The 230,686-nt window shown below is 70.3% G+C and carries 186 protein-coding genes, 1 tRNA gene and 7 pseudogenes (2 of these 194 only partly in view); 80 read left to right on the top strand and 114 right to left on the bottom strand.

Features of this window, described 5'->3' with window-relative positions; translation table 11 throughout:
• Together AB5J50_RS42865 and ribA are read right to left on the bottom strand one after the other, a co-directional pair.
• Positions 1–190, bottom strand: the beginning of a protein-coding gene (locus tag AB5J50_RS42865; protein ID WP_369263991.1) for an ornithine cyclodeaminase family protein. 809 nt of this gene lie to the left of the window's left edge; 190 of the gene's 999 nt are visible here — the first part of the coding sequence; its start codon is at positions 188–190; the stop codon falls past the left edge of the window.
• Positions 187–894, bottom strand: a complete 708-nt coding sequence (gene ribA, locus AB5J50_RS42860; protein WP_330308757.1) for a GTP cyclohydrolase II — start codon at positions 892–894, stop codon at positions 187–189. Before ribA ends, AB5J50_RS42865 begins: the two co-directional genes overlap by 4 nt.
• A 39-nt stretch (positions 895–933) precedes the next feature.
• On the opposite strand from ribA, the gene AB5J50_RS42855 reads away from it, so the two are divergent.
• Entirely contained in the window at positions 934–1,683 is a 750-nt protein-coding gene (locus AB5J50_RS42855; protein ID WP_327435298.1) for a creatininase family protein, read from the top strand.
• Here AB5J50_RS42855 and AB5J50_RS42850 read toward each other — a convergent pair.
• From AB5J50_RS42850 to AB5J50_RS42830, 5 genes are all read right to left on the bottom strand, one after another.
• Positions 1,566–2,780: a lysylphosphatidylglycerol synthase transmembrane domain-containing protein gene (locus AB5J50_RS42850; RefSeq protein ID WP_369263990.1), complete on the bottom strand. Its 1,215-nt coding sequence runs from the start codon at positions 2,778–2,780 to the stop codon at positions 1,566–1,568. The genes AB5J50_RS42855 and AB5J50_RS42850 overlap by 118 nt on opposite strands.
• On the bottom strand, positions 2,777–3,730 hold the full coding sequence (locus AB5J50_RS42845; protein WP_369263989.1) for a class I SAM-dependent methyltransferase: 954 nt from the start codon (positions 3,728–3,730) through the stop codon (positions 2,777–2,779). The genes AB5J50_RS42850 and AB5J50_RS42845 overlap by 4 nt, the downstream gene beginning before the upstream one ends.
• The gene (locus AB5J50_RS42840; RefSeq protein ID WP_369265668.1) at positions 3,727–4,914 is read right to left on the bottom strand and encodes a glycosyltransferase family 4 protein; all 1,188 of its coding nucleotides are present in this window, start codon (positions 4,912–4,914) and stop codon (positions 3,727–3,729) included. Before AB5J50_RS42840 ends, AB5J50_RS42845 begins: the two co-directional genes overlap by 4 nt.
• A gap of 11 nt (positions 4,915–4,925) precedes the next feature.
• Positions 4,926–5,324, bottom strand: a complete 399-nt coding sequence (locus AB5J50_RS42835; protein ID WP_327433429.1) for a 6-carboxytetrahydropterin synthase — start codon at positions 5,322–5,324, stop codon at positions 4,926–4,928.
• A gap of 137 nt (positions 5,325–5,461) precedes the next feature.
• Positions 5,462–6,442, bottom strand: coding sequence for a zinc-binding alcohol dehydrogenase (locus AB5J50_RS42830; protein ID WP_369263988.1), 981 nt, complete (start codon positions 6,440–6,442; stop codon positions 5,462–5,464).
• A gap of 106 nt (positions 6,443–6,548) precedes the next feature.
• On the opposite strand from AB5J50_RS42830, the gene AB5J50_RS42825 reads away from it, so the two are divergent.
• The gene (locus tag AB5J50_RS42825; RefSeq protein ID WP_369263987.1) at positions 6,549–7,370 is read left to right on the top strand and encodes a CDP-alcohol phosphatidyltransferase family protein; all 822 of its coding nucleotides are present in this window, start codon (positions 6,549–6,551) and stop codon (positions 7,368–7,370) included.
• On the opposite strand, the gene AB5J50_RS42820 is transcribed toward AB5J50_RS42825, so the two are convergent.
• The 8 genes from AB5J50_RS42820 to AB5J50_RS42785 all read right to left on the bottom strand — a co-directional run bounded on the left by AB5J50_RS42820 (position 7,327) and on the right by AB5J50_RS42785 (position 17,691).
• Positions 7,327–7,794 carry a hypothetical protein gene (locus AB5J50_RS42820; protein ID WP_369263986.1) on the bottom strand — a complete coding sequence of 156 codons (468 nt, stop codon included), beginning with the start codon at positions 7,792–7,794 and terminating at the stop codon, positions 7,327–7,329. The two genes, AB5J50_RS42825 and AB5J50_RS42820, sit on opposite strands and share 44 nt — an antisense overlap.
• Before the next feature lie 56 nt (positions 7,795–7,850).
• Entirely contained in the window at positions 7,851–11,567 is a 3,717-nt protein-coding gene (locus tag AB5J50_RS42815; protein ID WP_369263985.1) for a choice-of-anchor D domain-containing protein, read from the bottom strand.
• 151 nt (positions 11,568–11,718) lie between these two features.
• Positions 11,719–13,095: an NtaA/DmoA family FMN-dependent monooxygenase gene (locus AB5J50_RS42810; RefSeq protein WP_369263984.1), complete on the bottom strand. Its 1,377-nt coding sequence runs from the start codon at positions 13,093–13,095 to the stop codon at positions 11,719–11,721.
• 20 nt (positions 13,096–13,115) lie between these two features.
• The gene (locus tag AB5J50_RS42805; protein ID WP_369263983.1) at positions 13,116–14,378 is read right to left on the bottom strand and encodes an LLM class flavin-dependent oxidoreductase; all 1,263 of its coding nucleotides are present in this window, start codon (positions 14,376–14,378) and stop codon (positions 13,116–13,118) included.
• Positions 14,379–14,454: 76 nt separating this feature from the next.
• Positions 14,455–14,562 carry a putative leader peptide gene (locus tag AB5J50_RS42800; RefSeq protein ID WP_327433422.1) on the bottom strand — a complete coding sequence of 36 codons (108 nt, stop codon included), beginning with the start codon at positions 14,560–14,562 and terminating at the stop codon, positions 14,455–14,457.
• A gap of 231 nt (positions 14,563–14,793) precedes the next feature.
• Positions 14,794–15,813 carry an ABC transporter substrate-binding protein gene (locus AB5J50_RS42795; protein ID WP_369263982.1) on the bottom strand — a complete coding sequence of 340 codons (1,020 nt, stop codon included), beginning with the start codon at positions 15,811–15,813 and terminating at the stop codon, positions 14,794–14,796.
• Between the two features lie 112 nt (positions 15,814–15,925).
• On the bottom strand, positions 15,926–16,714 hold the full coding sequence (locus tag AB5J50_RS42790) for an amino acid ABC transporter ATP-binding protein (RefSeq protein ID WP_369263981.1): 789 nt from the start codon (positions 16,712–16,714) through the stop codon (positions 15,926–15,928).
• The gene (locus AB5J50_RS42785) at positions 16,711–17,691 is read right to left on the bottom strand and encodes an amino acid ABC transporter permease (RefSeq protein ID WP_369263980.1); all 981 of its coding nucleotides are present in this window, start codon (positions 17,689–17,691) and stop codon (positions 16,711–16,713) included. Before AB5J50_RS42785 ends, AB5J50_RS42790 begins: the two co-directional genes overlap by 4 nt.
• Before the next feature lie 627 nt (positions 17,692–18,318).
• On the opposite strand from AB5J50_RS42785, the gene AB5J50_RS42780 reads away from it, so the two are divergent.
• From AB5J50_RS42780 to AB5J50_RS42755, 6 genes are all read left to right on the top strand, one after another.
• Positions 18,319–18,384, top strand: coding sequence for a putative leader peptide (locus AB5J50_RS42780; protein ID WP_369265667.1), 66 nt, complete (start codon positions 18,319–18,321; stop codon positions 18,382–18,384).
• Between the two features lie 96 nt (positions 18,385–18,480).
• Positions 18,481–19,212, top strand: coding sequence for a glutathione S-transferase C-terminal domain-containing protein (locus AB5J50_RS42775; RefSeq protein ID WP_369263979.1), 732 nt, complete (start codon positions 18,481–18,483; stop codon positions 19,210–19,212).
• A gap of 154 nt (positions 19,213–19,366) precedes the next feature.
• Positions 19,367–20,242, top strand: coding sequence for a DNA-3-methyladenine glycosylase (locus tag AB5J50_RS42770; RefSeq protein ID WP_369263978.1), 876 nt, complete (start codon positions 19,367–19,369; stop codon positions 20,240–20,242).
• 191 nt (positions 20,243–20,433) lie between these two features.
• Positions 20,434–21,594 carry an ABC transporter ATP-binding protein gene (locus AB5J50_RS42765; RefSeq protein ID WP_369263977.1) on the top strand — a complete coding sequence of 387 codons (1,161 nt, stop codon included), beginning with the start codon at positions 20,434–20,436 and terminating at the stop codon, positions 21,592–21,594.
• On the top strand, positions 21,591–22,307 hold the full coding sequence (locus AB5J50_RS42760; protein WP_369263976.1) for an ABC transporter permease: 717 nt from the start codon (positions 21,591–21,593) through the stop codon (positions 22,305–22,307). The genes AB5J50_RS42765 and AB5J50_RS42760 overlap by 4 nt, the downstream gene beginning before the upstream one ends.
• Positions 22,304–22,978 (top strand): ABC transporter permease, encoded by a 675-nt coding sequence (locus AB5J50_RS42755; protein ID WP_369263975.1) that lies wholly within the window; start codon positions 22,304–22,306, stop codon positions 22,976–22,978. The genes AB5J50_RS42760 and AB5J50_RS42755 overlap by 4 nt, the downstream gene beginning before the upstream one ends.
• A 44-nt stretch (positions 22,979–23,022) precedes the next feature.
• Here the strand turns inward: AB5J50_RS42755 and AB5J50_RS42750 are convergent, their stop codons facing one another.
• The 4 genes from AB5J50_RS42750 to AB5J50_RS42735 all read right to left on the bottom strand — a co-directional run bounded on the left by AB5J50_RS42750 (position 23,023) and on the right by AB5J50_RS42735 (position 27,140).
• Complete coding sequence (locus AB5J50_RS42750; protein ID WP_330310362.1) at positions 23,023–23,550, bottom strand: ATP/GTP-binding protein; 528 nt, start codon at positions 23,548–23,550, stop codon at positions 23,023–23,025.
• Between the two features lie 34 nt (positions 23,551–23,584).
• Positions 23,585–24,016, bottom strand: coding sequence for a DUF742 domain-containing protein (locus tag AB5J50_RS42745; RefSeq protein ID WP_327435295.1), 432 nt, complete (start codon positions 24,014–24,016; stop codon positions 23,585–23,587).
• Between the two features lie 71 nt (positions 24,017–24,087).
• A complete protein-coding gene (locus tag AB5J50_RS42740; protein ID WP_330310361.1) occupies positions 24,088–24,561 on the bottom strand; it encodes a roadblock/LC7 domain-containing protein in 474 nt (157 codons plus the stop codon).
• 2 nt (positions 24,562–24,563) lie between these two features.
• Positions 24,564–27,140 (bottom strand): ATP-binding protein, encoded by a 2,577-nt coding sequence (locus AB5J50_RS42735; RefSeq protein WP_369263974.1) that lies wholly within the window; start codon positions 27,138–27,140, stop codon positions 24,564–24,566.
• A gap of 343 nt (positions 27,141–27,483) precedes the next feature.
• On the opposite strand from AB5J50_RS42735, the gene AB5J50_RS42730 reads away from it, so the two are divergent.
• The gene (locus tag AB5J50_RS42730) at positions 27,484–28,443 is read left to right on the top strand and encodes an ABC transporter substrate-binding protein (protein WP_369263973.1); all 960 of its coding nucleotides are present in this window, start codon (positions 27,484–27,486) and stop codon (positions 28,441–28,443) included.
• Positions 28,444–28,522: 79 nt separating this feature from the next.
• Positions 28,523–30,103: an aromatic amino acid ammonia-lyase gene (locus AB5J50_RS42725; protein WP_369263972.1), complete on the top strand. Its 1,581-nt coding sequence runs from the start codon at positions 28,523–28,525 to the stop codon at positions 30,101–30,103.
• Between the two features lie 87 nt (positions 30,104–30,190).
• Here AB5J50_RS42725 and AB5J50_RS42720 read toward each other — a convergent pair whose 3' ends face one another.
• The gene (locus AB5J50_RS42720; RefSeq protein WP_369263971.1) at positions 30,191–31,642 is read right to left on the bottom strand and encodes an MFS transporter; all 1,452 of its coding nucleotides are present in this window, start codon (positions 31,640–31,642) and stop codon (positions 30,191–30,193) included.
• 396 nt (positions 31,643–32,038) lie between these two features.
• Between AB5J50_RS42720 and AB5J50_RS42715 the strand changes: the two genes are divergently transcribed.
• Both AB5J50_RS42715 and AB5J50_RS42710 read left to right on the top strand, forming a co-directional pair.
• Entirely contained in the window at positions 32,039–32,647 is a 609-nt protein-coding gene (locus tag AB5J50_RS42715) for a TetR/AcrR family transcriptional regulator (protein ID WP_369263970.1), read from the top strand.
• 110 nt (positions 32,648–32,757) lie between these two features.
• Positions 32,758–33,984, top strand: a complete 1,227-nt coding sequence (locus AB5J50_RS42710) for a carbohydrate-binding protein (protein ID WP_369263969.1) — start codon at positions 32,758–32,760, stop codon at positions 33,982–33,984.
• 79 nt (positions 33,985–34,063) lie between these two features.
• Here the strand turns inward: AB5J50_RS42710 and AB5J50_RS42705 are convergent, their stop codons facing one another.
• Both AB5J50_RS42705 and AB5J50_RS42700 read right to left on the bottom strand, forming a co-directional pair.
• Entirely contained in the window at positions 34,064–36,325 is a 2,262-nt protein-coding gene (locus AB5J50_RS42705) for a LuxR C-terminal-related transcriptional regulator (RefSeq protein WP_369263968.1), read from the bottom strand.
• Positions 36,326–36,716: 391 nt separating this feature from the next.
• Entirely contained in the window at positions 36,717–37,541 is an 825-nt protein-coding gene (locus tag AB5J50_RS42700) for an intradiol ring-cleavage dioxygenase (protein WP_369263967.1), read from the bottom strand.
• A 209-nt stretch (positions 37,542–37,750) separates the two neighbouring features.
• Here AB5J50_RS42700 and AB5J50_RS42695 point away from each other — a divergent pair, with 209 nt between their 5' ends.
• Positions 37,751–38,194, top strand: coding sequence for a PAS domain S-box protein (locus AB5J50_RS42695; RefSeq protein WP_369263966.1), 444 nt, complete (start codon positions 37,751–37,753; stop codon positions 38,192–38,194).
• 97 nt (positions 38,195–38,291) lie between these two features.
• Here the strand turns inward: AB5J50_RS42695 and frc (AB5J50_RS42690) are convergent, their stop codons facing one another.
• Together frc (AB5J50_RS42690) and oxc are read right to left on the bottom strand one after the other, a co-directional pair.
• The gene (frc, locus tag AB5J50_RS42690; protein WP_369263965.1) at positions 38,292–39,563 is read right to left on the bottom strand and encodes a formyl-CoA transferase; all 1,272 of its coding nucleotides are present in this window, start codon (positions 39,561–39,563) and stop codon (positions 38,292–38,294) included.
• A 57-nt stretch (positions 39,564–39,620) separates the two neighbouring features.
• A complete protein-coding gene (gene oxc / locus AB5J50_RS42685; protein ID WP_369263964.1) occupies positions 39,621–41,372 on the bottom strand; it encodes an oxalyl-CoA decarboxylase in 1,752 nt (583 codons plus the stop codon).
• A 256-nt stretch (positions 41,373–41,628) separates the two neighbouring features.
• Between oxc and AB5J50_RS42680 the strand changes: the two genes are divergently transcribed.
• Positions 41,629–43,224, top strand: a complete 1,596-nt coding sequence (locus tag AB5J50_RS42680; protein WP_369263963.1) for a FadD7 family fatty acid--CoA ligase — start codon at positions 41,629–41,631, stop codon at positions 43,222–43,224.
• A 16-nt stretch (positions 43,225–43,240) separates the two neighbouring features.
• Here AB5J50_RS42680 and AB5J50_RS42675 read toward each other — a convergent pair whose 3' ends face one another.
• The 5 genes from AB5J50_RS42675 to AB5J50_RS42655 all read right to left on the bottom strand — a co-directional run bounded on the left by AB5J50_RS42675 (position 43,241) and on the right by AB5J50_RS42655 (position 49,400).
• Positions 43,241–44,173: a LysR family transcriptional regulator gene (locus AB5J50_RS42675; RefSeq protein WP_330308727.1), complete on the bottom strand. Its 933-nt coding sequence runs from the start codon at positions 44,171–44,173 to the stop codon at positions 43,241–43,243.
• Positions 44,174–44,280: 107 nt separating this feature from the next.
• On the bottom strand, positions 44,281–44,463 hold the full coding sequence (locus AB5J50_RS42670) for a formate dehydrogenase subunit delta (RefSeq protein WP_327433397.1): 183 nt from the start codon (positions 44,461–44,463) through the stop codon (positions 44,281–44,283).
• A 31-nt stretch (positions 44,464–44,494) separates the two neighbouring features.
• Positions 44,495–47,314 carry a formate dehydrogenase subunit alpha gene (gene fdhF, locus AB5J50_RS42665; protein ID WP_369263962.1) on the bottom strand — a complete coding sequence of 940 codons (2,820 nt, stop codon included), beginning with the start codon at positions 47,312–47,314 and terminating at the stop codon, positions 44,495–44,497.
• Positions 47,311–48,924, bottom strand: a complete 1,614-nt coding sequence (locus tag AB5J50_RS42660) for a formate dehydrogenase beta subunit (RefSeq protein ID WP_369263961.1) — start codon at positions 48,922–48,924, stop codon at positions 47,311–47,313. Before AB5J50_RS42660 ends, fdhF begins: the two co-directional genes overlap by 4 nt.
• Complete coding sequence (locus AB5J50_RS42655; RefSeq protein WP_369263960.1) at positions 48,921–49,400, bottom strand: formate dehydrogenase subunit gamma; 480 nt, start codon at positions 49,398–49,400, stop codon at positions 48,921–48,923. Before AB5J50_RS42655 ends, AB5J50_RS42660 begins: the two co-directional genes overlap by 4 nt.
• Before the next feature lie 328 nt (positions 49,401–49,728).
• Here AB5J50_RS42655 and AB5J50_RS42650 point away from each other — a divergent pair, with 328 nt between their 5' ends.
• Positions 49,729–50,418 carry a GntR family transcriptional regulator gene (locus AB5J50_RS42650; protein ID WP_369263959.1) on the top strand — a complete coding sequence of 230 codons (690 nt, stop codon included), beginning with the start codon at positions 49,729–49,731 and terminating at the stop codon, positions 50,416–50,418.
• A gap of 50 nt (positions 50,419–50,468) precedes the next feature.
• Here AB5J50_RS42650 and AB5J50_RS42645 read toward each other — a convergent pair whose 3' ends face one another.
• A complete protein-coding gene (locus AB5J50_RS42645; RefSeq protein WP_369263958.1) occupies positions 50,469–51,272 on the bottom strand; it encodes an acyl-CoA dehydrogenase family protein in 804 nt (267 codons plus the stop codon).
• A 222-nt stretch (positions 51,273–51,494) separates the two neighbouring features.
• On the opposite strand from AB5J50_RS42645, the gene AB5J50_RS42640 reads away from it, so the two are divergent.
• Positions 51,495–52,190: a GntR family transcriptional regulator gene (locus AB5J50_RS42640; RefSeq protein ID WP_327433391.1), complete on the top strand. Its 696-nt coding sequence runs from the start codon at positions 51,495–51,497 to the stop codon at positions 52,188–52,190.
• A gap of 7 nt (positions 52,191–52,197) precedes the next feature.
• On the opposite strand, the gene AB5J50_RS42635 is transcribed toward AB5J50_RS42640, so the two are convergent.
• The 11 genes and pseudogenes from AB5J50_RS42635 to AB5J50_RS42585 form a co-directional block, all read right to left on the bottom strand.
• Positions 52,198–52,749: a carbonic anhydrase gene (locus AB5J50_RS42635; RefSeq protein WP_327433390.1), complete on the bottom strand. Its 552-nt coding sequence runs from the start codon at positions 52,747–52,749 to the stop codon at positions 52,198–52,200.
• Positions 52,750–52,979: 230 nt separating this feature from the next.
• Positions 52,980–55,271, bottom strand: coding sequence for an FdhF/YdeP family oxidoreductase (locus AB5J50_RS42630; protein WP_369263957.1), 2,292 nt, complete (start codon positions 55,269–55,271; stop codon positions 52,980–52,982).
• 232 nt (positions 55,272–55,503) lie between these two features.
• Positions 55,504–56,733, bottom strand: coding sequence for a formyl-CoA transferase (gene frc / locus AB5J50_RS42625; protein WP_369263956.1), 1,230 nt, complete (start codon positions 56,731–56,733; stop codon positions 55,504–55,506).
• A gap of 281 nt (positions 56,734–57,014) precedes the next feature.
• A pseudogene (locus AB5J50_RS42620) lies at positions 57,015–57,425 on the bottom strand (nuclear transport factor 2 family protein); the annotation flags it as partial.
• Positions 57,426–57,438: 13 nt separating this feature from the next.
• Positions 57,439–58,869 carry a DEAD/DEAH box helicase gene (locus tag AB5J50_RS42615; RefSeq protein WP_369263955.1) on the bottom strand — a complete coding sequence of 477 codons (1,431 nt, stop codon included), beginning with the start codon at positions 58,867–58,869 and terminating at the stop codon, positions 57,439–57,441.
• A gap of 187 nt (positions 58,870–59,056) precedes the next feature.
• Complete coding sequence (locus AB5J50_RS42610; RefSeq protein WP_369263954.1) at positions 59,057–60,427, bottom strand: VWA domain-containing protein; 1,371 nt, start codon at positions 60,425–60,427, stop codon at positions 59,057–59,059.
• Positions 60,424–61,281, bottom strand: coding sequence for a MoxR family ATPase (locus AB5J50_RS42605; RefSeq protein ID WP_327435293.1), 858 nt, complete (start codon positions 61,279–61,281; stop codon positions 60,424–60,426). Before AB5J50_RS42605 ends, AB5J50_RS42610 begins: the two co-directional genes overlap by 4 nt.
• 58 nt (positions 61,282–61,339) lie before the next feature.
• Positions 61,340–62,305 carry an immunity 49 family protein gene (locus AB5J50_RS42600; protein WP_369263953.1) on the bottom strand — a complete coding sequence of 322 codons (966 nt, stop codon included), beginning with the start codon at positions 62,303–62,305 and terminating at the stop codon, positions 61,340–61,342.
• A 179-nt stretch (positions 62,306–62,484) separates the two neighbouring features.
• Positions 62,485–63,279 carry a maleylpyruvate isomerase family mycothiol-dependent enzyme gene (locus tag AB5J50_RS42595; protein ID WP_369263952.1) on the bottom strand — a complete coding sequence of 265 codons (795 nt, stop codon included), beginning with the start codon at positions 63,277–63,279 and terminating at the stop codon, positions 62,485–62,487.
• A gap of 1,063 nt (positions 63,280–64,342) precedes the next feature.
• Positions 64,343–64,474 (bottom strand): annotated as a pseudogene (locus tag AB5J50_RS42590) (AEC family transporter); the annotation flags it as partial.
• Between the two features lie 101 nt (positions 64,475–64,575).
• Positions 64,576–66,735, bottom strand: coding sequence for a hypothetical protein (locus AB5J50_RS42585; RefSeq protein WP_369263951.1), 2,160 nt, complete (start codon positions 66,733–66,735; stop codon positions 64,576–64,578).
• Between the two features lie 278 nt (positions 66,736–67,013).
• Between AB5J50_RS42585 and AB5J50_RS42580 the strand changes: the two are divergent.
• Both AB5J50_RS42580 and AB5J50_RS42575 read left to right on the top strand, forming a co-directional pair.
• A pseudogene (locus AB5J50_RS42580) lies at positions 67,014–67,850 on the top strand (RNA repair domain-containing protein); the annotation flags it as partial.
• 326 nt (positions 67,851–68,176) lie between these two features.
• Positions 68,177–68,670, top strand: a pseudogene (locus AB5J50_RS42575) (hypothetical protein); the annotation flags it as partial.
• A gap of 144 nt (positions 68,671–68,814) precedes the next feature.
• On the opposite strand, the gene AB5J50_RS42570 reads toward AB5J50_RS42575, so the two are convergent.
• Both AB5J50_RS42570 and AB5J50_RS42565 read right to left on the bottom strand, forming a co-directional pair.
• Positions 68,815–68,899, bottom strand: a tRNA-Leu gene (locus AB5J50_RS42570).
• Between the two features lie 209 nt (positions 68,900–69,108).
• Positions 69,109–69,480 (bottom strand): ANTAR domain-containing response regulator, encoded by a 372-nt coding sequence (locus AB5J50_RS42565; protein ID WP_369263950.1) that lies wholly within the window; start codon positions 69,478–69,480, stop codon positions 69,109–69,111.
• A 414-nt stretch (positions 69,481–69,894) separates the two neighbouring features.
• Here AB5J50_RS42565 and AB5J50_RS42560 point away from each other — a divergent pair, with 414 nt between their 5' ends.
• The 8 genes from AB5J50_RS42560 (at position 69,895) to AB5J50_RS42525 (ending at position 79,517) form a co-directional block, all read left to right on the top strand.
• A complete protein-coding gene (locus AB5J50_RS42560) occupies positions 69,895–72,363 on the top strand; it encodes a glycosyltransferase (RefSeq protein WP_369263949.1) in 2,469 nt (822 codons plus the stop codon).
• Complete coding sequence (locus tag AB5J50_RS42555; RefSeq protein ID WP_369263948.1) at positions 72,360–73,889, top strand: ArnT family glycosyltransferase; 1,530 nt, start codon at positions 72,360–72,362, stop codon at positions 73,887–73,889. Before AB5J50_RS42560 ends, AB5J50_RS42555 begins: the two co-directional genes overlap by 4 nt.
• Complete coding sequence (locus AB5J50_RS42550; RefSeq protein ID WP_369263947.1) at positions 73,886–75,187, top strand: alkaline phosphatase family protein; 1,302 nt, start codon at positions 73,886–73,888, stop codon at positions 75,185–75,187. The genes AB5J50_RS42555 and AB5J50_RS42550 overlap by 4 nt, the downstream gene beginning before the upstream one ends.
• A complete protein-coding gene (locus tag AB5J50_RS42545; protein ID WP_369263946.1) occupies positions 75,184–76,170 on the top strand; it encodes a hypothetical protein in 987 nt (328 codons plus the stop codon). Before AB5J50_RS42550 ends, AB5J50_RS42545 begins: the two co-directional genes overlap by 4 nt.
• The gene (locus tag AB5J50_RS42540; protein WP_369263945.1) at positions 76,167–77,276 is read left to right on the top strand and encodes an endo-1,3-alpha-glucanase family glycosylhydrolase; all 1,110 of its coding nucleotides are present in this window, start codon (positions 76,167–76,169) and stop codon (positions 77,274–77,276) included. Before AB5J50_RS42545 ends, AB5J50_RS42540 begins: the two co-directional genes overlap by 4 nt.
• Complete coding sequence (locus tag AB5J50_RS42535) at positions 77,273–78,790, top strand: fibronectin type III domain-containing protein (protein ID WP_369263944.1); 1,518 nt, start codon at positions 77,273–77,275, stop codon at positions 78,788–78,790. The genes AB5J50_RS42540 and AB5J50_RS42535 overlap by 4 nt, the downstream gene beginning before the upstream one ends.
• A gap of 92 nt (positions 78,791–78,882) precedes the next feature.
• A complete protein-coding gene (locus AB5J50_RS42530; RefSeq protein WP_369265666.1) occupies positions 78,883–79,386 on the top strand; it encodes an LLM class flavin-dependent oxidoreductase in 504 nt (167 codons plus the stop codon).
• The gene (locus AB5J50_RS42525) at positions 79,311–79,517 is read left to right on the top strand and encodes a hypothetical protein (RefSeq protein ID WP_369263943.1); all 207 of its coding nucleotides are present in this window, start codon (positions 79,311–79,313) and stop codon (positions 79,515–79,517) included. The genes AB5J50_RS42530 and AB5J50_RS42525 overlap by 76 nt, the downstream gene beginning before the upstream one ends.
• Here the strand turns inward: AB5J50_RS42525 and AB5J50_RS42520 are convergent.
• The 3 genes from AB5J50_RS42520 to sucC form a co-directional block, all read right to left on the bottom strand.
• Positions 79,507–81,063, bottom strand: coding sequence for an aldehyde dehydrogenase family protein (locus AB5J50_RS42520; RefSeq protein WP_369263942.1), 1,557 nt, complete (start codon positions 81,061–81,063; stop codon positions 79,507–79,509). The two genes, AB5J50_RS42525 and AB5J50_RS42520, sit on opposite strands and share 11 nt — an antisense overlap.
• A 150-nt stretch (positions 81,064–81,213) precedes the next feature.
• Complete coding sequence (sucD, locus tag AB5J50_RS42515) at positions 81,214–82,146, bottom strand: succinate--CoA ligase subunit alpha (protein WP_369263941.1); 933 nt, start codon at positions 82,144–82,146, stop codon at positions 81,214–81,216.
• 11 nt (positions 82,147–82,157) lie between these two features.
• Complete coding sequence (gene sucC, locus AB5J50_RS42510) at positions 82,158–83,288, bottom strand: ADP-forming succinate--CoA ligase subunit beta (RefSeq protein ID WP_369263940.1); 1,131 nt, start codon at positions 83,286–83,288, stop codon at positions 82,158–82,160.
• 165 nt (positions 83,289–83,453) lie between these two features.
• Between sucC and frc (AB5J50_RS42505) the strand changes: the two genes are divergently transcribed.
• From frc (AB5J50_RS42505) to AB5J50_RS42490, 4 genes and pseudogenes are all read left to right on the top strand, one after another.
• The gene (gene frc, locus AB5J50_RS42505) at positions 83,454–84,686 is read left to right on the top strand and encodes a formyl-CoA transferase (RefSeq protein WP_369263939.1); all 1,233 of its coding nucleotides are present in this window, start codon (positions 83,454–83,456) and stop codon (positions 84,684–84,686) included.
• Positions 84,687–84,698: 12 nt separating this feature from the next.
• Positions 84,699–84,824 (top strand): annotated as a pseudogene (locus AB5J50_RS42500) (hypothetical protein); the annotation flags it as partial.
• Between the two features lie 118 nt (positions 84,825–84,942).
• On the top strand, positions 84,943–86,331 hold the full coding sequence (locus AB5J50_RS42495) for an OFA family MFS transporter (RefSeq protein WP_369263938.1): 1,389 nt from the start codon (positions 84,943–84,945) through the stop codon (positions 86,329–86,331).
• Complete coding sequence (locus tag AB5J50_RS42490; protein ID WP_327433364.1) at positions 86,331–87,737, top strand: OFA family MFS transporter; 1,407 nt, start codon at positions 86,331–86,333, stop codon at positions 87,735–87,737. Before AB5J50_RS42495 ends, AB5J50_RS42490 begins: the two co-directional genes overlap by 1 nt.
• A 79-nt stretch (positions 87,738–87,816) precedes the next feature.
• On the opposite strand, the gene AB5J50_RS42485 is transcribed toward AB5J50_RS42490, so the two are convergent.
• From AB5J50_RS42485 to AB5J50_RS42415, 15 genes are all read right to left on the bottom strand, one after another.
• Positions 87,817–88,977, bottom strand: a complete 1,161-nt coding sequence (locus AB5J50_RS42485) for a sugar phosphate isomerase/epimerase family protein (protein WP_369263937.1) — start codon at positions 88,975–88,977, stop codon at positions 87,817–87,819.
• Positions 88,978–89,166: 189 nt separating this feature from the next.
• Positions 89,167–90,594: an alkaline phosphatase family protein gene (locus AB5J50_RS42480; RefSeq protein WP_369263936.1), complete on the bottom strand. Its 1,428-nt coding sequence runs from the start codon at positions 90,592–90,594 to the stop codon at positions 89,167–89,169.
• A complete protein-coding gene (eboE, locus tag AB5J50_RS42475; protein ID WP_369263935.1) occupies positions 90,591–91,760 on the bottom strand; it encodes a metabolite traffic protein EboE in 1,170 nt (389 codons plus the stop codon). Before eboE ends, AB5J50_RS42480 begins: the two co-directional genes overlap by 4 nt.
• A 3-nt stretch (positions 91,761–91,763) precedes the next feature.
• Positions 91,764–92,612, bottom strand: a complete 849-nt coding sequence (locus AB5J50_RS42470) for a TatD family hydrolase (RefSeq protein WP_369263934.1) — start codon at positions 92,610–92,612, stop codon at positions 91,764–91,766.
• A complete protein-coding gene (locus AB5J50_RS42465) occupies positions 92,612–93,385 on the bottom strand; it encodes an EboA domain-containing protein (protein ID WP_369263933.1) in 774 nt (257 codons plus the stop codon). Before AB5J50_RS42465 ends, AB5J50_RS42470 begins: the two co-directional genes overlap by 1 nt.
• Positions 93,382–94,377: a sugar phosphate isomerase/epimerase family protein gene (locus AB5J50_RS42460; protein WP_369263932.1), complete on the bottom strand. Its 996-nt coding sequence runs from the start codon at positions 94,375–94,377 to the stop codon at positions 93,382–93,384. Before AB5J50_RS42460 ends, AB5J50_RS42465 begins: the two co-directional genes overlap by 4 nt.
• Positions 94,374–95,516: an SCO3242 family prenyltransferase gene (locus AB5J50_RS42455; protein ID WP_369263931.1), complete on the bottom strand. Its 1,143-nt coding sequence runs from the start codon at positions 95,514–95,516 to the stop codon at positions 94,374–94,376. The genes AB5J50_RS42460 and AB5J50_RS42455 overlap by 4 nt, the downstream gene beginning before the upstream one ends.
• A gap of 341 nt (positions 95,517–95,857) precedes the next feature.
• Positions 95,858–97,081, bottom strand: coding sequence for an inositol-3-phosphate synthase (locus AB5J50_RS42450; RefSeq protein WP_369263930.1), 1,224 nt, complete (start codon positions 97,079–97,081; stop codon positions 95,858–95,860).
• A gap of 189 nt (positions 97,082–97,270) precedes the next feature.
• Entirely contained in the window at positions 97,271–99,787 is a 2,517-nt protein-coding gene (locus AB5J50_RS42445) for a PQQ-dependent sugar dehydrogenase (RefSeq protein WP_369263929.1), read from the bottom strand.
• 93 nt (positions 99,788–99,880) lie between these two features.
• Positions 99,881–100,885, bottom strand: coding sequence for a sugar phosphate isomerase/epimerase family protein (locus AB5J50_RS42440; protein WP_369263928.1), 1,005 nt, complete (start codon positions 100,883–100,885; stop codon positions 99,881–99,883).
• A 13-nt stretch (positions 100,886–100,898) separates the two neighbouring features.
• The gene (locus AB5J50_RS42435) at positions 100,899–102,107 is read right to left on the bottom strand and encodes a Gfo/Idh/MocA family protein (RefSeq protein ID WP_369263927.1); all 1,209 of its coding nucleotides are present in this window, start codon (positions 102,105–102,107) and stop codon (positions 100,899–100,901) included.
• Between the two features lie 68 nt (positions 102,108–102,175).
• A complete protein-coding gene (locus AB5J50_RS42430; RefSeq protein WP_369263926.1) occupies positions 102,176–103,225 on the bottom strand; it encodes a substrate-binding domain-containing protein in 1,050 nt (349 codons plus the stop codon).
• A gap of 43 nt (positions 103,226–103,268) precedes the next feature.
• Complete coding sequence (locus AB5J50_RS42425) at positions 103,269–104,288, bottom strand: ABC transporter permease (protein ID WP_369263925.1); 1,020 nt, start codon at positions 104,286–104,288, stop codon at positions 103,269–103,271.
• A complete protein-coding gene (locus AB5J50_RS42420; RefSeq protein ID WP_369263924.1) occupies positions 104,285–105,823 on the bottom strand; it encodes a sugar ABC transporter ATP-binding protein in 1,539 nt (512 codons plus the stop codon). The genes AB5J50_RS42425 and AB5J50_RS42420 overlap by 4 nt, the downstream gene beginning before the upstream one ends.
• A gap of 174 nt (positions 105,824–105,997) precedes the next feature.
• Positions 105,998–107,179, bottom strand: a complete 1,182-nt coding sequence (locus AB5J50_RS42415; protein ID WP_369263923.1) for an ROK family protein — start codon at positions 107,177–107,179, stop codon at positions 105,998–106,000.
• A gap of 226 nt (positions 107,180–107,405) precedes the next feature.
• On the opposite strand from AB5J50_RS42415, the gene AB5J50_RS42410 reads away from it, so the two are divergent.
• On the top strand, positions 107,406–108,629 hold the full coding sequence (locus AB5J50_RS42410) for a low temperature requirement protein A (RefSeq protein WP_369263922.1): 1,224 nt from the start codon (positions 107,406–107,408) through the stop codon (positions 108,627–108,629).
• Positions 108,630–108,658: 29 nt separating this feature from the next.
• On the opposite strand, the gene AB5J50_RS42405 is transcribed toward AB5J50_RS42410, so the two are convergent.
• The 3 genes from AB5J50_RS42405 to AB5J50_RS42395 all read right to left on the bottom strand — a co-directional run bounded on the left by AB5J50_RS42405 (position 108,659) and on the right by AB5J50_RS42395 (position 112,019).
• Positions 108,659–109,333, bottom strand: a complete 675-nt coding sequence (locus AB5J50_RS42405; protein WP_369263921.1) for a GntR family transcriptional regulator — start codon at positions 109,331–109,333, stop codon at positions 108,659–108,661.
• A 146-nt stretch (positions 109,334–109,479) separates the two neighbouring features.
• Positions 109,480–110,427 (bottom strand): beta-ketoacyl-ACP synthase III, encoded by a 948-nt coding sequence (locus AB5J50_RS42400; protein WP_369263920.1) that lies wholly within the window; start codon positions 110,425–110,427, stop codon positions 109,480–109,482.
• A 260-nt stretch (positions 110,428–110,687) separates the two neighbouring features.
• Positions 110,688–112,019 (bottom strand): OFA family MFS transporter, encoded by a 1,332-nt coding sequence (locus AB5J50_RS42395; protein ID WP_327433346.1) that lies wholly within the window; start codon positions 112,017–112,019, stop codon positions 110,688–110,690.
• Positions 112,020–112,274: 255 nt separating this feature from the next.
• Between AB5J50_RS42395 and AB5J50_RS42390 the strand changes: the two genes are divergently transcribed.
• From AB5J50_RS42390 to fdhD, 4 genes and pseudogenes are all read left to right on the top strand, one after another.
• Positions 112,275–113,246 carry a 2-dehydropantoate 2-reductase gene (locus AB5J50_RS42390; RefSeq protein ID WP_369263919.1) on the top strand — a complete coding sequence of 324 codons (972 nt, stop codon included), beginning with the start codon at positions 112,275–112,277 and terminating at the stop codon, positions 113,244–113,246.
• A complete protein-coding gene (locus AB5J50_RS42385; RefSeq protein WP_369265770.1) occupies positions 113,243–113,476 on the top strand; it encodes a hypothetical protein in 234 nt (77 codons plus the stop codon). Before AB5J50_RS42390 ends, AB5J50_RS42385 begins: the two co-directional genes overlap by 4 nt.
• Positions 113,428–113,565, top strand: a pseudogene (locus AB5J50_RS42380) (Fe-S-binding domain-containing protein); the annotation flags it as partial. The gene AB5J50_RS42385 and the pseudogene AB5J50_RS42380, both read left to right, overlap by 49 nt.
• Before the next feature lie 7 nt (positions 113,566–113,572).
• Positions 113,573–114,436, top strand: coding sequence for a formate dehydrogenase accessory sulfurtransferase FdhD (gene fdhD / locus AB5J50_RS42375; protein ID WP_327433344.1), 864 nt, complete (start codon positions 113,573–113,575; stop codon positions 114,434–114,436).
• A gap of 150 nt (positions 114,437–114,586) precedes the next feature.
• On the opposite strand, the gene AB5J50_RS42370 is transcribed toward fdhD, so the two are convergent.
• Positions 114,587–115,129: an isochorismatase family protein gene (locus AB5J50_RS42370; RefSeq protein ID WP_369263918.1), complete on the bottom strand. Its 543-nt coding sequence runs from the start codon at positions 115,127–115,129 to the stop codon at positions 114,587–114,589.
• A gap of 19 nt (positions 115,130–115,148) precedes the next feature.
• Positions 115,149–115,583, bottom strand: coding sequence for a MarR family winged helix-turn-helix transcriptional regulator (locus AB5J50_RS42365; protein ID WP_369263917.1), 435 nt, complete (start codon positions 115,581–115,583; stop codon positions 115,149–115,151).
• Positions 115,584–115,675: 92 nt separating this feature from the next.
• Between AB5J50_RS42365 and AB5J50_RS42360 the strand changes: the two genes are divergently transcribed.
• The 5 genes from AB5J50_RS42360 (at position 115,676) to AB5J50_RS42340 (ending at position 121,128) form a co-directional block, all read left to right on the top strand.
• Positions 115,676–116,593 carry a zinc-binding alcohol dehydrogenase family protein gene (locus AB5J50_RS42360; protein ID WP_369263916.1) on the top strand — a complete coding sequence of 306 codons (918 nt, stop codon included), beginning with the start codon at positions 115,676–115,678 and terminating at the stop codon, positions 116,591–116,593.
• A 181-nt stretch (positions 116,594–116,774) separates the two neighbouring features.
• On the top strand, positions 116,775–117,047 hold the full coding sequence (locus AB5J50_RS42355; protein WP_327433340.1) for a hypothetical protein: 273 nt from the start codon (positions 116,775–116,777) through the stop codon (positions 117,045–117,047).
• Positions 117,044–117,817: a collagen-like protein gene (locus AB5J50_RS42350; protein ID WP_369263915.1), complete on the top strand. Its 774-nt coding sequence runs from the start codon at positions 117,044–117,046 to the stop codon at positions 117,815–117,817. Before AB5J50_RS42355 ends, AB5J50_RS42350 begins: the two co-directional genes overlap by 4 nt.
• Positions 117,818–117,941: 124 nt before the next feature.
• The gene (locus AB5J50_RS42345) at positions 117,942–119,879 is read left to right on the top strand and encodes an exo-alpha-sialidase (RefSeq protein ID WP_369263914.1); all 1,938 of its coding nucleotides are present in this window, start codon (positions 117,942–117,944) and stop codon (positions 119,877–119,879) included.
• 10 nt (positions 119,880–119,889) lie between these two features.
• Positions 119,890–121,128 carry a DUF4185 domain-containing protein gene (locus AB5J50_RS42340; protein WP_369263913.1) on the top strand — a complete coding sequence of 413 codons (1,239 nt, stop codon included), beginning with the start codon at positions 119,890–119,892 and terminating at the stop codon, positions 121,126–121,128.
• On the opposite strand, the gene AB5J50_RS42335 is transcribed toward AB5J50_RS42340, so the two are convergent.
• Positions 121,061–122,119 carry a bile acid:sodium symporter family protein gene (locus tag AB5J50_RS42335; RefSeq protein ID WP_369263912.1) on the bottom strand — a complete coding sequence of 353 codons (1,059 nt, stop codon included), beginning with the start codon at positions 122,117–122,119 and terminating at the stop codon, positions 121,061–121,063. The two genes, AB5J50_RS42340 and AB5J50_RS42335, sit on opposite strands and share 68 nt — an antisense overlap.
• A 136-nt stretch (positions 122,120–122,255) precedes the next feature.
• On the opposite strand from AB5J50_RS42335, the gene AB5J50_RS42330 reads away from it, so the two are divergent.
• Positions 122,256–123,143: a LysR substrate-binding domain-containing protein gene (locus tag AB5J50_RS42330; protein WP_369263911.1), complete on the top strand. Its 888-nt coding sequence runs from the start codon at positions 122,256–122,258 to the stop codon at positions 123,141–123,143.
• On the opposite strand, the gene AB5J50_RS42325 is transcribed toward AB5J50_RS42330, so the two are convergent.
• Positions 123,140–124,120, bottom strand: coding sequence for an Lrp/AsnC family transcriptional regulator (locus AB5J50_RS42325; RefSeq protein ID WP_369263910.1), 981 nt, complete (start codon positions 124,118–124,120; stop codon positions 123,140–123,142). The genes AB5J50_RS42330 and AB5J50_RS42325 overlap by 4 nt on opposite strands.
• A gap of 112 nt (positions 124,121–124,232) precedes the next feature.
• Between AB5J50_RS42325 and AB5J50_RS42320 the strand changes: the two genes are divergently transcribed.
• The 6 genes from AB5J50_RS42320 to AB5J50_RS42295 all read left to right on the top strand — a co-directional run bounded on the left by AB5J50_RS42320 (position 124,233) and on the right by AB5J50_RS42295 (position 133,228).
• Positions 124,233–125,720: an MFS transporter gene (locus AB5J50_RS42320; RefSeq protein ID WP_369263909.1), complete on the top strand. Its 1,488-nt coding sequence runs from the start codon at positions 124,233–124,235 to the stop codon at positions 125,718–125,720.
• Positions 125,721–125,907: 187 nt separating this feature from the next.
• Positions 125,908–126,300, top strand: coding sequence for a hypothetical protein (locus tag AB5J50_RS42315; RefSeq protein ID WP_369263908.1), 393 nt, complete (start codon positions 125,908–125,910; stop codon positions 126,298–126,300).
• 204 nt (positions 126,301–126,504) lie between these two features.
• Complete coding sequence (locus AB5J50_RS42310; protein ID WP_369263907.1) at positions 126,505–128,331, top strand: long-chain fatty acid--CoA ligase; 1,827 nt, start codon at positions 126,505–126,507, stop codon at positions 128,329–128,331.
• A 97-nt stretch (positions 128,332–128,428) separates the two neighbouring features.
• Positions 128,429–129,685, top strand: coding sequence for an ABC transporter substrate-binding protein (locus AB5J50_RS42305; protein WP_369263906.1), 1,257 nt, complete (start codon positions 128,429–128,431; stop codon positions 129,683–129,685).
• A 22-nt stretch (positions 129,686–129,707) separates the two neighbouring features.
• Positions 129,708–132,440: an ATP-binding cassette domain-containing protein gene (locus AB5J50_RS42300; protein ID WP_369263905.1), complete on the top strand. Its 2,733-nt coding sequence runs from the start codon at positions 129,708–129,710 to the stop codon at positions 132,438–132,440.
• Positions 132,437–133,228, top strand: a complete 792-nt coding sequence (locus tag AB5J50_RS42295; RefSeq protein ID WP_369263904.1) for an ABC transporter ATP-binding protein — start codon at positions 132,437–132,439, stop codon at positions 133,226–133,228. The genes AB5J50_RS42300 and AB5J50_RS42295 overlap by 4 nt, the downstream gene beginning before the upstream one ends.
• Positions 133,229–133,231: 3 nt before the next feature.
• On the opposite strand, the gene AB5J50_RS42290 is transcribed toward AB5J50_RS42295, so the two are convergent.
• The 8 genes from AB5J50_RS42290 to AB5J50_RS42255 are packed head-to-tail and all read right to left on the bottom strand — an operon-like array spanning position 133,232 to position 145,210.
• Positions 133,232–135,262: a PQQ-dependent sugar dehydrogenase gene (locus AB5J50_RS42290; RefSeq protein WP_369263903.1), complete on the bottom strand. Its 2,031-nt coding sequence runs from the start codon at positions 135,260–135,262 to the stop codon at positions 133,232–133,234.
• Positions 135,263–135,273: 11 nt separating this feature from the next.
• Entirely contained in the window at positions 135,274–140,814 is a 5,541-nt protein-coding gene (locus AB5J50_RS42285) for a glycosyl hydrolase family 28 protein (protein WP_369263902.1), read from the bottom strand.
• A gap of 11 nt (positions 140,815–140,825) precedes the next feature.
• A complete protein-coding gene (locus AB5J50_RS42280) occupies positions 140,826–141,602 on the bottom strand; it encodes a heparin lyase I family protein (protein WP_369263901.1) in 777 nt (258 codons plus the stop codon).
• Complete coding sequence (locus AB5J50_RS42275) at positions 141,599–142,894, bottom strand: glycoside hydrolase family 105 protein (protein WP_369263900.1); 1,296 nt, start codon at positions 142,892–142,894, stop codon at positions 141,599–141,601. Before AB5J50_RS42275 ends, AB5J50_RS42280 begins: the two co-directional genes overlap by 4 nt.
• Positions 142,891–143,970 carry a pyrroloquinoline quinone biosynthesis protein PqqE gene (gene pqqE, locus AB5J50_RS42270; RefSeq protein WP_369263899.1) on the bottom strand — a complete coding sequence of 360 codons (1,080 nt, stop codon included), beginning with the start codon at positions 143,968–143,970 and terminating at the stop codon, positions 142,891–142,893. Before pqqE ends, AB5J50_RS42275 begins: the two co-directional genes overlap by 4 nt.
• A complete protein-coding gene (gene pqqD, locus AB5J50_RS42265) occupies positions 143,967–144,221 on the bottom strand; it encodes a pyrroloquinoline quinone biosynthesis peptide chaperone PqqD (protein ID WP_369263898.1) in 255 nt (84 codons plus the stop codon). Before pqqD ends, pqqE begins: the two co-directional genes overlap by 4 nt.
• The gene (gene pqqC, locus AB5J50_RS42260; RefSeq protein WP_369265665.1) at positions 144,218–145,036 is read right to left on the bottom strand and encodes a pyrroloquinoline-quinone synthase PqqC; all 819 of its coding nucleotides are present in this window, start codon (positions 145,034–145,036) and stop codon (positions 144,218–144,220) included. Before pqqC ends, pqqD begins: the two co-directional genes overlap by 4 nt.
• 33 nt (positions 145,037–145,069) lie before the next feature.
• Positions 145,070–145,210 carry a pyrroloquinoline quinone precursor peptide PqqA gene (locus AB5J50_RS42255; protein ID WP_369263897.1) on the bottom strand — a complete coding sequence of 47 codons (141 nt, stop codon included), beginning with the start codon at positions 145,208–145,210 and terminating at the stop codon, positions 145,070–145,072.
• Positions 145,211–145,524: 314 nt separating this feature from the next.
• Here AB5J50_RS42255 and AB5J50_RS42250 point away from each other — a divergent pair, with 314 nt between their 5' ends.
• On the top strand, positions 145,525–146,316 hold the full coding sequence (locus tag AB5J50_RS42250) for an aldo/keto reductase (RefSeq protein WP_369265664.1): 792 nt from the start codon (positions 145,525–145,527) through the stop codon (positions 146,314–146,316).
• Between the two features lie 122 nt (positions 146,317–146,438).
• Here AB5J50_RS42250 and AB5J50_RS42245 read toward each other — a convergent pair whose 3' ends face one another.
• Positions 146,439–147,050, bottom strand: a complete 612-nt coding sequence (locus tag AB5J50_RS42245) for a hypothetical protein (protein WP_369263896.1) — start codon at positions 147,048–147,050, stop codon at positions 146,439–146,441.
• 192 nt (positions 147,051–147,242) lie between these two features.
• Here AB5J50_RS42245 and AB5J50_RS42240 point away from each other — a divergent pair, with 192 nt between their 5' ends.
• Positions 147,243–147,941 (top strand): glycoside hydrolase family 75 protein, encoded by a 699-nt coding sequence (locus AB5J50_RS42240; protein ID WP_369263895.1) that lies wholly within the window; start codon positions 147,243–147,245, stop codon positions 147,939–147,941.
• Between the two features lie 145 nt (positions 147,942–148,086).
• On the opposite strand, the gene AB5J50_RS42235 is transcribed toward AB5J50_RS42240, so the two are convergent.
• Positions 148,087–148,788 (bottom strand): SDR family oxidoreductase, encoded by a 702-nt coding sequence (locus tag AB5J50_RS42235; RefSeq protein ID WP_369263894.1) that lies wholly within the window; start codon positions 148,786–148,788, stop codon positions 148,087–148,089.
• Positions 148,789–148,918: 130 nt separating this feature from the next.
• Here AB5J50_RS42235 and AB5J50_RS42230 point away from each other — a divergent pair, with 130 nt between their 5' ends.
• Entirely contained in the window at positions 148,919–149,146 is a 228-nt protein-coding gene (locus AB5J50_RS42230) for a hypothetical protein (RefSeq protein WP_369263893.1), read from the top strand.
• An 18-nt stretch (positions 149,147–149,164) separates the two neighbouring features.
• Here AB5J50_RS42230 and AB5J50_RS42225 read toward each other — a convergent pair whose 3' ends face one another.
• Complete coding sequence (locus AB5J50_RS42225; protein WP_369263892.1) at positions 149,165–150,058, bottom strand: trans-aconitate 2-methyltransferase; 894 nt, start codon at positions 150,056–150,058, stop codon at positions 149,165–149,167.
• A gap of 172 nt (positions 150,059–150,230) precedes the next feature.
• On the opposite strand from AB5J50_RS42225, the gene AB5J50_RS42220 reads away from it, so the two are divergent.
• The gene (locus AB5J50_RS42220; protein WP_369263891.1) at positions 150,231–151,001 is read left to right on the top strand and encodes a phytanoyl-CoA dioxygenase family protein; all 771 of its coding nucleotides are present in this window, start codon (positions 150,231–150,233) and stop codon (positions 150,999–151,001) included.
• A gap of 47 nt (positions 151,002–151,048) precedes the next feature.
• Here the strand turns inward: AB5J50_RS42220 and AB5J50_RS42215 are convergent, their stop codons facing one another.
• The gene (locus tag AB5J50_RS42215; protein WP_369263890.1) at positions 151,049–152,767 is read right to left on the bottom strand and encodes a glycoside hydrolase family 6 protein; all 1,719 of its coding nucleotides are present in this window, start codon (positions 152,765–152,767) and stop codon (positions 151,049–151,051) included.
• Between the two features lie 13 nt (positions 152,768–152,780).
• Positions 152,781–154,256, bottom strand: coding sequence for a cellulose binding domain-containing protein (locus AB5J50_RS42210; protein WP_369263889.1), 1,476 nt, complete (start codon positions 154,254–154,256; stop codon positions 152,781–152,783).
• Positions 154,257–154,509: 253 nt separating this feature from the next.
• On the opposite strand from AB5J50_RS42210, the gene AB5J50_RS42205 reads away from it, so the two are divergent.
• On the top strand, positions 154,510–157,434 hold the full coding sequence (locus AB5J50_RS42205) for a glycoside hydrolase family 48 protein (RefSeq protein WP_369263888.1): 2,925 nt from the start codon (positions 154,510–154,512) through the stop codon (positions 157,432–157,434).
• Between the two features lie 262 nt (positions 157,435–157,696).
• Complete coding sequence (locus AB5J50_RS42200) at positions 157,697–160,360, top strand: cellulose binding domain-containing protein (RefSeq protein WP_369263887.1); 2,664 nt, start codon at positions 157,697–157,699, stop codon at positions 160,358–160,360.
• Positions 160,361–160,407: 47 nt separating this feature from the next.
• On the opposite strand, the gene AB5J50_RS42195 is transcribed toward AB5J50_RS42200, so the two are convergent.
• A complete protein-coding gene (locus AB5J50_RS42195) occupies positions 160,408–162,234 on the bottom strand; it encodes a rhamnogalacturonan lyase (RefSeq protein ID WP_369265663.1) in 1,827 nt (608 codons plus the stop codon).
• Positions 162,235–162,492: 258 nt separating this feature from the next.
• Between AB5J50_RS42195 and AB5J50_RS42190 the strand changes: the two genes are divergently transcribed.
• Positions 162,493–164,064 carry a hypothetical protein gene (locus AB5J50_RS42190; RefSeq protein WP_369263886.1) on the top strand — a complete coding sequence of 524 codons (1,572 nt, stop codon included), beginning with the start codon at positions 162,493–162,495 and terminating at the stop codon, positions 164,062–164,064.
• Between the two features lie 24 nt (positions 164,065–164,088).
• Here the strand turns inward: AB5J50_RS42190 and AB5J50_RS42185 are convergent, their stop codons facing one another.
• Positions 164,089–165,042 (bottom strand): helix-turn-helix transcriptional regulator, encoded by a 954-nt coding sequence (locus AB5J50_RS42185; RefSeq protein WP_369263885.1) that lies wholly within the window; start codon positions 165,040–165,042, stop codon positions 164,089–164,091.
• Positions 165,043–165,113: 71 nt separating this feature from the next.
• Between AB5J50_RS42185 and AB5J50_RS42180 the strand changes: the two genes are divergently transcribed.
• Together AB5J50_RS42180 and AB5J50_RS42175 are read left to right on the top strand one after the other, a co-directional pair.
• Positions 165,114–165,593 (top strand): hypothetical protein, encoded by a 480-nt coding sequence (locus tag AB5J50_RS42180; protein WP_369263884.1) that lies wholly within the window; start codon positions 165,114–165,116, stop codon positions 165,591–165,593.
• Positions 165,590–166,069 carry a hypothetical protein gene (locus tag AB5J50_RS42175; protein ID WP_369263883.1) on the top strand — a complete coding sequence of 160 codons (480 nt, stop codon included), beginning with the start codon at positions 165,590–165,592 and terminating at the stop codon, positions 166,067–166,069. The genes AB5J50_RS42180 and AB5J50_RS42175 overlap by 4 nt, the downstream gene beginning before the upstream one ends.
• Here AB5J50_RS42175 and AB5J50_RS42170 read toward each other — a convergent pair.
• From AB5J50_RS42170 to AB5J50_RS42160, 3 genes are all read right to left on the bottom strand, one after another.
• Positions 166,038–166,757 (bottom strand): class I SAM-dependent methyltransferase, encoded by a 720-nt coding sequence (locus AB5J50_RS42170; protein WP_369263882.1) that lies wholly within the window; start codon positions 166,755–166,757, stop codon positions 166,038–166,040. The genes AB5J50_RS42175 and AB5J50_RS42170 overlap by 32 nt on opposite strands.
• A 5-nt stretch (positions 166,758–166,762) precedes the next feature.
• Complete coding sequence (locus AB5J50_RS42165) at positions 166,763–167,068, bottom strand: 4a-hydroxytetrahydrobiopterin dehydratase (RefSeq protein ID WP_327433295.1); 306 nt, start codon at positions 167,066–167,068, stop codon at positions 166,763–166,765.
• 223 nt (positions 167,069–167,291) lie between these two features.
• Positions 167,292–168,422 (bottom strand): ADP-ribosylglycohydrolase family protein, encoded by a 1,131-nt coding sequence (locus AB5J50_RS42160; RefSeq protein WP_369263881.1) that lies wholly within the window; start codon positions 168,420–168,422, stop codon positions 167,292–167,294.
• A 67-nt stretch (positions 168,423–168,489) separates the two neighbouring features.
• On the opposite strand from AB5J50_RS42160, the gene AB5J50_RS42155 reads away from it, so the two are divergent.
• The 4 genes and pseudogenes from AB5J50_RS42155 to AB5J50_RS42140 all read left to right on the top strand — a co-directional run.
• Complete coding sequence (locus tag AB5J50_RS42155) at positions 168,490–169,368, top strand: helix-turn-helix domain-containing protein (protein ID WP_369263880.1); 879 nt, start codon at positions 168,490–168,492, stop codon at positions 169,366–169,368.
• 120 nt (positions 169,369–169,488) lie between these two features.
• Entirely contained in the window at positions 169,489–170,352 is an 864-nt protein-coding gene (locus tag AB5J50_RS42150) for a helix-turn-helix domain-containing protein (RefSeq protein ID WP_369263879.1), read from the top strand.
• Between the two features lie 46 nt (positions 170,353–170,398).
• Complete coding sequence (locus AB5J50_RS42145) at positions 170,399–171,214, top strand: SAM-dependent methyltransferase (RefSeq protein ID WP_369263878.1); 816 nt, start codon at positions 170,399–170,401, stop codon at positions 171,212–171,214.
• A gap of 220 nt (positions 171,215–171,434) precedes the next feature.
• A pseudogene (locus AB5J50_RS42140) lies at positions 171,435–171,707 on the top strand (respiratory nitrate reductase subunit gamma); the annotation flags it as partial.
• 3 nt (positions 171,708–171,710) lie between these two features.
• Here the strand turns inward: AB5J50_RS42140 and dnaK are convergent.
• From dnaK to AB5J50_RS42120, 4 genes are all read right to left on the bottom strand, one after another.
• On the bottom strand, positions 171,711–173,582 hold the full coding sequence (gene dnaK, locus AB5J50_RS42135) for a molecular chaperone DnaK (RefSeq protein WP_369263877.1): 1,872 nt from the start codon (positions 173,580–173,582) through the stop codon (positions 171,711–171,713).
• Positions 173,583–173,725: 143 nt separating this feature from the next.
• On the bottom strand, positions 173,726–174,154 hold the full coding sequence (locus AB5J50_RS42130; protein WP_369263876.1) for an OsmC family protein: 429 nt from the start codon (positions 174,152–174,154) through the stop codon (positions 173,726–173,728).
• Between the two features lie 106 nt (positions 174,155–174,260).
• Complete coding sequence (locus AB5J50_RS42125) at positions 174,261–176,066, bottom strand: hypothetical protein (protein ID WP_369263875.1); 1,806 nt, start codon at positions 176,064–176,066, stop codon at positions 174,261–174,263.
• Positions 176,067–176,223: 157 nt separating this feature from the next.
• Entirely contained in the window at positions 176,224–177,285 is a 1,062-nt protein-coding gene (locus AB5J50_RS42120) for an ATP-binding protein (protein ID WP_369263874.1), read from the bottom strand.
• Positions 177,286–177,569: 284 nt separating this feature from the next.
• Here AB5J50_RS42120 and AB5J50_RS42115 point away from each other — a divergent pair, with 284 nt between their 5' ends.
• Positions 177,570–179,192 (top strand): DUF6345 domain-containing protein, encoded by a 1,623-nt coding sequence (locus tag AB5J50_RS42115; protein ID WP_369263873.1) that lies wholly within the window; start codon positions 177,570–177,572, stop codon positions 179,190–179,192.
• A 41-nt stretch (positions 179,193–179,233) separates the two neighbouring features.
• Here AB5J50_RS42115 and AB5J50_RS42110 read toward each other — a convergent pair whose 3' ends face one another.
• Positions 179,234–181,306, bottom strand: coding sequence for a phage holin family protein (locus AB5J50_RS42110; RefSeq protein ID WP_369263872.1), 2,073 nt, complete (start codon positions 181,304–181,306; stop codon positions 179,234–179,236).
• A gap of 104 nt (positions 181,307–181,410) precedes the next feature.
• On the bottom strand, positions 181,411–181,863 hold the full coding sequence (locus AB5J50_RS42105; protein WP_369265662.1) for a hypothetical protein: 453 nt from the start codon (positions 181,861–181,863) through the stop codon (positions 181,411–181,413).
• Positions 181,864–181,974: 111 nt separating this feature from the next.
• Here AB5J50_RS42105 and AB5J50_RS42100 point away from each other — a divergent pair, with 111 nt between their 5' ends.
• Together AB5J50_RS42100 and AB5J50_RS42095 are read left to right on the top strand one after the other, a co-directional pair.
• The gene (locus tag AB5J50_RS42100; protein WP_327433284.1) at positions 181,975–182,748 is read left to right on the top strand and encodes an MBL fold metallo-hydrolase; all 774 of its coding nucleotides are present in this window, start codon (positions 181,975–181,977) and stop codon (positions 182,746–182,748) included.
• A 70-nt stretch (positions 182,749–182,818) separates the two neighbouring features.
• Positions 182,819–183,445, top strand: coding sequence for a DedA family protein (locus AB5J50_RS42095; protein WP_369263871.1), 627 nt, complete (start codon positions 182,819–182,821; stop codon positions 183,443–183,445).
• A 58-nt stretch (positions 183,446–183,503) separates the two neighbouring features.
• On the opposite strand, the gene AB5J50_RS42090 is transcribed toward AB5J50_RS42095, so the two are convergent.
• From AB5J50_RS42090 to AB5J50_RS42065, 6 genes are all read right to left on the bottom strand, one after another.
• Positions 183,504–184,610 carry an MBL fold metallo-hydrolase gene (locus AB5J50_RS42090; protein ID WP_369263870.1) on the bottom strand — a complete coding sequence of 369 codons (1,107 nt, stop codon included), beginning with the start codon at positions 184,608–184,610 and terminating at the stop codon, positions 183,504–183,506.
• Complete coding sequence (locus AB5J50_RS42085) at positions 184,607–185,854, bottom strand: aminotransferase class I/II-fold pyridoxal phosphate-dependent enzyme (RefSeq protein WP_369263869.1); 1,248 nt, start codon at positions 185,852–185,854, stop codon at positions 184,607–184,609. Before AB5J50_RS42085 ends, AB5J50_RS42090 begins: the two co-directional genes overlap by 4 nt.
• Positions 185,855–186,075: 221 nt before the next feature.
• Positions 186,076–186,717 (bottom strand): hypothetical protein, encoded by a 642-nt coding sequence (locus tag AB5J50_RS42080; RefSeq protein WP_369263868.1) that lies wholly within the window; start codon positions 186,715–186,717, stop codon positions 186,076–186,078.
• A 199-nt stretch (positions 186,718–186,916) separates the two neighbouring features.
• Positions 186,917–187,495 carry a TIGR03086 family metal-binding protein gene (locus AB5J50_RS42075; RefSeq protein WP_369263867.1) on the bottom strand — a complete coding sequence of 193 codons (579 nt, stop codon included), beginning with the start codon at positions 187,493–187,495 and terminating at the stop codon, positions 186,917–186,919.
• A complete protein-coding gene (locus tag AB5J50_RS42070) occupies positions 187,492–187,734 on the bottom strand; it encodes a DUF6158 family protein (RefSeq protein WP_369265661.1) in 243 nt (80 codons plus the stop codon). Before AB5J50_RS42070 ends, AB5J50_RS42075 begins: the two co-directional genes overlap by 4 nt.
• Positions 187,735–187,947: 213 nt before the next feature.
• The gene (locus AB5J50_RS42065; protein WP_369263866.1) at positions 187,948–189,567 is read right to left on the bottom strand and encodes an ABC-F family ATP-binding cassette domain-containing protein; all 1,620 of its coding nucleotides are present in this window, start codon (positions 189,565–189,567) and stop codon (positions 187,948–187,950) included.
• Between the two features lie 559 nt (positions 189,568–190,126).
• Between AB5J50_RS42065 and AB5J50_RS42060 the strand changes: the two genes are divergently transcribed.
• Both AB5J50_RS42060 and AB5J50_RS42055 read left to right on the top strand, forming a co-directional pair.
• On the top strand, positions 190,127–190,948 hold the full coding sequence (locus tag AB5J50_RS42060) for a class I SAM-dependent methyltransferase (protein WP_369263865.1): 822 nt from the start codon (positions 190,127–190,129) through the stop codon (positions 190,946–190,948).
• 58 nt (positions 190,949–191,006) lie between these two features.
• On the top strand, positions 191,007–191,360 hold the full coding sequence (locus tag AB5J50_RS42055; RefSeq protein WP_369263864.1) for a VOC family protein: 354 nt from the start codon (positions 191,007–191,009) through the stop codon (positions 191,358–191,360).
• 215 nt (positions 191,361–191,575) lie between these two features.
• Here AB5J50_RS42055 and AB5J50_RS42050 read toward each other — a convergent pair whose 3' ends face one another.
• The 10 genes from AB5J50_RS42050 to AB5J50_RS42005 form a co-directional block, all read right to left on the bottom strand.
• Positions 191,576–193,549 carry a DUF5107 domain-containing protein gene (locus AB5J50_RS42050; RefSeq protein WP_369263863.1) on the bottom strand — a complete coding sequence of 658 codons (1,974 nt, stop codon included), beginning with the start codon at positions 193,547–193,549 and terminating at the stop codon, positions 191,576–191,578.
• An 87-nt stretch (positions 193,550–193,636) separates the two neighbouring features.
• The gene (locus AB5J50_RS42045; RefSeq protein ID WP_369263862.1) at positions 193,637–194,308 is read right to left on the bottom strand and encodes an arginase family protein; all 672 of its coding nucleotides are present in this window, start codon (positions 194,306–194,308) and stop codon (positions 193,637–193,639) included.
• 118 nt (positions 194,309–194,426) lie between these two features.
• Positions 194,427–194,975: a GNAT family N-acetyltransferase gene (locus tag AB5J50_RS42040; protein ID WP_369263861.1), complete on the bottom strand. Its 549-nt coding sequence runs from the start codon at positions 194,973–194,975 to the stop codon at positions 194,427–194,429.
• Positions 194,976–195,000: 25 nt separating this feature from the next.
• Positions 195,001–195,249 (bottom strand): DUF1049 domain-containing protein, encoded by a 249-nt coding sequence (locus AB5J50_RS42035; protein WP_327433272.1) that lies wholly within the window; start codon positions 195,247–195,249, stop codon positions 195,001–195,003.
• Between the two features lie 83 nt (positions 195,250–195,332).
• Positions 195,333–197,105, bottom strand: coding sequence for a CocE/NonD family hydrolase (locus tag AB5J50_RS42030; protein ID WP_369263860.1), 1,773 nt, complete (start codon positions 197,103–197,105; stop codon positions 195,333–195,335).
• Between the two features lie 223 nt (positions 197,106–197,328).
• Positions 197,329–198,267 (bottom strand): LD-carboxypeptidase, encoded by a 939-nt coding sequence (locus tag AB5J50_RS42025; RefSeq protein ID WP_369263859.1) that lies wholly within the window; start codon positions 198,265–198,267, stop codon positions 197,329–197,331.
• A gap of 31 nt (positions 198,268–198,298) precedes the next feature.
• Entirely contained in the window at positions 198,299–200,272 is a 1,974-nt protein-coding gene (locus tag AB5J50_RS42020) for a prolyl oligopeptidase family serine peptidase (RefSeq protein WP_369263858.1), read from the bottom strand.
• A gap of 9 nt (positions 200,273–200,281) precedes the next feature.
• Positions 200,282–201,616 (bottom strand): M20/M25/M40 family metallo-hydrolase, encoded by a 1,335-nt coding sequence (locus AB5J50_RS42015; RefSeq protein ID WP_369263857.1) that lies wholly within the window; start codon positions 201,614–201,616, stop codon positions 200,282–200,284.
• The gene (locus tag AB5J50_RS42010) at positions 201,609–202,442 is read right to left on the bottom strand and encodes a M55 family metallopeptidase (RefSeq protein ID WP_369263856.1); all 834 of its coding nucleotides are present in this window, start codon (positions 202,440–202,442) and stop codon (positions 201,609–201,611) included. Before AB5J50_RS42010 ends, AB5J50_RS42015 begins: the two co-directional genes overlap by 8 nt.
• Positions 202,443–202,893: 451 nt before the next feature.
• Positions 202,894–203,643, bottom strand: coding sequence for a TetR/AcrR family transcriptional regulator (locus tag AB5J50_RS42005; RefSeq protein WP_369263855.1), 750 nt, complete (start codon positions 203,641–203,643; stop codon positions 202,894–202,896).
• 404 nt (positions 203,644–204,047) lie between these two features.
• Here AB5J50_RS42005 and AB5J50_RS42000 point away from each other — a divergent pair, with 404 nt between their 5' ends.
• A complete protein-coding gene (locus tag AB5J50_RS42000) occupies positions 204,048–205,550 on the top strand; it encodes an FAD-dependent monooxygenase (RefSeq protein WP_369263854.1) in 1,503 nt (500 codons plus the stop codon).
• A 42-nt stretch (positions 205,551–205,592) separates the two neighbouring features.
• Here the strand turns inward: AB5J50_RS42000 and AB5J50_RS41995 are convergent, their stop codons facing one another.
• The 4 genes from AB5J50_RS41995 to AB5J50_RS41980 form a co-directional block, all read right to left on the bottom strand.
• Complete coding sequence (locus AB5J50_RS41995) at positions 205,593–206,318, bottom strand: class I SAM-dependent methyltransferase (protein WP_369263853.1); 726 nt, start codon at positions 206,316–206,318, stop codon at positions 205,593–205,595.
• A 173-nt stretch (positions 206,319–206,491) separates the two neighbouring features.
• Complete coding sequence (locus AB5J50_RS41990; RefSeq protein ID WP_369263851.1) at positions 206,492–208,954, bottom strand: SpoIIE family protein phosphatase; 2,463 nt, start codon at positions 208,952–208,954, stop codon at positions 206,492–206,494.
• A 208-nt stretch (positions 208,955–209,162) separates the two neighbouring features.
• Entirely contained in the window at positions 209,163–211,553 is a 2,391-nt protein-coding gene (locus tag AB5J50_RS41985) for an MFS transporter (protein ID WP_369263850.1), read from the bottom strand.
• A 181-nt stretch (positions 211,554–211,734) separates the two neighbouring features.
• Positions 211,735–212,178 carry an SRPBCC family protein gene (locus AB5J50_RS41980; RefSeq protein WP_327433263.1) on the bottom strand — a complete coding sequence of 148 codons (444 nt, stop codon included), beginning with the start codon at positions 212,176–212,178 and terminating at the stop codon, positions 211,735–211,737.
• Between the two features lie 162 nt (positions 212,179–212,340).
• Between AB5J50_RS41980 and AB5J50_RS41975 the strand changes: the two genes are divergently transcribed.
• The 4 genes from AB5J50_RS41975 (at position 212,341) to AB5J50_RS41960 (ending at position 216,154) form a co-directional block, all read left to right on the top strand.
• A complete protein-coding gene (locus AB5J50_RS41975) occupies positions 212,341–213,378 on the top strand; it encodes an Rv2578c family radical SAM protein (RefSeq protein WP_369263849.1) in 1,038 nt (345 codons plus the stop codon).
• Between the two features lie 200 nt (positions 213,379–213,578).
• Positions 213,579–215,162, top strand: coding sequence for an alpha/beta hydrolase (locus tag AB5J50_RS41970; protein ID WP_369263848.1), 1,584 nt, complete (start codon positions 213,579–213,581; stop codon positions 215,160–215,162).
• Positions 215,163–215,222: 60 nt separating this feature from the next.
• Positions 215,223–215,621, top strand: coding sequence for a RidA family protein (locus AB5J50_RS41965; protein WP_369263847.1), 399 nt, complete (start codon positions 215,223–215,225; stop codon positions 215,619–215,621).
• Positions 215,618–216,154 carry an N-acetyltransferase family protein gene (locus AB5J50_RS41960; RefSeq protein ID WP_369263846.1) on the top strand — a complete coding sequence of 179 codons (537 nt, stop codon included), beginning with the start codon at positions 215,618–215,620 and terminating at the stop codon, positions 216,152–216,154. Before AB5J50_RS41965 ends, AB5J50_RS41960 begins: the two co-directional genes overlap by 4 nt.
• A 68-nt stretch (positions 216,155–216,222) precedes the next feature.
• On the opposite strand, the gene AB5J50_RS41955 is transcribed toward AB5J50_RS41960, so the two are convergent.
• Positions 216,223–216,795: an adenylosuccinate lyase gene (locus tag AB5J50_RS41955; RefSeq protein WP_369263845.1), complete on the bottom strand. Its 573-nt coding sequence runs from the start codon at positions 216,793–216,795 to the stop codon at positions 216,223–216,225.
• A gap of 372 nt (positions 216,796–217,167) precedes the next feature.
• Here AB5J50_RS41955 and AB5J50_RS41950 point away from each other — a divergent pair, with 372 nt between their 5' ends.
• The 9 genes from AB5J50_RS41950 (at position 217,168) to pssA (ending at position 228,089) form a co-directional block, all read left to right on the top strand.
• Entirely contained in the window at positions 217,168–218,973 is a 1,806-nt protein-coding gene (locus AB5J50_RS41950; RefSeq protein ID WP_369263844.1) for a 3-hydroxyacyl-CoA dehydrogenase family protein, read from the top strand.
• 136 nt (positions 218,974–219,109) lie between these two features.
• Complete coding sequence (locus AB5J50_RS41945) at positions 219,110–219,922, top strand: TetR family transcriptional regulator (RefSeq protein ID WP_327433256.1); 813 nt, start codon at positions 219,110–219,112, stop codon at positions 219,920–219,922.
• Between the two features lie 435 nt (positions 219,923–220,357).
• On the top strand, positions 220,358–221,695 hold the full coding sequence (ccrA, locus tag AB5J50_RS41940) for a crotonyl-CoA carboxylase/reductase (RefSeq protein ID WP_327433255.1): 1,338 nt from the start codon (positions 220,358–220,360) through the stop codon (positions 221,693–221,695).
• Positions 221,696–221,705: 10 nt separating this feature from the next.
• On the top strand, positions 221,706–223,733 hold the full coding sequence (locus tag AB5J50_RS41935) for a protein meaA (protein WP_369263843.1): 2,028 nt from the start codon (positions 221,706–221,708) through the stop codon (positions 223,731–223,733).
• A complete protein-coding gene (locus AB5J50_RS41930; RefSeq protein ID WP_369263842.1) occupies positions 223,730–224,701 on the top strand; it encodes a CoA ester lyase in 972 nt (323 codons plus the stop codon). Before AB5J50_RS41935 ends, AB5J50_RS41930 begins: the two co-directional genes overlap by 4 nt.
• A 5-nt stretch (positions 224,702–224,706) precedes the next feature.
• Positions 224,707–225,219 (top strand): MaoC family dehydratase, encoded by a 513-nt coding sequence (locus AB5J50_RS41925; protein ID WP_100591523.1) that lies wholly within the window; start codon positions 224,707–224,709, stop codon positions 225,217–225,219.
• A gap of 2 nt (positions 225,220–225,221) precedes the next feature.
• Entirely contained in the window at positions 225,222–226,427 is a 1,206-nt protein-coding gene (locus AB5J50_RS41920) for an acyl-CoA dehydrogenase family protein (RefSeq protein ID WP_327433252.1), read from the top strand.
• A gap of 170 nt (positions 226,428–226,597) precedes the next feature.
• A complete protein-coding gene (locus AB5J50_RS41915; protein WP_369263841.1) occupies positions 226,598–227,245 on the top strand; it encodes a phosphatidylserine decarboxylase in 648 nt (215 codons plus the stop codon).
• 22 nt (positions 227,246–227,267) lie between these two features.
• Positions 227,268–228,089 carry a CDP-diacylglycerol--serine O-phosphatidyltransferase gene (gene pssA / locus AB5J50_RS41910; protein ID WP_327435285.1) on the top strand — a complete coding sequence of 274 codons (822 nt, stop codon included), beginning with the start codon at positions 227,268–227,270 and terminating at the stop codon, positions 228,087–228,089.
• Positions 228,090–228,429: 340 nt separating this feature from the next.
• Here pssA and AB5J50_RS41905 read toward each other — a convergent pair whose 3' ends face one another.
• Positions 228,430–229,569: a glycerate kinase gene (locus AB5J50_RS41905; protein ID WP_369263840.1), complete on the bottom strand. Its 1,140-nt coding sequence runs from the start codon at positions 229,567–229,569 to the stop codon at positions 228,430–228,432.
• 195 nt (positions 229,570–229,764) lie between these two features.
• On the opposite strand from AB5J50_RS41905, the gene AB5J50_RS41900 reads away from it, so the two are divergent.
• Positions 229,765–230,686, top strand: the 5' portion of a protein-coding gene (locus AB5J50_RS41900; protein ID WP_369263839.1) for an ADP-ribosylglycohydrolase family protein. 152 nt of this gene lie beyond the right edge of the window; the window shows 922 of its 1,074 coding nt (coding positions 1–922); it begins with the start codon at positions 229,765–229,767; its stop codon lies beyond the right edge, outside the window.

The following is a 230,686-nucleotide window of genomic DNA, read 5'->3' as shown; positions in this document are numbered from 1 at the left end:
CGAAGACGACGCTGTCGTCGAAGCGGCTGGGGTGCATGATCTTCCCGGGCAGCTCCGCGGTGCCGTCACCGAGCGCGGTGAAGGCCGCGCGCTGCGAGGCGATCGCCGCGTCGGTGTCCAGCAGCTCCGCCACCTGCTCACGCGAGAGGTACAGCGGGCCGCCGGCGGCGTGGTCGTCGTGTTCTGTCATTCCTCAGTGATAACCGTCTTCGCCGATCCGCAAAAGATCGCCTGCGCCCAGTCGCCGCCGTCCAGGTGGGGGAGGTAGTGGTCGAGGCGCTCCCGCTTGGTCAGCAGATAGCTGAGGTTCTCCTCGCACGGCGGGATCAGCAGCGGCACCTGCTCGGCGACCTTGATGCCGTTGCGCAGCAGCGACTCCCGCTTGCGCGGGTTGTTCGACAGCAGCCGTACGGACCGTACGCCGAGGTCGTGCAGTATCTCCGCCGCGACCCCGTAGTCGCGGGCGTCCACCGGGAGGCCCTGGGCGAGGTTCGCCTCGACGGTGTCCATGCCCTCCGCCTGGAGCTTCATCGCGCGCAGCTTGGCGAGCAGACCGATCCCCCGGCCCTCGTGGCCCCGGAGGTAGACGAGGATGCCGCGCCCCTCGGCGACGATGGCGCGCAGCGCGGCGGTGAGCTGGGGGCCGCACTCGCAGTGCGTGGATCCGAAGGCGTCTCCGGTCAGGCACTCGGAATGCAGCCGGGTGAGCACGTCTCCTTCCCGGAGGGTGTCCAAGTCCCCGTACACCAGGGCCACTTGTTCCTCGCCCCGGTCGTGGTCGAGGTAGCCGACGGCATGGAAATCGCCGTACTTGGTGGGCAAGGGGGCAATCACGACTCGTTCGACACCTGTGAGGTGGGCATTCCCGCCGAGTACGCCAAAGTTATCTGTCATGATCTGGTTCCTAAGCAGAGTCGAAAGGGCCGTGAAAACATGGATAGTTCGGGAACGCGCTCGACGGTATCCGGTCTGTTGCCGCTGGACACCACGGAGGATGTACGGGAACGGGGGGCCGGTGTCGCCCGTCAGGTCGCCGTCCTTCCCGTCGGCAGCTTCGAACAACACGGTCCGTTCCTTCCGCTCGCGACCGACACCCTCGTGGCGTGCGCCATCGCGCGGGAGGTTGCCGCCGCGTATCCGGTCCATCTCCTTCCTCCGGTGACGATCTCCTGCTCGCACGAGCACGCGGCCTGGCCGGGGACCGTCAGCATCTCTTCCGTCACGCTCCACGCGGTGGTACGGGACATCGCCGGCTCGCTGCGCGCGTCGGGCGTCGACACCCTGGTGCTCGTCAACGGGCACGGCGGGAATTACGTATTGGGCAATGTGGTTCAGGAATCCGCGGGGAGCGGTACCCGTATGGCGCTTTTCCCTGCCATGGAGGACTGGGAGGCGGCGCGGGAACGGGCCGGTGTGCAGACCTCGTTGCTCAGCGATATGCATGCGGGAGAAATCGAGACCTCCATTCTTCTGCACGCCCATCCGGAATTGGTCAAAGCCGGTTACGAGACCTCCGATTTCACCGCCGACGACCGGCGGCATCTGCTCACCGTCGGCATGTCGGCCTATACCGATTCCGGTGTCATCGGCCGTCCCTCGCTGGCTTCCGCCGAGAAGGGGAAGGAACTGCTGGCGGCGCTGACCGATTCCTTCGAGGCGTATTTCTCCCTGGTGACGCATTGATCGTGCCCTCCCGCGCTCTCCTCCTGGGGGCGCCGGAGCGCAGCGCACCACCGGACGACCAGGACAACGGCGCCGGGCAGGCTCGCCGCGAAGCTGAGCACTCCGTAGACCACGGCGACGGTCAGGCCCATGCTCGCGCCGAGCCCCGCGGCACCGAACGCCCAAGCGGTCGCGCCCTCCCTGGGGCCCCAGCCGCCGACGTTCAGCGGCAGCCCCATGGCGAGCAGGGCCAGCAGCGCCAGCGGCAGCAACTGAGCCACGGACGCGGCGGATCCGGCGACCCGGGCGGCGAGCACGAACATGGCCAGGTGACCGGCCAACACCAGCACCGACGAGAGCAGCACACCGGGCCAGCTGCCCCGGGCGAGCAGCGCGCCGCGCGCCTCGGTGAGCGCGGCACGGACGGCTCCGTAGCGCTGGGCACGACCGGGGGCCCGGCCCCTGCGTACCGCGCCCACCGTCACCACTCCGCACGCCGAGACGATCGCCAGAATCACCGCGAAGTGCCGGGTCTCGGTGAGCACCGGCGAGGGCTGGGTGAGCAGCACCGCCGCCCCGACGGCCACCAGCACCGCCTGCCCCGCGGTCCGTTCGAGCACCACCGCCCGCACTCCGCGGCCGACGTCCCCGGCGCTCTGACCGTGCCGGACGGCACGGTGCACATCGCCGAGCACCCCGCCGGGCAGCGCCGCGTTCAGGAACAGCGCCCGGTAGTAGTCCGCGACGGCGGGCCCCAACGGCAGCCGGATCCGCAGTCCGCGCGCCACCAGACACCACCGCCAGGCGCTGAACACCGTGGTGAGCAGCCCGAGTCCGAGCCCCGCCAGCAGCGTCGTGGCGTCGATCCTCCGCAGCCCGTCCAGGAAGACACCGGTACCCAGTCGCCAGAGCAGTACGCCGAGGATGGCGACACCGGCGACCGTGCCGAGGTGGGTGCGGAGCCGGCGGGAGTCGAGCCGGGCGCGCAGGCCCGCCCCGGCCCGGGTGCGCGCCGGGCCGGCCGTGCCCGAGGCGCCGACCTCGCGCTCACTCGCCTCGTCCGTACGGGTACGAACCGCGCCCGCGTCCACCGCCACGGCCTCGACCCCGGCGCTCACACCGCACCGCCCGTCGGCCCGGGCAGCACCAGCACATCGCTGTGGTGGACCACCACCCGCAACTCGCCCGCGGCGCACGCCGTCAGGCGGGAGTGGAGATACGACTCCGCACGTGCCGCCAGGTCGGGCCGCTGCTCGCAGGCCGCGCCGACCCAGCCGCGCAGCCACTCCTCGGTGAGCGCGGCCTCGTCGGGGCCCAGCCGCCAGGGGCTGGGATACACCCGTACCGTCGCGCCGTACCGGCCGAAGGCCTCGCAGGCCGCCGTGATGGCGTCGGGGCCGAGGAGTTCGCCACGGCGCTGGTGGGTGTTGAACGCCTCGCCGAACTCGGCGTCGAGCGGGTCGGCCGGTGCGAGTTCGATCCGCCCCACGACGGACAGCGTCAGCAAGGCCGGGACCCCGGCGCCCGCGCAGGCCGCCGCGAGCCGGTCGATCTCCTCGCCGGTGAGCACGTCGAGCAGCGCGGAGGCCGTCACCAGCGAGGCGTCGGCGAGGGCGTCGGCGGTCAGCCTGCCGATGTCACCGCGTTGCGTGGTGACCGTGACCCGGCTGCCGTCGGCGGCGGCGCGGGGAGCCCCGACGGTCGCGAAGTGCAGCAGATAGGGGTCCCGGTCGTGCAGGATCCAGTGCTGGGCGCCGTCGAGGCGGGGGGCGAGCCAGCGGCCCATGGAGCCGGTTCCGCAGCCGAGGTCGTGAATGACCAGGTCGCCGCCGCGCCCCGGCCGGTTCGCCAGCCGGATGCGCAACGGGTCGAGCAGTTCGGCCGCCCGCGCGGCGGCGTCGGCGCCCTCGCGCAACTGAAGCCACTGGGGGGCGTATCGAGGGACTTCGTCGGCATCGGCCGCACCGACCCGCTGACCAGGCACACCCGTCCTCGCAATCTTCTCGGACGCGTCGGGCACCGCCGCGCCCCGTCCCGGCACCCCCGCGGGGGTCGTCGCCGTACTCACGCCGCCCTCCGGGGTTCCCGGGGCAGCCGGCCGAGCACTCCGGCCAGGCTCCGGGCCGTGGTCGCCCAGCCGTCCAGCGCCGCCCGGCGTCCTCGCGCGGCCGCCTTCAGACGGCGTCGTACGTCGGCCTCGCCGAACCAGCCGCGCAGTTCCGCGGCGAGGGCCGCCGGGTCCTCCGGTGGGACGAGGATGCCGGGCACCCCGCCGTCGGGGGCGCGCCCGACCGCTTCGGGAAGGCCGCCGACGTCCGTCGCGAGCACCGGTATCCCACGGGCGAGCGCCTCGGTGACGGCCATGCCGTACGTCTCGGCGTAGGACGTGAGCACCATGAGGTCGGCCGTCGCGTAGCTCGCGTCGAGTTCCGCGCCCGCCTGCGGGCCCGCGAGGTGCAGCCGGTCGCCGAGGCCGTACTGCTCGATCAGCGCGCGAAGCCGGGCGACATAGGCCGGGTCCTGGCCGAGGCCGCCGACGCAGACGCAGCTCCAGGGCAGGTCGGTGACGGTCGCGAGGGCCTCGACCAGCCGGTGCTGGCCCTTGCGCGGGGTGACCGCGGCGACGCACAGCAGCCGCGAGACGCCGTCGGTGCCGGAGGCGAGCGGCGCGATGTCCGCGCCGGGCGCGGCGACATGGACGCGGTCGGGGGCGAGCCCGTGGTGGGCCACAAGCCGGCGGACGGCCCAGTCGCTGGTGGCGACGACGGCCGACACGGCGCGGAGCGTCGTGCGTTCCCGGGCGTCCAGGTCGGCGGCCACGGCGGGCGCGAGACCCGTCTCGTCGCCGAGCGGCAGATGCACCAGCACGACGAGGCACAGCCGTTCGGCCTCGGGAACGATGATCTCGGGGACGCCGCAGGCGACGAGTCCGTCGAGCAGGACGACCGTGCCGTCCGGCAAGTCACGGAGCGTACGGGCGAGTTCCGTACGGGCGGCGGACCGGGGGCTCGGCCATTCTCCCGCGACGGCGTGGCGGTGGACCTGCCAGCCGAAGCCGGGAAGGTCCAGGCAGAGCCGCCGGTCGTAGGCGTTGCCGCCGCTCGGCGCGGCCGGGTCGTCGACACCGCCCGGCATGACGAAGTGCACGGAGCGCAGGGACATGGGGATGATCTCGGCGTTCTTGGGGGCCGTGTGCTGCGGGGGCACGTAGTTCAGGGCGGCCTGGTCACTGGTGAGGGACGCCCGCTCCATGGTCGTGTCGGTCACAGGGCACGCTCGTAACTCGCCCAGGCGATGTGCGACTCGTGCAGCGTGACCGTGATGCCCGAGAGGCCGTGGGCGCCCGCGCCCAGTGCCCCTGCGTGCACGCGGTCGGCGAGGCGGTCGGCGATGACCTTGGCCAGGAACTCCGTCGAGGTGTTGGTGTCCTTGAAGTCCGGCTCGCTGTCGAGATTGCGGTAGTTCAACTCGCTCACGACGGCGCCGAGTTCCTGGGTGGCCAGACCGATGTCGACAACGATGTTGTCGTCGTCCAGCTCGGCGCGGCGAAACGTGGCGTCCACCAGGAACGTCGCCCCGTGCAGGCGCTGCGCGGGTCCGAAGACCTCGCCACGGAAGCTGTGGGCGATCATCAGGTGATCGCGGACGGTGATGCTGAACAACGGACGACCCTCCAGGTGCGGTGCGTCTGATCCCCTGCCGGGGGCACGTCGTGTAGTACGGCTGCCCCGTTCTCCTTGTTCAGCTGCCTGTTCCCCTTTCTTTGAAGTCTTCAGAGGTCAGGCAGGTTGTTCCGGGCTCAAACGTCGTCGTAGACCACGCGGTGGCACAAGCCGGGTATCGATCCGGAGGCGAGCTTGGCCATCACGTCGGGCAGTTCCGCGAAGCCGCACTCGCCGGTGATCAGCGCGTCGAAGGCGGGTTCGGCGAGCAGTTCGAGGGCGAGCGCCAGGCGGTCGGCGTAGGTCCTGCCGGGCCTGCTCGCCGGGGAAACGGAACCCACCTGGCTGCTGCGCACGACCAGGCGCCGCGAGTGGAAGGCCTCGCCCAGCGGCAGGCTGACGCGCCGGTCGCCGTACCAGCTCATTTCCAGCACGGTCCCCTCCGGGGCGAGGAGTTCCAGCGCCCGGGTGAGTCCCGCCTCGGTGGCGCTGGCGTGCACCACGAGGTCGCGCTCGCCCTCGGCGTCCCCGGGGAGCGCGAAGTCGACGCCGAGCGCCCGCGCGATCTCGCCGCGGGAGGGATCCGCGTCGACGAGCTGGACGCGTACGCCCGGGAAGCGGGCGAGCAGCGCCGCGACGGAGCAGCCGACCATGCCGCCGCCCACCACGGCGATCCGGTCGCCGATCAGCGGCGCGGCGTCCCAGAGGGCGTTCACCGCGGTCTCGACGGTCCCGGCGAGCACGGCGCGCGAGGCGGGGACCGCGTCCGGTACGACCGTCACGGCGCTCACCGGGACGACGTAGCGCGTCTGGTGCGGATACAGGCAGAAGACGGTCCGGCCGAGCAGTGACACGGGTCCTTCCTCCACTCGGCCGACGCTCAGATAGCCGTATTTCACCGGCGCGGGGAAATTCCCGTCCTGGAACGGTGCACGCATCGAAGCATGCTGACTTTCCGGAACACCCCCTCGGAAGACGAGGGTCTCGGTGCCCCGGCTCACCCCGGAGAAGAGCGTGCGCACCAGCACCTCGCCCTCGGTGGGTGCCGGCACGGCGACGTCCCGTATCTCGCCCTGCCCGGGCGACCGGAGCCAGAAGGCGCGAGCTGAGAGTTCCATGAGCGTCCCCCTGAACGATTCAGCAGATCTTCACGTACGGAGCAGTGACAAGCCGCGCACTGTACGCGGCGTTGATCGACTCTGTCATACGGCCGGAGGATGTGCGGTGGCCCTGAACAACACATACGACGCGAGGCTCCCTCAGCAGGAGACCATTGTGGGAGCCGGTGTGCAGCTCCTGCTGCTGGTGCTGCTGGGCACGGCGATCGGGATGGGGCCCGCGGGCTGGCTGACCGGCCTGGCCTTCGCGATCGCCACCTGGGCGGTACTGACCCGCGCCCTGCGCCGCTCGCAGCCCCGCTCGTTCGGCCCCGCCAATCGTGTGACGCTCGGCCGGGCCATCCTGGTCGGCGGCGTCACCGCCCTGGTCGCGGACTCGTTCCAGAGCTCGCCCCCGGTCAGCCTGCTGGTCGGTCTGACGGCGGTCGCCCTGATCCTCGACGGCGTCGACGGCAAGGTCGCCCGGCGCACCGGAACCTCCTCCGCGCTGGGCGCCCGCTTCGACATGGAGGTCGACGCGTTCCTGATCCTGGTACTGAGCGTGTACGTAGCGATGTCGCTCGGCCCGTGGGTGCTGCTGATCGGCACGATGAGGTACGCGTTCGTGGCGGCCGCCCGGGTGATGCCGTGGCTGAACGGCGCGCTGCCGCCGAGCATGGCGCGCAAGACGGTGGCGGCCCTGCAGGGCATCGTGCTGCTCGTCGCGGGCGCCGGGATCCTGCCGCACGAGGCGACCGCGGGGGCCGTGCTGCTGGCTCTCGCGTCGCTGGTCTGGTCATTCGGACGCGACATCGCGTGGCTGTGGCGCCAGGGCGGCCGAAAGGTCGCCGGCGGCGCGGCGCCCCTCGCCGCCGGACTGCCGCTGCGCCGGCTTCCCGGTCCGGTCAGCCTGTCGTCTCGGCCGGTACCGGCGCGTTCAGAGGGTTGATCACATGCCAGAACAGGCCGACGCCGTTGGTGTCGGCCGGCTGGAGGTCCCCGGCGTACGAGTACAGCGGGGAGCCGTCATACGTCACCTGGTCGCCGCCGTCGGGCCGTGCGACGGTACCGAGCGTCCCGGCGATGCCCGGCGGCAGCCGGAGTTCCGCGCCGGGCGGGTTGAGCAGCGGCTTGTGGGTGTCCGTGCAGACGCGGAAGCAGGCGATGTCCCCGTCGCTCTCCCGGTCGAAGCGGTACAGGGTGCGCCCGTCCGGATCCGTGAGAACGCGCCCCATCGTGTCGGTGTCGGCGACCATGACGGTGAGCGGCGGGGGTTCCGGCGCCGCCACCGCGGGATGTGGCAGGCCCAGGCAGGACGCGACGGCGATCGCGGCCAGCAGGGGGGTGACCCGTCTACGTCTACCTCTGCGCATGACGCTCTCCTCGGTCTGTTGGGTGGCCGGCAGTCTGTCGGTGGCCGGCCGGATCCTCAGTAAGTGATCTTGACGCCGCTGACCGTGTGGTTGTCCGTCAGACCGCCGCTGGCGCCGCTGAACCCGACCAGCACGTTGTCCGGCAGGGTCACCGCGGTGTCGATGACCTGCGTGCCGTCCACACTCACCAGGATGTGCCCGGCGGTCGTCACGCTCACGTCGACGACATGCGTACCGGTCCGCAGGGGAGGAACGGCGGTCGAGGTCGCGGCGTACGTGAAGGGGGATCCGTTGCCGCCGGTGGCCACCCCCACGAAGTTGGCCGAGGGGTCGCCGGCGTTGCGGAACGTGTCCAGGGTGACGGCGATACCCGGCAGCCCCGCGTAACCGAGGCCCCCGCCGCCCCCGCCGAGCGACTTGGGGGTCGCCTTCGTCGAGTCGAGCAGCATGAAGGTCATGCCGTCGGCGCCGGTGCCGCCGCCGATCTCGGCGGTGAAGGTCGCCTTCAGGCGCCCGGAGGGTACGACGGTGCTCTGGATGCCGGTCCCCTTGGTGTTCTTCACGGCCGGGTTGAGCAGCAGGCTGGTGCCGGACAGCGCGGCGGAACTGTTGTAGGTCCACCCGTTGGGCCCGGGCGGCGGCACCGCGTACGACGTCGCGCTGATGACCGTGTCCCGGACCGTGTGGATGTCCGTCCGTCCGCCAGTGGCGCCGGTGAAGGCCAGCAGGGCCGTCGGGGGCAGCGAGGCCACCGTCGTGGTCAGGATCCTGGTGCCGTCCAGGGAGACGGCGATCGTCTTCCCGGTGATCGAGACGGCGACGGCGTGCGGGCCCGAGCGCAGGTTGGGCACGTTGGTGGTGGTCGCCGCGTAGGTGAACACGTCACCGCTCGCCCCGGTGGCGATGCCCACGAAGTTCGACGACGGGTCGCCCGTGTTGCGGGAGGTGTCGAAGGTGATCGCCACACCGGGCTTCCCCCGCCAGCCGAGGCCACCGCCGTCGGGGCCCAGCGTGCTGGGGGTGGCCTGGGCCGGGTCCAGCAGGCCGAAGGTCTGACCGTCGGCGCCGTCGCCGCCGCCGATGACGGTGGTGAACGCCGCCTTGAGGCCGTCGGTGACCACCGGGACGGGGAAGATGCCCGAGCCCGCCTGGTGTTTGGTCGCCTGGGTGAGCTGGAGGTCGTTGCCGGAGAGCTGCGCGGTTCCGTTGAGCTTCCAGCCGCCCTCTCCGGGCGGCGGGACGGTGACCCTTCCGGGTGCCGTTCCGTTGCCGGTGACCGTCTCGTTCTGCGGTCCACGGCCGTCGTCGGAGGTCAGCTGGTAGGTGCCGGTGACCTTGCCGACAGCGGTCGGCGAGAAGGTGACGGCCTGGTGGACCACGTCCTCCGGGCCCAGGACCTGGCCCTCGCTGATCGGACTGGTCACGTGGAACGGATCCGTCGGCGGTGCCGCCTTGGTGATGGTGAGGGGGATGTTGCCCGTGTTGCTGATGTCGAAGGTCTTGGTGACGGACTTCCCGACCGCGACATCGCCGAAGTCGGTGGACGTCGGAGTGATCGTCAGATGCGCCTGGCCGGTCACCGCCGTGCCGGTGACGTTCACGGTCGCGGTGCCGTTCTGGCCGGTGAGCGAGAGCGTATCGCTGTTGTCGCCCGCGGCCGTCGGGGTGTACTTCACCTGCACGGTGACAGCCTGCTGAGGCTGGACGACGGTCCCGTCGGCGGGCATGCCGTCGGCGCTGAAGGGCGCGTCCGGCGCGTTGCTCCCCGAGATCGTCTCGGGCTGGGTTCCGGTGTTGGTGAAGCTCACGCCCAGCGTCTTGGACGTTCCGGTGGCCACGGTGCCGAAGGCCAGCGTGGACGGGGAGGCGACGAGGCCGGGTTTGGTGCCGTAGCCGGTCAGACCGAGCCCGAAGTCACCGGTATCGGTGGTGAAGGTCAGCACGGAACTGGCTGCGCCGGGTGTGGTCGGCGAGTACGTCACCGGCACCGAGTAGCTCTCGCCCGCGTGCAGCGTGACCGGCAGACCCGAGGGCGAGGAGGAGAACTGACTGCCCGACGGCGCACTCACCGCCGTGATCGTCACGTCCTGGGTGGCGGTCACCTTGGCCGTGGCGTTGCGGGAGCTGCCCACGGCCACATTGCCGAAGTCCACCGCGTTGCCGGTCAACGCCCCGGCGGACGGGCGGCCGAACGCGAGAATGTGGCCGTCCCGGGTGCCGACGTAGACCCGGCCACCGTCGGTGGCGGGTACGGAGAACTTGGACGCGGTGCCGATCGGGGCCGAGAAGCGCTGCGTCAACGTTCCGTTCGTGGGCGTGGCGTCGTACGCGCGGATCTGGCCGTTGCCTCCGTTGGGGCCGTCCGAGTAGATCGCCCAGACGAGGGCGGAGCCCGGCGTGGTGCCGGTGGAGGTGACCACGGGCGAGCCGGAGGTGTAGCCGAAGGTGCCGGTGCTGGTGCCGGTGTTGGTCAGTGTGGGCTGGCCCGAACCGTTGACGCCGTAGGCGAAGGCCCGCAGCGGCCCCCTGCTGCCGATCGTGTACACATAGCCGCCCTGTCCGCCGTACACGGACGGGTGCCCCCAGACACCCTCGTACGGCCCGAAGGTGCCGACCACCTTGTCGGTGCCGCCGGATCCCTGGCTGCGGCCGCCGAGGCTGTCCCGGTCGAGGAGGAAGAGGCGGCCGTCCTTGCCGATCTGCGCCATGAGATGGGGGTGCTGGCTCGTGCCGAAGACGTCATTGGGCAGCGCCACCGGACCGCCCGAGCCGAAGTCGGTGTCGTTCTGGTCGAGGGTCGGGGCGTTGCTGGGGCTGAAGAAGTCCTGCGCGGACATCGTGCCGTCGCTGTTGACGCCCAGTCGTACCACCGACTCGGCCAGTTGGCCCGGCGGCTGCGAGCCGGGGCCGGGTGCCGGGGAGATGCCGTTGCCGGTGGACACGAAGATTCTGCCCGGCCCGTCGGAGACCGGGCCGCCGCCGCTCATCCAGATGCCGGCCTTGCCGTTGGCGGAGGAGTCCTCGGTGGCCCACAGGGTGGTGTTGCGGGTCGTGGTGTTGACACCCACGACATAGCCGACGTACGGGCCGATGTCACAGTGCGAGGCGAACGCCACGTAGATCGATCCGCCCATCAGCAGCAGACCGGGGCGCTGGGCGGCGGTGAACGGGTTGAAGGGGTGGCTGGGGTCGTTGACCGGCGCGCCCTGCACCTTCACCGGCCAGCCGCTGCGTTCGGCGCCGGTCGTCGCGTCCATCGCGTGGACGTACCAGTTGGGGTGCTGGACGTCGGGCCCGTCGTTGATCTTGGCAGTGAGGTAGACGGTGTTGGTCGCCGGATCGTGCACGGGGGTCGAGGTCACCCCGAAGTTCGGTACCAGGTCACCGCAGCCGATCGCCGAGGCCGGCCAGGGCGCACCCAGGTTCTTCGTCCAGTTGATCTTCCCGGACGCCGAGTCGAGCCCGTACACCTTGGCGTTCTCGGTGGCCGCGACGACCGTCTTGCCGGCCACCAGGGGCTGCGCGTAGACCTGACCGTCCACGGCGGTGGAGAACTGCTGCCCGAAGTCGGAGCTGGCCACCTGGGAAGGCGCGAGTCCGGGCTCGTTCTTGTCCCAGCCGGTGCGGAAGTTGTCGACCGAGACCGTCGATTCGTCGGCGCGGCCCGGCGCGGCGGCGAGCGAAGGCAACGTGCCGCCGGTGCCCAGCAGCAGACAGCCCGTCAGCAGCGCAAGCAGTCGGTTCCCGCCCCGTCGTCTGCGCGTGCTGGGCATGTCTCCACCTCGGTACATGAGTGCGCGAGGGCGGAGACCGACCGGTCCCGCCGACGATCATCGTCAGCGGGACCGGCCAATATTCGTACGCTTTCGCAGCTTACATACGCTGTTGTTCACCACGATGGGTCAAACGCGGCGACCCACGGCGTCACGACGCGACCCGTTCGCCCGGTGCCGCCGCGTCCGGGTGCGCCAGGCCGAGGTGGTCGCGCAGGGTGGTGCCCTCGTACTCCGTGCGGAAGACCCCGCGCTCCTGGAGCAGCGGGACCACGGTGTCGGCGAAGGCGTCGAGGCCGCCGGGGGTGATGTGCGGGACGAGGATGAAACCGTCGGCGGCGCCGGCCTGCACGAAGGAGTCGATGGTCTCGGCGACGGTGGACGGCGAGCCGACGAAGGCCTGCCGGTTGCCGGTCTCGATGACCAGGTCGCGGATCGACCAGTTGTTGGCCGCCGCACGCTCCCGCCACTCCCGGGCGGTGGCCAGCGGGTCGCGGTACATGCGCACCTGGGCGCGACCGCGCGCGATGGTGTGCTCGCCCGGGTCGGGGTCGATGTCGGGGACCGGACCGTCCGGGTCGTACGCGGACAGGTCGCGGTTCCAGACGAACTCCAGATGCTTGATGGCGGTGGCGCCGCTGACCTGCTGGCGCCGCACCTCGCGGGCGCGTTCCTCCGCCTCCGCGTCGGTGTCCCCGAGGACGAAGGTCGCGGCGGGCAGGATCAGCAGCTGGTCGCGGGTGCGGCCGTGGCGGGCCAGGCGGCCCTTGACGTCCGTGTAGAACGCCTGCCCTTCCTTCAGGGTGCTGTACCGGCTGAAGATCGCGTCGGCACTGGACGCGGCGAACTCGCGGCCCTCGTCGGAGTCGCCCGCCTGGAAGATCACCGGGCGTCCCTGCGGGGAACGGGGCACGTTGAACTGGCCCTCGATGCCGAAGTGCTGACCCTGGTGCACGAAGGCTCCCGCCTTCGCGTCGCGCAGGAAGGTGCCGCTCTCCTGGTCGGCGAGGATCTCGTCGCCGTGCCAGGAGTCGAAGAGTTCGTTCGCGGTGGTGAGGAACTCCTTGGCCCGGGAGTAGCGCTCCTCCTGCGGGAGGAAGCCGCCACGGCGGAAGTTCTCGCCGGTGAAGGCGTCCCAGGAGGTGACGACGTTCCAGGCGGCGCGCCCGCCGGAGAGGTGGTCGAGGCTCGCGAACTGGCGGGCCACCTCGTAGGGCTCGTTGAAGGTGGAGTTGATGGTGCCGGTCAGGCCGAGGTGTTCGGTGACGGCGGCGAGCGCGGTGAGGATCGTGAAGGTGTCGGGCCGTCCGACGACGTCCAAGTCGTAGATCCTGCCGCCCTGTTCGCGCAGCCGAAGCCCCTCGGCGAGGAACAGGAAGTCGAACTTGGCGCGTTCGGCGGTGCGCGCGAAGTGCGCGAAGGAACTGAACTCGATGTGACTGCCGGCCTCCGGGTCGCTCCATACGGTGGTGTTGTTGACGCCGGGGAAATGGGCGGCCAGATGGATCTGCTTCAGGGGCTTGCTCATGGTCGTACGGTCCCTCCGGCTCAGGCGGTGACGGCGGCGGCATAGCGGTTGGCGGGGCGGGCGAGCCCCAGCAGCCCGCGCAGGGTGTCGGCTTCGTACGACTCCCGGAAGGCGCCGCGGCGCTGGAGTTCGGGAACCAGGCCCCGGGTGATCGCCGGGAGGTCGTGGCCGGCGACGGCGGGGCGCAGCCGGAAGCCGGACAGTCCGGCCTGCCCCAACTCCTGGAGCAGATCGGCCAGTTGTCCGGGCGTTCCCGTGAAGATCCGCGCGTCGCTGGTGTACGGGTGTCCCGCGAGGGAGTCGAGACGGTCCAGGCGCGCCACCGCGGCGGCGGGGTCGTCGTCCAGGAACACCACCAGGTCGCCGAAGAGATGCAGCGGCTGCGCGGCGCGACCGGCCGCGTCCTGTTCGGCGCGGACCGCGGCGACGACGGCACGTGCCTGCTCGGCGTCGTGCGGAGTAACGTATCCGAGATCGGTGGAACGCCCCACGAGCCGGAACGGCGCACCCGTCCCGGTCTCGTGGGCCAGCGCGGTGACCAGGGGCTGGCCCTGCGGCGGCCGGGGGGTGATGGAGGGGCCCTTGACGCTGAAGTGCGGGCCCTCGAAGTCGATGTAGTGCAGTTTGTCGCGGTCGATGAAGCGGCCGGTGGCGACGTCCCGGATCTCCGCGCCGTCCTCCCAGCTGTCCCAGAGCCGGCGCACCACTTCGACGTAGTCGGCGGCCTCGTCGAAGATCTCGACGATCGACTCCCTGATCGCCGGGCTCTCCAGATCCTCGGAACGGAACGGGGGGAAGGTACGGCGGCCGAAGTGCGCGGCCTCATTGCGGCGTGCGGACACCTGCACCCGGAGGCCCGCGCGGCCGGTGCTCACATAGTCGAGGGTGGCGATCGCCTTGGATATATGGAAGGGCTCCGTGTGGGTGGCCACCACGGTCGGTACCAGGCCTATGTGGCTGGTCAGCGGTGCGACGCGGGCCGCGATGAGGACGGCGTCGAGGCGTCCGCGGACCTGGTCCGTCCGCCCGTCGGGTTCGGTGACGTGCGAGGACTGGAGTCCGAGCGCGTCCTCGATCGTCACGAAGTCGAGCAGCCCGCGTTCGGCCTCGGTGACCAGGTCGGTCCAGTAGGCGGCGGTGAGCAGTTCCCGGGGCCGCGCCGCCGGTTCGCGCCAGGCGGCCGGGTGCCAGCCGGCACCGTCGAGCGCGACGGCGAGGTGGAGTTTTCCGGCGGATGAGGCGGAGGAGGGGGACGAGGGGGACAGCGAAGATGGTGAGGACACGGGAGGGTGCCTTCCTGATCGACCGTATGAGATCACCGGGCCCTCGGCGTCGAGGGTGCGGTGGCGGGGTGACAGGTCAGGGGCGACAGAGCGCGCCGGCCACGCGCTGCAGGTCGATGTGCGGCCGGGAGTACAGATGGACGCGGCGGCGTGGTGCCAGGACCTTGGCGGGGAGTCGGGACACACCCGGCACCTCGGTCACCCCCGCCCTTCCGGCGCGGCGGGCCCGTGGCCGCGCCGGCATCGTGTCGTCGTCCCTCTCAACAGCCCGGCTTCGCCGTCTGTTCCGGCCGCGCGCCGGGAGTCTGGACATGAGGTGTCGGATCTCCGTGGCGGTGACGCGGCGACTTCGGCGGATTCACGGCCCGTCGGCTCCAAGAGACCAGCCGACGGACCGTCAGAAGAACTCCGGTGTTCAGGAGTTGTCGAGCGGGAGCCCGGCCGGGTTGATCTCGGAGGTGGTGACGGCCTCGTTGGAGAGGTTCCAGGCGGTCAGCCACTTGGCGTACTGGCCGTTCTTGATCAGGTAGTTGATCGCGTCCGCGACCGGCTTGGCCACTCCGCTGTCCTTCTTCGAGGTCGCCGCGATCAGGCCCTGCAGCGACGCCCCGGCTCCGGAGAACGTGCCCGCGCTGCGCGTCGGGTTGGGCGACGAGGCGGTCTGCGTGATGTGGTACGCGACACCCGGGTTCGCGGCGAAGTACGCGTCGATCTTCCCGCCGACCAGCGCCAGGTTGGTGCTGTTCTTGCTCTGGTAGTGCTTGACGGTGAGCTGCTTGCCCTCCTTCTTGAGCTTGCTCTGCCACTCAAGAAGGATCTTCTCCTGGTTGGTGCCGTTGTCGACGGCGACGGTCTTCCCGGCGAGGTTCTCGTAGTCTCCGTCGAAGTTCCACGTGCTCTTCTTGAGCACTTCGAAGCCGAGGTTGTCCTTGCGGTAGGAGGCGAAGTCGTACTTCTTCTTGCGCTCCTCGGTGTCGGTGATGTTCGAGAAGGCGACGTCGACCTTGCCGCTGTCGATGCCGACGAACATGTTCTCCCAGGTGGAGTTCTTCACCTCCGGCTTCAGGCCGAGGACCGCGGCGACCAGACGCCCGAGGTCGGGCTCGGCACCGGTGAGCGTCTTCTGGTCGGAACCGACGAACGCGAGGGGCGGGAAACCGTCGGGCAGAGCGCCGACGCCGATCGCCAGCGTGCCGCTCCTGCGGACCGACGCGGGCAGCTCCGCGCTGATCGACTTCACCTCGGAGACCTTCAACTCGGCCTGTTTGGCAGCCCCGTTGGACAGCTGTCCCACCGTCACCGTGCCGACGGCGTCGGTCGTGGTGGCGGCGTCACTGTCGCCTCCGCAGGCGGCGAGCCCGGCGGCGAGCGAGGCAACGGCGGTGGCCGCGGTGATCCCGCGTATCAGGCTGCGTCGGGAGAAGTGCGTAGGCATGGCTGGCTGTCCTTGTCGCTGGGTGTGGGCTGGTGAGGGCTGGGGTGAGGGCCGACCGCGGTGAACCGGCAAGAGGGAGGCGCCCGTCGGAGCGCCTTGCCGAGAAAGGAGGTCAGAGCACCTTGCTGAGGAAGTCCCGGGTCCGCTCGTGCCGCGGGTGGTCCAACACCTGTGCGGGCGGGCCCTGTTCGACGACCTTGCCGCCGTCGATGAAGACGACCCGGTCGGCGACCTCGCGGGCGAAGCCGATCTCGTGGGTGACGATGACGAGGGTGGTGCCGCTGGTCGCCAGGTCCTTGATGACGGCCAGAACCTCGCCGACGAGTTCGGGGTCGAGTGCCGAGGTGGGCTCGTCGAACAGGATGATCCCCGGGCGCAGGGCGAGCGCGCGGGCGATGGCCACCCGCTGCTGCTGGCCGCCGGAGAGCTGGCGCGGATAGGCGCCGGTCTTCTCGCCCAGGCCCACCCGGCCGAGGAGTTCGCGGGCCAGCTCCTGGGCCTCGGGCTTGGTCAGCTTCCCGGTGGCCACGGGCGCGGCGGCCACGTTGTCGAGGACGGTCAGGTGCGGGAACAGATTGAAGTTCTGGAAGACGAAGCCGATCCGGCTGCGCTGGCCCAGGATGGCGCGCTCGCTGAGTTCCTTCAGCCGCTCACCCTGGCGTCGTACGCCGATCAGCTCACCGTTGACGCTGACGTAGCCGATCTCGGGCTTCTCCAGGTGGTTGATCACTCGCAGCAGCGTGGACTTGCCGGAGCCGGACGGGCCGAGGATGACGGTGACCTCACCGGGCCGCACCGTCAGGTCGACGCCGTCGAGCACCCGGTGGGGCCCGTACCACTTGTGCACGTCATGGATCTCGAGCGCGGCCGGACTGGCGTCGAGGGTCTGGGTGGTGGTCATACGACGGCCTCCTTGCGCAGCCGGGCGCGCAGGTCGCCAAGGCCGCTGCGCACCTTTCGCAGGGGGGTCGGCGGCAGGGTGCGCGTGGCGCCCCGGGCGAAGTACCGCTCGACGTAGAACTGGACGACGGACACGGCGCTCGTGAGGATCAGGTACCAGACGGTGGCGACCAGCAGGAGCGGCACGATGTCGCCGGGATAGGTGCTGCCCATCGTCTGCACCGAGCCGAACAGGTCGAGCAGCGAGACGTAGAACACCAGGGATGTTCCCTTGATCAGGCCGATCAGCTGGTTGACGTAGTTGGGGGTGATGGACCTGAGTGCCTGCGGGAAGACGACGCGGGTGAACTGATACGTCTTCGGCAGGCCGAGCGCGGCCGCCGCCTCGTGCTGGCCCTGGTCGACGGAGAGGATGCCGCCGCGGACGACCTCGGCCGCGTATGCCGCCTCGTTGAGGCTGAGACCGATGACAGCGACCGTCAGGTCGGTGGCGAGCCGCGACTCGTCGAAGGTGAAGAAGGCCGGTCCGAACGGCACTCCGATGCTCAACGTCTGGTACAGAGCACTGAAGTTGTAGAGGAAGATCAGGACGACGATCAGCGGTATGGAGCGGAACAGCCAGGTGTACACCCAGCTCACCGCGCGCAGCACCGGGCTTCCCGAGAGCCGGGCGAGGGCGAGCACGATGCCGCCGAGCAGCCCCAACACGGCGCTGAGCGCGGCCGCTTCGAGGGTGACGACGAGTCCGTCGAGGATCGTCGGGCGCAGGAACCAGTAGCGGAAACGGTCCCACTGGTAGAACGGGTTCGTGGCCAGGCCGTGGATGATCTGGGCGACCAGGACCAGAGCGACGGCCGTGCCGATCCAGCGGCCGGGCCTGCGCAGCGGCAGCACTCGCTGAGCCGTGAGCGGCTTCGACGGGGAGTCGGCGGGCGGTGCCTCGGCGAGGGACACGGCGGCGCCAGGGGGTTCACTCATGAGGGCTCCAGCAAAGAGGGACACCCCGGGGCGTGGCGTACGCGACGGCACCGCGGCGCGAAAGAGACGGCTGCGGATGGCGGAGCGCGAGGAAACGCCGGTACCGGGGGCTGGGCGGGCAGAGGGCACACCGCGGTTGGCGGTGCGCTTCAGAGGTTCAGAACGCCGTCAGCCTTGACAGCGGGCACAGCCCGAAGCACTGCGGGCACGGCCCGGAGCGGTACACAGGGCGCTGTTGACGCGGAGCAGATCGACGCAGCGGTTGCCGCACAGCAGGACACAGCCGCGGGGCCGCTGTGCGGCCTTCCTCGAAGCTGCGTGCATCGCCGTCTCCATCGCTGGTTTCCGGCCGGTGAGCCAGGACTTGTCCCTTGAGCCAGGACTTGTCGCTGACGCTCATGACCGATCTGCGGCGTAAGTTAGGCACGCGCGGAAACCAATGTCAACGTGCACCGGCCCGGATGACCACCTGGTGAGACCGGGTGGACGCGTCCTTGACGGCTTCAGGGAGCGCGCTGACACTGACGAGGACGGTCACGATTGTCAGCGCCTCAGCACGCGGGTTTTCCTTCGGTGGGGCAAGCACGGTCTCGCGACTCGCGGGACCTGGAGGCGGGACCGGTGGGAATGCACAGGAACAACCTGACGAGGCGCCTGCACATCGACTTGTTGCGGGTCTCCAGCGCGTACTAGTCCGGCCTCTTCGAGCCGTACGCAAGCGCAGTCACTCCGTTCCGCCGCTGCCGCCCAAGAGGCGGCCGGGGCTTCGTCGTTCCCCCATGGAGAGTCATGCCCAAGACCGTTTCGCGCGCTTCGACCACCGGCACGTCAGGCATGTGTACCCGCATCGGCGTCGGCGCCGCCGGTGGTTTCTACCCGGCGCCGCACCGCTATCAGCTGTACCTTTCCCTGAACTGTCCGCGCTCGCTGCGCCTTTCGATCACCCTCGGCCTGCTCGGTCTGGAGGACTCGGTCGCCACCACCGTCGTGGCGCTCCCCACCGAGACACCGGACGCGTCCGCCTCGCTGCGCAGCGCCTACGAGGCCACCTGGCACCACTACGAGGGCCCGCTGACGGCGCCCGCGCTGTGCGACCGCTGGAGCGGACGCATCGTCAGCAATCACACGCCCGACATCCTCCGCGACCTCGCGGGCCTCCTGACCGGCCACGACGCGGCAAGCGTCCCGCTGCTGCACCCGCCGGCCCGCGCCGCGGACATCGACGCCCTGCGTGAACTCCTCGACCAGGACGTCACATCGGCCGCACGGCCGGCGGCCCGGGCGGCCGCGCTGGATCTGCTGGACCGTCAACTCACCGCACATACCTACGTGTTGGGCGATGAACCGACCGCCGCCGATGTGGACGTCTGGGTGGCGCTCACTCATCTCGACGTGCGCGATGCCCTCGCCCGGCACAGCCACCTTCGCGCCTATGTGCGCCGCCTCGCCGGGCATCCCGCCTTCCAGCGCGCCGCGTCCGTACATCTGTCTCCCGAGCGGTCCACGACGGGCGCCGGCTGACCGGTACCTCCGGCTCGCGCGAGGGGCGGCCACCTCGCGCGGGCCGCGCTTGCCCGACCGATGAAGGCGGCGGAAATAGTTGACGGAACTTGTCAGGTATTGCGGCCAAGGTGGTGGGCACAGAGACACAGCCACACGGAAAATGGGGTCGGACATGGCACAGCACGCGGTCGAATGCGAGGTGGCCGGTCCGTGGTCGCTGGACACGAGCCGGGAGTTCTGGGAGGAGATGGCGCCGCTGGGCCCGGCCTCGGCGGCCGGTGGCGGCGGGGCGCTGCGCACGGTCTTCCACGCCGACTCCGACTGGCGCCGTGTCGGCGCGGAGGTGACCCAGTACGGCACCACGGCCCGGGTCGTGGTGACCGGAGACGGCGATCTGGCGGCCGCCGCCGAGCAGGTGCGCCGCTTTCTGTCCCTGGACGTCGATGCCCGCGGCTGGCCCGCGGTCGCCGAGCGCGACCCCGTGATCGCCGAGGTCCAGGCCCGCTGGCCGGGCCTGCGCCCGTGCGGGTTCCACTCGCCGTACGAGGCCGCCGCCTGGGCGGTGCTGACCCAGCGCACGGGGATGACGTCGGCCAGGCGGATGCGTGACGGCCTCATCGCCCGCTACGGCACGGGCGGCGCGTTCCCCTCCCCCGAGGCCCTGCTCGGCCTGGACTACGAACTCCCCTGGCGCAAGACGGAATACCTGCACTCCGTGGCCCACGCCGCACTCGACGGACTCCTCGACGGCGCCTGGCTGCGCGCCCTGAGCCCCGGGGAGGCGGTGCGGCAGGTCCAGCAGGTCAAGGGGCTGGGCGTCTTCTCCGCCGAGCTCGTCGTCCTGCGCGGCGCCGGCCATCCGGACGCCCTGCCGACCCAGGAGCGCCGGCTGGAGGCGGAGGTCGCCGAGCGGTACGGGCCGGGGCGCAGCCTCACCGAGATCGCGGAGAACTGGCGGCCCTACCGCACCTGGGCCGCACTGCACCTGCGTGTCCTGCGCGGTGAGCGGCTGGGCTCGGCCGCCGTCCGCCCCGCGCGGGCCGCTTGAGAAACACGGAGGGACGCGCGCCTGCGCATCCGCACGCACACCGTGACTCACCTGTTCATCAGGACACCGGCCCAAGCTCGAAACCGTAACCTGCGGCGACCGCGAACGAACATCAACTGGCTAGACTACGCACCCTCGTACACACGATCGCGCCACGTACGAGCAAAGCCGTTCCCGAAGGGTTTCGACGCTTGATAGCCATCGAAGATGTCAGCAAGCGATACGCCGACGGCACGGTGGCCGTCGATCGCCTGTCTCTCCAGATACCGAACCACTCCATCACCGTTCTCGTCGGACCTTCGGGCTGCGGCAAGACCACCACGCTCCGGATGATCAATCGCATGGTCGAGCCGAGCAGCGGCACGATCCGGGTCAACGGCGAGGACATCCTGCGCCAGCCGGTCAACGCCCTGCGCCGTTCCATGGGTTACGTCATCCAGAACGCCGGGCTCTTCCAGCACCGCACGATCCTCGACAACATCGCCACGGTGCCGCGGCTGCTCGGCTGGTCCAAGCAGCGCGCCCGGGCCCGGGCGGCCGAACTCATGGAACGGGTCGGCCTCGATCCGGGCATGGCCCGCCGCTATCCGTACCAGCTCTCCGGCGGCCAGCAGCAGCGTGTCGGTGTCGCCCGCGCCCTGGCGGCGGACCCGCCGATCCTGCTCATGGACGAGCCGTTCTCCGCGGTCGACCCGGTCGTCCGCCGCGGCCTCCAGGAGGAGTTGCTCCGTATCCAGGGCGAACTCGGCAAGGCGATCGTGTTCGTCACGCACGACATGGACGAGGCCATCACGATCGGCGACCGCATCGCCGTGCTGCGCACCGGCGGCAGGCTCGCCCAGTTCGCCGCCCCCGACGAGATTCTGTCGTCGCCCGCCGATGCGTTCGTGGAGGAGTTCCTGGGCGCCGACCGGGGCATCCGCGGTCTGTCGTTCCTGTCCACCCGCGACCTCGCACTCGACCGCTCCCGGGTCTTCCCCGTCGGCTCCGACTGGCAGGAGATCGCCGGGCGCGAGGGAACGCCGTCGCCCGTCCTGGTGACCGACGCCGACGGCAAGCCGCTGGGCTGGGCCGACCTCGCCGTGTGGGCCGGTGACATCCACGCCCTGGAGCCGCACGGGCAGAGCTTCGAGGTGGGCCGGGACTCGCTGCGGGTCGCCCTGGACCGGGCGGTGCTGTCGCCCACCGGCCAGGCCGTCGCCGTGGACGGGGCCGGACGGGTCCTCGGAGTCGCGGGGCAGGAGACGGTCGCCGCCACGATCCGCGCCGCTCGGCAGCGGCGGGCCGCCGACACCGTGCCGGGCCCGGCCGATTCCACGCAGGGCCCGTCCCAGGCGAAGGCTGTGCGATGAACGGGTTCTTCGACATCCCGAGCGACCTGCAGAACAGTTATCAAGGCCTGATCTCCTGGCACATGCAGGAGGCCCTGATCCCGGTGCTCGTCGGTCTGTTGCTGGCGCTGCCGATCGGCCTGCTGTGCGTCCGCTTCAACTGGCTCTACCCGCCGGTCCTTTGGACGACCACGGTGCTGTACGCGATCCCGTCGCTGGCCTTCTTCGTGGTGCTCATCGACTACACCGGGCTCAGCCGCCTCACGGTGATGATCCCGCTGTGTCTGTACAGTCTGGTGGTCCTCGTCCCGGCGGTCGTCGACGGCATCCGCTCGGTGCCCGAGGAGACGATCGCCGCCGCCGCGGCGATGGGCATCGGCCCGGTACGCCGCTATTTCCAGGTCCAACTCCCCATCGCCGTACCGGCGATCATGGCCGGACTGCGGGTGGCGACCGCCTCCAGCATCAGCCTGGTCAGCGTCGGCGCGCTGATCGGCAACCAGGGTGCGCTCGGCAATCTGCTGACCACCGCGATGCTCTACCACCGGCCCGTCCTCGCGGTGAACTCGGTGGTCACCACCGCGGTCCTCGCGGTACTGATCGACGCACTGCTCGTCCTGCTGCGTCGCGTGCTCACCCCCTGGCAGCCGCCCACCGGCCGCAGGGCCGGGCGCCGTACGTCCAGTACGTCCACGACCGCGGGCGCGGCCCGCACCCCGGAGAGCGTCTCGTGAACGTGCTGAACTACATGCAGTCCTTCTTCGCCGACGGCTCGCACTGGCACGGCTACGACGGCATCCCGCAGCGCGTGTGGGAGCACCTCCAGTACTCGGCGGCGGCGCTCGCCATCGCCGCGGCCATCGGCCTTCCCATCGGCCTGATCACCGGACACACCGGCCGCGGCGGCAACGCGCTGGCCTTCGTGGCGGCGGGGGCCCGGGCGCTGCCGACGTTCGGGCTGCTGGTGCTGATGTTCGTCTGGCTCGGTCTCGGCATCCTGCCCGTGATGATCCCGCTCGTGGTGCTGGCGGTCCCGCCGGTCCTCATCACCACCTACGAGGCGGTCCGCAACGTCGACCCCTCCCCCGTCGACGCAGCGCGGGGCATGGGCATGGCGGAGGCAAGGATCCTGCTCCAGGTCGAGGTGCCCGCGGCGCTGCCGCTGATCCTCAGCGGACTTCGCTCGGCGGCGATCCAGATCGTGTCGACCGCGACGATCGCGGCCTATGTGAGTCTCGGCGGCGTCGGCCGCTACATCGTGGACGGCCTCTACCAGCGCAACTACGAGAAGGTGGTCGGCGGGGCCACGCTCACGGCGACACTCGCGCTGCTCGTCCTCGCGCTGTTCTGGGCCGTGGGCCGGGTGGCGGTGTCCCCGGGCGTGCGCAGACGCCGCGCGGTCTGACGGACGGATGGAACGGGGGACGGGCTTCGAGCCCGTCCCCCCTTTCATCGTTCGGCGGTGGCCAGCGCGTGTTCCAGTACGACGAGCAACGCGTCCCGCACGGAGCCTCGTTCACGTGCGTCGAACACGGTGAGAGGCACGTGGTCGCCGACGTCGAGGGCCCACCGTACGTCGTTCAGATCGTGTTCGACCTTGCCGTCGAAGGCGTTGACGGCCACCGCGAAGGGGATCTCGCGGTGCTCGAAGTAGTCGACGGCCGCGTAGCAGTCGTCGAGACGGCGGGTGTCGACTATGACGAGTCCGCCGAGCGCGCCCTCGACCAGGTCGTCCCACATGAACCCGAACCGCTCCTGGCCGGGGGTCCCGAACAGATAGAGCTTCAGGGTCGGGTCGAGGGTGACGCAGCCGAAGTCCATGGCGACGGTCGTCGTCATCTTCTCCGGAGTGTGGGTGAGGTCGTCGACGCCCGCGGCGACCGAGGTGATGGACGCCTCGGTGGTCAGCGGCTCGATTTCGGAAATGGCGCCCACCGTGGTGGTCTTGCCCACGCCGAAGCCACCCGCGATCACCATCTTCACCGGCAGCGGCGGCCGGGGCCCCTCGGCGTCAGCCCTCACGGATCGCGCCCCGGGAGTCGGGGATAGCTCGGAGACCATCGATAACCCTTCGCAATACGGTGACATCGCGGTTGGAGCGGGCCTGCGGTGCGTACAGGGCCAGTTGACCGTCCGCGCGCAGATCATCGGCGAGCACCCGGATCACATTCAAGTGCATCCGCAGCTTCGCCGCGATCTCCGCCAGCGACTGCGGCTCGCGGCAGACCGTGATGATGTCGCGGTGCTGGTCGAAGACGAAGGCGTCCAGCGCGGCAAGACCCAGATCGGTCGCGACCACCTGCGTCTCGATCGGGATCGGCGGTACGAGACTGTCGCCGCCGGCGATCCGCCCCGCGGTCAGCAGGAACGGCCGGACGACCGACGCGGGGGGCTCCACTTCCCACCCTGCGCCGTCGGTGGCTGATGGCTCGCCGGCCGTCATCTCGTCCTCCCCCCTTCGCTTCGCGAACCGTCATCGCTCATGTGGCGGCCGATGTGACGGCCCGTCGGACGTCAGCCGGCCGGCGCGATGCCCACGGTGTTCTTGAGCTCCATGACCAGCTGTGGACTCAGGACCGCACCGGCACGGTTGGCGAAGAGGGTCATCTCGTACGCGATGTTGCCGAGCTTGGCCTCCTTGGAGGCGACCACGCCGAGCACCGCGCCCGCGCCGAGCGCCGACACCAGGACGTGCCCTTCCTCCAGGTCGATGATGACCTTGTTCAGGGCGCCGAGGCCGTAGTTGCCGGACGCGCCCATGGCCAGGCTGGTCATACCGGAGACGATCGCGGCGAGCCTCTCCGAGTCGGCCTGTCCGCGCAGTTGGGACACCGCGATGAGCAGTCCGTCGGAGGAGACACCGATCACGTCGACGACCCCGGCCGTCTCGGTGGCGAATCGATTGAGCAGCCAATTGAAGTCGGCAGCGGCGGTCTTCACGTCCGTCACCGGGGCCACGGCTCCGGACTCCGGCTCGCCTGTCCACATGGTCACTTGCTCTTGCCTTCCGGGGATGAGGGTCTGCTGTTCTCTGTGCTGGGTCGGTTCGGGGTGCCTGGCCGGCTCCCGGGCCGGGTCGCCCCGGTGGTCCGGTCGTCGGCCGCGCTGTCGCGCTCGGCCCGCAGGACGGCTGCCTCGAACTCGTCGATCTCGGATCGTGCCGCCTCCGCGTCCGTGGGCCGCCAGGCGGGCGGCCGCGGGTTCGTGACGGTCCGTTCGGGCTGTCGGCTCGAAGCGGTGCCGGCCGACAGGGTCGCACCGCGCACCCGGCGGCGCAGCGGACCGGCCTCGCCGGGCCTCGACTCGGTCGCCGTGCCGGAGCGGGCGTCGGCGGCGCCGCTGCCGGGCCGCGCCCCGGACCCGTTCGCCGGGTGGGCCAGGGCGTCCTCGCCGCCGAGGGGTCCGGCGGACTCCGTGCGGCGGGCGTGGCCGGGAGATTCGCCGCCCCGGGGCCGCGCGGGAACCCTGCGGGGCAGGCCCGAGGGGCCGGGCGGCGACTCCACCGTCGCGGGGCGCGGCTCGCTCATGCCGGAGCGGCGGGCCGGCGGCAGGATGTGCGGGGCCCGCGCCGCGGCCTGTGCCGGGTCGGTGAGCAGGAGGTGGGAGGAGGGGACCGCGACGGTGGCGGTGACGCCGCCGCCCGGGGTGCGGGTCAGGACGACCTCGATGCCCCAGCGCCGGGACAGTCCGCCGACCACGAACAGGCCGAGGACCTCGGTCGGCGCCAGGTCGAGCCGTTCACGGCGGATCAGACGGGAGTTCTCCTGCTCCAGCCGCTCGGGGCTCATCCCGAGCCCGTGGTCGATGATCTCGACGAGGGCGCCGCCGGCGGAGCCGTGCCGGGGGCGCAGGACCACCTCCACCCCGCTGGACGCCGGGGAGAACATCACCGCGTTCTCCAGCAGTTCCGCGAGCATCAGCGTGAGATCGCCAACGATGTCAGGGGCTACGGTGACATCGCCCTCGGCATGCGGGGTGACCCGCTGGTAGCCCTCGATCTGGCCGAGTGCGGCGCGCACGATGTTGCTGAGCCGCATGGGTTCGGTGCCCAGGCCCGTCTCGCTGATGCCGGCGAGCAGCATCAGGCTGTCGGCGTTGCGCTGGAGACGTACGGCGATGTGGTCGATGCGGTAGAGCCGGTCCAGTACCTCCGGGTCGGTCTCGCCACGCTCCACCGAGTCGATCAGCGCGAGTTGACGTGCCGTCAGATTGCTGACGCGGCGCCCGACGTTGCCGAACATCTCGGCGATGTTGCGGCGGCTGACGACCTGGCGCTCCAGCAGGGCGGTCGCGGTCACCTGAACCTGGTTGAAGGCTTCGGCGAGTTCACCGATCTCGTCGCGTACCGGCACGGGCACGGCTTCGAGGCGCGGCGGGCTCGCGTCGTCGGCGTCGTCGTCCGCGACCCGGGCCAGCTCGGTCCCGGCCGCGGTGGCCACGTACTGGGCCGCCTCGGTGAGGGTCTTCACGGCCCGCACCACGGAGCGGCGCATCAGAACGGAGAACAGGAGCCAGGCGGCGAAGGCGAGCAGGTTGCCGGCGACCAGCCAACCGACCAGCCACCAGGCGCTGTTCGACGCGCCCTGGGTGTCGGCGGCGATCTCGCTGATCAGCTCCTGGACGATCTTCAGCCGGTTCTGGGCCTGGCGCTCATAGGTGGGGTCGGCGCTCAGCGCGTCGCCGAGGGCGGCCCGCAGCTGTGCCGCGTTCTCGGCGACCAGAGCGCTGGGGTCGACCTGGAGCTCGGCCCAGTGCTGCGCGATGACGCTCTGGTACGGGCTGTGTTCGATCTCGGCGAGGTCGCTGCCCTGTTCGGTGCTGGCGAACCGGGTGAACCGCTCGGCCTGGTAGGTGTACTGGTCGTAGTCCCCGACGGCCGCCGTGAACTCGATGAGCGCGTTGGGGTCCCGGGTACGGGCGGCGAAGACGCTGGTCTCGAAGGAGGCGTGGGCGGTGTCGGCACGCAGCAGCGCGTCGAGCAGACTGCCCGCGGACGACGAGGACTCACTGCCGGACTGGCCGAGTCCGAGGCCGTTGATGAGGCCCTCGATCACCGATCCGTACGCGGGGTCGATGTTGTCGGCGGGTATCGGACCCTGTTCGACGGTCTTGCGGAGGCTGTCCAGGCCCTCGAGTTCCTTGAGCGCCTGCGCCTCGGCGTCGGGCAGCCGGTCCCCGTAGGCCGACCGGACGGCCTCGGCCTGGGCGCTGACCTTGTCCTGCGCCTGGAGGTAGGAGGAGGTGTCGGGCGGACTGTCGTCGGAGCGGGCGGCCTCGTAGCGCAGGGAGACGAGGAGTGCCTGCCGGTGCTCGGTCTGCACACCGTCGATGAGTTTGGCGACCTGCGCGCTGTCCCGCACGAGTTGGGCGGTGTCGGCGGCGGACCGGGCACGGTCGACCTGGCCGTAGACGACGTAGGAGAGCATCGCGGAGACGACCGTGAGCGGGACGATCACCAGGACGTTGAGTTTCCGGCGGAAAGGCCAGCGGTCGAGAAGAGAAGGTGTCCGGCCTGTTCGGGGAGCCGTGGACGGCTGCCCCGGGGCGGACTTCCTGTGCGCGGGCACCCAGCCTCCTTGACTTCAATCCCTGTGGGAGCCCATTGCCAGGGCGCATGGATCAGCGATCGCGACAGCGCGGTCAGGCCCGATAAGCGGAACTTGGTCCTCGACGCGGCCAACAGTAGCGGCTGCCGCAAGAGTACGGCCATGATCAACCAAAAAGTGACATGTGGAGACGCCTGATTCGCTCGCATTTCAGTCGCGTTGTGCATACGGGCTGAAGCCGCGCGATCCCCACCAGTGATCTATTCGTGTCTTGACGGTCCACTCGGAGGCTCGATTGGATCGTGTGGACGACCGTCAACACCCGCGCCTTCCGGCCACCTTCGCCCCACCATGCCAAGTCTGGATGACCAACGTGACCATCGCCAGAAGCACCAGAACGTCCGCAACGTACGCTGTTTCCCTGCTGGTTGTGGCCACGGCCGCGCTGACGGGCTGTGGTTCCTCCGACGACTCGGGCAAGAGCGACCCGTTGAAGGGAGACTCCGCCAAGGCCGGTACGGTCGTTGTGGGTTCCAACAACTTCCCCGAGAGCATCCTGCTCGCCGACATCTACGGCGAGGCTCTCAAGTCCAAGGGGATCAAGGTCAGTTACAAGCTGAACATCGGCAGCCGTGAGACCACCTACGGTCTGATCAAGAACGGCACGATCACGGTCCTGCCCGAGTACAACGGGGCCCTGCTGGCCTACCTGAACGCCAAGGCGACACCGAAGACGGTCGAGGAGACCAGCACGGCCATCAACGCCGGCCTCGACCACAGCCTGACCCTGCTGAAGCCGTCCTCGGCCGAGGACAAGGACGCGATCGCCCTCAACGAGGCCACGGCCAAGAAGTACAGCCTCACGGAGAACTCGACGATCGCCGACCTCGCCGACGCGGCGCCGGACCTGGTCATCGGCGGCTCTCCCGAGTTCCAGACGCGGCAGCAGGGCCTTAAGGGCCTCAAGTCCGTCTACGGTCTCGAATTCAAATCCTTCAAGGCGCTGGACGCCGGCGGTCCGCTGACCGTGGCCGCTCTCAAGGGCAACAACATCCAAGCCGCGGACATTTTCACAACTGACCCCGGAATCAGTAAGAACAAGTTTGTGGTCCTCAAGGACCCCAAGAATCTTTTCGGCTTCGAGAACGTGACTCCGCTCGCCTACAAGAGTGGTCTCCCGTCGGCCGGAGTTCCCGTGCTCAATGCCGTCTCGGCGAAGCTCGACACGGAAACCCTGGTCAAGCTCCGCGGCCAGGTGGAGGTCGACAGCAAGGACCCGCTGGACGTGGCCAAGGCATGGCTGTCCTCCGCCGGGCTGGTCTGACGGGTGCGTGACGGCCGGGGCGTACACCCGCCCCGGCCACACTCCCCGACGACGTACGGCTGAGGAGAGAACGTCCGTCATGCTCAAGCGCACCGCCGATACGACCACCGGCGGCACGGCCGGCTGTGCCACGGCGACCGGTGCGTCACTCGACGGTCATGGCCTCGATGTGGGCACGGTCGCCCGGATCGCCGACGGCGCGCTGCCTCCCGCCGTGCGTCCGGCGGCGCTGGAGGCGATGGAGCGCACCCGGCGGGCCGCACGCGGCCTGGCCAAGGAGGGCGCCCGGGTGTACGGGCGCAGTACCGGCGTCGGGGCGCACCGGGGCGTCGCCGTCGAGGAAGAGGACGGCGCGGGCCATGACCTGCGGCTGCTGCTCAGCCATGCGGGCGGCCTGGGCGACCCCCTGCCCGTGCGCCAGGTCCGCGCGATGATGGTGGTGCGGATCAACCAACTGCTCGCCGGGGGCTCCGGTGTGCGCCCCGAGATCGCCGTGGCCCTCGCGCACGCGCTACGAGCGGGGGCGCATCCCCAGGTCAACGAGTACGGGTCGGTCGGCACCGGCGACCTGACGGCGCTGGCCCAGTTGGGGCTGGCGCTCTTCGGGCACGGCACGTGGCAACGGGACGGGACGGGCGACGAGGAGCCGTTCCCCGAGCGGCTGGAGATCCGACGCGGCGACGCGCTGGCCCTGTTGAGCAGCAACGCCCTCACCCTCGGCCACTCCGCGCTCGTCTGCCACGACCTCGGCGGGCTGCTCCGCGCCGCACACGTCGTGGCCTCGCTGTCGCTGCTCGCGATCGACGGATCCCTGGAGGCCTACGCACCCGAGGTCCACCGGGCCCACCCGCATCCGGCGATCGGGCGGGCGGCGGCCTGTGTGCGGGGGCTGCTCGCGCCCGACGGGCCGGAACAGTGGCGGTCCGCGATGGCGGAGCGCTCGGCGCCATCGGTCCCGCGCGTGCAGGACCCCTTCGGTTTCCGATGTTTTCCCCAGGTCCACGGGCCCGCGACGGAGGCCTGGGCGGGCCTGGAGCGCGTGCTGTCGATCGAGCTCAACTCCGCCACCGAGAACCCCCTGATCGGGTGGGACGAACCCACGGGTGTCCCGGTCGCCCATCATCACGGCGGCTTCTTCGCCACGCCGCTCACCCTCGCGCTCGACCAGCTGGGCCTCGCCGTTCTCGGCACGGCCCGGCTGTCCGCGGCCCGGCTGTCCGGTCTCGGCCGCCCCGAACTGACCGGGCTGCGCTCCTACTTGGCCGACGACGCCTCGGCGGGGTCTGGGATGATGATCCTGGAGTACAGCGGCGCGGCCGCGCTCGCCGAGATCCAGGCGTGCGCCACCCCGGCCGCCCTCGGTCACGTGGTGCTCTCGCAAGGGCTGGAGGAGGCCGCGAGCTTCGCCACCCAGGCGGCCCGCAAGTCGCTTCGGCTGGCCCAGGCGTACCGGCTGGTCCTGGGCTGCGAACTGGTCGCCGCGGTACGGGCCCTGCGCCAGCGCGGCACCGTACCCGTTCCGGGGACCCCGGCGGGCCGTGCGTACGCTCGCGCGGCGGCGGTCCTGGACCCGGCGATGGAGGACCGCCCGCTCACGGACGACGTGACCGACGCGGCGGCTCTCCTGGACGAGTTCGCCGAACTCGCGGCAGGGTGCTGATCGTTCCGGGTGCCGGGTCCAGAACCCACGCGACGATCAGCTCCACATGCCCGTCAACTCCCCATACCCGTCAGCTCCACAAGCCCGTCAGCTCCGCGCGCCGGGCGTGACCGCCTCCGGTTCCGTGCGCGACACGTCGTGGGAAGCGCGCGGCATGCCGGAGCCGCGGCCGGCGCGCTGCGCCGGGACGAGGAGGGCGGCCAGTGCGGCGGCGAGGCAGAGCAGGGCGAGCAGGCTGAACCCGTGGGTGTAGCCGGACCCGTACGGCAGGCCCGAGGGCTGGAGGCGGCTGGTCACCAGGACGCTGGTCACCGCGGCGCCGATGGACCCGCCGATGGTCCGGATGTTGGCGTTCATACCGGTCGCGGCGCCGGTCTGTTCGGCCGGGACACTGCCGACGATCAGGTTGGCCATCGAGGAGAAGGCCAGTCCGATGCCGAGCCCGAACACGCCCGCCGCGAAGGCCACTTGCCACTGCTGGTCGTGCCACAGGGCGAGGAAGCCGCAGGCGACCGCGCCGAGTGCGGCGCCGGTGGTGAGCAGCTTCTTGGCACCCAGAACAGGCTCCAGACGGCCGCTCAGCACACCCGAGCAGAACATCGCGATCAGCATCGGCAGCATCAGCAGTCCTGCCCCCGTCACGCTCGCGCCGAAGCCGTAACCGGCGGAGCTGGGGGTCTGCACGAAGCCCGGCAGGAAGGACCAGATCGCGTACATGCCCGCGCCGAACAGCAGCGCGGCGGCATTCGTGGTCCACACCGCGGGCAGCCGCATGATGCGCAGATCGATCAGCGGGCTGTGGGAGCGCGCCTCGACGAACAGCCACAGCGCGAAGAGCAGCACGGCGGCGGTGAACAGACCGCTCACCCTGCCCGATCCCCAGCCCCAGCGGCTCGCCTGGCTGAGCGGCAGCAGCAGGGCCACCAGCCAGCCCGACAACAGGACGGCGCCGAACCAGTTGACGCTCCCCTCGGCCCGGCGGGGCGACTCGGGGACATAGCGGAGGGCGATCAGCGTGGTGAGGGCGACGATGCCGACGGGGAGCCAGAACAGCCAGCGGTAGTCGAGCGCGGTCACGATGGGACCGGCCGCCACCATGCCGACTCCGCCTCCGGCGGCGATCACGGCGGACAGGTTGCTGATGCTGCCGCTCACCTCTGACGGGGCGAACTCGTCCCGGATGATGCCGAAGGACAGCGGGAACAGCGCGCCGCCGATGCCCTGGACGACCCGGGCGACGATCAGCACGCCGATGGTCGGCGCGAGCGCGGCGAGCAGACAGCCGGCCATGACGGCCAGCAGGACGGCGACAAGGGTGCGCTTCTTGCCGATCAGGTCGCCGACGCGGCCGAGGATCGGTGTGAAGACCGAGGCGGACAGCAGATAGGCCGTCATCACCCAGGTCGCGGTGGACTGCGAGGTGTGCAGGGCGTGCTGAACGGTCGGCAGGGCCGGCGCGATCAGCGACTGCAGCATGGCGAACACGCCCGCGCCGGTCGCGAGGACCGCGAAAGTGAGGCGGGTGGATTTCCGGGGCATGAAAAGCCTCTCCGAACAAGCGAACAGGGTGCGGCCGAGGTCATCGGGCGGCGGTCGTCCGGGCTCGGCATGCCGCAGGGCAGCGTCGAGCACGCCGACGGCCGCGGGGAGCGGTCGCGGAGGACCGTGGATGTCGGTGTGGTGCGGGTGGCGGGCGGTGCGGTCGGCGCAGGGCCCGCGATGAGATCTACGAATCGAATCGAATCGAATCGAATCGAATCGCCGGCACAGGGGGATGCCGTCGCGGATACGCGAAGGGTGCCGTCGCATCGGTGATGCGTGCGGCCGCACGCGTCCACGGCGAAAGACACCCCGCACTGGTAAAGTGGAGGTACCCCTCCACTGTAGCGGAGGCATACCTCCGCTTCAACCTCGTTCCCCACCAGGGAGGCAGCAGTGCCGGCTCAGCCGTTCCCCGTCAGCGAGATCGTCGCGTCCCGGCGGCCGCACCGGAAGGACGCCGCCCGCAACTACGACGCGCTGCTGGCGGCCGCGCGTGAGGCGTTCGCGGAGAACGGCGCGGAGGCGTCCCTGGAGGACATCGCCCGCCGCGCGGGCGTCGGCATCGGCACGCTCTACCGGAACTTCCCGACCCGCCGCCACCTCTTCGAGAGCGTCTACGCGGGCGAGGTGAACGACCTGTGCCGGGTGGCGCACGAGGTCGCCGAGCTGGAGCCGTGGGAGGCCCTGACCTCGTGGCTGCACCGGTTCGTGGACTACACCGTGACCAAGCGGGCCATCCGCGAGGCGCTCAACAACGAGTCGGAGATCTTCCTGGCCTGCCGGGACTCGATGTACGCGGCGGGCGGCCCGCTGTTCGAGCGGGCCCAGAAGGCCGGGGCGGCCCGCGCGGACATGGACTTCGACGACCTCCTGCGGATGGTCGCCGGGATCACCGCGACCAACTTCCTCGACGACGCCCAGCGCGACCGCGTCCTGACCGTCGCTCTCGACGGGGTCCGCGCGGCACCGACTGCGGCGGCACCCCCGACGGAATCCAGGTAAAGAGAACGTATGGTCTAGTCCAAAGGCTTTCCTGGTCTAGTCCAACTCATTGACGTGATCGCGACAGCCCCCGGAGGCTGGGGCCACTCCCCCACTCCCCTGGAGGCACAGTGAGACGTCTTCGCGCATGTCTGGGCGCGGCAGCCGCCGTAAGCCTGGCAGCAGTCGGCACGACCGCCCTGGTCGCGGGCAATGCCTCGGGCGCGACCACCGCGCTCAGCAACCGCTGGTATGCCGCCGCCCCCTATCTGATGCCCCTGGACAACGACCCGCCGGACCCGGGCGCCATCATGGACGCGACCGGCCTCAAGGCGTTCCAGCTGGCGTTCATCCTGGCCCCCAACGGCGGCGGCTGCTCACCCACTTGGGGCGGCACGGCCGCCGTCTCCTCGGACACCGCCGTGCAGTCGGTCATCAACACCATCCGCGCCAAGGGCGGGGACGTCTCCGTCTCGATCGGCGGATACGGCGGCACCAAGCTCGGGCAGACCTGCTCGGACGCGGCCGCCACCGCCGCGGCGTACCAGCAGGTCATCACCAAGTACGGCCTGCACGCGATCGACTTCGATCTGGAGGAGCCGGAGTACGAGAACACGGCGGCCATCAAGAACGAGATCAGCGCCGCCAAGATCCTCCAGCAGAACAACCCCGGCCTCTACGTCTCCGTCACGACGGCCGGTACGGCGGACGGCACCGGCTGGTTCGGCAAGCAGATGCTGCTGGAGGCGAAGTCGCAGGGGTTCACGCCGAACAACTTCTCCATCATGCCGTTCGACGGCGGCTTCAACGGCGCGGCCTCACAGACCAGCGCGCTCACCAACTTCAACACGATCCTCCAGTCCACCTTCGGCTGGGACCAGGCGACCGCCTACGCCCACGAGGGCTTCTCCGGCATGAACGGACGCAGCGACACCGGCGAGTACTTCTCACAGGCCGACTTCCAGACGGTGCTGGACTACGCCACCGGCCACAACATGGACCGCTTCACCTTCTGGTCCCTCAACCGCGACCGCCAGTGCACCCCCGCCGACAACGGCGGCCGCACCTCGGGCACATGCTCCAGCGTGGCCCAGAACTCCTGGGACTTCGCCAAGTACTCGGTGAAGTTCGCCGGAGCCACCCCGCCCACCAGCACCCCCACCCCGACACCCACGCCGACCCCGACACCCACGCCTCCGAGCACCGCGTGCGCGACCGCCTGGAGCTCAACGGCGGTCTACACCGCCGGCAACGAGGTCTCGTACAACAAGCACAACTGGAAGGCCAAGTGGTGGACCCAGAACGAGACGCCCAGCGCCGTCGAATGGGGGCCGTGGCAGGACGAGGGAGCCTGCTGACGTCCTGAAGGCGTGAGGCCGGGGCGCCCCGGTGCCCCGGCCCGGCCCAGCGGGTCCGGGACGTGTCAGAGCAGCCGTGTCATCGCAGGGAGGTACGCCCGTCCTTCGTTCGTGCGGCCACCCATAAGGCGATCTGCGTGCGCGATCGCATGCCCAGCTTGTCGCGGACCTTGTCCAGATGTGTGGCGACCGTACGGATCGAAAGACCGAGCCGGTCTGCGATCTGACGATTGGTCAGCCCGTCGGCGACCAGGACGGCCACCATGAACTCCCTTGCGGTGAGCGTGGACTGGTCGTCGACGACGTGTTCGGCGGCCGTTGCCGTTCGGTGGTCGCCGCCCCTTTCCCGCAGGGCATAGGCGACCAGCCGGTCCCCGAGCAGCCGGTGGCCGCCGCTGACGGCGGCGTCCCGCGCGGCCGCCGAGAGTCGTGTCCGCGCACGGATCGCCGTCTGTTCCACCTGGCGTCGCCATGGAGCCTCGGGCTCGGTGTCCATCCGGCGGCGTGCCTGGGCGCTCGCCTCGTACAGGCGTAGGGCTCGCTGCATGTCTCCACTCTCGGCGGCCACGAGGGCCAGGCCCTCAATGGGGTACAGCGCGTGGAAACTTGCTTCAGGGACGATCCGCAGCACTTCGGCGAACAACGCCTCAGCACTTTCCAGATGGCCGAGGGCCAGCCGCACGGCGCCCGCGGTGTGCAGAGCGGCCGCGGCCCGGCTCCACGGCGCTTGCTCCCTGAGCACGGGCAGGCAGCGGGACATGAGCACGTCGGCCTCGTGTTCCCGGCCGGCTTGGAGCAGCGCCCACGCCAGGTGATGGGTGCACCATGCCGTGTCGTGCGGTTTGCCCAGCGCGGCGACGAGGTCCAGGCACTCGCGGAGGTCCGCGACGGCGGCGGCGAATTCGCCGCGGCACAGCCGGGCCGCGGCCCGCGCGTCCAGGGCGTTGGCAAGGCCGGCGGGGTGGTTGCGCGTGCGTTCCGTGTCCACCGCCCGGTCGCCCAAGCGCAGTGCCCCGGCCAGGTCGGCCTGCTGGCAGGCAACGCGCGCGGCGAGCGCCGGCACCGCACCTCCGAGCGCCCGGTCGTCGGCTTCCCGCAGAAGTCCGTTCAGCAGCGTACGGGCAACCGACGGCTGCTCCTGCTGGAAGTGCACGCGAGCCAGTTCCAGCACCAGCCGCGGGTGCGAGGAACCGTCGTGGCCGGTCGTGCGGGCCAGGGCCGCCGCGAGATTGTCCCGTTCCACTCTCAGCGGGCCACCGGCCTGGTCGGCGAACACCTCGTCGCCCAACCGGTCCGCCAGCCCGTTCAGCCACTCGATGGCCCGTTGCCGCGTGGTGGGCAGTTCGCCGGAGGCGAGCAAGCGCTCCATGGCGTAGACGCGGATGGCGTCCAACTGCCGGAATCGCGCGGGCTGCGCGTCTCCTGGCATACGTGCGATCAGCGACTTGGCCTCAAGGGCGCACAGTACGCGGAGTATCTGCCACGGTGCGACGCCGCCGCCTGCGCAGACCACCTGCGCCGCAGCGGTGTCGAACCCGCCGACGAGGACCGCGAGCCGCCGAAAGACCGCCTGTTCCGCCGGATCGAGCAGCCGATGGCTCCAGTCGATCGCGGCAGCCAGTCCGCTGTGGCGCCGGGGCCCGGTTCGGCTTCCGTCCGTCAGGAGGGACAGCTGGTCGTCCAGTCCGGCCAGGACGTCACTCAGCGGGAGGGTGCCGACCCGGCGAGCCGCCAGTTCGACGGCGAGCGTCAGGCCGTCCAGTCGGCGGCAGATCTCGGCAACGGTCCGGCCGTTGCCGCGGTGGAGCGTGAATCCGGGTGCGCTGCTCGATGCGCGCTCGACGAACAGCCGGACGGCATCCGACCGCAACAGGGCTACCGGGTCGTCCCCGGCATCAGCCGGCGGCAGAGACAGCTCTACGACCCTGTACACGATCTCGCCGGGTACGCGCAGAGCCTCCCGGCTGGTGGCCAGGATGCGCAGCCGAGGACACTGGCTCAGGAGGGCCGCGGTCAGTCGGGCACACGGCTCGGCCAGATGCTCGCAACTGTCCAGAATCAGCAGCCGGGAAGCGTCGCCGATCGCACGGACCAGTACGTCGACGCCGGACAGTCCCGCACCTTCACCCACCGCCAGCGCGGCGGCCACCGTCTGCGCGAGCAGAGCGCCGTCGTGCAGCGAGTCGAGTGCGACCAGGTCGACCCGCCCGCCCCGCGGACCGCCCTTGGCGAACTCGAGCGCCAGCCGCGTCTTGCCGACACCGCCCGCACCAGTCAGGGTGACCAGCCGCGACGTCCTCAGCAAGGTGCGCAGCCGCGACAGCTCCTGCCGTCGGCCCACGAAGGAGTCGAGCGCCCGTGGCAGCCGGCGGCCCTGGGCGACCGAGGAGGCAGCGGTCGACGTCGCGGGCGACGCGGCAGGTGAGACAGGTGCCGCGGCAGGCTGCGGCCGGCCGGAATCCCCGCGCGCCGACCGTTGCCTGAGCGCCCGTTGTCTGCACGCGTTGGAGCAGTAGCGAGCCGGCCGGCCGCCGTGTGGTCTCACGGTCAGCGCCGCGCCGCACAACTCGCACGTTCGACTCCGGCTCATCCTCGATTCCTGGCCGCACCTTCCGGGGACGAAACCATCGAGTCCATCGCCCTGTCCATACGCGCGCGCCCGCTGCCGCCGGCCGCACGCCGGCGGCAGCCGGGGCTGTCACAGCGCCCCGGCTGCCGTTCGTGGGTGTGTGTCAGGGTGTGGCGGCCGGATTGATACCGAGCACGACGGTGCCGGCCACTCCCTTGCTGAGGTCACTGCCCACCGGTGTGATGGTCAGCAGGGTCGACGATCCGCCGTTGCGGTAGATGCCGTCCCTCGCGTTGAGCGTGCGGGTGGCCGTGTTGCTCCGGTAGGGGGCCAGGGCGGCGACCCTGCTGTTGTACGTCTCCGGGAAGTAGAGCTGGCCGGTGTGGGACACGTGGCCTCCCCGGTACACCCCGTTGGAGACGGTGCCACCGACATGGGTCTTGACGTGGATGTGGAGGGCGCGGCCGACGTACCAACCGGGGTAGACGGTGGTGAATTCCGCGACACCGGCGGAGTCGGTCAGTTGCACGCCCCGGAGGAAGGTCGTGTCCGGGGTCGAGCCGCCGGCCACGTATCCCGAGTAGATCCCCAGTGCGTCACAGTGCCAGATGTCGACCGCCGTGTTGGGCAGTGGGGAGCAGGTCGCGGTGTCGATCACCGTGACGCGGAGGGCGAGCGGCACGCCGGCCTTGCCCTCGGTGATGTTCTTGCGGACCGTTTCCAGGTCCAGGTAGTAGGGGCCCTCCGTCTGCTCGGGCGTGAGGACGCACGCGGCGGCCGGCCGGGCGGGGGGCTGGGCCGCGGAGTTCCGCTCCGCGGCGGCGGCCGGCTGCGCGGTGGCAGAACCCGTGAGACCCAGAGCGGCCACTCCGAGGGTCGCGCCGCCCAGAGCGGCGATCACGGATCTGCGGGTGGCGGCGGCCGGAGCGTCGGCCTGCTCGGGGCCGCGCTGCGGTTCCGCGGATATGGGGTGGGGGGTGTCAGTCATGCTCTGACAGTGGCGCGTGTGACGGTCCATCGGATCGATCAGATGACCGATGAATTGGGCGCGTTACGAAACTCACCCGACCGCGTCCTGGCCGTCGTCCTCGACAGCGTCCGCACCGCGCACTGACGCAACCACTCTTGTCCGCAAGGGTTCCCACAGAACTGCATTCTGTATACTGTCGCCATTAATGGCCCCGGCTCGGAGGCGACATGGAAGATCTGGATCCCGAGGTGGTGCTGGCAATGGCTGCCCAGGCACCCGACGGCATAGTGATCGTCGATCGTGAAGGACTGATCCGCCACTGGAACCGGGGTGCCGAGCGCATCTTCGGGTACTCGGCGGCCGACGTGGCGGGCCGCGATCTCGACATCATCATCCCCGAGAAGCACCGGAAGCGTCATGCCGACGGCTTTCGGACGGCCATGGAGCGAGGGGCCACCAGGTACGGGGAAGCCGACCTCCTGACGGTTCCCGCGCTGGCGGCGGACGGCCGCACTCTGTCCATCGAGTTCAGCGTGGTGCTGCTGACCGGATCCGACGACGGCGCGCACGTCGGGGCGGTCATCCGGGACGTCACCGCGCGACGGGCACGGGAGCGGGAGATGATGCGGCGGCGCGCCGAGGCGGCCACCTCCGAGCACACAACAGTCTGAAGCCGAGGGGGGTTTGACACCCCCCCTCACCCCTCCCCCTCACATGCCGGTGCCCCGCGTACGAGAACCGTACGCGGGGCACTGTGCGTGCCGCGGGTCAGGCGACGACCTGGCCCTCGTGCAGCTTGCGGATGTCGTCCGCGTCGTAGCCGAGGTCCGCGAGCACCTCGTCGGTGTGCTCGCCGAGCAGCGGCGCACCCTCGATCTCGGGCTTGAAGGCGGAGAACTTGATCGGACTGCCCACCGTCAGATAGGTGCCGCGCTCCTTCTGCTCGACCTCGACGATCGTGCCGCTCGCGCGCATGTCGGGGTCCTCGGCGAGCTCCTTCATGCTGAGCACGGGGGCGCAGGGCACCTCCCACTTCCGCAGGATGTCGACCGCCTCGTACTTGGTCTTGTCGGCGAGCCACTTCTCGATCTCGCCGAAGATCTCCATGATGCGCGGCTGGCGGGCCCGGGCGGTGGTGTAGTCCGGGTCGTCGACCCACTCGGGGTGGCCGATGGCCTCGGCGGTCCGCTTCCAGTTCTGCTCCTGGACCGTGAAGTAGATGTAGGCGTTGGGGTCGGTCTCCCAGCCCTTGCACTTCAGGATCCAGCCCGGCTGGCCGCCGCCGCCGGCGTTGCCGCCGCGCGGCACCGCGTCGCCGAACTCGCCGTGCGGGTACTGCGGGTACTCCTCCAGGTAGCCGATCTTCTCCAGGCGCTGCTGGTCACGGAGCTTGACCCGGGTCAGGTTGAGCACGGCGTCCTGCATGGACACCGACACCTTCTGGCCGAGGCCGGTCGCGTTGCGCTGGATGATCGCGGTCAGCAGCCCGATCAGCAGGTGCATACCGGTGTTGCTGTCGCCGAGGGCCGAGCCGCTGATGGTGGGCGGGCCGTCCCAGAATCCGGTGGTCGACGCGGCGCCGCCGGCGGCCTGCGCGACGTTCTCGTACACCTTGAGGTCCGACCACGACGAGGCGTCGTTGAAGCCCTTGACCGAACCGAAGATCAGCCGCGGGTTCAGCTCGTGGATGTGGTCCCATCCGAGGCCCATCCGGTCCATGGCGCCCGGCGCGAAGTTCTCGACCAGGATGTCCGCGTCGCGGATCAGCTTCTCCATGACCTCCTTGCCCTCGGGGGTCCTGGTGTTGATGGCCAGCGAACGCTTGTTGCTGTTCAGCATGGTGAAGTACAGGGCGTCGAGGTCGGGGATGTCCCGCAGCTGGTTGCGGGTCACATCGCCGCCCTGGGGGCGCTCGACCTTGATGACGTCGGCGCCGAACCAGGCGAGCATCTGGGTACACGCGGGACCGGCCTGGACCCCGGTGAAGTCGATCACCTTGATTCCGGCGAGCGGCGCGCCCTTGGAAGATGCAGCACTCATCTTGGCTTCCTTCTCGTGAATGATCTCGTGCGGGGCGGGAGTTCGGGGTGAAGGCACTTACTTCTTCGCCGGCGTGATGTTGCCGACGGTGATGCCCTTGGGGTTGAGGTGCGCGATGTGGCCGCTCTCGGTGCCGGCCGAGGGGTCGATCGCGCAGTCGATGAGCGCCGGGCCGCCCGAGGCCAGTGCTTCGGTGAGGGCGGCGGTGACCTCGGCGGGCGTGGTCGCGCGATAGCCCTTGCCGCCGAACGCCTCGATCATCAGGTCGTGGCGGGCGGCGAGCATCAGGGTCGTCGGGGACGGTGCGTCGCCCTGCGGGTTGACGTCGTCGCCGCGGTAGACACCGCCGTTGTTCATGATGACCGTGACGACCGGGAGCTTGTAGCGGCAGATCGTCTCCAGTTCCATGCCGCTGAACCCGAAGGCACTGTCGCCCTCCACGGCCACGACCGGTGCGCCGCTCTCGACGGCGGCGGCGATGGCGTACCCCATGCCGATGCCCATGACGCCCCAGGTGCCGCTGTCGAGGCGGTGGCGCGGTACGTGCATGTCGATGACGTTGCGCGCGATGTCCAGCGCGTTGGCGCCCTCGTTGACGAGGTATGTCTCGGGGCGTGCGTGGAGGACGTCGCGTACGGCCTTCAGGGCGCCCATGAACTGCATGGGGTGCGGGTCGGCCTTGAGGCGCTCCGCCATCTTGGCGACGTTCTGCGCCGAGCGTGCGCCCAGTTCCTCGCGCCAGGCGGCGGGGGCCGCGATCTGGCCGGGCTTGGTGCGTTCGGCGAGCGCGTCGAGGACCGACTCGATGTCGCCGACGAGCGGGGCGGCGATGGGCTGGTTGCTGTCCATCTCCTTGGGCTCGATGTCCACCTGGATGAACTGCGCGTCAGGGTTCCACGACGGTCCCTCGCCGTGGTTCAGCAGCCAGTTGAGGCGGGCGCCGACGAGCATCACGACGTCGGCCTTCTTCAGCGCCATCGACCGGGCGGTGGCCGCGGACTGCGGGTGATCGTCGGGCAGCAGGCCCTTCGCCATCGACATCGGTACGTAGGGGATGCCGGTGGACTCGATGAACTCCCGGATCTTGGCGTCCGCCTGGGCGTACGCGGCGCCCTTGCCGAGGACCACCAGCGGCCGTTCGGCGCTCGCGAGGAGTTCGATCGCCCGGTCCACGGCTTCCGGCGCGGGCAGTTGGCGCGGGGCGGGGTCGACGAGCCGGCTCAGCGTCTTGGCGCCGGCCTCCTTGTCCATGATGGAGCCGAGCACCGCGGCGGGTATGTCGAGGTAGACACCGCCGGGGCGCCCGGAGATCGCGGTGCGCAGCGCGCGGGCGATGCCGCGGCCGATGTCCTCGACCCGGCTCACCCGGTACGCGGCCTTGACGAACGGCTGCGCGGCGGCGAGCTGGTCCATCTCCTCGTAGTCGCCCTGCTTGAGGTCGACGAGGTGCCGCTCGCTGGAGCCGGAGATCTGCACCATGGGGAAACAGTTCGTGGTGGCGTTCGCCAGCGCGACCAGACCATTGAGGAAGCCCGGTGCGGACACCGTCAGCGCCACGCCCGGCTTCTTGGTGAGGTAGCCGGCGGCCGCCGCCGCGTGTCCCGCGTTGCTCTCGTGGCGGAAGCCGATGTAGCGGATGCCCTGCGCCTGTGCGAGACGGGCCAGGTCGGTGATCGGGATGCCGACCACCCCGTAGATGGTGTCGACGTCGTTCATCTTGAGCGCGTCGACGACCAGGTGGTACCCGTCGGTGAGCTCGGTCGGAACGTCGGCTGCTGCCGCGGTCTCCAAAGTCGAGGGGGCGGTCATGGTCCGAGGTCCTCCTTGGGCAGGTCATGCCGGTGCGGCTACTCCTCTCACCTTCGGCAGCGCGCCTGCCCGCGTCCAAGACCCATCGACGACCAGCCGATAAACAACATCTATCGATCGCTGGTGGAGGGGCTCGCAACTCCCTTGATAAATGGCTGCTATCGGCCGTTCGCCAGTACGTATTGGACGCGCACCGCGCACCACCGCAGGCTCGCAGAGGACTGCTTCATCAGACCTGGCGCGAGGAGGTGGGGTCATGGCCGTTCCGGCCGCGGCATCCGTGCGCGACGCGAACCGGTACCGGCCCCCGGAGGTCACGGGCCTCGTCGATCTCCTCGACCGGCAGGTGCGGGAACGGCCGCACGCCCGGGCCCTCGTCGTCACCGCGGATCGGGTGCATCTGTCCTACCGTGCCCTGGCGTCCCTGGCCGACGACGTGGCCGCCCGGCTGTCCGGTACGGGGCTGCGCGGGGGCGACCCGGTCGGCCTGATCTGCTCCAACACCGTCGAGTTCGTCGTGGCGCTGCTCGGCGCGGCGCGGGCGGGTCTGGTGGTCGCTCCGCTGGACCCCGCGCTGCCCGCGACCCAGCTGACGGCCCGGCTCGAAGCGCTGGGTGCGCCGGCGGTCCTCCTCGGTCCGCCCGCGGCCGGCGCTCCGCCGGTCGCGGCGGTGCCGGTGCCGAGCTGGCCGCTGCGCGTGGACGTCTCCCGCGCCGGAACGGCGGCCGTGGCGCTCGAACCCGGTGCGCTCGCGATGCGCCAGGTCCAGGGCGCGGCAGGCGAGTTGTCGCCCGACGACGCCCTGGTCCTGTTCACCGCGGGAACCACCGACCGGGCCAAGATGGTCCCGCTGACCCACGCCAACGTGGCCGCGTCGGTACGGGGCATCTGCGCCACGTACGAACTGGGAACCGGCGACGCGACCGTCGCGGTGATGCCGTTCTTCCACGGCCACGGGCTGTTCGCGGCACTGCTGGCCTCGCTGGCCGGCGGAGGGTGCGTCCTGCTGCCCGAGCGGGGACGGTTCTCGGCCCGCACGTTCTGGGACGACATGCGCGCCGCGTCCGCCACCTGGTTCACCGCGGTCCCGACCATCCACGAGATCCTCCTGGACCGGTCGGAGACCGAGTACCCGGGTCCGCAGGCGCCACCCCTGAGGTTCGTCCGCAGTTGCAGCGCTCCTCTCAACACGGCCACGCAGCGGGCACTTGAGCGCACGTTCGGGGCGCCGCTGCTGTCCGCGTACGGGATGACCGAGTCCGCGCACCAGGCGACCAGCGAGCCGCTGCCGCAGCGCGGGCCGCTGAAGCACGGCTCGGTCGGCCGGCCGACCGGGGTTCAGGTGCGGGTCGTCGGCCCGGACGGGTGTGCCTGCCCCGTCGGCGTCGAGGGCGAGGTGTGGGTGCACGGCCCCACCGTGGCCCGCGGCTATCTCGCCAACCCGGCCGAGACGGCGCGTGGTTTCACCGACGGGTGGCTGCGCACCGGAGACCTGGGCGCACTGGACAAGGACGGCCATCTGTCCCTGACCGGGCGGATCAAGAACCTCATCAACCGGGGCGGCGAGAAGATCTCGCCCGAGCATGTCGAGGACATCCTCGCCGGGTGCCCCGGAGTCGCCGAGGCGGCCGTGTTCGCGATCCCCGACGCGACGTACGGGCAGCGTGTCGGCGCCGCCGTCGTCGTACGCGAGGGCGAGTGCGTCGGGACCGAGGAGATCCTGCGGTACTGCCGTGACCGGCTGGCCGCTTTCGAGGTGCCCGACCGGCTCGCGTTCGTCGACGCCCTGCCGTACACCGCCAAGGGAGGCCTCGACCGCCGGGCGGTGGAGGACCGGTACGCCGCGCCGTGACGCCTGGGCGTCCCGCTCAGCGCACGCGGTGCTCGGCCGGCAGCGGACTGGCGAAGAAGTCGTCCAGCGACAGGCCCGTCGCCGCGTTCACGAACGCCCGGGCGGCGACCGAACCGGGGGTCGCCGCGTGGATCGCCACCGAGACCTGGGCCCCGGCCTCCGGGTCGACCAGCGGCAGCGCTCTGGTCCTGCCGATGACCGGCATCGCGCGCAGCCAGGTGTGCGGCACGATGCTGGCCCATCCTCCGCCGCCCACGTGCGCGTAGAGGGAGGCGATCGAGTCCGTCTCGACCTGCGGGGTCACCACGAACCCCTTGTCCGCGAAGACGCTGTCGACGATCTGCCGGATCCGCATGTCGGGGGTGAGCAGCGCGAGCGGCAGCTGGGCCGCGTCCGCCCAGGTCATGGTCGAGGCCTGGGAGGTCAGCTGGTCGTCCGAGACGAGCAGCATGTACCGCTCCTGGTAGAGGGGAACGACCGTCAGCCCCTCCTGGTCGCCCGGGTCGAAGTGGGCGATCGCCACATCCAGTTCGAAGTCGCGCAGCTGGCGGTGCAGTTCCTTCGTCGACAGCCGGGAGCGGACCTGCACCTTGGCCAGCGGGTGGGCCGCGCAGAACGCGGCCACCGGAAGCGCCAGGGTCGTCGACGCCGTGGGGTCCGTCCCGAGCCGGAGCGTCCCCGTGATGCCCGACTGCACGGCGGCCACCTCGGCCTTGAACGCGTCCTGCTCGGCGAGGATCCGCTTGGCCCACACGACGAGGCGTTCGCCTTCCGGGGTGAGGCCCTGGTAGTTGTGCCCGCGGTTGATCAGCGTGACGTTCAGCTCGCGCTCCAGCTTGGCGATCGCCGCCGAGAGCGCGGGCTGCGACACGTAGCAGGATTCCGCCGCCCGGGCGAAGTGACGCTCCCTGGCCACCGCGACGAAGTACTCAAGCTGCCGGAACAGCATGAACGGCTCCTCTCCGGATGCCAGGTGATCGGCCAAAGCCTACCCAGCGGGGCAAGCAGCGCCCGAGGCCGGCCGTTCCGGCCCCGGGCTCCGGTGCGGTTCGCCGTTCAGCGCATCAGCTTCACCGCGGCGACCACCAACGGGTCCAGCCCGTCCGCTCCGGCGTCGACGAACTCGTACAGCCGCGTGCGCATCCGCGGGTCCCAGAACCTGCCCAGGTGTCCCGCGATCGCCTCGGCGGCCACGTCGCCCGGCAGGTGGCCGTGGTGCGCGGCGATGTCGTTGGCCATCCTGGATTCCGGTGGCACTGCGCCCGCCATCTCAGTCCACCACCGTGACCAGCCGGCCGTCCTCGGTGAGCTCCGTGTCGTGGTGCCGGAGCGGGCTCGCCAGCCCGACCTGTACGGCGGTCACCTTGTACTCCGGGCAGTTGGTGGCCCAGTCCGAGTTCTCCGTGGTCACCACGTTGGCGCCGGTCACGGGGTGATGGAAGGTGGTGTAGACGACGCCGGCCGGCATCCGGTCGGAGATCTCCGCGTGCAGGGTCGTCCGCCCGACGCGGCTGGTGAGGGTCACCAGGTCGCCGTCGTTGATGCCGCGGACCTCGGCGTCGTGCGGGTGCAGCTCCAGGATGTCCTCGGGGTGCCAGGCGACATTGCCGGTACGGCGGGTCTGCGCGCCGACGTTGTACTGGCTGAGGATGCGGCCCGTGGTCAGGACCAGTGGGTAGCGCCGGGTGCTGCGCTCGTTCGTCGGCACATAGCTGGTGACCACGAACTTGCCCTTGCCGCGTACGAATTCGTCGACGTGCATGACCGGAGTTCCCTCCGGAGCCGACTCGTTGCACGGCCACTGGACGCTGCCGAGCTTGTCCAGCACCTCGAAGGACACCCCGGTGAACGTCGGTGTGACCGAGGCGATCTCGTCCATGATCTGGCTCGGATGGTCGTACGCCATCGCATACCCCATGGCGGTGGCGATCTCGCTGACGATCTGCCACTCGTGCTTGCCCGTCTTCGGCTTCATCACCGCGCGCACCCGGTTGATCCGGCGCTCGGCGTTGGTGAACGTGCCGTCCTTCTCCAGGAACGAGGCACCGGGCAGGAAGACGTGCGCGAACTTCGCCGTCTCGTTGAGGAACAGGTCCTGGACGACCACCAGTTCCATGGCCTCCAGCGCCGCGGTGACGTGCTGGAGGTTCGGGTCGGACTGGGCGATGTCCTCGCCGTGCACGAACAGGCCCCGGAAGGTCCCGTCGATCGCGGCGTCGAACATGTTCGGGATCCGGAGTCCGGGCTCGGCCAGCAGGGTGCCGCCCCAGAGCTTCTCGAACACGTCGCGTACGGCGTCGTCGGAGACATGCCGGTACCCGGGCAGCTCGTGCGGGAAGGAGCCCATGTCGCACGAGCCCTGCACGTTGTTCTGACCGCGCAGCGGGTTCACACCGACACCGTCGCGGCCGATGTTGCCGCACGCCATCGCGAGGTTGGCCATGCCCATGACCATGGTCGAGCCCTGGCTGTGCTCGGTGACGCCGAGGCCGTAGTAGATGGCCCCGTTGGGTGCCCCCGCGTACAGCCGGGCGGCGGCCCGCAGTTCCCCGGCCGGTACGCCGCTGATCTCCTCGGTGGCCTCGGGGCTGTTCTCCGGGCGGGCGACGAACTCCGCCCACTCCTCGAACCCTTCGCACCGCTGCGCCACGAAGGCCAGGTCGGCCAGGCCCTCGGTGACCACCACATGCGCCATGGCGTTGACGACCGCGACGTTCGTGCTCGGCCTGAGCTGGAGGTGGTGCGCGGCCTCGATGTGCGGCGAGCGCACCAGGTCGATGCGGCGCGGGTCGACCACGATGAGCTCGGCGCCCTCGCGCAGCCGGCGCTTCATCCGGGAGGCGAACACGGGATGCCCGTCCGTGGGGTTCGCCCCGATCACCATGATCACGTCGGCCTCGGCCACCGAACGGAAGTCCTGGGTGCCGGCCGACTCACCGAAGGTCTGCTTGAGTCCGTATCCCGTCGGGGAGTGGCAGACCCGGGCGCAGGTGTCGACGTTGTTGTTGCCGAAGGCCGCGCGCACCATCTTCTGTACGACGTAGACCTCTTCGTTGGTGCACCGCGAGGAGGAGATGGCGCCGATCGCACTCGATCCGTAGCGCGCCTGGAGTTCGCGCATCTTGGTGGCGACCGTGCCGATCGCCTCGTCCCACTCGACCTCGCGCCACGGATCGGTGATCCGGTCGCGGACCATGGGCTTGAGCACCCGGTCGGGGTGTGAGGCGTAGCCGAAGGCGAAGCGGCCCTTCACACAGGAGTGGCCCTCGTTCGCTCCGCCGTCCTTGTACGGCACCATCCGCACCAGTTCGTCGCCGCGCAGCTCGGCCTTGAACGAGCAGCCGACACCGCAGTACGCGCAGGTGGTGACCACCGACCTGGTCGGCATGCCGAGTTCGACCACCGACCGTTCCTGGAGCGTCGAGGTCGGGCAGGCCTGGACGCAGGCTCCGCAGGAGACGCACTCGGAGTCCATGAAGGTCTCGCCGGCACCGGGCGAGACCTTGGAGTCGAAGCCGCGCCCCTCGATCGTCAGCGCGAACGTGCCCTGCACCTCGCCGCAGGCCCGTACGCAGCGGGAGCAGGCGATGCACTTGGAGGGGTCGAAGTCGAAGTACGGGTTGGACGTGTCCTTCTCGGCGTCGAGGTGGTTCTCCCCCTCGTAGCCGTACCGCACCTGCCGCAGCCCCACCACCCCGGCCATGTCCTGCAGTTCGCAGTCGCCGTTGGCCGGGCAGGTGAGACAGTCCAGTGGATGGTCGGAGATGTAGAGCTCCATGACGCCCTGGCGGAGCTTCTCCACCTTCGGCGTCTGGGTGCTCACCTTCATCCCGTCGGCGCACGGTGTCGTGCAGGACGCCGGGGTGCCCCGCCGGCCGTCGATCTCCACCACGCACAGCCGGCAGGAGCCGAACGCCTCCAGGCTGTCGGTGGCGCACAGTTTGGGTATCTCGACGCCGGCCTGCGCGGCGGCACGCATCACCGACGTGCCCTCGGGGACGGTCACCGGCAGGCCGTCCACCTCCACCGACACCGTCGCCGGGCCGGGCCTTTCCGGGGTTCCGAAGTCGGGTTCCTTGAGGAGTGTCATGCCGTGCCCTCCGTCCTCACGCCAGTGGCTTGTACGGGTTGGATCTCCAGGCTTCGACGGCCGCCGAGGAAATCGTCGGGGAAATGAGCGAGGGCGCTGCGTACGGGCATCGGTGTCAGCCCGCCCATCGCGCACAGCGAGCCATCGGTCATCAGGTCGCACAGGTCTTCGAGCAGGGCCAGATTCTCGTCCCGGTGCGTGCCGGCCACGATCTTGTCGATGACCTCGACGCCGCGTACGGAACCCACCCGGCACGGAGTGCACTTGCCGCAGGACTCCTCGGCGCAGAACTCCATCGCGAAGCGCGCCTGGGCGGCCATGTCGACGGTGTCGTCGAAGACGACGATGCCGCCGTGGCCGACCATCGCACCGGCGGCCGCGAAGGCCTCGTAGTCCATGGGCAGGTCGAACATCGACGTCGGCAAATAAGCGCCGAGCGGCCCGCCGACCTGCACCGTGCGCACCGGGCGCCCGGAGAACGTGCCGCCGCCGTAGTCCTCGACCAGTTCGCGCAGGGTGATGCCGAACGCGGTCTCCACGATGCCGCCGCGCGCGATGTTGCCGCCGAGCTGGAACACCTGGGTGCCGCGGGAGCGCCCGACGCCGAGGTCCTGGTACGCCTTCGCCCCGTCCGCGAGGACGATGGGGACGGTGGCCAGTGTGAGGACGTTGTTCACCACGGTCGGTCTGCCGAACAGGCCCTCGATCGCCGGGATCGGCGGCTTCGCGCGGACCGTGCCCCGTTTGCCCTCCAGGCTCTCCAGCATGGAGGTCTCCTCGCCGCAGATGTACGCGCCGGCGCCGACGCGTACGTGCAGGTCGAAGTCGAGCGCCGAGCCGAGGATGCCCTTCCCGAGCCATCCGTGCCCGCGCGCGATGTCGATGGCCGCGCGCATCGTGGCCACCGCGTCGGGGTACTCCGAGCGGATGTAGAGGTAGCCCTCGCTCGCCCCGACCGCGTGCGCGGCGATCGTCATGCCCTCGATGAGCAGGAACGGGTCGCCCTCCATGAGCATGCGGTCGGCGAAGGTCCCGCTGTCGCCCTCGTCGGCGTTGCAGCAGACGAACTTCAGGTCGTCGGCGCACTCCAGCACGGTCTTCCACTTGATGCCGGCCGGGAATCCCGCGCCGCCCCGGCCCCGCAGCCCGGAAGCGGTGACCTCCGCGACCACGTCCGCGGGGGCGCGGCCCAGCGCCGCGCGCAGCCCCACCAGTCCGCCGTGCTCCAGGTAGTCGTCGGTCGACAGCGGGTCGGTGACCCCGACCCTGGCGAAGGTGACGCGGGTCTGGCCGGCCAGCCAGGGCAGTTCGTCCATCACACCCAGGCGCAGCGGATGGTCTGCGCCGTCGAGCAGGCCGGCGGCCAGCAGGTCGTCCACGTCCTCGGGGCGCACCGGCCCGTAGCCGACGCGGCCCTGCGGGGTCGCCACCTCGACGAGGGGCTCCAGCCACAGCATGCCGCGCGATCCATTGCGTACGACGTCGATGGCGAAGTCTCCGCGATCGGCGGCGCGTTGCAGGGCGTCGGCGACCTCGTCCGCGCCGACGGACCTGGCCGCCGAGTCGCGGGGCACATAGACCGTCGCCGCGGAGTGCGAAGAGTTGTTCATGAGGAGACCGTCCCGTCGAGGATCGAGCCCAGCCGGGCCGGGGCCACACGTCCGTACAGCCGGCCGTCGACCTCGACCGAGGGCCCGAGGGCGCAGTTGCCGAGGCAGAAGACCTGCTCGACGGTGACCGAACCGTCCGCCGTCGTCTCGCCGAGCGACAGTCCGGCCTCGCGGGCGTAGCCCACCAGCCGGTCCGCCCCCAGGGCCTGGCACGCCTCGGCGCGGCAGATGCGCACCGTGGTCCGTCCGGCGGGCTCGCGCCGGAAGTCGTGGTAGAAGGTCACCACTCCGTGGACGTCCGCCCGGGAGAGGTTCAGTTCGTCGGCCAATACCGGAATGGCCTCTTGCGGCACATGGCCCAACTCGGCCTGCACGGCGTGCAGTACGGGCAGCAGCGCCCCGCGCTGATCGCGGTGTCCGGCCACCACCCTCCGGACCACGTCCTCGACCGTCGCGTCACTCCCGCTGGTCGTCATGATCGCTCCGCCTTCCGTCCCACGGGTTCCCGGCGATGCTTGCAGGAGACTGAGACGATACCCCATACAGGCTTCTGTATACAGAAGTCAGTCGTACGGAATCGGAACCGCCCCCGCGCAGGAACCGGCCCTACGCAGGGGCGCGCGGGAGCCCCAACCGCCGCCGGACCCCCGCCCACCAGGGGATCGCCCCCTTCACCCCCTCCAAGACACACTCCATCTTGCATACCAAAACCTGTATGCTGAGGCTGCCGTCGGCGACTCTCTCGGCGGCCACCACTTGGCAGAGCCGTCGGCCCCGCGGGCCCGGTGGCAGAACGGGGCAACCATGCGCGAGGCACTCACGGCCGCGGCGTCCCGGCGCGTCACCCGCCCGGCACCACTGCGCCAGGCCGTGTACGACGCCCTGACCGAACTGATCGTCAGCGGCTCCCTCAAGCCCGGCCAGCACCTGGTCGAGGCCGAGCTCGCCGAACACCTCGGCGTCAGCCGCCAGCCGGTGCGCGAAGCCCTGCAACGACTGCAGACCGACGGCTGGGTCGACCTGCGCCCCGCCCAGGGCGCCTTCGTCCACTCCCCCACCGAGGAGGAGGCGGCCCAACTCCTCGGCGTCCGCTCGGTACTGGAGACGTACTCGGCCCAGCTCGCCGCCCAGAACGCGAAGCCCGAAGACGTCGAACACCTTCAGGAGTTGCAGCGGGAAGGCGTCGACGCCCTCGCCGCGGGCGACGTCGAGCGCCTGGTCGCGGCCAACACCGCCCTGCACGCCTTCATCACCACCGTGGCCGACAACGCCGTGCTGGCCGAACTGATCTCAGGGGTGAGCCAGAAGGTCCGCTGGTACTACACGCCCATCGCCCGGCCCCGCGGCAAGGAGGCCTGGAACGAGCACACCCAGCTCATCAAGGCCATCGCCAAGGGCGACGCGGACCGCGCCGGCGAGGTCATGCGCAAGCACACCGAACGCACCACCGACTTCTACCGCAAGCAGATCGCGGCGAGCACGAGCAAGGACTGACCGCGCGGGCGACCGGGCGGGCGAGTAGGCCGGGCCCGTTCCCCACGCTCTCAGGATGACGCCAGCGAATCCGTGGGGCGGCGAGCCGGCCCTGGAAAGGCGCCGGCGGTCGCGGGATGTGCGGCCTCGATCCCGGCGGCGGCCCGCAGTTCGAGCAGCCACGGCAGCACCGTACGCAGCACGATGTCGAGCCCGCCGCCGTCCCCTCCGAGCATCGCGTCGGCGGGAACCAGCACCGGGTCGGCGAACACGGTGGACGTCGCGCTGCCGTTCGGCCCGCCCCCGCCCGGCCGGGCGGGCACGAACAGATCGGGCGCATGCGCCGGGACCACCCAGAGCGTCAGGCCGTCCACGGCGGTGAGCGGCCGTGAGGACCAGACGTAACTGTCGGCCTCCCCGGCCGCGACCACCTCGTGTTTACGGGCGCGGAGCGCGACCACGTCACCGGAGCGGGCGGCGACGGAGTGCGACGCCCAGTACTGGGCCTGTCCACCCTGCTCGCCGGGGCTGCCGTCCTCGGCCAGCGCGAGGCTGCTCAGATGGCGTCCGGCGGCGATCTCACCGCGCAGCCAGGGGCTGCCGTACGACTCGATGACGGCGACCGCGGCGTAGTGGGACTGGAGCACGGCCGCGGTCGCCCGGCAGACCCGCGCGGTCCGTGCCACCACCTCGGCGGCATCCGGCAGATCCATGCCGCCGCCGCCGAATTCCGCGGAGACGGTGAGTCCCAGCAGCCCGGCGTGGCCGAGGGCCGTCACCGCGCCGCGGGGGAACTTGCCCTCCCTGTCGGTCACTTCGGCGGAGGGCGCGATGACGCCGGTCAGAACATCGGAGAGAGAGGTGCGGTACGACACGGGGTGACCCCCTCCTCGGGAGCGGCTTTCGGCAGCACGCATCGGGAGTTAGATTGCATACAGTATGTTGTCTCCCGCGTGGAGCGCCAGAGGTGAGGGGAAGGCAGTTTCCGTGACTTCGCGACACGGGCGGCACACAAACCACAGGGGCTATTGCATACTGAAATCTGTATCCCTCAGCCATTGACATGGCGTTCGCAGTCCGACGACGGGGAGGGTCCCATGCCCGACACGCCCACCATGGCAGCCCGCGGCCCGATCAACCGGCCCGCCCCACTGCGCCAGGCCGTCTACGACACACTGACCGAACTGATCATCAATGGCTCCCTCAAGCCCGGTCAGCACCTGGTCGAGGCCGAGCTCGCCGAACATCTCGGCGTCAGCCGCCAGCCCATCCGGGAAGCCCTGCAACGTCTGCACACCACCGGCTGGGTCGACCTGCGCCCCGCCCAGGGCGCCTTCGTCCACTCCCCCACCGCCGAGGAGTGCGCCCAACTCCTCAGCGTCCGGGGGGTCCTGGAGACCCACTCCGCGCGGGGCGCGGCCGAACACGCCACCGCCGAGGACGTCGCCCGCCTGTGGGAGCTGCAACAGACGGGCCTCACCGCGCTCACGGCCGGGGACGCCCGCGCCATCGTCGAGGCCAACGCCGCGCTGCACGGCCACATCACCCATCTGTCGCGCAACGCGGTCCTCGCCGAACTGATCCCGCAGGTCGACCGGCGCGTGCGCTGGTACTACATGCCCATCGCCAAACCGCGCGGCACGGACGCGTGGAGCGAGCACGCACAGATCATCCGGGCCATCGCCGACGGCGACCCCGACCGCGCCGAGCACCTCATGGGCCGGCACACCCGGAACACCACCGACTTCTACTGCCGGCAGATCGCGGCGGTGACGGCGGCCGAGCGCACCTGACGACCGCTCAGGACCGCGGGTCGATCTCCCGCAGGAGCCCGGTCGACACATCGAAGACGAAGCCGCGGACGTCATCGGTGTGCGGCAGGAACGGTGACGTACGCACGCGCTGCATCGACTGCCGTACGTCCTGGTCGACGTCCCGGAAGGCTTCCACAGCCCATGCCGGCCGCTGTCCGACCTCCATCTCCAGCTCGTGCCGGAAGTCCTCGGTCAGGCTCTGCAGACCGCAGCCGGTGTGGTGGATGAGTATGACGCTGCGGGTGCCGAGGGCACGTTGACTGATCGTCAGGGAACGGATCGTGTCGTCGGTGACGACTCCGCCCGCGTTGCGCACGGTGTGGCAGTCGCCCAGCTCCAGGCCGAGCGCGGCGTGCAGGTCGATCCGGGCGTCCATGCAGGCCACGACGGCGACTCGGAGGACCGGGGCGGCACCCATGCCCGGGTCGGCGAATCCGGCGGCGTACGCGCGATTGGACTCCACGAGCCGGTCGATGACCGTGCGGCTGCTGGGAACGGCGTCGGCGGGCAGGGTGAATCGGGATGCTGACGTCGACATGCTGGGCTACCTCACTCCGGTCGAGTTCGACAAGACCATGGATCGCGTCGCGGAAAAGTGGGGTTGAAGACGCCCTCAGCATTCCCACGCGACGGTCGCCCCCACGCCCGCACAGAAGCCGGGCGCCCGGGAAATCAGACAGATTTTAGTATCAATCTGTATACGGTATGGAGTAGCCAGAAGTCGAGAGGCGCGCCCGGGAGTGTCTCGGGTCGCGCCTCGGGTGTACCTCACCCCGCGACGGCGGGTTCCAGCCGGACCACGACGCCCTTCGAGGTCGGCGTGTTGCTGATGTCGGCCACGCTGTCCAGCGGCACCAGGACATTGGTCTCGGGGTAGTACGCCGCGGCGGAACCGGGGGTGGTCGGATAGGCGATCACCCGGAACTTCTCCGCACGGCGTTCCACCCCGTCACGCCACACGCTCACCAGGTCCACCTCGCTGCGGTCGGCGAGCCCCAGCGCCTCCAGGTCGACGGGGTTCACGAGCACCACCCGGCGGGCGTTGTGGATGCCCCGATAGCGGTCGTTCATGGCGTACGGGACGGTGTTCCACTGGTCGTGGGAGCGCAGGGTCTGCAACAGCAGATGCCCCTCGGGAGTGTGCAGCATCTCGAAGTCGTTGCAGGTGAAGACGGCTTTGCCGCTCGGGGTGGGGAACACCCCCTCGTTCACCGGATTGGGCAGCCGGAAACCGCCCGGCCGGTCCACCCTGGCGTTGAAGTCCTCGAAGCCCGGGACGACCCGGGAGATCCGGTCCCGGATCGTGCCGTAGTCCGCCTCGAACTTCTCCCAGGGGATGGCGGGGCTGTCGCCCAGGGTGCGCCGGGCCAGCCGTGAGATGATCGCGACCTCGCTGAGCAGGTGCGGTGAGGCCGGGTCCAGGCGGCCACGGGAGGCGTGCACCTCGCTCATCGAGTCCTCGACGGTGATGAACTGCTCGCCGCCCGCCTGGATGTCCCGGTCGCTGCGGCCCAGCGTGGGCAGGATCAGCGCGGTGTCGCCGCAGACGGTGTGGGAGCGGTTGAGCTTGGTGGAGATGTGCGCGGTGAGCCGGCACCGCCGCATCGCCCGCTCGGTGACCTCACTGTCGGGGGTGGCCCGTACGAAGTTGCCTGCGACCCCGAGGAACACCTTGGCCTCGCCGTCGCGCATGGCCCGGATGGCGTTCACCGAGTCCAGGCCGTGCTCGGTGGGCGGGGTGAACGCGAACTCGCGCTCCAGGGCGTCCAGGAAGGCCTGCGGCATCCGTTCCCAGATACCCATGGTCCGGTCGCCCTGCACGTTGCTGTGGCCGCGGACCGGGCAGACGCCCGCCCCGGGCCGGCCGATGTTGCCGCGCAGCATGAGGAAGTTGACGACTTCACGGATGGTGGGCACGGCGTGCTTCTGCTGTGTCAGTCCCATCGCCCAGCAGACGATGATGCTCTCGCTCCGCAGCACCCGCTCCCCCACGGCCTCGATCTCCTCCCGGGTGAGCCCGGTGGCTTCGAGGATGTCGTCCCAGGAGGCTTTGCGGGCCTGCTCGGCGAACGCGTCGAAGCCCGTCGTGTGCGCCGCGATGAACCCGTGGTCCAGCACCGCTCCCGGCCTCGCGTCCTCGGCCTCCAGCAAGAGCAGGTTGAGCGCCTGGAAGAGCGCGAGGTCGCCGCCGGGTCGGATCTGCAGGAACTGGTCGGCGATGGCGGTGCCGCGGCCGACGATTCCGCGGGCCTTCTGGGGATGCTTGAAGCGGATGAGCCCGGCCTCGGGCAGCGGGTTCACGGCGACGATGTGACCGCCGTTGAGCTTGGTCTCCTCCAGAGCGGAGAGCATCCGCGGATGATTCGTCCCCGGATTCTGCCCCACCACCAAAATGAGATCCGAGTGGTGGATGTCGTCGAGGCTCACGCTGCCCTTGCCGATCCCGAGCGTCTCCTGAAGTGCGGAGCCGCTGGACTCATGGCACATGTTGCTGCAGTCGGGCAGGTTGTTCGTGCCGAAGGCCCGGGCGAAGAGCTGAAGAAGGAACGCGGCCTCGTTGTTGAGCCGGCCCGAGGTGTAGAAGAGGGCCTCGTCGGGTGAGTCGAGCCGGCGCAGTTCCCCGGCGAGCAGACCGAGCGCCTCGTCCCAGCCGATCGGCTCGTAGTGATCGGCCCCGGGCCGCTTGACCATGGGTTCGGTCAGCCGGCCCTGCTGGTTGAGCCAGTAGTCGGACTTCTCCCCCAACTCCGAGATCGGATACGTACGGAAGAAGTCAGCCGTGACCCGGCGCGAGGTCGCCTCGTCGCTGATGTGCTTGGCGCCGTTCTCGCAGTACTCGTTCTTCGCCCGGTGCCCCGGCGCGGGCTCCGGCCAGGCGCAGCCGGGGCAGTCGAAACCCTTGGTCTGGTTGATGTTCAGCAGCGTCAGCGCCGTCCGCCGGACCGAGGTCTGGCCCAGCGAGTACTGCATCGCGTGCGTCACCGCGGGCAGTCCGGTCGCCCAGGTCTTGGGCGCGGTGACTTCCAGCCGGTCGTCCGTCGGGTCTTCGATGGTGCTCATGGTCTTGGCCTGTGCCTTTCTGCCGCTGTCGCTGCCGCGCGTACGGCGGATCCAGCGCCGTGGCCGCTCGGAGATCAGCTTCGGACAGGCCGTGAGAGGTAGTCAAAGAGAGAACAACTTCTACGTGATAAACGCCGCCTATCAACCGGGCACGACCTGCGACGACGCATCACCGGCCGGTGCGCCTTTGCCCGGCTTCGGGGGGTCGGCCACTACGGTCGAGGGCTGTCGGTCAGATCACGCCGCTCGATTTGAGGAGGCGGAGTTCCTCGTCTCCGAGGCCGAGTTCGCCGACGTAGATCTCTTCGTTGTGTTCGCCGAGGAGGGGTGAGGTGGTGATGTCGGCCGGCGAGTCGGAAAGTTTGAGGGGGTTGCCGACGGTGACGTAGGAGCCGCGTTCGGGATGCTCGACCTCGACGACGATCTCGTTGGCGGCGAGGGAGGCGTCCTCGATGATCTCCTGGGTGGAGAGGATGGGTCCGCAGGGGATGTTGTGGGCGTTCAGCTGCTCCAGCACCTGCCACTTGGGGAGGGTGGCGGTCCATTCCTCGATGAGCTGGAACATCTTGGTGAGTTTGGGCAGGCGGGCTTCGGGGGTGGCCCAGTCGGGGTCGTCGGCGAGTTCGGGCCGTCCGATGAGGGCGCTGATCGGTTTCCAGCCGACGGGCTGGACGATGACGTAGACGTAGTCGTTGGGTCCGCCGGGCGCGCAGCGCACGGCCCAGCCGGGCTGACCGCCGCCCGAGGCATTGCCGGAGCGGGGAACCTCGTCGCCGAAGTCGTCGTTGGGGTATTCGGCTAGCGGGCCGTGGGCGAGGCGCTGCTGGTCGCGCAGCTTGACCCGGCAGAGATTGAGCACGGCGTGCTGCATGGCCACGTTGACGCGCTGGCCGCGCCCGGTGCTCTCGCGCTGGAACAGTGCCGCGAGGATGCCCGCGACAGCGTGGATACCGGTGCCGGAGTCGCCGATCTGGGCCCCGGTGGCCAGCGGCGGTCCGTCGGCGAAGCCGGTGGTGGCCATGGACCCGCCCATGGCCTGCGCCACGACCTCGTACGCCTTGAAGTCGGTGTAGGGGCCCTCCCCGAAGCCCTTGATGGAGGCGTAGACGATACGGGGGTTGATCTCGCGGATGCGGTCCCAGGTGAAGCCCATCCGGTCGATGGCGCCGGGCCCGAAGTTCTCGACCATGACATCCGAGCGGCGGATCAGTTCGGTGAGGATGTCCTTGCCGCGTTCGGTCTTGGTGTTGAGGGTGATGCTCCGTTTGTTGCTGTTGAGCATCGTGAAGTAGAGGGAGTCGACACCGGGCAGGTCCCGCAGCTGCTTGCGGGTGATGTCGCCGGTCGGCGCCTCCAGCTTGATGACGTCCGCGCCGAGCCAGGCGAGGAGTTGGGTCGCCGAGGGCCCGGACTGGACGTGTGTCATGTCGAGGACGCGGATACCTTCGAGAGCTTTGGTCATGACAGCCACCTCACTTGTACATCGCCACTTGTACGTCGCTACTGGTACGTCGCCACGGGGTACGTCGTCTGGACGTCGCCCCAGACGCCTTCCACACTGTAGATTGCATACCGTATGGAATTGCCTTCATGGTTGCGGCAGACGAGGGGGATGTCCAGAGGGCGCCGAGAAGATTTCGCCACGCCCCCGCCCCCCGCTCGCCTACCTCAAGGAATCCCTGGACCGCTGCTCAGGACGGGCGGGCGCGAATGGGGAGGAGCTGGTGCGGCCGGCTGTTGCGGCTATTTCGTGGGCCGGCGTGCCTGTTGTACGTCGCGGTGGACTGCCCAGGCGTCCGCTACTGGGCCCACGTGACCGAGCTTGTCGGGGTTGAGCACCGCGCGGATCGCCTGGATCTGCCCGTCGAGTACATCGAGCACCAGGGTGTGGATCACCTTGCCGTCCCGGTCGCGGAAGATCGCGCCCGGCTGGCCGTTCACCTCGTGCGACTCGAACGTCACGTCGATCCGGGCCAGCAGGGGGAAGACGGAGGCAAGCAGCCGGGCCACGTTCTCGGCGCCGGAGACGGCCCTGGCCAGCTGCGGGGCCTTGCCGCCGCCGTCGCCGACCATCGACACGTCGGCGGCGAGCAGGTCCTGCAAGCCGACGACGTCGCCTTCGCGGAGGGCGTCGAAGAACCGCGACGCCAGTTCAGGTGGGCGCCGCTCAGCCGCCGCGGCGGACCATGGCCGCCTTGCGGGCCTCGGCGAGCTTGCGGGCCTCGCCGGACTTGCGGGACTTGCCGCCCGTGCCGCCTGTACCGCCCGTGCCGCGGGAGGGGTCCTTGCTGGTGCCCAGGCCACGGAAGGGGGCGTTGGTGTTCTTGGGCCGGGGTGCGGCGGGCCCGTCGAGCGGGGCGCCGGAGGGAGCCTTGGCCCCGGTGATCCGGCTCAGCTCCGCCTCGCCCGAGCGCACCTTGGTGACCGTCGGCCGGATGCCGGCCTCGGCCATCAGCCGGCTCATCTCGCGGCGCTGGCCCGACAGCACCAGCGTGACGACGCGGCCGGACTCACCGGCCCGGGCGGTGCGGCCCGCGCGGTGCACGTAGTCCTTGGGGTCGGTGGGCGGGTCGACGTTGACCACGAGATCGAGGTCGTCGATGTGCAGGCCACGGGCCGCGACATTGGTCGCCACCAGGACGGTGATCTGGCCGTTCTTGAACTGTGCGAGGGTCCGGGTGCGCTGCGGCTGGGCCTTGCCGCTGTGCAGGGCCGCGGCATGCACGCCGTTCGCCCGCAGATGCCGGGTGAGCAGGTCGACGGAGTGCTTGGTGTCCAGGAACAGCAGTACGCGGCCGTCGCGGGCGGCGATCTCCGTGGTGACGGCGTACCGGTCGGGGGCGTGGACGATCAGCACATGGTGGTCCATCGTCGTGACCGCGCCCGCGGACGGGTCGACCGAGTGGACGACGGGGTCGTGGAGGTAGCGGTGGACCAGGTGGTCGACGTCGCGGTCCAGGGTGGCCGAGAACAGCATCCGCTGGCCGTCGGGGTGCACCTGGTCGAGCACCTCGGTGACCTGCGGCAGGAAGCCCATGTCACACATCTGGTCGGCCTCGTCCAGGACGGTGATCCGTACCCGTCCCAGGCGGCAGGCCTTGCGCTCGATGAGGTCGTGCAGGCGGCCGGGGGTGGCGACGACGATCTCGGCTCCGTCGCGCAGCGCGGCGGCCTGCCGGCCGATCGACACACCGCCGACGACCGTGGCCATCCGCAGCCGGAGCGCGTCGGCGTACGGTGCGAGCGCCTCGGTGACCTGCTGAGCGAGCTCCCGGGTAGGCACCAGGATCAGAGCGAGGGGCTGCTTCGACTCCGCGCGCCGCCCGGCCGTCCGTACGAGCAGCGGCAGGCCGAAGGCGAGCGTCTTGCCCGATCCGGTGCGCCCGCGCCCCAGGACGTCGCGGCCCGCGAGGGCGTTCGGCAGCGTGGCCGCCTGGATCGGGAAGGGCTCGCGCACGCCGAACTCGGTGAGCGTTCGCAGCACCTCGGCCGGCAGTTCCAGGTCGGCGAAGGAGGTCACCGCGGGCAACGCCGGGGTGACGGTCTTCGGCTGGGCGAGGTCGCCCTGCGAGGTGTCGGGGCGGTCCGGGTGGTTCATGAAGAGCCTTCCGCATGGGGAACGTACCGAGGAAGGCCCGGCAGGAATGAGCAGCCGACGAACAACGGGAACCGGACGGGCAGAGCCGTCGGCCGTCACGACCGTGCAAACGTTTGACGCTACCACAGAGGGTGGCCGGCCACGGCATCGAGGAGGTGCGGACCGCCGGCTCCGTCGAAGCCCGGCGTCAGACCGGCAACAGCCGTGCGATCAAGCCACTGAGCTGCTGGGCGTTGCGGCACTCGTACATCTCGACGAGTTCCGCGTAGGCGGGCGCGGCGGAGTCGCCCGTGCCCCATTGGGAGCGCTGCTCGGGGTTCAGCCAGTAGACGCGGCGGGCCCGTCCGGACAGGTGCCGTACGGCCGTCAGGTTCGGGTCGCTCATGTTGGTGCGGGCGTCGCCGAGGATGAACACGGTGGTGCGCGGGCCCACCGCGTCGGCGTACCGCTCGTCGAAGGCGCCGAACGAGACGCCGTAGTCGCTGCTGCCGTGCCAGCCCGTCAGGGTCGCCTCGGCCCGGATGCGGGCGCTCAGTCCGTCCGCGTCGGCGGCGCCGTGCACCAGCAGCCCGGTCACCTCGTCGATCAGGTTGACGAAGGCGAACACCCGCACCTTGCTGAACTGGTCGTGCAGCGCCTGCACCAGCAGCATCGTGAAGTCGGAGAAGCCCGACACCGAGCCCGACACATCGCACAGCAGCACCAGTTCGGGCCGGACGGGGCGGCGCCGGCGCAGCACCGGTCGCATCGGCACCCCGCCCGTCGACAGCGACCCGCGCAGGGTCCGCCGCAGGTCGATGGTGCCGCGGGCGGCGCGGCGGCGGCGCGCGGCGAGCCGGGTGGCCAGCTTGCGTGCGAGCGGCTGAACCACCTTGCGCAGCTCGGCGACCTGCTCCCGTCCGGCGAACAGGAAGTCGACCCGGTCGGCGGTCGTGGCGACCGCCCGCCGGGCGATCTGGTCCCGGCCGCGCCGCTCGGCGACCCGGCGTCGCGCCTCCGTGGCGACCTGGCGTCGGAAGCCTTCGATACGCCGCCGGATCTCGTCCTCCAGCAGCCGGTCGGTGAATCCCGTGCCGTCGCCCCGCGCTCGGACGGTGTCCCGCACGCGGGCCATCAGCGTCTGCGGGCGGAGCCGGTCAAGTGTCTGGTACGACGACCAGCCGTCCGACCCGGGCGACGCCCCGTACCCGCCGAAGCCGTCCACCGCCTCGACCGCCAGCCGGGCCAGCATCGCCTGGTCGTTGGCGGCGAGCGCGGCGGCGAGCCGGTCGCGCAGATCCTCCCGGTCCGCGGGTGCTTCGGTGTCGGGCGCTCCGACACCGCGCGGAAAGTACACGTCGAAGACCGGGTCGAACACCCGTCGCTGTCCGCTGGTGTGCAGCAGCGTGGCGGCCAGCCCTTCGCGCAGCCGCTCGCGGTCCGCGAGGCCGAGTGCCTCCAACGCCTGTGCGGCGTCGACGGTTTCCCCGGTGCCGATCCGGACGCCGTGCGAGCGCAGCGCGCCGACAAGACCTGTCAGCCGTTCCGCGACACCCGACGTCGGCGCAGGAGCGTTCACATGGCGTCCAGGTCGAGTTTGGCCGCCGCCTTGAGGATGTCGTCCTGATGCTTGAGGATCACGCCGAGGCTGTCGCGTACGACGGTCTCGTCGAGGGTGTCGGCCCCCAGCGCGAGCAGCGTGCGCGCCCAGTCGATGGTCTCGGCGACCGACGGAACCTTCCGCAGATCCATCTCGCGCAGCGCCCCGACCACCCGCACCACGGACTCGTTCAGGGTCTCGTCGAGGCCCGGCACCTTCAGCCGTACGATGCGACGCTCCAGCTCCTCGTCCGGGAACCCGATGTGGAGGAAGAGACAGCGGCGGCGCAGCGCCTCGGACAGCTCCCGGCTCGCGTTCGACGTGAGCACCACGAAGGGGCGGCTGGTCGCGGCTATCGTGCCCAGCTCGGGGACGGTGACCTGGAAGTCGCTGAGCACTTCGAGCAGCAGGCCCTCCACCTCGACGTCGGCCTTGTCGGTCTCGTCGATGAGCAGCACCTTGCGGTCGTCGCCGCGGATGGCGGTGAGCAGCGGGCGCGCCAGCAGGAACTCCTCGCTGAAGATGTCCGTGCGCGTCTCGTCCCACGACTCGTCGCGGCCCGCGGTGATGCGCAGGAGCTGCTTGGCGTGGTTCCACTCGTACAACGCCCGTGACTCGTCGACGCCTTCGTAGCACTGCAGCCGGACCAGTCGGGCTCCGGCGACCTCCGCGACGGCCTTGGCGAGTTCCGTCTTGCCGACCCCGGCGGGGCCCTCCACCAGGAGCGGCTTGCCGAGGCGGTCGGCCAGGAAGACGGTCGTGGCGACCGCGGGGGACGCCAGATAGCCGGTCTCGGCGAGGCGCGCGGAGACGTCATCGACGGATGTGAACAGCAATAGGGCCTCCAGCTCGGCGCGGACGAGGTCGAGACTCGGGCAAGGCCGAGACTCACTATCTAAGCGCTTGTTCACCCCCGCTGTCACGTGTGATGGCGCCCACGCGGCCGACCCGCGGAGCGCCCTCCGGGGCACGCAGCAGGCCTTCCGGCAGATAGCCCGACCTGATGCGCAACTCCCACCCGTGCACTTGGACAGCCAGCGCGGCCAGAGCGATCGCGCCGACCGGCAGCAGGCTCCTGGGGGCCGGATCGGCTGCCGCGCTCTCGCGGTGCTGGACGAGACGACCGGCCAGGGCCCGCTCGAAGGCCGGCTGGTCGTCCTCCAGGAGTACGCGGAGAAGCTGCTGATCCGGCGTCAGCGCATCGAGGGCGTCCAATCGCCGTGTCGCTTCCAGGCGTTCTTCGGCGTCCGGCTTGCACAGCGTGACAGTGGGCCAGTCTCGGGGCAGGTGCCCGCGTGCCGGGGTCAGGTAGCCGCACAGCGCGTCCATCTCCGCGAGGCCCGCCGGATCCGACCGCGACTCCAGCGGCGAGTACGGCACCCCGTCGCGGACCGCGGGCGCATAGTCCTCCCGCAGCAGCAGACCCATCGCCCGGTCCCGCTCCCAGACCGCGCCACTGATCAGGCACAACGCGAACGCGTCCAGCCAGGTCCCCGCGTTGGGCGCGAGGTCCACCGCGTCCCCGAACGCGAAGTCCTCGCTGCTGAGCGTCTCGTCGACGAGAGGGAAGGGGACCTCGAAGTCGCCGTCGGGGAAGGCGCCGAGGCTCAGCACCCCGAGGGCGCACTCGGCCGCGGTACACAGGACTGTGCGCGCGGAGGCGGCGCCGAGCGTGGGGTCTTCCAGGGCACGAGCGGCGACGTGGTCGAGGAGTTCGTCGCCCATCTCCTGAAGGGACTTCAGGGACAGGCGGTCGTAACGCAGCCCGTGCCAGCGGTCGAACGCCCGCCCCCAGATGTCCTCCAGGGCGTGGGAGATCCGCTGCTCGCTGACGTTGTGGCACGTCACTTCCCGCACGTTGCCGACCGGCCTTCCTGCACGTTGCCGGCCTTCCTTGATCCTTCCGGCTGCCGGCGGCACGGTACCAACGTTTCCGTCCCGGAACGCGTACGGGCCGAACTCGCCCCCACTGTGGGGCGAGTTCGGCCCTGCTCCGGGCGAGCTTTCCGGACCGGCCTGGTCGGGTACGGCGCGCCTCAGAAGCCGGGGAAGACCCGCCGCAGGTCGTCGAGGGTGAGGCTGTCGCCCGTGAGGGTCACGGTGCTCGGGGTGTACGCGGGGGCGTGACGGCCGGTGGTGAGTCGCAGCCACCACTCGGCGGGGGCGGAGAGGACCGCGTCGGGCTGGGCCGGCTGGTCGGTGAGCGTGACCGTGTCGCCCAGGCCGAGCCCGAAGGCCCGCACGGGAGCGGTGGTCCGCACGGCCAGGTCGGCCCGGCGGCCGTCCAGGGCGTCGGCCTTACCGAGGAAACCTATGAGCAGTCCGACCTGGTCGAGGAGGAGCTCCGTCGCGGCGGGCGCCAGGCTCGCCGTGTGGTCGAAGGCGACCTCCACGTCCCAGGAGTGGTGGGCGAACTCGCCGAGTCGCAGACCGGCCGCCGTCGCCAGGTCGACGGGCACCGGCAGGAAACCGAGATCGATGCGCAGTTCCTCGCGAGTCCGCTGGTCGAGGCCCTCGTAGCGGCGTACCAGTGTCTCGTTGGCCGTCACAAAGCCCTCGGCCCTCTCCGCCGGGGACATGGCGTCCCAGCGCGCCCAGACCGACTTGTTGAAGTCGCCGCCCTGCGGGCCGGTGCCGTTCAGCGCGCCTTCGAGAGTGGCGAGGCCGATCTCCGCACCGCTGCCGAGGTGGCTGAGCACCTGCGACACATCCCACTCCGTCGCTCCGGACGGCCGCCCGAGGTCGGCGGCGGCGATTCCGCGCACCACGGAGGTCAGGTAGTCGTGCCCGCTGCGCAGGGCGTCGATGATGCGGTCGGCTTGCTCGGTCATGACTCAACTCCGAAGAAGTGGGGGCGGACTGCTGCCTGTGGTGATGCAACGTCGCGGAGCGGTCAGGGATTTCACACGGCGGTCCGTACGGCATGCCGGGCGCCCGGGAGGCACCACTTGAACATTCAAGTTGAAAGTTGAAACCTGAAAGGGATTGACTTGAACCGTCAAGCTTTCTCGGCCGGCCCGGCCCATAGGCAACGAAAACGCATATGGCGCCGACCGGAAATCAGTCGGCGCCATACGCGCATACAGAGATTGTGTCCGAGGGGGGATCGATACCGGGAGCTGAAACGACAAAGCACCCGCGTACACAAGGCGATCGCGAGGACGGGCGGAGCCTTCGCGCCGCGGCCAGACCCGCGCGAAGGCTCCGAGGGCAAAACAGTCCCCGGTAGTGCTGCACGTGTCCTGAAGCTTCAGTCGTCACCGTTGCCTCGGTATCGCGCCGGCTTGCCGGGGGCCTGAACCACATCCTGTCGAAGCCGCTCCGCCGACTAGACGTCCTCATAGACTTTGCGACTTTTTCGGTGTTGTGGTCTGGTAACTACGATGCACGCACTATGCCCCAAGTCAATAGGTTGTAGGTAAATTTTTCAGCATTGGGCGAAGGCGTGTGACCAGCCCGCTGATTCCGGTGCGTGCCCCTACCCGCCCCGTACCACTCCATAACGGCTGTACCGCCCGCGACCTGGGACGACGCTTCTCCGGAGGCGATACGGCACCATCGAACCTTGTGCTCGTGCGAGTGCTCGATCACCGCCCTCGCCCGGCTACTCCCCCAGTCCCTGCAGCGCCACCTCATCGTCTCTCCGCGCACCCTCCTGGCCTGGCTACGCGACCGCGACACCCGCTGCACCCAGGCCTTCGACAGCGTCTTCACAACCCAAGACAGATCGCGGTGATGATCGAGTGTTCGACGGCGAACAGGGCGTGGAGCGGGCCGCATCAGTGCTGCTCACCGGCAGGGTGCACGGCTTTCAGAACCTTGCCGAGCGACCCGTGCTGCTGGCGCTCCACTGCCGGATCCTGCCAGGAGATGGCGTCCGCGCGCGGTCTGTTCGAGGAGAGCGGCAACGGTGATCAGTGCCGGTACGGAGACGACGGTGGACAGCAGGACGGAATCTCGGGCGAGTTGTTCGGCTACGCGATACTGCGAGGCGTGGGGGTAGAGGTTCTGGGCGGCGGGCAGGGCGATGGCGGGCCGGTTGGTTCCGCGGGCGGGGAGACCGCTGCCTCGAACATGCGGTCTCTCGGCCGCCGGCGTCGCCCTTGAGCGCCAGGAGCGCCAGGTCCTCAGCGGCGCCGCTTGCTGCCCCGTCTGCCGTTCTTTCGGTGGCCGCGCTGCTGAACAAGGCCGACGTGGGCCTTGCGCTCCCGGGGCACACGCTCGGCGAGGGCCTGAAGGTCCGCGAGGCCCTCCTCGTCCGGGTGACCGGAGGCCAGAGCCGCCCGGAGGGCCTCTTCGGCCTCGCGACCCTGTTGGCGTAGTACCTCCCTCACCCCGTCGGCGCCGGTCGCCTCACAGAGCTGCAACAGGCTTTCAGCGACCATGAGCAGGCTTTCCGGCTCCGTGAGGTCCTCGGGGGTGAGGATTTCCCGGCGGGCCAGGAGGCTCAGCGCGGTGGGAGCCAGCGAGGAATCCGAACGCAGGCTTCGCAGCAGGAGCTCCCCGTCGTCGAGCGATGAGACGAGGACGTCCAGCATGGCCTCGGCCCGGGTACGGAACGGCATGGTCCGCACCGCGTGGACGAGCTGCTCCAGCGCCGCGGACCGGTCGCCGTGGACGGCGATCCACGCGGCGAGCTCCGCCCGGGCGGCCTCCGGATCGTAGTGATCGGCGAGGACGCCCAGCAAACCGGCCGGCGATGCCTGGGCAAGCTCGCCGATCAGGGGTGCATCCCGGCCTTCGGCCAGCAGCCGACGGCGCACGGAGTCCGTTCCGAGGTCAGTGAGACGGATCAACTCGACCGGGCCCGAGCTCAGTTCGGACCTCAGTTTCCGGGCCCGCTGGGTGGCCTCGTCGTCCAGCTGAGCGTCACTCAACAGGGCGTCACCCGACAGGGTCTCGTCCGGCAGGGCGTCGTCCGGCAGCCCGGCAAGTCCGGTCGGCGTCCCTGGCAGTACGCCGGACGGCGTCTCGAGGTCGTCATCGTCCTCGGTCGGTATTCCGGCCCAACTCTCGATGTCGTTCTCGCTCATCGCCAGATCCGCAAAGACAGGGTCGGCCATCCCCTGGTGGCACTCGATCGCCCCCAGGTCCTCCAAAACACCCAGCACGGTGCGCAGATCGTCATCGGCCTGTTCGAACCCGATGGAGTCCGTGGCGAAGACCTCGAGCAGGGAACTCGAGCGGTAGGCGAGGTGGACGCTGTCCCGCAGCCCGGGCCAGGGCATGGGGTACGGCAGGCTGTAGAGGGTTGCCAGTACGTCGGGCAGGACGACGTCGTACACGTCGTACAGCACGGATTCTCCGTACCTGCCGCCGCGCCCGCCGCTCACTGGGCTGGGCAGCTCGCGGAACGCGTCGAACGCGCGCCGCCACAGTGCAAGCGGGTCGTTCAGCACAGGCTCGGCATTGGCCACCGCGTACAGCCTCCCGTTGGCGACTCGTATCAGCCTGGCTGTCTTCGCCCACTCCACAAGGAGGTTGAGGCGCGGCAGGTCCCCGGACGAGCGGACCGAATCCGTGTCGTCTCCGGTGTCCAGCCGCTCTACGAGTTCCCGGGCATCTGACAGACGCAGCCTGCCGGAACCGGTCAGCATTCTGCCGTCGCGCCCCGCCCACTCGGCCAGGCCGCGCAGCTGCCGCAGGACCGGTGACCGGCCGGCCTGCTCCCGCAGCACGTCGTCGCCCGGGAGCGCGACCGGGAGCTGCGGCTCGGACCGTACGGGCCCGGAACTCCGCATGTGCCGCTCGACGATGGTCTGAAGCAGCTCCGGGTCGTAGGGCACCTCGCCACCCTGTGCCCGCCCCACGAAGTCCTGCAACGCCTGCTCGTCGTGGACGTCGACGCCCTGCTCCGCGGCGGCAGTGATCCAGAACTTCGCCAGGCCCCAGAGGCTGCGGTCGGCCATCGCCTCCGCGTAGCGGGGCGCCGCCGCGTCGACGGCCTCCAGCACCTCGGGCAGGGACGCCCCTCGGGGATCGGCAAGATGGACGGCATCCAGATACCGCAGCAGGCACCGCAGAGTGCCCGGCGCATCGGCGGGCTCCTCGTCGGGAAGTACGGTCACCGTCCGCGGAACCCAGTCGAGCAGGAACTCCTCGATGTGCCGCTGGTCCCACAGTCCCAGCCTGCCGTCCGGCGTACCGAGATGGCGATAGTCCAGCGCGGCTTCGACGACGAACGGATCGGCGTCGATCCCGTTCTCCCGGGCCCACTGTTCGAAACGGTGGACAAGAAGACCACAAACCGCCTCGTACTCGTTCTCCTCCGCGGGATTGAAGATCATCCGCATGGTTTCCCGCTCTTGTCTTTCGCAGGGCTCTGTCTCGCTGCCCACGCTACCGGCCGTGACGAACAAGCCGGTCCCAGAACCGACAGGACGGCGAGAAGAGGTGCGGCAATGCTGCCGCGGGTGCTCAGCGCACAGGCGCACCGGTTCTCCCTGCCGTCCTCCGTCAGGCGCACCGCACCTGATGCGTCGCGGTGCGAGCGGAACAACCATCGAAGGCAGGGCGGGCGGCACCCTGGAGGAAGAGAAGGTGTGAAGGCGGGAGAGGAGGCGTGATGCGGACCAGCGACGAGATCTATCACCGGGTCCGCTGGGACCCGCGGTTCGACCCGGGCCGGTTCGTGCTGGGGATCAGCCAGCGCGGGGATGCCCTCAAACGCATCCCGCTGTCTTCCTTCGTGCCCGGGGGCGACATCCCGTGGCACCGGGTGGTGTTCATCGAGGCGGACGGCGAGGTGGTCTGGGACCGGGCCACGGGTGTGGACCGCATCGACGCGTCGGGCGCCGGCCGGGTGCGGGGCCCGCAAGCGGACCTGAGCTTTTACACGAGCTCCGGCAGGGGCGAGCGCGCCGGCGTCCTCGACGTGTCCCCGACGGCCCGCACGGCGGTGGCCTGGATCCCGCCTGCGGAGCTGTGGCCGCCGATCCAGGACATCCGCCGGGACTACGATCCACAGATCCACCGCTGGCCGCCGCACGTCAATGTGCTCTTCGGCTTCGTGCCGGAGTCCGACTTCGAGCGGGCGGCCCCGCTGCTCGCCGCGGCGACGGCCGAGACGCCGGTCTTCACCGCCCGGCTGGACGGGGTGCGCACCTTCCGGCACAGGGCGTACTTCACCGTGTGGATCGACCCGACGGCGGCCGACCAGGCGCCGTGGGCGGACCTGCACCGCGTACTGCAGCAGCGATTCCCGCGCTGTCGTGGGCCCGCCAAGAACTTCACCCCACATCTGTCCCTGGGCCGGACCCGGGATCCGCGGCGAGTCACCGCCGACTGCGCCACCCGGCTCGACGCCATGACGGCGACAGTCTGGGACCTCGTCCTGCTCTCACGCAGGGGCGACGGGCCGATGCGGCCACGGGCCACGGTCGCCCTGCGCACGGGCGAGGTCCGCCGGCTGCCCGCGCCCGGCCCCGAAGCGCCGGGCCCGGAGGACACGGCCTGGCTCTCCGAGATCACCGACAGATGATTCACATAGCCAGGTGAGGCAAAGCGCCGCCCGGGATTCAGGTCGCACGGGCGGAGTGTTCTGACGCCTGCCGGAGATGCGTCAGCGCCCTGCAGGTGCCGATACATCATCCGCCCAGGTCGCGGCCTTGATCGCTTGATCTTCGGCTGCGCTCCCCGACCGCTCCGGTGTCTTCACGTGGACAAACGCGGACCGCATCATGATCTGTCGTGCTGCTGCGCCTGGCCTACCTCGCCGCGACCAACGCCATCGAGATCCTTGCCCTCCGACCCCAACTGCTCGTACTGCAACGCCAAGTCGGCAAGCCCACGTTCACGGACACCGACCGCGCTGTCCTCGCCGGCCTGCTGGGAGATCCTGAAGGAGTACGGCATCCCGCCCGCGCCCGAACGGCAGAGCACGACCTGGGCCGCCTTCCTGCGCAGCCAGGCCGAAGCGCTGCTCGCGTGCGATCTCTTCGAGACCCGCACCCTGACCGGGGGCGCGTCTGTACGTCTTCGCGGTCATCGAACACGCCACCCGGCGTATCCGGATCCTGGGCGTCATCGCGCACCCAACCGCCGAGTGGATCGTGCAGCTCGGACGTAATCTCGTCATGGAGTTGGAGGACGCGAGCAGCCGGGCCAGATTCCTGATCCGCGACCGGGACTCGAAGTTCACCCAGGCCTTCGACGCGGTGCCGGCCGACGCCGACACGAACGTCGTCACCAGCGGCATCCGGATGCCCCGGAGGTCTGGATTGATCGGCACCCGCAGAGACCAGGGACAAGGCGGAGATCTAGCGTCAGCTCGGGCTCGCCCTGACCTACGACTCCGGAAAACAGAAAGTGCTGGTTGAGATGAACCTCAACCAGCACTCTGCGGCAACCCGTGGGCTACCAGTCGGTGTCCGAGGGGGGACTTGAACCCCCACGCCCGATAAAGGGCACTAGCACCTCAAGCTAGCGCGTCTGCCATTCCGCCACCCGGACTAGGTGTCTGCCGCCTGACCGGGGGTGCTCCCCGCGGCGACATGGACAACAATACCAAGGTTTCGGAGTGCCTTTCACCTGCATATCTGGGCCGCTGGAGCGGATGCGCGGGGCGGGGTGGGGGTGCACTTCCGGTCTCACCATGGGTGACTGGCCGACTACCCGGGGCTCGCCCTCCCGGGGGCGAGTGACTCCGCCGTCGACCGCCCTCACGTCAAGGGATGCACTCCCGCATCCACCCCACCCGCCCCGACCCCCTCCGCAAAGTCCGCCGCCACCGCGCGCACCTTGCGGTGCTGCTTGCGGGAGAGGGCAACGAGTATCCGGAAGGCGGTCGCCTCGTCGCAGCCGCGGCGGGCCATGAGGATGCCCTTGGCGCGTTCGATCAGGGCGCGCCCCTCAAGGGCCTCCTTCAGCTGGCGGTTCTCGGCTCTCAGGGCCTCCAGGTCGTCGATCATGGCCAGGACCGCACGCATCGCGTCCATCAGAGTGACCGCGTGGTCGCGCACAGGGAAGGGCGGCGCACCCCCGGGCGCACCGGTGGGGGCTTCCGGCAGGGACGCTGTTTCGTCGGAAGGCATACGGGTCATGGTTGTCGCGGAACGGTGGCTTCAGCAGGGCGCACGTGAAGAATGCGCAGACTTTCACCTCCATGTAATCGATGCGTAGATCTGCCTACGTCTGACCGGTACAGATGGGGCGAGGAGTTGCTCAAGGGGCAACAGCGGACCAACTCGGGTTAACAGCAGGCTAATTACCGTCCGATACGAGCCGAATCCCCGGCGAACCGCACACGCGCGCTGCTAGCCTCTGCTTTCCGCTCCTGACCGTGGAGCCAGGTACGTTCCGTACCTCTGGCACGTCCTGTACCTCCCCGCGCCGCGTCGAGACCGCACGCCGCGAGGGTCACCGCTCACTTCTCCGCCCGTTTCCTCGGGCGGACTCGGTGCCCGTCGCGCTGTGTCGCCGACGGGCGCGCGTTCAGGGGGGACTCCATGACGCATGTCATCAATTCCCGTACGGATGCCCGCGAGGGGGACCATCCGGAGGATCCAGGTGTCCAGGATCTCGGTGTCCAGGATCTCGGCGGGGGCGCACACGGCGACGGTGCCGTGCCCCGGCTGACCGTCCTGGTGCCGACGCGCAATGAGCAGGAGAGCGTTCCGCTGCTCCTGGCCCGGCTCTCACCCGCGGTCGCGCCGCTCGGCGCGGAGATCCTGTTCGTGGACGACAGCGACGACGGCACGGTCGAGGAGATCGCGGCCCTCGCTCCGGGCAGCCGGGTCCCGGTCCGCGTACTGCACCGTCCGCCAGGTCTGCGCGGCGGGGGCCTGTCGGGTGCGGTGGTCGCCGGCACCCGGGTCGCGCGCGGCGACTGGGTCCTCGTCATGGACGGGGACCTGCAGCATCCGCCGGGGGCCGCCGCGCTACTGGCCAGGACGGCGATGCGGGAGGGCGTCGACATCGCCGTCGGCACCCGGTACGCCGGTACCGGTCAGTCCGAGGGGCTCGCGGGCGCCGGGCGGCAGGCGACCTCGTCGACCGCTACGCGCCTGGTCAAGGCGGCGTTCCCGCGTCGGCTCGCCACCGTCAGCGATCCGCTCAGCGGTCTGTTCGCCTTCCGCAAGGACGCGGTCGACACCGCCCTGCTGCGGCCCGTCGGCTTCAAGATCCTGCTGGAGATCCTGGTGCGGCACCCGGCGGCCCGGGTCGCCGAGGTCGCGTACACCTTCGCGCCCCGCGAGGCGGGTCGCTCCAAGGCCTCGCTCCGGGAAGGGATCGCGTTCGTACGGCATGTCGGGCGGCTGCGCCGCGGGGTGGCGGGCGGGCAGCGGCAGTTGCTGCGGATGAGCGCGTTCGGAGCGGTCGGTCTTTCCGGGGTCGCGGTCAACACGGCTGCGCTGTGGCTCTTCTTCGATCTGCTCGGTGTCCATCACCTGGTCGGCGCGGCTCTCGCCACGCAGTTCTCCACCGCCTGGAACTTCGTCCTCACCGATGCCGCCGTGTACCGCGGGAGGCAGCGGAAGGGCATCTGGTACGGGCGCGCGGGCCGGTTCTTCGCGATGAACAACCTGCTGCTGGTCGCCCGGCTGCCGCTGCTCCAATGGCTGGTGCTCGCGGGCATGGGCGTGCTCACCGCCAACGCCCTCAGCCTCGTGCTCCTCTTCGCGCTCCGCTTCCTGATCAGCGATCGCATGATCTACCGGGGTGACGACAAGAAGGTCCAACGGCGGGATCCCGTACGGATGTTGGTGGATCCGGATGCGGAGAGCGCCGCTGAGGCACCCAGCCGCAAGCGGTCCGTGTACCTCCCGTATCGGTACGACGTCGCCGGCACCGTCACCATCGGATCCCAGATCCGGCTGCCCGAGCTGGAGTTCTTCCGCGCCCAGTGGATCCCGGACGCGGAGGTCGACATCGCGGTACGCGTCGGTGACGTCGGCCGGCGCATGCCCCGGCGGCGCGCCGCGCTCACCGAGGACCGCGGCGAGTCGGGCGCACTGCGCTACGAGGAGCACCTGGGCCGGTTCGGCGCCAACTTCCGCGTACGGCTGGGTCCACCGATCACCGTAGAGGTAGGTCCGCTGCTCGCGCGCTCCCCGCACGTCGTCTACACGAACGTAGTCGAAGCGCTGCTGCGGTTCGTGCTCATCTCGCGCGGGCGGATGCTGCTGCACTCGGCCTGTGTCGAACTCGACGGCCACGGCGTGATGTTGTCCGCGCTCACCGACACCGGCAAGACCGCGACCGTACTGCGGCTGCTGCGCGAGCACGGCGGGCGGTTCCTGTCGGACGACATGACGGTGGTGGACGCCACGGGTCGGGCGGTGTGCTTCCCGAAGCCGCTCACCATCAGCGCGCACACCCTGCGTGCCGTGCATGCCGAGGATCTGACGAAGAAGGAGTGGCGCCGGCTCAACATCCAGTCACGGCTGCACTCCAAGGGCGGCCGGTCGATCGCGCTGATGCTGGCCCGCTTCAATCTGCCGATCATGGGCATCAACGCGATCACGCAGATTCTGGTGCCGCCACCGAAGTACAGCGTCGACCGGCTCGTGCCCTGCCGGCTCGGGTCGAGCGTCGAGGTGAAGGACCTGTTCGTCATCGAGCGGGGTACGCCGTCCTTGTACGACCTCGACGGCACCGAGGCGTTGGAGCGGATGCTCGTCAACACGGAGGACGCGTACGGTTTTCCGCCGTACCGCTATCTGGCGCCGGCGCTGCGTATCGGCGGCCTCGACCACGCCGAACTGCGCGCCCTCGAACGGGAGATCCTCGCCGGGTTCCTCTCCGGTGTCCGCACCCGGGTCCTCGCGTCGGACTGCTTCGGCTGGGCGGACGAGATCCCGCGGCTGCTGGCCGGTGAGCGGGACACCGCGCGCCTTGAGGAAGAGCCGCACACCGCACAGGTGCGGGTCGACGCGTGGCCTCGCTGGGGGCTCATGCCCGGCGCCGCCGCATGACCGAACGGTCCGTGCTCCCCTCGGGGGCACCCCGCACCACCCCGGCGCCGGCCCCCACCGGCGCCGGGGTGTCCCTGCGGCGGGCGGCACCCCTGGCCGCGGTGCTGCTCGTCGCGGCGTTTCTGCGGCTGTACCGGCTGACGGACACCGGGTTCAACAGCGACGAGGCGGTGTACACGGGCACGTCGGCCTCGCTCGCCGGGGACGGCGAACTCGGTTCGCTCTTCCCCGTGTTCAGGGCGCACCCCGTGCTCTTCCAGTCGCTGGTGTCGCTGGCGCTGCGGGTGCACGAGAGCGACTGGGCGGCGCGCGCGGTCCCGGCGCTGCTCGGCGTGGTGACGGTCGCGATGACGTACGGTCTTGGCCGCCGGCTGTACGGGCGGCGGGCCGCGCTCGTGGCCGCGCTGCTGCTCGCGGTGATGCCGTACCACGTCGTCGTGAGCCGTCAGGTGCTGCTCGACGCGCCGATGACGCTGTGCGCGACCGGTGCGCTGTACTGCGTCGTGCGCTACGCCGAATCGCCCGCGCCACGCTGGCTGTTCGCCGCGGGCGGCATGCTCGGGCTCACTGTGCTCGCCAAGGAGACATCTATCGTCTTCCTCGGTTCGCTCTACGCCTTCTTCGCGCTCACCCCGGCCGTGCGCACCCGCTGGCGGCATCTGCTGCCCGCGCTGGCGGCGATCGCGGTGGTGGCGGTGGCGCATCCGCTGTCGCAGGCGCTGTCCGGGCACTCGAAGGCGGGCGGAAACTATCTGCTGTGGCAGATGTTCCGCCGCGCCAACCACCCCTACTACTTCTACGCGCGCGAAGTCCCCTGGGCGGTGGGCCCGTTGGTGGTCGTCGCCGCCGTCGCGGGGCTGGTGTGGCTGCGGCGGGAGAACACCTGGCGGGAGCGGCTGCTGGTGTGCTGGGTGGCCGTGCCCGCGCTGTTCTTCACGGTCTGGCCGGTGAAGGGCTTCCAGTATCTGCTGCCCGCCGCGCCCGTCTTCGCGGTGCTGGCCGGGCGCACGCTCACCTCGTTCCCGCGCGTGGTGCGCGCCCAGCGCGTCGCCGCCGCTGCCGCCATCTGTCTGGTGGTCGTCTCGCTCGCCGTTCCGACCTGGCTGCGGACCGCGCCGCTGACCGGTACCCGGTTCCTGGCCGGTACCGGCGGGCTGCCGGGCGGACGTGAGGCGGGACTGTGGGTGCGGACGCACGCGCCGGAGGGTGCGCGGCTGCTGGCCATCGGCCCTTCGATGGCGAACGTGGTGCAGTACTACGGGCTGCGGCCCGTCTCCGCCCTGTCCGTCTCGCCCGATCCGGCGCGCCGCAACCCCAGCTACCGGGCCGTCGAGAACCCGGACCGCGCCCTGCGGGACGGCCGCTTCCAGTACCTGGTGTGGGACGCGTACACCGCCCGACGTACACCCTTCTTCACCGCCAAGTTCCAGGAACTGGTGGGGCGTTACCACGGGGACGCGGTGTTCACCGCGCGGAACACGGACGGGGTGCGGGTCGTGATCGTCTACCGGGTGAGGGTGTCATGATCCCCCGGATCAGGGCGGTGTTCGCCGCGATGCTCCTGCTGCTCCTCACGGGAAGCGGCACGGCATCGGCATCCGGGACGGGTACGGGTACGGCGTCAACTCAGTCCACCCGTACGCCGATTGAGCACTTCGTCTACCTCATGCAGGGCGACCGCACCTTCGACCACTACTTCGGCACGTATCCCGGAGCCGAAGGGCTGCCCGCGCAAGCCCGTCAGGCGATCGATCCGAAGCATCCGGACGACGGTCTGGTGGCGCCTTATCCACTGCACGACGCGACACCCGTCTCGCCCGGCGCCGGGCCCCGTCTGGTCCAACAGCAGTACAACGGGGGGCGGATGGACTCCTTCGTCGCCGCCTTCGAGCGGCAGGGCCGGGACGGGCGGGTGGCGATGGGCCACTACGACCGCCGGGACCTGCCCTTCTACTGGAACGCGGCGGACCGCTACGAACTCTTCGACCACTACTTCGCGTCCTCGCTCGACGGTACCCGCGCCAACCGCGCCCAGTGGGTGACCGGCGGCCCCGATCTCAGCGGGGCGACCCTCTTCGACCGGCTCGAAGAAGCCGGCGTCAGCTGGAAGTTCTACGTCCAGAACTACGACCCGAAGAAGACCTACCGCACCACCTCCCCCACCGACCCGGCCACGCAGACGGTGCGCGTGCCCCTCCTCGACGTCCCGCACTTCGTCGACGACCCGGAACTCAACTCCCACATCGCCGATCTCAGCGAGTACTACCGGGACTTGGAGCACGGAACGCTGCCCGCGGTCGCGTACATCGCGTCGTCGGGCGCGGGCGAACGGTCCGCGCGGTCGATCCCCGCCGGGCAGCGGCTGGTGCGCCAGCTGACCTCACAGTTGATGGTCAGTCAGTACTGGAGCTCCTCAGCCCTGTTGTGGTCGTACGACGGATCCGGCGGCTGGTACGACCATGTGAAGCCGCCGGCCGGACGCGGGCTGCGGGTGCCCGCGCTGCTGGTCAGCCCGTACACGGCGCGCGGCCAGGTGCAGCACGGCCAGTTCGAGGCGGCGAGCGCCCTGCGGTTCGTGGAGGAGAACTGGGGACTGCGCAAGCTCGGCGGGCGGACCACCGAAGTGCGCAGCCTGGCCGCTGCCTTCGACTTCCGGTCACCGCCGCGCCAGGCCGAACTCATCCCCGACGACGCGCGGGAGGCCGCTCTGCCCGTGGCCCACCGGCCCTCGCCCACACCCGTGTACGCGGTGTACGGCGGAGCCTCGGCCCTGGTGGCGCTGCTGCTGTGGGGGGCGGTGCGGCCCAAGTGGCGTACATCATGAGGTGGTTGACGCTGGCCGTGGTCGTCCTGGGCTGCTGTCTGCTGCCGACGCCCGCGTTCGCGGCGGGCCCGGTCACCGTCACCGTACGCACGGCACCGCAACTGGCCGGAGTGCGCTTCGTGTTCGACGGCCGGACAGCCGTGACGGGGACGGATGGCACGGTTCGCTTCACGGGCGCGCACGACTTCGACGGCCACACCCTGACCGTCGACGACGGTGAACTGGGCTCCGTTGAAAAGGAGTTCAGCTTCGCGCGGTGGGCCGGGCAGCGGGACCCCGACCAGGCGTTCCGGAGCACGGTGGACGGTCTGCCACTGCGGGCGGACTACACGGTGACGGCGGCGTTCACCGCGCGCTTCCGGGTGACGCTGCGCTGCGTCGACCAGGACGGGAAGGCGGTGCCTCGGGCGCTGGTGCCGACGGTGACCGTACGCAGTGACACGGGGCGCACACAGCGGCTGCCGGTGGGGCGCCCGGTCTGGCTGGATGGACTGCGGCCCGTGTACCGCAAGAGCGTGCTCACCTCGCGCAGGGTCGGATACGTGCTGCTGTCCGCCAACGCGTACGGCGCGAACACCGTGGACGCCGGGCGGCAGCGGTTCCGGCCCGCCGAGGAGCGTGAGGTGACCTTGACGACCCCGTTCCACGATCTGACCGTCTCGGCACGTGACGCCTTGTTCGGTTCGGAGGCCGGGAGCACGGCGCGGGTGACGCTGCCCGACGGATCCGTACGCGCCGTGCCGTTCGGCGACGACCGGACGGCGACGCTGCGGAATCTGCCGCACGGGCTGTACGAGGTGGAGGTCACCGGCGGCAACGGGCTGCGGGCCGAGCAGCAGATCCGGCTCTCGCGGACGCAGTCCGTGCAGGTACGGGTGGTCAGCCGGGCCGATCTCGCCCTGGCCGCAGGGGTGTTGGCGACCGTGGCGCTCGGACTGCTCCTCGCTGGGCGAAGGCTGCGCAGACGGCGGGGTGGGGTGTGAGACGAGCGGCGCTGGTGGTGGTCCTTGCCCTGATGGTGGCCGGGCTGCTGCCGGCGCCCGCCCCGGCCTCGGCGGTGCGCGGGGGCCGGGCGCCGCTTCTCGCGTACTACTACCAGTGGTTCGAGCGCTCGTCCTGGCAGCGGGCGAAGACCGACTACCCGCGCCTGGGCCGGTATTCGAGCGACGACGCCTCCGTGATCCGAACGCATATCGCATGGGCACGGTCGGCCGGAATCGACGGTTTCGTGGTGAGCTGGAAGTCCACTGCCGTCAACAACCGCCGACTGGAGCTGCTGTTGACCGAGGCCCGGGCGCAGGACTTCAAGGTCGCGGTGATCTATCAGGGTCTCGACTTCCACCGCCGCCCGCTGGCGACGGCCCGCGTCGCCGCCGATTTCCGGCTGCTGCGCGACCGTTACGCGCGGGATCCGGCCTTCTTCCGCCTCGGCGGGAAGCCGCTCACCGTGTTCAGCGGGACCTGGGAGTACGCGACGACGGACATCGCGCGGATCACCGGGCCGGTGCGGTCGCGGCTGACCGTCCTCGGCACCGAGAAGAACCCGGAGGGTTGCCGCAGGCTGGCGCGGGTCACCGACGGGGACGCGTACTACTGGTCGTCGGTGAACCCCGACACCAACGACCGGCATGAGACGAAGCTGCGCGCCATGGCCGAGGCCGTGCACGGGGCGGGCGGCTACTGGATGGCGCCGTTCGCGCCCGGTTTCGACGCGCGGAAGGTGGGCGGCACCAAGTCGGTGCCGCGCGAGGGGGGCCGGACGCTGCGGGTCGAGTACGCGGCCGCCGAGACCTCGGGCCCGGATGTGCTCGGGTTGATCAGCTGGAACGAGTTCAGTGAGAACTCGCATGTGGAGCCGTCGGTGGAGCACGGCACGCAGGCCCTCGACGAGCTGCGCCGGCTGCGCGGTGTGCCTTCCTCCGCGTCGCCGTCGGTTCCGCCCGCTTCCTCGGGGAGTGTCCGGCACCAACGCCTCGGCTACTGGCCGGGGTTGCTGCGCATCGCCGGGAGCGCCGCGCTGCTGGTGGGCGCGGTGGCGGGGCTCGCCCGGCTGCGGAGTGTCAGAACGAGAAAGGAAAAAAGAACATGAGCAGATCTTCGCTGAGCGGTTCGCCGGTCGGTTCGACGGCCGGTTCGCCGCGCGGCTCGCTGAGCAGAAAGGCACGTCTCGCCGCGCTCTCCCTCGTGCTGGGGGTGGGCGCGGCGCTGTCGTTCACGGCTCCCGCGCACGCCGATCTCCCGGGCGCCGACGCGCAGTTGACGCGGGCGCCGTACCTCTCGGACGCCACGACGACCTCCGTTCAGGTCAACTGGGCCACCACGACGCAGAGTCGGGGTTCCGTCCGCTATGGACCGCTCGGCGACTGCGCGGCCCAGACGGCGACTTCGGCGTCTCTGGGCAGTCCGATCACCGTCGGGTCGACCCGCGAGTACGCGAACTCGGTGACGCTGACGGGGCTGAGCGCGAGCACCGGATTCTGCTACCGCGTCTACACCGCCTCGGGGACGGATCTCCTCGGCACCCTGGCCACCCCGGGCTTCACCACCCCCGACTCCGCGTCCTCGACCGCGCCCTTCACCTTCGCGGTGCTCGGAGACACCGGTGAGACCACGAACAGCGGTGTCGACGACGGCTCGGTGAACGTGAACCAGGCGAACGTGATGAGCCGGATCGGGTCGAGCGGCGCGCGCTTCGTCCTGCAGACCGGCGACAACACCCATCCGGGTACGTCACAGACGCAGTACGGCGACCTCAACCAGACCGGAGCCGACGTGAGTTCGTGGTTCGGGCCGTCGTACTGGGCCCAGCCCGGCATGCGTATCCCCCTGATCGGCACGGTCGGCAACCACAGCATGACGGCCACCTATCTGTCCGTGTGGAAGCAGCCGGCGCTGACGGCCGCGTCGGGCGGTGTGTTCGGGATGGTCGACTACCCGTCGTACCTCGGCTCGAACGCGATCAGCTACCCGACGACGTACTACGCGTTCACGACCGGCGGCGTCCGCTTCTACGTCCTCGACACGGCCTGGGGAAACTCCAACACCGGCTCGGCGACGGGTGGTTCGTGCGGTTCGCACTGCGCGATCTACGAACAGGACGCGCACGCCCACTGGCAGAGCGGGTCCGCCGAGTACGCGTGGCTGAAGGCCGACCTCGCCGCGCATCCGACCGGGCCGAAGTTCGCGTTCTTCCACTTCCCGCTGCGCTCCGACAGCGCGAGCGAGCCGAGCGACACCTTCCTCGCGGACGTGGAGCAGACGTTGCTGGACGGCGGTGTCGACCTCGTCTTCAACGGCCACTCGCATCTGTACCAGCGCAACAGCGCCGGCGCGGGACGGATCGTCTCGTATGTCACGGGAGGCGGCGGCGCCGATGTGCACTCCGTGGGCGAGAACGGCTGCTCGGCGACCGACGCGTACGGGATCGGCTGGTCGTACAGCCGTAACCGCGGCTCGGCCTGCGGCGCGGCGACCGCTCCCACGGACGACGCGCAGGTCTACCACTTCCTGAAGGTGACGGTGGACGGCACCTCGGTGACGGTCGCGCCCACCGACTCGCTGGGGCAGACCTTCGACGTGCAGACCTACACGGTCACTCCGTGACCCGCTGCTCCTCCACCTACGACGACATCCGCCGCGTATGGCAGGGGGCCGACGCGCTGCCGCAGATCCAGGACGCCTGACTCTGGGACCACCTGCTTCCGCTGCGCTGGCCCAACAGCAGCTGCACATACGAGAGTTGGACCCTGCTGGCCGCCCTGGCCGCCCAGACCGAGCGTCTGCGGCTCGGGCTGCTGGTCACCAGTAACCGGATCCGCCCACCCGCCGTCCTCGGAAAGATCGCCACGACCACCCATCAGCCGTCCGGCGCGGGCGGGATCGTCGGCGAGAATCCGGCGATCGCCGAGTACGAGGCGTACGGGCTGACGCTCGTCCCGCCCGCCGAGGGTATCGCCCGGCTCACAGAGACCGTCGACATCCTCCGGCGGATGTGGACGCAGGACGATCTGGAACGTTCCCGGGCCGCCGCACAACGGCGTCGGGTTCATCGCCGAGCGCGGACGCGTACTGGACGCGCACTGCGCGGACATCGGCCGGGATCCGCGGGAGATCCACGCGCTCCGTGCAGATCGTTGTCTCGTACGACGATCCCGGCGCCATCCGTGCGGTGGTCGCCGAGCTCATCGGCATCGGTGTGAACCATGTCGTCCTCAGCCTGCCGACGCCCTATCCGCAGGGCGTCGCACGCTGGTTGGTGGACGAGATCATCGAGCCGGTCGACGGGCGGCGCCCCGACGCGGACGCCGCCCATCCTCACCTCACGGCATGAGGTGATAGTCCGGGAAGTTGCCGGGCAGCCGCTCCCCCACCGGCCCCTGCGTCACCGCACGCACCAGCAGTTCCCCACCGACGAACGCACCGCTCCACGACGCCCCGAAGCCGCCGAAGAGTTCGTCACGGTCACCGCGGGAGCGGGGCTTGCCGTGGCCGACCTTGAAGGCGCGGATCTGCGGGGCGAGCCGGCCGTACGTCGACTCGTCGTCAGTGGAGAGCGTGGCGACGAGCGCGCCGTTCGACGCGTTCATCGCGGCGAGCAGCTCGGCCTCGGTGTCGACCAGGACGATGGTGTCGACCGGGCCGAAGGGCTCCGCGTGGTGCAGCGGTGAGGACGGCGGCGGATTGAGGAGCGTGACGGGCTGGACGTACGCCGCCGTGTCCTGGCCGGGCAGGAAGCGTGCGTCGGACAGCTTGCCGCGGTGCAGCGGGACGGCGCCCCGGTCGATGGCCTCGGCGACCTGGTCGTGCAGCTCCTTGGCCTTGGCCGCGTTGATGACAGGGCCGAAGTCCAGCACGGGGTACGGGTCGTCGGGGTGCTCGACCGCGAGCGGGTGACCGACCCGCAGGGTGCGGACGGCCGGCAGGTACGCGGCCAGGAACTCGTCGAACAGCTCACGCTGGACGACGAAACGCGGGTAGGCCGTGCAGCGCTGCTTGCCGTAGTCGAAGAGCTTGGGGATGACCGCCGTCAGCGCGTCCCAGTCCGTGTAGTTCCAGATGCCCCAGGTGTTGAGTCCCTCCTGTTCGAGTACATGCCGCTTGCCGAGGTCGGCGACGGCGGTGGCCACCGCGGCGCCCGTGTCCCGGCCGCCGACGAAGGAGACGCAGCCGATCTCGGGGGCGCGGACGAGCGCCTCCGAGAGCTCGCGGCCGCTGCCGCTGACGAGGGTGACGGGGATCCCTTCGCGCGCGGCAAGCGCGCAGGCCAGGGTGAGGCAGGCGACACCGCCGTCGGTCGGGGTCTTGGCGATGACCGCGTTGCCTGCCAATGCCTGTACCAGCATGGCGTGAACGAGGACGCTCATCGGGTAGTTCCAGCTCGCGATGTTGGACACGGGTCCGTCGAGCGGAGCCCGGCCGTCCACCATGGGCTCGATGCCGTCGACGTACCAGCGCACGCCGTCGATCGCCCGGTCCACGTCGGCCTGCGCGAGCCGCCAGGGCTTGCCGATCTCCCAGACCAGAAGGAGGGCGAGCAGTTCGCGGTGCTCGGTGAGGGCGTCGAGCGTCGCCGCCACGCGGGCACGGCGTTCCGCGAGCGGCACATGGCGCCAGGCGTGGTGCTGGTCGAGCGAGGCGCGCACGGCCTGCTGGGCGGTGGCACCGTCCAACCGGGGCGGGCCCGCGATGGGGCTGCCGTCGACGGGGCTGGTGGCGGGCAGCGCCCGGCCGTCCGCCTGCCAGGCGGCGCCCCAGAGGTTGAGGACACGGTCGCCCCGGAACGCCTCGGGGGCGACGGTGAGGCATCGCTGCCAGGCGTCGGTCCAGGACGTGCCGGACTTCACGACAAGGGTGTCGGGGTTGAGGGTGTTGGTCATTCGGTGTCTCCGCTCTCGGTGCACAGTCGGGGGCGGGGGGCCTGGCAGCTGCCGAACCGCAGGGTGCGCGGGCCCGCGCGAGCAGTGGTCGCGTCGCGTACGTAAGGGGGAAGGTAGTGAGGCCGCCTTGTTTCCGGCAGTCACCTCGCATTAACTATGAGTGACGTCACGCTCCGTTTCCAGCTGGGCCAGCACCAGCCGCGCCGTCTCGCTCGGGGTGCCGCCCACACGCACCCCGACCGCCTCCAGGGCTTTCTGCTTCGCCTGGGCGGTGCCCGACGAGCCGGAGACGATTGCGCCCGCGTGCCCCATGGTCTTGCCCTCGGGCGCGGTGAATCCGGCGATGTAGCCGACGACGGGCTTGGTGACGTGGTCGCGGATGAACGCGGCCGCCCGCTCCTCGGCGTCGCCGCCGATCTCCCCGATGAGAACGATCAGCTCGGTGTCGGGGTCGTCCTGGAAGGCTGCCAGGCAGTCGATGTGGGTGGTGCCGACGACGGGGTCGCCGCCGATGCCTACGCATGTCGAGAAGCCGATGTCGCGGAGTTCGTACATGAGCTGGTAGGTGAGCGTGCCGGACTTGGACACCAGGCCGACGCGTCCCGGCTTGGTGATGTCGGCGGGGATGATGCCCGCGTTCGACTGACCCGGGGTGATCAGGCCCGGGCAGTTGGGGCCGATGATCCGGGTGCCCTTCGAGGCGGCGTACGCGTGGAAGGCGACGGAGTCGTGGACGGGGATGCCCTCGGTGATGACGACGGCGAGTTCGATGCCCGCGTCGGCGGCCTCCATCACGGCCACTCTGGCGAAGGCGGGTGGCACGAAGACGACGCTCACGTTCGCGCCGGTCGCCGCCATTCCTTCGCGCACCGACCCGAAGACGGGCACGGCTATGGGGTCACCTCCCAGGCCGTTCAGGCCCTGCGGGACGTCGAAGCCGACGCGCTGGCCCGCCTTGCGTGGGTTGACGCCGCCGACGACGTCCGTGCCGGCCGCGAGCATGCGCCGGGTGTGCTTCATCCCCTCGCCGCCGGTCATGCCCTGGACGAGGACCTTGGACTCCTTGGTGAGAAAGATGGCCATGTCCCGCTCCTTCAGCTGGTGTTGGCGAGTTGGGCGGCGCGGCGGGCGGCGCCGTCCATGGTGGTGGCCTGCTGGACCAGGGGGTGCGCGCGGTCGTCGAGGATGGCGCGGCCGCGCACGGCGTTGTTGCCGTCGAGGCGGACCACCAGCGGCTTGGTCAGCCGCACGGTCTCCAGGGCCTGCACGATGCCGTCGGCGACCGCGTCGCAGGCGGTGATGCCGCCGAAGACGTTGACGAAGACCGACTTCACGGCCGGGTCGGAAAGGATGACCGAGAGACCGTCGGCCATGATCTGGGCGGAGGCGCCGCCGCCGATGTCGAGGAAGTTGGCGGGCCGGGCGCCGCAGCCGGCGACCACGTCGAGCGTCGACATGACCAGGCCCGCGCCGTTGCCGATGATGCCGACCTCGCCGTCCAGCTTGACGTAGTTGAGGCCCTTGGCGGCGGCCTCCGCCTCCAGCGGGTCGTCGTGCGCGGCGTCCTGTTCACCCCAACGCGCCTGGCGGAAGCGGGCGTTGCCGTCAAGGGTGACCTTGCCGTCCAGGGCGAGGATCTGCCCCTGGGCGGTGCGGACGAGCGGGTTGACCTCGACGAGGACGGCGTCCTCGCGCGTCAGTACCTCCCAGAGCCGCACCAGGACATCGACGGTCTGCTGCGGCAGCCCGGCCGCCTCGGCGATCTCGGTCGCCTTCGCCGAGGTGACGCCCTGCGCCGGGTCGATGTGAACGCGTGCCACCGCCTCCGGCCTGGTCGCGGCCACCTCCTCGATGTCCATGCCGCCTTCGGCGGAGGCGATCGCGAGGAAGCGTCCGGCGGCGCGGTCGAGGACGTACGAGACGTAGAACTCGCTGTCGATGTCGACAGGCTGAGCCAGCATCACCTTGCGGACCGTGTGGCCCTTGATGTCCATGCCGAGGATCTGCCGTGCCGTGAGCTCGGCGGCGGCCGGGTCCGCGGCGAGCCTCACACCGCCCGCCTTGCCGCGCCCACCCGTCTTGACCTGGGCCTTCACGACGACGCGTCCCCCAAGCCTGCGGGCGATCTCCCGTGCTTCCTTGGGCGAGTCCGTGACCTCGGCCCGCGGCACCACGATGCCGTGTTCTTCGAAGAGCCCCCGCGCCTGGTGCTCATACAGGTCCATGATTCGGCTCCTGTCTTAAAAGTGCTGCACGACCCCTGGACATCACCCATCGGATGCGGGATAACAATCTTCATACAGTATCCGTCGACTGTATGCAATGTGCCGACGTGGCCCGGGAGTGGCGACGCCAGGGTGGCTCGAAGCAACGGACAAGTGAGGTGACCTGTGACGACCAAGGCTCTCGAAGGCATCCGCGTCCTCGACATGACACACGTCCAGTCCGGGCCCTCAGCGACCCAACTCCTCGCCTGGCTCGGCGCGGACGTCATCAAGCTGGAGGCGCCGACCGGTGACATCACGCGCACCCAATTGCGCGACATCCCGGGCGTCGACTCCCTCTACTTCACGATGCTCAACAGCAACAAACGGAGCATCACCCTCAACACCAAGACCGAACGCGGCAAGCAGCTCCTCACCGAACTGATCCGCCGCTCCGATGTCATGGTCGAGAACTTCGGGCCCGGCGCCATCGACCGGATGGGCTTCACCTGGGACCGCATCCGCGAGATCAATCCACGTATCGTCTACGCCTCCATCAAGGGCTTCGGCGAAGGCCCGTACACCGACTTCAAGGCGTACGAGGTCGTCGCGCAGGCCATGGGCGGGTCGATGTCGACCACCGGCTTCGAGGACGGACCACCGCTGGCGACGGGAGCCCAGATCGGTGACTCGGGCACGGGCATTCACGCCGTGGCGGGGATTCTCGCGGCGCTGTTCCAGCGGGAGAACACCGGGCGTGGTCAGCGGGTCAATGTCGCCATGCAGCACGCTGTGCTCAACCTCTGCCGGGTGAAGCTGCGCGATCAGCAGCGACTGGCACATGGCCCACTCGCCGAATATCCCAACGAGGACTTCGGCGACGAGGTTCCCAGGTCCGGGAACGCCTCCGGCGGCGGTCAGCCCGGCTGGGCGATCAGATGCGCACCCGGCGGACCGAACGACTACGTCTACGTCATCGTGCAGCCCGTCGGCTGGAAGCCCCTCAGCGAACTCATCGGCCGGCCCGAGCTGGCCGGCGACCCCGATTGGGCCACCCCAGAAGTCCGGCTGCCCAAGCTGGAGAAGATGTTCCAGCTCATCGAGGAGTGGTCGTCCGCCCTCCCCAAGTGGCAGGTGCTGGAGCAGCTCAACTCCCACAGCATTCCGTGCGGCCCGATCCTGTCCACCAAGGAGATCATCGAGGACGAGTCGCTGGCCGCCAACGAGATGGTTGTGAAGGTGACTCACCCCGAGCGGGGCGAGTTCGTGACCGTGGGCAGCCCGCTGAAGCTCTCCGACTCCCCCGTGGATGTGACCAGTTCGCCGCTGCTCGGCGAGCACAACGAAGAGGTCTACATCGGCGAGCTCGGCCTCGGGGACGAGGAACTCCGCCTCCTCAAGTCGAGCGGGGTGATCTGACGTGGCGGCCGCCAGTACCTGTACGAGCGGGGGGTCGTCGCCTACCCGTACACGACCGAGAAGCCGGTGGCCGTACTCGGCGCGAAGGACCGCTGGGCCCACGCGGCAGGGCTGTTGGGGGGCGCGTTCATGACATGAGTGTGCGCGGGGGCGGCCGACGGTGCGCGTCGGCCACCCCCGGGACCCGTGAGCGCACGAAAGGCATTTGGCAGGGGGCGCTGACCAGATCTTTCGACGCAAGGGGTGCTTGAGCAACATGACAACCACCGATGTCTCCACATCCGTCCCCTATCAAGAGGTGACGGACCACAACGGCCGTGTGTATCGCGTCGGCGAGTCCGATGTCGACATCATGGGCCGCAAGCGCAAATGGATGGTCTTCCTGCCCTGGGCAGGAATGATGGGCATCAGCTCCGCCGAGTACGCGTTCACGTCGGCGGAGGACACTCTCCACGAGGCTCACCTGTGGAGCAGCGGACACATCTTCTGGCTCATGGGCGTCTGGGTGTTCTTCCAGGCGGCCGTGGCCTTCCCGGCCGGGCAACTGCGGGAGAGCGGCCGCCTCCCCGCCCGTACGGCGATGCTGCTGGGCGCGCTGGGCACCCTGCTGGGCTATCTGTCACTGGCCCTCGCGCCGCATGTGATCGTCGCCTATCTCGGCTTCGGCATGTGCAGCGGCATCGGCGCCGGTCTCGTCTACGCGACCTGCGTCAACATGGTCGGCAAGTGGTATCCGGAACGCAAGGGCGGCAAGACGGGCTTCGTCAACGGCGGTTTCGCCTACGGATCCGTGCCCTTCGTCTTCCTGTTCACCTCGTACATGGACCTGAGCAACTACAAGGGCGTCCTGGTGGCGGTCGGCCTGCTGTGCTGCTCCGTCGTCGCCGTCGCCGGCTGGTTCTTCAAGGACCCGCCGAAAGGCTGGTGGCCCGCGAACGTGGACCCGCTGAAGGCGTCGGACGACCCGAAGATCCGGCGGGCGCTGGAGAAGAACCCGCCGGCGGTGAAGCAGTACACCCCCAAGGAGGCCGCTCGTACCCCCGTGCTCTGGATGATGTGGTTCTGTCTGCTGTGCACGGCCGGGATCAATATCTTCGGCATCGCCTTCCAGGTGCCGTTCGGCAAGGACATGGGCTTCGCCGGCGGGATCGTGGCCACGGCGATGTCTCTGAAGGCCATCGTCAACGGCACCGGACGCGGCGTCATCGGCTGGATATCCGACCGCGTCGGCCGCCGCCACACACTGATCATCGTCTGTCTCGTGCTGGGCTCCGCCCAGTTCGGTGTGCTGGTCTCCGGCCAGATGGGCAGCATGCCGTTCTTCCTGTTCTGCTCCATGGTCTCCGGTTTCGGCGGCGGGGCGATCTTCCCGCTGTTCGCGGCCATGACGGCGGACTACTTCGGCGAGAACCACAACGCCTCCAACTACGGAATGGTCTACAGCTCGAAGCTGATCTCCGGCCTCGTGGGATCCGGTATGGGCGCGATCGTCGTCGACGCGTGGGACTACCACGGCGCCTTCGTGCTCGCCGGATCCGTCGGCCTGGCCTCCGCCGTGCTGGCGCTGTTCCTGAAGTCTCCGGGCCGCCCGCAGGCCCGCAGCATCGTTCCCAACCCGCAACCGCTTGGCGAGGAGATGGCGTAATGACGGCGGAACCCATCGCCGCGAAGGAAGCGTCGGGCGACCCCGACGCCTCGCACCGCGCGTACCGTGAAGTCACCGACCCCCGGGGCCGTGTCTACCGGATCGGCGAGACGGACCGGGACATCCTGGGCCACTCACGCAAGTTCATGGTGTATCTGCCATGGCTCGCCATGATGGCGATCAGTGTCTTCGAGTACGCGTACGGCTCGGCCGAGGACACCTTGTCCCACGCCCACGGCTGGACGCAGAGCAACACCTTCTGGATCCTGAGCGTCTGGGTCTTCTTCCAGGCCGGCATAGCCTTCCCCGCCGGCTGGCTGCGGGAGAAGGGAATCCTGACCGCCCGCAAGGCCATGTACACAGGGTCGGTCATGTGCCTGCTCGGCTTCCTCGCCCTCTCGCACCTGAGCAATGTGCTCCTGGCGATCCTCGGCTTCGGTGTCATCGGCGGCATCGGGTCCGGCCTGGTGTACGCGACCTGCATCAACATGGTCGGCAAGTGGTTCCCCGAGCGACGTGGCGCGAAGACCGGATTCGTCAACGGCGGATTCGCGTACGGCTCCCTGCCGTTCATCTTCATCTTCAACTACGCGTTCGACACCGCCAACTACCACCGGGTACTGGACCTCATCGGCTGCTACGTGATGATCGTGGTGCTGTCCTCCGCGTTCTTCTTCAAGGACCCGCCGAAGAACTGGTGGCCGGCGGACATCGACCCGCTAACCTACGGCAGTACCCAGAAGGGCGCGGCGAGCCTTGCCAAGAACCCTCCCGCGGTGAAGCAGTACACACCGAAGGAGGCCATCAGGACCGGCATGCTCCCCCTCATGTGGATCGCTCTCGTCATGACCGCGGGTGTGTCGATCTTCGGGATCTCCTTCCAGGTCGACTTCGCCAAGGAAGTGGGCTTCGGCCCGCTGGTGGCGGCGTCGTCCATGGGCGTCATGGCCGTCATCAACGGCGTCGGCCGGGGCGTGGTGGGCTGGCTGTCCGACAGGTACGGCCGCAAGCAGACCCTGGTGTTCGTCATCGTCGTCCTGGGTCTGGCCCAGTTCGGCGTGATCTGGGCCGGTGACATGCACAGCGAGGCCCTGTTCCTGTTCTTCGCCTTCCTCTCCGGGTTCGGCGGCGGGGCCTTCTACCCGATGTTCGCGGCCCTGACTCCCGACTACTTCGGCGAGAACTACAACGCCACCAACTACGGGCTGGTGTACAGCGGCAAGCTGATCAGCGGCCTGTTCGGCGGCGGGCTCGGCTCGATGGTGGTGGCCGCCTGGGGCTACAACGGCGCCTACGCGCTGGCCGGCGGCATCTCCATGGTGGCGGCGGCGATCGCTCTGCTGCTGCGGCAGCCGGGGCGGAGCACGGCGGACACCTCGGTTCCACAGCCGCAACCCGTGGGCTGAGCAAGGAAGATCACGAAAACGGGCGGCCCTCCCCGCGATACGCGGGGAGGGCCGCCCGTTCGCGCGGGCGCAGCTGCGGCTAACCGCACTTCTTGCGCAGGGCCGCGAGGTTGTCGTAGCCGATCTTCGCGTGCTTCAGCGACTGAGCAGGGTCGGTGGCGCTCGGGGCGTTGTCCTGCTCGACCATCGGGTTGTGGTAATTCCGGGCCCCGACACGAGTGAAGAACGTGGTGTAGTCGATGACTCCGGTACCGAACGGCACCATGTCGTAGCCCATGCCGTTCGTCGTGTTGACGGTGCCGTCCTTGGCGTGGAAGAGGGGGTAGCGCTTGTTGTTGCGGGCGACGAGCCCCGCGGGATCGAAGACGCTCTCCTGGGTGGAGCCGTCCTGGGCCGTGTACGTGTGGAACTTGTACTGGGCCACGTGCGCCCAGAAGATGTCCATCTCCAGCCAGACCACCTTCGGGTCGGTGATCTTCAGGAAGTACTCCAGCTTGCGGATGCCGGAGCTGCGGGTCGGACGACCCTGGGCGTCCAGCGGGCCACCGTCGAGCAGGAAGGCGTACGCCGCGTCGTGGTTGTGGGTGTACAGCTTGATGCCCTCGCGACGGGCGATCTCGCCGAGCGCGTTCCACTTGTCGGCGGCCACGTCCCAGTCGGCGCGGTAGGCGCTGCCGGTGGGGTCGCCGCCGGTGCCCATGTGCGCCATGCCGAGGATGTTGGCGATCTCCAGGTGCTTCTTGAAGGTGTCCAGGTCGGGTGTGGTCAAGGGCCAGGACGGCGGTATGAAGCCGTGGTTGCCCTGCGCCCGCAGCCCATACTCGTCGAGCCAGGAACGCAGCAGCTTGGCGCCCTCCACGGACTCAAGGCTCGCGCCACCCGGGGCGTTGGCGTGCTGGCCGTACCCCGCGAACTCCACCTGGCGGTAGCCGAATCGCGAGAGCTGCTGGAAGACCTCGCGGAAACCGGAGGGCAGATCGGTGGCGAGCGGGTCGCGGCCCGTCGCGTCACGGACGGTGTAGAGGATGATGCCGCGCCTGTTCGGGGGGACGAGGACGTCGCCGCCACTGTCCTGGCCTCTGTCCAGGTCCTGGGCGACGGCGGGCGAGGCGCCGAAGACGGGTGCGGCGATCGCCGCGGTCGCGGCGGCGGTGCAGGTGCTGAGGAAGCGGCGGCGGTCGATGCCGAGAGTGCGGCGCAGGGCGTCGCCAGTTCCGGATTCGTCGTTGAACGCGGTCACGGTTTCTCTCTTTCGGGTCGCTGGTGGACTCTGACGGTGCCGGGCTGTGTGCGGCTCGTGTGCAGGTCAGAGGTGTGCGGGACACGGGCCGGGCGCGTGTGGGACGCGTGACCGGACGCGTTGCCAGTGGCGCGTGTTTCACTTTCCGTAGTCGCTCGACACGGGCTCGTCACAGCCCGTCAGGACTCTTCAGGTGAGGCCTGCCAGGTCGAGCAGCAGGGATTTCACATCGGTGGCCGCGACGCGGCCGGTGATTGCGTGGGGGGTGGAGCAGATGATGAGCGGACCTTCGTCGTCGCTCAGGGGGAGGCGGCCGTGGCTGCCGCGAAGAGGTGAGGGGTCCAGGGGCACGACCGCCATGCGGTAGCGCATGCCGAGCTTCTTGCGGGCCAGTGCCGTGGCCGCCTTCACCTTGACGTAGGGGTCGAGGGGATCCATGAAGAGTTCGACCGGGTCGTAGCCGGGTTTGCGGTGGATCTCGACGAGCCGCGCGAAGTCGGGCGCGCGGGCGTCGTCGAGCCAGTAGTAGTACGTGAACCAGGCGTCCGGCTCCGCGACGGCGACGAGTTCGCCGGAGCGCGGATGGTCGAGGTGATGGGTCTTCTTGCCCTCGTCGTCCAGGAGTTGCTCGATACCGGGCAGGCCGGCGAGCGCCGCCTTCGTGGCCTCCAGGTCCTCCGGGCGTCGCACATACACATGGGCGATCTGGTGGTCGGCGACCGCGAAGGCGCGGGATGCCATCGGGTCCAGGTACTCCATGCCGTCCTGCGTGTGCACGTCGAGGAGGCCGGCGCGGCGCAGGGCGCGGTTGATGTCGACGGGGCGGTCCGCGCGCGTGATGCCGTACTCGGAGAGCGCGACGACGGTACGGCCCTCGGCCTTCGCGTCGTCGAGGAGGGGAGCCATGGCCGCGTCCAGGTCCGCGGCCGCCTGGAGGGAGCGCGGGTCGTCGGGGCCGAAGCGCTGCAGGTCGTAGTCGAGGTGAGGGAGGTAGCAGAGGGTCAGGTCCGGTCGGCGGGTGCGGTTGATGTGGCGGGTCGCGTCGGTGATCCAGCGGCTGGAGACGAGGTCGGCGCCGGGACCCCAGAAGTGGAAGAGGGGGAACGTGCCGAATTTCTCGGTGAGTTCGTCGTGCAGGGCCGGGGGCCGGGTGTAGCAGTCGGGTTCCTTGCGGCCGTCGGCGTAGTAGACGGGACGGGGAGTGACGGTGATGTCGGTGTCGGCGCCCATGGCGTACCACCAGCAGATATTGGCGACCGTGTAACCGGGATGCGCGCGCCGGGCGGCGTCCCACAGCTTGTCGCCGGACACCAGGCCGTTGTGCTGACGCCACAGGAGTACGTCGCCGAGCTCGCGGAAGTACCAGCCGTTGCCGACGATGCCGTGCTCGCAGGGGTGGGTGCCGGTGAGGAAGGTGGACTGGGCGGCGCAGGTGACGGCTGGCAGGACGGTGCCGAGCGGGGCACGGGAGCCGGACTGGCCGAGGGCCTTGAGGTGCGGCATGTGGTCGAGGAGACGGGGGGTGAGACCTACGACGTCCAGGACGAGGAGAGGGGTGGGTCGGGGCCGGCCGCCGGCGTGCTCGGGCTGCGGTGTCGGTACCTGCGGCTGGGTCACGGCAGCTCCTTGAGGCCGAGGTCCGTCAACAGTTCGCGGGCCAGGGTGAGTTCGGCGGCGATGCCGTCGGCGAGCTGGGCGCGGGCTCGGGGGCGCAGCTCGGGCGGGAGGGCCTGCCAGGTGTAGGTCTCGACTTCCAGGTGGTGAGTGAGCGGATGCGGGCCGCCGACGAGCTGGGCCAGCGCGGCCCTCAGGACGGGGAGTGTGGAGGTGAGCGGCGCGGCGGGGGCCGCGTGCAGCGGGACGTGGAAGTGGGCGCGCCACGGGGAGGCGTCGGGCAGGGCGTCGTCTGCCAGGGCCTGGCCGAGGTCGTCGGTGCCGCGCAGGCCGGCGGACGTACGGGTGCGGGTCTGGTGCAGGAAGCGGGGTTCGTCGAAGGCGGCGAGGGCCGTGCGGACTTCGGGGAGATGGGGGTGTTCGGCGTGCAGGGCGGCCGAGAGCTGTGACTTGACGACGGGGACGCGGGCTTCGGTGAGCGCGTCCAGGGCGGTGTGCGGGTCTTCGAAGGAGGTGGCGAGGTGACAGGTGTCGACGCAGATGCCGATGCGGTCGTGGCCGATCGCGGTAAGCGGGGCGAGGGCGTCGGCGGTGGTCTCGACCGTGCAGCCGGGTTCGGGTTCCAGGCCGACGCGGAGGGAGCGGCCGGTGAGTTCGTGGAGGGCGTCGAGGCGTTCGGCGAGTGTGGTCAGCGCTTTGTGGGCGGTCACCGCGCGCTTGTCGTCATACGCGGTGCGCCAGGCGAGGGGCAGCGTGGAGATGCTGCCCTCGGTGACGTCGTCGGGGAGGAGCTGGGCGAGGACGCGGGCCAGGGCGGTGGTGTGGTCGAGTCGCTCCGGGTCGGCCCAGTCCGGCTTGTAGACGCGGTACTTGACCTCTTCGGCGCCGAAGCCCTCGTACGGGAAGCCGTTGAGGGTGACCACTTCGAGGCCGCGGCGGTCGAGTTCGGTGCGCAGGCCGCGCAGCGCGGACGGGTCGCTGACCAGCGTGTGGGCGGCGTCCTTGGCGAGCCACAGGCCGATGCCGAGGCGGTCCCGGCCGAGGCGGCGGCGGACGGGTTCGCAGTGGTCACGGAGCTGGGCGAGGACGCCGTCGAGGGTCTCGGCCGGGTGGACGTTGGTGCAGTAGGCGAGGTGGACGGTGGAGCCGTCGGGGTGGCGGAAGCGCATCGCTCACTCCCCGCCGCGGAGGATGGAGTTGCCTTCGTGGGTGACGTCCGTAGTCGTGCTCCCCAGATCCAGCCGCCCGCTGAGCCCGTAGAAGGCCACGGGGTTGCGCCACAGCACCCGGTCGACGTCGTCGTCGGTGAACCCGGCCTTCAGCAGGGCGTCGCCGACCCGGCGGGTCTTGAGCGGGTCGCTTCTCCCCCAGTCCGCGGCCGAGTTGACGAGTACCTGCTCCGGCCCGTACTCGCGCAGGACCGCGACCATCCGCTCCTCGTCCATCTTGGTGTCCGGGTAGACGGAGAAGCCCAGCCAGCAGCCGCTGTCCTTGGCCTCCTTGACGGTGGTCTCGTTGAGGTGGTCGACAAGGACCCGGTCCGGGGACAGGGCGGACGCGCGGACGGCGTCCAGCGTGCGGCGCAGGCCGGCCGGCTTGTCGCGGTGCGGGGTGTGCACGAGCGCGGGCAGCTCATGGTCGGCGGCGAGCTGGAGCTGGGCGGCGAGCGCGGTGTCCTCGGCGGGGGTCATCGAGTCGTAGCCGATCTCGCCCACGGCCACGACCTGGTCCTTGACGAGATAGCGGGGCAGCTCGTCGAGGACGGGGACGCAGCGGGGGTCGTTGGCCTCCTTGGGGTTGAGGGCGAGCGTGCAGTGGTGGGCGATGCCGTACTGGGCGGCGCGGAAGGGCTCCCAGCCCAGGAGCGAGTCGAAGTAGTCGAGGAAGGAGGCGGGTGAGGTGCGGGGCTGGCCGAGCCAGAAGGAGGGTTCGACGACGGCGCGGACGCCGGCGGCGTGCATGGCCTCGTAGTCGTCGGTGGTCCGTGACGTCATATGGATGTGGGGGTCGAAGATGCGCATCAGGACTCCTTGCCGGGGGTGCCGGACGTGCCGGAGGTTCCGGGAATTCCGTGGACTCCGGGCGCGCCGGGGCTTCCGGGCGTGCCGGTGGGGGTGGCGGTGGGCTCGGTCAGGGCCAGGACGCGGTGCAGGTCCTCGGGTACGGGACGGCCCGCGGCGGCGCGTTCGTCGGCGTAGTCGCCGAGCATGCGGGCGAGTTCGGCGTCGGAGTGGGCGCGCCGGGGCAGGTCGGCCACCTCGTCTACGGGGACTCCGGTGAACAGACACTTCAGGACGGCGTGGCGCCAGTTGTGCGGGTCCAGGTGCTGCGCGGCGTACGGGCCGACGGCGGCCGCGACCAGCCGGGTGTCGTTGGTGCGCAGGGCGTCCTCGACGAGGGGAAGAGCGTCCGGTCCCGGCACGAGGTGGGGCAGGGCGTGCAGAACGGCTCGGCGTTCGGCGGCGGTGCCCTGACGGTAGACGCGGGCGAGTGCGTCCGGGTCGGCGTGAGCGGCATGCAGGAGGAGTACGCGGGCGGCGTCGGCGTACTCGGGCCCGCACCGGCGCCCGGCCTCGGCTATCCGCAACTCCCAGACGGAGATGGGGCCGTGGATGCCGGGGTGGGCGGCCGCCTCGTCGAGCGCCTGGTCGAGCCAGGCGCGGGCGGCTCCCCCCAGGTGGGTGTTCAGGCGGGTGCGCAGGGCGGCGAGGGCAGGCTGGACGGTGTGGTCGGGCTGACGGTCCCGGCCGGCCTGGCTGTGGTCGCCGCGCTGAGTTCGGTGCGGGTGGTTCACGGGGTTCTCCCTTCGGGGCCGGTGGGGATCGCCCGGGCCGCGCGGTGGAGGAACGGAAGGGACTGTTCGGCGAAGTGGGAGCCCGCGTGGGAGTGGCGGGGCAGTTCGACGACGGTCAGCGCCTGGTAGCCGGTGGCGGCCAGGGCTTCGAGTACGGGCGGGAAGTCGATCTCCCCGTCCCCGAACGGGAGGTGTTCGTGAATGCCGCGGCGCATGTCCTCGATCTGGACGTGCCGCAGCCAGGGGCCGGCGGCGCGTACGCAGTCGGCGGGCGGCAAGGGTTCGAGGCACTGGCAGTGGCCGATGTCCAGGGTGAGGCCGAGGGCGGCCGGGTCGCCGAGTGTTCGGCGCAGACGGTGGAAGTCGGCGAGGGAGGAGAGAAGGTGGCCGGGTTCGGGCTCGACGGCGAGCGGGACGCCGGCACCGGTGGCGGCGTCCAGCACGGGGGCGAGCGCCTCGGCCAGGCGTTTCCAGGCGGTGTCCTCGTCCGTGCCGACCGGGGTGACTCCGCTGAAGCAGTGCACGGCGTGGGCGCCGAGGTCGGCGGCGACCCGCACGGCACGGATGAGCAGGTCGACACGGCGCGCGCGGGCGTCCGGGTCCGGGTCCAGGAGGGAGGGGCCGTGTTTGCGTCGGGGGTCGAGGACATAGCGGGCGCCGGTCTCGACCGTCACACCAAGCCCGAGGGTCGCCAGCCTGCGCGCCACCTTCCCGGTGCGGGCAGCCAGATCCGGGGCGAGCGGGTCGAGGTGCATGTGGTCGAGGGTCAGGCCCACACCGTCGTAGCCCAGGTCGGCGAGGAGGGCGAGGGCGTCGTCCAGACGGAGGTCGGTGAGGCCGTTGGTGCCGTAGCCGAAGCGGAGGGGGTGGGGGGCCGGGGCGGGGCTCGCGTGGGCGGTGGCGCCGGGGCTCGTCTGCGGGATCGGTCGGCAGCTCGCTTGGCCGGTCGGGCGGGGGCTCGCCTGGCCGGTCGGTCGGGGGCTCGCGGTCATGTGACGCTCACCTTCCTCGCGAACTTGCGGGCAGCTGGGGCGAGCGCGGCCACCAGGAGGGCGGTGACGGGGGCGCCCGCTCGGGCGGCGAGGGTGGCCTGGAGGGGGATCATGGCGCGGATTCCGCCGCCGACGGCTCGTTGGGTGAGCGGGGGTGAGGGGTTCAGGGCTGCGTGGAAGAGCGGGCGGGCGGAGGTCGCGGCGTAGGCGAGGGTGAGGGCCCCGCGGAGGGTGTCTGTCACGGGGGTCGGTGTGGGGCGGGGAGCGGGGCCGGGGCTTGGGCCTGGGCCTGGAGTTGGGCCTGGAGTTGGGCTTAGGCCTGGACTTGGGGTGACGCCGGGTGCTTGGCCGAGTCTCGCTTTCGCTCCACCAAGGGGCACTGGCTCAGGGGCTGTTGGGGTGTCCCCAGCGGGCTGTGACCATGCAGCCGCGGGGTGGCCGGGCTGCGCTGTGCCTGCCGGGCCGTTCGCCAATGCCCAGGCCAGCGCACCGGTCGTGGCCAGCGCGGCCAGCGGTGCCACCGGCGAACCACCCTGCGTCTCGCCGCGCGACACCGTGGTCACCGCGAGGGTGTGGGTCGCCAGGGCGAGAGCGGAGGGGAGGGCGCGGCGGGCGGTGCGGCAGGCGGCGGTCACGCCGGGGAACACGTGCCCGCTCCGAGAGGTATCTCCGGTCGCCGTAGCGCCGAGCAGTACGTCCAGGCCCCGCGCCGTGGCCATCGCCGCAGGTCCGGCGGGCGTTCGTTTGAGCGTCAGGTCATACGCCCAGACGGTGGCAGCCAGAGGCACGGCGACCGCGAGGGCGGGACGGCCCGCGCGGTCCGCCAGGGCGAGACCCGCTGCTGTCAGGGCTCCGGCCGCCGCCAGCGCTGCGGCCGGGCGTATGCGGCCGGAAGGCAGCGGGCGGTGCGGGCGTTCCACGGCGTCCTCGGCGCGGTCGGCCCAGTCGTTCAGGGCCATGCCCGCCTCGTACAGACAGAGGGAGGAACCGATGGCGAGCAGGGTGCGGGAGTTCGGGCGGGCGCCGAGGGCGGCGGCCCCCGCGAGGGCGTCTCCGGGGACGGTGAACAGGGCGGGCAGCCGCAGAAGTTCAGCCCAGGCCCAGGCTTGATCCCGCGCCCGCGGGCCCAGTCGGGCCAAACCAGCGAACCCGGCGAACCCAGCCACCCCGGTCGCCGTGGTCGCCCCGGCCGCCCCGGCCGCCCCGGCCGCCCCGGCCACACCGCTGGCCCCGCTCGCCCCGCTCGCCCCGCTCGCCCCGGAAAGTCCGCCACTCGCGGCCAACGTGCCTGACCCGGCCGACCCGCTCGACCTGGCCAACCCGCCCAACCCGAGCCACTCACCCAAGCCAACCAACCTGCCTGGCCCCAGCAGTACCCGTCGTCCGCGCGAGTCCCCCGACCGATCGGATGTGCCCGACCCTGCCGAGAACCGCTGTCCCACGGACTCCCCCGGATCGACTGCCCCAGCCCCGCGCAACCTCACCGGACCTCCCCGGCTAGTCCCCGAAGCCGACCCGCCAACCCCGCCAGCGCCGCGTACTGGTCACCCAGCGCAGCGGGCCCCTCCCCCGCCGGGTCCTTGAAGTAGAAGCCGAGTTCGGTCAATGGGCCGGTGAGGCCTGCCTCGTGGGCGCGGGCCGTCAGGCGGGCGAGGTCGAGAATCAGGGGGGCCGCGAGCGCGGAGTCGCAGCCCTGCCAGGTGGTCTGGAGGATCATCCGCGTGCCGAGGAAGCCGTCGAAGGCGATGTGGTCCCAGGCGGTCTTCCAGTCGCCGAGGACGGGGACGTCGTCGATGTGGGTCTCGCCCTCCGGGGCCGTGCCGAGGGTGTCCGCCAGTACGCGCTCCTTGCCGGCGTTCTTGGCCGCGGCGGCGGCCGGGTCGGCGAGGGCGGCTCCGTCGCCGCCGCCCAGGAGGTTCGTGCCGGACCAGGCGCGGACCGCCAGGGCGCGCTGGGCGAACATCGGGCCGAGCACCGACCGGAGCAGCGTCTGGCCGGTCTTGCCGTCGCGCCCCGCGTAGGGCAGCCCGCTGGACTCGGCCAAGGACGCCAGAGCCGGGTGGTGCAGCCCCGTCGAGGGGGTGAAGTTCACGTAGGGGCAGCCGGCCCGCAGCGCCGCCGCCGCGTACAGCGAGCTCGGTGGCAGCGTCGTCCCTCCGCGAGCCGGCGCCCCGGAGGCCGCCGCTGCGTGCGCGCGCTCCAGGGATGCCGTCTCGGTGGGCGCGTGCTCCCTGGCGGCGATCCCGACGAGCGTCGGCTCCGTCGAGGCCACGTTCACCACCACCGCCCGGGCCAGTCCGCACCGGCGTACGAAGTCCCGTATGTCCGTCGCGAACGCGTCCACCAGCTCGGTCGGCTCGCGGGTGTCGCCCGGGGCGGGCCCGCCGGGGCGGATCTCCCGGTCGGCGGCCTCCAGTTCGGCCGTGATCGCCGAGGGGAGGCCGTGCGGGAGTACGCCGCCGGCGACCAGGGCCTCCGCGCGCTTCGGGAGCGGGCAGTCCACCGTGTCGTGGCCGCCGAAGACGAGGGACGGCAGGGCGGGCAGACCGCAGTCGGCGAAGAGGCCGGTTTCGGTGACCATGCCCGTCGGGGCATGCAGGCCGGCGGTGACGGCCGCGCAGCCCGCGATGACGGTGGTGGCGACGGAGCCGCGCGCTCCGATCAGCCACACCCCCACCCGGGGTTCGGAAAGGGACGCGGGCATGGGCAGCCTCCTTGTCATACGGCAGCTCGAACGTCGGTTCCTGCGTCAGCTCGTGCGTCAGCCATGGAGAAAGCGAGGGGTGGAGACGGCGGGCGGGAGTACGGCGTCTCCCGCCCGCCGCCGTTCAGTCGCCCGGCGAAGCCGTACCAGCCGAGGGCTTCATGGGCAGCTCCTTGGGCACCCCTACGGTCAGCTCGTCGTGAAGGTGAAGTCGTCCACGTCGTAGAGCGCGCCGGTTCCACTCCCCTTGAAGACGAGGTAGAGCGTGGTGGTGCCGCGCGGCGCACGGGAGAGATCCGCGGTCACGTCCTGGAAGGTGTCCCAGCCGCCGGTCACCGGCACGGTCGCGGTGCCCAGCACCCGGCCGGTCGAGGAGCCCGCGCGGACCTCCAGAGTGCCGCCCGAACCGGCGGACGAGATACGTGCCGTGATCTTCTTGGCGTCGCTCAGGACGTACGGCGTGAACGAGATCCAGTCCCCGTTGTCGATGTCGCCGACCGTCCTGCCGCCGTGCGCGGTGTCCCGCGACTGGACGGTGATCCCGGAGGCGTTGCCGTAGTGCTCGGCCTGGCGGTGCCTGGGCTGGGTGACGTTCTGGTCGTGGCTGGTCAGCGGGGCCTGGCCGCCTCCACCGCCGTCCGTGTACTCGGCGTCGAAGACTCCGAAGATGTTGGCGTCGTCGTCGTGGCCGTTGCCCGCGCCGGTGTCGATGGTGCCGCTGCATCCGTTGGCCGAGGTCAGCAGGTGGCCGTGGCTGTCGTGGCCGAGGATGAAGTTGACCTTCACCTTGGAGCAGTCGATCGTCCCGTCCTCCGGGTCGGTCACCTTCACCTTGAAGGGCACGGTGTCCCCGAAGCTGAACAGCTGGCCGTCACGGGGAAGTTGGAGCGTCACCTTGGGCGCGGTGTTGCCGACCACGACCTGCACGCTCGCGCTTCCGGTGCGCCCGCTCGCGTCCTTGGCGGTCACCGTCGCCGTGTACGTGCCGTTCTTCTTGTATGTGTGCGCCGGGTTCGGCGCCGTCGACTTGCCTCCGTCGCCGAAGTCCCAGCTGTACGTGAGGGCGTCGCCGTCGGCGTCCGTCGAACCGGCGGAGGAGAAGCGGACCTTGAGCGGTGCCTGGCCCGAGGTGCGGTCGGCCGCGGCCTGCGGCACGGGTGAGTGGCCGTCGGTGGCGTTCTCGATGCGGTACAGGCCCGAGTGCTCGTCGCCTCCGAACCAGGCGGTGCCGTAGTCGAGGACGTACAGCGCGCCGTCGGGTCCGAACGCCATGTCCATCACCTGAGTGCCGGTCCACGGAATGGAGTTGATGGACTGCACGGTGCCGGAGGAATCGCTCACGATCCGCTTGATCCAGCGGCGGCCGAACTCTCCGGCGAAAAAGTTCCCGTCGTACGCCTGCGGGAACTTCACGGGCGAGTCGAGCGAGGCGTCGTAGTGGTAGACCGGGCCGCCCATCGGGGACTCCGAGCCGCTGCCGAACTCCGGGACGGACGCGCCGTCGTAGGGGATCCAGGCGGGCTGGGCCGGGGGCAGATCGGTGAGGCCGGTGTTGTGCGGGGAGGTGTTCTTCGGCGCGTCGCAGTCGAAGGACGCGCCGGAGGCCTTGGTCGCGAAGTCGTAGTCCACGTAGGCGTCGTTCTTGCCCGTGCAGTACGGCCAGCCGAAGTTGCCGGGGGCGGTGACACGGGCGAACTCGACCTGGCCGCCGGGGCCGCGCGCCGGGTCGGCAGCGCCCGCGTCCGGGCCGTAGTCACCGACGTACAGAATGCCGGTCGCCTTGTCGACGCTGAAGCGGAACGGGTTGCGGAAGCCCATCGCGTAGATCTCGGGGCGCGTCTTGTCGGTGCCCGGGGCGAAGAGGTTGCCGTCGGGGATGGAGTACGAGCCGTCGGCGTTCACCTTGATGCGCAGGATCTTGCCGCGCAGGTCGTTGGTGTTGCCGGCCGAACGCTGGGCGTCGAAGGCCGGGTTGCGGTCGGCACGCTCGTCGATGGGGGTGAAGCCGTCCGACTGGAACGGGTTGGAGTCGTCCCCGGTGGAGAGATAGAGGTTCCCGGCCGCGTCGAAGTCGATGTCGCCGCCGACGTGGCAGCAGATGCCGCGGGAGGTCTTGACGTCGAGGATCTGCTTCTCGCTGGCGTTGTCGAGGGTGCCGTCGGCCTTGAGGACGAATCGCGAGAGCCGGTTGACGCCGTCGAAGGGTGCGAAGTCGGCGGCGGTGCCCGTCTCCGGGGCGTCGCCCGCCGGGGTGTTCAGCGGCGGGGCGTAGTAGAGGTAGATGTAGCGGTTGGCGGTGAAGTCGGGATCGATGCCGACGCCCTGCAGGCCTTCCTCGTCGTGCGAGTAGACGTCGAGCTTGCCCGCGAGCTTGGTGTTGCCCGCGCTGTCGGTCAGCCGGAGTTCGCCGTCGCGCGAGGTGTGCAGGACCGAGCGGTCCGGGAGCACGGCGAGCGACATGGGCTCGCCGACCTCGGGCTCGCCCTTGGCGAGGGTGACTTGCTGGAAGTCCTCGGCCGCGGCGGCCGCGGTGTCGGACGGGTCGGCGACGGCTGCGCCGGCCTGGGGTGTGGTGAGGGTGAGGGAGGCCGCCGTGAGCAGCGCGCCGCTCAGCAGGGCGAGTGCCCCGCGGAGTCTCGGACGTCTGGAGTGGCTGGTGTTCTTCCTGCTCTTCCTGTTCTTCCTGTTTCTGGCGTACGGGTGCACGAAATGCCTCCATGAAGGGGCTGGTCGTACGGGTGGGTGCGTGACGCCGGGGTGCGCCGTCACCCCGGAAGCATGGGAACTCTGCGCTGCGGCCTAGTCGTTGCCGCCGAACGCCGCGTCGAACGAAGCCGACGGCGGCTCGAAGTCGTATGCCTTGAGGCGGGTCAGGGCCTCGGGTGCGCCCTGGAGCCGGTCCATGCCGGCGTCCTCCCACTCGACGGAGACGGGGCCCGTGTAGTCGATGGAGCGCAGCATCCGGAAGACGTCCTCCCAGGGGACGTCGCCATGACCCGCGGAGACGAAGTCCCAGCCGCGGCGCGGGTCGCCCCAGGGCAGGTGCGAGCCGAGGCGGCCGTTGCGTCCGTCCAGCCGCTTGCGGGCTTCCTTGCAGTCGACGTGGTAGATCCGGTCGCGGAAGTCGTAGAGGAAGCCGACCGGGTCGAGGTCCTGCCACACGAAGTGCGAGGGGTCGAAGTTCAACCCGAAGGCCGGGCGGTGGTCAACTGCCGCCAGCGCCTTGTGCGTTGTCCAGTAGTCGTACGCGATCTCGCTCGGGTGGACCTCGTGCGCGAACCGCACGCCCTGCGCGTCGAAGACGTCCAGGATCGGGTTCCAGCGCGTCGCGAAGTCCTCGTAACCGCGCTCGATCATCGACTCGGGAGCGGGCGGGAACATCGCGACCAGGTGCCAGATGGCCGAGCCGGTGAATCCGATGACGGTGTCGACGCCGAAGGCCGCCGCCGCACGTGCGGTGTCGGCGATCTCGGCGGCGGACCGCTGCCGTACGCCCTCGGGTGCGCCGTCGCCCCAGATGCGGGCGGGCAGGATGGCCCGGTGACGCTCGTCGATGATGGCGTCGCAGACGGCCTGGCCGACCAGGTGGTTGGAGATCGCCCAGCACTTGAGGCCGTACTTGTCGAGCATCGCGTGCCGGGAGTCGATGTACGAGGGGTCGGCGAGTGCCTTGTCGACCTCGAAGTGGTCACCCCAGCAGGCGAGTTCGAGTCCGTCGTAGCCGAAGTCGCGGGCGAGGCGGCAGACCTCTTCGAGGGGCAGGTCGGCCCACTGGCCGGTGAAGAGCGTGAAGTCGCGCGGCATTTCCCGGGCCTCCTCAGACCGCTATGGGGGTGTAGACGGAGTTCTTCTCGGCGCTCTCCTCCACCGCCGCCAGCACGCGCTGCACTTGCAGCCCGTCGGCGAAGGAGGGTTCGGGCCTTCGGCCCTCGGCGATCGCGTGGATCAGGTCGCGGGCCTGGTGGACGAAGGTGTGCTCGTAGCCGAGGCCGTGGCCCGGCGGCCACCAGGCGTCCAGGTAGGGGTGGTCGGGTTCGGTGACGAGGATGCGCCGGAAGCCGGCGTGCGCTCCGGGCTCCGTACCGTCGTGGTACGAGAGTTCGTTGAGGCGCTCCAGGTCGAAGGCCAACGACCCGTGCTCACCGTTGAGTTCGATGCGCAGGGCGTTCTTGCGGCCGGTGGCGTAGCGGGTGGCCTCGAAGGAGGCGAGGGCGCCCGAGGCGAAGCGGCCGGTGAACAGGGCGGCGTCGTCCACGGTGACCTGTCCGGTGCCGGGGGCCGAGACGGCGGTCAGACCGCTGGTCGGTCCGCCGGGCAGCGGCCGTTCCCGTACGAAGGTCTCGGTGAGCGCGGACACCCCGGTCAGCCGCTCCCCCGCCAGATACTGCGCGAGGTCGACGATGTGCGCGCCCAGGTCACCGAGCGCGCCCGACCCGGCCAGCTCCCTGCGCAGCCGCCAGGTCAGCGGGAACTCCGGGTCGACCAGCCAGTCCTGAAGGTACGTCACCCTGACGTGCCGCAGGCTCCCCAGCCTGCCCTCGGCCACCATCCGCCGGGCCAGTGCTGTTGCGGGCACGCGGCGGTAGTTGAAGCCGACCATCGCCAACTGGCCGCGCCCGCAGGCCTCTTCGGCCGCCGCCGTCATGGCTGCCGCCTCCTCGACGGTGTTCGCGAGGGGCTTCTCGCACAGCACGTGCTTGCCGGCGGCCAGCGCGGCGAGGGCGATCTCGGCATGGCTGTCGCCCGGGGTGCAGATGTCGACGAGGTCGATGTCGTCCCGTTCGATCAGGGCGCGCCAGTCGGTCTCGGCCGCCGCCCAGCCGTGCCGGTCGGCCGCCGCGCGCACCGCGGTGCCGTCCCGCCCGCAGATCGCGGCCAGGACAGGACGTCGGGGCAGGTCGAAGACGCGCCCTACGGTGCGCCAGCCCTGGGAGTGGGCGGCGCCCATGAAGGCGTATCCGACCATGCCGACGCGGAGCGGCGGCTTCTCGCCTTCGGTCCCCTCTGACTGCTGCGGCTGTGCCATGCGGAATGTCCTCCTCGTCGTCGTGGCGCGGTGGGGGGTGGGGCGGGCAGCCCCCGGGGCAGGACGCATCACTTGAAGCCGGTGGCCATGTACTGCTTGACGTTGTCCTTGTCGACGACGGCCGAGTAGAGCGTGAGCGACGCGGGGATCTCGAACTCGGCGAGGCCGCCGACTCCCTTGCCCTGGCCGAGCGCGCGGGCGAGGTCGATCGCGGACGCGGCCATGGTCGGCGGGTACAGGACGGTGGCCTTGAGGACGCTGTTGTCGGCGTCGATGGCCTGGAAGGCGGAGAGCGCGCCCGCGCCGCCGACCATCAGGAAGTCGTCGCGCCCGGCCTGCTTGATGGCGCGCAGCGCGCCCACGCCCTGGTCGTCGTCGTGGTTCCACAGGGCGTCGAACTTCGATTGGGCCTGGAGGAGTTGGGCCATCTTGGCCTGCCCGGACTCGACGGTGAACTCGGCGGCCTGCCGGGCGACCTTCTTGATGTTCGGATAGTTCTTGAGGGCCGCGTCGAAGCCCTGGGTGCGCTGCTTGGTGAGCTCCAGGTTGTCGAGTCCGGCGAGTTCGATGACGCGGGCGTCCTGCTTGCCCTTGAGCTTCTCGCCGATGTAGTGCCCGGCGCTGAGGCCCATGCCGTAGTTGTCGCCCCCGATCCAACAGCGGTATGCCTGCGGGGAGTTGAAGATCCGGTCGAGATTGACGACGGGGATGCCGGCGCGCATCGCCTGGAGACCGACCTGGGTGAGCGCCTTGCCGTCGGCGGGCAGGACGACCAGGACGTCCACCTTCTTGTTGATCAGCGTCTCGATCTGGCCGATCTGCGCGGCCGTGTCGTTGGAGCCCTCGGTGATCTCCAGGCTGACGTCCGAGTACTTCTTGGCCCGGCTCTTGGCGTTGTCGTTGATCGCGTTGAGCCAGCCGTGGTCGGCCTGCGGGCCGGCGAAGCCGATGGTGACGTGCTTGCCGGGCTTGTCGTCGGCGGCCGGCCCGCTGTTCGCGGCCGGCTCCTCGTTCTTGGTGTCGTTGCTGGTGCAGCCGGTGAGGAAGGCACCGGCCGAGACGGCGGCGGTCCCGAAGAGCAGTCCTCTGCGGCTGGTGATACTCGTGGGTTCTGGCATGGCGGTGGACCCTTCCCGTGTCAGGTCTGTGGTGCGCTACGGCTCAGGTGGTGTTCGCTGTGCGCCGCTGGACCAGGACCGCGGCGACGATGATCGCGCCCTTTGCGATCTGCTGGACGTCGCTCTGGAGGTTGTTCAGCGCGAAGATGTTGGTGATCGTCGTGAAGATCAGGACGCCGAGCACGGAGCCGGTGATGGTGCCGCGGCCGCCGCTCAGCAGCGTGCCGCCGATGATCGCGGCCGCGATCGCGTCGAGTTCGTACAGGTTTCCGTTGGTGTTCTGACCCGAGCCGGACAGGATGATCAGCAGGAAGGCGGCGATGCCGCAGCACAGTCCGGAGAGCAGATAGAGGTACAGCCGCTGGCGCCGTACGTCGATGCCGGCGAGCCGGGCCGCCTCCGCGTTGCCGCCGACGGCGACCGTGCGGCGGCCGAAGGTGGTGCGGTTGAGGATCAGCCAGCCGATGACGGTGACGACGGCGAAGACGAGCACCAGGGGCGGTATGCCGAGGACGTACGAGTCGCGCTCGCCGAGCTTCAGGATGCTGTTGACGCTGACGATCTGGGTCTTGCCGTCGGTGATCTGGAGTGCGAGTCCGCGGGCCGAGGCGAGCATGGCGAGGGTCGCGATGAACGGGACCATCCCGCCGTACGCGATGAGCAGGCCGTTGACCAGGCCGCAGCCGACGCCGACGAGCACCGCGGTGAAGAGGATGCCGGCGAAACCGTACTCCTGCGTGGCGACCGTGGTCGCCCACACCGAGGAGAGCGCGACGATCGCGCCGACCGACAGGTCGATACCGCCGGAGGTGATGACGAAGGTCATGCCGACGGTGACGACACCGATCACCGAGGCCTGGGTGAGGACGAGTTGGAGGTTGCGGGTGTCGAGGAACTCGTCGGGTTTGGTGATGCCGCCGATGACGATCAGGGCGGCGAGTACGCCGAGGAGCGAGAGGGTGCGGAGGTCGGCGGCGGCCGCGAGCGTGCGCCACGGGGCGTGTTCCTTGAGCGGTGACACCTTGGGGGTGTCGTCCCTGGGCGGGGATACGGGCTGCGTCACGACGCCGGGCTCCCTTCATCGGCCACGGGGCTTCCTTCCATGACGAGGTCGAGTACACGGTGTTCGTCGAGTTCGCGGGCGGGCGCCGTATGGACGACGCGCCCCTCGCGAAGCACCAGGACGCGGTCGGCGAGCCCCAGTACTTCGGGCACTTCGCTGGAGACCAGCAGCACGGCGAGCCCTTCGTCGGCGAGGCGGCGGATCACCGCGTACAGCTCGGCGCGGGCGCCGACGTCGACCCCGCGGGTGGGTTCGTCGAGGAGCAGCACGCGGCAGCCGCGCAGCAGCCAGCGCGCCAGGACGGCCTTCTGCTGGTTGCCGCCGGACAGTGTCCGGACCGGCACCGACGGGTTGTCGGGGCGCAGGGACAGCTCGCGTGTCGCCGCCCGCGCCGCGCCGCGTTCGGCACGCCGGTCGATCCAACCCCCGTGCGCGAAGCGGGACATGGAGGACACCGACACATTGCGGGTGACGGACTCCAGCATCAGCAGGCCCTGCGCCTTGCGCTCCTCGGGGGCGAGCCCGAGTCCGGCGCGGACGGCGGCGCGGACGCTGCCGGGGCGCAACAGCTGGCCGTTCACGCTCACTTGACCGGCCGTCGGTTTGCGGGCTCCGTAGATCGTCTCCAGGATCTCGGAGCGGCCGGAGCCGACGAGTCCGGCCAGTCCGACGATTTCGCCGGGGCGCAGATCGAGGTCGAGCGGCGCGAACTCGCCTGCGCGGGCGAGACCTCGGACCGTGAGGACGGGCTCACCGGGTGGCCGTGACCGGGGCCGTTCCGGGAAGACGTACTCGACATTGCGCCCCGTCATCAGTGCCACGACCTGGCGCGTAGGTGTGGACTTCGCGGGGAGTCCGCCCGCCACCGCGCGCCCGTCCTTCAGTACGGTCACGCGGTCGCCGATGCGGCGGATCTCCTCCAGACGGTGCGAGATGTAGACGACGGCGACTCCGTCCGCGGTCAGATCGCCCACGATGCGGAAGAGGTTGTCGACCTCGTCGGGGTCGAGGGCCGCGGACGGTTCGTCCATGACGATCAGGCGTACGTCGTGGGAGAGCGCCCGGGCCATGGAGACGATCTGCTGCTGGGCCGCCGACAGCTCGCCGACGAGTCGTGCCGGGTCGATCTCCGGGTGTCCAAGTCGCTTGAGAAGAGCGGTGGTTGATGCCCGTGCAGTCTTTCCCCGTACGACGAAGCCGGCGGCCGTGGGTTCATGGCCGAGGTGGACGTTCTCGGCGACCGACAGGCCCTCCACCAGGTCGAGTTCCTGGTAGATGGTGGCGATGCCGAGGCGCATGGCGGCGATCGGTGACCTGAGTGTGACCTGTTCGCCGCGCCAGCCGATGGTGCCGTCGTCGGGCTGGTGGGCGCCGGCCAGGACCTTGATGAGCGTGGATTTTCCGGCGCCGTTCTGGCCGAGCAGGCAGTGCACCTCGCCGGCCTGGACGTCGAGGTCGACGCCGTCGAGGGCCCGGACTCCGGGGAAGGACTTGGTGATGCCGGACATGGTGAGCAGCGGTGGTTCTGGTGCCATGACGGTTCCCCTTGGCGGGCGTGCGGGCCGGTTTCAGGGCAGGGCGCTTACAGGGCAAGCGACTTCAGGGCGTGGCAGAGCAGGGCGCTGTACTGGTGAGGTGATGTGAGGTGTCGTGAGGTGTCGTGAGGCCGTACCGGCCTCGGGCGTTGCACGAGTGAGAACGCTCGCGCCTTACGCGGGTGAGAACAGGTGGTCGCTGATGAGCCGGGCCGCGCCGATGACTCCGGCGGTGGGTCCCAACTCGCCGAGGACGATGGGGAGATTGCCGGTCGCCAGCGGCAGCGACTGGCGGTAGACCTGGGTGCGGATCGCGGCGAGCAGGGTGTGGCCGAGACCCGTCACCCCGCCGCCGATCACCACCAGGCCCGGATTGAAGAAGCTGACAAGGCCCGCGATGACCTGACCGGTACGGTTGCCGCCCTCGCGGATCAGATCGAGTGCGGTGGCGTCGCCCGCGGCGGCCGCGGCGGCGACGTCGACGGCGCTGAGGCTGCCGTTCGTCTCCAGCCGCGTCGCGAGTTCCATCGAAAGGCCCTGCTGGGCGGCCTCCGTGGCGTCCCGCGCGAGCGCCGCGCCACTGAAGTGGGCCTCCAGACAACCCCGATTGCCGCAGGCGCACGGTCGCCCGTCGGGCACGGCCTGGATGTGCCCGATGTCGCCGGCGCTGCCCGTCGTACCGCGGTAGACCTCACCGCCGACGACGATGCCGCAGCCGATGCCCGTGCCGATCTTGACGCAGAGGAAGTCGCCCACGGAGCGTGCGACGCCCGCGTGCTGTTCCCCCATGGCCATCAGGTTCACGTCGTTGTCGACCATGACCGGACAGCCGAGGTCCTGGCTGAGCGCCTCGCGGACCGGGAAGCCGTCCCAGCCGGGCATGATCGGCGGTGCGACCGGAACGCCCTCGGGGAAGCGGACGGGCCCGGGGACGCCGATCCCGGCGCCGTCGAACCCCTCCGCAAGTCCCGAGGCCCTCAACTTGGCGGCCATGGCGAGGACTTGCTCGAAGACCGCGACCGGGCCCTCGCGTACATCCATGTGCTGGTTGATGTGCCCGAGCACTTCGAGTTCCGCGTTGGTGACGGCGACGTCGATCGAGGTCGCGCCGATGTCGACGCCCAGGAAGCGCAGGGCCGGTGCGAGCCGGATGTTGTGGGAGCGGCGGCCGCCACGGGATGCGGCGAGTCCGTCGGCCACGATCAGGCCGGTCTCCAGCAGCCTGTCCACCTCGACGGCCAGCTTCGACCGGGAGAGGTCGATCTGATCACCCAGCTGGGCACGGGAGTTGGGGCCGCCGTCGCGCAACAGGCGCAGCAGTCGGGCCTGGTGTGCGTTCGCGGGTCGTGCCGTCATGCGTCTCACGAGCCCCTCCCCGCCTCAATCGGCTTGCGCCTGCGTCGAGTTCCGGCTACTTCGCCGGTCGTGCTTTCGAGGGGAACGTAGCAGCGGCTGCCGGGAGTGGGAAGAAGTCGCGCACGGATTGCTGTCAACTTTCTCCACTCACAGGACAAAGCGAGGTCTGCAATCAGCCGCGGAGGCCGCATACGATCTGGGCATCGATCGGTTTCGGGGGGAACACATGAACACGGCAGCGGACAGGACTGAGGACCCAGCAGCAAACACAGCTGGGCACACGGCAGTTGACGAGGCAGGGCGCAGGGTCAGCACCCTGGAGCTCTTCTTCGACCTGGTCTTCGTCTTCACCCTCACCCAGCTCACCGTGCTGCTCACCGCCGACCTGTCGTTCGCGACGGCGGCGCGCGTCGCACTGATCTTCGTGGTGCTGTTCTGGATGTACGGCGCGTACGCGTATCTCACCAACCAGGTGCCGCCCGACCGGCCTTCGCGGCGGCTCCTGCTGATGCTGGGTATGGGCGCGTTCCTGGTGTGCGCGCTGGCCATCCCGCGCGCCTTCGACGACGGCGGAGTCGTTTTCGGCCTCGGTTTCCTGGCCGTGGTGCTCGTGCACAGCGCGCTCTACACCCGCAGCCATGGCCGCGATGTCATCTGGTACGCGGTGCCGAACTCCCTGGCCGCACTGTCGGTCACCGCGGCGGGACTGTTCCACGGCTTCGTCGCCGACGGGCTGTGGCTGCTCGCGCTGGTGCTGCAGTTCGTCACGCCGTTCATCGCCGAGCACGGTCCGCGGCGCCGGGACGGACGCGACGCCGCGCGGCTGCGCACCCAGTTGGGCGCTCTCGACCCGGCCCACTTCGTGGAGCGGCACGGGCTGCTGCTGATCGTCGCGTTCGGCGAGTCCGTCATCGCGATCGGCATCGGCATCGGCAATCTGCCGCTCACGGCGGACCTGTTCGGCGGGGCCTTCCTCGCTCTCGCGCTGGCCGCCGCGCTGTGGTGGACGTATTTCGTGCGCGACGAGCACGGCGCGGAGGTCGCGTTCACGGCGACGGCGCCGGACCGGCGCTGGCGCCTGGCGATGAACGCGTACTACTACGCCTTCCTGCCCATGCTGCTCGGCATCGCCTACTTCGCGGCGGGGGTGAAGAAGACGCTCGGGCATCTCACCGAGCATCTGCACACCGGTCCGGCCCTCGCGCTCGCGGGCGGGGTCGCCCTCTTCCTCGCGGGGGACGTGGCGTTCCGCGCGGTGCTGCGGCTCTTCCCGGTGAGCTACCGCGCGGCCGCCGTGCCCGTCGCCCTGGCCACCGCACTGCTCGGCATCCGCCTGTCGGCGGTCGTCGAACTCCTCGCGCTGGTCGGGGTGTTGGTGGCGATGCTGGGCGCGGAGGCTCGGTGGTCACCGTGCCGGCCCGCTGCCGAGTCCCCGGCGGCCGTGGCCTGACGGTTTCTCCCGTTCCAGGAACCGGCCGGCTACTTGTCCCGCTCGTGGTACATCTTCCGCGTGTGTTCCGTGTGGGCGCGCATGACGGCTGTGGCGCGCTGCTCGTCGCGGTCCGCGATCGCCGCGATCAGCTCACGGTGCTCGATCCAGGACTGGTGGCCGCGCTGCCGGGCGACCGGCGTGTAGTACCAGCGGACACGCCGGTCGACCTGCGCGGCGAGCTCGGCGAGGACCGTGTTGCCGGCGAGCTCCATGACCTTGGCGTGGAGCCGGGCGTTCATCGCGACCGCGGCGTCCACGTCGTCGGCGGCGACCGCCCGCTCGCCCTCCGCGCACAGCTCTTCGAGCGTGGCTATGGCCTCGCTGCCCGCGTTGGCGGCGGCGAGCCGGGCGGCTTCGGCCTCCAGGAGCGTACGGACCGTGAGGAGCTGGTCCGCCTCCTCCTCGGTGGGTTCGTGCACGAACGCGCCCTGGGCGGGCCGCAGATCGACCCAGCCTTCGGTGCTGAGCCGCTGCAGGGCCTCGCGCACGGGCTGCCGGGACACCCCGAGGTGCCCGGCGAGTTCGCTCTCGACGAGGTGCTGGCCCGGCTGGAGGGCGCGAGTGGTGATGAGTTCGAGCAGTGCTTCGTAGACACGGTCACGCAGCGGGCCGGGCCGTTCGAGCTTGGGTACCGCTCCCTGCGGCAGTCCTGTCGACAACATCACGGTCCCTCCTGGGCAGCGCCGTCGCCGCGATAGGAAAGTCAATTATGAATTGTCTTTCGCCTACAGTCTACGGCGCACAAACGCCAGGAGGCACAGGAGTTGGGCTTGTCACTTGGGGTCCTGCGAGGGATCGTACGAGCAGCTCACGGGCAGCGGACGACCTGGCCCGCGTACGACAGGTTTCCGCCGAAGCCGAACAGCAGGACGGGGTCGCCCGAGGAGATCTCCCCGCGCTCGACGAGCTTGGAGAAGGCGAGCGGGATGCTCGCGGCGGACGTGTTCCCCGAGTCGGTGACATCCCGCGCGACGACGGCGTTCACAGCGCCGATCTTCCCGGCGAGGGGCTCGATGATGCGCAGGTTCGCCTGGTGCAGCACGACCCCGGCGAGCTCCTCGGGGGCGAAGCCCGCGCGCTCGCAGGCCTTGCGCGCGATCGACGGCAGCTGGGTCGTCGCCCAGCGGTAGACGCTCTGCCCCTCCTGCGCGAACCGCGACGGCGTGCCCTCGATGCGCACCGCGTGCCCCATCTCGGGCACCGAGCCCCACAGCACCGGACCGATGCCGGGTTCCTCTCCGGAAGAACAGGCCTCGACGACGGCGGCCCCCGCCCCGTCCCCGACCAGCACACACGTCGTGCGGTCGGTCCAGTCCGTCACGTCGGACATCTTGTCGGCGCCGATCACCAGCGCCCGGGTCGCCGCACCCGCGCGCACGGTGTGGTCGGCGGTGGCGAGGGCGTGCGTGAAGCCCGCGCAGACGACGTTGATGTCCATGGCGGCCGGGGACGGGATGCCGAGGCGGGCGGAGACCCGGGCGGCCATGTTCGGGGAGCGGTCGACGGCCGTGGAGGTGGCGACCAGGACCAGATCGATGTCGGCCGGGACGAGGCCGGCCGCCGCGAGTGCCTTGGCGGCGGCGTGCGCGGCCAGCTCGTCGACCGGCTCGTCGGGCCCGGCGATGTGGCGGGTGCGGATGCCCACCCGGCTCCTGATCCACTCGTCGTTGGTGTCGACCAGGCCCGCCAGGTCCTCGTTGGTGAGTACCTTGGCGGGCTGGTAATGGCCGACGGCGGCGATCCGTGAGCCGTTCATGAGTGGTCCCCCTCGTTGCCTTGGGTAGCGGGATCCACCAGTCTGATCAGTGACTCGCGGGTACGGCGGCAGGTGATGCCACAGGAAAGGGGCGCCAGGCTTGTCGGCTTCTGTCAGACCCTCGGACGCCCGAACACCGTCCGTACGTGTGCCTGGATCACCCTGTGAACAATTGCTTCGCTTTCAGTACAAGTTCGTACACTCCGTAACCAAGCGGTGCGCCCACCCAGAGCCAGGCGAAGACGATCAACGGCCTGCGGTCAGGCGGACTCTGGCTGCTGCTGTTCGACATCGACGGCCTCCCTCGGTGCGGGAATGTGGTGCCGGACATGGACGGGTCGTACGAGCTCATTGGCGACGAAGCCGACGGCGAGCAGGCCGATCATGATCAGGAACGAGAGGCCGTAGAGGGACGAGCCGTGCTTGCCCGCCGCCTCCTGGTGGTCCGCGATCCAGTTGACGATCAGCGGGCCCAGGACGCCCGCCGTGGACCACGCGGTGAGCAGCCGGCCGTGGATCGCACCGACCTGGTAGGTGCCGAAGAGATCCTTCAGGTAGGCGGGGATCGTCGCGAAGCCGCCCCCGTAGAACGAGAGGATCACCAGCGCGCAGAGGATGAACAGCGGCTTCGAGGAGTCCCCGAACCAGGCGATGAGCGCGTACATCAGCGCGCCGACCCCGAGATAGACCCGGTAGATGTTCTTGCGCCCGATCAGGTCGGACGTCGAGGACCAGCCGATACGGCCCGCCATGTTGGCGGCCGACAGCAGCGCGACGAATCCGGCGGCCGCGGAGACGGACACGGGCGTGGAGGTGTCCGCGAAGAAGTCCGTGATCATCGGGGCGGCCTTCTCCAGGATGCCGATGCCCGCGGTCACGTTCATGCAGAGCACGACCCACAGGCACCAGAACTGCGGGGTGCGTACGGCGTTCCGGGCGGACACCTGCACACCGTCCAGCGAGCTGGGGCCGGACGCGACCGGCTTCTCGGTGCGCGGCACCCGCACCAGCAGGACACCGAGCGACATGAAGACGGCGTACGTCAGCCCGTGCACGAGGAACGCCTTCGCGATCCCGGAGGAGTCGGAGCCGAACGACTTCAGCATCTGTGTGGACCACGGCGAGGCGATCAGCGCGCCGCCGCCGAAGCCCATGATCGCGATGCCGGTGGCCATGCCGGGCCTGTCCGGGAACCACTTGATCAGGGTCGAGACGGGCGAGATGTAGCCGATGCCGAGACCGATCCCGCCGACGAAGCCGTAGCCGAAGACGATCAGCCAGTACTGCTCGGTGGCGGCGCCGAGCGAGGCGATCAGGAAGCCGGAGGAGAAGCAGATCAGGGCGACGGTCATCGCCCAGCGGGGCCCATTGCGCTCGACGAGCGTCCCGCCGAACGCGGCCGACAGGCCGAGCATGACGATGCCGAGCTGGAAGGGCAGCGCACTCTGGGTTCCGCTGAGGTCGAGCGCGGATTCGAGCGGCGGTTTGTAGACGCTCCAGGCATAGGCCTGGCCGATGGAGAGATGGACCGACAGAGCGGCCGGCGGGACGAGCCAGCGGCTCCAGCCGGGCGGTGCGACAGGGGGGCTCATGATCCCGAACGATAGGAAGCGGTTGTCCGATGGGGAAGTCGCACGGCGGAAACTGGTCGACCGTATGCGATGAGCGGTACCCCTGACGCGACGAACGGTCGGTGGCGCCAGACGGACGGTCCCGTGATCGCCGCACAAAAGCCCACCCGGGTACCGCCCGACCTCTTGCTGCCACCCCTTCCATCCTGTAGACAATATTCCGTCGACAGAGTTCGGCAGCCCCTCGGTACCCTCGACCGAACGGAGCGCCACACAGTGAAAGTCGCAGTTCTCGGCGCCGGTGCGATCGGCGCCTACGTCGGCGCCGCGTTGCACCGCGCAGGCGCCGATGTGCACCTCGTCGCCCGTGGACCGCATCTGGCGGCCATGAGGCAGCACGGAGTAAGAGTCCTCAGCCCGCGCGGAGACTTCACCGCGCGGGCCCACGCCACCGACGACCCGGCCGAGATCGGTCCGGTCGACTATGTGTTCCTGGGCCTCAAGGCCAACTCGTACGCGGCGTGCGGGCCGCTGATCGAGCCCTTGCTGCACGACACCACGGCGGTGATCGCCGCCCAGAACGGCATCCCCTGGTGGTACTTCCACCGGCACGGCGGCCCGCACGACGGCCACCGGATCGAGAGTGTGGACCCGGACGGCACGGTCAGTGCGGTGCTCGCGCCCGAACGTGCGATCGGGTGTGTCGTGTACGCCGCGACCGAGCTCGAAGGACCAGGAGTCGTACGTCATCTCGAAGGCACCCGGTTCTCCATCGGCGAACCCGACCGCTCCCGCTCCGCGCGCTGCCAGGCGTTCAGCGAGGCCATGCAGACGGGCGGTCTCAAATGCCCGGTCGAACAGGACCTGCGCAACGACATCTGGCTCAAACTGCTCGGCAACATCTCCTTCAACCCGATCAGCGCGCTGGCCCGCGCCACGATGCGGCAGATGTGCCTGCACGGCGGCACGCGCAAGGTCATCGAGATCATGATGACCGAGACGCTCGCCGTCGCCGAGGCCCTCGGCTGCAAGGTGGGCGTGTCCATCGAGCGGCGCCTTGCCGGTGCCGAGCGCGTCGGCGACCACCGCACCTCCACGCTCCAGGACCTGGAGCGCGGCAAGCCGCTCGAACTCGACGTGCTGCTCGCGGCCGTCGTGGAACTGGCGGAGATCACCGAGGTTCCGGTGCCGACGCTCCGTACCGTCCATGCCATCTCGGATCTGCTCGCGCTGCGGACCGCGGCATGAGGACACCCGGCCCGGAGGGCTGCGGCGCCTTCGGGATGGTCGCGGGCACCCGCGCGACCACCGAAGTGCGCTACGCGGCGCAGAAGTTCGCACGTGCCGTGAAGATCACGGGCCACATGGACTCCCGCGACCGCACCCGTCACACACCGAGGGCCGCCGGTCTCCCGGCGGCCCTCGGCCCGGGGTGGGCTGCCACCTCGTCCGGCACGTGCAGGACAATGAGAGCGTGAAGGTCACCTCTCCGGACGACCCGGTGACCCACGGCAACCTCCGCATCAAGGGCCGCTTCGGCCACCAGCACGGACAGAACCGGGACTGATCAGGACATGGGACGAGTCACGGAACGACGCAAGGTGATCCGCATCCGGGACGGGGCCGTGAGCACCCGCCCGGACACGCTCGTCGCCGAGGAACCACTGGAGATCCGCCTCAACGGCAAATCGCTCGCGATCACCATGCGCACGCCGGGCGACGACTTCGCGCTCGCCGCGGGCTTCCTGGTCAGCGAGGGAGTGCTGGGCGAGGCCGACGAACTGCAGAACATCGTGTATTGCGCGGGCGCCACCGTCGACGGCTCCAACACGTACAACATCGTCGACGTACGGACGGCTCCCGGCGTCGTCATCCCCGACATCTCGCTCGAACGCAATGTGTACACGACGTCCTCCTGCGGCCTGTGCGGCAAGGCGAGCCTGGACGCGGTCCGGACGACGGCCCGCTGGACGATCGACGACACGAAGGGCGACACCACTCCCCCGGTCCGGCTGGAACCCGAGCTGCTCGCCGGCCTCCCCGACCGGCTGCGGGCGGCCCAGCGGGTCTTCGACCGGACCGGGGGCCTGCACGCGGCCGCGCTGTTCACGGAGGAGGGCGAGCTGGTCGACATACGTGAGGACGTGGGCCGGCACAACGCGGTGGACAAGCTGGTCGGCCGTGCCCTGCAGAACGGCACGCTCCCGCTCTCCCGGACGGTCCTGCTGGTCTCGGGGCGGGCCTCCTTCGAGCTGGCGCAGAAGGCGGTGATGGCGGGCATCCCGGTGCTCGCGGCGGTCTCGGCCCCGTCGTCCCTGGCGGTCGACCTGGCGGCGGAGACAGGCCTGACCCTGGTCGGCTTCCTGCGCGGCGCCTCCATGAACGTGTACGCGGGTGAGCACCGCATAGCCCTGCGGGCCGCGGCCGCCCAGGGCTGACCGGCTCCCCCGCGTCACGGCGGCGGGGGCCCGAACGGCGGGGAGCGCCCCCTGCGCCGGACGGGCCCCGCTGTTCTTTTGAAGGCTCGGTTCGCCTCCGGGGCGCAGCTGCATCAATGTGCGCCTACCGGCGCGTGGTGGTGTCGTCGATCAGCCCACGCCCAAGCGCACCTGCGCCGCCGTCACCACCGTGCCCAGGCGCGGGAAGTCCAGGCGCACGGAAGCGTCGTGTTCGGCGGCGGTGAACGCGGACATGGCGTCCTCGGCGAAGACGAGGTCGTAGCCGAGGTCGCCGGCGGCGCGGGCGGTCGACTCGACGCCCAGGTTGGTGGCGATCCCGCCGAAGACGAGCGTGGTGATGCCGTGTTCGCGCAGCCGCTCGTCGAGGCCGGTGCCCTGGAAGCCGCCGATGGTGCGCTTCACGATCTCGATGTCGCCCTCCGCCGCGAGTCCGGCGGCGAGTCCGCTGCCGGACGGCTGTTCGGCGACACCGGGCCGCTCGACCCGGATGAGGACGACCAGCGCGCCCGCCTTCCGGAAAGCCACCGCCAACTCCTCGGCCGTGGAGAGGACTTCGGTGCCTGTACGGGGTGCCAGGGGCAGCGCGACGATGCGGTCCATCAGGTCGACGAGCACGAGGGCCGTTCGCGCGGGGTCGAGGGCGGGCCGGGGTTCGGCTTCAGGTGCGGTCATGACGGAACGTTAGCTTGCGTCAGCCGTCCGTACCGGAAATCCGGATCAACAAGCCCATGAACTGCTCACGTTCGGCGGCAGAGAGCGGGGCCATCAGGACCTCGTTCGCCTCACGGCCCGCCTTCTCGCAGCGCTTGAGCAGCCGGGCACCCTCCTCGGTGATCGACACCGCGTTCTTGCGGCGGTCCCTCGGGTCCGGTTCGCGGACGACCAGACCCGCGGCCTGAAGGTCGTTGAGGACGCCGACGAGATCCTTCGGGTCGAGCTGAATGCCGCGGCCCAGCTCGGCCTGGGCGACGGGGCCGAGGTCGGAGACGGCGGAGAGCGCCACGTGGTGCCACATCTTCATGCCCTCGGCGGCCAGGGCCTCGGCGACGAGGGCGCGACCGCGGGCGGCGGCCCGGCCGAGGAGCCAGCTGGGGAGGGCGCGGATCGCGGACAGGGGGGCGGACATGCCGCCAGGGTAGCGAATAACCGTTGGACTTCCCAACGAATCTCCCGATACCGTTGGGACTCCCAACGACTTTAGACACCCCTGGAGGTGCGATGCGTCGCGTCCGCTACGAGCACACCGGCGGCCCGCTGTTCCTGGAAGACGTCCCCGTGCCCACCGCCGGGCCCGGCGAGCTGCTGGTCCGCGCCGAGGCGATCGGCGTGACCCTCCCCGTCGTACGCAAGGTGACCGAGGCGGCCGAGCCGATCCCGCTCGGCGGCGAGATCGCCGGGGAGGTCGTCGCCGCGGGTGAGGGTGTCACCCGCTTCCGGGCGGGCGACCGTGTCACCGGGCTCTGCTTCGGGCACGGGTACGCCGACTACGCACTCCTGCACGAGGCCATGGCCACACCCGTCCCCGGGAGCGCGAGCGCCGTCGACGCCGTCGCCCTCGTCCGCAGCGGGCTGGTCGCGCTCGGCACCCTGGAAGCGGCGCGCCCCGTCCGCGGTGAGTCGGCACTCGTCACGGCGGCGGCCGGCGGGGTCGGCCATCTCGCCGTCCAACTCGCCCGGCTGCGGGGCGCGTCGCGTGTCGTCGGTGCGGTGTCCGCCCCCGGGAAGGCGGAGTTCGTACGCGCTCTCGGCGCCGACGAGGTGATCACGTACGACAGTGGCGACTGGGGCACCCCCGTCGACTACGTCCTCGACGCGGTCGGCGGCGACCTGCTCACCCCGGCCGTCGCCGCGCTGACGCCGGGCGGGAGGCTGATCGCGTACAGCTCGGGCGGCGGGACTGTACAGGCGTACGACCTGCTGGTGGGCGCCAAGTCGGTGATCGGATTCCAGATGGCGCGGATCGCCCGCGGGGAGCCGGAGCTGTACGAGCGGTGGCGGCAGGAACTGTGGCGGCTGTTCACGGACGGTGCGCTGAAGCCCGCCGTGCACGGGGAGTTCGCGCTGGAGGACGCCGCGAAGGCGCACGACGCGATCGAGTCGCGGGGCAACCTCGGCAAGGTGGTACTGAGCCCCTGACCCGGGCAAGGGCGGGGCGGGGTGAGGGGCGGGTAATGCGGTCAGCCTCTGATATCCCGTCACCACCCATCCGGGGTACGAGGCGTAGGGCACACAACCCCGCGGCGCCGGGCTCGTTACTCCTGGCGAGTTCCATCGGGCCACGTCCGCGCGGCCCGTCGTCCGGGTAGGAGGCAGTTACTTGGATGCCGGCACCACCCTGCTCGGCTCGTTATTGGCCTGCGCGGGCGTGCTGGGCGCGGCCGTCGTGGCGTACTTGGGAAAGCGGGGCGAGAACGCCCTGAACGGTTTCTCCAGTCTTACCGACAAGCTGCAGTCCGAGCGCGACCGCCTTGAACGCCAGGTCGCGGAACGCGACACGCGTATCACCGAGTTGTCCTCGCTGCACGCGGCGGACCAGTCGGAGATCGCCCGGCTGCGCCTCGACATCCACCGTCTAGGAGGTGCGCCGTGAACGGGTTCCAGCGGCTGCTCGCCCTGCGCTGGCGCAGCATCTTCCTCGTCTGCGTGCTGATCGCCCTCTCCGGTGTCGCGGTGATCCTGTGGGCGCGCATCGACGCCGGAGACCGCAAGGCGGAGGAACTGCGCTCGGAGGCGGACCGGCGCGGCAAGGCGCTGTCCACGCTGGCGCAGGACGTACGCGCACTGCGCGCGCAGGTGCGGGCCGGCGGCGGCACCCCCGCGGCCCCGGACCCCTCCGAGGCAGTGGACAACCTCGTGGACCGGGTGCGCGTGCCCGCCGGAGCGCCGGGAGAACCCGGGGCCAAGGGCGAGCGGGGCGCGGGCGGCAGGACGGGTGCCACCGGGCAGCGCGGAGCACGCGGTGTACCCGGTCCCGTCGGTCCCACCGGCCCCACCGGTGTCTCCGGATCGCCGGGCCCCTCGGGAGCACCGGGCACGGACGGCCTTCCCGGCCCGGTGGGACCGCCCGGAGAGCAGGGCATCCAGGGTGCGCCGGGCCCCCAGGGGGTGCCGGGGTCATCGGGCACCTCGGGCACGAAGGGTGACAAGGGCGACCCCGGCGACAAGGGTGACCCCGGCCCGCCCGGCCCCCAGGGTGACCCCGGACCCGCCTGCCCGGACGGCTACACGCTCCAGGTGCCGGCGAACGACCCGGACGCCCTGGTGTGCCGCAAGGGCGGCGCGGGCGCGACACCGACTCCCCAGACCGCGGCCGTACTTCCGGTGCCGCTGCCCCTGCGGCGTCGGCGAGATCTGGCGTGAACATGACCGATGCACGCTTCTTGTGGGGCATCTGAGAGCCCAAGTAGCGTCTGCGACGCGAACGTTGGACGTGGGATGTCCAGAGTCTCCGGATTGCCCAGCCGCATGAAGGGCAGGTCGCACCATGCCGTCAAGTCTCCGCGCACGCCTCAGATCCACCCTCCGCGCACGTCTGAGAGCCACGCTCCGCGCACGCCTCGGATCGACTCGCCGAGTCCGTCTCACCCTCACCGCCGTTCTCACCACCGCCGCACTGCTCGCACTGCCCAGCCCGGCAGGGGCCGAACAGGCTTCCGCGGTAGGCGAGTTCGAGCAGCAGGTGCTCTTCAAGGCCTCCCAGGATCCGGGCTACGCCTGCTTCCGCATCCCGGCCGTCGTGAAGACGACCGAGGGCACGCTGCTGGCGTTCGCCGAAGGCCGCGTCCTCAACTGCGGTGACGCGGCCGACATCGACATCGTGGTCAAGCGCTCCACCGACGGCGGGCGCACCTGGGGCCCTCTCCAGGTCGTCAACGACGGCGGCGGCGACACGCACGGCAACCCCGCGCCCATCGTGGACCGCGAGACCGGCCGCATCCTGCTGGCGGAGACGTACAACAAGGGCCGTACGGACAGCGCGAGTTGTTCCGTCCCCTGCAACCGCACCCCGCACCTTCAGTACAGCGACGACGACGGACTGACCTGGTCGCAGCCGCGCGACCTGAGCGACGAGATCCTCCCGGCGAACTGGAACTCCTGGTATGCCACCGGGCCCGTGCACGGCATCCAGCTGACGCGGGGCAGGCACGCTGGACGGCTCGTCTTCGGCGTCAACACCGAGACGTGGGACGGCAGTAGGGTCACCACGAACAACGCCGCGCTGATCACCAGTGACGACGGCGGCGACCACTGGGACATCGGCGCGACCGACTCGTGGCCCATCGCCGACGACGGCACCTTCCGGCAGAAGCCCTCCGAGATGACGCTCACGGAACGCCTCGACGGATCCGTCCTCGTCAGCGGGCGGGAACAGGACGGCACCGACCTCGGCCACCGCACCCAGGCCGTCAGCCGCGACGGCGGCGACAGCTTCACGGGCTCCTTCCGCGACCTCCCGGACCTCTACGCACCCCAGGTCCAGGGCTCGTCGCTGCGCCTCGGCGACCGGATACTGCTGGCCTGCCCCGGTGACCCGGACCGCCGCCGGACCATGATGATCCGCTCCTCGTACGACGGTGGACGGACCTGGGAGAGCGTGGACCGCGGCACGGTCGTCACCACGGACTGGTCCGGCTACTCGGACATGGTCCGCGTCGACGGCGACACGGTGGGCCTGCTGTACGAGGGCGGCGCGGTCGACGCGCGCGACGAGATCCGCTTCGCCCGCTTCACCGAGGACTGGCTGACGCCACGTCGTGGCCCCGATCCGACCACGGCCGACCTCGCTCCGGGCACCGAGCGGGCCGCGGTCCTCGGCGGCGCCCAGGAGACGGACGGCGTGTCCGGCGGCGCGCTCGCGTTCGACGGCACCGACGACGCCGTACGACTGCCGTATCAGGACCAACTCCCGCTCGGGACGAAGGACTTCACGGCGTCGCTGTGGTTCCGCTATACCGCCACCACTGGTGAGCAGCCGCTGCTGTGGATGGGCGGGATCGGGACGTCGCAGCCGCAGGTGTGGCTGCGCGGCGAGCCCGCGTCCAACAGGATCACCGGGCTGATCACCACCAGGAACGGCGCGGCGGCGCCCACGTCGGCGTCCGTGCGCACCACGGGCTCGTACAACGACGGCCAGTGGCATCATCTGGCGCTGCGCCGTGGCGGCGGGCAGCTGACGCTGTTCGTCGACGGGACGACGGTCAGTACGGCCGACGTGCCCGGATCGGTCAGCCGGAACTCGCCGTTCGGGGTGCACATCGGTCAACGGCTCGACAGCCGGGCGTATTTCACCGGATCCATCGACGACGTACGGGTCTATGACCGGGCGTTGAGCGACGAGGAGTTGTCCGCGGAGCCCTCCCGGAACGTGACCCGGGACACCGTCCTGTGGCTCCCCATGGACCATGTGAGCAAAGGCCACTAACGTCCCGTCCGTGCCCGACGACGCACGAGCACGACGGCAGAACCAGACCGGGCTCGGCATCCTGCTGGCCCTGGTCTGCGCGGCCGTGCTGCTCACCGCCCTTCCGGACCATGACCGGGAGGGCGGCGGCGCGTGCACGGCCCGTACGCTCAGGTCCTGGTCCGCCGACGCGAGGCTCACCGGCGAGTTCGCCCGGTACGGAGACGACGCCTCCCGCACCGACGACTGGACCGGCGGCGACGGCACCCACTCCGTGCGGCTGCCGGACGGGCGGGTGCTGTGGCTGTTCTCGGACACCTATCTCGGCCTGGTGCACGGGCCACCGAACCCGGTCGGCGAGTCGTATGCCTGGCGTGACGTGAGCGCGCCCCTGGTGCGCAACTCGGCTGTCGTGATGTCCCGCGAGGGCCGTCTGCAGTCCACGCTTCCCGCGCCCGTGTTCCCGGACCCGGGGCCGCAGCAGTGGCGCTGGCCGGTCGCGGCCCGCGTCGAGCCCCGCGCCCCCGGCTCGCCGGAGAAGGTCGTACGCGTCCTGCTGTGGACCCGCACGGCGGGCCAGGCCCCCTGGATCTACGGCGTGCCCACCGCCACCGAGGTGGCCACGCTCTCCCTGCCCGACCTGCGCCTCGAAGGCATCAGCACGGTCCTCGACCAGCGGCTCGTCGCGGACGCCTCCCGGCGGGTGCTGTTCGGCACCTCGATGGTCGACGCGGGCGAGTGGACGTACGTCTTCGGCGGTGACGACGGTCAGGCCGCCTCGCGTCCCGTCTCGAAGGCGTACGTCGCGCGGGTGCCGCGCGGCAGGCTCGCCGAGCCGGGGGCCTGGGAGTACTGGGACGGCTCTGGGTGGGCGGTACGGGCGCGTCCGGCGCCGGTGCTCGGGGACGGACAGCGCACGGGTGTGGGCAGCGCGTTCACGGTGGTGCACGACGGCGGCACCTACGTCCTGTTCACCATGGCCGCCGGCACCGCGGGGCTGACGACGATCACGTCGTACTGGGCGTGCTCGCCGACCGGGCCCTGGCACGGGCCCACCCGCGGCTTCAGCCCGTCGCTCCCCCAGGGCGACGTGGCGGCGTACAACCCGCAGATGCATACGGAGCTGAGCCACGGGGACCGGCTCGTGCTCAGCTACGACGTCAACTGGCTGGACGCGACGGGTGTCTCGGCGCAGACGAATGTCAGCCGGAACGTGTCCCTGTACCGACCGCGATTCGTGACTCTGCGGCTGGCGGGACCGGGGTCGTAGCCGTTTCGGCGGCCTCGGCCGCCTCGGGGTCGTGGGCGCGGCGCTTGGCGATGACCGCGCACACCATGAGCTGCATCTGGTGGAAGAGCATCAGCGGGAGCACGGCGAGCGAGGCGTGCGCGCCGAACAGCACGCTGGCCATGGGGAGTCCGGAGGCCAGGGACTTCTTCGACCCGGCGAACTGGATCGCGATCCGGTCCTCCCGGTGGAAGTTCAGGGCCTTCGAGCCGTACCAGGTGAGCGCGAGCATCACGGCCAGCAGCACGGCCTCGACGACCAGGAGTCCGGCCAGCCTGACGGGGCTGACCTGATGCCAGATGCCCTGCACCATGCCCTCGCTGAACGCGGTGTAGACGACGAGCAGGATCGAGCCGCGGTCGACGTATCCGAGGACCTTCTTGTGCCGGGTGATGAAGCCGCCGATCCAGGGGCGCAGTACCTGCCCGGCCATGAACGGCACCAGCAGCTGGAGCACGATCTTGACGAGTGAGTCGGCGGAGAAACCGCCACCGCTGTTGCCGAGCAGAGCCGCCGCGAGCAGCGGGGTGATGACAATGCCCGCGAGGGAGGAGAAGGAGCCCGCGCAGATCGCGGCGGGCACGTTGCCGCGCGCTATCGAGGTGAACGCGATCGACGACTGGATGGTCGACGGGACGAGCGTGAGGAAGAGGAGGCCGGTGTAGAGGTTGTGCGTGAGGAACACCGGCTCAAGGCCGCGCGCGGCCAGGCCGAGCAGCGGGAAGATCACGAAGGTGCAGGCCAGGACCGTGCCGTGGAGCCGCCAGTGCTTGAGCCCCTCCAGCGCCTCACGGGTGGAGAGCCGGGCCCCGTAGAGGAAGAAGAGGAAGGCGATCCCGGCCGTGGAGGCGCCGGACGCCACGTCGGCGCCCGTACCCCGCGCCGGGAAGAGGGCCGCGAGGCCCACTGTCCCGAGCAACAGCAGGATGTACGGGTCGATCGGCATCCAACTCGGCCACTGCAGGCGTTTCACGGTGCTCCACTGCTCGCTTGTCGAAGGTGATCGTTCCGGGGCGGGTCGTGCCCTCTCCATCGTCCTCTCCGGAACCGCGATCGGGAATCCGTTTCACCGCTCTGACTGTCATCACGATGCGCGATAACCTGAAACCATGTACGACCCTTCGCAGCTGCGTACGTTCCTGGCGGTGGCCCAGACCCTGAGCTTCACCCAGGCCGCCCGCCGGCTCGGGCTGCGCCAGTCCACGGTCAGCCAGCATGTGCGCCGCCTTGAGGACGCCTGCGGACGCCAGCTCTTCGCACGGGACACGCACTCCGTGGAGCTGACGGAGGACGGCGAGGCGATGCTCGGCTTCGCGCGCCGGATCCTGGAGGTGCAGGAGCAGGCGACGGCGTTCTTCACGGGGACGCGGCTGCGCGGCCGGCTGCGCTTCGGCGCGTCCGAGGACTTCGTCCTGACCCGGCTGCCGGAGATCCTGGAGGGCTTCCGGTACGACCATCCCGAGGTGGACCTGGAGCTGACGGTCGAGCTGTCCGGCACGCTCCACGAGCAGCTCGCGGCGGGAAAGCTCGACCTGGTGCTGGCCAAGCGGCGGCCCGAGGACCCGCGCGGCGAGCTGGTCTGGCACGACAGCCTGGTGTGGATCGGCGCGGAACGGCTGCGCCTGGACCCCGACCGCCCGGTCCCCCTGATCGCCTACCCGCCCCCGGGCATCACCCGCGCCCTCGCCCTCGAAGCCCTGGAACGCCAGGGCCGCCCGTGGCGCATCGCCTGCACCAGCGGCAGCCTCAACGGCCTCATCGCCGCCGCCCGCGCCGGCCTGGGCGTCATGGCCCACTCACGGGGATTCGTCCCGCCGGGGCTGGTCCAGGTGCCGGAGCGGGCGGGGCTGCCGGAACTCGGCGAGGTCGACTTCGTCCTGGTGCACGGACGGCGGCGTACGTCCGCGCAGGAGGCGGCGGACGCACTGGCGGCGGCGATCCTCGGGGCCGGGGACCGGCTGCACCGGGGGCAGCGGGGCCAGGCCGACAGGGCCTAGCGGGACGGCTTCGTGTACGTCAGTTGCTTGACCCGGCGCAGGAACGGTGTCGTCTCGACGTACTGGACGCCGTCGAGGCTGCCGAGGCGGCCGCTCAGGTAGGCGTAGAGGCCGGCCGTGTCGCGGGCGACGGCGGTCACGACGATGTTGGAGGGGCCCGCCGTCGCGGAGGCGAAGGCGATCTCGTCGTGGGTGGCGAGGGCCTCGCCGACGGAGTGCAGGGCGGCGGGGGCGGCCGTGATCCACAGGCAGGCGGCGACGGCGTAGCCGAGGGTCTCGGAGTGGTACTCGACGTCGATGTACAGGGCGCCGGAGGCGATCAGCCCGGCCAGCCGGCGTTTGACGGCGGACTCGGAGCGGCCGGTGGCGCGTTGCAGCTCGGGGTAGGTGGCGCGCCCGTCGCGTTCGAGGGCGGCGACCAGCGGCTCGTCCTCGGGGTCGATCCGGGCGGGGCCGGTCGCTCGGGGCAACTCGGGCCGCAGCGCGTCGATCTGATCGTCCGTCAGCGCGGCGAATTTGCCGAGCCAGCCGTCGGGTCCGCCGTAGAAGCGGTACAGCAGCTGGTGCGCGCGGATCTCCATGATGCTCGGGGTGCGCGGGAGCTTGCCGAGCAGCAGGTCGTCGTGGTCACCGGGGCTGCGGGGGCGTGTCATGCAGACCACCTCGGTACCGCCCGAGGCAAGCCCGATCCAGGCGGTGTCGGGGCGCTTGGCCAGCGCCTCCGCGATGGCCTCGGCGCTGTCGGGCGCGCAGCGCAGCCGCAGCATCCAGTGGTCCTGGCCCAGCCGTTGGGCATCGCGGACGGCGACGACGCGAAGCCCGCCCTCGGCGCACAGCCTGCGGAAGCGCCGCGCGATCGTCTGGTCGGAGACCCCGAGCACCTCCGCGATCCGGCTGAAGGGCGCCCGGCCGTTCGCCTCCAGCGCGGCCAGCAGCTGGAGATCCAGCTGGTCGAAGGTGTGGGATTCCATCTCCATGGGGCCTGCCCTTGTCGGATTCCGTCGATCGGATGCCGGAGACCACCGCGATCATCCAGTGCGACCTCATCGTACGGAGGCATACGCATCCGTGGCACAAGGAGTTGAGGACATGCGTACATGGGGGCCGCTCACGGCGGTGTGCCTGGGGACGTTCATGCTGTTGCTGGACGTGACGATCGCCGTCGTCGCGCTGCCGGACATGGCACGGGCGCTGCACGCGACGCTGAGTGATCTGCAGTGGGTGATCGACGGGTACGCGCTCGCGCTCGCCGCGCTGCTGCTGGGCATCGGGGCGGCGGCCGACATCCTCGGCAGGCGCCGGGTGCATGTGGCGGGCGTCGTGCTGTTCGCGGTGGCGTCGCTGCTGTGCGGGCTCGCGTCGGGGCCCGGGATGCTGGTGGCCGCGCGGGGGCTGCAAGGTGTGGGCGCGGCGGCGATGTTCGCGACGACGCTGCCTCTGCTGGGTTCGGTCTACCAGGGACGGCAGCGGTCGGCGGCGCTCGGGGTGTGGGGCGCGGTGAGCGGCGGTGCGGCGGCCGTCGGACCGGTGCTCGGCGGGCTGCTCACCGAGGGGCCCGGCTGGCGGTGGATCTTCTTCGTGAACCTGCCGGTGAGCGTGGCGTCGGTGTGGCTGACGCTGAAGGTGGTGCCGGAGTCGCGCGGTCCGCGCGGGATGCGCGTCGACTGGGCGGGCACGGCGACGTTCGCGTGCTTCGCGGGGGCGACGACGTATGGAGTGGTGAAGGCCGGGGCGGAAGGCTGGGGTTCGGCGGTGACGGCGGTGTCCTTCGCCGTGGCGGCGCTCGCGCTCGCCGCCTTCGTCGCCGTCGAGCGTCGGGCGGCGTATCCGCTGCTGGACCTGTCGCTGCTGCGCAAGCCGGCGTTCATCGGCGTGATGACGGGCGCGCTGGCCTTCAACGGGGTGGCGTTCGGAGTGCTGCCGTACGTCTCGATCTGGATGCAGACGGTGCTGGGCATGAGCCCGGTACGCGGCGGCCTCACCCTGCTGCCGCTGACCGGCGCGTCGGTGGTGGTGGCGATCCTCGCCGGGAAACTGCTGCACGGGGTTCCGGCACGGCTGACGATAGGCGGCGGACTGCTGCTGATCGGCTCGGGCGCCCTGTGCCAGGCCGTACTGGACGCGGGCGCGAGCTGGACGGTGCTGGTGCCGGGCCTGGTGCTGGTGGGGATCGGCACCGGGTTCGTCTCCCCCGCGATCGCGGGCGCCGCGCTCGCCGCGGTACCGCCGGAGCGGGCGGGCATGGCGGGCGGCGCGGTCAACACGGTCCGCCAGCTCGGGTACGCGCTCGGGGTGGCCGTCTTCGGCACGGTCCTGACCTCCCGTATGCAGGACACACTGTCGCACGACGCGGCCCACACCCTGGCGGGCGGCGGCGCGGGCGCGCTGCGCGGAACCCTCTCGGAACACGCCCTGCGGGCCGCGTTCGCGTCGGGGCTGAACACGGCGACGCTGGCCGCGGGTGTGACGGGGATGATCGCCGGTGCGCTGGTGCTGACGCTGGTACGGACACCGCGGGCGGCGACGCCGAGCCCGGCGGCCGAGCCGGTCAAGGAGGCGGCGGGGCCGCGGAGTTGAGCACCAGGCCAGGGGCGGTGGTGTCGCGGAGCCGGCCCCGGGGGCCCGGGACCGTGGTGCACCTGAGGCTGCACTTCCGTCCCTGGCCCGCCGGCCGGTGGGTCCAGCAGGCTGGGGTCGGCAGAAGGGCGTGTCTGGCATGTATCTACGGACGTCTCATCTCGGGCGGCCCGGAGCACGACCAGTCGTGGGGCAACTATGTGACGGCCCCCTGCTGCTCGCCAACAAGTCGAGTGCCTTCACCGCGAGCCCGGAGCAGCCGGTGCCCTGGCTGGTGTACCGCCCCGCGTACGACCGGCGCTGGGCCGACGACCTCCGGCGCGCCGCCACCTCCGCGGCGGCGCGGAAGGAGGTGCGGCGGATCCAAGGCCTGGGCTTCACCTCGTACGCGCACCTCATCGAACGTCGGGCGCGCGAGCGGAACTGGCGGCTGCGCTGGTTCGACTCGGCGGAGGGTCTCTACCTCGCACTCGGAGCTGTTCCCGGCCCCGTGTCAACGGCTCTGGTGCCCTCTCCCGGGCCAGTCCCAGTGGAAAACGTACGGTCCATGTACCGGCGCCACGCGCACTTCGCGGCGTAACCGCGTCGTACAGATTCCGTGGAGATTACGGGCCCGAAACTTACGGAACCGTAAGAGATTCTGTCCGGCCCTTCCCCTTGTGCGGGCATTTCCTCGACTGACCTGTGCGGATGCCACGACCCCCGGCGCTCCGACCCCCCTCCCGCCCGGCGGCCCGGTGGGGTAGCTTTCACGGCGCTGTGCGGAGCGCCACAAGGAGCGGGATTGCGCGAGTTCACCAACCCTCCGTTGGCGTCGGCGCCGCCGGTGGGCGGCTTGGCCGACGTCGTCTTCGACCATGCCCTCGAAGACCCGCTGCGCATCGCCCTCGGCCGCAAGGACGAACAGGAGCAGTGGCGCGATGTGACGTCCGCGGAGTTCCGCGACGAGGTGCTCGCACTCGCCAAGGGCCTGCTCGCCCAGGGGATCCGGTTCGGGGACCGGGTCGCGATCATGTGCCGTACGCGCTACGAGTGGACGCTCTTCGACTTCGCGCTGTGGACGATCGGCGCCCAGGTCGTCCCCGTATACCCGACCTCCTCCGCCGAACAGGTCTTCTGGATGCTGCACGACGCCCAGGTGTCAGCGGTGATGGTGGAGCACGAGGACCACGCGATGACGATCGCCACGGTCGTCGAGCGGCTTCCGCAGCTGCACAAGCTGTGGCAGCTCGACGTGGGCGCCGTCCAGGAGCTGTACGAGGCGGGCGCGCACATCGACGACGAGGTGGTCCACCGGCACCGGCGCGCGGTCACGCCCGAGTCGACCGCGACGATCATCTACACCTCCGGCACCACCGGGCGCCCCAAGGGCTGTGTCATCTCGCACGCCAACTTCATGTTCGAGGCGGACACCGTCATCGCCCGCTGGGAGCCCGTCTTCCACTCCAAGCGGGGCGACGAGGCAGCCACGCTGCTGTTCCTGCCGCTCGCCCACGTCTTCGGGCGGATGGTGCAGGTCGCCGCGGTCCGCGGGAAGGTCAAGTTCGGGCACCAGCCGCAGCTGAACGCGGCCGCCCTGCTGCCGGACCTGGCCGCGTTCCAGCCGACGTTCTTCCTGGCGGTGCCGTACATCTTCGAGAAGGTCTTCAACGCGGCCCGCCGCAAGGCCGAGAAGGAGGGCAGGTCGGGCCCCTTCGAAAAAGCCGTCGAGGTCGCCGTGCGCTACGCGGACGCGGTCGAGGAGAAGGCCTGGGGCATCGGGCCAGGCCCCTCGGCGAGCCTGCGCATGCAGCACCAGCTGTTCGACAAGCTCGTCTACTCCAAGGTGCGCGCCGCGATGGGCGGCCGGGTCAAGCACGCGATGTCGGGCGGCTCGGCGATGGACCGGCGGCTCGGGCTGTTCTTCGCGGGCGCGGGTGTCTTCATCTACGAGGGGTACGGGCTCACCGAGTCCACGGCGGCCGCGACCGCCAATCCGCCCGAGCGCACCCGGTTCGGCTCCGTCGGTCAGGCGATCCCGGGCACCACGGTGCACATTGCGGACGACGGGGAGATCTGGCTGCGCGGCGAGAACGTCTTCCAGGGGTACCTCAACAACCAGAAGGCGACCGACGCGACCCTGCACGACGGCTGGCTCGCCACCGGTGACCTGGGCTCCCTCGACGAGGACGGCTATCTCACCATCACCGGCCGCAAGAAGGAGATCCTGGTGACCTCCGGCGGCAAGAGTGTCTCGCCGGGCGTCCTGGAGGAGCGGGTGCGCGACCATCCGCTGGTCGCCCAGTGCATCGTGGTCGGCAACGACCGGCCGTACATCGCGGCGCTCGTCACCCTCGACTCCGAGGCCGTCGAGCACTGGCTCCAGATGCGCGGCAAGCCGCAGCTGTCCCCCGCCGATCTGGTCCGTGACACCGATCTGGAGACCGAGGTGCGGCGTGCGGTGGTGGCCGCGAACACGCTGGTCTCGCAGGCCGAGTCGATCCGTACGTTCCGGATACTGGCCCACCAGTTCACCGAGGAGCACGGGCTGCTGACGCCTTCGCTGAAGCTGAAGCGGAAGGCGATCGAGAAGGCGTACTCGGCGGAGGTCGAGGCGCTGTACCGGGCGTGAGTCACATCTGACGGCTCATCACTTACCAACGCGTCAGATATTGACGGGTCGTCAGATTCAACCGAGACTTTCGGTCACCCGACGGAGGGGGACCGACGTGTCGCGCCCGATTCGCACCATGACCGCTGCCGTGGCCGCGCTGCTGCTCGCCACCACCGCCTGCAACTCGGCTTCCGGCGGCGGCAGTTCGGACAAGGCGGGAAGCTCCGTACGCGGGGTGACCGACGACTCCATCAAGGTGGGCGGGATCGTCTCGATGACGACCGCCACCGGGTACTCGAAGAAGGACACCGACCTCGGCGCTAAGGCCCGCTTCGACCGGGCGAACGCGGAGGGCGGGGTCAACGGCCGCAAGATCGACTACCTCGGTGCCGAGGACGACGGCCAGGACCCGGCCAAGAACCTCGCGGCGGCACGCAAACTCGTCCAGCAGGACAAGGTGTTCGCGATCGCGCCGATGAGTTCGACCACCTTCTCGGGGTCGGATTTCCTCCAGCAGCAGAAGGTGCCGACCTTCGGCTGGGGCACCCTCCCCTCCTTCTGCGGGCCCACCTACATCTACGGCTTCGGCGGCTGCATGGTGCCGATGCCCGGCGGCACGATCTCGCAGACCTGGCCGGAAGGGCTCAAGAAGGTGACGGGCGGCTCGCAGGGCAAGTCCGTGGCGATCCTGGCCAACGACAGCGACGCCGGCACCTTCGCCATCCGCACCTACAAGCAGAGCTTCGCCTCGGCGGGCTACAAGGTGACGTTCGCGAAGTCCTCCGTCCCCGCGGGCACCGTCCCGAGCGACTGGTCGGCGTACACGAAGGAGATCCTGCGCAGCAACGGCGGCAAGGCCCCCGACGCCGTGGTCTCCGTGATGCAGACCCCGTACAACATCGGCCTGTTCACCGCACTCAAGCGCGCCGGGTACGACGGTGTGCTCACCGATCCCACCGACTACGACCCCTCGCTGCTCGCCAAGAGCGCGACGAAGCAGGCGCTCGACGGAGTGCACATCCTGCTGTCGTTCCAGCCGTTCGAGCAGGACAGCGCGGCGATGCGGCAGTTCAAGGAGGACATCAAGAAGGCGGCCGGGAAGGATGTCCCGCTCAATATGCACATGATGACCGGGTACATGAGCGCCGACCTCTTCCTCGCCATCGCCGGGAAGGCGGGCAAGGACCTGACGGTGGCGTCCTTCCAGAAGGCGGCGGGAGCGTTCTCCGACACAGGCACGATGGTCGGCGACCGCGCCGAGCCCAAGGGGCAGAAGCAGTCGTTCGGCTGCGGGGCGCTCGTCCAGCTCAAGGACGGCAAGTACGTGGTGTCGGCGCCCTTCACGTGCTACCCGCCCATTCCCTTCAAGTAGCCGTACAGGGAGGGGGTTCGGGATGTCGGACCTGCTGGGGTTCGTGCTGAGCGGACTGGTGTCGGGCGCGCTGTACGCCCTGCTCGCGACCGGGCTCGTGCTGTCCTACTCGGCTTCGGGACTGTTCAACTTCGCGCACGGAGCCACCGCTTACCTGTGCGCGCTCGCCTTCTACGAGCTGCACTCGGGCCTCGGCTGGCCCGCCGTGCCGACGGCCGTGCTGCTGGTGTGCGTGATGGCGCCCGCGCTGGGCTGGGGCCTGGACCGGCTGATGTTCCGCAAACTGGCGCGGGTCGGCGAGACGGCCCAAATCGTCGCCACCATAGGGTTGTTGGTGGCGCTGCCCGCGCTGGGGCTGTGGATCGTGGAGCTCCTTGAGGACGCGGGGGTGTCCGTCAAACCCGCCGAGAACCAGTTCGGGCTTCCGGGGGTCGGGTCGAGCCCCGCGAAGTCGTGGCAGCTGATGGACGGAGTCGGCGTCGACTCCGATCAGTTGATCACGTGGGTCGCGACCGCCGTGGTCGCCGTCGGTCTGTGGATCCTGATGCGGCACACGCCGCTGGGCCTCAAACTCCGGGCTTCGGTGGACAATCGCTCCCTCGTGGAGCTGCGCGGGATGAGCGCGGACCGGCTGTCGTCGATCGCGTGGATGCTGTCGTCGGCGCTCGCCGGTCTCGCGGGCGTCCTCGCCACCCCTCTTCTCGGCCTGTCCGCCCATGACTTCACCCTCTTCCTCTTCGTCTCGGCGACGGCCGCGGTCCTCGGCCGCTTCGCCTCCGTTCCGCTCGCCTTCGCCGGCGGCCTCGGACTCGGGGTGCTGCAGAACCTGGTCGCCGGGTATGCGACGTTCGCCGAGCGGATCACCGGTTTCCGTACGGCCGTTCCGTTCCTGATCCTCTTCGCCGGGCTGCTGGTGCTGACCCGACGGCAGCGGACCGCGGGCACGGCGGCCACGGACGCACCGCCGGTGGACTATCTGGCGGGACGGTCGTGGGTACGGCGCTGGGGCCCCTGGACGGCGGCCGGACTGCTGCTCGCCCTCGCGCTCTACACGGTCACGACCCCCTTCTGGAGCGGTCTTCTCGCCCAAGGGCTCGCCCTGTCCCTGGTGTTCGTCTCGTTCACCGTGGTGACGGGGCTCGGCGCGATGGTGTCCCTGGCGCAGGCGACGTTCGTGACGGGCGCGGCGCTGGTGGCCGGGCTGCTGATGAGCCATGGCTGGCCGTTCGTGGCGGCTGCCGCGGTGGGGACGTGCGCGGCGGCGGTGCTGGGCGCTCTGGTGGCGCTGCCGGCACTGCGGCTCGGCGGACGCTCGCTGGCCCTGGCGACCCTCGCGCTGGCCTTCCTCGCCGACCAAGTCCTGTTCCAGATGGGCTGGTTGAGGAACGGGGACACGGGCTGGGCGATACCGCGGCCGGTCCTCGGCCCAGTGGATCTTGGCGACGACCGCGCGATGGGCGTGGCGATGATCGTGCTCGTCGCGCTGGCCGTGGCGGCGCTCAGCGCGCTGCGCGACTCGCCGTCCGGGCGCGCGATGCTCGCGGTCCGCTCGGCTCCGGCGGCGGCGATGGCGTCCGGCGTGTCGGTGATCCGCACCCAGCTCATGCTGTTCACGCTGTCGGCCGGGCTCGCGGGCTTCGGCGGCGTCATGTACGCGTCGTACAGCACGCGCATCACCGCGACCGACTTCACCGCGATGACGGGGCTGATCTGGCTCGCGGTCGTGGTGGCGGCCGGGGTGCGCCGCCCCCAGTTCGCGGTGGTCGCGGGGCTCGTCTACGCCGTCGTACCGCATCTGCTGTCGGACTACGTCACCGAGTCCGTCCATCTGCCGGTGCTCCTGTTCGGCCTGGCGGGGCTGGCGCTGGCCAATGACCCGGACGGGTACGCGGCAGCCGTGTCCACCCGGCTGCACCGCAGGCGCACGACGACGGCACCCCGAACACCCGCCGAGGCGCCTTCGGCGTCATCCCCCGAAGTGGCCCTCGAACTCCGCGCCGTCCACGCCGGATACGACGGAGCCCCCGTCCTCCACGGCGTCGACCTCGCCGTCCGCCCCGGCGAGATCCTCGCCCTCCTCGGCCCGAACGGCGCCGGAAAGACGACCGCGTGCCGCGTCGCCGCCGGGCTGCTGACCCCGCTCACCGGCCAGGTGTACGTCGCCGGGCGCGACGCCACGCGCGAGCGGGCCGTCCGACGGTCCCGGGCGGGGATCGTCCTGGCGCCCGAAGGACGCGGGATCTTCCCGTCCCTCACCATCGAGGAGAACCTCGCCCTGCATCTGCGCGCCAAGGACGAACGCGACGCCGTGTACGCCCGCTTCCCCGGCCTCGCGGCACGCCGTGGCGTCCTCGCCGGCTCGCTGTCCGGCGGCGAGCAGCAAATGCTCGCGCTCGCGCCGCTCCTCCAGCGCCCGCCGAAGGTACTGATCGCGGACGAGCCCTCCCTCGGCCTCGCCCCGCGCGTGGTCGAGGAGGTGTTCCGGCTGCTGACCGAACTGAAGCGGGCGGGCACGGCACTGCTGCTGGTCGAGGAGAAGGCCACCGAGGTCCTCGGGATCGCCTCCAGGGTCGCGTATCTCACCCAGGGGCGGGTGACGTGGTGCGGCCCGCGCGAGGAGGTGGAGGCGGACCGGCTGGCGGAGGCCTACCTGGGGATCGCGGCCGGGAGCGCATCAGGAGCGCCCGAAGGTGCCGGAGGTCCCGAAGGTTCCGGACAACCAGGCCGCTGGCCCGGAGGGATGGTGCGGCCATGACGGACGCTCCAGTTGCTCCGGTGCTCGAAGCCGTCGGCATCGGTGTCCGCTTCGGCGGCGTCCGCGCCCTCGACGGAGTGGACCTCGCCCTGCGCCCCGGCGAGGTGTGCGGACTCATCGGACCCAACGGCGCCGGAAAGACCACCCTCTTCGACGCCCTGTCGGGCATCCGCCGCCCCGACGACGGCCGCGTCCTCCTCGACGGCGCGGACATCACCCGCCGCTCCCCCGTCTGGCGCGCCCGCCACGGCATGCGCCGCACCTTCCAGCGGCAACAGCTGTTCGGCCAGCTCACGGTGGCCGACAACCTGGTCGTCGCCCAGGAGTGGCGCGGGGGCGGCGGCGGCCTCGCGGCGGATCTGCTGGCGGCGCCGACCAGGCGTGCGTACGAGAGGAGCCGTCGGGAGCGTGCGGCGGCCGTGCTGCGCGAGTGCGGGCTGGGCGACATCGGTACCTCGTACGCCGGGGCGCTCCCGGTGGGCCGGGCCCGCATGGTGGAGCTGGCGCGTGCGGTCGCGGATCCGCCCAGGGTGTTGCTGCTGGACGAACCCGCGAGTGGAATGACAGACAGTGAGAGTGGTCATCTGCTGTCTGTCATCCGTCATCTGACAGTTGAGGAACGGTGCGCGGTCCTCCTCGTCGAGCACAACGTCGCCTTCGTCATGGAACTCTGCACCCGCGTCGTCGTCCTCGACCTCGGCCACGTCCTCGCCGAGGGCACGCCGGCCGAGGTGCGCGCCGACCCGAAGGTCACCGACGCGTACCTCGGCACCGCGCCCGCTCAGTGACCGCTAGTCGATGCTCACCTTGAAGATCTTGTCCGAGCCGTCCGCCGCACCTCCGTTGTTGTCGCAGTTGGTGGTCGAGAGCCAGAGCTGGTCGGCGCCCGGGACCTTGGTGACCGTGCGCAGCCGGCCGTAGGTGCCGACGTAGTACGCGGTCGCCGTGCCGACGTTCTCCGTGTCACCGTTGATGGGGATGCGCCACAGCCGTTCGCCGCGCAGGGATGCCATGTAGATGACGTTGCGGACGATGGCGATGCCGCTGGGCGAGGCCTCGGAGACGTTCCAGGTCTTCTTGGGGTTGGTCATCCCGGCGACGCTGCACGTGCCCTCGCAGGTCGGCCAGCCGTAGTTGGCGCCCGGCTTGATGAGGTTCAGCTCGTCCTTGGAACTGTCGCCGAACTCGGCCTCCCACAGGCGCCCGTTGCGGTCGAAGGCCAGGCCCTGCGGGTTGCGGTGGCCGTAGCTGTAGACGTAGTTGCCGAACGGGTTGCCGGGAGCCGCCTTGCCGTCCGTCGTCATGCGCAGGATCTTGCCGTTGAGGGAGTTCTTGTCCTGCGCGAGGTCGGGCGTCTGGGCCTCGCCGGTGGAGACGTACAGATAGCCGTCGGGGCCGAAGGCGAGCCGTCCGCCGTTGTGGTAGCGGTTCTTCTTGATGCCCTGGAGGAGGACCGTGTAGCCGGTCAGCGAGCTGCCGTTGTACGTCATGCGGACGACGCGGTTGCCCTCGGACGCCGTATGCATGAAGTACACGTAGTGGTCGGTCTCCCACTTCGGGTCGACGGCCACGCCGAGCAGACCGCCCTCACCGTTCGTCGTCACCGCGTTCGGCACGGTCCCGACCTGCGTCTTCGTGCCGTCCTTCGTGACCTTCCAGACCCGGAAGTCGTCCCGCTCGGTGACCAGCGCGCTCTGCCCGTCGGGCATCCAGTACGTGCCCCAGGGGATCGTCCAGCCGCTGGAGACCGTCCCGATCGACGACGGGACCCCGCCGTCCGTCGCGCACGCCTGGGTCGTGAAGGTGACCGTGTTGCTCTGCGGGGAGACATTGCCCGCCGCGTCGCGCGCCACCACGTTCAGCGTGTACGGGCTGTTGCAGGCGAGTCCGGTGAGCGTGGTCGCCGTACCGCTCGCCACACTCTTGTAGACCGTCGTCCCGCTGCGCACGTCGTACCCGGCCACCGCCTTGTCGTCCGTCGAGGCGCCCCAGGCGAGGTCGACGCTGTTGGCGGTCACGTTGGAGGAGGTGAGGGTGCCGGGCTTGGTCGGCGGTGTGGTGTCGGAGCTCGGCGGGGTCGTGCAGTCGACGACCGGGCTGGCCTGCGAGGCGTTGCCGGCCGCGTCCCGGGCGATGACGGTCAGGTTGTAGGTGGTGCGGGGGCTGAGCCCGGTGAGGGTCTTGGACGTCGTGTCGCCCGGCGCCTCGCTGAGCTTGTTGCCGTGTTCGTAGATGTCGTACGCCGTCACGCCGACGTTGTCCGTCGAGGCGCCCCACGCGAGGGTCAGGCCGTCCTCCGACACCGCTGAGCAACTCGGCTGGCCCGGGCGGCTCGGTGCCTGGGTGTCGGCAGCCGCGCCGATGCCGATCCGGTCGAGGTTGGGGCCGCCGTTGGCGGTGGTGGCGGTCGCGCGGATCTTGTTGGAGCCCGCGTTCAGGGGAACGTCGACGCTCTTGGTCGCCCACGTGTCCCAGTTGGTGGTGGCCGGGAAGGAGACGCCGGTGGCGACGACCGTCCCGTTGACGGAGATGTTCATCGGCCGGTCGGTGGTCGTACCGTTGGCGTACCGCAGGGCCAGCGACGAGGTGCCCGCCGAGGCCGCGCTCACCGCGAACTCCACGTACGAGCCGGTGGTGTTGGTGTAGTCGACGAAGCCGGTGCCCGTGTAGCCGGTGTGGTTGGAGGCCACCGCGCCCTGCGAGATCGTGGCGTCCTCGGCCTGGTAGTCGGTGGCCGCCCGGGCCATCGAGCCGGTCAGCCCGACGAGCGGCACGGCCAGGGCCAGGGAAAGGCACCAGGGAAGTGCTCTGCTGAGTTTCATGGTTCGTCCCCTCAGCCCGTGTACTGGGCGAAGACCTTGAGGTAGTCGTACGGCTGCTGCGAGACGCCGCTGCAGGAGTCCCCGTCGGAACCTGAGCCGCAGGCCCGGTCGCGGTTCACGGACCAGTAGGTGAGGCGCGCGATGTGGTGCTGCTGCGCGTAGGCGAGCATGGTCTTGAAGTCGGCCACCCGGACGCGTTCGCCGGAGTCGTCGGTCTTGCCGTTCATCGACGACAGCCCGATGTGCGCGTAGGCCGTCGAATCGCTGTATCCGTAGGCCGACTTGACCCGCGCCTTGAGGCCTTCCATGGCCTGGGTGGTGAGCGTGCCCATGTTCGTGGTGCCGCCACCGAAGTCGAACGGCATGATGCACCAGATGTCGTTCGCCAGGCCCGAGCCGGCGCCCCGCTTGATCATGTCGACACCCGTGGAGTCAGGGCCGCTGGTCGTCGTACCGAAGGTGATGACGGTCTTTAGGCCCGCATTGCCCGCCTTCACGATCTTCAGCGCGTCGATCACGCGCTGCCGCACGGTCGCGTTGTTCCACTCGGTGTTCTCGATGTCGATGTCGATGACCTTGAGGCCGTACGCGTTGATGACCTTCTGATACGCGCCGGCGAGCGCCGAGGCGCTGGAACACTTCTCGCCGAGCTTGGCGCCGCTCCAGCCGCCGATGGAGACGATGACGTCACCGCCGGCCGCCCGGATCGCGTTGATCTTCGACTGGTCGTTGCCGCCGGTCAGCGGGCGCGAGCCGTCCCACTTCGGGTTGCAGGAACCGTCGGAGAGGACGAAGGCGAGCGTGAACCACTTGACGCCGGTCGCCGCCATGACGGTGGTGGGGTTCTGGGGGCTGCCCCAGCCGAGGTACTCGTAGGGGGCGACGGCCATACCGGGTGAGGCGGCTGCCGTGCCGGGGCCGGGAGAGACGGCTGTCGCGCCGGGAGCCACAGAAACGTTCACTCGATTAACCGGGTTCACACTCTGCGTACCGTCGGCCGCCTTCACGGCATTCGCGCTGTTAACCGGCTTCACACGGATCAGCCGTGTTTCGCCCGGCCGCAGCGTCGCGCTGTACGAGTCCGCGATCACGCCCTTGTGGGAGCCCGACCACAGGTCCGTGACGTCGCCGGAGCCCGTGAATCCGACCTGCGACCAGTTCACACCGACCGTGGTGTTGCCGGACGTACCGGTGTTGAACAGCGCCACCACGTAGTCGCCAGTGTTTTCCTTCTTGCTCCAGACCTGCTTGACACCACTGTTCACCACCCGTTTCGCGGCGACGCCGTCCTGCTCGACGCCGATGAGTCGGTCATTCGTCAGCATCGCCTTGTCGACGGAGTCGACGTGCGTGAGGTCGGTGCCGAGCAGCAGTGGTGCGCCGGCCATCGCCCACAGGGTGAAGTGGGAGCGGCGCTGGTCGGCGGTGAGTCCTGCCTGGTCTCCGTTGCCGATCTCCAGCGAGTCGAGGTCGTTCCAGCCGCCCGGGCCCGCGTACGGCTGCCAGTTGGCCGCCGAGGTGAAGCGGGCGGAGACGTGCGACCAGTCGGTCAGCGGATAGCCGCTGCCGTTCGCGCCCGAACCGCAGTAGCACTCGACATCGCCCTGGGTGCGCCAGCTGTTCGCGAGCGATCGCCAGGTCGAGGCGTTGGCGATGGGCAGGTTGTTGGAGAGCGCGAAGGTGATCGGCCGGCCGGTCGCCCGCAGCGCCTTGTCCCAGGCCTGGACGTCGGGGATGTCGGCGCTGCCCACCCCGTCGATCTTCAGGTAGTCGACTCCCCAGGAGGCGAACTGCTTCGCCCACGAGTTCACGAACTCCTGCGCGCCCGGCTTCCCGTAGTCGATGTAGTACATGTTCTTGCAGTTGTAGTTCTTCTCGGTCTTCGAGGTGTCCGCGATATCGGCGGCGTGGTACGAGGTCCCCTCGATCGGCGTGTTCTTGGTGACCGCGTTCTTGGCGATGCCCGGCGTGACGTAGAAGCCGAATTTCAGCCCCTTGGAGTGGATGTAGTCGGCCAGCGCCTTGATCCCGGAGGGGAATTTCGCCGTGTCGACGGTCCATCGCCCGTACGAGTCGACGACGAATCCGTTCGCGTCGCACTTCTGCCAGAAGTCGTCGAGGTTGATGTACACGAAGCCGTGGTCCTTGAGCCCGCTCGCGATGAGGGCGTCGGCCTGCGCCTTGATCTTCGCCTCGGTGGGCCAGCGGCGCACAAAGCTCCAGCTGCTCCAGCCCATGGCGGGGCGGAGCGCCTGGTCGTTGTCGGAGTACGGGGTGACGGCAGCCGCCGGGTACGCGGTGGCGGTCGCCGCCGGGGTGGCGTACGACGTGCCGATCCACGCCTCGTCGATCCGCAGCCGCTTGTAGCGGGTGGTGTCGGTGGACGCCGCCCACGTGGAGTCGACTTCGAGGCGTACGTACCGGGCGTTCGCCGCCGTGAGGTCAATTCCCTGGATTCCACGGCGACTTGGCAGCTGCCCGGTCTTCACCGCGCTTCCCCAGCTGGAGCCGTCGTTGCTGAGGAACACTTTGTACGCCTTGATCCGCGCGGACTGTTCGGTGTCGGAGCGCGCGTAGGCGACGGAGTCCTCGCGCTGGTTGAGGCCGATGTACTGCACCTTCTTCGCCGACCCCAGATCGAAGGTGAGATTCACCGGCAGCGTCTTGTCGCTGTCCCAGTAACTGAGGTAACTGCCGTCCCCGGCGGCCGATGCCGCGTGGCCGCTCGCCGAGGCGCTCGCGCTCACCGTGACGCCGGACAGGATGCCCTGCCGGCCGGCGGTCGTGACCTTGAAGACGGTGTCGTACGGGTCCCAGCCGCCGAGCCCGCCCAGGGTGAGGACGCCTCCGGACTGCGACCACGAAATGGCTGCTCCCGTACGGAGGTTGGTGACGGACGCGATCCGGTAGCCGTTGTCCCGGATGCGCAAGGTGCTGGTGGACGGCGGTGTCAGCACGTGCACGTACTGGAGGTTCGGGTCGGTCTTGCTGACCGTGATCACTCCGTGCGCGCCGTCGTTCCAGAAGCCGGGTTTGAGGCCTCCGTACAGGTAGCCGCCGCCCTCGGTGCCGTGCAGGGACTCCCAGATGGGGTCGAGGTAGGAGTCGGCGAAGGTGTTGAAGGCGGCCTGATTGCTCGGGAACTTGCCGTTGACCTGGGCGGTCTCGGCCATCAGCGCCTTCACGGACGAGCCCGCGTTGGTGATCAGCCGGCCGAGCGTGAGCGTCCTGTCGACGGACGGGTTCGAGCCGTCGTACCACCAGGCGCCGCTCGACGGGAGCTTGAAGTCGGCCTCGGTCAGACGGGGTTGGGCCGTGTAGACAGCTTGCGGGTAGTCGTACGACGGTGTCATCCCCGTCTTCTGCTCATTGCTGATCATGTCCATGATCGGCGTGTCTTCGTTGTTGTTGCTCAGCGTGTAGTTCGGGCGCCTCTGCTGGATCTGTGCGTAGAGGTTGTGGCTCTCCCAGTACGCGTTGTCGTTGTCGATCCAGAAGCCGCCGAGGTCGGGGTAGCGGTCCATGACCTCGAAGAAGTTGTCGTAGCTGAAGCGGCCGAAGCCGTCGCGGGTGGTGAGGTCGACGTTCGTGCCCTTGTAGGCGGAGTACGCCGCCGAGTCGAGCCATTCGTGGCCGCCCTCGTTGTGCCACTGGGGGTCGTCGGTCATGTAGAGGATGACCTTGAGGCCCTTGGCCTTGGCCGCGGTGATCAGTTCGCCGAGGAAGTCGCGCTGGGTGGAGCAGCTGCCGGGGATCTTCGACGGCCAGGGGCGGGCGTAGCCGAGGCGGCTGTGGAAGGTGGCGAGGACCAGGTACTGGGTGTGCAGCTTCTGGGCCTCCTTCACCCAGTAGTCGGGGGTCCAGCCGCCGCTGGTGACGTCGTTCTCCCAGGCGGTGCAGCTGGTGTGGGCGGGGGCGGTGCGTTCGCCCCAGTGCAGGAAGAGGCCGCCGACGGAGCCGCGCAGGAATGCCTGGCGGGGGTTCTCCAGGTCGAGCGGCTTCGCACCTGCCGCCGGCGGCTTCGCGGCCGCCAGGGGCTTCGCCGCCGTACCGCAGTTCTCATTCGAGCCGGTGTGGGAGACACGCAGGGACCCGCCGGCCGTGTTGTGACTGTCTGTCAGGCAATACCCCGTGACGCTCTGAAAGCCCATGTCATGCAGCGAGTTGCTGCCGCGCTGCGCGGTGAACCGGGTGAACCTGATGCCGCTGGCAGCGTTGGCTATGACCGCCGGGCGTCCGTCGTCGGCCGCGTACTTCACCGAGCTGTCCGTGAAGGTGACGTTGTCCGCGTTGTGGAGGTACCAGCCGTACGCGGGGCGCGTGCCGATGGCCTTCGGGTTGTAGTCGTTCGGGTCGTTGCCCGGTACGGCGGTGGACATGGTGCCGTTGCCGCCGGGCACGGTGATGTTGACGTTGGTGAAGGTGACCCCGTTGATCCGGTGGCCGCTCTCGCCCCACAGTGTCGGGCTGAAGGACGGACTCGACCCGGTCGCCGTGATGTTGTCGTACGTGACGTCGCTGATCGAGCCGATCCCGGGACTGTTCCCGCAGCGCTTGCGGGTGCCGATCTTCTGCATGATCGGGGAATGGACGTTGGTCATCGTGATGTCGCGGTAGTGGACGTCGGAGATCTTCGCCCCGTCCATCGAGACCATGCCGAGCCCGGACTTGTTGGAGCCCTCGATGCGGATCTTCGCGAACTGGTAGTCGGAGAAGTCTCCGCAGGTCTCGGAGCCGAACATGAGCGCGTTGCAGCACACCGCCGAGAGAGAGGAATCGCTCACCCGTACATGGCCGTTGGGCAGCTTGGCGCCCAGCGCGTAGTCGCTCTTGAAGACGAGCGCGTCGTCGTTGGCCTTGATGGTGGCGTGGGTGACGGTGACGTTGGTCGTGCTGATGATGTTCCAGCCGTCGCGGTCGCTCGCGGTGTCGATGGTCAGGTGGTCCGAAGTGACGTTCGTACAGCCGTTGATGAGGGCCGCGAAGTGGCCGCCGCGCCGCAGGGTGAGGCCGTCGCCGAGGCGCAGACCGTTGCAGCGGGTCAGCGAAAGGATCTTGTCGGCCTCGCCCGACTTCGGGTTGCCGGTGATGAGGTTGCCCAGGCCGTCGATGACGCCGTCGCCGACGAAGCCGATGTTCGTGAGCCGGTCGCCGTAGATCATCGCGTTGTGGAAGTGGCTGTGACCGTAGTCCTGGTAGGCGTCGTTGGGGTTGTCCTCGGGCGGGTCGTACGTGTCCGCGCTGGAGCCCTGGATCGTCGCGCCCTTGTCGACCTGGAGCGTGACCTCGCTCTTCATGTGGATGGTGTTCTTGGACTTGTACGTGCCCGCGGGGAAGCGGACCGTGCCGCCGCCCGCAGAATTGGCCGCTGTGACGGCCTTGTTGATGGCCGGGGTGTCGTTGGTGGAGCCGTCGCCCTTGGCTCCGTAGTCGCGTACGTCGAAGACGCCGGCCTCAGCCGTACGGGGAGCCGCGAGGGCCTGGGGGTGGGTCAGTCCGAGCACGACGGCGAACGCGAAGAAGACGGACGCCGCCCAGTGGATGTGCTTCATATGACGGCTCCTCAGACCAGTTGATAGCCACGCAGGTTGGTCAGCAGCAGGTACGTGTCCTGCAAGGACCCGGAGGTGTCACCGAGGGAGCGGTAGATGCCCCACTTGGGCCGCACCCGGTCGGCGAGGAAGGTGTCGACGCCCGTCCTCGACTTGTCGATGACCGTGGTCGAGCCGTTCTTGAGGATCCAACGGACCGAGCCCGCCGACCCGTTGCCGACCTTGATCTGGAAGTCGACGTCGATCCACTTGTTCTGCAGCGGCTCCAGGTCCGTACGGCCGATGAGGATGTCGTCGATCGCCAGCTTGAGCTCGATGGTCTGCACACCGTTCACCCGCCGCAGCGACTGCACGACGATCGGCGAGGTGCCGTTGCCGGGCTGCTTCATCTGCATGATGTGGGTGAAGGTGGTCGTCGCCTTCAGCGAGCTGGGGATGTACATCGAGTACGTGATCCGCCAGGTCTGGCCCTCGGTCCACTGCAGATAGCTGCTGCCGCTCGTGCGCAGACCGGTGACTTCCTGACGCTGTCGGTCCGTTGAGGTGTCGCGGTCGACGGTGTGCATATTGAAGCGCCAGTTGTTGCCCGTGGCGTAGATGTGCGGCTGCCCGGCGGGGTGCGAGTCGGCGCGGTCGTCCTCGATGGTCTCGAAGGCGCCGAGGCCGTCGCCGCTCGCCGACGGGGACCACTTCAGCTGCCAGGAGGCGGCGTGCGCGGTCGGCGCGGACAGACCGACGGCGGCTCCGCCGAGTGCCGCGCCCAAGAGGGCTCTTCTGGATGTGCTCATGGCTGACTCACCTCGTCCTGAGTGGGGGTGCTCCGTGTCCTGACGGGATGTGCTCCGAGCTGCTCGTTCATGATCAGAAAGGCGCCGAGGCCGTGGAAGTCATTGGTGGCCCGGGTGCGGGCGATGTAGTACGCGTAGTCGCCGACGTTCGTGCCGATGGAGATGTCGGTGAGGTTGGTGCGGCCGTCGGAGCCGGTCGAGATCCTGGCGAGGACGCCTTCGTAGCCGCGCTGGGCGACCGTGGCGTAGTGCGCGTCGAGGTGGCCCTGCTGGACACCGCGCGAGAGGGCGTAGGTGAACATGCTGGAGCAGGACGTCTCGGTCCAGTTGTCGCTCCGGCCACCCTTGTCGATCACCTGGAACCAGCGCCCGGTGGCCGGGTCCTGGTACTTCTCCAGACCGGTCGCCAACTTCCGCAGAATGCCGACCAGTTGGGACCGACGCGGATGGCCGGCGGGGATCGCGTCCAGCACGTTGACGATCGCCATCGCGTACCAGCCGACCGCCCGGCACCAGTGCTCGGGCGCGAGGCCCGTCTGCGGATCGGCCCAGCTCGCGGTCTTCGACTCGTCGTACGCGTGCTTCAACAGGCCGCTCGCGACCTGGAGATGGCTGCCGTAGACGTACAGCTGACTGGCCGCCTCGTCGTCGGCGTACGTCGCGTCCCCGAACTCCTTGCCGTATTCGACGAGGAACGGGTTCACCATGTAGACGCCGTCCGCCCAGAGTTGATGGGCGCGGCTGCTGGTGTCGGCGTGCCAGAAGCCGCCGTCGGCCGTGCGCGGATAGGTGGTGAGCCTGTCGCGGATCTTCTTCGCCGCCTTGCGGTAGCGGTCCTGGCCCGTCTCGTGGTGCAGGATCGTCAGCAGCCGGCCGGCCTGCATGCTGTCGAGGCTGTTGAAGCTCTGGCTGATGGTTCCGTCGCTCTTCACGAAGCGGTCGACATAGCTCTTGATGTAGGTGAGGTAGCGGGCGTCGTGCGTGCGCTGGTACGTGAGGTACTGGCCGTAGAGATAGAGGCCCACCGGGTACGACCAGCCGCCGATGGTGCTGGGCGTGTAGCGGGCCATGGTCGAGTCGACCAGGGCGACCGACCAGTCGGGCGCGGCGACCGGGGACCGGTCGGTGCCGACGACCGGGGGTTGATGGGTGCCGGCGGCCGGGAACCGGGCGGTGGCGGAGACCGGCCGAGGGCCGGTGGCGGCCTCCTGCGGCACGGTCGCGGACACCGTCAGCAGGCCCGCGGTGGCGAGCGCGCCTGCCAGCAGCACCGCGCGCGGTCGTCGTCTCATGATCCTCCCTCTCGATAGGCGTAGGCAGAGGTCGTACGGGGGCTGTCGTCGACGAGCGTGCGGACGAGGTGGTGGCCGGGGGCGTGGCGGCAGGCCGGATCGGTGCGGGTGGCGTCGCCGGTGAGCGCGTAGGCCTGGCAGCGGCAGCCGCCGAAGTCGGTGGCGCGCAGGGCGCAGGTGCGGCAGGGGTCGCGCATCCAGTCCTCGCCGCGGTAGGCGTTGAAGGCCTTCGACTCACGCCATATCCAGGCGAGTTGGCGGTCTTTCACGTTCGGCGGATCGAGGCCGGGCAGCGTCGCCGCGGCCGGGCACGGGAGGACGGTGCCGTCCGGGGCGACGGTGAGGGAGACGGCTCCCCAGCCGCCCATGCACGGTTTCGCGGTGCCGTCGAGGTAGTCGGGGGCGACCCAGATCAACTCCAGGGCCCCGGCGAGCTGTTCGCGGCGGCGGGCCACCGTGGCACGGGCCCGTTCGACCTGGTCGCGGGTCGGCAGCAGGGCCGACCGGTTGCGTAACGCCCAGCCGTAGAACTGGGTGTTGGCGAGCTCGATCCGCTCGGCACCCCAGTCGAGGCCGAGGTCGATCAGGTCGTCGAGGGCGTCGATGTCGGCTCGGTGGAGCACGACGTTCAGGCCGAGCGGGAGCCCGGCGGCGCGCACCAGCCGGGCCGCGCGTTCCTTGGCTGCGAACGAGCGGGCGCCCGCGATGTGTTCGGAGGCGAGGGGATCGGCGTGCTGCACGGAGAGCTGGACACAGCGCAGTCCGGCGTCCCGCAGTTCCGCGAGCCGCCGCTCGTGCAGGCCCACGCCGCTGGTGACGAGCTGGGTGTAGAGGCCCGCGGTGGCCGCGGCCTCCACGATCGGGGTGAGATCGCGTCTGAGAAGCGGTTCACCGCCGGACAGATGGGTCTGGACGACGCCCAGGTCAGCGGCCTGGCGCAGCACATCGACCCATTGTCCGGTGCTCAGCTCTCTTGACCGACTGATCAGTTCGACGGGGTTGGAGCAATAGGCGCAGCGCAACGGACAGCCGTGGGTGAGTTCGGCGAGCAGGGCCCAGGGGGGAGCCACGGTCACTGGAGCCAGCCCTCCTTTCGCAACGTCGAGAGGAATGCGGGGACTTCGTCGGCGACGGGCGCGCCGGGGAACCGTTCGCCCAGCTCGGCGACGATCTCGTACACCTCACGACTGCCGTCGCAGAGCCGCACGATGCTGCTCGCGGTGCCGCGCAGGACGACGACGCGCTCGGGGAGCAGGAGCAAGTCGGCGTCTCTGACGTGGTCGTGACGGAACATCACGGACCGGGCGAGGGCGGGGTGCCAGGTCATGGCCCGCTCGCCGGGTCGCGCGGCCCGCGGCCCTGGTCCACTCCGGCACCCTGGTCCACTCCGGCACCGTCGTCCGCTCCGGCACCCTGGTCCACTACCCCGCCCGAGTTCGCCCGGCCGCCCTGGTCCACCGCGTCCAGCAAGGCCCACAGCACCTCGCACTTGAACGCCAGCGCGGCCACCGCCCGTTCCTGCTGCCGCCTGGTGCGGGCCCAGGCCTGGACGAGCGCGAGGGCCTCCTCGCTGTCGCGGCCGCCCTGGCCGATGCGGGCCCGGAAGTACGCGAGCCCGTCGGCGTCGATCCAGGGGTAGTGCCGTTCGAAGGCGGCGATCCTTCTGCGCATCAGCCCGGGGGCCGAGAGCTCGGTGAGCGAGGCGGCGACCGCGTCCAAGGCCGGGCGCAGCCGACAGAAGGTGACGTAACCCTCAACCGCGAACCGCACGCCGGGCAGCACCCGGGAGGCGTCCCACAGTGCCGGACGGTCGAGACCGGCCGCCTCGCCGAGCCGCAGCCAGCGTTCGATGCCGCCCTCGCCGTCGGCCGTTCCGTCGTGGTCCTGGATCCTGCGCAGCCAGGCGCGACGCAGCGCGGGCTCGTCGAGTTTGGCGAGGATCAGGGCGTCCTTGACGGGGATGTGGCGCTGGTAGTGGAAGCGGTTGGCGATCCAGCGGCGCAGCTCGTCGGGCGTCAACTCGCCTTGGTGCATGCGGATATTGAAGGGATGCCGGTCGTGGTAACGCTCCTCGGCGACGGCGCGCAGCCGCTCGGTGAACTCGGGGGTCCGCCAAGGGGCCGCGGCACCGTCGTCGCGCACGGTTGTCGCGGTCACGGTTCGACCACCGTGGGGCTAGCGGTCGCCGAGGGCGTACGCGGTGACCTCGAGGGCGGTCTCGATGACGAGATACCCGGGGGCCTCCCAGACGCTTTCCTCCGATGTTTCCTGAATCGCCACTTCCAAATGTCGGGCTTCAGGAGCCTTTTCGTTCATGTGTGCATACCTGCTTTCCTGATGGGTGGGGGGTGTGGAGCCCAGACAGGCGCTGGTGTTCACATGCGTGCACCGAGTTCATTGATGCGTTCGGTGCCGCGATCCAGAGTTGCGGGACGACGCGACCCGGTCAATGGTCCGGACCGAGATTGGTCGGATCCATTTCCGGCCAATCTGCGATGCGGACCATGGGAAGCGCAGTCAGGAATGCATCACGGCCCGTGATCGTTGACCATGGGAGTACCACCCGACGACTGAAGGATCGAGAGCTCGTGAGCAAGGTCCCCCCGATCATCCTGAACAACGGCGTCGAGATGCCGCAGCTGGGCTACGGCGTCTGGCAGGTGCCGGACGACGAGGCGGAGCGGGCGGTCGCCACCGCGCTGGAGGCCGGGTACCGCAGCATCGACACAGCGGCGATCTACGGCAACGAAGAGGGCACCGGCAAGGCCGTCGCCCGCTCCGGCATCGCCCGCAAGGATCTCTTCGTCACCACCAAGCTCTGGAACAGCGACCAGGGGTACGACGCGACGCTGCGCGCCTTCGACGCGTCCCTGGAGAAGCTGGGTCTGGAGTACATCGACCTGTATCTGATCCACTGGCCGCTGCCGTCCCGGGGCAAGTACATCGACACGTTCAAGGCCTTCGAGAAGATCTACGCGGACGGCCGCGCCAAGGCCATCGGTGTCTCCAACTTCTATCCCGAGCACCTGGAGAAGCTGATCGACGCGACGTCGGTCATCCCGGCCGTCAACCAGATCGAGCTGCACCCGCATCTCCAGCAGCACGCGGCGCGTGAGTACCACGCGGAGCAGGGCATCGCCACCGAGGCCTGGTCGCCGCTCGGCCAGGGCCGGGGCCTCCTGGAGGTCCCGGCGATCATCGCCATCGCCCAGAAGCACGGCCGCACCCCGGCGCAGATCGTGCTCCGCTGGCACCTCCAGCTGGGCAACGTGGTGATCCCCAAGTCCGTGACCCCGTCCCGGATCAAGGAGAACATCGAGGTCTTCGACTTCTCCCTGGACACCGAGGACCTCGCGGCGATCACGGCGCTCAACGAGGACCGTCGTCTGGGTCCGGACCCGGCGACGTTCGACATGGGCTGAGCCCCGCACGCGTACGCATCCGCCCCGCCGCACGAGATCCCGCGGCGGGGCGGACGTGTACGGGAACCGGTCCTCAGTCGGCCGGCTCACTCACGGCAGGCGTCAGTCGCCTACGGCAGGCGTCAGTCGCCCCGCACGTCCGCAAAGACGATCTCGAACTCCTCCAGTCCGGTCACGGTCACATGCGCCTTGGCCGCGCCCTCGTGCCGGGCCGCCGACTGGGCTCCGCGGGACGCTGCCAGGGACTCCCGGTCGATGAACAGGGTGCCGACCAGGCCACGCCCCCGCTCCCGGTCTACGAGCAGAGACGTCCTGGCCAGCCCCGGAAGGCTCTCCAGCATGGGGACCACCGTGGCCCGGAAGGTGTCGGCGAGAAGATCCGCGTCCGCGGGGTCGAACTCCAGCCTGCCGAGCCGTAGCCCGCCTGCCGCCTGCGGCTGCCGGACCGGATGGAAGACCACCGCCTCGTAGTTCTCGACCGCCAGGGTCGCCGCGAAGGGCTCCAGGAGCGACGCACGCCGCGTGCGCAGCACCTCGTCGCTGTTGCGCCTGGCCTCCTCGGAGTCCCACCAGCTCACCGCGAAGAGTTTGCCGAGCACCCGGTCCACGAAGACGCCGGATCCGCGATACCCCGGGCGATCCTCGAGCAGGTCCCGGCCCTGCGTGTTCAGCGACTTGATGGCCGTGTCGATCTTCGCTGGATCGCCGGTCGCATACACAGTCCGTACGAACATGGCTCCTCGCCTCCCAGAAGCCGGGCGATGACCCGGAATGTTCGATACAGCCAGTCTTCTCCCACGAGGGAGCGGCCGCAATCGGCTCCGAACGCCGCAGTTCACACGAGGGGCTTGACGAGGTCATGCAAAGGGGTCCACCTTGTACGGCAACCCGGTAAGGAAAGTTTCCTAACAGAAGGGTCCCCCACAGTGCGCACTCGAACACTGACCCTCGCCGCGGCCGGCGGCGCCGCGCTCCTCGCCACCGCGGTGCTCCCGGCCGCCAGCGCCTCGGGCAGCGTCAACCCCCGTTCGGCACAGGAGGGTTCGGTCAGCGCGGCCGATCTGCTCGCCAAGGTGACGTCCTGTTCGCAGATCTCGAACGGCAAGTACAAGACCGACGACGAGACGTCGGCCACCGTCCCCGTGTGCGGCAAGAGCGGCGCGGTGTTCTGGAAGGCCGACATGGACATCGACTGCGACGGTCAGGTCACCAGCAAGTGCAACGGAGACACGGATCCCTGGTTCCAGGACGACACCGCGTTCCATCAGTCCGACGGGAAGGCGCTGCGCGCCGAATCGCTGCCGTATGTCGTGGTGCCGAGCAGCAGCAGTATCTGGAAGTACACGAGCGCCGGGATCAAGGGCGGTGGTGTGGTCGCTGTCATCTACAACGGGAAGGTCGAGTACGCGGTGGTGGGTGACACCGGGCCTACGAAGATTATCGGTGAGGCTTCGTATGCCACCGCGAAGGCGCTGGGCATCGACCCGGACCCGGAGACGGGTGGGGCCGACTCCGGGGTGACGTACATCCTGTTCAAGAACTCGCAGGTGTCGCCCATCGAGAGTCACAGTGCGGCTGTGTCGTTGGGGGACTCTTTGGCGAAGCAGTTCCTTCAGAACAACTGAGGGGCTGTTGGGGTCGTTTGTCAGCTGCGGGTCCGTCGTGGCTGGTCGCGCCCACGCGGCGGAGCCGCATAATGTCACCGCCCCGCGCCCCTGAAGGGGCGCTCCTGACGAGGCACGTAAAACAGTGCGCCTCGAATCAGTGTCCTCAGACCGGCTGGCCGATCGGGCGTACGACCACGGTGTTCACGTCTACGCCCGTCGGCTGGCCGATCGCCCAGACGATCGAGTGGGCGAGCTGGTCGGCGGTGAGGAGATGGCCGGGGGGCAGGCTGCCGTAGCTGTCCCAGAACGGGGTCTCCACGCGGCCGGGGGAGATCAGGGTCACGCCGACTCCGAACTCGGTGACCTGGCGCCGGGTGTTCTCGGCGAGTCCGGTCACGGCCCACTTGGTCGCGCCGTAGATGTTGCCGGGCCCGTGCACATGCCCGGCAACACTGCCGACCAGCACGATGCGTCCGCGGGTCTCCTTCAGCGCGTCGATGGAGGCCCTGATGAGCAGCGCGGGACCGAGCACGTTGGTCAGCACCATCTCGGACCACCCCGCGGGGTCGCCCTCCGCGACGGTGTCGTGGGTGGCGAAGCCGGCGTTGGCGACGACGGTGTCGAGTCGCCCGAACTCCTTGAGCGTCGCCTGGACCGCCGTCTGAACGTGGTCGTACTCGGCGGCGTTCCCCACGACCGTCAACAGGCCTTCGGGACGCCCGAGTTCCTCGGCGAAGGCGCGCAGCCGCTCCTCCCCCCGGCCGGTCACGGTCACCCGGTGCCCGGCGTCGAGCAGTTGTCGTGCGACCGCGGCGCCGATACCGCTGCCGCCTCCGGTGATGAGCGCGACTGGAGAGTCGGTCATGGTTACCCCCATTGAGTGTGCGACGAACGCCCGGAGTAGATCACTTGGAGCGTTCTCGAAGTCAAGTACCGCAGGTGGCGTGGTACGGCACCGAGGGCAGGTACCGGCGCCGCCTTGGACGGGCTCGGCCGTGCGGGAGGACGGTCGCGCGGGCCGTCGCCGATGCGGGGTCGTACGGGGGCCGCGCGACCTCGCGCTGGAGGGCGCCCCGGTCGTCTCGCACACGCTCTACGGCACCGAGGTGCCCGCGTCCGTGATCCGTGCCCGCATGCTCGCGACACCCCGCATCGTGGCGGTGCGCCATCCGCACGTGCGGGGTGCTCGGATCACGGTGTTCGCCCGGGCGGGTCGTTGCTGAGCACCTCCCCGAGGCCGCTCAGTCGGTGCGGGTCGCCGTGTACACCGTGTGCGCCGTGAGGACGAACACGTCCGGGCGGTGGTGGACGCTCGCCTTGTCATCCGGGTCGAGGAGGCGGTCGAGGGTGGCGAGGTCGTCCGGGTCGAGGCCCTCGGCGAGGCCTTCGCGGCGGCGGGTGAGGGAGGTGACGACAAAGGCGCGGGCCTCGTCGGAGAGCGGGGCGGGGAGGTCGGCGAGGAAGGTACGGGTGCCGGTGTGCCGCAGTCCCGCCGAGGAGAGCAGCGCGGGCCAGTCCTCGATCTCCGCCGCGGCTCCGGGCAGCGAGGCCCGCATCTGGGTGAACCACTCCTCATGGACCGCGTCGATACGGGCCTGCAGGCCGGGCCGGCCGATGCCGATGTCGCGCGGGAGGAAGCGGGTGGGCAGGCCGCCCTCCAGCAGGGCGAGGGTGCCGCCGGGCGCGAGACCCCGCGCGAAGCCGGCGAGAGCGGCTCGCTGGTCGCCGACGTGGTGCAGCGACCTGCTGGCCCACAAAAGGTCGGCCGGGTACTCCAACTCGCCCAGTCCATCGGCGAGTTCGGCCTCCACCGTGCTGAAGCGGTCACCGTAGCCGAGCCGGTCCGCGCGGGCCCGGGCCTCCTCCAGGAGGGGGCCCGCGCCGTCCACGGCGACGACCCGTGCTCCCGGGAACGTGGCCGCGAGGAGACCGGAGATGACGCCGGGGCCGCTGCCCGCGTCCACGATCAGCCCCGGCTCGGGCTGCTGCTCCCGCAGCCAGGCCGCCGCTTCCCGGTACGACGGGGTGTACAGCTCGGCCTCCCGCACCAGCAGGGGAAGCATCTCGGCGAAGTCCATGTCGGTGTGGTCGTGCCCGGCATGGTCGTGCCCGGCGTGATCGTGGTGCTGTCCCATGGCGGCAAGCCTCTCGTTCGGTATGCCGCCAGCGTGCTCCGCCACTCCCGGAAACGGCCAGTCGTGTTGCGTAAACAGCAAAATGGGCGGCCGCGAGAACCGCACGGGCACACGAACCGGCCGCGCGGAAATTCGGATGCGCCCGCGTGGGCCGCTCACCGAGCATGACCCCATGGACGACGTGATGGTGGAGCGCTTCCTGGAGGACGGGTTCGTGAAGATCGAGGGCGCCTTCCCGCCACGCGTCGCCGAGGACTGCGCCCGGCTGCTGTGGCAGGAGACGGGCTACGATCCGGCCGACTCCACGACCTGGGCCGAGCCCGTGCGCTGGGTCGCCGGCATGGCGCAGGGCCCCTTCGCCGCCGCGGCCAACTCCCCTGTTCTGCATGAGGCGTTCGACGTGCTGCTCGGCGAGGGCCGCTGGGAGCCGCGCTACTCGCTGGGCAGCTTTCCGCTGCGGTTCCCGCACGAGGAGGAGCCGGACGACGCGGGCTGGCACATCGAAGGGAGCTATCTGCCCGAGGGTGAAAGCTGGTACTTCACGAACCTCAGGTCGAAGGGCCGCGCCCTGCTGATGCTCTTCCTCTTCAGCGAGGTCGGCGAGCGGGACGCCCCGACCCGCATCAGGGTCGGCTCCCACCTGGACGTACCGCCGCTGCTGGAGCCGTACGGCGAGGAGGGCGTGTCGGGTCTCGACCTCGCGCCGAAGCTGGTCGAGGCGTCCGCGCACCGCCCCCTCGCGTATGCCACCGGCGGCCCCGGCGACGTATACCTGTGTCACCCCTTCCTGGTACACGCGGCGCAGCCGCACCACGGGACCCGGCCGCGCTTCATGGCGCAGCCGCCGCTGCACGCGCCCGTGCCGTACGAACTGGAGCGGGCCGACGGCGACTACTCGGCGGTGGAGTTCGCGATCCGCCGGGGTCTGGCCCAGGAGGCCTGACCCCGGCGGATCGCCCGGTCAACCGGTCGCCCGGTATGCCAGCCGGTTTACAGCGGCGGGTACGCGTTCGTCATCAGCTGCTGGAACTGGGCGGAGAACCAGTGCCCGGACAGCGGGGCGTTCGGCAGAGCACCCGACATGCTGTTCCCGTTGCGGGCGTTGCCCGTGTACGTCGGGTCGCACATCCGGTCGAAGCCCTTGCCCTCGTCGTTGGCGATCGCCGAGCTGGAGCCGTCGGACTCACCCGGGGGCTTCATCCACACATAGGCGTCGATGCCGGTCGCCGGTGCGGCCTGCGGGCGTTCGCCGAGACCGGCACCGGACTGGTTGCACCAGTTGCCGACGTGGATACGGCGGTCGTAGCGGCCCCCGTCGACGTAGGTGTCGACGCTGGTCGTCGCGCCGGGACCGGTGGGCCGTGCGGTGCCGCCCCAGCCGTTGCGGGAGGTGTCGATCAGCATGCCGATCCCGGAGTTGAAGCCGACCGAGACGAGCTGGGTACGGAAGGCCTGGGCGTACGACAGCTCGTCGACGTAGCGGTTCCAGTCGACCCACTTGGACTGGCGGACGGAGGTGCCGTTCACCGTGTCGTTGATGGTGAAGTTGTTCTCCTTCAGCGCGCTGTAGTTGGCCGTGTTGGTGATGAAGCCGTGCACGTCGTCGACCGTGGCGCCCTCGGCCGTGGCGGCCTGCTTGAACAGGGTGGCCGAGGGGGCGAAGTTGTCGTCCCAGCCGAGCCAGCCGTGGTGTCCGGCGTCGATGTAGTTGTAGACGTTGGGGATCGCGCCCAGCTTGGCGAGCGCGTAGCCGACGCCCTTCACGTAGTTGCCGTTGGCGAGCATCGTGTCGCACGCGGCCGTGGCGGTGGCGCGGCTGCCCGTGTTGGTGACGAGGTTCGGCAGCGAGTCGATCTCGATGGTCGTGACGATGCGCAGACTCGCGTACTTCGAGTCGGCGAGGATCGCGGCGATCGGGTCGATGAACTGCGTCTTGTACTTGTCGATCTCCGTCGGGCCGAGCTCCCCGTTGGAGGCCAGCGCCGCGCAGTCACGTCCGGGCAGGTCGTACACGACGAGCTGGACGACCTCTTCGTTGCTGCCCTTCTGCGCCAGCGCCGCGTCGAGGTGGGCGCGCAGACCCATGCTGGTGCTCGTCCCGTTGATCGCGGCGATCCGGTCGAGCCACACACCGGTGGGCTGGCTGGAGATCCGGCTGCCCCCGGTCTCGGCGGCGGCCTTCGCGGACCACTCGGGGTTCACATACACCTTGGCCCCGGCATACGGGTTGTCGACCTTGCCGGACGGGTCGGTGCCGCCCCCGCCTCCCCCGCCGCCGCTTCCGTCATCGACGTTGCAGGTCACCCCGTCGAGGGTGAAGGTGGTCGGCAGCGCGTTGGTTCCGCTGTACGAGGCGTTGAAGCCGAAGCTGACCGAACCGCCGGTCGCCAGGGTTCCGTTGTAGGTCTCGTTGGCCGCGGTGACGTCCGTGCCGCTCTGGCTGATCTTCGCGTTCCAGCCCTGGGTGACCTTCTGGTTTCCGGCGTACGACCACTTCACCGCCCAAGCCGACTTGGCGGCGCTGTTGTTGGTGACGGTGACGGCGGCGGTGAAGCCGGTGTCCCACTGGTTCTGCACCTTGTAGTCGACGGTGCAGGGGATGGCGGCGATCGAGGCGTCCGGCGCGACGGCGGCGGCAGCGGTGCCGGTGGTCGTCGCGCCGCCGAGGAGGATCAGGCTCGCGAGTAACGCTGTTCTGGTACGGCTCATGAGTGCGGGTGTCCTATCCGTTGAGGGCGCGCAGGTGGTCGCGCAGCCCGATGCCATACGCCGTGGGCGTACCGTCGTAGTTGGAGATCAGGGAAGGACCCGAGGAGCAGTCCCACGTGTTCCAGGTCCAGCCGAGGTAGGAGAGCCCCCGGTCGTCGAACCACTTCATGACGGTGTCGACGAAGGAGTGGGAGCAGGTGTTCTCGCCGATCTCCCCCGCCACGAGCGGCACTTGGGCGGCCACCGGGGCGAGCGTCGAGTTCCAGCAGCTCTCACTCGCGCAGGTGTTGAAGTTGTAGACGTGGTACGCGGCGACGAGATTGCCCGTCGGATCACTGGGCTTGTACGTCAGCCACTGGCTCAGGTCGTTGGAGTACGCGAGCCCGCCGGCCAGGATCAGGTTCTTGGCGCCGGTGCCGCGTACCGCGTCGACCAGGTCCTGCATTCCGGCGACCTCGTAGGAGATGCCGGGGCAGGTGCCGCCGTCCCGCCAGCACTCCCACGCCTGGGTGGTCGTGGAGGTCGCGCGGTCCGGGTAGGGCTCGTTGAACAGGTCGAACGCGACGGCCGGGTCGTCCTTGAAGGTGCTGGCGACCGAGGCCCAGAAGGACGGGGTGTACTGGGCGTCCGGCATCGGCTTCTGACAGGTGGCGTGCACGTCGGAGCAGCCCGAGGAGTTGCCGGTGTACTGGCCGTACGACCAGTGCAGTTCGACGAGCGGCGTCATGCCGTGCGCCTCGACCTTGGCCACCAGGTCCTTGATGGCGGCGATGTAGTTGGCGCCGCCGTACTCCGCCTTGATGTTGGACAGGCCCAGCCAGCACTCCTCGTTCAGCGGAATGCGGACCGTGTTGGCCTTCCAGTCGGCGATCGCCTTGACGGAGGCGTCGTCGACCGGGCCGTCGAAGATGCCGTAGCCCTGGACGCACATGAACTCGCCGCCGGAGCGGTTGACGCCGAGCATCCGGCGCGTGGCACCGGTCGCGTCCACCAGCTTGTTGCCCAAGACATGCAGCTTCGGCGCCTCACCGGTGGCCGGCGGCTCGGTCGGTGTCGGTGTGGGCGTCGGCTCGGCGTCCACGTTGCAGGTCGTGCCGTTGAGCTTGAAGGCCGTCGGTACGGCGTTGCTGCCCGACCACGAGGCCAGGAATCCGGCGCTGACGCTCGCGCCGGTGGCCAGCGAGCCGTTCCAGCTCTCGTTGGCCGCGGTCACGGTCGTACCGGACTGGGACCACTTGGCACTCCAGCCCTGGGTGACCTTCTGGCCGCCGGCGAAATCGAAGGTGAGGCTCCAACTACTCACCGCTGCCATGTTGTTGGTGATTTTCACGGCGCCCTGGAAGCCGGTGTCCCACTGGCTGGTGACGGAGTACTCCACCGTGCACGCGGGTGTGGCCCCTGAAGCCGTGACGACCGGCGCGATCGCGGTGCCCACAAGGGCGACCGCGGCGCCGACCACTAAAAGTCCTAAACGCGGAGGGTGTCGCATGAGCGACTCCTTGCAGCTCGGTCGCGTCGTGACGGACGCGTCGACTGATGGAATCGCTCCCACTGGTGCGGATGAAGCTAGCGCCAAGTGTCAGTAAAGGACAGAGATGTTGCACTGTTGATCAATCGAATCATTTCGACTCTTCAAGCACCTTGACCCCTCACACCCCTCTCCCCAATATGGGAGCGCTCCCACTGGTTCAAGGCTTGTTGCTCCTCCCCCCATTGTCCGAGCCGCAAGGAGGAACCAGCACATGCACCCCAGCCCCAGAAGGAGACACCGCCGCACCGTACGGCGGCTGTGGACCGCTGTCGTGGCGGCCCTCGCGCTCCCGATCACGACACTGGCGACAGGTTCAACTCCCGCACAGGCAGCGACAGTTCAGTGCAGCGTCGACTACAAGACCAATGACTGGGGCTCCGGCTTCACCACCGACGTCACGATCACCAACCGGGGTAGCGACGCCATCAGCGGCTGGACCCTGACGTACGACTACACGGGCAACCAGACCCTCACCAACGGCTGGAACGGCACCTGGTCCCAGTCCGGCAAGACGGTCACCGTGAAGAACGCGTCCTGGAACGGGACGATCGCCGCCGGGGCCGCCGTCACCGCCGGCGGCCAGTTCACCTACAGCGGCACCAACACCGCACCGGCGTCCTTCGCGGTCAACGGCACCACCTGCACCGGCGCACACCAGCCGCCGGTCACCGTGCTGACCAGCCCCACCGCGGGCGCGGTCTACACGCAGGGCGACGCGATCCCGCTGGCCGCGACCGCCGCTGCCGCCGACAGCGCGACCATCAGCAAGGTCGAGTTCTACGACGACACGACACTGCTGGGCACGGACACCAGCTCCCCGTACACGCTGTCGGTCAATAGCTTGACCGTGGGCAGTCATTCGCTGGTGGCGAAGGCGTACGACAGCCTGGGCGCGTCCGCGGACTCCACGCCGGTCGGCATCACGGTCGCCTCGGGTCCCGCCGTGGTGGCCTCACCGACCCAACTCGGCGTCCAGCAGGGCAAGACGGGAACCTTCGACCTGAAGCTGTCGACGCAGCCGTCGGCGAACGTGACGGTGTCGACCGCTCGCACGGACGGCAACACAGGCCTGTCCGTCACGGGTGGCTCCTCGCTCACCTTCACCCCGTCCAACTGGAACACGGCGCAGACGGTGACCGTCACCGCCGATGCCTCCGGCACCGGATCGGCGACCTTCACGGCCTCCGCGACCGGTTTCACCAAGGCGACGGTCACCGTGACGGAGCTGGCCGCGTCGAAGGCGTACGACGCCCGTTTCCTGGACCTCTACGGCAAGATCACCAACCCGGCGAACGGCTACTTCTCCCCCGAGGGCATCCCCTACCACTCGGTGGAGACACTGATCGTCGAGGCGCCCGACCAGGGTCATGAGACGACGTCGGAGGCGTACAGCTATCTGATCTGGCTGCAGGCCATGTACGGGAAGGTCACCGGCGACTGGTCGAAGTTCAACGCCGCGTGGACGACCATGGAGACGTACATGATCCCCACCCACGCCGACCAGCCGACGAACTCCTTCTACAACGCCTCGAAGCCCGCGACCTACGCGCCGGAGCTGGACACTCCGAACGAGTACCCGGCGAAGCTCGACACGAGCGTCTCCGTCGGCTCGGACCCGATCGCGGGTGAGCTGAAGAGTGCGTACGGCACGGACGACGTGTACGGCATGCACTGGCTCCAGGACGTCGACAACACGTACGGGTACGGCAACGCTCCGGGCAAGTGCGAGGCGGGTCCGACCGACACCGGCCCCTCGTACATCAACACCTTCCAGCGCGGCGCGCAGGAGTCGGTGTGGGAGACGGTTCCGCAGCCGACCTGTGACTCCTTCAAGTACGGCGGCACGAACGGGTACTTGGACCTCTTCACCGGGGACTCCTCGTACGCCAAGCAGTGGAAGTACACCGACGCTCCCGACGCCGACGCGCGGGCCGTGCAGGCCGCGTACTGGGCCGACGTCTGGGCCAAGGCCCAGGGCAAGGGCAGTGATGTGTCGACGACCGTCGGCAAGGCGGCGAAGATGGGCGATTATCTGCGCTACGCCATGTACGACAAGTACTTCAAGAAGATAGGCAACTGCGTCGGCCCGTCGACCTGCGCGGCCGGCACCGGCAAGGACGCCTCCTCCTATCTGCTCTCCTGGTACTACGCCTGGGGCGGCGCCAACGACACCTCGGCGGGCTGGGCCTGGCGCATCGGATCCAGCCACGTCCACGGCGGCTATCAGAACCCCCTGGCGGCGTACGCGCTCAGCACGAACGCCGACCTGAAGCCCAAGTCCTCGACGGGCGCGGCGGACTGGGGAACCTCCCTCACCCGGCAGCTGGAGTTCTACCGCTGGCTCCAGTCGAACGAGGGCGCCATCGCGGGCGGTGCCACCAACAGCTGGGCGGGCCGTTACGCGACGCCGCCCACCGGGACGCCGACCTTCTACGGCATGTACTACGACCAGCAGCCGGTGTACCACGACCCGCCGTCCAACCAGTGGTTCGGCTTCCAGGCGTGGTCCATGGAGCGGGTCGCCGAGTACTACCAGCAGACGGGGAACGCGAGCGCGAAGGCGGTCCTCGACAAGTGGGTCTCCTGGGCGCTGTCCAAGACCACGATCAACCCGGACGGCACCTACCAGATCCCCTCCACCCTCCAGTGGTCCGGCGCGCCCGACACCTGGAACGCGTCAAGTCCCGGCGCCAACAGCGGACTTCACGTGACCGTCGCCGACTACACGAACGACGTCGGTGTGGCGGCCGCGTACGCGAAGACCCTGTCGTACTACGCCGCCAAGTCCGGCAACGCGCAGGCGAAGACGACGGCGAAGGCACTGCTCGACGGCATGTGGAGCAACTACCAGGACGGCCTCGGTATCGCCGTCCCGGAGACCCGCGCCGACTACAACCGCTTCGACGACAGCGTGTACGTGCCGAGCGGCTGGAGCGGCACGATGCCGAACGGCGACACGATCAACTCCTCCTCGACCTTCACCTCGCTCCGGTCCTTCTACAAGAACGACCCGGCCTGGTCGAAGATCGAGAGCTATCTGGCGGGCGGGGCCGCGCCCTCCTTCACGTACCACCGGTTCTGGGCCCAGGCGGACATAGCCCTCGCCATGGGCTCGTACGCGGAGCTTCTCGAATAACCCCGCCAAGCGCTCCGCGGGTTGGGCGGCACTTTAGCTGCGGGCCGGTTGTGGCTGGTCGCGCCCACGCGGCGGAGCCACAGATCGATGCAGCCCCGCGCCCCTATCGGGGCGCGGTTGCTCGCCGCGCATCCTCGGAACCGCTTGAAAGCTCCGCGTGCGTGGCCTCGTCACCTGACGACGGGGCCGACCGGCCGGGCGGTCCCCACCCGCACTGGGGGCCGCCCGGTCCTCATGCCCTCCTTCAGAGAGGACCCCCACCGTGCGAAGAACCCGCATCCTCACGGCCGTGCTCGCGCTGGCCGCCGGTCTCCTGGCCGGCACCCCGCCCGCCCTGGCCGCGAGCACCCCCAAGGCGACGACGACCCTCGCCGCCGACACGTACACCTGGAACAACGCCCGGATCGACGGAGGCGGCTTCGTCCCCGGCATCGTCTTCAACCGTTCCGAGAAGAACCTCGCGTACGCCCGCACGGACATCGGCGGCGCCTATCGCTGGGTGGAGTCGAGCAAGACCTGGACGCCGCTGCTCGACTCGGTCGGCTTCGCCGACTGGGGCCACACCGGCGTCGTCAGCCTCGCCTCGGACTCCGTCGACCCGAACAAGGTGTACGCGGCGGTCGGCACGTACACCAACAGCTGGGACCCGACGAACGGCGCCGTGCTCCGGTCCTCCGACCGGGGCGCGAGCTGGCAGAAGGCCGACCTGCCCTTCAAGCTGGGCGGCAACATGCCGGGGCGTGGCATGGGCGAGCGGCTGGCCGTGGACCCCAACAAGAACAGCGTGCTGTATCTCGGCGCACCCAGCGGCAAGGGCCTGTGGCGTTCGACGGACTCGGGCGCGAGCTGGTCGCAGGTCACCAACTTCCCCAACGTCGGTAACTACGTACAGGATTCGACCGACACCAGCGGCTACGCCTCCGACAACCAGGGCATCGTCTGGGTCACCTTCGACGAGTCGACCGGTACGTCGGGAAGCGCGACGCAGACCGTCTACGTCGGGGTCGCCGACAAGGACAACGCGGTCTACCGCTCGACGGACGGGGGCGCCACCTGGTCCCGGCTCGCGGGCCAGCCCACCGGCTATCTCGCCCACAAGGGTGTCCTCGACGCCGCCAACGGCTATCTCTATCTCGCCTACAGCGACAAGGGCGGCCCGTACGACGGTGGCAAGGGCCAGCTGTGGCGGTACGCGACCAAGACGGGCACCTGGACGAACATCAGCCCGGTCGCGGAGGCCGATACCTACTACGGCTTCAGCGGGCTGACCGTGGACCGGCAGCATCCGGGCACGGTGATGGCGACGGCGTACAGCTCCTGGTGGCCGGACACGCAGATCTTCCGCTCCACGGACAGCGGCTCCACCTGGACGAAGGCCTGGGACTACACCTCGTACCCGAACCGTTCGAACCGCTACACGATGGACGTGTCGTCCGTGCCCTGGCTGACGTTCGGCGCGAACCCCTCGCTTCCCGAGCAGACGCCCAAACTCGGCTGGATGACCGAGGGGCTGGAGATCGATCCGTTCAACTCCGCCCGGATGATGTACGGGACGGGCGCGACGGTCTTCGGCACCGAGAACCTCACCAACTGGGACAGCGGAAGCCAGTTCACCATCAAGCCGATGGTCCAGGGCCTGGAGGAGACGGCCGTCAACGACCTCGCCTCTCCCCCGTCGGGCGCCCCACTGCTCAGCGCGCTCGGTGACATCGGCGGCTTCCGGCACACGGACCTCACCAAGGTGCCGTCGATGATGTACACCTCGCCGAACCTCACCAGCACGACGAGCCTCGACTACGCCGAAACCAGCCCGAACACGGTGGTACGGGTCGGCAACCTCGACTCGGGCCCGCACATCGGCTTCTCGACGGACAACGGCGCCAACTGGTTCGCGGGCACCGACCCTTCGGGCGTCACCGGCGGCGGAACGGTCGCCGCGGCCTCGGACGGCAGCCGCTTCGTGTGGAGCCCGGCCGGCACCGGCGTGCAGTACACGACCGGGTTCGGTACCTCGTGGTCGGCGGCCGGCGGTATCCCGTCCGGGGCGATCGTGGAGTCGGACCGGGTCGACCCGAAGACCTTCTACGGGTTCAAGTCCGGGAAGTTCTACGTCAGTTCGGACGGCGGCGCGACCTTCACGGCGTCAGCTGCCACCGGCCTGCCCAGCGGTGACAGCGTGCGCTTCAAGGCGCTGCCCGGCACGAAGGGCGATGTGTGGCTGGCGGGCGGCGCGAGCGACGGCGCGTACGGGCTGTGGCACTCGACGGACGGCGGCGCGAGCTTCACCAAACTGTCGAACGTCGACCAGGCCGACACCATCGGTTTCGGCAAGGCGGCGACGGGAGCCTCGTACCAGACGCTCTACACCAGCGCGAAGATCGGCGGCGTACGCGGCATCTTCCGGTCCACCGACAAGGGCGCGAGCTGGACCCGCATCAACGACGACGCCCACCAGTGGGGCTGGACGGGCGCGGCGATCACCGGTGACCCGCGGGTCTACGGGCGGGTGTACATCGCGACCAACGGGCGCGGGATCATCTACGGCGACAGCTCCGACAGCAGTGGCGGAGGCGGGGGCGGCACCGATCCGACACCGACGCCGACGGGCGCCTGCTCGGTGACGTACAAGATCACGAACCAGTGGTCGGGCGGCTTCCAGGCGGATGTGGCGCTCACCAACACAGGATCCAGCGCCTGGAGCGGCTGGTCGCTCGGCTGGACCTTCCCGGACGGCCAGAAGATCACCCAGTTGTGGAACGCCGACTACACGCAGACCGATGCCGCGGTGACGGCGAAGAACCTCAGCTGGAACGCGAACGTGGCGGCGGGATCGTCGGTGAGCTTCGGGTTCACGGGGAGCTGGTCCGGCACCAACAGCAAGCCGGCCACCTTCAAACTGGGCGATCAGACCTGCACGGTCGTCTGACCCGGTGGTGGGTGCGTGCCCCGGCGGGGGCACGCACCCACCGTCGTTCACGGCGTGTAGACGCTCGGGCGCGGTGCCGTCGCCATCCCGTCACCGATGAAGAAGCTCGGGTGCGGGGGCTGGTTGTACGCAGTATTTTGCCAGGCCAGGGCCGTTCGGTACTGGGTGTCGTGCAGCAGGGTCGTGATCTTCGTGGTCGTCTCGTACGGCGTGGAGTAGATGCGCAGCGCCGTGTTGTCGGTCGTCGGCCAGACGACCTCCTCGCGCCAGTCGCCGAAGAGGTCGCCGGAGAGCGACGGGGTGGCCTTGGTGCTGTTGTTGGAGTGGACGGACGCGCCCGTCAGCAGGCGGGTGTCCGCGGAGGTGCCGTACTTGTCGATGTGGGTGTCGTCGAGGAGTTCGCGGACCGTGTCGCCGTCCCACCAGGACAGGAAGTTGGTGCTCCCGGGCTTGCGGCTCGCCACCACGTTTCCCTGCGGATCGCGTACGCCGTCGGCGTGCGAGGACCATGACTCGGCCCCGGCGCTGCCCGCCCAGATGTCCCCGGCCACGCCCCGGCCGTTGTCGCCGTTGGCCGCCGTGGACCACAGGATCGCGCCGGTCTTCGCGTCCGCCATCCACGACGCCGGCTTCGAGGAGTCCTCGTCGACCTTGAACTCCTCAAGGCCCGCGCGGGACGGGTCGAGGTCGCCGACGTGCATGGCGTCACCGTGCCCGTTCTTGGTGGTCCACAGGCCGCTGCCGTTGTCGTCCACGGCCATCGAGCCGTACACGATCTCGTCCTTGCCGTCCCCGTCGACGTCCGCGACCGACAGCTGGTGATTGCCCTGGCCGTCGTACCCCTTGCCGCTGTTGGTCGAGGAGTTGGTGTCGAAGGTCCAGCGCCGGGTGAAGGCGCCGTTCCGCCAGTCCCAGGCGGCGATGACGGTCCGGGTGTAGTAGCCGCGCGCCATGATCAGGGACGGCCGGGCTCCGTCCAGGTAGGCGGTTCCGGCGAGGAACCGGTCGACGCGGTTGCCGTACGAGTCGCCCCAGGAGGAGACCGTGCCGCGCGCCGGGACGTAGTCGACGGTGCCCATGGCGGCGCCCGTCCGACCGTTGAACATGGTCAGGTACTCGGGCCCGGAGAGGACGTATCCACTGCTGTTGCGGTAGTCCGCGGACGAGCTGCCGATGACCGTGCCCTGGCCGTCCGTCGTCCCGTCGGCCGTCTTCATGGCGACCTCGGCCTTGCCGTCGCCGTCGTAGTCGTACACCTGGAACTGGGTGTAGTGCGCCCCTGAGCGGATGTTCCTGCCCAGGTCGATATGCCACAGGCGGGTGCCGTCGAGCTTGATGCCGTCGATGATCGTGTCGCCGGTGTAGCCGGACTGGGAGTTGTCCTTGGCGTTGGTGGGCTGCCACTTGAGGACGAAGTCGAGCTGGCCGTCGCCGTCGAGGTCGCCGACGGAGGCGTCGTTGGCCTCGTAGGTGTACGCGACTCCGTCGGGGGTGGTGCCGCCCGCGGGCGGGGTGATGGGCACGTCCTTGTAGCCCGTACGGAACTGGATGGCGTGCACCGAGTCGGCCTGCTCGACGCCGCCCACGATCGCGCGGACCGTGTAGTCGGCCTGGGCGGGCGCGCCGGAGTGGAAGTAGTTCGTCGAGCCGGTGATGGGGGTCGAGTTGACCTTCGTCCCGGCGCGGTAGACGTTGAACGACACGTCATTCGGATCGGTGCCGAGCCAGCGCCAGCTGACCAGGTTGCCGCTGTCGGTGTGGACGCTGACGACGCCCCGGTCGAGGGCCTCGACCTGGCGGGCGGTGGCCGCCTGGGCCGAACCGGTGCCGAGGGCGGTGAGTCCGGCGGCGATGAGTGCCGCGGTGGCCGCCATGGCCGAGCCGATCGCGCGTCTGCGGTGCTGCCTGTGCGGGTGCTGCCTGTGCGGGTGCTGCACGGTGGGGTACCTCCTGAGAGGACAGACGGATTCTGTTCCCTCAGTTGCCTCTGTTCGCAAGGGAGTTGCCGGGTAGCACCAACGAGCCGTGGTTCCCCACCTCAACCAACCTATTTTCGGACGTAATTGCGTTCCCGCCCCGTGCCGCTCCGCCGCGCTCTCCGGTACAGCACTCGTACAGGCCTAGGGGGAACCATGAGCGAGAACGGCGAGAACGTATTCACGCACGGGCCGATTCCACGGGTGCCGGTCACCGATCCCACGCTGGGGGTCGAGGTCCGTCCGACGTGGACCGGACGGCCCCGCCACCGGCTGGTCTCCGTCGGCGATTCACTCACCCAGGGATTCCAGAGCGCGGCGGTCTTCCACACCGATGTCTCGTATCCCGCGATCATCGCCCACGAGCTGGGGTGGAGCGAGCACTTCCGATACCCCTCCTACAACGGGTTCGGAGGGCTCCCCTTCAATCTGGAGCTGTTCCTACGCGAACTGGAGGCGCGCTACGGCCGGGACCTGGACTGGTGGGAGACGGCGCCCGCGCTGTTCCACGCCCGCCGGTTCATGGACAAGGTGGAGGACTACTGGGAGCGCGGAGCGGGTACCGCCGTGCCCAGTACCACCGCCATCAACCACAACCTCGCGGTCTTCGGCTGGGATCTGCGGGACGCGCTGGACCGGTCGGCCGACGTGTGCCGCAAGCGGATCTCCACCCCCAAGGACAACCTGGTGCACCAGATCGTGGAGCACGCCGACGACCGCGCCGCACTGCGCGTCCTGCCGACCGAGCCGCCGGAGGCCGCGAACCTGAGCCAGCTGGACGCGGCCGCCCGGCTCGGCGACGAGGTCGGCGCGACGGACCCGGCGCACGGGATCGAGACACTCATCGTGTTCCTCGGCCCCAACAACGCGCTGCGCTCGGTGGTGGATCTGCGGGTGGTGTGGAGCGACGACGGCTACGACGACCCGCAGCGCAAGGGCGCCTTCACCGTCTGGAGGCCCGAGCACTTCGCCGCCGAGCTCCGCCAAGTGGCCCTGGAAGTACGCGAGATCAAGGCGCGGCACGTGATCTGGTGCACCGTCCCGCATGTCACGATCGCACCCATCGCCCGAGGTGTCGCCGCCAAGACCGCACCCGGATCGGCCTACTTCCCGTACTACACCCGCCCGTGGATCAGCGACCGCGACTTCGACCCCCGCCAGGACCCCCACCTCACCGCCGAGCAGGCGCGTGCCGTCGACGGTGCCGTCGACCAGTACAACTACGCGATCACCGCGGAGGTCCGCGGCGCCCGTGACGACGGCAAGGACTGGTATCTGCTGGACACCGCGGGCCTTCTCGACCGGCTCGGCTCGCGCCGGTACATCGAGGATCCGCAGGCCCGCCCCGACTGGTGGCAGCCCTACCCGATGCCCCCGCAGCTGGGTGCGCTCACCCCGGTCCCCAACAGCCGCTTCCTCGCCAGTGACGGGACGCGCCGCACAAACGGAGGCCTGTTCTCCCTGGACGGCGTCCACCCCACGACCGTCGGGTACGGCATCCTCGCCCAGGAACTGATCAACGTCATGCGGCGGGCGGGGGTCGAGTTCTTCCCGCCCCACAGTTCCACGCCGCGCCCCGACCCGGTGCTCGTGGACTTCGGACGCCTCATCCGCCACGACACCCTCATCAACCGCCCACCGGGGAACCTCACTTCAAGTCTCGGCCTGCTCGGCTGGGCGGACGAGAAGCTGGACCTCCTGCACCGCGCCCTGCACTTCACCATCTGACCCGCGGCCCTGGCGGACCTGGCGTCACGCGTACCGCGACGCCAGCTCCGCGACCGTCGCGGCGATCCGCTCCCGCAGCTCGGCCGGTTCGAGGACCTCGATGTCGGTGCCGAGGCGGAGGAAGTCGTGATGGGCGTGGTCCACGGACTCGATGGGGATGGTCGCGAGCGTCCAACCGTCCTTGTCCGTACGCCCGTTGACCGCCACCGCGTGTGCGGCGGGGCCGCTCAGCCGGGCTGCCGGTACTCCCGGCGCGAGTCGGACCACCGCCTCCGCGCGGTGCAGCCGCTCATGGAAGTCCCTCTGGTACGCGGACCAGAACGCGGCGAGGTCGAAGCCCTCGGGGCGGACGAACTCCTCTTCGGAAGCGGCGAGTTCGAGGATCTGGTCGACGCGGAACGTACGCGGCCCCGGCCCCGCGACGACATACCAGCGGCCCGCCTTCAGGACCAGGCCGTACGGTTCCAGGCGGCGCTCCACATCGGTGGGCTCACGCCAGCGGCGGTACCGGATGTGCAGGACGCGGCGGTTCCAGACGGCGTCGGCGACGGCGGGCAGATATGGGGTCTCGTCGGCGTCCGCGTACCAGCCGGGCGCGTCCAGGTGGAAGCGGCCGCTGATCCGGTCGGCGTGCTCGCGCAGCTCGCTCGGGAGGGCCGCGCGCACCTTGAGCTGGGCGGCGGCGAGGACCGAGCCGAGGCCCAGCTCGGCGGCGGGACCGGGGACGCCCGCGAGGAAGAGGGCCTCGGCCTCGTCGGTGGTGAGGCCGGTGAGGCGGGTGCGGTAGCCGTCCAGGAGGCGGTAGCCGCCCGCGTGGCCCGCGTCGCCGTACAGCGGGACGCCGGCCGCGCTCAGCGCCTCGACATCCCGGTAGACCGTGCGCACCGAGACCTCCAGCTCCTCGGCGAGCTGGGCGGCGGTCATACGGCCGCGGGTCTGGAGGAGCAGGAGGACCGAGACGAGCCGCGCGGATTTCACCTCACCAGAATCCCAGATCCGACGGACTTCGCTGACAGAAGGTGTCAGTGAAGTCCGCCTAGCTTCCCCTCATGGCCTTCACGGAGAAACTCCTGACCGTGCCGCCGCCGATCGAGGTGGCGGGACGGCGGATCAAGCGCTACCACGTCACCGCCGACGCGGCGGGCATCGCGCCCGACGTGGAGCGGGCGGCGTACGCGATGCTGCCGAAGCTGCTCCCCGAGCCGGACGGCACGCCGCCGGCGACCTTCGTCGTGCTGCACCGGGGCGGCGACGACGGCGCGTACCTCAACGCGTACAGCTGGGTGTGGGACAACGTCCTGCACTTCCGGGGCGCGTCGGCGGGCCAGCCGGTACTCGGCTGCCCCGACCGCGATCCGACGCACTTCATCACACCGGACCTGCCGTGGATCGGCTGCGTCTGGGAGCTGCCGCCGATCCTGCACGAACGCGACGCCTGGGTGCGGCACATGCTCGCGCCGGACACCCCCGACCTCGACGCCTACCTCACCGACTCCCTCCCCGAGGGCACGACTGGAGACCGCACATGAGCACCGCGCACGACTTCGACTTCTTCCACGGCGAGTGGGACGTCCACCACCGCCGGCTGACCGACTTCCTCGACGCCGGCAGCGGCTGGGAGGAGTTCTCGGCCACGAGCCGCTGCTGGAGCCTGTTCGACGGGGCCGCGAACGTCGACGAGCTGGACGTACCGAGTCAGGGCTGGAAGGGGCTCACCCTGCGGCTCTTCGACCCCGCGGCGGGCGCGTGGTCGCTGAACTGGTCGTCCAGCCGCAGCGGCAGGCTGTTCCCGCCGGTGATCGGCCGGTTCGGGCCCGACGGGCGGGGTGAGTTCCACGGGGACGACACCCACGACGGGAAGGATGTGCGGGTGCGGTTCGTGTGGTCGGGGATCTCGGCGACCACGGCCCGCTGGGAGCAGGCGTTCTCCGTGGACGGGGAGAGGACCTGGGTGACCAACTGGGTCATGGAGTTCACGCGGCCTTCCGGAACGCCCGTAGCGTGAACTCGGGGTCCGGGCGCGGTGCGTCCGGGTCCGGCAGCGCCTCGATGCGCTCGGCGAGCGCGGTACCGCCCGCCGCGTAGATCTCGCCGTCCCGGACGTAGCGGGCCAGGCGGCGTGGGATCCGCCCCTGGCCGTGGCCCCGGAAGCGAGCCGTACCACTGGGGAGCAGACCGTGTTCGGCGGCGTACGCCGTGATGAGCGAGGTCTCGTCCGTGGCGCGCTGCCCGCGGTACGGCGCGGCCAGTGCGTCGATGTCGCTGCCCACGTGGTGGGCGGCGTTCTTGTCGACGGTGGTGACGAGGACGCCGCCGGGGCGCAGGACGCGGGCGGCCTCGGCGACGACGGGGGCAGCGTCGTCCAGCAGGTGCAGCAGCCAGATGACCGAGACGGCGTCGAACGAGCCGTCCCCGAAGGGGAGTTGACGGGAGTCGGCGCGGACGACGGCACCCGGGAGACGCGCCGCCGCCACCCGCGCCATGCCGTGCGCCGCGTCGGCTGCCGTCACCCGCAGCCCCGGCCGTCCGGCCGCGAGGCGCCGCGTCACGATCCCGGTGCCGCAGGCGATGTCCAGCAGGCCGCGGGCGCTCTCGGGGACGAGGCCGAGCACGGCGTCGGCGGCCGCGGCGGCCCGGGGTTCACCGCCCCGGGTCGCGTCGTACGCGTCGGCTTCCTTGTCGTAGTCCAGCACGTGGGTCAGCGTGCCCCGTGTCCCGGGGCGAGTTCCTCCACCTTGCGGGCGAGATTGAAGTCGAGTTCGGTGATGGCGCCGCCGATGCTGTGCGTGTTCACCGTGAGGGAGACGGTGTTGTAGCCGAGCGTGAGGTCCGAGTGGTGGTCCAGTTTCTCCTGGACCTGGGCGATGTGGACGACCATCGCGGTCGCCGCGAAGTGTGAGCCGAGCCGGTAGGAGCGGGCGAGCCGGTCGCCGTCCACCGACCAGCCCGGCAGCTCCGCGAGCCGGTCCTCGATCTCCTTCTGCGACAACGGTTCGACGGCCATGACCTCGCTCCTTTCGTCCGGTGGGGATGCGCGTGGCGATACGGGTGGGGCTGTTCCTCAGCGTCCCACAGTCCCTGCAATCCGGCCCCACACCGGTCTCCTCGCCCCCGCCGCCCCTACCCGTCCCATCCCTGGGGGCTGCGCCCCTTTTAGGGGCGCGGGGAACTGCGCAATCTTTTGGACCAGCCCCCACCCACCCGCAGCCGGGGTCGAAGGGGCGCGGTCACCGGCGTGAGCACTCCGTCGCGAAATCATCCGCCAGCGCAGCGATCTGCGCACGCCCCTCCACCCGCTCCAGCCACTCCCACGGCAGCCCATGGTCGCCATACCGCGCCCCCAGGAGGTTGCCGCAGATGGCCCCGGTCGAGTCGCTGTCGCCGGAGTGGTTGACGGAGAGGAGGAGGGCGTCGGTCACGCGGGGCCCGGCGAGGGCGCAGTAGACCGCGATGGCCAGGGCCTCCTCGGCGATCCAGCCGGCACCGAGGCGCTCCACCTTCTCGGCGCTCGGGTCCCCCTCGTCGGCGAGGTCCAGGGCCCGCCGCAGCGCGACGGCGGTCTCCTCGTGCCCGGGGTGCCGGGCGAGCAGCCGCAGAGCCCGCAGTACGGCGCTCTCGACGGACTCCCCGGCGACCAGGTGGACGACCATCGCGGCCAGCGCCCCGGCCGCGTAGTACCCGGTGGGATGGCCGTGGGTCATCTGGGCGCACCGCGCGGCGAGCCCGAACGCGAAGTCCTCCGAGGCGGGGGCGAGCCCGAAGGGTGCCGAGCGCATCACCGCACCGCAGCCCTTGGAGTCGGGGTTCACCGCTCCCGGCGGACCGAGTGCCAGCGCTGGGTCGGGAACGTGGTCCCGTTCGAGCCCGGAGAGGCAGGCGTTGCCGGGGGCGCGGCGCGCGTACAGCCAGGCCTGGGCCGCGAGACCGCCGGTGGGCCCGGCGTAGGCGCCGGAATCGTGGGCCGGTGCGCCGGCGGGCACCGCGGCCGTCGCGCTCACCTCGGGCCCCGGCTTCCGCTGTGTCTCCAGCCACCGCTCGTACGCCCAGCGCACCAGTCGCGGTGCCCCGCCGCCGATGCCCTTGCGGCGTTCTCGCGCGTGGGCCTGCCCGAGCCCTTCCACCGTGAACAGCGTCATCTGTGTGTCGTCGCTGACGCGCCCCACGACTCCGTCGCCGTCGGGCACCAGCCCGGTCACGCCCCGGGGTCCGTGCGCGGCGCGGATCCGGTCCAGGGAGGCGAACTCGATCGGATAGCCGAGCGCGTCCCCGATCGCCCCGCCCAGCAGACAGCCGCGTACCCGTGCGCGGTAGACCGCCTCGGCCTCCCAGCCCAGACGTCGGCTCCATACGTCGTTCACTCGCCACTCCTCGACCTCGGTGACCGCCGCTCGACCACCGTCACCGCTCCTCGACTACCGTCGTCGTATGACGATTGTCGCGTCCGGAGCCGCCGCACCCCCAACTGCCCCCGCCCGCAAGGGCGCCGGCAAAGGTACCGGCGACGGTGTCGGCGAAGGCATCGGTCCGCTGCTGCGCGGCTGGCGGGAGCAGCGGCGGGTGAGCCAGTTGGAGCTGGCACTGCGGGCGGACTCCTCGGCCCGGCACATCAGCTTCATCGAGACGGGCCGCTCCCGCCCCAGCGAGGAGATGGTGCTGCGCCTCGCCGAACACCTCGACGTACCCGTCCGGGAACGCAACGCGCTGCTGCTCGCGGCCGGTTACGCGCCGCACTTCAAGGAGACCCCGCTCGACGACCCGTCGATGGACGCCCTGCGCGAGGGCATGGAGCGCCTGATCCAGGGCTACGAGCCCTACCCGGCGCTGGTGGTCGACGCCACGTACAACGTCCTCGCCGCGAACCGGGGCATCGCCATGCTGCTGGACGGCGTCCCCGAGTCCCTGCTCGCGCCGCCGCTGAACGCCATGCGGCTCACCCTCCACCCGGAGGGTCTGGCGCCGCGCATCCGCAACCTGCGCGCGTGGCGGGACCATCTGCTCGCCCAGATGGACCGGCAGATCGCCCTGCGCCGCTCGGAGCCGCTGCGCGCCCTGTACGAGGAGGTCGCGGCGTATCCGGTCCCGGATCCGGACCCGGACCTGGCCGAGGGCGGCGAACTCCGCGGCCCCGTCCCCTATTTCGCGCTTCCGATGCAGATCGAGCACGAAGGCCGGGTCCTGTCCTTCATCTCGTCGATCTCGACCTTCAACACCCCGATGGACGTGACGGTCGCCGAGCTGGCCATCGAGACGTTCCTCCCCGCGGACCCGGCGACGGTCAAGTACCTTCAGTCACTGCTCTCCTGAGGGAACGTCAATCACCGTGCTGGATGCGTCCGGGGTGAAAGTGGCTCGGCGGATCCTGTGAGCGTTGTGGGTGGGACATGACACACTGCTCGGGTACTTCGGCGCGTGGGGAGGCGTGGCGTGAGTGAGCGGCGGGCTGCGCCCACCGTGGGGCAGGTGGTGCTCGGGCGGCGGCTTCAGGAGTTGCGGGAGGCCGCGGGGCTGAAGCGGGAGGAGGCGGCCCGTGTGCTGCGGGTCGCCCCGGCGACCGTGCGGCGCATGGAGATGGCCGAGGTCGCCCTCAAGATCCCTTACGTACAAGTGCTGTTGACGACGTACGGCGTGGCCGACGACGAGGTGGGCTCCTTCGTCACGCTGGCCGAGGAGGCGAACCAGCCGGGCTGGTGGCAGCGGTTCCACGACGTGCTGCCGGAGTGGTTCAGCATGCACGTCAGCCTGGAGGGCGCCGCCCGGATGATCCGCTCGTACGAGCCGCACTTCATGCCCGGGCTGCTGCAGACCGAGGACTACGCGCGGGCCGTGCTGGAGGCGGGGACGGTCGGGCAGACCGGCCCCGAGGCCATCGAGCGGCATGTGGCGCTGCGGATGAACCGGCAGAAGCTGCTCACCCGCGAGAATCCGCCGCACCTCTGGGTGATCATGGACGAGACGGTGCTGCGCCGGCCCGTCAGCATCCGCGCCTCGGTCATGCGCAACCAGATCGACCGGCTCCTCGAAGCGAGCGAGCACGATCACATCACCCTCCAGGTCGCCGAGTACGCGAACGGCCCGCACCCGGGGACGTACACGTCCTTCGCGCTGTTCCGCTTCGCGGAGCCCGAGCTGCCGGACATGGTCTACAGCGAGTACGTGACCGGTGCCCTGTATCTCGACTCGCGCGCCGAGGTCGCCCTGCACCTGGAAGTCCTCGACCACATGTCGGCCCACGCGGCCTCCGCCCAGCGCACCAAAGAGATCCTCCGGGAGTTCCGCGAGAACTTCTGAGAGGCCGCCCGAACACGCCGCCCGAACACGACCGAGGAGCACGCGCATGACCGGCAGTGAAGCCGCGCCCACCCGTATCGACACCAGTCGTCCCCATCCCGCCCGCGTCTACGACTGGTGGCTGGGCGGCAAGGACAACTACCCGGTCGACGAGGAGCTGGCCCGCAAGATCCTCGCCGCGGACGGAACGGCGGTGCGCGGGGCGCGCGCCAACCGCCGCTTCATGCACCGTGCGACGCGGACCGCCGCGCAGGCGGGGATACGCCAGTTCCTCGACATCGGCACGGGCATCCCCACCGAACCCAATCTGCACCAGGTGGCCCAGCAGGTCGCACCGGATGCCAAGGTCGTGTACGCGGACAACGACCCGATCGTCCTGCGGCACGCCGAGGCGCTGCTGCACGGCTCCGCCGAGGGCACCACCGACTACGTACACGCCGATGTCCGTGACCCCGACACCATCCTGCGGCTGGCCGCCGGCTCCCTGGACCTCACCCGGCCCGTCGCCCTGTCACTGGTCGCGCTCACCCACTACCTGGGTGACGCCACGGACGGCGACGATGTGTACGGCCTGATCAAGCGGTACGTCGAGGGGCTCGCCCCGGGCAGCTACGTGGTGCTGTCCCAGGTGACCGCCGACATCAGCCCCGAGGGCGTCGCGAAGGCCGCCGAGCTGTTCCGGCGCAGTGGCACCCCCTTCTTCCCGCGCACGCACGCCGAGTTCTCGCGGTTCTTCGACGGCCTGGAGCTCCAGGAGCCCGGCGTGGTCGCGGTCTCCGAGTGGCGTCCGGAGGCGGAGGACCTGGCGGCCCAGGCGGAGGGAGCTGTCCCGGTGTACGCGGGGGTCGGACTCAAGCTCTGACCCGTACGGGTGCCGTGAGCGGGTGCGTTCCCCTGCTTGCCCCTGGCTTCGAGAGCACGGGTAAGCAAGGGAGCGCGGTCCGTTACCTCACCCCGCACAACAAGTGGTCGATCCACTCCGAGTACCAGGACAACCTGTTCATGCTCTCGCTCTCGCGCGGCGGCCAGAACATCTGGATGCCCCCGCAGGACGCGGACGCCATCGGTGTGAAGGACACGACTGGAACTACGGTGATTCCATCGCCCCTTGGGCGCGCAGCCTGTTCACGCTCCAGCCGAAGACGGAGCTGATGGAGGGCGTGCCGCTGCTCTACCGGATCCACGCGGTGATCGGCATGGCGCTGATCGCGCTGGTGCCGTACACGCGGCTGGTCCATATGTTCAGCGCGCCGGTGCAGTATCTGTTCCGTCCGTACGTGGTCTACCGCGGCCGCGACCCGAAGCAGCTCGGGGCGCGGCCGGCACGGCGGGGCTGGGAGAAGACGGACGCCTGACCTTCAGGCGGCGCCGCCGTCCTTGGGCCCCCTGTCCTCGTCGACGATCTCGGCGTCCACCACGCCCTCCTCGTCGCCCGGGGCCTGCTCGGTGGGCGGCTGGTCCTCCGGGGGCGTCTGCTGGGCCTGCGCGTACATCGCCTGCCCCATCCGCTGGCTGACGGTGGCCAGCTTCTCGATGCCGGCGCGCAGGGCGGCCGTGTCGGTGGAGGAGTCCTCCAGGAGCCGTTTCAGGTCGGCTGCCGCGGACTCGACCTCCGGCTTCGTGTCGGGCGGGATGCGCTGCTCGTTCTCACGGACGAACTTCTCCGTCTGGTAGACGAGTTGCTCGCCCTGGTTGCGGGTCTCCGCGGCCTCACGGCGCTCCCGGTCCTCCTCGGCGTACTGCTCGGCCTCGCGCATCATGCGGTCGATGTCGTTCTTGGGGAGCGCGGAGCCGCCGGTCACGGTCATCTTCTGCTCGCGTCCGGTGGCGAGATCCTTCGCCGAGACGTGCATGATCCCGTTGGCGTCGATGTCGAAGGCGACCTCGATCTGCGGCACCCCGCGCGGCGCGGGCGGCAGCCCGGTGAGGTCGAACACGCCGAGCTTCTTGTTGTACGCGGCGATCTCGCGCTCGCCCTGGTAGACCTGGATGCCGACCGACGGCTGGTTGTCCACGGCGGTCGTGAAGATCTCCGAACGCCGGGTCGGGATCGTGGTGTTGCGCTCGATGAGCTTGGTCATGATGCCGCCCTTGGTCTCGATGCCGAGGGACAGCGGGGTGACGTCGAGGAGCAGCACGTCCTTCACGTCTCCCCGGATGACACCCGCCTGGAGGGCCGCGCCGAGCGCCACGACCTCGTCCGGGTTGACGCCCTTGTGCGGGTCCTTGCCGGTGAGTTCCTTCACGAGGTCGGTGACGGCGGGCATGCGCGTGGAGCCGCCGACCAGGATCACGTGGTCGACCGCGGAGAGCTTCACGCCCGCGTCCTTGACCGCCTGGTGGAAGGGGTTCTTGCAGCGGTCGAGCAAGTCGGCGGTGAGTTCCTGGAACTGAGCTCGCGTCAGCTTCTCGTCGAGGTGCAGGGGGCCGTCGCCGGTGGCGGTGACGTAGGGCAGGTTGACGGTGGTCTCCGAGGCGCTGGACAGTTCGATCTTGGCCTTCTCGGCGCCCTCGCGCAGCCGTTGCAGCGCCATCTTGTCGTGGCCGAGATCGATGCCGTACGAGGCCTTGAACCGCTGGGCGAGGTGCTCGACGATCCGCTGGTCCCAGTCGTCGCCGCCGAGCCGGGTGTCGCCGTTGGTGGCCTTGACCTCGATGACACCGTCGCCGATCTCCAGGAGCGAGACGTCGAAGGTGCCGCCGCCCAGGTCGAAGACGAGGACGGTCTGCTCCTCGCCGCGGTCGAGCCCGTACGCGAGCGCGGCGGCCGTCGGCTCGTTGATGATCCGCAGGACCTTCAGGCCCGCGATCTCGCCCGCCTCCTTGGTGGCCTGGCGCTGCGCGTCGTCGAAGTAGGCGGGCACGGTGATCACGGCGTCCGTGACGTCCTCGCCGAGGTAGGCCTCCGCGTCCCGCTTCAGCTTCTGCAGCACCCGCGCAGACAGCTCCTGCGCCCGGTAGCGGGTGCCGTCGATGGCGTCCTTCTCCGGAAAACGCCAGGTCACGTCCCCCATGTGACGCTTCACGGAGCGCGCGGTGCGCTCCACGTTCGTCACCGCCTGCCGCTTGGCGACCTCGCCGACGAGCACCTCGCCGTTCTTGGCGAAGGCCACCACGGAGGGCGTGGTGCGCGCACCCTCGGCGTTGGCGACGACGGTGGGGTCGCCGCCCTCCAGGACGGCCACCACCGAGTTCGTCGTACCGAGGTCGATCCCGACCGCACGTGCCATGTCCGTCCCCTTCCGCCAGGGCTCTGCCCGATCTCCAGCACAAATCTTGAGTGGCTGGTTGTCAATGGCACGGGGTCGCGTAAAGGAGCGCGCATGACGATGCCGCGCCCCCTCGGGGAAAGCGCGGCATCGGCGTACGAGCGTCAGGCGAGCTTCGCCGTCAGGGTGATCGTCGTGCCGGTCAGCGCCTGGCTGACCGGGCAGTTCTTCTTGGCGTCCTCGGCGGCCGCGAGGAAGGCGCCCTCGTCGATGCCGGGCACCGAGCCCTCGACAGTGAGGTGGATGCCGGTGATGCCCTCACCGGGCTGGAAGGAGACATCGGCGGAGGTGACGAGCTTGGTGGGCGGGGTGCCGGCCCCCGCGAGAGCGTGCGAGAACGCCATGGAGAAGCAGCTGGAGTGGGCTGCGGCGATCAGCTCCTCGGGGCTGGTCTTGCCGTTCGCGTCCTGGGCGCGCGACGCCCACGTCACCGGCTGCTGGGCGATGGCGCCGGAGGAGTCGAAGGTGACGACGCCCTTGCCCTCGAGCAGGTTGCCTTCCCAGACGGTGTGTGCAGAGCGCGTGGTGGCCACGGTGAATCCCTTCAGTGAGGTCCCGTTTTCGGGGTCCGTACCCACCATCCGATCACAACCTGGCCCGGCGCACGCGGAAGACAGGTCACGGCATCCCGAAGAGGGGTCACCGCACTCGGAAGACGGGCCCACGCGCGGTGAACGGCAGCCGCGCGTCCTGCGGGATCAGATACGCGTGCTCACGCCGCACCCGCAGCACATCGCAGTAACCGTCCGTGATCACCAGGACGGGCGCGCCGGGCGGGAAGTCGTCGGCGCGGTGCAGCAGGTCGATCCCGGGCTGCAGCACCGTACCGCCGCGCCCGTGCACGCGGACGCGTCCGGCGATCTCCGTGACCGGCAGATATCCCGCGTCGTGCGGGGCCGCGTCGCAGAAGACGACGCGGGCGGCCGGTACGTCGCGGGCCTCGGCGTACGAGGCGATGGCACCCAGCGCCTTGCCGAGCAGGGTGCGGTCCATGGAGCCGGAGGTGTCGAGGACGACGCCGAAGGTGCAGCGGGCGATCTCCTCGGGCGGGAAGTAGCGGCCCGCTCGCGGGATGTCGGGGGTCGCCGCCTGGCGGCGCGCCGGACGCGCGTACGTCCGTACGGGCTCCGGGCGGGGCACGAACTCGTCGAACCAGCGGGCGAGTTGGGCGTCCCAGGGCAGCGGAGGATGGCTGAGCGCGCGGATCTCCTCCACCAGACCGCCCGGCAGGAATCCGCGCTCCTGCTGCTGGTGCAGGTCGAGGCCCTGGCCGAGGCCCCGGCGGTAGAACTCGTCGAGGTCGACATAGTCGCGCGGCGAGCCGAGCGGTCCGCCGAGGATGTCGCCCGCGCCCTTGCCGCGCAGCGTGGACAGGCGGCGCATCCGGCGCAGGTCGCCGGCGATCCGGTCGTAGACCTCCTCCGCCGACAGGTCCTTCAGCTCCGGGTCGTGCAGCAGCCCTTCGGGCATCGTGCCGACCTGCATCTCGCACAGCCAGCCGTTGATCACATAGTCGGCGGCGACGTTGAAGAGATACGGGTCGCGGGTCCCGCAGCGGTCGCCGTGGCGCAGGGCGGCGTGCAGCATCTCGTGGGCGAGGACGAACCGCCATTCCTCGGCGTCGAACTGGCACAGCGGGTTGATGTAGATCTCGGCGGCCTCCGGGTTGACCGCCGCGATGGAGATGCCGTGGGCGCGGGCGAGTTCGGCGTCGGCGACGAGGGTGATGCCGGCCGCGACGCCGCCGAGCAGCGGGTAGGAGGAGATGAACCAGCTCAGCGCCTTCTCCCAGGGCTGCAGCCGGGTGGGTCCGCCGCGCATGGACGTGCGGCGGCCGCCCGCCATGTCCATCGCGTCGGCCATGGTGCGGGTCAAGGCGTGCGCGAAGGCGATCTGCCAGTCGGGCGGGGAGCCGCCGATCCAGCTGTTCCACGGCACCAGCAGCTGGTCCGGCTCGTCACGTCCCGTGCCGCAATGGTCGTACCGGGGCGGGATGCCGTCGCGGCGCCAGCGGGCGGCGAGCTGCTCCTCGTCGCCGTCCGGGTAGGAGTCGGGCAGGTCCTCGGGGGTGAGCCCGATCGGGAAGCCGAGCAGGAAGCGGTTGACCACGACGCAGCGGGCTGCGAGGTCGAAACGGTCGGGCTGTACGCGCTCGCCGACAGCGGCGGGGACGTGCCCGAAGCCCAGATGAATGACGGCGTGCGCGATGGCCCAGGCCCAGGCGGCCGGTTCGGCGCGGCGGGTGGGATGGACGTGCAGGATGCCGTCGGAGTCGACGCACACCAGACCGGCGCGCGGCGCCCTGACGCAGTCTTCCTGCCGGCATGTGCTGAACCCGATGGCGGCCAGCGCCCGATTGGCCCGCACCAGCCGCATCCCCTCCGCGAACGCCTCGGCGGCGGGATCCGGCTTGGCCGCTGCCGCCGGCTTACGGGGGCGGCTCATCGCGGGGCTCCGGCGGACGGCCGAATCAGCCTGTCCGGCGTTTGAGGACGAGCGCGAAGCGCGACAGCGGGGGCCTGGCGGCGGCAGCCCCCAGGTACGGGACGGGTAGGGGCGGAGGGGGCGAGGAAGCCGGGGGACGGCGCGCGCAGCGCCCCGCTCATCGCCGCGCCTCCACCAGCCGCGGCATGTCCCGTGCCGCCTCGACCAGGAACCACGCGGGCAGTACGGGGTTGCCGTCGGCGTCGGCGGCGATCACGCTCTGGGCGACCTCGACGGAGATCTCGGCGAGCTGGACGAGCAGCGACTTGGCGCGGAACGCGGTCTGGCGGCCGTTCTCCGAGAGGTGCTCCTTGCTGGCCGGCAGCTCTTTGACGAGGCGGCCACGGAAGGACTCGGCGAGGTAGTAGAGCAGGTCGCGGTCCTCCGGGCGGCCGGGCCAGCGGGCGTCGCCCTTGATGATGGCCTCGATACCGAACCGGCTGCGCACGATCTTGACGTAACCGCAGAAGGCGACGGCGTGCGCGGGCGTCAGCGTGCCGTGCGCGATCACCTTCAGGGTCGCCTCGTCGAGGGCCGGCCCGAAGGAGCGCAGCGCGTCGGAGAGCATGTGCCAGGAGCGGGGCGTGGAGAAGGGTTCCTCCGTCTTCGGCGGCTTGGACCACAGGTGGTCGGGCCGGTCGGTGAGATGGTCCAGGACCCACGGGTGGATGTCGTTGGAAGCGGCCCAGACGAGCCAGTCCTTCGGGGACGCCTCCAGGTGGACGTGCGCGAGACGGTTGACCAGCGCCGAGGCGATCGGGCGCGCCAGCGCGTTGTCCGTCGCACGGTTGCCCGCGCCGATCACGATGGAGCCCTTCGGCAGCTCGTAGTTGCCGATGCGGCGGTCCAGGATGAGCGAGTAGAAGGCCTTCTGTACGTCCGGCGTCGCCGCGTTCAGCTCGTCCAGGAACAGGCAGTACGGCTCGTCGCGGGCGATCGCCTCCGGCGGGCAGAACACGGACCGGCCGTCGCGGATCTGCGGAACGCCGATGAGGTCCTCGGGGGCGAGCTGGGTGCCGAGCAGGCTCACGCACTCAAGTCCCAGCGACTCGGCGAACTCCCTTACCAGGGAGGACTTTCCGATGCCGGGGGCGCCCCAGATGAAGACCGGCCGCACGGTCGCGAGACCGAGCAGCAGCTCCGGTATACGGGCGGGAGTGACGGTGACGGCTGCCTGCACGCAGCGGCTCCCCTCTTTGCGCCTAAACCGGCGCCGCTCTCGCGGATGTGGTTGCTCGCCGTCGAGGTTACGCAATTCATGGTTGCGGTGGTCACTCATTTAAATGCGGACCAGGCGCCGGAACCCCCGCTCCCACGGCGACGTGTGAGGCACTGGGTCATTCCCGGGTCCCGGCCGCTATGGCCGGATTGTGCGCTGGGCAAACCCTTCCAGCGGTGCCATTTTGGGCCCCCTCGCCCCTCAGGGACCGAGCGCGGCGAGGTGAACCATCAGGGGGTTTGACCATGCGCATGATCTATTCGGACCGGGGTCCGTCACCGCTGGATTCCGGCAAGCCCGGTGCGGCCGACCGGGATGCGACGTTCGGCTGGTGGGGTGCGTTCAGCATCCAGAAGTTCGTGAACCAGAACCCGCTCTCGCACACGCACGAGGACGCCACGGGCTGGCTCGCCTATCTCCAGCAGTTCTACGACCGGAACTTCTGGTTCGCGGACGGCGGCGTGCAGGTGTGGGCGTACGAGGAGACGTACGACAACTGGCAGGACCGCTACGGGGTGGACGCCGTGGTCGCCGTCTACCACTCGGGGCACGGCGGCATGGACGGCAACGGGGTGTTCTTCGCACCGCTCGGCGCGGTGTGGGACGGCCGCAGTGACGCGATCTCCAACCGCATGGCGTTCGGCAACGAGAAGGCGAACTACGTCTTCTGGTCCACCTGCAACTCGGTGCGCGTCCTCGAAGGGCACACCCCGATCCGCACCTGGGCGGGCCCCAACCTCGGCTCACGGATGATCTTCGGCTTCGAGACGACGAGCATCGACAGCCCCGACTACGGCAAGAAGTTCTGGGAGAAGTGGCGGGCCGGGCAGACGTTCACTGACGCCTGGCTGAACGCTTCGTGGGACATCTACCAGGGCCAGGCGCCCTCGGTCTGCGCCACCGGGCCGACCCAGGCGGAGGCGGCCAACCGCCTGGGCTCCGAACGGAACTTCGTCCGCGAGCACGTCTCGGACGCCTGGTACGCCTGGCGCTGGTACTACGCCCGCAGCAGTCTGCGCGAGGCGGCGACCGCCGTACCCGAGCAGACCGTTCAGCTGGCTCCGCGTGATCCGAGCGCCGAACTGGCACGGCTCGGGGAGCTGGCGAACTTCCCGGCCGCCGCGCTGCAGGAGGTCCAGGTCGAGCGGCAGGGTGTGCTGAGCGCCAACTCCGGTGACCGGTACGTCTCGACGGCGCCGCTCGCCGCGCGCTGGGTCAAGCTCGCCGAGGCCAATCACCGCAACACCGATCAGCTGGACACCGGCCGGGCCATCGAGTTGGCCCGCGCCTTCGCCGAACAGCACGCGGACGGCGCCGAGTTGATCGTCGACTCGGTGCACGACCTGTGGCAGAACTCCGGCAGCAAGGACGGCTCGCAGCTCGGCGAACCGGTGTCGCTCCAAACGCATGTGACGTTCCGTCAGGCCTTCGGCGGCGTCCCCGTCATCACGCCCGGGCGCGGTGAGATCCGGGTGGCGCTCGACAACGACGGCACGGTCGTCCAGGCGCACCTGTCGACGAGGGAGGCGGCAGGTTCGACCCGTACGCCGAGTTCCGTGGTCGCGCCGCCCTCCGGGCAGGGGATACGGCCCGCCGCGGCACCGCTTCCGCGGGACCCGGCCGAGTCGCTGGCCGCAGCCCAGCTGAGGCTGGTCCAGCATCTCGCCGTGGTGGGCTCCGACGAGCAGCGTTCCGCCGCCGAGATCCATGAGCGGCTGGAGATCCGGGACGTGCCGGGCACACTCCAGGTCGGCTACGAGATCGAGGGCAACGAGGCCTACCCCGCGGCCCGCAAGCTGATCGAGATCGGGCAGCAGGACAGCAGGTTCAAGACGCGGCGCTGGGTGGTCGCACCACTGGCCCGGTAGTCAGGGGCCAGGCCGTACCCCGGCGGTCGGGGGCCGGCCCGTCAGGCGGCACGCTCGCTCGGGCGTGCCGCCAGCGGTACTTGGGGGCCGTCGCACTCGCGCAGCCACCGCCGCAGTACGTGGTGGATGTGCTCGGCGCCGACGAGTCCGGTGCCGTCCTCGGCCGGCGTGGAGAGCGCCACCGGCGAGAGCAGAAAGGGCCGCGCCTGGGACCCGCCGAGTCCGCCGTGCGAGCCGATCTGCTCCTCGAAGGCGAGGACTTCGCCCTCTTTGGGGTCGTACCAGGAGTTGACCATGATGTCGGCGGCGTGCGGGAACGAGTGTGTGCGGCGTACGGCGTCGGCGGCACCGGGTCCGAAGTCGGCGAGCGGGCCCGGGTGTTCGTCGTCGAGCTCGTCCACCGGCACCTCCGCGCCGTATGCGCCGAGCACGAGGCCGCCGTGCTCCTCACTGCGCACGAGGACGAAACCGACGCCGGGGTGGTTGGAGAGCGTCGACAGCAGCGCGGGGTGGCGCCGGTCGATCTCCTCGCGGCTCATCCGGTGCGGCACATCGGGGAAGGAGACCAGGCCGAGGTTGCCGGAGGCCAGCACGATGGGCTCGGAGCCGCGCGAGGGGCGGTGCCGCTCATCGCCCTCCTCGACCGGCCTGCGCAGTGCGGCCCGTACGGCGGCCCGCGCCTCGGCACCGCTGTGCGTGCGCTGCGCCCTGCGCGGCACGGGCAGCCCGCAGCCCGCGCGGACCAGATTGCCGAGGGTGAGCCCGTAACGGGCCAGGAAGGTCTCGCCGGGGCTCTGGCCGTGGTCCGACAGCAGCACGATCCGGTACGGCCGCGGGGCGTGCTCGGCGACCTTCGCGATCAGCGCGAGCGAGCGGTCGAGGCGCTCCAGGACCTTCTCGGCGTCACGGCTGTACGGTCCGGAGTGGTGCGCCACCTCGTCGTACGCCACCAGGTCCGCGTAGACCGCGTTGCGCCCGGCGAGCATGTCGCCGATCACCGCGGCGACGACGACGTCCCGCTCGACGACGGTCGCGAAGGCGCGGACGAAGGGGTAGAGCCCGCCGCGCTTGACGCGTGGCCGGCGCTTCTTGAACCGGGCCCAGGTGGACTGGCCCAGCTCCCGCAGCGCCTCGGCGACGAAGGACATCGCCGTACGGACGGCGTTGGCGGGGTCGGAGAAGTACGCGAAGTAGCCCGCCCGCGAGCGGTTCTCCTTCCCCCTTCTCGCGGCCATGGACAGCACGAGGGCCAGCTCGTCGGCGCCGCCGCTGAAGAGGTTGCCGCGGCTGGCGCCGTCGACGGTGAGCAGTCCGCCGTCACCGGTGTGCTCGATCGCGCGGCGCTGGAGTTCGGCGGCGCTGGTGGGCCGGTTGCAGACCATGACCTCCTGGCTGTCCTTCTCGTACCAGCGGAAGGCCGGGACGTCGTGGTTGCTGCCGTGCAGGATGCCGAGCTGGCTGGCGCCGGTCTGGCTGGACCAGTCGGTGCGCCAGGGGGTGAGCCGGTGGGTCGGACGCCTGCCGCCGAGCCAGGCCGCCACGGTCGGCATGAGCCCCTTGGCGATGGCGCCCTCCAGGACGTCGTGGCCCACGCCGTCGAGCTGGAGGAAGACGGCGCCGGGGGTCACGGGCCCGGCCTGTCCGTCGGAGCGCCTGCGGCGCCGGTCGGCGAGCCGGTACAGCCGGCGCCGGTACGCGTCGTCGTCCCGTACGGCGAGGGCACCACCGGTGGCCGAGGCGACGGCGGACATCACGGCGGCGACGACCACGGCCGTCTCGGGGGCGACCTCACTCTGCCCGGAGGGGCTGATCCGCAGGGCGATCAGCAGCAGGGACCCGTTGAGGAAGAAGACGAGCAGCCCGAGCACCAGGGCCGGCACCAGCAGCAACGCCCTGACCAGCAGGGGCCACACAAGCGACGACAGCAGACCGAAGACACCCGCTGCCGCCGCCGCGGTGACGGCGATCTGCGTGGCGCTGTCCCCGTTGTCCGACTGCAACTGGAAGTCGGGCAGTACGCCGGCGAGAACGAGCATCGTGACCGTGGACACGGCCCACACCGCGATGCTCCGCCACACTCCGCTGAGGATCCGCCGCCAACGTCCTCCACCCACGCCCAGTCCACCTCACGTCCCGGCCCGCCCGGTACGCGAGGCCTGCTCCCACCCTGTCACAACGATCGGGAGGGGCCGCGAGTCTCCCGTTGGCGGAGTGCGGCTCAGCGGCCGTCGTACCCGGCCGTCGGCATGGACAGACGGCGGTGGACCCGGGCCTTCATCTGGGCGTCGTACGACGGTTCCGCGCAGCCGACCGTCTCGACCCGTACGCCGCGGCGCACACACTCGGCGGTGAACTCGTCGACCGAGGCGAGGGCGCGTTCCAGCACGCGTCGGCTGGGGGCGACGAAGAGATCGACGAGACCCGCCTCGACGTCCGCCCACAGGGTGCGGTGGTCGGGGCGCAGACCGCGCACGAGGAGTTCCCGCGTGACCACGTAGCCGCGTTCGGCGGCCCAGCGGGCACACATGGCGTGCTGGCTGCGGGAGTCGACCAGGAAGGGATCCGCCTCCAGTTCTTCCAGGGGTGTCAGGCTCGCGATCGCCATCACGCGAAGCGACGGGGGGCGCGACGGCGGACCGCTCTGGTCGAGCGAGCAGTTGAAGGCGTGCATGCCGGAGGCACCGCGCGCGTCTCCCATGGCGTCCCCCTCACCTCCGGGTTTCGCCGCCGACCCTACTCCTGCCCGTAGGCTCGGGGGGAGTCGCGCGAAGGAGGCAAAGAGGTGCCGGTGGAGATCACCTGGTGGGGGCACGCCACCTGCACGGTCGAGGACTCCGGAATGCGCCTGCTCACCGACCCGCTCTTCGCGCGCCGGCTCGCGCACCTTCGGCGCAGGCGCGGGGCGCCGCCCCCGCCCCGGGCGGCGGTCGCCGACGCGGCGCTCGTCTCACATCTGCACGCCGACCATCTGCATCTGCCCTCGCTGGCGCGGCTCGCGCCCGGCACGCGGCTGATCGTGCCGAAGGGCGCGCCGCGCGCGGTGCCCGGGCTGCGCAGGCTGGACCATCTCCAGCTCATCGAGGTGGCGCCGGGCGACCGGACCCAGATCGGTGACCTGGTCGTACGCACCGTGCCGGCGCGGCACGACGGACGGCGGCTGCCCATCGGACCGCACCTCTCCCCCGCCGTCGGATATGTGATCGAGGGTGAGGCGCGCACGTACTTCGCCGGGGACACCGGGCTGTTCGCGTCGATGGCGGAGGAGGTCGGACCGGTCGACGTGGCGCTGTTGCCGGTGGGCGGCTGGGGACCGTACCTGGGCGAGGGACACCTCGACGCGGGGCGCGCCACGCAGGCGCTCGCCCAGCTGATGCCGCGCAGCGCCGTGCCGGTGCACTACGGCACGTACTGGCCGATCGGAATGGACGCCGTGCGCCCCCATGAATTCCACGCGCCGGGCGAGGAGTTCGTGCGCCTCGCCGCCGAACGCGCGCCCCAGGTCGCGGTCCACCGCCTCGAACACGGCGAGAGCGTACGCCCGGAGGTCGCGAGGTGACGTTCCCGTCCAGCATGTCCGCCGAACCGGACGCCACGCGCGGCCAGGGCGCATGGCCGGAGGTCGCCCGGTGACCATCCTGACCGTCGCGGCCACGACCGTGCCGCCGGAGTCCACGCAGCAGGCGATCGGCTACCCGTCCCTCTTCCTGCTGGTGCTGATCGGTGCACTCGTGCCGGTCGTGCCGACGGGCGCCCTGGTGAGTTCGGCGGCCGTGGTGGCCTTTCACCAGTCGGCGCCGTTCGCCCTGCTGCTGGTCTTCGGGGTGTCGGCGCTCGCCGCGTTCCTCGGCGACATAACGCTGTACTGGCTCGGTCAGCGCGGTATGCGGTCCAAGAACGGCTCGCGCTGGCTGGAGAACCTCCGGGACCGCGCCCCCGAGGACCGTCTCGCCCAGGCGCAGGAGAAGCTGCGCGACCACGGCATCGCGGTCCTCGTCCTGTCCCGCCTCGTCCCCGCCGGCCGTATCCCGGTCATGCTCGCCTGCCTCCTGGCGAAGACGCCCCTGCGCACCTTCGCCCGCGGCGACGTCCCCGCCTGCCTCGCCTGGGCGGCCACCTACCAGGTCATCGGCATCCTCGGCGGCTCCCTCTTCGACGAGCCGTGGGAGGGCGTGGTCGCGGCGGTGGCCCTGACACTGGCGATCAGCGTGACGCCGAGCCTGTGGCGCAGGGTGCGCAGGACCGCGCCCCGTTAGGGGCGCGGGGAACTGCGCGAGCAACCCAGAACAACCCGCAGCGACCCACCCACCGCGATCACCCCAAAACCCGAGAGCCCCCCACCGGCAGATCCCACAGATCTCCCCGCGCCAGCCCCGCCCGCTGCCAAGCGACCCGCACCCTCGCCAACGGTTCCAGCACCGGCTCCGCCGACAGCACGAACGTCCCCCAGTGCATGGGAGCCATCCGCCGCGCCCCCAGATCGACAGCCGCCCGCACCGCCTCCTCCGGATCGCAGTGGACGTCACTCAGCCACCACCGGGGGTCGTACGCCCCGATGGGGAGGAGGGCGAGGTCGATGCCCGGGTAGCGTCGGCCGATGCGGGCGAACCAGTGCCCGTACCCCGTGTCCCCCGCGAAATACAGCCGCTGGCCGTCGGGCGCCGTCAGCACCCATCCGCCCCACAGGGTGCGGCAGGTGTCGATGAGGCTGCGCTTGGACCAGTGGTGCGCGGGGACGAAGTCGAAGCGGACGCCGCGCAGTTCGGCCGCCTCCCACCAGTCGAGCTCGGTGACGTGGGTGAACCGGCGGCGCCTGAACCAGCGGCCGAGCCCGGCCGGTACGAACACCGGGGTGTCGCGCGGGAGTCGGCGCAGGGTCGGCGCGTCCAGGTGGTCGTAGTGGTTGTGGCTGATGACGACCGCGTCGACGCGCGGCAGCGCGCTCCAGGCCACGCCGACCGGTGTGATCCGGGCCGGGGTGCCGAGGATCTTGCGGGACCAGACCGGGTCGGTGAGAACGGTGAGCCCGCCGATCCGGACCACCCAACTGGCGTGCCCCGCCCAGGAGACGGCGACCGTACGCGCGCCCACCTGGGGCAACGGCTCCGGTTCGAACGGCAGCGACGGGATGTCGGCGAGTCCCTCGGCGCCCGGCCGCAGCGCGCCCTCGCGGGCGAACCTGGCGAAGGCCCGCAGTCCGGGCAGCGGCGCGGTCAGCCGGTCCACGAAGGACCGCGGCCAGTTACGCCGCTCGCCGAGCGGACGGGGCTCGGCGAGCGGACCGGCAGGAACGAGGGGACTAGCAGGAACGAGAGGAACGGCGGGAGTTGCGTGCCCGGCCGCCGCCGGGCTCGAAGAGGACGCCGGATCGTCGGCGTCCTGGGTCGTCGTGCTCGTGGTCGACTCGGACTGCTGCGTCATCGAGGAGGCTCCCATCGCTGAGCGTCGTCGCGGAGATCGTCGAAGGCCGACCCCAAGAGGGTCAACGCGCGTTGCACATGTGGCAGTTCCAACGGCGAGGGCGACGTGAGGCATTCCGCCCGCTCCTCGTCCGTGGCGCCGAGCAGCGGCCCGGTGCCCAGGCGCACCCGGAGCGCCGCGAGGTCGTCGCCGAACCGGTGCCCGCCCGGCGCGGGCATGCCGAGCCGGGCGGTGAGGAAGTCCTCCAAGTCCTGGGCGTCGCCCACCCCGTGCGCCCCGAGCGCGGACCGGAGCGGGCCGAGGTCCACGTACAGATGTCTCCCGGCCTGCGGGGGCCGCGCGAGGGCGCCCGCGCCGACCACCGCGCGGTGCGCGGCGGTGGCCACGTGCGCGTGCAGGCGTACGGCGGCGGTGAGCCGTTCGGTGATGCCGGCGGGCTCGCCGAGCGCGTACGCGGCTGCCGCGGCGACCGGTGCCGCGACCCACGCGCCGAGCACGGTCAGCACGTCGAGGACCTGGGCGCGCAACCGGACCCCGGAGTCGTTGTCGGGGAAGCGGGCGACGGCGGCCGGCCAGCCCTGCGGCAGGAAGGCGCCCGCGAGGTCCGTGACGACGGTGACCTCGCCGGGGAGCATCTCGGCGGGGCTGAGCAGCACCGTGGCGTGCGGCCGGTGCAGGGTGTCGCGCCAGGTCTCGTCGCTGACGACGTGCAGCCCCTCGTCCATCGCGGCCTCGACCGTCTCGTGGACGACCTCGGGCGGCGCGACGGTGGCGGTGGGGTCGTCGGCCACGGAGAGCACGAGCAGGCGCGGTTCACCGCCCTCGGCGCGGACTCTGCGAACGGTCTCCAGGAGGGCGTACGGATCCGGGATGCCGCCGCATTCGGCGGGTGTCGCCACATGGAACACGGATCTGCCCAGCAGGCGTGCCTGCGGCGCCCACCACGCGGCGCACGGACGGGGCACGAGGACGTCGCCGCCGAGCGCGCCGGTCAGCGCGAGGAGCAGCGCGGGGGCGCCGGGTGCGGCGGCCACCCGGTCGTGCGCGGTGGGCAGTCCGCGCCGGCTCCAGTAGCCGCAGGCGGCGTCGAGGAGGCCGGGGCCGCCGCCGGAGGGCTCGGCGTCGGCGCGGTCCGCGGCGGCGGCCAGCACGGAGCGGAGTTCCGGCAGCACGGGCAGGCCCTGGCCGGGAAGGGGCGGGCCGTAACGGACGGGGCCGTGCCCTTCCGGATCCGTCCGCCGCATATGTGCCTCCGCGCAGTCCGTGGTGCGTGCCGTGCCCTGCTCCGGTGCTCCCGCCTCCGTACGGTCTCCGGTGCCCCTGTCCCGTCGTACAGCCCTTCTTGCTTATGCGTCATCCGTGTCCTGGTACAGCTCCTCGTACGGTTCCGCTCGTGCCCTCGGCCTCTCCGTACCCAGGGTTCGGCCACCCCATGGGCACCCGTCCGGTTGTTCCCGTCACAGCGTCAACTGTCTGCTGACGTGTCCTTGTGGCGCAGCCGGTGGACGGCCGCGCCCAGCGCGCCCGCGATCAGGACGCTCCCGGCGACCAGGGCAGGCACGGACCCGGTGAAGGCGCCGCCCTCGCCGGCGTGTACCCCGCGCTGGACGGCCGGGGGCCGCTGGACGTCCGGGGGCCCTTGGACGTCCGGAGGCCATTGCGCGGTGCCACTCGCTGCTTTGGTGCCACGGGCCACGGTGTACGAGGCCTTCCACGGCTTCTTCTGGCCGCCCGGGGGCTCGGGGCACGCGCCGTCGACGCCCCACTCCGGCTCGGGGCCCGTCGCGTCGGAGCCGCCGTCGAAGTTCCCCCCGGACGGGATACGGGCCGTGCCGCGGTAGGCGGCGCCCGCCGCGCTCTCGGTGTCGCCCTGGACCCGGCTCAGCTGGACCTTGCCCTCCTCGAAGCCCTGCGAGGTGGCGTCGATGAAGTCGGGCGGGGCTCCGCCTATCGCGTCGCAGGTGACGGAGATGGTGAGGGTGCCGCCGGGCTCGACGGAGCCGGGGCTGACCTCGGCGGCAGGATCCGCGAACGCGGCCGACGCGGCGGCACCCAGGGCGGCACCTGCCAGGGCGGTGGCGAACAGGGCACGGGCGGTACGGCGCATGGGCTGGGCTCCTTCGGCCGGGCGGCTTTCCCGAGGGGCACGGCCGTCGTGCCCCTCGGGGCCCATCACAGCCCGCCCGGCCGCGCGGCGCGCGCGGCCGGGCACCATTCGCGGGACACAGGCGCCCGAGCGGGTGACGCCAGGGAGACGGCAGCCGGCGTCCGCGAGGGCGGACATACGCGACCCTCCTGCTCGCCGGCTAAGGCTCACGTCCCAGCAGGCACAGCAGCTCGGTCTGTGCGTCGGCGCCGGGCGGCGGCTCCACCGGCGCGGCGAAGAGCCCGCTCTTCGCGAGGTCGGCGGCGTACGGGGTGACCTCGCGGACCGTGAACTCCAGGAGGTCGCCCGGCAGCCGCTCGTCGGCGCCGATCGCCCGGGACAGATCCCAGGTGTGCACGGCCAGGTCGGTCACCAGCTGAGCGCAGTAGAAGGCGGCCGTGGTGTCGGCGTACGACAGGTGGACGACGCGGTCGAGCGCGTCCGGCGCGGTGAAGGCGGCGTGGGAGGCGCGGGCCGACGCATCCCAGGAAGCGGCCGGATCGGAGCCCAGCACATCGCCGTCGAAGGTGTCTCCGATCGCCTCGACGGTGACTCCGTCCCGGACCAGCGGAGGCACCCACAACTGCTCGGAGACGAGATGGTTGACGAGATCACGCACCGTCCAGTCGGTGCAGGGCGTAGGAGCGCCCCACTGGTCGTCCCGGACCGCGTGGACGCGGTCGCCGAACAGGTCGAGGGCCTGCGCGTGCCGGGTGAGCAGCGGGTTTGTGCCGGTCATGCCGACGGCGCCCCCGCCGGTCCCCTCTCCCGGGCCCCGTCCCTCGTACGGCCTGCGAGGACGGGGCGGCGCGGGTGGCGGCGCAGATACTCGCCCTCCAGCAGGGCCATGCGCTCGTTGTGGGTCCGCAGCGCGTCGTTCGAACCGTGCAGCAGCGTGTCGTGGCGCGTGCGGTGGATGGTCTCCAGCTCTTTCATCAGCTGCTGGTCGTCCAGCCGGCCCGGGTCGACTCCGGTCATGGTGGTACCCCGCTCGTCGTGTCCTCGGTGCGGTCCGCGTACCCGCCCGGCAAGCAGTACCCCGAGCGGCGTCCGGGAGGGAGCCATGGATCTCACCTGTCTCCCTCCACTCTACGAACATCCGGGCCCCGGGGCCTCCGTACGCGTCGCCCCGTCCCGTCGCAGACGTACGGCGGAGGAGCACCGGCCCCAGGGGGCGCTGGACAGGGCGGCCTAGCGGGCCCGTTCCACCCGGCGTTCGTCCCACACCGGCTCCTGGGTCTCCCGTACGCGGCCGTCGGAGCCGAAGACCAGGTAGCGGTCGAAGGAGCGGGCGAACCAGCGGTCGTGGGTGACGGCGAGGACCGTGCCCTGGTACGCCTCCAGGCCCTCCTGGAGGGCCTCCGCGGACTCCAGGTCGAGGTTGTCGGTCGGCTCGTCGAGGAGCAGGGCCGTGGACCCCTCCAGCTCCAGCAGGAGGATCTGGAAGCGGGCCTGCTGTCCGCCGGAGAGCTTCTCGAAGCGCTGCTCGGCCTGCGCGGTCAGCTCGTAGCGGCGCAGCCGGGACATGGCGGCGCCACGGTCCTGGGCGTGCTCGGTCCACAGGATGTCCAGGAGCGCGCGGCCCTGCAGCTCCGGGTGGGCGTGCGTCTGCGCGAAGTGGCCGGGCACGACGCGGGCGCCGAGCTTCCACTCGCCCGTGTGCGCGACGGTGTCGCCGGCGAGCAGGCGCAGGAAGTGCGACTTGCCGGAGCCGTTGGAGCCGAGCACGGCGACGCGCTCGCCGTAGAAGACCTCCAGGTCGAACGGGTTCATGAGCCCGGTCAGCTCGAGCCCCTTGCAGGTGATGGCCCGTACGCCGGTACGCCCGCCGTGCAGCCGCATCTTGATGTCCTGCTCGCGCGGCGGCTCCGGAGGCGGTCCGGCCTCCTCGAACTTCCGCAGCCGGGTCTGCGCGGCCTGGTACCGGGACGCCAGCTCATGGCTGATGGAGGCTGCCTGCCGCAGATTCAGCACCAGCTTCTTCAGCTGCGCGTGCTTCTCGTCCCAGCGCCGGCGCAGCTCCTCGAACCGCGCGAACCGCTCCCGCCGCGCCTCGTGGTACGTCGCGAAGCCACCGCCGTGCACCCAGGCGTCGGCGCCCGCGGGGCTGGGCTCGACGCTGACGATCTTCTCCGCGGCCCGGGCCAGCAGCTCCCGGTCGTGCGACACGAAGAGAACGGTCTTGCGCGTCTCCTTGAGCCGTTCCTCCAGCCAGCGCTTCCCCGGTACGTCGAGGTAGTTGTCCGGCTCGTCGAGCAGCAGCACCTCGTCGGTGCCGCGCAGCAGGGCCTCCAGCACGAGCCGCTTCTGCTCGCCTCCGGACAGCGTCCGTACCAGCCGCCACTGCGCCTTGTCGTACGGGACGCCGAGCGCGGCCATCGTGCAGATGTCCCAGAGCGTCTCGGACTCGTAGCCCCGCACCTCGGCCCAGTCGGACAGCGCCTGCGCGTACCGCAGCTGCGCGGCCTCGTCGTCCACGGTCATGATCCCGTGCTCGGCGGCGTCCACGGCCTTCGCGGCCTCCCGGATCCGGGGCGGTGCCACGGAGACCAGGAGCTCCCGTACGGTCGTCTCGTCCCGCACGGACCCCACGAACTGCCGCATCACGCCCAGCCCGCCCGTCACGGTGACGGTCCCCCCGTGCGGCTTCAGCTCCCCCGAGATCAGCCGCAGCAGCGTCGTCTTACCGGCCCCGTTGGGCCCCACGAGGGCCACGACGGCCCCTTCCCCCACCCGAAACGACACATCGCCGAGCAGCGCCCTCCCATCGGGAAGGTAGTACTCAAGATGTGCGGCTTCGAGATGTCCCATGGGGAGGCATTCTCCGGGGAGCCGGGGCCACGGGGCAAACGCGTATTCGCCTGACGCCGCCCCAAGCACGTCTTCGCCCCCGCCGCCCCTACCCGTCCCATCCCTGGGGGCTCCGCCCCCAGACCCCCAAAAGATTGCGCCGTTCCCCGCGCCCCTGAATGCGTCTGCGGGTGGGTGGGGGCTGGTCGCGCAGTTCCCCGCGCCCCTAAAAGACAAAAGACAAGAGACACAAGACAAAAGCACCCGGGGCGGCCCGGGAGGCGACGGGGCGCAGCCCCGAGCCGTCAGGGGCGCGGGGAACTGCGCGCCCAACCCCCACCGGCCCGCACCCGACACACAACCGAACGGGGTCGAAGGGGCAGAGCCCCTGGGGATGGGACGGGTAGGGGCGGCGGGGGCGAAGAACGCATGGCCGAGGCAGGCATACGAGGGTCAAGTCACGGACGTGGAGGGCGAGGTGACACTTCAAGCTCGTCCATATCGCAAGACGCAGGTCTCACTATTCGACATGCGAGCGTACGGTGATGGGTAACCGACACCGGCGAGAAGGGGAACGGTCATGTCGAAGTCGCAGGAGACCGCCGTCTACACACACGGCCACCACGAGTCCGTACTGCGCTCACACACCTGGCGCACCGCCGCCAACTCGGCGGCATACCTGCTCGACTCACTGAAGCCCCACATGAAGATCCTGGACATCGGCTGCGGCCCGGGCACCATCACCGCCGACCTGGCGGAACTGGTCCCCGACGGACACGTCACGGGCGTCGACCACGCACCGGCGATCCTGCGCCAGGCCCGGACCACGGCAGCCGAACGCGGCCTGGACAACATCGAGTTCGCCGTCGCGGACATCCACGCGCTGGAGTACCCGGACGACACCTTCTGCGTGGTCCACGCCCACCAGGTACTGCAGCACGTGGGCGACCCGGTGCAGGCACTGCGCGAGATGCACCGGGTGACCAAGCCGGGCGGGTTCATCGCGGTCCGCGATGCGGACTACTCGGCCATGGCCTGGTACCCGCAGTCGCAGGGCATGACCGACTGGCAGGACCTGTACCTGCGGGTCGCCCGCGCCAACGGCGGCGAGCCGGACGCGGGCCGCCGTCTCAAGTCGTGGGCACTGGCGGCCGGCATCCGGGACATCACGGCCACCTCAAGCACCTGGACCTTCGCCACCGAGGACGAGCGCGACTGGTGGAGCGGCCTGTGGGCAGACCGCACCCTGGCGTCGGCATACGCGGAACGCGCCACGGGGGGTGGTCACGCGACCACGGAACAGCTGCGTGCGGTGTCGGACGCCTGGCGGGAGTGGGGTCGGCAGGAGGACGCCTGGTTCTCGGTCCTGCACGGAGAGATTCTCTGCCGCAAGGAAGTCTGACGGACCCGTCCGCCCGAAACGATCTCGCCCCCTGCACGGCCCAACTAGGCTTCTGCGTATGGAGATTCTGGGAGCCACGCTGCGTATCTGCGTCGACGACCTGGAGGCCTCGGTCCCCTTCTACGAGAGACTGGCCGGCGGGCGTGCCCTCCGCTTCGAGCGTGGTGGCGTCTCGGTCGCCGCGGTCGGCTTCTTCCTGCTGATGAGCGGGCCTGAGGCCGAACTGGACGTTCTCCGGAAGGTCGCCGCCACCATCGCCGTCAAGGACGTCGACGAGGCCCACCGCGTTCTCAGCGAATCGGGGGCTCGCATCCTGGCGGGGCCGGTTGCGACGCCGGCGGGGCGCAATCTGATCGTGATGCATCCGGACGGGGCGGTGTTCGAGTACGCCGACCGCCGCGCCACACAGTAGCCAATGCGGTCTCTCCGCCCCAGACCCCGTTCGGTTGAGTGTCGACTGCGGACCGGTGGGGGCCGTTCGCGCCCCGCGGCGGAGCCGCAAATGTCACAGCCCCGCGCCCCTGAAAGGGGCGCGGGGAACTGCGCAATCTTTTGGGGGTCTGGGGGCGCAGCCCCCAGGTACGGATGGGACGGGTAGGGGCGGCGGGGGCGAGGAACCCCCCGCGTTCACTCGCGCGGCGGCCGCATCCGGAACTCGTACCGCTCCGGCAGCGGCTCATCCGTAACCCGGGCCCACAGCTCGGAAATCACCTCGCCCCCCTCCCTCAGATCCGCAACCTCGAACCCCGCATCGAAGACAGCCCGCGCCGCCCCCACCTCCCCCTCCGCCACCAACAACTGCGCCTCGATCAACCGAAACCGCCCCCGCCCGCGCGTAGCGGGCCGCAACCGCTCCCACACAGCCCGCGCATCCCCCACCCGCCGCACAGCGAGCAGCGCCCCGATCGCCTCACGCCCCAACGCCGCCGTAGCCGCAGTCCACACCACACCGTGATCCCGCCGCTCCCGGCACAGATCGTCGAACGCCTCGGCGTACCGGTCGGCGGCCCGCTCCCGATGGCCCGCCTCCTGGTCGGCGACGGCGAGACAACGGAGCAACGGCCAAAGGGACGGGGCCAGTTCGAGCGCCCGCTCCCAGCTCCGTACGGCCTGCGCCAGATCACCCGCGTGCCACTGGGCCACCCCGAGGTGGTACTCGGCGAGCGGCACGGCGGGCGCGGTCTCCAGCATGTCCCGCCAGTGCGAGGCGACCAGGGTCTCGCCGGGCGGCCCGACCCGCCGAGGCTCCGGAAACGCACCCGATCGCAGCAGCTCAAGCCACGGCGCCTGCGCCTCACCGAGGGTGGACTCGTCGAAGGGCGTACCCGGCAACTTGTAGGCAGCGCGCAGCACTTCGAGTGCGCCCCAGCCGGATCCGACGGCGAGCACCTCGCTGGGCTCGGTGTCGGCGTACGGTGCCCAGGCGGCGTACGCGGCGTCGACGTCACCCCGGGGCAGGGAGGCCTCCAGCCGGTCCTCGACCTCGGCCTGCGCCGCCTCCCAGTCCGCGCCGTGAACCGCCGCCGCGTTCCCGCTCAAGGGCCCGTACGCCTCAAGCCAGGACACCTCGCTCTCCGCGTCCAGCCGCACATGTTCGAGCTGGGTGCGCGCGAGCCCGGCCTGGATCTCGCAGTATCCGCCGGTTCCCGGTTCGGTCAGCCACTCCTGCCAGCGCCGTCCTCCAGAGCCCGAGCCCCAGACGAACAGCTTGCGCCCACGCAGCACATCGGTGGACGTCTGCACGAGCCCGTCGCCCGCGTCGTCGAGCGCGGCGATCCAGCGCCGCCGCCCGTCGGGCACCTCGTAGAAGTAGTCGGCGGGGAAGGTGCTGTTCAGGGGGTATGTCCGGTCGACTTCCTCGTACGACGGCACGGGCACCCGGCGCAGTCGGCGCTCGTAGCCAAAGTGCCATGCCTCCTCGGCCGGCGCCAGTACCCTGCGCTCCTCGGGGACGGCGATGTTGGACCACCAGTACACGGGCGCGGGCTTCTCGTGCGGGTTGCGGACGCGTACGCCGACGTACAGGAAGTCGGAGCCGTCCGGCAGCCACAGGTCGACCTGGAAGGGCAGGTCGCGCAGCCGCTCCCACTCCCAGAGGCGGAGCATCTCGCCGCCGTCGGGGGCGGGGACGCGGGCGGCGTGGACGGGCGAGCAGGACAGGGTGGTGTGGCCCGTCGCGCCGATGTTCCACTCGATGCCGCCGGAGAACCAGGCGCCGTTGAGGGCGAAGCAGGCGGGCTGCAACACCGGGTTGCGGTAGAGGAGTTCGCGCTGCGAGGGCTTGTGGAAGAGGGAGACGACACGGCCTCCGTAGCCGGGCAGCACGGTGGCCCGGAGCCGGTCGTTCTCGATCACGATCGCGTCGGTCTCGCGGGGCGCCCGCTGTCTGTCGTACCCGTCGCGGATGCGCTCCGGCAGGACGCTGCGCAGCGGCTCGTATCCGATCTGCCAGGCCATGTCGCGGGGCAGGCCCTCGCGGTCGCGTTCGTCGATGCGGTGCATCTCGTCGAGGGGCCGCAGCGGCGGCAGCGGGTTGTTCGGCCCCAACTCGGCGGCGGGAAGCGTCAGTACGTCACGTCGGATCGTCGTCACGACGACCATGGAACATGGCCATCGAGGAGCTGACCAGGGTCTCCGCTCGTCAGGATCCGGTCAGGATTCCGCAAAGCCGAAGACGACGGGGTCCGGTCAGGATTCCGTGAGGGCGGCGACGACCAGGTCCGCGAGCAGCTCCCCCGCCGTGCCCTCCGGGTCCAGATCGGGGTCGTAGATGGTGATGTTGAGTCCGACGCCGTGCGGGGAGCGCACCAACGGGCTCAGCAGCGCGAGGAGTTCGTCGGGGAGCAGCCCGTCGGGGTCCGGGCTGTCCACGGCGGGCATCACGGACGGGTCCAGGCAGCCGGCGTCGAGGCGGGCCCAGAAGCCCTCCAGGTGCGGGAGTTCGAGGGTCTGCACGGTGGCCCGCGCGATCGCCTCCGCGCCCCATTCACGCAGTTCGCCGACGGTCACCGTCTGGATCTTCAGCGCGGCGAGCTCGTCCCGCTCGCTGTCGTAGTCGCGGATGCCGAAGAGGCGTACGTCCTCGTCCCGCAGATAGGGTTTCAGCCCTTCGAGGTCGGTGAGGTCGTCCTGTCCGCGGCCGGTCGCGAGGGCCAGTTCCTCGCCACCGGCGGCGCCGAATCCGGTCCGAGTTGCCGGGGTGGCGGAAGTCGGCCGATCCTCCCCCACTGCCTTAAGGGCGTGGGAGGTGCCCCCATCGGCGGCGAGCCCGAACCGGCCGATGCGGCGCAGCGCGAGCGAGGCGCCGAGCTGGATGGAGCAGTCGCCGCCGAGGACGACGGGCAGGTCACCGGCGCGCACGTGGCGGGCGCAGGCCCAGGTTGGAAGGGGCGTCCAGCACCACGATGTTCCGCATGGGCTCACCCTCACCCATGGGGAGGCCGGCGGGGAGGGCGTTCCGGTGGTGCCGGTCAACCGGTCAGCCGCTGCGGACCATCTCCGCCGTGATCGCCCACCGCTCGTGGTCCCGCCAGGCCCCGTCGATGTATATGAAGTCCGGCGAGAAGCCCTCCAGGCGGAAGCCGCAGCGCCGGGCGAGTGCGAGGGAGGCGGCGTTCCCCGGCTGTGCGTTGATTTCGAGGCGGTGCAGCCCCATCGTGGTGAAGGCGTACCGCACGACGAGCCCGAGCCCCTCGGCCATCAGCCCGCGTCCGGCGGCGTGCGCGAAGGCGCCGTATCCCAGTGCCCCGCAGAGGAAGCCGCCCTCGACGATGTTGTTGATGTTGATGAACCCGGCGATGCCTCCGCCGTCCCGTTCGCAGACGAGGAACCCGGCCTTGGTCGGATCCTGGATGAGCCGGCCCGCGTACGCGGCATAGGTGGCGGCGCTGCCGGGCGGAAAGAGCCACGGCTGGTGCAGATCCTTGCTCTCGCGGGCCCGCGCGGTGAACTCGGCACCGTCCTCGTAGGTGAAGTGGCGTATACCGACACGAGGGCCTTCGGCGAGGTAACCGGCGTTCTCAGACATTCCGTCACCCTACGCGAACGCGTCCTCAGCCTCGGCGCTTCATGGCGTACGCCCCGCACAGCCCGCCGATCACCCCGGTGCCGAGGAGCGCCATCCACAGCGGCATGGTCACTTCCGGAATGAGCAGTCGGATCTTGGTACTGCGGGTGTTCTCGAAGACGAAGATCAGGGCAAGGAGGGCCAGCGAGACGACACTGACCCTGCCGGGCGTGAGCAGCCCGCCGTGGCTCTTCCCGCCGCTCGCGCCGGCACTCTCGGAGGTCTTCGGACTCATGCGCTCAGCATGAGTCGCGAGGTGCCGGCCCGCGCGGTGGGAGGTTCCTCCGGGTGACCCGGATCTCCGGCCTCCGAGGGCGTTCAGTCCCCGACGACCGGCAGCTCCAGGGTGCCCGTGTCCCCGCGCGCGCTGGTCACGGTCACCGGCTTCACCCCCCTGTTCCCGAGGTACGCGTCGTCACTGGCGGCGACGACGAACTGGAGCCGGTGCCCGGCCTCGTACCGGTGCACGATCCCGGGCAGCGTGACGGTGAAGCTCTTCGTGACGTCCGGCACCCGCACGGGCGCCACCAGCCGGTGCACCAGCGTCTTGGTGCCGTCGGGCGCCACGTCGTACAGCTTGGCGAAGAGGACCAGCTTGTCGGCGGCGTTGTCGGAGTTCTGCACGCGCTCGGTCGCCGGCGACACCACCTTCAGCGTGGCCCGGGGCGCGCCGACCACGTCGACCGCCCGGGTCAGGGGCTCGCTCGTCCAGCCGAGGTAGGTGCCCTCGGTGTCGTACGGCGCCGGGTCCGGCAGTCCGACGATCCCGGCCAGGGAGCTCTCGGAGTGGCTCGTGGGCACCAGCCAGTTGCGGTACTCCCGGCTGCCGCGCGCGACCTTCTCGCGGTTGTCGACGAGCTTGCCGTCTCCGGAGAGGTACAGCTTCTGGCTGAGCGCGGGTACCCGCCGGGCCGTGGCGTAGGTGTGGTCCGGGTCGGCGATCCAGTCACGGTAGTAGGCGAAGGCGGGGCCCGTGTCGACGCCCTTGCGGTGCTGGAGATAGCGGTCGAACCAGGCGAGGATCCGCCGGCCGACGTAACTTGTCTCCAAGTTGCCCTGGCCGAGGTTGAGTTCACCGGTCGCCGGGTCGGTGAGCCCGCCGCTGTGTCCCCACGACTGCCAGATCATCTTCGTCGTCACGCCCTGCGCCCTGAGGGTCTTGTACGTCGCTGTCGCCTCGTTGAGATTGAAGAGGCTGTCGGCCTGCCCCTGGACGAGGAGGGTCGGCGCCTGCACCTTGCGCAGATACGAGACGGGCGACACGCTGCGCGCGTAGCTGAGCAGCGGTCCGGTCCTGTCGGCCGGATAGCTCCCCGAGTTCAGGGTCCGGATCGTGTCGCAGGCGTCGCTCACGAAGTGCAGACAGGCGAGGGAGTTGATCCGGGAGGGGTCCAGGTTCGGCGCGGTCAGCGGCTGGCTCTCGCCGATCAGGTAGAAGCCGTTGGCCCACTGCCACTTGTAGGCGCCGGGCACATCGCGGGCGCCGGCCGCGCTGTTGGGGTCCAGCGCGTACGCCAGGTCGTTCCAGGTGATCAGCGGGACGAGCGCGTCGACGCGGTGGTCCACGGCGGCCGTGGCCATCTGGACGGCGCCGCCGTACGAGCCGCCGATCATGCCGACGCGGGGGTCGCCCTTGCCGTCCTGGGTGACGTAGTCGGCCTTCGTGCCGTCGTCGGCGGCCCGTGTGCCCGCCAGGAAGTCGACGAGCCGGGACGCGGCCACGCCGTCGATGCGCGGGTCGTCGAGCGAGATCAGACAGCCCGACTTGCCGAAACCGAGCCCCGAGTAGATGAGCCCCACATAGCCGCGCGCCGCGAACGCCTTGCCGATCGCGTCCGTCGAACCGTCCGACTTGCTCCCGCCGAAGCCGTTGGTGGCGAGCACGGCGGGCGCGGTGTGCTCGCGGTCCACGCCCGCGGGCCGGTACAGATCGGCGTCGACCGTGCAGGTGCGGCCACCGGCCTGGACCGTGAACTTCACTGCGGTGACGGTGTATTGGCCCGTGGCCGAGGCGGGCGGTGCGGTGAACGCGAGCGGTGCGGCGAGCGCGGCACCGAGGGCCAGGGCGAGCGAGGCACGGGATCTGGGCACACGCGAGCGACGGGACACGTAGACCTCCACGCTGAGGACAACCCGACTACTGGCCGGTAAGTACCGGCCGGTAGTCATGCTGTGACACGTGTCAGACAACGGTCAATCACCGTGCCGGGTGTTTCTTGACGGAGATTCAGTGAACGGCCGGGCCCGTGACCGCTGCGACCGCCGTAACTGCCGCGACCGCCGTGCGCGGCAGTCGCGGGCCCTGCCACCCTCGTCAGGCGAGCGCGGGCTCGTCCAGCGTCAACGTCCCCGCGTCCGCGTCCAGTTCGGCCTCGACGCCGAACGGAATCGTCAGCGCACCCTCCCCGTGCCCGAACCCGAACTCCTCGACGATCGGCACCCCGAGCCCACCGAGCCGGTCGGCCAGCAGCGCCCGCACCTCCTCGTAGGGCGCGCACTCCGCCCAGGAGCCCAGCAGGATCCCGGCGACCCCGTCGAACCAGCCGGCACGCAGCAGTTGGGTGAGATAGCGGTCCAGGCGGTACGTCTCCTCGCCGACGTCCTCCAGGCAGAGCAGCCCGCCCCGCGCGGAGGGCCGGGCGTGCGGGGTGCCCAGGTCGGCGGCGAGCAGGGACAGGCACCCGCCGAGCAGGACACCCCGGGCGCGCCCGGGCACGAGAGCGGCCCCTCGGCCGGAGGACGTGATGGTGCGTACCGTCTCCGGCTCGAAGAGGGTCGCCCGCAGATGCTCCTGCGCCCGCGTGTTCTTGATGAAGTCGATGCCGGCTGCCATCGGGCCGTGCAGGGTCGCGAGGCCCACGCGGGTCGCGAACGCCTCGTGCAGCGCGGTGATGTCGCTGAACCCGAGGAACACCTTGGGGCGCGCGGCCCGTATCGCGTCCCAGTCGAGGAGGTCGACCATGCGCTGCACACCGTATCCGCCACGGGCGCACAGCACGGCGTCCACGTCCGGGTCGCACCAGGCGGCCTGGAAGTCGGCGGCCCGGTCGGTGTCCGTGCCCGCCAGGTAGTCGAACTGGCCATGCCGGTCCAGGACATGGGGCCCTACCACCGGGTCGAGATCCCACCCGCGCAGAATGTCGAGGCCCGCTTCCAGCCGCGCCTCGGGCACCGGGCCACTGGGCGCGACGACGGCGACACGGGCTCCGGGGACAAGACGCCGGGGTCGGGTCAGGGGGGTCACTGACGTCACTCGGTGTGCTCCAATTCTTGGGCGATCGGCCTCACTTGGCCAGCTCCAACGTGGGGATGCCGGGCGGGTTCAGCCCGAAGACCTGTGCGTACAGCGAGAGTTCGGACTCCAGGACCCGCACCATCGTCTCGGCCCGCCTGAAGCCGTGCCCCTCGCCCTCGAAGGCGATGTAGGCATGCGGCACGCGTCGCCCCTCTCCCTCCAGCCTGGCCAGGAACCGCTCGCACTGCGCGGGCGGACAGATGACGTCGTCGAGCCCCTGGAGCAGCAGGAACGGCGCGGTGACCCGGTCGGCGCGCTCGGTGGGCGACCGTTCCGCGTACCGGCCGGGCACCTCCGCGAGCGGCCCGACCAGCGTCTCCAGGTACTGCGACTCGAAGTCATGGGTCTCCCCCGAACCCCATCCGACGAGGTCGAGGATCGGGTAGAGGATCGTGCCGCAGGCGTACACATCGGTGCTCGTCAGGGACGCGGCCGTGGTCCAGCCGCCCGCGCTGCCCCCGCGGATGGCGAGCCGCCGCCGGTCGGCGGTGCCCTCCTCGGCGAGCGCGTGCGCGACGGCCGCGCAGTCCTCGACGTCGACGACGCCCCACTGCTCGCGCAGCCGGTTGCGGTACTCCCGCCCGTGTCCCGTCGACCCCCCATAGTTGACCTCCGCGACGCCGATCCCGCGCGAGGTGAAGTAGGCGATCTCCAGGTCGAGGACGAGGGGCGACCGGCCGGTGGGGCCGCCGTGCGCCCAGACGACGTACGGCGGCAGCTCGTCGCCGGGGGCGACATGGCCTGGGTGGTGCGGTGGATAGATGTGCGCGTGGATCTCGCGCCCCGCGGGCCCGTTGAAGGTGCGGATCTGCGGCTCCGGGTAGTGCGCGGGGTCCACCGGGTCGTCGTGCGCGGCGCCGATCACCCGGGCCCGCCCGGTGCCGGCGTCCAGCTCGACGACCTCGTACGCGCTGCGTGGGCTGGCTCCGACGCCCACGACCCTGCTGCCGTGCGCGGCGAGCGTCGGGGCGAACTCGGTCCAGGGACCCGCCGCGTCGACGACCTCGCCGGTCTCCGGGTCCAGTATCCCGAGCGCGGTGGCGCCGCGTCCGTGCACGACGGCGATCAGCCCGGTCGCCAGCGGCGCGAACCAGCGGTACCCGATCCGCCACAGCGACCCGCCGAACTCCTCCTCGCGCGGGCAGACGGCCGTCCCCTCGCCGTCCTGGCCGAGCCGGTACAGATTCCACCACCCGGTGCGGTCACTGACGTACAACAGGGTGCCGTCGGGGGCCCAGTCGGCCTGGACCACGGACTCCTCCGGGCCGCCGGCGACGGACCGCGCGGCGTGCAGCGTGCCGTCCTCGGCCACATCCGCCAGGACCACCTCCGTCCCGTCCCACGGCATCCTTGGGTGGTCCCAGGCGAGCCAGGCCGCCTGCCCGCCGTCGGGCGAGAGCCGGGGCCCGGTGACGAACCGGTGCCGTCCGTCGGTCAGTTCCCGTACGGCGTCCCGGTCCCGCGCCGCCGATCCGTCCAACGGCACCGCGGCGACGACGCGTCGTACGTCGGTCGGCCCGTCCCCGGTGAACTCCTCAAGGACGCACCACACTTCACCCCGCTCCACCATCAACTGCGGGTCCACCCAGCGCAGCCCCTCACCCACGGGTGACACGGGAGTCAACGGAAGTGGTTCGCCGCCGACTTCGTACCGGTACAGCCGCTGATCGGCGAAGTTCACGAAGACCACCAGGGGGCCCTCGGGGCGCATGACCCCGGCCCATGGGTGACCGCCGTACTCGATGACGCGGCTGCGTACGTTCCAGGGGGCCGGCAGTACCGGCTCCTCCGTGCCGTCGGCCTTCCGCCGTACGAGTGTGCGCCGTCCGCCTTCCGTGGGCCGGGGCTCGGTCCACCAGGCCTCGTCGCCGACGAAGCCCACGAACTCGGGGTGCCCGTCGTGCGCGGCGGCGAGCGTCGCGTCGATCGGCGAGGGCCACGAACCGTACGCAAGGGTCTGCATCTCGTCCCCCTAGGCCGTGCGCAGAAAGCGGTCGAGGACACGGACACCGAAGTGGAGCGCCTCGACCGGCACGCGCTCGTCGACGCCGTGGAAGAGGGCCTGGTAGTCGAAGCCCTCCGGGAGCTTCAGGGGCGCGAACCCGTATCCGGTGATGCCGAGGCGCGAGAACTGCTTGGCGTCCGTGCCGCCCGACATGCAGTACGGCACCACATGCCCTTCGGGCGCGAACTCCTCGACGGCCGCGCGCATCTTCGCGTACGTCGCGGAGTCCACCGGCGCCTGGAGGGCCACCTCACGGTGGTGGAACTCCCACTCCACGTCCGGTCCGGTGAGCTGGTCGAGGGTCGTGCGGAACTCGTCCTCGCAGCCGTGCAGATAGCGGCCGTCCACATAAGCGACGGCCTCCCCCGGGATCACGTTGATCTTGTAACCGGCGCTCAGCATGGTCGGGTTGGCGCTGTTGCGGACGGTCGCCTCGACGAGGGCGGCGGCCGGCCCGAGCTTGTCCAGGAGGATGTCCATGCCTTCGGGGTCCGCGGGGTCACCGTCGATGCCGTAGAGGGCGGCGAGTTCGGTCAGTGCGGCGCGCACGGTCGGGGTGAGCCGCAGCGGCCACTCGTACGCCCCGATCCGGGCGATCGCGGCGGCGAGTCGCGTCACCGCGTTGCTCCGGTTCACCTTGGAGCCGTGTCCCGCACGCCCGCGCGCGGTGAGCTTGAGCCAGCCGGTGCCGCGCTCGCCCGCGGCGATCGGATACAGCTGTCTGCCGCCGCCGTCGTGGAAGGTGAAGGCCCCCGACTCGCTGACGCCCTCGGTGCAGCCCTCGAAGAGACCGGGGTGCTCGTCGGCGAGGAACCCCGAGCCGTCCTCGGCGCTCGCCTCCTCGTCGGCGGTGAACGCGATGACGATGTCACGGCGAGGGCGCATCCCGCCGCGCGCCCAGTGGCGTACGACCGCCAGGATCATCGCGTCCATGTTCTTCATGTCGACCGCGCCGCGCCCCCAGACGACCCCGTCGCGGATCTCCCCGGAGAACGGGTGCACGCTCCAGTCCTCCGCCTGCGCGGGCACGACGTCCAGATGACCGTGGACGAGCAGCGCGTCGGCGGACGGGTCGGTGCCCTCGATGCGGGCGACGACGTTCGTACGCCCCTTCGTGCGCTCCAGGAGTGTGGGTTCCAGGCCCGCTTCGGCCAGCAGCGCGGCGGCGTACTCGGCGGCCGGGCGCTCCTGGCAGTCCCCGCCGCCGTGGTTGGTCGTGTCGATCCGGATGAGATCGGAGGTGAACCGGACGACTTCGTCGAGAGCGAGTGCGTCGTCGCCGAGAGCGTGTGCGTCAGCCATACTGCTCCTCCACCGCGGCCGAGACGATCGTGGTGACCGCCTTGAAGGTACGAATCCCCTCATACATGGTGTCGCTGGTGTACGCCACCTTGCGCTCCCCAATGCGCTCGACACCGGGCACGACGGTGGCGGCCATCGACAGGTGCTCGGCGTCGAACTCCATCGCGATCGTGAACGGGCCGCCGACGACCGGCTCGTGACGCACCGCCAGCGACGCGGCCTCCTTGGCCGCGGCCCGGATGTCGGCGGCGGTCCTGGAGGGCGTACGGCACACGGCCGCGTAGCGGGACACATGGTCCTTGACGGCGACCTTCAGCGCCTCGGGCGCGTACCCCAGCGCGTCCTCGCAGGCCACGTCGTCGCCGGTGACCAGGACGACCGGCACCCCGTACTCGGCGACGACGTGCGCGTTGAGCAGCCCCTCACTCGCCCGTATGTCGTTGACCCATACGCCGGTGAGGGAGTTCGCGAGATAGGTGTGCGCGAGGACGCCCTCCATGCCGGCGCCCGCGTGATAGCCGACGAAGGCGATGCCGTCCACGTCGTCGTGCTGCACGCCCTCCACCATGGACAGCGATTTATGCCGCCCGGTGAGCATCTCCGCTCTCTCGTCCAGCCGCTCAAGGAGCAGGTTCCGCATGCTCCAGTGGGCTTCGTTGATCAGCACCTCGTCGGCGCCGCCGTCGAAGAAACCGAGCACGGCGGCATTCACGTCCGAGGTGAACATCGAGCGGCACCGCTCCCACTGCGGAGTCCCCGGCAGCACGTCGGCCGGCCAGGTCACACCCGTGGCGCCTTCCATGTCGGCACTGATGAGGATCTTCATGCTGCGTCACGTTACGCCCGGACAAGGGAACCGGCTACGACGCGGAGGGGAGACAGGAGCACTCCCTCTCTTGACGCATCCCCGAATAACGGAAACACTGTAGCCGTTAAAATGTGGTGCATTCGGAGGTTGGCTTTGACGTCAACCGCCATCCAGGTACCTGACGCAACGGCAAGGAGCCACGCAAGGTGACAGCGCCTCCGCAGCCAAGCCTGCCGCTCCACCGACGGCCGGTACCGCGTGCCGTCGCGTTCCGGCTGATGGCGCTCGCCTTCGCCGTTGGACCGATCTCAACGACCGCGCGTGGCCGTCCCTCCGGCGGCCACAGGCTCACCTCTCGCCGATTGAGCGACGGACACCGCCGCGCGGCCGCTTGGGCCATTTCGGATACATCGTAGCCGATATATTTGGGAGGGACACCCGAACGACTCGCCCGTGCGAGCGGCCGCGGTCAGTGCTGCGTGAGTCCTCCGGGCGCCTGGCCCGCTTCACGTCTGGCCAGTTCCAGTCCGTCGAGAAGCAGGTCCAGGCCGAACCGGAACTCCTCGTGCAGGGGTACGGAGGTCAGGTCGTCGGCCGCGGCCGTCGTGGCCGGATAGGCGGCCGCATCCAGGGAGTGGTAGTAGTCCCGCAACTGGACTTGGTCCTCGGGGCGCGGCGTTCCGGGGCCGTACTGCTGGATGGCGAAGCCGATCACGTAGTGGCCGATGGCGGTGAAGGCGCGAGCGGCCAGGGCTACCGAGAACCCGTGGCCCAGGAGCAGCTTGATGAGCCGTTCCCTGACGCGCAGCCCGTTGGGGCCGACGGGAACCTGGGCCGCCAGCAGGGGCAGCGCGTGGGGATGCCGGCGCAGGTTGTCGTAGAAGGCCTCCGCGGCGGCGGTCACGGCTTCCCGCCAGGCGAGGCCGTCCAGTTCCTCGGGCGGGATGCGGACTTCGCCCAGGATCCTGTCGGCCACGAGGGCGAGGAGTTCGTCCTTGCCGTTGAAGTGCCGGTAGAGCGTCGCCGTGCCCGAGTCCAGGGCGTCGGCGAGCATGCGCAGGGTCAGCGCCTGGATCCCGACCTCGTCGATGAGCTTCAGGGCGGCGTCGACGATGCGGCCGGCGTCCATCGGGGGACGCCCGCGCCGGTAGGCGGGAGCGGGCTCCCGGCTCGCCCACCAGGCAGGACTGCCCGGGACGGGCTGGACCTCCGACACCATGAAACAGCCGCCCTCTCAGCCAGACGTACCGAGCCATCCAGAAACGAGACTTTCGGCATTATCGTATCCGTTTCGGGTGCCACGGAGCCCTTCCAGGCCGCGCCGAGCCGCATACCGACGGCCGCGCCGCCCGCGTCACGCCCAGCCGGTCCGGCGGCCTGCTCCAGCATCACGGCGGGCCGTCATCCCGACTCGCGCCGACCATGCGTACACGACCCCTTGCGACCCGACCCGCACCTCGCCCCGGTGGCCCGGCCCCGAAAATCGGATACGCTGTATCCGAAATGAGGGCCGAGCCGTGGCCCAGGAGACCGGATGAAAGACACCCTCCCGAGTGAGGCCCCGCGCAGCACACCGCGGCCGCTCGCCACCTTCTTCTGAAAGATCATTTGAGGTTGATCAACATGACTGAACCCCACGACATCGACGTACTCGTCGTCGGAGGCGGCCCGACCGGTTCCACCCTGGCGGCCGACCTGCTGCGGCGCGGGCTGCGCGTGCGCGTGGTCGACAAGGCACCGCACGCCTTCAAGGGATCGCGCGCCAAGGGCGTCCAGCCGCGCACCCAGGAGGTCTTCGAGGACCTCGGCGTACTGCGTGAGGCAGAGGCGGAGGGTGCGCCGTACCCGCTCGCGGGACTCCACCTCGGACCGGTCACCGCGCCATGGAAGATGCAGCAGCGGAACAAGCCGACCCCGGACGTGCCCTACCCGAACATCCTGCTGCTGCCGCAGTTCCGCACCGACGCCATCCTGCACCGCCTGCTCGACCGCCTCGGACTGAGCATCGAGTACGGCGTCGCACTGGAGGGCTTCGAGCAGGACGCCGACTGTGTGACGGCGACGCTCACCTCGGGCGAGCGGGTACGCAGCCGATACCTGGTCGGCGCCGACGGCGGCGGCAGCACCGTCCGACAGAGCGCCGGCCTCCAGTTCGCCGGGGAGACCGACGAGTCCGACCGGACCCTCATCATCGACGGCGTGATCGACGGTCTGTCCCGCGACCGGTGGCACATGTGGCCCCGCGCGTCCGCGGGAGCATGCCCGCTGCCGCACTCCGACCTGTTCCAGGTGATGATCCGTCTGAAGCCGGACGACACACCGGACCTCGACGAAGCCGCGCTGACCGCCCGGTTCCACGACCTCACCGGGCTGCGGCTGCACGACATCACCTGGACCTCGGTGTTCCGGCCCAACGTCCGGCTCGTCGAGCACTACCGCGCCGGCCGGGTCTTCCTCGCCGGCGATGCCGCCCACGTGCACACCCCAGCCGGCGCCCAGGGGCTCAACACCGGCGTGCAGGACGCCTACAACCTCGGCTGGAAACTCGGCCAGGTCATCGCCGGCGCACCGGACAGCCTCCTCGACAGCTACGAGGCCGAGCGACTGCCCATCGCCGCACGCGTCCTCGGCAAGTCCAGCGAACTGTACTCAAGCCTCAGCCGACACCAGGTCTCCGGCCTCAAGCGCGGAGACGAGGAACGCCAGCTCGAACTCTCGTACCACGGCGGCCCGCTCGCACCCACCGATGCTCCGGACACCAAGAGCCTGCACGTCGGCGACCGGGCACCGGACGCACCCTGCACCGCCCCCGGCGCCCGACGCCTGTTCGACGCCTACCAGGGACCGCACTTCACCTTGCTGGCCTTCGGAAGCGATGCCGCAAAGGCGCTGCCCGAACTGACCTGGCCGGCCGACGGCGTCGAACTGCGCCGCTACACCGTCCGCACCGGACGCGGGATCGATGAAGGTTTCCTCACCGACACCACCGGCAGGCTCACCGACATCTATGGCATCACCGGTGACACTCTGATCCTCGTCCGGCCGGACGGATACATCGGAAGCATCATCACCGGCGACTGGGCACAGGCCTTCACCACCGCGGCCAAGGCACTCACTCCGGCATGACCCGGCCGCGGCGCGCGGCAGGTGGCACCCGGACCACCGGCATCACCCGGTACGCCCCGCCACCAGCCACTTCGACGGCAGTTCGATACGCGAGCCGTCGGCCGTGTACTCGGTCGTGACCAGGGGGGTTTCGCCGCTCGCGAGGACCGTGAGGCCCGCGGCGCGGAGGTACTCGGGGACGGCGGCGTCCGCGACCTCGCCGGGGGCGATGCCGTGCCGGAAGACCGGGGCGAGCTTGGGCGGCGGGCCGTCGGCGCTCTGTGCCAGGCCCCTCAGCACCAGGCCCGCGGCCTCGGCGAGTTCGACGAGGAAGACCCGGCCGCGCTCCCCCACCAGCGTCGCCAGGCCGTCCACCAACGGCTGCCGGTCGTCCGGCTCGGCCTGATGGAGCACACCCCGCATATAGAGGTTGGCGTCGCCGAGCTCCGCGTGCAGCGTCTCCGCCTCGGTCTTCTCGGCCGCGTCGAGCAGCCTGTACACGGCCTGCCCCGCCGGGTCGGCGCGGCGGGCGTGGTCCAGCGCCGCGGCCGACAGGTCGGCGCCGACGACGTGCGGGAAGCGGTCGGCCAGGAAGCGGGTCTGCGTGCCGTTGCCACAGCCGAGGTCCACGACCGGCAGGCCGGGAGCCGCCAAGTGCGGTTCGAAGAAGGCGAGATGAACGCCGACGGTCAGCGCGGGCTCGGCGTCCCAGAAGACCGCCCCCTGTTCGTCGGAGGCCTCGCTCCAGAAGCCCTCCCAGGCTTGCCTGTACCGGCTCGTCACACTCATGCCCGCTCCCCAGGTTGCGACCTCGGCCCGCCGGGACCTGGCAGGCCAGATCGGTTTATCGCGCCCGGCGCGAAGCGACAAGCGGGCGGCGCATTCCTTCACTGCTCATTCGATACCCGTACGCCTGCGCACACCGCGTGCGCCCCGCCCCTCCCGGGCGTCGCGGGAACACGTCAACGGCGCGGGAGCGTCAGTTCGAACCACACGGTCTTGCCCGCGCTGGTCCGGCTGGTCCCCCACTCGCGGGCCAGCGTGCTGACGACGCGCAGGCCGCGCCCGAACTCGTCGCCGGGTCCGGCGCTGAGCAGCGTCGGCAGCGTGTGGTCGTCGTCGTCCACCTCGCACAGCAGGGTGTCGCCCCGGACGAGCCGCAGCTCTATCTGGCGGCTGTGCGCGTGCCGTACGGCATTGGTGACCAGCTCACTCACCATCAGCTCGGCGCTGTCAACGAGGCCTGCCAGGCCCCACACATGCAGCTGTTCGCGGACCACCGCGCGTGCCCTGCCCACCTCGATCGGGTCCAGCGACAGCCGCCACTCGGCGACGGCTTCGGACGCGATGCCGTTGAGCCGGGCCATCAGCAGGGCGACGTCGTCCTTGCGGCCGCCACGGGTGTTGAGCGCGCTGATGATGGTGTTGCAGGCGTCGTCCATGGACGCGGCCGGGTGGGCCGCGGACTCGCAGAGCGTCGCGAGGCCGACGCCGATGTCCTCGCCGCGCACCTCGACCAGTCCGTCGGTGCACATCACGAGCCGGTCGCCGGGCGCCACCCGCACGCGAACCGCCTCGAAGGGCACTCCGCCGACTCCGATGGGCGCGCCCGTCGGGAGATCGAGCAGCTCGCTGTATCCGTCCTCGGCACGGACCAGAACGGGTGGGATGTGGCCCGCGTTGGCGATCTGAAGCTCCCCGGCGATGGGATCGTAGACGGCGTACAAACAGGTCGCGAGGTAGTTGTCGCCCAGCCGTTGGGCCAGGTCGTCGAGGTTGCGCAGCAGCTGGGCGGGCGGCAGGTCGAGCGCGGCCATGGTCTGGACGGCCGTACGCAACTGGCCCATCATCGCGGCCGAGTTGAGGCCGTGGCCCATCACGTCGCCGACGACCAGGGCGGTGCGCGAGCCGGGCAGCTTCACCGAGTCGAACCAGTCACCGCCGACCCGCCCGAGGAGCGTGCCGGGCAGATAGCGGGTCGCGATGTCACAGCCGGCCATGCGGGGCGCGATGTGCGGCAGCATGCTGTCCTGGAGGGTCTCGGCGACGCTCTCCTGGTAGGTGTACATGCGCGCGTTGTCGAGCACGAGGCCCGCGCGGGCGGCCAGTTCGGCGCCGGTGACCCGGTCCATGTCGTTGAACTCGACGCGCTCGGGGTGGCGCAGCAGGATCATGAACCCGAGGACCACATTGCGGGCCTTCAGAGGCACGACCAGCATGGAGCGGTTGGTGATGAGCGGCCTGATGTCGCGCTTCTCGAACTGCGCGGCGATCATGTGCCCCATCTGTTCACTGATGCGCGGCACGAGGACGGGCTCACCGGTGGTCATGCACTGGAAGAACGGTGTGTGCGCCGGAAAGGGCATGGCCTCGCCGACCGGCACGACGTCGTCCCAGCGGCCGGGCTCGTCCGTGTGCTCCAAGGCGACCCGGTGCCACATGGTGGTGGTGTCGGGCACCCCTTCGGGGAAACCCTCACCGGCGACGACCTGTTCGCGCAGGTATGTGCCCGCCACATCCGTGAAGCGCGGCACGACGGCGCGGCTGACCTCGAGAATGGTCTGTGTCAGGTCGAGGGAGGTGCCGATGCGGCCGCTGACCTCGTTGAGGAATTCCAGGCGCTCGCGCACGGCGACGTATTCGAGGTCCTCGCCCTCGTCCTGGACGTCCCGCGGCACGGGCGCGCCGTAGGCCGCCGCGCGGGCGGCCCGTTCACGGCGCGCCTTGCGCTCGGTCCGCCGGGGCACACCCCAGTCGGGGGTGACGGGCACCCGGTCGTTCTGGCTGAACTCCAGGACGGGATAGCCCAGTTCCAGAACCTGCGCGACGATGCGGGCGCTCTCGCCCACGCTCATGCTGGGCAGGATCTCGGGGAGCCGGCGGGCCAGGCCCTCGGCACCGGGGAAGTCGGTGTGCAGCGCGAAGCCGGGCGCGATGCGCTCGACGGCCGCCCCGTCGGCGTCGTCGCCCTCGTGACGCATCGCGGCCGCGTCGGCGGCGAGCACCAGCAGCCGCTCCCGTCCGGGCCCCACCAGGGGATAGGCCCACCACAGGACGTCGGTCCGGTCGTGACCGGCCACCGTGAGGCGGGCCCGCCCGGCGGCCGGGTAGGAGAGCCGCCCGTCGAGGGAGGACTCCAGGTCGGGGCCGAGTCCGTCGTATGCCGCGTACGCCCCGTAAGGCGCTGTGTCGTCGTCCTCGGGGAGCGCGCCCGAGACGGGGAGCAGGTCGACGGCGGGGCGGCCCACCGCGTCCTCTTTGGGGGCGCCGAAAAGGCGCCTGGCGCCGGTGCTCCAGTGCGAGACGAGACCGTCACGGTCCACTGTCACCACGGCCAGCGGGATGCGGCCGACGGCGGCGTACTCCGCCGCGCCGTTGCCAGCTTCACGGCTGGGAGCTGCGCCCGCTTCGGTGCCACGGTCCATGGCCCAGGCCCTTTCTTCCCACGGCTCCGCAAGATCTGTGCCGCCTCCACTACCGTACGGCGGTGGCCCGTTGCCATGTGTGGCAATACGGGAATTGACCTCTCCGGGGGCGGCTCCGGCGCACGACGGGCCGACTCACGCCCCATTCGCCCGCTCCGTCACGCCCCCATCCCCAGTGGTCTCCTCCGTCTTCTCTCCCTGGTCTTCCCTAGTCTTCATGCCCCAGTTGCAAGTCCCGTTCCGTCCTGCCGCCCCCGGCGACCTGGAGCACGGTGGCCACCGGCGGATAGCCGGCCGCGATGACGGTGTACTCGCCGGAGGACAGGTCGACGAACCGGAACGTTCCCTCAGCGCCCGTGGTGAGCGTGTCCACCACATTGCCCGCGGCGTCCAGGAGCGTCACGCGCGCGTCCTCGACGGGCCGTCCGCCGCCCGCCCGTACGGTGCCGCGCAGCACGGCGCCGCCGGCGAGTTCGACGTCCTGGCGGGTCTCGCGGGCGGCCTGGACGGAGACAGGCAGCGCGGCCGGGCGGAACGCGGGCGCGCTGGCGGCGAGGGTGTACTCGCCCGCCACCAGCTCCGTGATGACATAGCCGCCTTCGCGCCCGCTGCGGGTGGTGGCCACCACCTCGCCGTGCACATTGGTGAGCGTGACCGTGGCCTCGCGCACCGGGGTGCCGTCCGCGGTCAGCACGCTTCCGGCGAGGCGTCCGGCGCCGCCGAGCACGACGTCCAGTTCCACGGGACGTTCGCCGACGGTCACCGAGACGGCCTGCGGCTGGTGGCCGCCCGCCGCGGCGATCAGGACGTAGGACCCCGAGCCGGGCGTGGACAGCGCGTACCGCCCGTCCTCGCCGCTGGCGCCCCGCCCGATCTGCTGTCCCGCGACGTCGATGAGGGTGAGCGCGGCGCGTGGCACGACGGTGCCGTCGGGGTGCTGCACCGTGCCGCAGACGGGAATCCCGGCGGCGTACGCCGAACGGGCCTGCGGGATATGGGCGTTCACCTGCGCGGACTCCGGGTCGGCGGTGGGAGCGTTGTGGGACACCAGCGGTTTCTCCTTGAGGAAGAAGGCGATGAGCAGGCCGAGGACGAGCACCGGCACCAGATAGAGGAAGATCCGCGGCATGGCGTCCGCGTAGGCACCGATGTAGTCGTCACGCAGAGCGGCGGGCATCGCGTGGACGAGCTGGGGGGTGATGGACTTGGAGTCCGGAATTCCGGTGCCCCCGCGCGCGGGGAGACGATCGGCGAGCGCGTCGGCGAGCCGGCCCGCGAAGAGCGTGCCGAAGACGGCGGCTCCGACGCTGCCGCCGATCTGCCGGAAGTAGTTGTTGGCGCTGGTCGCGGTACCGAGGTCGGCCGGGCGTACGGAGTTCTGCACGGCGAGGACCAGGACCGGCATCACCATGCCGATGCCCGCGCCCAGTACGGCCATCCAGATGCTGTAGTGCAGGCGTGGGGTGTCGGCTTCGAGGCGCGACAGCAGCCACATGCCGACGGCGGAGAGGGCGCTGCCGAGGACCGGGTAGACCTTGTAGCGGCCGGTGCGGCTGATGAGTTGCCCAGAGACGACCGAGGTGCCGACGATGCCGCCCATCATGGGGAGCATCAGGAGCCCGGACTCGGTGGCGCTGGCCCCGTCGACCATCTGAAGGAACGTGGGCAGGTAACTGGCGGCTCCGAAGAGGGCCACGCCGATGACCAGGCCCACCAGCGCGGTGACGTTGAAGACGCCGTCCTTGAACAGCCGCAGCGGGATGAGGGGTTCGGCCGCGAAGCGCTCGGCGACGAAGAAGAGGATCGTCGCGGCGAGCGCGCCCGCCCCGAGCCCCAGGATGACCCGCGAGCCCCACGCGTACTCGGTGCCGCCCCAACTGGTCAGCAGCACCAAGCACGTTGAAGCGGCGGCGAGGAGCAGTACCCCGAGCAGGTCGACGCGTCCCCTGGCGGTGGGCTTCGGCAGCTTCAGTACGACGGTGACGACGGCCAGCGTCACCAGGCCGAAGGGCACGTTGATGTAGAAACACCACCTCCAGGAGAGGTGGTCCGTGAAATAGCCGCCCAGGAGAGGGCCGGCAACCGAGGCGAGGCCGAACGCGGCGCCGATCAGGCCCATGAAGCGGCCGCGTTCGCGCGGCGGCACGATGTCCGCGATGATCGCCTGCACGCCGATCATGAGGCCGCCCGCGCCGACGCCCTGGATCGCGCGGAAGGCGATCAACTCGTCCATGGTGCGCGACCATCCGGCGAGCGCCGAGCCGACGACGAAGACGGCGATCGCGAACTGGAAGACGCCCTTGCGGCCGAAGAGGTCGCCGAATTTGCCGTAGACGGGGAGTCCGACGGTGGAGGTGAGCAGATAGGCGGTGATCGCCCAGGACATCTTGTCCAGCCCGTGCAGCTCCCCGACGATCTTCGGGAGCGCGGTGGCCACGATCATCTGGTCCAGGGCGGCGAGCAGCAGGGCGAGCATGAGTCCGAAGAAGACCAACCGCACCTGGCGTGGTCCGAGTTGGACGGGCTCGGCCGGCGCCTCAGTGGATTTCTGCGGGGGCGCGGCAGCCGGTTGGTCCTTCACCAGAGTGATCCCGCCCACGTACCGCTCCCCTCGTCGCACCCACTGCACAATTCCCGCTTATCGCGACAACTGCGAGTAAGCGCGACGAGTTACGGCGTACCGTCGCGCGACAGGGAGATCCACTCGAAACGGTGAGGGCGCAACACGCCCTGGAGAGTTGCCTCTTGGACGGTGCGCCCTCGCGGAGTCGCCCCTCGGGCTACTTCTCCACCTCGGTGGCGAGCTTGTCGAGCAGCGCGTCGTAGATCCGGCCGAGGCCCTTGGGCGCGAAGGTCTTCTCGAAGAAGCCGCCGATGCCGCCCGCGCCGTTCCAGACGGTGCTGATCACGACGCGCGACGCACCCTCGCCGGCCGGGGTGACCCGCCAGGTGGTGACCATCGAGGAGTTGCGGTCCTTCTCGACGAGCTCGCCGTCGGTGGGCTCGCTGACTTCGAGCAGGCAGTCACGGACGCGCTTGCTGGTGGCCTGGAGCTTCCAGTGGACGAGGGTGCCCTCGCCGTCGCCGCCCTCACGCACCTCGTACTCGCTGAAGTGCTCGGGCAGCAGCTTCGCTCGCGTGCCGCTGTAGTCGGCCAGGGCGTCGAACACCGCCTCCGCGTCCGCCGCGATGACCCGCTCCGTCGTGGCCTCGACCTGCGCCATGGCACTTCCTCCAGCAATTGGTTCCTCGGGGGTGTGCGGCCACCCAACCACCAGGCGGCCGAGCCACCCAAATCGGGGGTCCCCGGCAGAGCCCGAATACGAGGTCGCACGATCAAGGGAACATGTGTTCTATTCTGTGGCCAGTGCTATCGAGGAGGCGTCATGCGCTGGGACAACCTCACAGTGGACCCCGCCGGGGACCCCGCTCCGGACGCCGCGCTGTTCGGCGCGGACGCGGTGACCACCCGCACCTTCGACACTCCGGAGTTCCGTGGGATCACCTTCCACGAGATCCGGGCGCGGTCGATCGTGAACCGGGTGCCGGGGGCTTCCCGAATGCCCTTCGAGTGGACGGTCAACCCCTATCGGGGGTGCACGCACGCGTGCGTCTACTGCTTCGCGCGCAAGACGCACAGCTATCTGGACCTCGACACGGGACTCGACTTCGACTCGCAGATCGTGGTGAAGGTCAACGCGCCGGACCTGTTGCGCCGCCAGCTCGCCTCGCGCCGCTGGCACGGCGAGCACATCGCGATGGGCACCAACGTCGACTGTTATCAGCGGGCGGAGGGCCGCTACCGGCTGATGCCCGGGATCATCGCAGCCCTGCGCGACCACGCGAACCCCTTCTCGATCCTGACGAAGGGCACGCTGATCCTGCGTGACCTCGACCTCCTGAAGCAGGCGTCCGAGGTCACCGACGTCGGCATCTCCGTCTCCGTGGGCTTCACCGACCCCGAGCTGTGGCGCACCGTCGAGCCGGGCACACCGGCCCCGGAGCGCCGCCTGGACGTCGTCCGCACCCTGACCGACCACGGCATCGGCTGCGGCGTCCTGATGGCCCCCGTGATCCCCTTCCTGGGCGACCATCCGGCCCAGCTGCGCGCCACCGTACGCGCCGTCGCGGCCTCCGGCGCCACCTCGGTGACCCCACTGGTGCTGCACCTTCGGCCCGGCGCCCGCGAGTGGTTCATGGCCTGGCTGGAGCACCACCACCCGTACCTCGTACGCCGTTACGAGCGGCTGTACGCCGAGGGGGCCTACGCCCCGAAGTGGTACCAGCGCCGGATCACCCGTCAGGTCCACGAGCTGGCCCAGGAGTACGGCATCGGCCCCACGCGCGCGGGGATGCCCCGCAGGATCACCGCCCCCGCCGAGCCGCCCGCGCCCCAGGAGCCGACCCAGCTCACGCTGCTCTGACGACTCCTTCGAAACCGCTCAGCCGACGTCCGTGAACACTTCCGACGGCATCCGAAACACTTCTGACGGCATCCGAGCGCATCCCGCGGCGCAATCGGGTCAAATCTTGCCAGAACGGGTTCTTCCGACCCCCCTCTCCGGGACGATGCGGCGAAGGCCGTGGCGTGCACGGCTCAGAATCCTCCGTCCTGGGAGGCCTTGTGAAGAAACGCGCAGCTGCTCTGTGCGGAGCTGCCGCCGTGGTGGCCGGGATGATCACGTCGATCCCCGCCGACGCGAGCGCCGGCTCCGCGACCGCACCGCGCACCACCCAGACCGCGAAGCCCACCTGGAAGAAGTGCGGCACCAGCGCCTATCCGACGCTTCAGTGCGCCTCACTGAAGGTGCCGCTGGACCACTCGCACCCCGGCGGCCCGCAGATCACACTGGCGCTCTCACGCGTTCCGCACACCGCGAAGACGTACCAGGGGCCGCTGCTCGTGAACCCTGGCGGTCCCGGCGGCAGCGGGCTCAAGCTGGCCGGCTTCGTGGCGTCCTCGCTGCCGAAGAAGGTGGCCGCGCAGTACGACGTCATCGGCTTCGACCCCCGTGGCGTGGGCGCGAGCAAGCCCGCCCTGGACTGCGAGCCCGGGCACTTCAACGCGGTACGCCCCGACACCGTGCCCAGCACCCCGGCCATGGAGAAGGCCAACCTCGACCGCGCCAAGGCCTTCGCCGAGGCGTGCGGCAAGAAGTACGCGAGCGTGCTGCCGTACATCGACACGGTGAGCGCGGTCCAGGACATGGACTCGATCCGCAGCGCGCTCGGCGCCGAGAAGATCAACTACTTCGGGTACTCGTACGGCACCTACCTCGGCGCCGTGTACGCGAAGCTCTACCCGAACCGCGTGCGCCGCCTGGTCCTGGACTCCATCGTCGACCCCAACGGCGTCTGGTACGACGACAACATCGGTCAGGACTACGCCTTCAACGACCGCCACCTGGCCTTCATGGCCTGGGTCGCCAAGCACAACGCGACGTACAAGCTCGGCACCGACCCGGCCAAGGTCGAGACCAAGTGGTACGCGATGCGCGCGGCGCTCGCCAAGAAGCCCGCACAGAAGAAGGTGGGCGCCTCCGAACTGGAGGACACCTACATCCCCGGCGGCTACTACAACGGCTACTGGCCCTCCCTCGCCGAGGCGTTCGCGGCCTATGTGAACGACAAGAACACGGACCCGCTCGTCGAGGCGTACGACAACTTCGCCGCCGTCGACGCCTCGGGCGACAACGGCTACAGCGTCTACACCGCGGTGCAGTGCCGTGACACCTCCTGGCCACGCGACTGGAACCAGTGGCGCGAGGACAACTGGGCGGTGTACGACAAGGCGCCGCTGATGGTCTGGAACAACGCCTGGTACAACGCGCCGTGCGCCTTCTGGCCGACGCACTCGCTCGAGCCGGTGGACATCGCCAACGCCGCCCTGCCGCCGGCACTGCTGTTCCAGGCCACGAACGACGCGGCCACCCCGTACGAGGGCGGTGTCACCGTCCATCACCAGCTGCGCGGCTCCAGCCTGGTGGTCGAACAGGGCGGCGGGAACCACGGCATCACGCTGAGCGGGAACACCTGCCTGGACAAGTACCTGGCGGCGTATCTGACCGACGGCAAGCTGCCGCACAGCGGTGGCGAGATCGACGCGGTGTGCAAGACACTGCCCGACCCGGAGCCGCTGAGGACGAAGGCGGCGTCCACCTCCTCGCGCGGCTCGGCACTGCACGGACTGCTCGGCTTCCGGGGCTGAACCCTCCCCTGGCGGCGGCCCGTCGGGGGCATTGTCAGACCCATGGTCCACCATGGACGCATGAGTGAGCTGACGCGTATTTCCGCCCCCGACGGGGTCGCCCCCGCGACCGCGTACACGCACGTCGTCATGGGCACGGGCCGCTTCGTCGCGGTCTCGGGCCAGCTCGCCCTGGACGAGGACGGCAAGCTCGTCGGCGAGGGCGACCCGGACGCGCAGGCCCGCCAGGTCTTCGAGAACCTGCGCCGGTGTCTCACCGCCGCGGGGGCCACATTCGACGACGTCGTCAAACTCACCTTCTTCGTCACGGACATGGCCCACATGCCGGCCGTCCGCGCCGCCCGGGACGCGCACATACCCGCCGACCGCCTCCCGGCCGCGTCCGCGGTCCAGGTCGCCGCGCTGGTCCGCCCGGAGTTCCTGATGGAGATCGAGGCGTACGCGGTGGTCGGCGAGTGAGCGGGCTCCGCGTCCGTGAGATGACCCTGGACGACTGCCGACGCGTGGCCGAGATCCGCATCCGGAGCTGGCAGAGCGCGTACAAGGGGCTGATACCGCAGCCGTACCTCGACGCGCTCAGCGTGGACGAGGACGAGACACGGCGACGCGCGCGCTTCGAGCAGGGCGCCGGCGACGTGGTGAACCTGGTCGCCGAGCTGGACGGCGAGGTGGTCGGCTGGGCCTGCCACGGGCCGTACCGGGACGGCGAATTCCGCGCCGGGGACGTCGAGTTGTACGCGATCTATGTGCGTCCTGACCGGGTCGGAGAGGGCCTGGGGCGCGCGCTGCTGAGCGAGTCGGCCGGCCGGTGCGCGGCGGCCGGGCACGGGCGGATGCTGCTGTGGGTGCTCAAGGAGAACACCCCGGCCCGCCGCTTCTACGAGCGGGCCGGTTTCGGTCCCGACGGCGCCGAAGAGCCCTTCGAGGTGGGCGGGGTCGCGGTGCCCGAGGTGCGGTATGTGCGCGCGCTCACCGGCGTGGGCATCGACTGACCCGCGCCCGGGGTTTCGCGTCGGCGCCTGCTTGGCGACCGGCGCATCGGTAGCCGGGCGGCCGTGCCCTACTCCTTGGGCAGCCGCGCCAGCGCACGCACGGCCGCCTCCGCGAGCGCCGGATGCGCCAGCGCCTCGTTCAGGACGGGTCTCGCGCGTGCGTCCCCCAGGGCGCCCAGTCCCTCGACGCACGCGAGCGCGACCCTGCGGTACGGGTCGTGCGGGCGCAGCCTGCGCTCCAGGGTGGTGATCAGCGCGGGCACGGCCTCGGGGGCGCGCAGCTCGACCAGGAGTCGCACCGGGTGGAGCGCGTAGGCGACGCGCAGCTCGTTCGTGGCGAGCGCGGCCGCCGCGCGGGCCGTACGGGGGTCGCCGAGGCGGGCCAGGGCGTAGGCGGCGGACGCGCAGCGCTGCGGGTCGCGGTGGTTGAGCAGCAGGACGAGCGCCTCGAAGGCCCGCCGGTCGCCGGCGACCCCGAGCCGGAAGGCGACCAACTCCCGGGCCCACAACGGCTGTCCGGGCTCCGTCAGCGAGGCCGCGAGCTCGTCGGGGTCCTCGGCCGCCACAAGCCGCTCGTACACCGCCGAGCCCCCGGCCTCGCTCCGTACACGTTCCGTGAGTGATCGCAACGCTTCGTCCATGGCGGCGAGCCTAGAGAAACCTGTGAGGCGCCGGGACGTACATCACAAACTCAAGGGCTGGCGTGCTCGTTACTGGCGGGTTAAGCTCAGACGAGCGAGTTACCCACTCGCCTCTTACTTGCGGTGGCCTGGTGACGCAGTCGCCGCGAGAGCAGTCGGTTCGGTACTTCAGGTATCTGCGTACGACACGGCTCCGGGACAGGGCCGGTCGGTCATCACCGTTCCACGCGGCGTCCGTTCTTGGGCGCCCTCGGACGGCACCGGGCGTGTGCGCTCGTCAGCCCGGCAACACCCGCATCCTCCGCACTGTGTGCGCCTGTTGGCGTACCCGGGTGCGCTCCTCAGTCGTCACCCTCTCTCTGGAGTCCCGCGATGGCCACTCCCCTGTCCGACACCCCTCTGTCCCCGCTCAAGACCGTCGCCGTCGTCGGCCTCGGCACCATGGGCACCGGCATCGCCGAGGTCCTCGCCCGGGCCGGCCGCGAAGTGATCGGCATCGACATCAGCGAGGCCGCGGCCGCCCAGGCCGTCACGGCGCTCGAAGCCTCCACCGCCCGCGGTGTGCAGCGCGGGCGCTGCACCGAGCAGGAGCGCGCCGACGTCCTCGCCCGCTTCCGTACGTTCACCGATCTGCAGGCCGCGGCCGACGCCGACCTGGTCATCGAGGTGACCCCGGAGTCGTACGACATCAAGCAGCAGGTCTTCCGGGCGCTCGACACCATCGTGCGCCCCGAGACGATCCTCGCGACCGGCACCAACGCCCTGTCCGTGACGCGCCTCGCCGCCGACTCGGCCCACCCCGAGCGCGTGCTCGGCCTGCACTTCTTCAACCCGGCCCCGGCCATGAAGCTGGTCGAGGTCGTCTCGTCGGTGCTGACCGCGCCGGTGGCCGTCGCCGCCGTCACGGACCTGGCGCTCGAGCTCGGCAAGGAGCCCGTCGCGGTCGGCGACCGCCCCGGATTCGTCGCCGACGGGCTGCTGTTCGGCTACCTCAACCAGGCCGCCGCGATGTACGAGGCGAAGTACGCCTCCCGTGAGGACATCGACGCCGCCATGAAGCTCGGCTGCGGACTGCCGATGGGCCCGCTGGCGCTGCTCGACCTGATCGGCGTCGACACCGCGCGTACGGTCCTGGAGGCCATGTACGCCGAGTCGCACGACCGGCTGCACGCTCCCGCGCCCATCCTCAAGCAGCTCAGCGAGGCGGGCCTGACCGGCCGGAAGTCGGGGCGCGGCTTCTACTCGTACGAGGCTCCCGGCAGCGCCGCCGTCGTGCGGGACGCGCTGACGCCGCTGGAGGGCGCCGCCCTGGTCGAGGGCCGCACGATCCGCTCGGTCGGCGTCGCGGGCTCCGGCACGATGGCGTCCGGTATCGCCGAGGTCTTCGCGAAGGCAGGTTACGAAGTCGTCCTCGCCGCCCGCAGCGAGGAGAAGGCGCAGGCCGCCAAGGCCCGTATCGGCAAGTCGCTTTCGCGCTCCGTCGACAAGGGCCGGATGACGGCCGAGGCGGCGGCGCAGACGCTGGAGCGGATCACCCCGGCGGGTTCGTACGACGCCTTCTCCGACGTCGATCTGGCGCTGGAGGCGGTCGCCGAGGACCTGGAGATCAAGCAGCAGCTGTTCGCCACGTTCGACAAGGTCTGCAAGCCCGGCGCGATCCTGGCCACCACCACCTCGTCGCTGCCCGTCGTCGCCTGCGCCCGCGCCACCTCGCGCCCGCAGGACGTGATCGGCATGCACTTCTTCAACCCGGCGCCGGCGATGAAGCTCGTCGAGGTCGTGCGGACGGTGCTGACCGAGGACGACGTGCACGCCACCGTGCGCGAGGTCTGCGCGAAGATCCGCAAGCACCCGGTTGACTGCGGGGACCGGGCCGGCTTCATCGTGAACGCGCTGCTGTTCCCGTACCTGAACAACGCGATCAAGATGGTGCAGGAGCACTACGCGTCGCTGGACGACATCGACGCGGCGATGAAGCTGGGCGGCGGGTACCCGATGGGCCCGTTCGAGCTCCTGGACGTGGTCGGGCTCGATGTCTCGCTGGCCATCGAGAAGGTTCTGCACCGCGAGTTCCGTGACCCGGGCCTGGCCCCGGCGCCGCTCCTGGAGCACCTGGTGGCCGCGGGCTGCCTCGGCCGCAAGACGGGCCGCGGCTTCCGCGAATATGCCCGCCGCTGAGCGTCCGGGCGACTGGCTGCGAGACAGCGCCGACTGGGGCGGACTGCTCGGCCCGACCGGAAACCCCCCGCCCGTGGAGGGCGGGGGGATCCCCGGACATGCGCGCTCTCCTGCACACATGCAGTACGTTCGGGTCATGTCCCAGCCCGCCAAGTCCTCACGTACACCAGCTACGCCCGACGCGCCGGAAAGTGCCGCAGGCAGTCGCGCGGCCGCGCAACGGCTCAAGATGCGCCGGGAGCTGGCGGCCGCGGCCATGGAGCTGTTCGCGACCAAGGGGTACGAGGCGACCACCGTCGACGAGATCGCAGCCCAGGCCGGGGTGGCCCGTCGTACCTTCTTCCGCCACTTCCGCTCCAAGGAAGAGGCGATCTTCCCCGACCACGACGACACCCTGATCCGGGCCGAGGCGGTGCTCAACGCGGCGCCGCCGCACGAGCACCCGCTCGACACGGTGTGCCGTGGCATCAAGGAAGTCATGAGGATGTACGCCGCCCGGCCCGAGATCTCCGTCTCGCGCTACAAGCTGACGCGCGAGGTGCCGACGCTGCGGGAGGCCGAGATCGCCTCGGTGGCCCGCTACGAGCGGCTCTTCACCCGCTATCTCCTGGGCCACTTCGACGAGCACGCGCACGACGACGACGCCAACGACGATCCGCTGCTCGCGGAGGTCGCCGCGTCGGCCGTGGTCACGGCGCACAACCACGTCCTGCGCCGCTGGCTGCGGGCCGGGGGGCAGGGCGATGTCGAGACCCAGCTGGACCACGCCTTCGCGATCGTGCGGAAGACGTTCGGGACCGGGATCGGTGCGGGACGGGAGACCCCACCCCGGTCGGCGTCGGCCTCCTCCTTCACGGAGGGGGACGTGCTGGTGACCGTGGCCCGGGTCGATGCCCCGCTGGACCAGGTGATGCGCACCATCGAGCAGGCGCTCAGGGAACGGTCGTAGCGACTTCCCTCACAGAACCGCGGCTCCGCCGCTTTTCCTCAATCGCCGGACGGGCTCATTTTGAGCACGTCCGGCGTTTTTGCGCCCCGTATTCGATCGATCATCGCGCGCCCTGATCGATCATCGCTCACGTGTTACGTAAAGATTTCACCTGAGCGCAACTTCTGGCACTCCGTGCCTTGCACGGTGACACGCCGTGCCATACGTTGAAGGAGTCCGGGCGGCCGGCGTGCAGAGACCTTTCGTACGCCGGCTGTCCCCGCAAGCCAATGGCGAGCGCGCCCGGACGCCTGCGTCACAGGCAACCTCCTGCGCCACAAAGCGCTGCCACAGCACCACCTCCGCCGAACCGACGGCACACCCCTCACACCCAGCAGCAGCACCGACGTAACCCTCAGCGTCTTCCCTCGGACGCTCATCGCCGGAGGCAACACCGTGAAGGAAATCCTGGACGCGATTCAGTCGCAGACGGCCACGTCTGCCGACTTCGCCGCTCTTCCGCTCCCCGAGTCGTACCGCGCGATCACCGTGCACAAGGACGAGACGGAGATGTTCGCCGGGCTCGCCACCCGCGACAAGGACCCCCGCAAGTCGATCCACCTGGACGACGTGCCGGTGCCGGAACTCGGCCCGGGCGAGGCCCTGGTGGCCGTCATGGCCTCCTCCGTGAACTACAACTCGGTCTGGACCTCGATCTTCGAGCCGATGGCGACGTTCGGCTTCCTGGAGCGCTACGGCAGGCTCAGCGAGCTCACCAAGCGCCACGACCTGCCGTACCACATCATCGGCTCCGACCTCGCGGGCGTCGTCCTGCGCACCGGCCCGGGCGTCAACGCCTGGAAGCCCGGTGACGAGGTCGTCGCGCACTGTCTGTCCGTCGAGCTGGAGTCCTCCGACGGCCACAACGACACGATGCTCGACCCGGAGCAGCGCATCTGGGGCTTCGAGACGAACTTCGGCGGTCTCGCCGAGATCGCGCTCGTGAAGTCCAACCAGCTGATGCCGAAGCCGGACCACCTCTCCTGGGAGGAGGCCGCCGCTCCGGGACTCGTGAACTCGACCGCGTACCGGCAGCTGGTCTCCCGCAACGGCGCCGGCATGAAGCAGGGCGACAACGTCCTCATCTGGGGCGCGAGCGGTGGACTCGGCTCGTACGCCACGCAGTTCGCGCTCGCCGGTGGCGCCAACCCCATCTGTGTCGTGAGCAGCGAGCAGAAGGCGGACATCTGCCGGGCGATGGGCGCCGAGGCGATCATCGACCGCAACGCCGAGGGCTACAAGTTCTGGAAGGACGAGCACACCCAGGACCCGAAGGAGTGGAAGCGCTTCGGCAAGCGCATCCGTGAGCTGACCGGCGGCGAGGACGTGGACATCGTCTTCGAGCACCCGGGCCGCGAGACCTTCGGCGCCTCCGTGTACGTCACCCGCAAGGGCGGCACCATCGTCACCTGCGCCTCGACCTCGGGCTACAACCACGAGTACGACAACCGCTACCTGTGGATGTCCCTGAAGAAGATCGTGGGCTCGCACTTCGCCAACTACCGTGAGGCCTGGGAGGCCAACCGGCTGGTCGCCAAGGGCAAGATCCACCCGACGCTCTCCAAGGTGTACTCCCTGGAGGAGACCGGGCAGGCCGCGTACGACGTGCACCGCAACCTCCACCAGGGCAAGGTCGGCGTGCTCGCGCTGGCGCCCCGCGAGGGCCTGGGCGTACGCGACGAGGAGAAGCGCGCCCAGCACATCGACGCCATCAACCGCTTCCGGAACGTCTGAGGTCCCGTAGATGACTGAGCGCCAGAAGGACCGGCCGTGGCTCATGCGCACGTACGCCGGTCACTCCACCGCAGAGGCGTCCAACGAGTTGTACCGGCGCAACCTCGCCAAGGGTCAGACCGGCCTGTCGGTCGCGTTCGACCTGCCGACGCAGACCGGCTACGACCCCGACCACATCCTCGCCCGCGGCGAGGTCGGCCGGGTCGGCGTGCCGGTGTCGCACCTCGGTGACATGCGCCGCCTGTTCCAGGACATTCCCCTGGAGCAGATGAACACCTCGATGACGATCAACGCCACCGCCATGTGGCTGCTGGCGCTCTATCAGGTCGTCGCCGAGGAGCAGGGTGCGGACATCACCAAGCTCCAGGGGACGACGCAGAACGACATCGTGAAGGAGTACCTGTCGCGGGGGACGCATGTCTTCCCGCCGGGTCCCTCGCTCCGTCTGACGACGGACATGATCACGTACACGGTGAACCACATCCCCAAGTGGAACCCGATCAACATCTGCAGCTACCACCTGCAGGAGGCGGGAGCCACCCCGGTCCAGGAGGTCGCGTACGCGATGTCCACCGCGATCGCCGTCCTGGACGCGGTGTTCGCGTCCGGGCAGATCGCCGAGGACCGCAAGGGTGAAGTCGTCGCCCGTATCTCCTTCTTCGTGAACGCGGGCGTCCGCTTCATCGAGGAGATGTGCAAGATGCGGGCGTTCGGACGGATCTGGGACAAGATCACGCGCGAGCGGTACGGCATCGAGGACCCCAAGCAGCGGCGCTTCCGGTACGGCGTCCAGGTCAACTCCCTCGGTCTGACCGAGGCACAGCCGGAGAACAACATCCAGCGGATCGTGCTCGAGATGCTGGCCGTGACGCTCTCGAAGGACGCACGCGCGCGTGCCGTGCAGCTGCCCGCCTGGAACGAGGCGCTGGGCCTGCCCCGGCCCTGGGACCAGCAGTGGTCGCTGCGTATGCAGCAGGTGCTCGCGTACGAGAGCGATCTGCTGGAGTACGCGGACATCTTCGAGGGCTCGCACGTCATCGAGGCCAAGGTCGCGTCCCTGGTGGAGGAGTCGCTCGCCGAGATCGACCGCATCCAGGAGATGGGCGGCGCGATGGCCGCCGTCGAGTCGGGCTACCTGAAGTCGCAGCTCGTCTCCTCGCACGCCGAGCGCCGCGCCCGTATCGAGTCCGGGCAGGAGAAGATCGTCGGCGTCAACATCTTCGAGTCGACCGAGCCGAACCCGCTCACGGCCGACCTGGACGCGGCGATCCAGACGGTCGACCCGGCGGTCGAGGCCCGTGTGATCTCGGCCCTCCAGCACTGGCGCGACACCCGCTACCAGCCGCCCTTCAACCACCCGCGCCCGTGCAAGGCGCTGGAGCGGCTGAAGGAGGCCGCCAAGGGCACCGACAACCTCATGGAGGCCACCCTGGAGTGCGCCCGCGCCGGCGTCACGACCGGCGAGTGGTCCGGGGCGCTGCGCGAGGTGTTCGGCGAGTTCCGCGCCCCCACCGGTGTCTCGTCCGCGCCCGTCGCGGTCACCGCCGAGGAGGGCACCGCGCTCGCGCTGGTCCGCGGCAAGGTGGCGCGGACCGCGCAGGACCTCGGCGTCGGCAAGCTCCGCTTCCTGGTGGGCAAGCCGGGCCTGGACGGGCACTCCAACGGCGCCGAGCAGATCGCCGTGCGGGCCCGCGACGCCGGGTTCGAGGTGGTCTACCAGGGCATCCGGCTGACGCCCGAGGAGATCGTGGCCGCGGCCGTCGCCGAGGACGTGCACGGTGTCGGGCTGTCCATCCTGTCCGGCTCGCACGCCCAGTTGGTGCCGGACGTGCTGGAGAGGCTGCGCGAGGCCGGTGCGGCCGACATTCCGGTGATCGCGGGCGGGATCATCCCGAACGCCGACGCCGAACAGCTGCGGGCCGCGGGAGTGGCCGCGGTCTTCACCCCGAAGGACTTCGACATCACCGGAATCATCGGCCGTATCGTCGACGAGATCCGCAAAGCGAACAAGCTCGACCCCCTGGAGGTCCCCGCATGACCACGCCCGCCCCCGTGAACCGGCTTCGCCCGCGACGCTCCTGTCTCGCGGTGCCGGGAAGCAACCCCCGCTTCCTGGAGAAGGCCCAGGGCCTCCCCGCGGACCAGGTCTTCCTCGACCTGGAGGACGCGTGCGCCCCGCTCGCCAAGCCCGAGGCGCGGCACACGATCGTCAAGTTCCTCAACGAGGGCGACTGGACCGGCAAGACGCGGGTCGTGCGCGTCAACGACTGGACGACCGAGTGGACGTACCGCGATGTCGTGACCGTGGTCGAGGGCGCGGGCCAGAACCTCGACTGCATCATGCTGCCGAAGGTCCAGGACGCCCAGCAGGTCGTGGCGCTCGACCTGCTGCTGACCCAGATCGAGAAGACGATGGGCTTCGAGGTCGGCAAGATCGGCATCGAGGCGCAGATCGAGAACGCCCAGGGTCTGAACAACGTCAACGAGATCGCCACGGCTTCCCAGCGCGTCGAGACGATCATCTTCGGCCCGGCCGACTTCATGGCGTCGATCAACATGAAGTCGCTGGTCGTGGGCGAGCAGCCGCCCGGTTACCCGGCGGACGCCTACCACTACATCCTGATGAAGATCCTGATGGCCGCCCGCGCCAACAACCTCCAGGCGATCGACGGCCCCTACCTCCAGATCCGCAACATCGACGGCTACCGCGAGGTCGCCCAGCGCGCCGCGGCGCTCGGCTTCGACGGCAAGTGGGTGCTCCACCCGGGCCAGGTCGAGGCGTCCAACGAGATCTTCTCGCCCTCCCAGGAGGACTTCGACCACGCCGAGCTGATCCTGGACGCGTACGACTACTGCACGTCCGAGGCGGGCGGCAAGAAGGGCTCCGCGATGCTCGGCGACGAGATGATCGACGAGGCCAGCCGCAAGATGGCGCTCGTCATCTCGGGCAAGGGCCGGGCCGCCGGCATGCAGCGCACCAGCAAGTTCGAAGCCCCGGAGGCCTGAGCACCATGCAGTTCGGACGCACCTACGAGGAGTTCGAGGTCGGCGCGGTCTACAAGCACTGGCCCGGAAAAACGGTCACGGAGTACGACGACCACCTCTTCTGTCTCCTGACCATGAACCACCACCCGCTCCACATGGACACCAACTATGCGGAGAACACGACGGACTTCGGCAAGAACGTCGTAGTCGGGAACTACATCTACTCGCTGCTGCTGGGCATGTCCGTGCCGGACGTGTCGGGCAAGGCGATCGCCAACCTGGAGATCGAGTCGCTGCGGCACGTGGCGCCGACCTTCCACGGCGACACGATCTACGGCGAGACGACGGTTCTCGACAAGACGCCGTCGAAGTCGAAGAACGACCGCGGCATCGTCTACGTCGAGACCAAGGGCTACAAGCAGGACGGCACGCTGGTCTGCGTGTTCCGGCGCAAGGTGATGGTCCCCACCGAGACGTACATCAAGGAGCGCGGCGGCGAGCAGCCCGGCCGCCCCCAGCTCAAGGAGCAGGAGAAGTAGCCATGGCGCGACTCGCCCAGACCGCCGGTCTGACCGACATCCAGCAGGAGATCCTCTCCACCGTCCGCGACTTCGTGGACAAGGAGATCATCCCGGTCGCCACCGAGCTGGAGCACCGCGACGAGTACCCGCAGCAGATCGTCGACGGTCTGAAGGAGTTGGGCCTCTTCGGCCTGATGATCCCCGAGGAGTACGGGGGTCTGGGCGAGTCGCTCCTCACCTACGCGCTGTGCGTGGAGGAGATCGCCCGCGGCTGGATGTCGGTCTCCGGCATCATCAACACCCACTTCATCGTGGCGTACATGCTCAAGCAGCACGGCACGCAGGAACAGAAGGACTACTTCCTGCCGCGCATGGCGCTCGGTGAGGTGCGCGGCGCGTTCTCGATGTCGGAGCCGGGTCTTGGCTCGGATGTGTCGGCGATCACGTCGAAGGCGGTCAAGGACGGCGACGAGTACGTCCTGAACGGTCAGAAGATGTGGCTGACGAACGGCGGCTCGTCGACTCTGGTGGCCGTTCTCGTCCGGAGTGACGAAGGACACCCCGAGGGCACGGCGCCCCACAAGTCGATGACGACCTTCCTGGTCGAGAAGGAGCCCGGCTTCGGAGAGGTCCGCCCCGGCCTCACCATTCCCGGGAAGATCGACAAGATGGGTTACAAGGGCGTCGACACGACCGAACTCATCATGGACGGACTGCGCATTCCGGCCAATCGTGTGCTCGGCGGGACCACGGGCCGAGGGTTTTACCAAATGATGGACGGAGTCGAGGTCGGCCGCGTGAATGTGGCGGCACGTGGCTGCGGCGTCGCACAGCGTGCATTTGAGCTCGGCGTCTCGTATGCCCAGCAACGTCACACTTTCGGCAAGCCGATCGCCCAGCACCAGGCCATCCAGTTCAAGCTGGCCGAGATGGCTACCAAGGTCGAGGCCGCCCATGCCATGATGGTGAACGCGGCACGCAAAAAGGACTCTGGGGAACGAAACGACCTCGAAGCAGGGATGGCGAAGTACCTCGCCTCCGAGTACTGCAAGGAAGTCGTGGAGGATGCTTTCCGGATCCACGGCGGCTACGGCTTCTCCAAGGAGTACGAGATCGAGCGCCTCTACCGAGAGGCTCCGATGCTGCTGATCGGTGAAGGTACCGCTGAAATCCAGAAAATGATCATCGGGCGCAGGTTGCTCGAAGAGTATCGACTCCAGGGCTAGATGTCCGGGTTCGGGGTGTTTTCTTCGAGAAGAAGATCACACCCCGTCAACACTCTTCGGCCGCCGACTCGGCTTCCTGGCTTGCCCAGTTACGGCCCGCGACCGGTACGATCCCGGGAAAGCCGCCGTCCCCCGTTACAGCGCGGCATCATCCGCTACGAAGGTCATCCATGCCCCACAGCCAAACCTCTGCACCACGCGGCCGGGTCCGCCTCGCGCGCGGAGCATCGCCGTGGCTTCTCCCGACCGTTGCCACCGCAGCACTCAGCCTGGTCAAGGCGCGCCGCTCCGGCGCCGCCAAGGCCGTGGCCGTACCCGCCACCGCGCTGGCGGCGGGCATGCTGTGGTTCTTCCGCGACCCCGAGCGCGAGATCGCCCAGGGCCGGGTCATCTCGCCCGCCGACGGTGTGGTGCAGAGCATCATGCCGTGGAAGGACGGACGCACCCGCGTCGCGATCTTCATGAGCCCGCTCAACGTCCACGTCAACCGCGCGCCGCTCTCCGGCACGGTGACGTCGGTCGAGCACATCCCCGGTGGGTTCGTTCCGGCGTTCAACAAGGAGAGCGAGAACAACGAACGCGTCGTCTGGCACTTCGACACCGAGCTCGGTGACATCGAGATGATCCAGATCGCCGGCGCGGTCGCCCGTCGTATCGTTCCTTATATCCCTCAGGGTACGAAGGTCGAGCAGGGCGACCGGATCGGTCTGATCCGCTTCGGCTCGCGCGTCGACATCTATCTCCCCGAGGGTGTCGAGGTCGATGTGGAGGTCGGTCAGAAGACCGTGGCTGGGGTGACTCGAATTGACCGTGATTGATCCCGAGACACAGGCCGGCTGGGTGCCGGAGGCCGACGAGGTGGACGACGAGGAGGAGATGCCCCTCTCGCTCCGCCTCTCAATAGCGGACACCCTCACGCTCGGTAACGCCACGTGCGGCTTCATGGCGGTGTACTTCACCACCACCGGCATCCTGATCCCGCACCTGACGGGCAACGACGAGTCGACGGGCATGGCCCGCCACAGCGCGGCCACGGCCGTCATCCTCATGCTCTGCGCGGCGGTCTTCGACCTCTTCGACGGTCTGGTCGCCCGCAAGCTGCGTTCCTCCCCCATGGGCGCCGAGCTGGACAACCTGTCGGACCTGATCAGCTTCGGTCTCGCCCCGGCGTACTTCGTCCTGGTCTACGGCATGGTCGCGGACGACGCGCATCAGCGGGTGGCGGCGGTGGGGGCCATCGTGGTCCTGCTGGCGGTCGTACTCCGCCTGGCGCGCTTCTCCTGCGTCACGGTCAAGGACGGCACGTTCCAGGGCATGCCCTCGCCGTTCGGTGCGCTGACCGTCGTCTCCATCGTGCTGCTGGAGCTGCCGTTCGTCGCCACGCTCATGGCGATCATCGGTACCGCGTGGCTGATGGTGAGCCGGGTCGAGTACCCGAAGCCGCGGGGGCGCCTCGCGGTGGCGATGCTGTCCTGGATCGTGCTCAGCATGGGGCTGCTGGCGGCGTGGGCCTTCGACGCCCCGAGCGGTCAGCTGCTCCTTCAGACCGGTTGCGCGCTGCAGCTCGTCATGGGCGCGGTGATTCCCCTCTTCGCCACGGCTCGGAGGGTGAACAACTTCCGGGACAATCGGCGCGAGGCTCGGGCGGCGCAGCTGCCGTAGCGGCAGCCGATCCGTTGTACGTGACTGAAGGGCCCCGAACCTACGAGGTTCGGGGCCCTTCGGGTTTTTCGCCCCCGGGGGTGGGTTCTTTGGCTGCGGGTGGGTGGGGGCTGGTCGCGCAGTTCCCCGCGCCCCTGAAGGCGCGGGGCTGCGCCCCGCGATCCCCCGCCCGCCCCGGTTTTTAGGGGCGCGGGGAACTGCGCGAGCAACCCCCACCGGCCGGCAGCCGACTGTTAAGGGGCGCGGGGAACGGCGCAATCTTCAGGGGGGTCTGGGGGCGCAGCCCCCAGGGATGGGACGGGTAGGGGCGGGGGGGGCGAAAAGGCCCCCGACAGCTCGCCTACGTGGTCAGGAAGTCCCGGGCGATGTTTTCCGCGACGCGTTCCAGGATCGGGCCGGCGTCGGCGATGCACTTCGCGACGTCGGGCTCGACGTCGGTCAGTGGGTAGGCCCGACGGATACCGGCCTTGCCGAGAGCCTCAGGCCGGAGGGCGAGGCGGCCGCAGACGGCGACGACCTCCTTGCCGGCCGCGCGGGCGGCGGCGGCGACACCGGCGGGAGCCTTGCCATGAAGGGTCTGCTCGTCGAGAGAACCCTCGCCGGTGATCACCAACGTGGCGCGTTCCAGCGCGGGCGCGAAGCCGAGGACGTCGAGCATGACCTCGATACCGGCCCGGAAGCGGGCGCCCAGGACGAGGGCTCCATATCCGATTCCGCCCGCGGCCCCGGCTCCGGGCGCCGCCGCGTACTCGGCGGCCTTGGGCCCGATGGCCTTCTCCAGAACGGTGGCGAAGTGGGCGAGGGCCGCGTCCAGGGTGGCCACGTCGTCGGGGCTCGCGCCCTTCTGGGGGCCGTAGACGGCGGGGGCGCCCTTGGGGCCCGTCAGGGGGTTGTCCACGTCGCTGGCGAGGACGAAGTCGATCGAGGAGAGCCGGGCGTCCAGACCGGACAGGTCGGCGGTCACGACGTCACGCAGCGCGGCACCGCCGGGAGCCACCGGCTCGCCTTCCACGTCCAGGAAGCGCGCGCCGAGCGCGGACAGCATGCCCGCACCGCCGTCCGTCGTGGCACTGCCACCGACGCCGAACACGATCGTGCGCGCACCGGCGTCCAGCGCGGCCCGCAACAGCTCCCCGGAGCCGTACGTCGACGACGTGAGCGGCGCGAAGACCCCGGCGGGCAGCCGCTGCAGCCCGCTCGCCTCGGCCATCTCCACGACCGCGGTGTCACCGCGCAGCGCGTACGCGGCCGTGACCTCGTCGCCCAGCGGCCCGGCGACCCGCACCTCACGCCGTTCGAAACCGGCCGCGACCGCCGCGTCGACGGTGCCGTCGCCGCCGTCGGCCACGGGCAGAGCCTCGACCTCGACGCGCGGCGCGACCCGGCGCAGTCCGGCCGTCACGCGCTCGGCGACCTGCACGGCCGTCAGCGATCCCTTGAACTTGTCCGCGGCGATGAGCACACGCGGAGTCCGATTCACAGCAGCGTCCGCCACCTTGCATTCCCCTTGCTTTCCGGGCCTTGCTCAAGTCAAGGCAGTCGCGCCGCTGCGACCTTAACCGGAGGAAGCCCCCGCCGTCATGCCCCGCCCAGCCCCCGGAATCACGTGGCCCCCGGAATCGCCCGGCTACCGGATTGCCGCGCTTGCCCGCCCGAAATTGGGTAAACCGGAGCTATGACCCCTGTGGGCACTGAGCTCGCCGACCGCATCCTCGGGGGCTGGCTGGGCCGGATCGCGGGCAACATGCTCGGCAAGCCGGTCGAGCAGGGCGACCACTGGACGCGGGATCGGATCGACCGTTATCTGCGGCAGGCCGCGGCCCTGCCGCTCACCGACTACCTCCCCGAGCCCGCGGGCGACGGCGGCGGCGAAGAGTTCGAGCTGCGGCCCGAGTGGCGGAGTTGCGTGCGCGGCCGCATCCACGGCAGCTGCCGGGACGACGACGTCGACTATGCCATTCTCGGGCTCGACCTGCTGGAGACCCACGGCTTCTCCTTCAGCACGGAGCAGGTCGGTGACCTGTGGCTGCTGCGGCTGCCGTATCTCCAGACGTTCACGGCGGAGCGGGCCGCGTACCGCAACCTCGCCAACGGGCTGAAACCGCCGCTGACAGCGACGTACGAGAATCCCTACCAGGAGTGGATCGGCGCGCTCATCCGCGCCGACGTCTACGGCTGGACCTGCCCGGGGCTGCCGCGCCGTGCGGCCTCCCTCGCCCGACGGGACGCCGTTCTCTCACACACCGGCAACGGCGTGTACGGCGCGATGTGGGCGGCGGCGCTGATCTCGGCGGCGTTCACCGCGCCGACCGTGCGGCACGCGCTGGACACCGCACTCACGGTGATCCCGGCGAGCTGCCGCCTCGCCCGCACCGTGCGCCGGGTGCTCACGCTTCACGAGACCCGGATGACCTGGGAGGACACACTCAGCACCGTGGCCGAGGAGACGGCCGGGCTCGGCTGGATCCACACCATCCCGAACGCCGCCGTCCTCACCGCCGGGCTTCTGTACGGCGACGGCGACTTCACCCGCACCATCACGCTGACCGTCCGCGGCGGCCTGGACACCGACTCGAACGGGGCGACCGCGGGCTCCG

This window comes from Streptomyces sp. R35 (assembly GCF_041053035.1).
GTDB classification, from domain to species: Bacteria; Actinomycetota; Actinomycetes; order Streptomycetales; family Streptomycetaceae; genus Streptomyces; species Streptomyces lutosisoli.
Note: the sequence above shows the minus strand (reverse complement) of the source record. Positions and strands in the feature narration are given on the sequence as shown.

Excerpts from the sequence above, each read along its gene's own strand:
- AB5J50_RS42250 (WP_369265664.1), top strand. The coding sequence starts at position 145,525 with ATGCCGCAGCTGGGCTACGGCGTCTGGCAGGTGCCGGACGACGAGGCG.
- AB5J50_RS42775 (WP_369263979.1), top strand. The coding sequence starts at position 18,481 with ATGCCCAAGACCGTTTCGCGCGCTTCGACCACCGGCACGTCAGGCATG.
- AB5J50_RS42345 (WP_369263914.1), top strand. The coding sequence starts at position 117,942 with ATGCCGTCAAGTCTCCGCGCACGCCTCAGATCCACCCTCCGCGCACGT.
- AB5J50_RS42810 (WP_369263984.1), bottom strand. The coding sequence starts at position 13,095 with ATGAGCAAGCCCCTGAAGCAGATCCATCTGGCCGCCCATTTCCCCGGC.
- AB5J50_RS42180 (WP_369263884.1), top strand. The coding sequence starts at position 165,114 with ATGGCCTTCACGGAGAAACTCCTGACCGTGCCGCCGCCGATCGAGGTG.
- AB5J50_RS42325 (WP_369263910.1), bottom strand. The coding sequence starts at position 124,120 with ATGGAGATGGAATCCCACACCTTCGACCAGCTGGATCTCCAGCTGCTG.
- AB5J50_RS42360 (WP_369263916.1), top strand. The coding sequence starts at position 115,676 with ATGCGTCGCGTCCGCTACGAGCACACCGGCGGCCCGCTGTTCCTGGAA.
- AB5J50_RS42205 (WP_369263888.1), top strand. The coding sequence starts at position 154,510 with ATGCACCCCAGCCCCAGAAGGAGACACCGCCGCACCGTACGGCGGCTG.
- AB5J50_RS42550 (WP_369263947.1), top strand. The coding sequence starts at position 73,886 with ATGATCCCCCGGATCAGGGCGGTGTTCGCCGCGATGCTCCTGCTGCTC.
- AB5J50_RS42015 (WP_369263857.1), bottom strand. The coding sequence starts at position 201,616 with ATGGCTGACGCACACGCTCTCGGCGACGACGCACTCGCTCTCGACGAA.
- sucC (WP_369263940.1), bottom strand. The coding sequence starts at position 83,288 with ATGGACCTGTATGAGCACCAGGCGCGGGGGCTCTTCGAAGAACACGGC.
- AB5J50_RS42105 (WP_369265662.1), bottom strand. The coding sequence starts at position 181,863 with ATGCACGCCTTCAACTGCTCGCTCGACCAGAGCGGTCCGCCGTCGCGC.
- AB5J50_RS42090 (WP_369263870.1), bottom strand. The coding sequence starts at position 184,610 with ATGACGCAGCAGTCCGAGTCGACCACGAGCACGACGACCCAGGACGCC.
- AB5J50_RS41945 (WP_327433256.1), top strand. The coding sequence starts at position 219,110 with ATGTCCCAGCCCGCCAAGTCCTCACGTACACCAGCTACGCCCGACGCG.
- AB5J50_RS42165 (WP_327433295.1), bottom strand. The coding sequence starts at position 167,068 with ATGGCCGTCGAACCGTTGTCGCAGAAGGAGATCGAGGACCGGCTCGCG.
- AB5J50_RS42520 (WP_369263942.1), bottom strand. The coding sequence starts at position 81,063 with ATGACCAACACCCTCAACCCCGACACCCTTGTCGTGAAGTCCGGCACG.
- AB5J50_RS42545 (WP_369263946.1), top strand. The coding sequence starts at position 75,184 with ATGAGGTGGTTGACGCTGGCCGTGGTCGTCCTGGGCTGCTGTCTGCTG.
- frc (WP_369263965.1), bottom strand. The coding sequence starts at position 39,563 with ATGAGTGCTGCATCTTCCAAGGGCGCGCCGCTCGCCGGAATCAAGGTG.
- pqqD (WP_369263898.1), bottom strand. The coding sequence starts at position 144,221 with ATGACCTGGCACCCCGCCCTCGCCCGGTCCGTGATGTTCCGTCACGAC.
- fdhF (WP_369263962.1), bottom strand. The coding sequence starts at position 47,314 with ATGACACTCCTCAAGGAACCCGACTTCGGAACCCCGGAAAGGCCCGGC.
- AB5J50_RS42070 (WP_369265661.1), bottom strand. The coding sequence starts at position 187,734 with ATGACCGGAGTCGACCCGGGCCGGCTGGACGACCAGCAGCTGATGAAA.
- AB5J50_RS42085 (WP_369263869.1), bottom strand. The coding sequence starts at position 185,854 with ATGCGGCGGACGGATCCGGAAGGGCACGGCCCCGTCCGTTACGGCCCG.
- AB5J50_RS42435 (WP_369263927.1), bottom strand. The coding sequence starts at position 102,107 with ATGGCACAGCCGCAGCAGTCAGAGGGGACCGAAGGCGAGAAGCCGCCG.
- AB5J50_RS42630 (WP_369263957.1), bottom strand. The coding sequence starts at position 55,271 with ATGAGCACCATCGAAGACCCGACGGACGACCGGCTGGAAGTCACCGCG.
- AB5J50_RS42385 (WP_369265770.1), top strand. The coding sequence starts at position 113,243 with ATGAGGACACCCGGCCCGGAGGGCTGCGGCGCCTTCGGGATGGTCGCG.
- AB5J50_RS42395 (WP_327433346.1), bottom strand. The coding sequence starts at position 112,019 with ATGAGCCCCCCTGTCGCACCGCCCGGCTGGAGCCGCTGGCTCGTCCCG.
- AB5J50_RS42655 (WP_369263960.1), bottom strand. The coding sequence starts at position 49,400 with ATGACGACCAGCGGGAGTGACGCGACGGTCGAGGACGTGGTCCGGAGG.
- AB5J50_RS42695 (WP_369263966.1), top strand. The coding sequence starts at position 37,751 with ATGGAAGATCTGGATCCCGAGGTGGTGCTGGCAATGGCTGCCCAGGCA.
- AB5J50_RS42700 (WP_369263967.1), bottom strand. The coding sequence starts at position 37,541 with ATGACTGACACCCCCCACCCCATATCCGCGGAACCGCAGCGCGGCCCC.
- AB5J50_RS42065 (WP_369263866.1), bottom strand. The coding sequence starts at position 189,567 with ATGGGACATCTCGAAGCCGCACATCTTGAGTACTACCTTCCCGATGGG.
- AB5J50_RS42440 (WP_369263928.1), bottom strand. The coding sequence starts at position 100,885 with ATGCCGCGCGACTTCACGCTCTTCACCGGCCAGTGGGCCGACCTGCCC.
- AB5J50_RS41980 (WP_327433263.1), bottom strand. The coding sequence starts at position 212,178 with ATGGCGCAGGTCGAGGCCACGACGGAGCGGGTCATCGCGGCGGACGCG.
- AB5J50_RS42560 (WP_369263949.1), top strand. The coding sequence starts at position 69,895 with ATGACGCATGTCATCAATTCCCGTACGGATGCCCGCGAGGGGGACCAT.
- AB5J50_RS42320 (WP_369263909.1), top strand. The coding sequence starts at position 124,233 with ATGCGTACATGGGGGCCGCTCACGGCGGTGTGCCTGGGGACGTTCATG.
- AB5J50_RS42080 (WP_369263868.1), bottom strand. The coding sequence starts at position 186,717 with ATGCGCCGTACCGCCCGTGCCCTGTTCGCCACCGCCCTGGCAGGTGCC.
- AB5J50_RS42190 (WP_369263886.1), top strand. The coding sequence starts at position 162,493 with ATGAGCGAGAACGGCGAGAACGTATTCACGCACGGGCCGATTCCACGG.
- AB5J50_RS42495 (WP_369263938.1), top strand. The coding sequence starts at position 84,943 with ATGACAACCACCGATGTCTCCACATCCGTCCCCTATCAAGAGGTGACG.
- AB5J50_RS41935 (WP_369263843.1), top strand. The coding sequence starts at position 221,706 with ATGACTGAGCGCCAGAAGGACCGGCCGTGGCTCATGCGCACGTACGCC.
- AB5J50_RS42470 (WP_369263934.1), bottom strand. The coding sequence starts at position 92,612 with ATGCGCATCTTCGACCCCCACATCCATATGACGTCACGGACCACCGAC.
- AB5J50_RS42330 (WP_369263911.1), top strand. The coding sequence starts at position 122,256 with ATGTACGACCCTTCGCAGCTGCGTACGTTCCTGGCGGTGGCCCAGACC.
- frc (WP_369263956.1), bottom strand. The coding sequence starts at position 56,733 with ATGACCAAAGCTCTCGAAGGTATCCGCGTCCTCGACATGACACACGTC.
- AB5J50_RS42820 (WP_369263986.1), bottom strand. The coding sequence starts at position 7,794 with ATGCGCAGAGGTAGACGTAGACGGGTCACCCCCCTGCTGGCCGCGATC.
- AB5J50_RS41920 (WP_327433252.1), top strand. The coding sequence starts at position 225,222 with ATGGCGCGACTCGCCCAGACCGCCGGTCTGACCGACATCCAGCAGGAG.
- AB5J50_RS42400 (WP_369263920.1), bottom strand. The coding sequence starts at position 110,427 with ATGAACGGCTCACGGATCGCCGCCGTCGGCCATTACCAGCCCGCCAAG.
- AB5J50_RS42280 (WP_369263901.1), bottom strand. The coding sequence starts at position 141,602 with ATGAGCACATCCAGAAGAGCCCTCTTGGGCGCGGCACTCGGCGGAGCC.
- AB5J50_RS41930 (WP_369263842.1), top strand. The coding sequence starts at position 223,730 with ATGACCACGCCCGCCCCCGTGAACCGGCTTCGCCCGCGACGCTCCTGT.
- AB5J50_RS42370 (WP_369263918.1), bottom strand. The coding sequence starts at position 115,129 with ATGACCGCACCTGAAGCCGAACCCCGGCCCGCCCTCGACCCCGCGCGA.
- AB5J50_RS42760 (WP_369263976.1), top strand. The coding sequence starts at position 21,591 with ATGAACGGGTTCTTCGACATCCCGAGCGACCTGCAGAACAGTTATCAA.
- AB5J50_RS42000 (WP_369263854.1), top strand. The coding sequence starts at position 204,048 with ATGACTGAACCCCACGACATCGACGTACTCGTCGTCGGAGGCGGCCCG.
- AB5J50_RS42275 (WP_369263900.1), bottom strand. The coding sequence starts at position 142,894 with ATGAGACGACGACCGCGCGCGGTGCTGCTGGCAGGCGCGCTCGCCACC.
- AB5J50_RS42725 (WP_369263972.1), top strand. The coding sequence starts at position 28,523 with ATGCTCAAGCGCACCGCCGATACGACCACCGGCGGCACGGCCGGCTGT.
- AB5J50_RS41950 (WP_369263844.1), top strand. The coding sequence starts at position 217,168 with ATGGCCACTCCCCTGTCCGACACCCCTCTGTCCCCGCTCAAGACCGTC.
- AB5J50_RS42010 (WP_369263856.1), bottom strand. The coding sequence starts at position 202,442 with ATGAAGATCCTCATCAGTGCCGACATGGAAGGCGCCACGGGTGTGACC.
- AB5J50_RS41995 (WP_369263853.1), bottom strand. The coding sequence starts at position 206,318 with ATGAGTGTGACGAGCCGGTACAGGCAAGCCTGGGAGGGCTTCTGGAGC.
- AB5J50_RS41990 (WP_369263851.1), bottom strand. The coding sequence starts at position 208,954 with ATGGACCGTGGCACCGAAGCGGGCGCAGCTCCCAGCCGTGAAGCTGGC.
- AB5J50_RS42210 (WP_369263889.1), bottom strand. The coding sequence starts at position 154,256 with ATGCGACACCCTCCGCGTTTAGGACTTTTAGTGGTCGGCGCCGCGGTC.
- fdhD (WP_327433344.1), top strand. The coding sequence starts at position 113,573 with ATGGGACGAGTCACGGAACGACGCAAGGTGATCCGCATCCGGGACGGG.
- AB5J50_RS42490 (WP_327433364.1), top strand. The coding sequence starts at position 86,331 with ATGACGGCGGAACCCATCGCCGCGAAGGAAGCGTCGGGCGACCCCGAC.
- AB5J50_RS42040 (WP_369263861.1), bottom strand. The coding sequence starts at position 194,975 with ATGTCTGAGAACGCCGGTTACCTCGCCGAAGGCCCTCGTGTCGGTATA.
- AB5J50_RS42035 (WP_327433272.1), bottom strand. The coding sequence starts at position 195,249 with ATGAGTCCGAAGACCTCCGAGAGTGCCGGCGCGAGCGGCGGGAAGAGC.
- AB5J50_RS41955 (WP_369263845.1), bottom strand. The coding sequence starts at position 216,795 with ATGGACGAAGCGTTGCGATCACTCACGGAACGTGTACGGAGCGAGGCC.
- AB5J50_RS42730 (WP_369263973.1), top strand. The coding sequence starts at position 27,484 with ATGACCAACGTGACCATCGCCAGAAGCACCAGAACGTCCGCAACGTAC.
- AB5J50_RS42740 (WP_330310361.1), bottom strand. The coding sequence starts at position 24,561 with ATGTGGACAGGCGAGCCGGAGTCCGGAGCCGTGGCCCCGGTGACGGAC.
- AB5J50_RS42785 (WP_369263980.1), bottom strand. The coding sequence starts at position 17,691 with ATGAGTGAACCCCCTGGCGCCGCCGTGTCCCTCGCCGAGGCACCGCCC.
- AB5J50_RS42615 (WP_369263955.1), bottom strand. The coding sequence starts at position 58,869 with ATGAACCACCCGGACCGCCCCGACACCTCGCAGGGCGACCTCGCCCAG.
- AB5J50_RS42020 (WP_369263858.1), bottom strand. The coding sequence starts at position 200,272 with ATGCAGACCCTTGCGTACGGTTCGTGGCCCTCGCCGATCGACGCGACG.
- AB5J50_RS42640 (WP_327433391.1), top strand. The coding sequence starts at position 51,495 with ATGCCCGACACGCCCACCATGGCAGCCCGCGGCCCGATCAACCGGCCC.
- AB5J50_RS42195 (WP_369265663.1), bottom strand. The coding sequence starts at position 162,234 with ATGGCGGCCACCGCGGCACTCATCGCCGCCGGACTCACCGCCCTCGGC.
- ribA (WP_330308757.1), bottom strand. The coding sequence starts at position 894 with ATGACAGATAACTTTGGCGTACTCGGCGGGAATGCCCACCTCACAGGT.
- AB5J50_RS42285 (WP_369263902.1), bottom strand. The coding sequence starts at position 140,814 with ATGAAGCACATCCACTGGGCGGCGTCCGTCTTCTTCGCGTTCGCCGTC.
- AB5J50_RS42075 (WP_369263867.1), bottom strand. The coding sequence starts at position 187,495 with ATGACCGGCACAAACCCGCTGCTCACCCGGCACGCGCAGGCCCTCGAC.
- oxc (WP_369263964.1), bottom strand. The coding sequence starts at position 41,372 with ATGACCGCCCCCTCGACTTTGGAGACCGCGGCAGCAGCCGACGTTCCG.
- AB5J50_RS42235 (WP_369263894.1), bottom strand. The coding sequence starts at position 148,788 with ATGACCGACTCTCCAGTCGCGCTCATCACCGGAGGCGGCAGCGGTATC.
- AB5J50_RS42145 (WP_369263878.1), top strand. The coding sequence starts at position 170,399 with ATGACCGGCAGTGAAGCCGCGCCCACCCGTATCGACACCAGTCGTCCC.
- AB5J50_RS42660 (WP_369263961.1), bottom strand. The coding sequence starts at position 48,924 with ATGAACAACTCTTCGCACTCCGCGGCGACGGTCTATGTGCCCCGCGAC.
- AB5J50_RS42585 (WP_369263951.1), bottom strand. The coding sequence starts at position 66,735 with ATGATCTTCAATCCCGCGGAGGAGAACGAGTACGAGGCGGTTTGTGGT.
- AB5J50_RS42295 (WP_369263904.1), top strand. The coding sequence starts at position 132,437 with ATGACGGACGCTCCAGTTGCTCCGGTGCTCGAAGCCGTCGGCATCGGT.
- eboE (WP_369263935.1), bottom strand. The coding sequence starts at position 91,760 with ATGCGCTTCCGCCACCCCGACGGCTCCACCGTCCACCTCGCCTACTGC.
- AB5J50_RS41925 (WP_100591523.1), top strand. The coding sequence starts at position 224,707 with ATGCAGTTCGGACGCACCTACGAGGAGTTCGAGGTCGGCGCGGTCTAC.
- AB5J50_RS42220 (WP_369263891.1), top strand. The coding sequence starts at position 150,231 with ATGGACGACGTGATGGTGGAGCGCTTCCTGGAGGACGGGTTCGTGAAG.
- AB5J50_RS42565 (WP_369263950.1), bottom strand. The coding sequence starts at position 69,480 with ATGCCTTCCGACGAAACAGCGTCCCTGCCGGAAGCCCCCACCGGTGCG.
- AB5J50_RS42430 (WP_369263926.1), bottom strand. The coding sequence starts at position 103,225 with ATGCCAGAACCCACGAGTATCACCAGCCGCAGAGGACTGCTCTTCGGG.
- AB5J50_RS42745 (WP_327435295.1), bottom strand. The coding sequence starts at position 24,016 with ATGACGGCCGGCGAGCCATCAGCCACCGACGGCGCAGGGTGGGAAGTG.
- AB5J50_RS42770 (WP_369263978.1), top strand. The coding sequence starts at position 19,367 with ATGGCACAGCACGCGGTCGAATGCGAGGTGGCCGGTCCGTGGTCGCTG.
- AB5J50_RS42420 (WP_369263924.1), bottom strand. The coding sequence starts at position 105,823 with ATGGCACCAGAACCACCGCTGCTCACCATGTCCGGCATCACCAAGTCC.
- AB5J50_RS42680 (WP_369263963.1), top strand. The coding sequence starts at position 41,629 with ATGGCCGTTCCGGCCGCGGCATCCGTGCGCGACGCGAACCGGTACCGG.
- AB5J50_RS42290 (WP_369263903.1), bottom strand. The coding sequence starts at position 135,262 with ATGAAACTCAGCAGAGCACTTCCCTGGTGCCTTTCCCTGGCCCTGGCC.
- AB5J50_RS42795 (WP_369263982.1), bottom strand. The coding sequence starts at position 15,813 with ATGCCTACGCACTTCTCCCGACGCAGCCTGATACGCGGGATCACCGCG.
- AB5J50_RS42405 (WP_369263921.1), bottom strand. The coding sequence starts at position 109,333 with ATGTTGTCGACAGGACTGCCGCAGGGAGCGGTACCCAAGCTCGAACGG.
- AB5J50_RS42060 (WP_369263865.1), top strand. The coding sequence starts at position 190,127 with ATGTCGAAGTCGCAGGAGACCGCCGTCTACACACACGGCCACCACGAG.
- AB5J50_RS42050 (WP_369263863.1), bottom strand. The coding sequence starts at position 193,549 with ATGGTCGTCGTGACGACGATCCGACGTGACGTACTGACGCTTCCCGCC.
- AB5J50_RS42450 (WP_369263930.1), bottom strand. The coding sequence starts at position 97,081 with ATGCCCGCGTCCCTTTCCGAACCCCGGGTGGGGGTGTGGCTGATCGGA.
- AB5J50_RS42855 (WP_327435298.1), top strand. The coding sequence starts at position 934 with ATGGATAGTTCGGGAACGCGCTCGACGGTATCCGGTCTGTTGCCGCTG.
- AB5J50_RS42365 (WP_369263917.1), bottom strand. The coding sequence starts at position 115,583 with ATGTCCGCCCCCCTGTCCGCGATCCGCGCCCTCCCCAGCTGGCTCCTC.
- AB5J50_RS42175 (WP_369263883.1), top strand. The coding sequence starts at position 165,590 with ATGAGCACCGCGCACGACTTCGACTTCTTCCACGGCGAGTGGGACGTC.
- AB5J50_RS42670 (WP_327433397.1), bottom strand. The coding sequence starts at position 44,463 with ATGGCCAACGACATCGCCGCGCACCACGGCCACCTGCCGGGCGACGTG.
- AB5J50_RS42300 (WP_369263905.1), top strand. The coding sequence starts at position 129,708 with ATGTCGGACCTGCTGGGGTTCGTGCTGAGCGGACTGGTGTCGGGCGCG.
- AB5J50_RS41965 (WP_369263847.1), top strand. The coding sequence starts at position 215,223 with ATGAGTGAGCTGACGCGTATTTCCGCCCCCGACGGGGTCGCCCCCGCG.
- AB5J50_RS42535 (WP_369263944.1), top strand. The coding sequence starts at position 77,273 with ATGAGCAGATCTTCGCTGAGCGGTTCGCCGGTCGGTTCGACGGCCGGT.
- AB5J50_RS42115 (WP_369263873.1), top strand. The coding sequence starts at position 177,570 with ATGCGCATGATCTATTCGGACCGGGGTCCGTCACCGCTGGATTCCGGC.
- AB5J50_RS42750 (WP_330310362.1), bottom strand. The coding sequence starts at position 23,550 with ATGGTGATCGCGGGTGGCTTCGGCGTGGGCAAGACCACCACGGTGGGC.
- AB5J50_RS42815 (WP_369263985.1), bottom strand. The coding sequence starts at position 11,567 with ATGCCCAGCACGCGCAGACGACGGGGCGGGAACCGACTGCTTGCGCTG.
- AB5J50_RS42255 (WP_369263897.1), bottom strand. The coding sequence starts at position 145,210 with ATGAACGAAAAGGCTCCTGAAGCCCGACATTTGGAAGTGGCGATTCAG.
- AB5J50_RS42650 (WP_369263959.1), top strand. The coding sequence starts at position 49,729 with ATGCGCGAGGCACTCACGGCCGCGGCGTCCCGGCGCGTCACCCGCCCG.
- AB5J50_RS42415 (WP_369263923.1), bottom strand. The coding sequence starts at position 107,179 with ATGACGGCACGACCCGCGAACGCACACCAGGCCCGACTGCTGCGCCTG.
- AB5J50_RS42005 (WP_369263855.1), bottom strand. The coding sequence starts at position 203,643 with ATGGTGTCGGAGGTCCAGCCCGTCCCGGGCAGTCCTGCCTGGTGGGCG.
- sucD (WP_369263941.1), bottom strand. The coding sequence starts at position 82,146 with ATGGCCATCTTTCTCACCAAGGAGTCCAAGGTCCTCGTCCAGGGCATG.
- AB5J50_RS42720 (WP_369263971.1), bottom strand. The coding sequence starts at position 31,642 with ATGCCCCGGAAATCCACCCGCCTCACTTTCGCGGTCCTCGCGACCGGC.
- AB5J50_RS42840 (WP_369265668.1), bottom strand. The coding sequence starts at position 4,914 with ATGGAGCGGGCGTCCCTCACCAGTGACCAGGCCGCCCTGAACTACGTG.
- dnaK (WP_369263877.1), bottom strand. The coding sequence starts at position 173,582 with ATGGCACGTGCGGTCGGGATCGACCTCGGTACGACGAACTCGGTGGTG.
- AB5J50_RS41975 (WP_369263849.1), top strand. The coding sequence starts at position 212,341 with ATGCGCTGGGACAACCTCACAGTGGACCCCGCCGGGGACCCCGCTCCG.
- AB5J50_RS42055 (WP_369263864.1), top strand. The coding sequence starts at position 191,007 with ATGGAGATTCTGGGAGCCACGCTGCGTATCTGCGTCGACGACCTGGAG.
- AB5J50_RS42410 (WP_369263922.1), top strand. The coding sequence starts at position 107,406 with ATGAACACGGCAGCGGACAGGACTGAGGACCCAGCAGCAAACACAGCT.
- AB5J50_RS42555 (WP_369263948.1), top strand. The coding sequence starts at position 72,360 with ATGACCGAACGGTCCGTGCTCCCCTCGGGGGCACCCCGCACCACCCCG.
- AB5J50_RS42595 (WP_369263952.1), bottom strand. The coding sequence starts at position 63,279 with ATGACCGAGCAAGCCGACCGCATCATCGACGCCCTGCGCAGCGGGCAC.
- AB5J50_RS42790 (WP_369263981.1), bottom strand. The coding sequence starts at position 16,714 with ATGACCACCACCCAGACCCTCGACGCCAGTCCGGCCGCGCTCGAGATC.
- AB5J50_RS42245 (WP_369263896.1), bottom strand. The coding sequence starts at position 147,050 with ATGTTCGTACGGACTGTGTATGCGACCGGCGATCCAGCGAAGATCGAC.
- AB5J50_RS42830 (WP_369263988.1), bottom strand. The coding sequence starts at position 6,442 with ATGGAACTCTCAGCTCGCGCCTTCTGGCTCCGGTCGCCCGGGCAGGGC.
- AB5J50_RS42225 (WP_369263892.1), bottom strand. The coding sequence starts at position 150,058 with ATGGGACAGCACCACGATCACGCCGGGCACGACCATGCCGGGCACGAC.
- AB5J50_RS42215 (WP_369263890.1), bottom strand. The coding sequence starts at position 152,767 with ATGAGCCGTACCAGAACAGCGTTACTCGCGAGCCTGATCCTCCTCGGC.
- AB5J50_RS42155 (WP_369263880.1), top strand. The coding sequence starts at position 168,490 with ATGACGATTGTCGCGTCCGGAGCCGCCGCACCCCCAACTGCCCCCGCC.
- AB5J50_RS42635 (WP_327433390.1), bottom strand. The coding sequence starts at position 52,749 with ATGTCGACGTCAGCATCCCGATTCACCCTGCCCGCCGACGCCGTTCCC.
- AB5J50_RS41915 (WP_369263841.1), top strand. The coding sequence starts at position 226,598 with ATGCCCCACAGCCAAACCTCTGCACCACGCGGCCGGGTCCGCCTCGCG.
- AB5J50_RS42675 (WP_330308727.1), bottom strand. The coding sequence starts at position 44,173 with ATGCTGTTCCGGCAGCTTGAGTACTTCGTCGCGGTGGCCAGGGAGCGT.
- AB5J50_RS42460 (WP_369263932.1), bottom strand. The coding sequence starts at position 94,377 with ATGACCGCGAGCCCCCGACCGACCGGCCAGGCGAGCCCCCGCCCGACC.
- AB5J50_RS42125 (WP_369263875.1), bottom strand. The coding sequence starts at position 176,066 with ATGAGCCGCCCCCGTAAGCCGGCGGCAGCGGCCAAGCCGGATCCCGCC.